Below are 229,371 nucleotides of genomic sequence, written 5' to 3'. Positions count from 1 at the left end.
CGGTCCAGCCCTCCTCGGCCAGGGGCACGAAGAGCGGGCAGGCCACCGCCACCACCTCCACGCCCGGCCGGGCGGCGCGCAGCGCGGCCTGGTAGGCGCCGCTGGCCACCGTGCCGGGGGTGCCGATGACGCCCACCCGCCCGCCGCGGCTGGCGGCGGCGGCGGCCCGCGCGCCCGGCTCGACCACGCCCAGCACCGGCACCGGCAGGGCCGCCCGCAAGGCCGGCATGGCCACCGCCGAGGCGGTGTTGCAGGCCACCACCAGGAGGTCGATGCCCTGCCCCATGAGGAAGCGGGCGTTGCGCAGCGAGTACTGCGTCACGGTCTCCGCCGACTTGGTGCCGTAGGGCACCCGGGCGGTGTCGCCCAGGTAGAGGGTGTCGGCGCCGGGCAGCGCCGCCAGCACGGCGCGCTGCACGGTGAGCCCGCCCACCCCGGAGTCGAAGATGCCGATGCGCGGCGCCCGCGGCGGGGCGCCCGGCCCGCTCACGGCAGGCACGCCAGGCCGGCCACCGGCACCAGCTCCACCGCCAGGTCGGTGATCCCGGCCCGGTGCACCGTGGCCGAGGTGGGCTCGCAGTACTGGTAGGCGGGGTTCGGGTCGGTGGCCAGCGGGTAGCGCACCTCCTGGATCCAGTCGAGCCGGTAGACGCCGTAGGGCACCCGCAGCGTCAGGTCCCCCACCTTGCACGGGTAGAGCACCTTGTCGGCGTTGCCGCTGCCCGAGGTGATGCCGTAGATGGCCTGGTCGGTGGCCTGGTCCACCAGCCAGAACCACATGTAGCCGAGGATGCCGGGCAGGTCGGCGGCGTCGCAGGTGCCGGTCGAGGTGTCGTAGGCGATGCGCAGGTCGCCCTGCCCGGGCCGGGCCACCGAGCGGGTCTCGCCGCAGGCGCCCACCTCCTGGCGGTACCAGTCCCGGTTCACCAGCCTGCCGGCCGCGTCCCGCCCCTCCACGGTGAGGTCGTAGGGGCCGGCCTGCAGGTTGGTGAAGGTGGCGGAGCCCTGCGCGCAGGAGATGCCGGTGCCGAAGGGGGCGCCGGTGCCGTCGAAGACGTTCAGCGTGGACACCCCGACGGCGGCGCAGGAGGCGTCCTGCCCCCCGCTGGGCGTGTCGAAGCGCCAGGCCACGGTGAGCGACGGGGCGGTGCACGGCTCCCCCGCGCAGCCGGCGGCGAGGAGGAGCACGGCGAGGAAGGGCGCGGCGGTCGACCTGGGCATCGGCACACGGGCTCCGGGGGAGGTGGGACCGGCGCATCCTACTTGGTCGGGCGCCGGCGCCACCACCCGGGCGCCTACGGGCAGGTCGGGATGGGGGCGGTGAAGAGGTCGGCCGTGAAGCCGGCCGCCCCCACCTGCGGGCCGAAGTGCTCCAGCGGGAGGTCGCAGGAGTCGAAGAGCAGCGCGCCGCTGCCGACCCGCCGCCCCACCACCCGCACCGTGTAGTCGTCCAGGTCCACCTGCTCGGCGAAGGCGAAGGCCGGCAGGGGGTCGCTGCAGCCCGCCACCGCCCCGTCGATCTTGGAGCCGAAGGCGTCGAAGAGCTCCACGGTGAGGTTGGGCGAGAGGGCCTCGGCGCAGTCGAGGTAGTCGATGGCCGGCACGCCGCCCAGCAGGTAGGCGTAGACCTCGAGCGGGGCCGACAGGCCGAAGACGTCCACGTAGACGTCCGTGCCGGGGCCCGACCTCGCGTTCACCTCCACCGACGAGCGGTAGACCGCCTGGCTGCCCCGGAAGCCGGTCAGGGTGATGGTGCTGCGGCCCACCGGCAGGAACTCCACCACCGCGCCCTGCACGTAGCCGCCCGAGCCGTTGGGGCCGGTGCAGTCGATGTCGAAGGTGCCGGCCGCCGAGGCCACCCGCACCGTGTCCACCGCCGACTCCGGGCAGACGCCGGTGGCGTTCTGCGCCTGGTACGTCTCGTCGTAGATCAGGTAGCCGAGCGGCTGGGCCGGCGCGGCCCGGCGGAAGGCCCAGTAGACGTTGGCGGTGCCGTCGGAGGCGGAGACGAAGCAGCCACTCAGGGCGAGCGCGGCGGCCAGGGCGGCGGTCAGGTGGAGCGGGCTCATCGGTTCCTCCGGTGGGGCGCTGGCCGCGGCCGGCATGGCCTCGACTCGTGCCCGTCGTTGCCGGGTAGAGCAACCCTTGTGCCACGCCCGGCGAGCGCGGAAAAGGCCAGGTTCCGGACTCCCGGCCGGGGCGCCCCAGCCACGGCCGTGGCGCCGCGGCACAGGGGGCGGCCCGCCCGGGTGGGAGGATCGGCCGCGCCACGCGTTCATGTTAGAAACCCTCACCCTTTTCAAGCCCTTCACCGTGCCCACATGACCTTCTCCGCACCCACCCTCCCCGGCCTCCTCGCGGCCTCGGGCGGCATCGACTACCTCGAGATCATCGCCAACGCCGGGCTGGTGGGGCAGGGCGTGCTCCTCCTGCTGGCGGGCGCCTCGGCGGTCTCCTGGGCCATCATCGTCAAGAAGCACCTGCAGCTGCGCCGGGCCGAGACCGAGAGCACCAGGTTCCTCTCCACCTTCTGGCAGTCCAAGCGGCTCGACGCCATCTACCAGGCGGCCGAGCAGCTGGGCGCCTCGCCGCTGGGGGCGGTCTTCCGCGCCGGCTACGTCGAGCTCTCCAAGGTGACGCAGCAGAAGGGCGGCGAGGGCGAGCATGAGCGAGGAGCTGGGCGGCATCGAGAACGTGGAGCGGGCCCTCAAGCGGGCCTCGGCCGCCGAGGTGACGGCGCTGGAGCGGCGCGTCTCCTTCCTGGGCACCACCGCCTCGGCCGCCCCCTTCGTCGGGCTGTTCGGCACGGTCTGGGGCATCATGCGGGCCTTCCAGGACATCTACCGGATGGGCAACGCCAACCTGGCCACGGTGGCGCGCCCCATCTCCGAGGCGCTCATCGCCACCGCGGTGGGGCTCTTCGCCGCCATCCCGGCGGTGGTGGCCTACAACTCCTTCGTGTCGCGCATCCGGGTGCTGGACGGCGAGATGCAGAACTTCTCCTCCGACTTCCTCAACATCGTGCGCCGGCACTTCTTCAGCGCGGGGCGCTGAGCCCGTGGCCCTCTCCAGCGGCAGCGGCGGCGGCCGCACCACCCTCACCGAGATCAACGTCACCCCCATGGTCGACGTGATGCTGGTCCTGCTCATCATCTTCATGGTGGCGGCGCCGCTCATCCAGCAGGGCGTGCAGGTGAACCTGCCGGAGGTCCGCGCCAAGGCCATCGACGCGCCCGAGGAGAAGCTGGTCCTCTCCATCAAGGCCGACCGGACGCTCTGGCTGGGCGGCGGCGAGGAGGCGGCGCGGGTGCCGGCGGAGCGGCTGGAGGAGGTGCTGCGGGCCAACGCCCGCGCCCAGAAGGAGAAGGAGCTGTTCCTCATGGCCGACAAGTCGCTGCCCTACGGGGTGGTGGTGGACGTCATGGCGACGGTCCAGCGGGCCGGCATCACCAGCATGGGGATGATCACCAACCCGCAGCCGGAGCGGGTGCGTCCCAAGGGAGCGGAGGCCGGCGCCCGGTGAGCGGGGCCGGCCAGAGCGCCCTCGGCGGCGCCGACCGGCTCTGGCCGGCGGTGGTGGCCTCGGTGGCCGCCCACGCCGTCCTGCTGGCGCTGGCCGCGGTGGCGCGGCCGCCCGCGCCGCTCGAGGCGGGCCAGCGCCCCATCACGGCCAAGCTGGTCCGGCTCGGCGAGCCCCGGCCCAAGGAGCTGCTGCCGCGCAAGGAGGCGCCGCCGCCGCCGGCCGCCACCACCAGCCAGCCGGCGCCGGCCCCTCCCCCGGCGCCCGCGCCGCCCTCCCCCAAGGCCGTGGCGGTGGCCGCCCCGAAGGCCGCCGCGCCGCCCCGGCCCGCGCCGGCCCCGGCGGCCCAGGCTGGCCGGACCGAGCAGCCGGGCCAGCCCGCCGGCTCGCGCCTCCGCAGCGTCATGTCCGACCTGTCCCGCGAGCTGCAGGCCGGGCGCGCCGACGGCAGCCCCGACGGCGACGCCTCCGACGCCGGCGAGGGCGACCAGTACCTCGGCCAGGTGGTGCGGCAGCTCCGGCAGAGCTACCGCCTCCCCTCCACCATCTCCGACCGCGAGCGGGTCTCGCTGCAGGGCACGGTGGTGCTCTTCGTCGAGCCGGACGGCCGCGTCAGCCGCTACGAGCTGGTGCGCCGCTCCGGCAACCCGGCCTTCGACGAGGCGCTGGAGCGCGCCGTGCGCGCCGCCCGCCTCCCCCCACCTCCCGCCGCGGCCCGCGAGCTGTACCGCCGGACCGGGCTGGAGGTCCTCTTCAAGATCTGACCCACGAGGTCCACGCCATGCGCCACGCCCCGCTCCTCCTCCCGCTGCTGCTCCTCGCCCTGGCCGCGCCGCGCCCCGCCGCCGCGGCCCGCCCCTCCGTGGTGGTGGACGCGCCGGACTTCCAGCCGCTGCCGCTGGCCCTGCCGGCCTTCCAGCCCGACGGCGACCTGCGCGCCTCCGAGGAGGTGCTGGCCGTGCTGCGCGCCGATCTCCGGCTGAGCGGCCTCTTCGAGCTGCTCGACCCGCGCGGCTTCCTGGCCGACCCGACCGAGGGGCTGGCCGCCCCCTCCATCAAGTTCGGCCGCTGGGCCAGCGTGGGGGCGGAGGGGCTGGTCAAGGCCAGGGTGCGGCGCGAGGGCGCCCGGCTGGCCGCCGACCTGCGGCTGCACGACGTGCGGGCCGGCCGCGAGGTGCTCCAGCGCGGCCTCTTTGCCCCCGACGCGCGCGCCCTGGCCCACCACCTGGCCGACGAGCTGGTGCGCCACTACACCGGCGAGCCGGGCGTCTTCCGCACCCGCCTGGTGGCGGTGCGGCGCGCCGGCCAGGCGCGCGAGCTGGTGCTGCTCGACGCCGACGGCAAGAACCCCCGGGTGCTGCTCTCCGAGACGGCGCTGCTGCTCATGCCCTCCTGGCACCCGGACGGCGACCGCATCCTGGTGACCAGCTACCGGGGCGGGCGGCCCGAGCTGTGGGTCTACCGGCTCTCCGACCGGAGCTTCCGCCGGCTGCCCACCGGCCACGTGGCCATGGGCGGCGCCTTCTCGCCGGACGGCGCCAGGCTGGCCTTCACCGCCGCCGACGGCGCCGACACCGACGTCTGGGTGGCCGCCGCCGACGGCAGCGGGGCCCGCCGCCTCACCACCACCCCGGCCCTGGACCTCTCGCCCAGCTGGTCGCCCGACGGGCGGCGGCTGGCCTTCGTCTCCGACCGCTCCGGCACGCCCCAGCTCTTCGTCATGAACGCCGACGGCTCCAGCCAGCGGCGGCTCACCTTCCAGGGCAACTACAACCAGACCCCGCAGTGGAGCCCGCGCGGCGACCTGATCGCCTTCACCGCCCGCGACGAGCGCAAGGTCTTCGACGTCTTCGTCGTCTCGCCGGAGACCGGCAAGGTGGAGCGCGTCACCCAGGACCAGGGGCGCACCAACGAGGAGCCGACCTGGGCCCCCAACGGCCGGCTGCTGGCCTTCACCAGCGACCGCGGGGGGCTGCCGCAGCTGGTGCTCTCCGACCCGCGGGGCGAGCGGCAGGCGGCCGCCACCAGCGGCGCCGAGCTGGCCACCCCGGCCTGGGGCCCCTTCCCCCGGGAGTGACCATGGCCCAGCGCATCGCCGCCATCGACGTCGGCACCAACACCGTCCTGCTGCTGGTGGCCGAGCGGCGCGGGGACGGGGCGGTCCCGCTGGTGGAGCGGGCCGAGATCACGCGGCTGGGGCGCGGGGTGGACGCCAGCGGGCGCCTCGACCCGGCCGCCATCCAGGCCACCGTGGCGGTGCTGGCGGCCTACGCCGCCGAGGCGCGCGCGCTGGGCGCCGCGCCCATCGTCTGCGTGGCCACCAGCGCGGCGCGGGACGCCGCCAACGGCGCCGAGTTCTTCGAGGCCACCCGCGCCGCGGCCGGGCTGGTGCCGGAGATCATCAGCGGCGACGAGGAGGCCCGGCTGGTGTGGCGCAGCGCCTGGCGCGACTTCGGCCCGCCGCCCGGCGGCGGGGCCCCGGCGGGGCCGCTCGCGGTGCTCGACGTGGGCGGCGGCTCCACCGAGCTCTCCTTCGGCGAGGGGCCGGCGCCGCGCGGCCGGCGCAGCCTGCAGGTGGGGGCGGTGCGGCTGACCGAGCGCCACGTGCGCCAGGACCCCATCCCCCCGGCCACCCTGGACGCGCTCCGGGCGGCCGCGGCCGCCGCGCTGGCCCCGCTGGCGGCGCTGGAGGGGGCGGCCGGGCTGGCCGCCGGCCGCCTGGTGGGGGTGGCCGGCACGGTCACCACGCTGGCGGCGGTGGTCCAGGCGCTGCCGGCCTACGACGCCGAGCGGGTGCACGGCGCGCCGCTCACCCTGGCCGAGATCGACGCGCTGGTGCCGCGCCTGGCGGCGCTGCCGCTGGCGGCGCGGGCCGCCCTGCCCGGCATGGAGCCGAAGCGGGCCGACGTCATCGTGGCCGGCGCCGTGGTGGTGGCCGAGGCCATGCGGCTGCTGGGCTTCGACCGGCTCACCGTCTCCGACCGCGGGGTGCGCTGGGGGCTGGTCTACGACCGCCTCGGCGCCTGAGGCGGGCCGGCGCTTCGCCGCCCTGGCCTTCGGACCGGCGGCCCGCGTCTACGAGTCCCTCACCGGCAGCCACCCCTGGCGCGCCAGCTGCCGGCGGCTGGCCGAGCTGGTGCCCGGGCCCCTGGTGCTGGACCTGGGCGTCGGGCCGGGCGAGTCGTCGCTGGAGGCCCTGCGCGCCGCGCCCGGCCGGCGCGCCGTGGGCCTGGACCGCTCGGCCGTGATGGCTCGGCGCGCCGCGACCCGCGCGGCGGCGGCCGGCCTGCACCTGCCGCTCCTGCGGGCAGACGCCCTGTGGCTGCCCGTCCGCACGGGCGCGCTCGACGGCGTCACCGGCCACAGCCTCCTGTACCTGGTGTCGGACCCGTCCGCGGCGCTCGGCGAGGCGGCCCGCGCCCTCAGGCCCGGCGGACGCCTGGCCTTCCTGGAGCCGGCGGCGGGCCGGGTGGACCTCCGGGCGGCCCTGGCGGGCGGCCCGCGCTTCGCGGCCTCGATGGCGCTGTGGCGGGTCATGAGCGGGCTGCACCGGCGCTTCGACCCGGCCACGCTGGCCGGGCTGCTCGGCGGCGCCGGCCTGCTGGAGGTGCGGGTCGAGTCGGTCCTGGGGGGCTTCGCGCTGCTGGCCTCGGGCACCCGTTGACTGGGAGGCGGCGGGGGCGTAGGAGCGAGGCCGCGTGCGACACCCCTGGGCCATCCTCTGCGACTTCGACGGCACCGCCCAGACGCTCGACCTGGGCGACCAGGTGGCGCTGCACTTCGCCGGCCCGGCCAGCTACCAGGCGGCCGAGGACGGCTACCAGGCGGGCCAGTACGGCTTCGGCCCGCTGCTGCAGAAGGTCTTCGCCCCCATCCGCGCCAGCCGCGAGGAGATCGCCGAGTTCGCCCGGGGCCGGGCCGCCTGGCGACCGGGCTTCGAGGAGTTCCTGGGGGCCTGCGCCCGCGCCGGGCGCCCCTTCCTGATCGTCTCGGCCGGGCTCGACGCCTACGTCGAGCCGGTGGTGGCCGGGCTGCCGGCCGCGCTGCGCGACCACCTGGAGGTGCGCGCCAACCGCGCCGACTGCTCGCCCGACGGCCTGGCGGTGGCCTTCCACGGCCCGGACTGCGGCTTCTGCGGCGCCTGCAAGGGGCACGTGGTGCGCGAGCTGCAGCGGTCCGGCCACAAGGTGGTGGTGCTGGGGGACGGCACCGGCGATCGCTGCGCCGCCGAGGCGGCCGACTTCGTGTTCGCCCGGGCCGGCTCCAGCCTGGTGCCCTTCTGCGAGGGGCGGGGGCTGGCCCACCGGGTCTTCGCCACCTTCCACGAGGTGATCGAGCACTTCCCGGCCTGACCCGCCCTTGGCGGGCCGGGCGGCGCCGCCGCTCAGAACAGCCCGATGGTGAAGTGCGGCGCCACGATGCGCTCGTTGAGGCTCCGGTCGGGCGCCAGGTTGACGCCCAGGTCCAGGGCCGCCGGCCCCACCGGCGTGACGAAGCGCAGCCCCAGCCCGGCGCTGGGGCGCAGGTCGAGCAGCCGGTAGCGCGACGGATCGAGCCACAGGTTGCCCAGGTCCAGGAAGAGGCCGGCCTCCAGGCTGCCCGCCAGCACCACCCGCAGCTCCGCCTTGAGGAGCAGGAAGGCCTCGCCGCCGTCGGAGGCGGCCGTCCGTCCGGCCGCCAGGTCCTGGCCGCGCTGGGTGCAGCCGGCGGTGGAGAGCGAGCTGGCGCAGTGGCGCGCCTCCTCCCCGAGCCCGGCGCGCTGGTCCTCCGGCACCATCTCCTCCTCGGCGAAGCCGCGGATGGTGGAGGCGCCCCCCAGGAAGAAGCGCTTGGGGATGATGGTGCGCGAGCGCGCGTCGAGGGGCACCACCCGCCCGCCGCGCACCGACAGGGCCAGCACCGTGGCCGAGCCCACCGGCAGGTAGCTGGAGGCGCTGGCCGCCAGCTTGACCAGGTTGGTGTAGGTCTCGCTGCCCGGCAGGAAGAGGAACGGCCGGCCCGCCGAGCCGATGGAGTGGGCCAGCTCCGCCGAGCCGGTCACGTACCAGCCGCGGTGCGGGTGGGCGGCGTTGTCGCGGTAGTCGAGGGTGGCGCTGGGCCGGATCGAGTGCAGCGTGGTGGTGCCGTCGTCGAAGCGCAGCCGCTCCTGGTCGGCCTGCGTCAGCACGCCCCCGGTGGCGGTCTTGTCGATCTGGTCCACCTCCAGCTCGTACTGCAGCGACAGCGAGACCCGGCTGGTGACCGCCAGGTCGGCGCCCAGGATGGACGAGACGCGCGCCAGGTCGTAGCTGCGGCGCCGCAGCCGCTCGGCGATCAGGTCGGCGCGGCCGGTGACCGGCAGCGGCAGCGGATCGAGGCGCGGGATGCGCAGCCCCACGTCGGCGCGCCCCTCGTAGGTGTTCTTGGGGCTGACCCCGGCCAGGTCCGGCCGGAAGGTGGAGAGCGGGTAGTTCACCTTGGCCCGGCCGGTCAGCTCGAGCGCCCGCCCCAGCAGGTTGGGGCGGCCGTACTCCAGGAAGAGGCGCGGGCCGTCGGCGATGGAGAAGCCGGCGCCGGGCGCCAGGTACTGCCAGGGGCGCTCGCCCAGCTCCACCAGCAGGTCCTTGACCGGCTCGGGCGTCTCGGCGTCCTGCAGCCGCAGCCCCACCGAGCGGAAGACCCCCAGGCGGAGCAGCGCCGCCTGGCTGCGGGCCATGGCCGCCGGGTCGTGGACCGCACCCTCCTCCACCTCCAGCGACCGCCGCACCACGTCGTCGCGGGTGCGCACGTTGCCGGAGACCAGGATGCGGCCCAGGTGCACCCGCGGCCCCTCGTCCACCACGAAGCGCAGCTGGGCGCGGTGGGCCACCGGATCGAGCGCCTCGTGCGCCTCCACCCGGGCGTAGGCGTGGCCGCGCGCCAGGTAGCGCTCCAGCAGCGCCACCCGGGTGGCCTCGACCCGCTCGTAGACCAGGGGATCGCCCGGGCTGAGCCGGGCGTCCTTGACCAGCTCCGCCAGCGGCACCTCGGCGTTGCCCTCGAAGCCGATGGACTCCACGGTGGTGCGCTGGCCCTGGCGCAGCCGCAGGGTGGCCCGCGCCTCGCCCCGCCGGGCGTCGAGCTCGGCGGTCCAGCCGACCAGGACCGCCTCCAGCCACCCGTCGGCGCGCAGCTCCTCCACCACCCGCTCGGCGGCGCGCTCCAGCGCCACCTCGTCGAGGAAGGCGCCGACCGGCAGCGGCGGCGGGGGCTGGCGCGGCGGCCGCACCCCCGGCACCGAGGCGGCCAGCAGGCGGGCCCGCTCGGCGGCGTCCCCGGCCGGCGCCGGCGCCGCCTCCTCCAGCAGCGCCTGGCGCAGCCGGGCGCCCAGCTCGGCCCCGTCGGGGTGCTCGGCCCCCTCCCACTGCAGCGCCACCAGCCGGTAGCGCCGCCCCTCGTCGAGGTGGAAGGCCACCTGCAGGTCGTCGCCGGCGCGCTGCTCCACCACCTCGACGCGGGCGGTGGCGTAGCCGCGGGAGCGGTAGAACCCGCGCACCCGGTCGGCGGCGGCGTCGAGGGCCGGGGCGTCGAAGGCGCGCGCCGCGTCCAGGCCGAGCTGGCCGGAGAGCTCGGCCGAGGTGAAGACCAGGTTGCCGCGGAAGACCACCAGCACCCGCGGGCCGGGCTCCACCGGCAGCTCCACCACCGCGCCGGCCTCGACCTGCCGCACCACCGGCGCGCCCACCCGGGCCCGCCAGCGGCCGGCCTGGTGCAGCGCCTCGCGCAGGGTGGCCTGGTCCGCCGCCAGCCGCTCCTCCTCCAGCACCGCCCCCGGCCGGAGCGACAGGCGCGCCAGCAGCCCGGCCTCCTCCGCCCCCGCGCCCGGGAGCGAGAGGCGCGCCACCCGGGTGGCCGGCCCGGCCCGCGCCAGGAGGGTCACCGCGGCCTGCCGGTCACCCACCACCTGCACCTCCACCTCGGCGGCGCGGTGGCCCCGCTTGCGCAGGGCCGCGCGGATCCGCTCGCAGGCCCGCTCCAGGTCCACCTCGTCGATGGGCTCGCCCGGCGCCAGCGCCGCGGCGCTGCGCAGCGCCGCCTCGCCGAGGGGCGAGGGGCCGTCCTGCCGCACCGTGAGCTCGCCGAGGAGCCGGTGCGGCAGGCAGGTGATGGTCAGGTCCACCCAGGCGCCGTCCTCGCCCGGCGGCGCCGGCGCCTCGACCTCGCTGATGACCACGTCCCGGCACAGGCCGGCCTGGTGGAGCCGGAGCGCGGTGCGGCGCAGGTCGCGCGAGGTGACCCAGCCGCCGCGCACCACCGCCACCAGCGGCTCGGCGCCGGCCGGGGCCTCGCCCGGGGGCAGCACCAGCGTGATCTCCGCGGCGCGGCGCGGCTGGTGCGGCGGCAGGGGCGGGAGGGTATCGGTCGGGGAATCGGTCGGGGTATCGGTCGCGGTCGCGGTCGCGGTCGCGGTCGGGGTCGAGGTCGGGGTCGAGGTCGCGGTCGGGGTCGCGGTCGGGGTCGCGGTCGGGGTCGGGGTCGGGGTCGCGGTCGGGGTCGGGGTCGCGCCCGGCTCCTGCCCACGCGCCCCGCCGGCCGCGATCGCCAGCAGCACCACCAGCGCCGCCCGCCTGGGCGCCCTCACTCGGACCACTCCCAGCGCAGCTTCAGGTCCACCCCGTGGTCGCCGCCGTCCACGTTGGCGTTGTCGGTGTCGTACTGGTACTGCAGCGCGGTGTGGGCCCCCAGGCGCAGCTCGGCCTGGGCCCGCTGCCCGCGGGCGCCGGCCAGCGGGGCCTGGAAGCGCAGCCGCAGCCGGTCCTTCCAGGCCCAGGACTCGAACTCGGCGCGCGGCTCGACCTGCTGCGAGCGCTCCGCGTAGACGCTGGTGATGCGCACCGAGATGTCGCGGAGCGGCCCGCCCCGTGGCAGGAAGCGGCGCACCTGCTCGTCGAGCCCGGAGGCGGCGAAGATGGCCTGGGCGGCCGCGGCGGTGGCCAGCCCCTGGGTGCCGCTGCCGGTCGGCGTGTCGCGCCGGGTGAAGCCCACGCTGAGCAGCGTGATGATGTCCGGCTGCGACAGGGGCGGGCTGCTGGTGAGGGTGGCCTGCGGATCGGTCATGCTGCCGAAGAGGTGCAGGAACACCTGGTAGTCGGCCACCCGCGCCTCGCCGTGCACGTTGAGCGCCATCTCCACCTTGTGGCGGTCGGTGAAGTCCACCACCGCGTGGGAGAGGCCGAACTCGTTGCCGCGGAAGACGGCGCGGCTCCCCTCGGTCATGACCAGGGAGCCCACCAGGCCGGGGGCCGCCAGGCTGCCGGTCAGGCCGAGCTCGCCGCGCATGCCGCCGCGCACCAGGTCGTTCTCCACGCGGGCGTCGCCGTCCACCAGCAGCGCCACGTCGAAGCGCAGCCACTCGCCGGCCTTGTCGTAGGCGCGCGGCGGCGGCGGGCGGCGGCGGCGCAGCTCGTACATGTTCTTCTCCAGCCCCACGTCCTCGGTGTAGCGGGCCCTGAGCACGTGCAGCCGGCCGGTCACCAGCGTCTCGTCGGGCGTGCCGCTGGCCTCCAGCCGGCCCGAGAGCAGCGCCGGCAGCGAGGCCGGCACCGCCACCGGCACCTCCTCGAGCAGCCCCTCCACCCGCAGGCGCGCCGGCACCAGCCGGTCCAGCTCCACCTCGCCGGCCAGCGCCAGCCGGCCCCCGTTGACCGTGCAAGTCAGGTCGTCGAACAGCACCTTGTTCTGGGAGAAGGTCAGCGCCCCGGCCAGCTCCTCGAAGCTGGCCTGGCCGCCGCGCAGCGCGAAGCCGGCCTCCTCCAGCCGCCCGTCGCCCAGCAGCAGCGGGGCCGCCGAGGTGCCCCCCACCCGCGCCTCCAGGCGGAGCCGCCCATGGGGCCGCCGCAGCGCGGGCAGCGCCCCGCCCAGCAGCCGCAGGTCGAGCGAGCCGGAGGCGGTGAGCTCCAGGGCGCCGGAGGCCGCCACCGCCCCCGCCACCGAGAGCTCGGTGTTGGCGCCGCGGATGGCGAACTTCTCCACCTCCAGGCGTCCGGCGTCGAAGGCCAGCGCCACCGGGGCGGCGTTCTCGAGCCGCAGCTCGGCGTGGCTGACGGTGACCCGCGAGAGGTCCACCCGGCCGCGCGCCGCGCCCGGGTCGATGAGGTCGCCCTCGGCGGTGGCCAGCCCCACCACCGCCGCGCGCAGGCCGGCCGGCGGGCCGCCCGGCCAGAGCCGCGCCGCGTCCTCCAGGTCGAGCTCGGCCCGCGCCCGGAACGGCCCGCGCCCCTCCAGCCGGGCCTCGCCGGAGAAGCGCGCCCCGTCGGCGCCGCCGGTCACCAGCAGGCGGGTGCCGTCCACGGTGCCGCCCAGCTGCACCGTCCCGAGCGCCCCACCGGCCACCGTGAGGGCGTCGCCGTTCAGGGCGAAGCGGACGTCCGGCGACTCGAGGCTGCGCGCCAGCGTGGCGGTGCCGGAGACCGAGCCGCCCCACGGCCCGCCCGGCAGGTCCAGGGCGGCGGCCGGCACCCCGGCCAGCGCCACCTCCAGGTCCCAGGGGAAGGGCGCCGCCAGCCCCCACCGCCCGGTGGCCCGGGCCGTGCCCGGCCCGAAGGCCAGCTCCACCTGGCTGAAGGTGGCCAGGGCGCCGCCGGCCAGGTGACCGGCCACCTTGCCGCCCTCGAAGCGGCGCCCCAGCAGCGTGCCCGGCCCGAGCCGCCCCTCGAAGTCGGCGTCGGGCGCGGCGGCCCGCCCGCTGGCCCGGGCCGAGAGCTCGACCACCTGCCCGTCCAGGGCGTCGCGCAGCACCTTGGTCCTGGGCAGCCAGTCCATCACCGCGTCGAAGAGGTCGCGCAGCCGGCCGGCCGCGCTGAAGCGCGAGGCGGTCAGCCGCACCGGCTTGGCCCCCAGGTCCACCGTGGCGAAGCCCTGGTAGCGCGTCTGCCCGCGCTGCCCCTCGATGCCCGAGAGCCGCAGGCTGAAGTCGGGGCCGTAGGCCAGGTCGGCGGTGGCGCTGCCGAGGTCCACGTCGAGGAAGCGCAGCCGCTCGGTCCGCACCCGGGCCTCGGCGCGCGGGTTGGCGTAGGGCGCCGCGCCCACCCGCGCCGTCACCTGGGCCCGGCCGGCCCACGGCAGGCCGGCCACGTGGCCCAGGGCGTCCAGGTCCACGTCGGCGCTGGCCCGCACCTCGAAGCCGCGCGCCACCGCGAAGTGCACGTCGGCGTCCAGCTGGGCCGAGCCCTGGCCCACCTCGAGGCGCGCCTGCTCGAAGAAGATCCCCTCGCGCCGGATGCGGAAGGGGGCCACCAGCCTCCCCCGCTCGAACTCCAGGAAGGTGAAGGCCTCCGGCCCGGCGTCGCGCCACGGGCGGTTGAGGGCGCGGAAGCGCGTGGCCTTCAGGTCGAGGCGCGCCTCGATGGCGGTGGGCCAGACCGGCCCGGACAGGTGGCCGCCGCCGTCCAGCCGCACCGACACCCAGGCGCCCGGCACCGCCACCCGCTCCAGCAGCTCGCCGAGCTCCACGTCCTCCACCGTGACCTCGAGGTCGAGCGGGACGTCGCGGCGCAGCAGGACGTCGCCGCGAGCGGTGAGGCGCCCCCCGGCGAAGGGCAGCTCGAGCTGGTCCACCGCGATCCGGTCGCCCAGCCAGCGCCAGGCGCCGTGCCCGGCCCCGGGCGCCACGTCGTGGCCGTGCCGCAGCCGCTGGAAGGCCACCGTGCCGCCCACCGCGGGCGCGCCGGCCGGCCCCTTCACCGTGGCCTCCACCTGCAGCTCGCCCTGCCAGGGGGCGGCGTCGGCCCCGGCCAGCGCCACCAGCGCCGGCAGCGAGCCCTGGGCCGTGGCGGTGAGGTCCAGCACCGGGTGGCACAGGTCCCGCACCTCGCCGCGCAGCCCGAGGCGCGCCCCGCCCACCAGCGCCTCGGTCCGCGCCAGCACCACCCCGGAGAGGTCGAGCGCCACCACCCCCTCCACCGCCGGCCGCACCACCCGCCAGCTGCGCTGGCCCAGCCGCACCGAGACCTCCCCGGCCGCCGCCGCCACCCGCAGCCGGCGCGGGTTCGGCCCGAGCCGCCAGCCGCCCTCCGCCTTGCGCGCGTCCACCGCCAGCGCCGCCACCTCCACCCGCACCCCGCCCGGCAGGTCCAGCGCGGCGGCGCCGTCGGCCACGGTGAGGCGCGCCACGTCCAGCCGGTCCAGCAGGGGCGGCGGGCAGGCGCCACCGCCCTGGCCGGGCGGGACCACCAGGGTGAGGCGCGGCCGCACCAGCGAGAGCTCGGCCAGGGTCAGGCGCCGGCCCAGCCCCTGCACCGGGGACAGCCGGGCCGAGGCCGCCGCGGCGGTGAAGAGGGGGGCCTCGGGCGGGCCCAGGGCCAGCCCCTCCACCGCCAGCGAGAGCGAGAACGGGTCGAGGTGGCAGGCCGCCACCGCCACCGGCAGCCCGGTGGCCGCCGCCACCCGCGCCGCGGCCAGGGCGCAGACGCGGTCGCCGGCCCACCGCGTGCGCAGGCCCAGCAGGGTGCCGGCCAGGAGCGCCAGCACCACCAGGAGCGACAGGAGGGCGAGGCGGCGCTTCTTCACGTGGGCGGGGGGCCCCACCGCGCCCGACCGTCGCGGAGGCGGCGGGCGGGCGGCGGCGGGAGGGCGTCAGCGGGTGAGCGACTCGAGGTAGCGGTCGATGTCCGAGAGATCGATGCGGGGGCGGGCCGCCGCCGGGGCGTCCTCGGCGGGCGGCGGCGGGGCCACCTCCAGGCCCAGGTCGCGGGCCACGCGGTCCACCGCCCGGTCGTCGATGTCGCGGGCCCGCGCCACGAACCCCTCGAAGAGGGCGTTGTCGCACAGGGTGTTGATGAGCCGCGGCGTCCCGCGGCTGTGGGCGTGGACCCGGGCGATGGCGGCCGGCAGGAAGGGGACGCGGGTGGCGCCGGCCAGCCGGAGGCGGTGGCGCACGTAGGCGTCGGTGTCCTCCTCCTTGAGCGGCTCCAGCCGGTACTTGAGGGCCACCCGCTGCGCCAGCGGCAGGTCCAGCTTGAGGTTCTCCTCGATCTCCGGCAGGCCGAAGAAGACGAAGGAGAGCAGCTTGCGCTCCGGCACCTCGAGGTTCAGCAGGCCGCGGAACTCCTCCATGATCTCCCGCGAGGCCAGCATCTGCGCCTCGTCGATGAGCACCACCGCCTTCTTGCCCTGCTCGTAGATCTTCACCAGCCGCTGGTAGAGCTGCGACAGCAGCGCCAGCTTCTCCTCGGCCGGCGCCTCCACGCCCAGCTGCAGGGCGATGCGGCGCAGCAGCCAGCTGGCGGTGATGCCGGAGTGGATGATGACCAGCAGCGCCGCCTCGTACTCCTCCTCCGGCAGGCTGTCGAGCATGCGCCGCGCCAGGGTGGTCTTGCCGGCGCCGATGTCGCCCACCAGCACCGCCAGCCCCTTCATGTTGGAGACCGCGTGGGTCAGGCGCATCAGCGCCTGCGCGTGCTGCGCCGAGCCGTAGTAGAAGCGCGACACCGGCGCGTTGGAGAAGGGCTCCTGGTTGAGCTCGTAGAAGTCGAGGTAGGTCACGCGCTTCCCGTCCTAGAGGTATCCGATGTTCTTCTTCGGGCCCGGCGTGGCCGGCGCCGCGGGCCGGCCCGGCCCCGGCGCCGCGCCCCTGGGCGGGGTGGACGTCGGGGGCGGGGCCTCGTCGGAGGGCGGCCGGCCCGGGCCGCCGCCCAGCGCCGCCGCCCGCGCGCCGGCCTGCCGGTAGCCGGCGTCGAGGCGCGCCACCTTCTGCAGGTACCAGAGCGCCACCTCCGGCTCGCCCAGCGCCTGGTGCGCCTCCCCGAGCTCGAAGTGGACCGCCTTGGACGACTCCTTGCCGAGGTAGTCGGAGCGCAGGGCGCGCCGCAGCGCCTCGACGGCGTCGCGCGGGCGCTGCTGCGACATGCGGCACATGGCCACCATGGAGAGGCAGTCCACCTCCTTGCGGCGGTTGGTGCCCTTGAGCGCGGTCTCGAACTCGTGCACCGCGTCCTCGAGCAGCCCCATCTCCTTGTAGGCGATGCCCAGGTCGTAGTGGGTCTCGGAGTCCTCGACCTTGACGGTCTCGGCGATCCCCTTCTTGAAGAGGTTGAAGACGTCCTCCACCGAGTACTGCGCGTCGTCGTCGGGGACGCCCGCCGGCTGGCCGTCCAGCTCCTCCATCAGCTCCTTGCCGATGTCGAAGGAGGCGGCGCCGTCGCTGGAGTGGTCCACCAGGTCCGGGCTGGCGCGGTAGGAGCCGAGGTCGTGGCCGGCCTGGGCCGGCGCGGCGCTGGTGGGGGGCGGCGGCGCGGCCGGGGCGGGGCGCGCCGGGGCGGCCTGGGCGGCCTGGCGCCGGTCCAGGGCGGCCAGCCGCTCCAGCACCCCGCGGTGCCGGGCGTAGAAGGCCGCCAGGTTGGCGAGCGAGTCGCGCGCCTCGTCGAGCAGCCCCTGCTGCACGAAGAAGTCCACCTCCTCGAGCTCGTCGGTGAGGTCCTCCTCCTCCTCCTCCTCGGCCGCCTGCGCCGCGGGCGCGGGCAGCTCGGGCAGGTCGGCCGGCGCGGTGATGACCGGCGCCGGCGGGGGCCCCAGGTCGGGCGCGTCGAGGTCCAGGTCGAAGCCCGCGGCCACCTCGGCGGCCACCTCGGCGGGCGCCGCCGCGGGCGCCGCCCCGGGCGCGGCGTCCACCGCCACCGCCGCGTCGGCCAGGGCGTCCTCCAGGTCGGCGTCGAGCAGCGCCGCCGGCTCCAGCTGGAACGGCACCGGCTCCTCGACGATCTCCTCGGGCGCGTCGGCCGCCGCGGCGGCGGCCTCGGCCAGCTCGTCGTCGCCGAACCCCGACGACGGCGCCAGCTCCAGCTCGGCCTCCTGGGTGACGTCCAGCGCCGGGGGCGCGCCCACGGGCTCGTCCTCCAGGCCCGCCACGCCGTCGCTGGCCACCGCCAGGGCCAGCGCCTCGTCGTCGAAGGCGGCCGATCCGTCGTCCGCCAGCAGCACCTCGCCCGCCTCCCCGGGCTCCCCGGGCTCCTCGGGCAGCAGCGGCACCGGGTCGAGCGCCGGGAAGGGCTCCAGGTCGGCCTCCTCCACCAGCGGCAGCGCCTCGTCCTCGGCCGAGGCGGGCGCGTCCAGCTCGAAGACCGGCTCCTCGGCCGGCAGCTCGGCCTGCTCCTCCGGCACCTCCACCAGCTCCTCGACGTCCTCGTGCTGGAGGCTGATCTCCTCGGTGCTGCCCAGCGCCTCGCCCAGCTCGCCCAGGGTGGCGTGGCCCGGCGCCAGCTGGCGCAGCCGCGCCAGGCCGTCCTTGGCCCGGTCCGGGGCCTGCTTCAGGATGGCGGCGCGCACCGCCGCCTCGGCGGCGCGGGAGGCCTCCTCGTGGCGGCCGGCCGAGGCGTGGATCTCGCGCACCCGCTCGTGGGCCTCGAAGCACTGGGCGTCGATGGCCAGCACCTTGCGCAGGTGGTCCAGCGCCTTCTCCAGCAGCCCGTACTTCAGGTAGACGTCGGTCTCGGTGAGGAGCTTGGGGATCTGGTCCGGCGAGGCGGCCGGCGGCGGCGGCGCGGCCTGGGGCGGCGGCGTGGGGGGCCTGGCCTGGCCGACCCCCGGGGGCGGGCCGGCCGGCGGGGCGCGCGGCGGGGCGGGCGGAGGCGGGGCCTGGGGCAGCGACTGCAGCGCGTCCGGGTCGTCCGGGGCCAGCTCCTGCACCTTGCGCCAGGTGGCCCGGGCGTCCTGGGTGCGCCCGCGCTCCTCGTGGACCCGGGCCAGCTCCTTGTAGACCTGCAGCTGCTTGGTGGTCTGGCCCAGCTCGCGGAAGGCCTGCGCCAGCAGCGTCAGGGTCTCGACGTCCTTGCGGTCCTTGCCGAAGCAGACCTGCAGCTTGGAGAGGGCCCGCTTGGTGTCGCCCCGGGCCAGGTGGAGGTTGGCCAGCTCGCGGGCCAGCGCCAGGTCGTCGGGGGCCAGGGTGGCGACGCGCTCCGCCACCTTGAGGTACTCGTCGGCGCGGTTGTGCTTCTTCAGGTAGTCGGCGGCGCGGCGGAAGTGCTCCAGCGCCGCGGGGGCCTGCCCGCCGCGCTGGTAGAGCTCGCCCAGCTTGATGGAGCTGGCCACGTTCTCCGGGTCCAGCTCCACCATGCGCCGCAGCACCTCGAGCAGCCGGGCGTGGTCGCCGGCCTTCTCGTAGGCCTGCGCCATGAGCTGGTGCTGGGCCATGGCGTCGCTCAGCAGCCCGAGCTGCTGGTAGAGGGCGGCCAGCCGCTCGTTGACCCGCACGTCGTCCGGGTCGAACTTGACCACCTGCTTGTAGACCGCCACCGACTTGAGGAAGAAGCCCTGGTCGGCGTAGGTCTCGGCCACCTTCTTGAACGCGTCGGCGGCCAGCCGGTCGTCGCCCTTCTTCTGGTAGAGCTCGCCGACCTTGAGCAGGACGCGCACGTCCCTGGGATCCTCCTGGAGGATCCGCTCGTAGCTCTTGATCGCCTTCTCGTAGGCCCCCTTCTGTACGAGCTTGGTGGCCTCGGCGATGATCTTGTTCTTGTCGACGGCCATCGGACCGAGGGCTTCTCCCGGGGCGTGGGACGGGCCCTTCGGACAGCGCGGGCGAACCTCCGGACGCGCCGGCACGGACCCTTGGGGGTGCGGTCAGCGTAGTGCAGGCCTTGCGGAGGGTCAAGGCCGGAACCCCCCGACAGGCGGGGGGTTTTCCGGGTTTCTCAGCCCGCCTTGGGCGCCCCGGACGGCTCCGGAGCCGGGGGGGCGGCCGGGGCCGGGGGCGCCGGCGGGTTGAGGATCTGGTCGACGATGCGGGTGTCGTACTTGCCCTGCACGAAGGCCGGGAAGGCCAGCACGCGCTTGTGGAAGTTGATGTTGGTCTTGATGCCCTCGATGACGTACTCGTTGAGGGCCCGCATCATCCGCTTCAGCGCGATCTCGCGGGTGGCGCCGGTGACGATGAGCTTGGCGACCAGCGAGTCGTAGTAGGGCTGCACCTTGTACTGCTCGTAGGCCATGGTGTCGACGCGCACGCCGTAGCCGCCCGGCTGGTGGTAGCCGGTGATGCGGCCGGGCGACGGGGCGAAGGTGACCGGGTCCTCGGCGTTGACGCGGCACTCGATGGAGTGGGCCAGCGGGATGATCGACTCCTGGGTCCGCTCCAGCTTCTCGCCGGCCGCCAGGCGGATCTGCTCCCGCACCAGGTCGAGCGCGTACACCTGCTCGGTGACCGGGTGCTCCACCTGGATGCGGGTGTTCATCTCCATGAAGTAGTAGCGGCCCTTCTCGTCCATCAGGAACTCGATGGTCCCGACGTTGTTGTAGCGGATCGAGCGCATGGCCTTGAGGGCCACCTCGATCATCTCCTTGCGCAGGGCCGGCGAGACGGCCGGGCTGGGCGCCTCCTCGATCATCTTCTGGTGGCGGCGCTGCACCGAGCACTCGCGCTCGCCCAGGCAGATCATGTTGCCGTGCTCGTCGGCCACGATCTGCAGCTCGATGTGGCGCGGCTCCTCGACGTAGCGCTCCAGGTACATGGAGCCGTCGCCGAAGGCGGCCAGCGCCTCGGTGGAGGCGGTCTCGAAGGCCTTCTGCACGGCCGCGCCGTCGCGCACGATCTTCATGCCGCGCCCGCCGCCGCCGGCCGCCGCCTTGAGGATGACCGGGTAGCCGATCTCGTTGGCCAGCTGCTCGGCCTCGGCGGCGTTGGCCAGGAAGCCGCGCGCCCCGGGCAGGAGCGGCAGGCCGGCCTTCTCGGCGGCCTCGCGGGCCGCCACCTTGTTGCCCATGAGGCGCAGCATCTCGGGGCGGGGGCCGATGAACTTCAGCCCCATGTTGACGACCATCTCGGCGAAGTCGGCCCGCTCGGAGAGGAAGCCGTAGCCCGGGTGGATGGCGTCGGCGCCGGTGACGTCGGCCGCCGCCAGCAGCGACCGCACGTTGAGGTAGCTCTCCTTGGAGGGCGGCGGGCCGATGCAGATGGCCTCGTCGGCGAAGCGGACGTGCAGCGACTCCGCGTCGGCGGTCGAGTGGACCGCCACGGTGGAGATGCCCAGCTCCTTGCAGGCGCGGATGACCCGGAGCGCGATCTCGCCCCGGTTGGCGATCAGGACCTTCTTGAACATGTGGGCGCCCTCGCTGGCCGGGGGCTAGCCCGGCACGATGCGGAAGAGCTTCTCGCCGAACTCCACCGGGGTGGCGTTCTGCGCCAGGATCTCGGCGACCGTGCCGTCCACCTCGCACTCGATCTCGTTCATCAGCTTCATGGCCTCCACGATGCAGAGCACCTGGCCCTTCTTCACCTTCTGGCCCACGTCGGTGAAGACCGGCGAGTCGGGCGAGGGGGCGCGGTAGAAGGTGCCCACGAACGGCGAGCTGACGTAGACGCCGGGGGCGTCGGCCTTGGCCTCGGCCTTGGCGGCGGCCGGGGCCGGGGCGGCCAGCGCGGCCAGCACCGGGGCGGCCACCGGGGCGGCGTGGAACACCGGCGCCGGGGCCGCGATGGGCGTCACGGTGCCGCGGCGGATGACCACCTTCTCGGCGCCGCGCGTCCAGGCGATGTGGGTCACGTCGGTCTTCTCGACCAGCGAGACCAGCTTCTTGACGTCCTCGATGGAGAAGCCTTCGAGAGCGGACGGCTTGGCGGAGGGCTTGGGGGGCTTCACGGCCATGCGGGGGCTCCTGTCGCTGACGTGGATGGGGAGGTGGACTAGCCGTTGACGCGGGTGAGGTACTCGCCGGTGCGGGTGTCGATGCGCAAGAGGTCGCCCTCGTTGATGAAGAGCGGCACGTTGACGCTGTAGCCGGACTCGAGCTGGGCCGGCTTGGTGGCGCCGGACACCGTGTCGCCGCGGACGCCGGGATCGCACTTGGCGACCCGCAGGTCCATGGCGTTCGGGAGGGTCACGCCGATGGCCTTCCCGTTGAAGAACATGATGTGCGTGGTGGTGTTGTCCTTGATGAAGTTCTTGGCGTCCCCCATCTGCTCGGCCGTCAGGAACGTCTGCTCGTAGTTCTTGTTGTCCATGAAGTTGTAGTGCTCGCCCTCGCGGTAGAGGAACTCCATCTCCCGCTCCTCGACGTCGGGCTTGCCCACCACGTCGCCGGACTTGAAGGTCCGGTCGATGGTGCGGCCGCTGATGAGGTTGCGGATGCGGGTCCGCACGAAGGCCGAGCCCTTGCCGGGCTTGACGTGCTGGAACTCCACGATCTCCCAGGGGTCGCCGTCGATCTCGATCTTGAGGCCGCGGCGGAACGCCGAGGTGTCCATGCTTTCGCCCATCGCCTGTCCTGCGCTTTCGTGTGTCGGTGAGGGTGGACCGCGCCGGCGGGGTCGGCCCGGGGCCGCCGCGGGGCGCGGAGGTGGCCGCTACAGCTCCTGCCTCAGCCTGGGCACCATCACCCGGAGCATGTAGCGGGCCTTGCCGAAGTTCCCGTCGGGCCGGAGGGCCACCACCAGGAAGTACTCGGGGGTGACGGCCCGGGCCACGGTCAGCACCTTGTCCGTCTGGATGCAGAGCTCCGCCACGTCGCCGGCCTGGTGGGTGGCCGCCGCCTCCCGGGCCAGCCGGAAGAGCGAGGAGTACTCGATGAGCAGGGAGGCGAGGTCCAGCCCGCCGCTCTCCACCAGGTGGGTGTCGACCTCGATGCCGTCCGCGCCCATGAGGGAGCAGGCGATGGCGCCGTCGACGCTGCGGACAACTTCCTGGAGGTGTTCTCGAAAGCCCATGTCGTGCCGCTCCGCGTCGTAAGTCCTCGAAAAGACGAGGACCGCGGTGCGAGGCGGGCCGTTTCTAGCCCGCTCGCGCGCGGTCCGTCAAGGCTGGCTGGCCGGCGTCAGGGCGCCGCGGGGGCCGGGCCGCAGGCCACCACCGAGCTCTGGCGGGCCTGCGGGCAGCTGCCGAGGTAGGTCGGGTTGGCCGGGTCGCCGCAGGCGATGCCGGGGAGGAGGGCCGGGTCGGGGAAGAGGCCGTCGTTCAGGGAGGCCTCCACCTTGAAGTCGCCGGTCTCGAAGTCCTGGCCGTCGCCGTAGCTGCCGTAGGCCTTGATCTCGATGGTGACGTCCAGGATGTCGGCGCCGGCGATGGCGCCGGACAGGGTGGTGGCGGCCGCGCGCGGGATGAGCGGCACCAGCAGCACGGCGGTCCCGCCGCCCGGGTTGATGGGGTGGCTGCTGATGGGGACGTCCAGCACCGGCAGGGAGGCCGTGGCGGTGGAGATGGTGATCTTGAAGCCCTTGACCACGGCCCAGGCGGTCTCGGTGCCGCCGGACCGGTCGGCGTTGGAGGGGCGGGCGTTGTTGACCTGGAGCGGCCAGATGAGCGGGCCGTCCACCGCCTCGCTGGCCACGTCGGCCTCGAGGCGCCCCAGCACCAGGGAGGCGCAGGCGGCCGGGTAGGCGCACAGGCCGCCGGCGGTGGGCGTGGGCGGGAAGCACAGGCCGTAGAGCCGGACGGAGGCGTCGTTGGCGACGCAGCCCGACCCGGCGGCGGCGAGGGCGGCGAGGAGAGCGAGGGCGCGGAGGTTCATGGGCGTCTTCCCTGGAGCCTACCCGCCGTTGGCGACGGTGGTCGCCTGGCGGTTGAGGATGCGGGGGGTGATGAAGATGAGCAGCTCGGTGTGGTCGTCGCTGTCCGCGGTGGTGCGGAAGAAGTACCCCAGGATGGGGATCTTGCCGAAGAAGGGGACCTCGCTGCGGCGGTTGGAGGTCTGGCGGGTGTAGATGCCGCCGATGACGGTGGTCTCGCCGTCCTTCACCAGCACCTCGGTCTCGGCCTCGCGCTTGGAGATGGAGGGCTGGCCGTTGGCGCCGGTCAGCTGCGGGTTGGGCGCGTTGTTGGTGGCCTTGATCTTGAGGAGGATGGAGCCGTCGGCCGAGACGTGCGGCGTCACCTTCAGCTCCAGCTTGGCCTCGATGAAGGTGGTGTTCACGCCCGAGGCGGAGGTCTGCGAGAAGGGGATGGAGATGCCCTGCCCGATGATGGCCTCGCGGTTGTCGATGGTGGCGATCTTGGGGGCGCTGATGGTCTTCACCACGCCGTTGTTCTCGAGCGCCGAGAGCCGCAGGTTGAGGTTGAAGGCGCCGCCGGCCGAGCCGAACACCAGGCCGATGCCGCCGCCGGCCCCCTGGCCGATGGCGGCCGGCAGGTTGACGGCGTACTGGGGCGCGGTGGCGGTGCCGACGGTCGGGCCGCCGCCGGCGCCGCCGGCGGCCGAGGCGATGTTGGGGAAGGCCAGGCCGGTGGGGTTGCCGAAGGCCTGGCTCAGGGAGGCGTTGCCGCCCCACTGCACGCCGATCTGCTTGTTGAAGTTGGTGGAGGCCTCGACGATGCGGCTCTCGATGAGCACCTGCGGGATCTCGGTGTCGAGGTTGCGCACCAGCCCCTCGGCGCGCACCAGCGCCTCCTGGATGTCCTTGACGATCAGCACGTTGGTGCGCTCGTCGGTGGAGACCGAGCCGCGCTCCGTCAGGACGTCCTTGATGCGGCCGGCCACGTCGCCGGCGCGGGCGAAGTTGACGGGCAGGATGCGCACCTTGAGCGGGATGAGCGGCTTGCGGGCCTCGGCGGCCTTGGCGATGGCCTCCTGCTCCTTGGCGATGTCCTCCAGCTTGGCGATGCGCAGGATGTCGCCCAGGTCCTCGCGCCCCAGCCCCTTGGTCTTGAGCACCAGGTCGAGGGCCTGGTCCCACGGCACGTTGCGCAAGGAGACGGTCACCTTGCCGCTCACGTCGTCGGCCACCACCAGGTTCTTCTTGGAGACGTCGGCGATGAGCCGCAGCAGGTTGCGGATCTCGATGTCGTGGAACTCCAGGGTGATGCGGCGGCCGGTGTAGGTCTTCTTCTGCGGCGCGCCGGCCACGGCGTAGGCGGGCGCCTCGCCGGTGAAGCCGGCCGCGGCCACCTCGGCGCGCGGCGCGCGGGGCGCGTCGGCCTGGGCGGCGTCGGTCTCGGTCAGCACCACCGTGGGCTCGGCGCCGGCCGGGGCCGCCTCGACGAAGGACCAGGAGAGACCGGCCCCGCCCTCGGCCAGGGCGTCGGAGGCCTGGCCGCGCAGGGTGGCCACCACCTTCACCTGGCCGGTGGCCGGCTGGTTGAAGGAGGAGACCATCAGCACCGGGCCGCCGAAGGCGCTGGTGTCCAGCGAGCGCTCCAGCCGCCGAGGCAGCTCGGCCCCCTCGAGCGAGAGGACCACGGTGCGGGCGTCGGGGCGGGTGATGGTGGTGCGGGCCTTGCCGGTGAGCTCGATGCGCGAGGCGCCGCCGGCGTGGCTGAAGGTGAGGTCGGTGATCTGGGCCAGGGCCGGGCGGGCGGGTGCGGTCGCGGTCGCGGTCGCGGTCGGGGTCGCGGTCGGGGTCGGGGTCGGGGTCGGTGTCCGCGCCGCCGCCAGGACGGGGGTCGCCACCGGCTTCACGGCGGCGGTCGCCGTCGCGGTGGCCTTCACCGGCGCGGCGGCGCGGGTGGTCACGGCGATGCCGCCGGCCACGCGCTTCACCTGGTAGTCGGGCAGCGCGCCGGCCACGTCGAGCACCACCCGGACCTTGCCGGTGTCCCGGCCGAAGCGGGCCTGGGCGAAGGCGCCGTCCAGCTTGACGGCGCCGCGCGGGGCCTTGGCCACGCCCATCAGGTCGAGCGCCAGCCGGGGCGGGTTGGTGAGCTCCAGGATCTCGATGGTGCCGACGTCGCCGTCGGTGGAGACCAGCAGCCCCCGCCTCTGCGACTTCACGCCGGTGACCGCCAGGGCCGCCTTCTTGACCGGCGCCTCGTCGGTGCGCCGGGCCACCACGTTGTCGGTGGGGACGGCAGCGGTCGGGGTCGGGGTCGGGGTCGGGGTCGCGGTCGGGGTCGGGGTCGCGGTCGGGGTCGGCCGCGTCGGCCTCGGCGGCCAGCGCCGGGGTCAGGGCGGTCTCGGCCAGCCGCATCACGCCGGGCACCGGGGCGCTGGCCTCGGCGGGCGCGTCGGCGGCGAGCACGCGGACCACCACGGCGTCGCCGCGCGGCGCCACCTCGTAGCGGCGGGCGCCGTCGAGGGCCACGATGACCCGGCCCACCGCGCTGCGCTCGTCCTTGTACTGGGCCGTCGAGACCCCCAGGACGCCGCCCTTGCCCACCTCGATGGGCGCGCCCACCCGGGAGACGTCGGCGCCGGCCAGGTCCACCACCAGCCGCGGCGGGTCCTGGAGCTTGAAGACGGTGTAGGAGGGCGGGCGGGTGCCGCGGATGGCGAGCTCGACCGCCCCCTCCCGCTCCGTCACGTCGATTCCCTGGATGGCGTTCTGGTCGGCGGCGCGCGCCGGCGGGGCCATCGCGAGGGCGCCGGCGAGCGTGAGGCCGGCGAGGCGCTGGAGGTGGTTGGTCATGGCTGCTCCTCGAGGTTGAGCGGCTCCCGCTTGGGGAGACCGAGGACGGTCTGGGTGCGATCGCGGGTGCCGTCGGCGCGGATGGCCCACTCGGCCACCACGATCTCGCCGGTGCGGACGGCGGACACCGTGCCGCCGTTCTTGCCGATGCAGGCGCCGCGGCGCACCGAGTAGCCGACGCCGGAGGGGGCCTGGACCATGGCGATGGGGTCCTCCAGGCCGGTGATGACGGCCACCAGCTTGAGCTGCTCCAGCTCGTAGCGGCCGAGCGGGGTGGCGCAGCGGGTGGCCAGCGCGCTGCCGGCGCCGCGGGCCTCGGCCAGGAAGCTGCGGAACGGGTCGCGCTTGCCCACCGAGGAGTAGGACCACTCGGCCTCGGCGGCCTGGCCGGCGGCGGCGGTGGCGGCCGCCGGGGCGGCCTGGGCGGCCGGGGCGGCCGGGGCGCGGGCGGCCGGGGCGGCCGGCCTGGGCTTGTCGCCGCAGGCGGCCAGCGCGGCCAGCGCGGCCAGGAGCAGCGCCAGCGGGAGGCGGGGGGCGGTCACTTGGCCCCTCCCTTCTTGACCGGCTTGCCCGCCGGGGCGGCCTTGGGCTCCACGAACATGAAGGTGGTCAGCAGGAACTTGGCGCTCACCACCACCTTGCCCTTCACGTCCTTGGGCGCGTCCAGCGAGATCTCGCTCACGTTGACGATGCGGCGCAGCCGCCCCAGCGCGTCGAAGAAGGTGGCGATCTCGTGGAAGCTGCCGGTCACGGTCATGGGGATGGGGATGCGGGCGAAGAAGCCCTCGGACTTCTCGGCCTGCGGCTCGATGGTGTTGATCTCCAGGCCGGCCTTCTGGGCCCGGTCCTGGAAGAGCTGCAGCAGCTCGTCGATGTTCTTCTGCTCGGGCAGCTCGGCCAGCGCCTCCTCCAGCCGCTGCTCCAGCAGCTCCTTCTCCTTGCGGAAGCGGTTGAGGTCGTTGGCGATGGCGGTCTTCTCGATGAAGTCGCGATCCAGCTGCTCCTGCTCCTTCTGGACCTTCTTGACCTTGGCCTCCATGGCGGAGATCGAGTCGCCCCACGGGATGGCCACCACGAAGTAGTTGAGGGCCGTCAGGGCCACCAGCACGCCGGCCACCACGCCGACCTTGGCCCCGAGGGGCGCCTTGGCGATCCGCTCGATGAGCTTCTCCATGGCGCTACCCCTTGCCCTTCGGCGCCGCGGCCCCGGCCGCGGCCTCCGGGGCGACCCCGGGCGCGTACTGCACCGTCGCGTTGATCTCGAAGTTGACCAGCTTGTCGCCGCCGCCCCCGGCGGCGGCCGCCGCGGTGGGGGTCACCGCGGTGGTCTTCTTGAGCTCCACCTGGCTGAAGTACCTGGAGGTCTTGAGGGCCGTCATGAAGGCCGAGACGTCGTCGATGGAGAGGGCCGAGCCGGAGAAGGTCACCGCCCCGCCCTTCTCGATCATCTTGGCGAGCCAGAGCTGGCGCGGGGTGATGGTGGCCACCTCGTCGAGCACCCGCACCGGGCCGCTGCGGCCGGCCTTGAGCCGGTCCAGCACGTCCAGCTTCTGCTGCAGGGCCTTCTGCTGCTCCTTGATGTTGCGGACCTCGCCGATGATGCGCTCCAGCTGGGCGATGTCCTCCTTGGTGCGGGCCAGCTTCTGCTGGCGCACCTTGAGGTCGCTGGAGCGGCTGGCCTGCCAGATGAAGTTACCGGCCAGGCCGGCCACCAGCAGGACGGCGAAGATGGCGAGCTGCTGCTTGCCCGCTTCCTTCTTCTTCGAGACCCGGACTGGGAGGAGGTTGATCCGGACCATGGTCACTTGTCCCCGGGGCGGCGCAGGGCGAGGCCGACCCCCACCGCCACGCTGGGCGCGGCGGCCAGGATGGCCGCCGGGTCGAAGCGGCGGTTGTCGACCTCGATGTTCTTGAAGGGGTTGAGGATCTCCACCGGGACCCCGGCGCGCGCCTCCAGCACCTTGAAGAGCGCCGGGATGCGGGCCGTGCCGCCGGACAGGTAGACCCGGGCGATGCGGCTGTCGGCGGCGGTGGCGGCGTAGAAGTCGAGCGAGCGCTGGATCTCGCCGGCCAGCTGCTCGGCCACGCCCTGGATGACCCGCTCCACCTCCTGGGGCACCACCGCGTCGGTCTCGCCCTGCCCGCCCACCTTGAGCGCCTCGGCCTCGTCGTAGGAGATGTTGAGCTGCTTCTGGATCTCCTCGGTGAAGGCGTTGCCGCCCATGGTGATGTCGCGGGTGAAGGTGGTGGTCCCCCGGGAGAGGATGTTGATGTTGGCCACCGCCGCGCCCACGTTGATGAGCACCACCGTCTCGGTGGGCGACAGCTCGTAGTTGGCCTCGTAGGCGTTCTGCACCGCGAAGGCGTCCACGTCGACCACCGTGGCGGTCAGGCCGGCCTCGGCGCACACCGAGGTGTAGTCGTTGATCATGTCCTTCTTGGCGGCCACCAGGAGCACGTCCATCTGGCCGGCGGCGTCGCCCTCGGGCGTCAGGATCTGGGTGTCGATGTTGACGTCCTTCACGTCGAAGGGGATGTACTGCTCCGCCTCCCACTGGATGGACTCGTCCAGCTCCTCCTGCGTCATGCGCGGCAGCTGGATCTTCTTGATGATGACCGAGTGGCCCCGCACCCCGATGGCCACCTCGCGGGTCTTGACCTTCTGCTGGGCCACCAGCTCCTGGATGGCCGCCACGATGGCGGCCGAGTTCATCAGGGCGCCGTCCACGATGGCCTCGGGCGGCAGCGGCGCGGTGCCGAAGGCCTGCAGGGCGTAGCCGCCCTTGCGCTCCTTCAGCTGGATCAGCTTGACGCCGGACGACCCGATGTCCAGGCCGACGGCGAGCTTGCTCTTCGCCATTAGGGCCGCCCTCCCCTCTTGCCGCCGCCGAATACCTTGGCCCGGTCGACCGGGGTGAGCCCCAGCGCCAGGATGATCTTCCGCTTGGTGTCCACGCGGCACTCCTGGCCGGACTCGATGCGGGCCACGGTGAGCGGGGACACCCCCGCCTTGCGCGCCAGCTCGGCCTTGGTGAGCAGCTGGTCCTCGCGGAGCCGCTGCACGTTGTTGGGCGCGAGGCGCGAGGCCTCGACGCTGGTGGCGCTCTTCACGGGACGGGGAGCCATGCGGGGGTCACGCTACGCGATCGCTCGCGCCGGGATCAAGAAAGCGGACGGCCTCGATATCAGGCCATGTAGGTGAGTGATGCCTCTTTGATAGCTCACTACGTGTCATGAACCGTCTGTGGATGATCAGCCAGCCTCGCCGGGACCTACTCCACCCCGTAGTCCTTGATCTTGTAGAGGAGCGCCCGATAGGAGAGCTCGAGCAGCTCGGCGGCCCGCCGGCGGTTGCCGCCGGTGCGGGCCAGCGCCTCCCGGATCAGCCGGTCCTCCAGCGCCCGTGTCCCACGCTTCACCGACAGGTCGCCGGCCGGCGGCGCCGCGCCCCCGGCGGCGGGGGCCCGCACCGCGTCGGGCAGGTCCTCCTCGCGGATCTCCGGCCCCTCGGCCAGCACCACCGCCCGCTCCACCGCGTGCAGGAGCTCGCGCACGTTGCCGGGCCAGCGGTGGGCCTCCAGCGCCGCCAGCGCCTCGGCGGTGAAGCGCAGGCCCATCAGGTCGGGGCGCAGCGGGGCGAAGCGGCCCAGGAAGTGGCCGGCCAGCGCCGCCGCGTCGCCCGGCCGCTCCCGGAGCGGGGGCAGCCGCACCCCCACCACCGCCAGCCGCCAGTAGAGGTCCTCGCGGAACTGCCCGGCCCGGACGCTCTCCGGCAGGTCGCGCGCCGTGGCCGCCACCACCCGCACGTCCACCTTCACCGAGCGGGTGTCGCCCACCGGCCGCACCTCCTCCTCCTGCAGGAAGCGCAAGAGCTTCACCTGCAGCGGCAGGGGCAGCTCGCCGATCTCGTCGAGGAACAGGGTGCCGCCGTCGGCCTCCAGGGCCAGCCCCTTCTTGGCGCGCACCGCGTCGGTGAAGGCGCCGCGGACGTGGCCGAAGAGCTCCGACTCGAGCAGCTCGCCGGGGATGGCGCCGCAGTTGACCGCCACGAAGGGGGCGGCGGCCCGCGGCGAGAGGTCGTGCAGGGCGCGCGCCACCAGCTCCTTGCCGGTGCCCGACTCGCCGGTGACCAGCACGGTGGTCTTCTGCGGCGCCACCTTGCGCACCTGGCGCAGCGCCGCCTGCAGCGCCTCCGAGGCGCCCACCACCGCGTCGGCGCCCACCTGGCCGGAGAGCTCGGCCCGCAGCCGGCGGTTCTCCTGCGCCAGCCGCTGCCGCTCCTCGGCCTTGCGCAGGCAGAGCAGGACGTCGTCGGGGCGGAAGGGCTTGGGCAGGAAGTCGTAGGCGCCGGCCTTCATGGCCTCCAGGGCCGCCTGGTGCGAGCCGTAGGCGCTCATGACGATGACGGTGGCGCCGGGCTGCCGCTCCTGGATGGCCCGGGTCAGGGCGATGCCGTCCATGTGCGGCATGCGCACGTCGGTGAGCACCAGGTCGTACTCGCGGGCCGAGAGCTCCTTGAGCGCGTCCTCGGCGCTGGCGACGGCGCGCGCCTGGTAGCCGCGATCGGTGAGGATCACGGTGAGCAGGTGGCGCATCGACGCTTCATCGTCGACGACGAGGACGGCCCGGAACACGGCGGCACCTTACCGCGGGGTCGGGCCCACCGCGACGAACCGGCCGGCGCGCACCGCCGCCTCCGGCACCTGCTGCGCCGCCGGCGGCGCCCCGGGCACCAGGAGCCGCCCCTCCGCGGTGGTCACGCTGGCGGTGGCCAGCCCGGTCGGCAGCGGCACGGTCAGCGCCCAGCGCCCGTCCGGCCCGGCGTCCGCCCAGGCCCGCCAGGTGTGGGCCCGGCCGCGCGCCGTGAGCGGGATCTCCAGCACCACCCGGGCTCCCGGGGGCGCCTGGCCGGCCAGCCGGGCGCCGGCCACCCGCTCGTAGCCCCACAGCACCGGGATGGTCCGCTCGATGCCCACCACCGTCCGGGTGGCGGCGAAGCGCGCCAGCAGGTGCTCGGCGTGGCGCACCGAGAGCGCCGGCACCCCCGACCCGGCGATGAGCAGCGGCGCCGAGGGGGCGCTGGCCAGCCAGGCCAGGTTGTAGCCCCGCTTCTCGAACGGGATGGCGGCGGCGGCGCTGGTCACCCGGCCGAAGAGGTTGGCGGCCCCGGCGAAGACCACGCCCACCCGGCGGCGCGAGAGCAGCTCGAGGAGCTCGGGCTCGGCCACCCGGAAGGCGCGCTCGGCGTCCTCGAAGGCGCGCGGGTCCGGGTAGGAGCCGAAGCCGTTGGCCACCACCGGCCGGCCGGCGATCACCAGCGCCTGGTTGCCGAGGTCCCACGGGGCCAGCACGCCGGGCGCGGCCGGATCGACCGGCCAGCCCCGGAGGTCGAGCGCCGCCTCGACCGCGCCGTCGGGGAGCGGATCGGCCGGCTGGCGCGGCACCGCCGTCATGCGCGGGTCGATGAGCAGCAGCGCGGCGGCCGCCAGCGGCAGCCCCGCGGCCAGGCGCGGGTGGGCGCCGAGGCGCGCCCCGCCCCAGGCCAGCGCCAGCCCGAGGGCCACGCCGAGCCACGGGGCCGCCACCCGGCCGAAGCGGGCCTGCAGGAGCGCCAGGCCGAAGGCGGCCGCGAGGAGCCAGCCCACCCCGGCGGCGCGCCGCCACCCGGCGGGCGCCAGCGCCGCCACCGCCAGCGGCGCCGTGAGCGGCAGGAGCAGGCCAGGCGAGGCCAGGTAGCGGTAGACGGTGGCCGCGGTGGCGCCCGAGAGACCGCGCCACATGGGCTGGAACTCGTCCACCCGGGCCAGCCAGGGGTCGCGGCGCAGGAGCCAGCCGCCCAGGCCCGCCAGCCCCTCGCCCGTGAGGGCCGGGGCCAGGAGCGTGAGGCCGCCGGCCAGCACGCCGAGACCGCCCGCCACGCCGAGCCGCCGCCAGGGCGGGCCTGCCGGGACGAGCCGGGCCGAGAGGAGGCACGCCCCGAGCGCCAGCGCGGCCAGCAGCAGCAGCGCCGGCTGCAGCCAGGAGGGGAAGCCGAAGGACCAGGCCCGGCCGTGCTCCGCCACCAGCGGCGCGGTGCCGGCGGCCGCCAGCAGGGCGCCCAGGGCCAGCCCGGGCGCGCCCGAGCCGAGGAGCCGCGGCCGCGGGGTGGCCAGCACGGCGCCGGCCAGGAGGGGCAGCACCAGCGCCACGTAGAGCGGCGAGCCGCTGAAGCCCAGCACCGCGCCGCCGGCCAGCAGCGCCCCGGCGGCCTCGAAGCCGAGCCGCGCCCGGCGCGCCCGCCCCTCCCCGGGGTCGGCCAAGAGCGCCCACCAGCCCAGCCCGAGCAGCGCCAGCCCCTCGACCACGTGGTGGTCGACGATGCCGAGCACGCTCGAGGCCACCGCCGCCGGCGCCAGCGCCGCCACCAGCCCGGCGGCCAGCGCCGCCGCCACCCGGGTCGGCCCCTCCCCGGCCAGCCGCCAGGTCAGCTCGAAGGTGAGCGCCACCAGGAGCAGCGCCAGCCCGAGGTGGAGGAGGCTCACCGCCAGCGCCCCGCCGCCCGGGTGGACGGCCTCGCCGGCCATGAGCGCCACCGCCCCCAGGGCGTCGAAGCCCGCCGCCCAGGGGATGGCGCCGCCGTCCGGCCAGGCCAGCAGCGGGTCCACCGCCGGCGGCCGCGGCCAGCGCTCGGCCGTGAGGGCCATGCGCCTGAGGTGGTAGAGGGAGTCGCTCTCGGCCGGCAGGAAGGTGCCGGGGGTGAAGCCGTTCCCGGAGGCGGCCAGCCGGGCGCCGAGCGCCACGGCCAGCACCAGGGCGGCGGCCAGCCACTTCCCGAGGCGCGGCGCGGCGGGGCTCACGGCCCTGCCACCCCCAGCCGGAGGGTGAGGCGGGCGCCGCCGCCGGGCGCCTCGCCCGCCTCGATGGCCCCGCCGAAGGAGGCCATGATGCCGTGGCAGACCGCCAGCCCGAGGCCGGTGCCCTGCCCCGGCTCCTTGGTGGTGAAGAAGGGGTCGAAGACCTGGGCCCGCCGCTCGGCCGGGATGCCGGGCCCGCTGTCGTCGAGCGCCACCACCACCACCCGCCCCTCGAGGCGGGCCGACACCCGCACCCGCCCGCGCCCGCCGGTGGCGTCGCCGGCGTTGAGCAGGAGGTTGAGGAAGACCTGCGAGAGGCGCCGCTCGTCGGCCAGCACCGGCGGCAGGTCGGGCGCGAGGTCGCTGGCCAGGTCCACGTCGCGGAAGCGCTCCTGCACCCGCGCCAGGCGCACCGCCGCCGCCAGCGCGTCCGCCAGCGACACCGGCCCCAGGTCGAGCGCGGCCGGCCGGGCGAAGTCGAGCAGGTCGCGCACGATGGCGTCGATGCGCCCCGCCTCGGCCACGATGCGCGCCAGGTAGTCGTCCACCAGCGCCTGGTCGGCGCTGCCGTCGGCCTGCTTCATGCGCGCCAGCTCGGCGTAGCCGGCGATGGCGCCCAGCGGGTTGCCCACCTCGTGCGCCACCCCGGCCGCCAGCCTCCCCACCGTGGCCAGCTTCTCGGAGCGCAGCAGCCCCTCGCGCGCCTCGGCCAGCTGCCGGTTGGCGGCCTCCAGCTCGGCCACCTTGGCGGCCAGCCGGGCCCGCTCCTCGGAGAGGGCCGCCGCGGTCCGCTCGAAGGCCAGGGCGAAGCGGCCGAGGCCGCCCGAGGGGGGCTCGCCGTCGGGCCCCAGCGGCGACAGCCCGTCGCCGGCCGAGAGCCGTGTGGCGGCCTCCACCAGCCGGTCCAGCGGGCGCCCCACCGCGCGGAAGAGGAGCGCCGCGCCGCCCAGGGCGCTCAGGGTGGCGGCGCCGATGGCCAGCGCCACCAGCTGCCCCGGCCCCAGCGCGCGCGCGGCCAGGAGCGGCAGCCCGGCCACCAGCAGCGCCGCCAGCCCGGTGGCGGCGGCCGCCGCGGCGATGACCAAGAGGTGGAGCCTGAGCCGGAGCCGCACGCGCGCCTCAGGGCGGGAGGAAGACGGCCAGCCCCGGCACCCAGGCCGCGATGGGGCCGGCCAGGAGCAGCCACTGCAGCGCCGCCAGCGCCAGGAAGGGGCCGTAGGGGATGTGGTGCGGGTCGGGCGTCCAGTCGTCGTCGGCCTGCGGGGTCGGCTGGCGCGCGCCGAGCCGGCGGCGCCCCAGCAGGATCAGCCCCACCCCCACCGCGGCGCCCTGCAGCGAGGAGAGCAGGATGACCGGCAGGAGGCCGCGCCACCCCAGCCAGGCGCACAGCCCGCCCAGCAGCACCACGTCGCCGAAGCCCAGGGCCTCCTTCTTGAAGACCTTCTCGCCGACCAGGTGGATGGCGAGGAAGAGGCCGCCCCCGGCGCCGAGGCCGATGGCCGCGTCGCCGAGCGAGCCGGCCGGGGTGAGGCCGAGCGCGCTGGCCAGGAGGCCGAGCAGGGCCAGCGGGATGGTGAGGACGAAGGGCAGGAGCCAGGTGTCGAGGTCGATGAAGGCCAGCGCCACCAGCAGGGCCTCGAAGGTGAGCTCGGCCAGGGCCGCCGGCGAGAGACCGTGGCGCGCCACCGCCAGGCCGGCCAGCGCCGCCACCAGCGCCTCCACCAGCGGGTAGCGGGCGCTGATGGGGGCCTTGCAGCCGCGGCAGCGGGCGCGCAGCAGCACCCAGGAGAGGACCGGCACGTTGTCGTACCAGGCGATGAAGGCGCCGCAGCGCGGACAGGCCGAGCGCGGGTGGACCACCGAGCGCCCCTCCGGCACCCGGGCGATGACCACGTTGAGGAAGCTGCCCACCACGGCGCCGAGCAGGGCCCCCCAGCCGATGGCCAGGTCGCGGATGAGGGGGGTCTCGAGGGGGAGTTCCACGGGGGTCTCGCGCCGCGGCGGGCGGGCCGGCGGATGATCGGGCCCGCCGCCCCGGGTGTCAAAGTTCGCTCGCCGCCAGGCGCCGCCGCAGCCGGCGCGCCGCACCCTGGAGCCTCCCCGGCGACGGCCTCCCCCCAGATCCGGGGGTGGGCTGACAAAATTCGTCACCCGGCAGACCCTGCCTCCCCATCCTCGTCAGGTCGGACAACCCCCACCACGCGTCGATCCAGGCGGTTGCGGGATCGGCGGGCTGGCCCGCGCCGTGCATTTGGGCCGTCTCGAACGATGCCTGGCCGCCGGCCGGGCACAGACGCCGGCCGCCGCTTGCGGCGCTCCCGGCCCGACCGGAGGAATCACATGAAGAAGATCGCCAAGGGCTTCACCCTCATCGAGCTCATGATCGTGGTGGCCATCATCGGCATCCTCGCCGCCATCGCCATCCCGAACTTCGTGAAGTACCAGCTCCGGTCCAAGTTCTCGGAGGCCTCCTCCAACGTCGAGGGGCTCCGCAAGGCGCAGGAGGCGCTGCGCCAGGGTGAGCGCGGCGTGACCTTCGCCGGCGTGCTCGACGCGACCTACGTGGGCGGCTCGTACCACAACCTGGCCGGCACGCTGTTCCCCACCGTGGGCGCCATCGGCTCCGCCAAGATGCCCTGGCCGGCCGCCGACCTGCAGCTCACCACCGCCATCGACTGGCAGATCGAGGGCGCCACCTACTTCAACTACCAGATGAGCACCGCCGGCTGCGCCACCAGCACCGCCGCGGCCACCAACTCCGGCATCTGCTACTCCATCGGCGCGGCCGCCGACATCGACGGCGACGCCGCGGTCGGTGAGGTCATGCTGGTGAAGCAGTCGCTGGCCGCCGTCCCGGTCACCGCCACCATGCCCGGCAACGTCACGGCCTTCCCCGGCACCGGCCTCGGCAGCTGCGGCGCCGCCGGCACCGAGGTCTACGGCATGCCCTGCACCGGCACCGGCCCGGACGTCTTCTAGTCCCCGCTCGCCGTCACGCTTCACCTCGAAGGGCGCCGCCTGGCTGCGGCGCCCTTCGCCTTTTCACCCTCCGGCGCTATCCTCTCCCCCGCCCATGCTCCACCGCCGCACCCCCCTCCTCGCCCTGGCGCTCCTGGCCCTCCTCGCCACCGCGGCCGCCCGCACCTCGCTGGCGCCGGAGGCCTCGGCCCGCGGGATCATCCGCAACCCGGCCTGGCTGCCGAGCGGCCAGGCCCTGCGGGCCGCCGCCTTCGGGCAGCGCCTCCTGCTGGCCGACTACTACTGGCTCCAGGCGGTGCAGTACGTGGGCGAGACCATGCTGGCCAAGGCGCAGCGCTGGGAGGCGCTCGCCCCGCTGCTCGAGATCGTGACCGACCTCGACCCGCGCTACGGGTACGCCTACCAGATGGGCGGCTCCAACCTGGCCGGGCTGGCCCAGCGCTACGACGAGGCCGACCGCATCCTCCAGAAGGGCATGAAGGCCCTGCCGGAGCGCTGGAGCCTACCCTTCGTCTACGCCACCAACAAGTTCCTCTACCAGCAGGAGTACGCCGAGGCGGCCGAGTACGCCCGGCGCGCCGCCGCCATCGGCAAGCGGCCCCACCTGGCCCTGCTGGCGGCCAACCTGTCGGCGCTGGCCGACACCGACGACGAGTACCGCGCCGCCCTCGCCTTCCTCGACCAGATGCTGGAGCAGAGCGACACCCCGGAGCTGCGCCAGGAGCTCTTGCAGCGGCGGGTGAAGATCGAGACCTACCAGGCGCTGTCGGCGCTGGAGAAGGCGGTGGCCGCCTTCCGCGCCGAGCGCGGCCGCCTGCCCGCCCGGCTCGGCGAGCTGGTGCCCGGCCACCTCGGCGCCCTGCCCGACGATCCCGCGGGCGGGCGGCTGCTCTACGACCCGGCCACCGGCGCGGTGCGGAGCTCCGTGCTGGGGCCGCGCGCCCCGCTGCGCGTCACCCGCTAGGAGACCCCCCGGATGCCCGCCGCCACCCTGGCCATCGCCGCCACCACCGTCAAGGAGGCGCTGCGCGAGCGCCTGCTCTACAACCTGCTGGTCTTCGCGGTGCTGCTGGTGGTGGGGTCGCTCACCATCTCGCAGCTCACCCTGGGCGAGCAGTACCGCATCATCGCCAACATGGGCACCTCGGCCACCCAGGTCTTCGGCACGCTCATCGCCGTCTTCCTGGGGGTGGGGCTGGTGAGCCGCGAGATCGACCGGCGCACCTGCTACCCGGCGCTGGCCCGGCCGGTCTCGCGGGCCGGCTTCGTGGTGGGCAAGTACCTCGGGCTGCTGACGGTGCTGACCCTCAACGTGGCGCTCATGGCGGTGGCCACCGGCGCGGTGCTGCTCTTCTACCGCGGGGCGCCCTCCTTCCTGGACGGCGCCTTCGCCGCCACCTTCGCCCTCACCGCGGTGCAGCTGGCCATCTGCGGCGCCTTCGCGGTGCTCTTCTCCACCTTCACCACCGCCACCCTGGCCAGCATCTACACCCTCACGGTGGTGGGGGCCGGCTGGCTCTTCGGCGAGGTGCGGGTCTTCTGGCTGACGGCCCGACAGACCGAGCTGAAGGGGCTGGTGCAGGTGCTCGACTACCTCCTGCCCAACATGTCGCTCCTGGACCTCAAGGAGACCGTCACCTACGGCGACCCGGTGACGCTCGGCTCGGTGCTGGCGCGGGCCGCCTACGGCCTGGGCTACTCCGCCACCCTGATCCTGCTGGCCGCCGCCGTCTTCACCCGCCGGGACATCCGCTGACCGCCATGGCCGACCTCGCCATCTCCTGCAGCCGCCTCTCGAAGACCTACCGCCTGGGCCTGCGCGCCCGCAAGGTGGAGGCCCTGGCCGACCTCGACCTCGCCGTGGCGCCCGGCAGCGTCTACGGCTTCGTCGGCCCCAACGGCGCCGGCAAGTCCACCACCATCAAGGTGCTGGTGGGGCTGGTGAGGGCCAGCGCCGGCTCGGCCACCCTCTTCGGCACGCCGGTCGACGACCCGCGGGCCCGGCTCACGGTGGGCTACCTGCCGGAGAACCCCAGCTTCCACGACTTCATGCGGCCGCTGGAGGTGATGCGCTACCTGGGCCGGCTCTCCGGCCTGTCCGGCGCCGACCTGGATCGCCGGGCCCTGGCGCTGCTGGAGCGGGTCGGGCTGGGCCACGCCCTCGACCTGTCGGTGCGCAAGTTCTCCAAGGGCATGGTGCAGCGGCTCGGGCTGGCGCAGGCGCTGGTGCACGACCCCCCGCTGCTGGTGCTCGACGAGCCCATGAGCGGCCTCGACCCCATCGGCCGCAAGGAGGTCCGCGACCTGGTGGTCGAGCTGGGCCGCCAGGGCAAGACCATCTTCTTCTCCACCCACATCCTCTCCGACGTGGAGTCCATCTGCGATCGGGTGGGCATGCTGCTCAAGGGCCGGCTGGTGCGCGAGGGCACGCTCGGCTCGCTGCTCGACGGCACGGTGCGGGCGGTGGAGCTGCGCTGCGCCGGGCTCGACGCCGCGGCGGTGGCCGAGGTGCGGGCCCTGGCCCTGGACGGCGGGCCCTCGCCGGACGGCCAGGCCTTCACCTTCGCCACCCTGGAGGCCGCCAACGCCGGCGCCGCCCGGGTGCAGGCGCGCGGCGGGCAGGTGCTGCTGCTCTCGCCCCACCGGGAGACGCTGGAGGAGACCTTCGTCCGGCTGGCGCAGGCGGTCGGCGAGCGGGGGGGCTGAACCCCGGCGGCGGGACGCCCGCCCACCCTGGCCCACACCCCCTCCAGCGCACCGAGGTGCCAGGGTGTGAACTCTTTGCATGTGGGCGAGCGCCTGCGGCCGCCACCCGCCTGGACTCCCTGGGGATTTCCCGGGCCCGGCCGCGTCCGGGGCTTGCATGCTCCAGGGGTCGGGAGGTCCACGTGCGACGAGACCGGCGGGCCAGGGGCTTCACGCTCATCGAGATGATGGTGGTGGTGGCCCTGATCGGCATCCTGGCTGCGCTGGCCTACGCCGGCTTCGCCGGCCAGAAGCGCCGCCAGCGGCTCACCGGGACCACCGTGGAGTTCCAGGCCCTCCTGTTCGGCGCCCGCCAGACGGCGCTCGCCAATGGGACCCAGGTGGTGCTGATGGTCTTCCCGGACCACGTGAACACCCTCGGCGGGACCGGCCGCTTCGTCCTCTACGAGGACGCCGACCTCGACTTCTTCAGCGCCGCCGCAGGGGTCAACTTCGGCGGCTTCGATCCGGCCGCCCCCGCCGGCGCCGGCCCCCGCGGCGTGGTGCTCGAGACCTACGACCTGCCCGACGGGCTGGTGGTCGGCCCGCCCAGCGGGCTCGGGGTGGCGGCGGTCATGCCGGCCCCCTTCGCCGGCATCGCCGTCAACGTGGACTGCTCCTTCTGCACCGGCGCCGGGCGCCGCGGCGCCATCGCCTTCCAGCCGCTCGGCACCGCCAGCTTCCACGACGACAACGGCCCGCCGCTCGACCTGCCCTTCGGCGGCAGCTTCTCCTTCTACGCCGCCGACGCCGACGAGGTGCGCACCCTGGCGGTGGCCGCCTCCACCGGCGTCGTCCAGACCCTCACCCGGAAGCTCCTGGCCCCCTGACCCGGCCCCCGAGGTCCCGATGCGAACCACACGACGGCAGCGCGGCGCCACCCTCATCGAGTCCATGGCGGCCCTCGGCATCCTCATGATCGGCGCCACCGGCATGGTGGCGCTGACCCACCAGAGCACCTTCTTCATGGCCGACTCGCGCCGGGCCAGCCGGGCCGCCAGCTTCGGGCAGGACCTGGTGAGCCAGATCGAGCTGTGGGACTACACCGACCCCCGCCTCGCCAACGTCCAGACCGCCAACGACGGCGACGTGGGCGACTCGGCCTACGCCTTCCAGGGGTCGCAGGACCCGATCGCGGACGGGCTGGCCGATCACGGCGAGGCCGACCTCGGCGCCGACTTCGCCGGGCTGCCAGATGACCTGCTGAGGGTCAACTACGACATGCAGCGCTACTGGAACGTCACCAGCCTGGACGACTACAACGCCAACGGGGTGCCCGACGGGGTGCGCGTGGCGGTCATCATCCGCTGGCGGGTCGGCGGCGCCAACAACGCCGTCAGCTCCTGGCGGCGGGCCGTCTTCATGACCATGAAGATCAACACGGCGGACCTGCGGTGAGGGCCGGCGGCGCGGGCGCGCGACGCGGCTACACCCTCATCGAGCTGGTGGTGGCCCTGACCATCAGCGGCCTGACCGTGGCCGCGGCCATCTCGCTGCTGGTGCAGCAGCAGCGCAGCTACGCGGCCACCTCCAGCGACCGGGGCCAGCAGGAGGCCGGGCGGCTGGCCCTGCAGGACCTGCTGACCCGCCTGGAGCAGGCCGGCTACGGCGTGGACCCCAACCTGACCTTCGACTTCGGGGTGGTGGACCGGGCCCCGCGCACCGGCCTCATGCCGCCGGCCGCCTTCGTGATGCAGTCGAGCTACCTGTGCGACGACCCGGTCAACTGCCGCGACCGCGCCGACGGCTCCGACGAGCTGGTCTTCATCGCCCGCAGCCCCTGGTTCCGCCGCATCACCGACGGCGTCACCACCAGCGTCGTCACCATCGTCGGCGAGCTGAAGAAGCCGCTCTACCGCGGGCAGATCCTGCAGGTCTCCTGCCTGGGCGGCAGCCAGACCCGGGCCTACGTGACGGTGGCCCGCCACGTGCCCGCGGCCGCCACGCCGGACCCGCTGGCCACGGTGGACCTCCAGCTCGAGCCCGGCCAGCAGGCGGGTGGCCTGGACGTCTTCCCCTTCGAGAACGCCCAGCTGGTGGACGGCTGCTTCTCGGCCACCCTGGCGGGCACCGAGCCGGTGGTCACGCTGGTGGACCGCTCGCGCTTCTACGTGGGCTGGTACCTGGCCGGCGCCGAGGTGGCGGCCCAGACCGACGGCGCCCGCCCCTACCTGATGCTGGACCAGGGGCTGCGGGACGAGACCGGGGTGCCCATCCGGCTGCCGGTGGCGCCCGAGGTGGAGGACCTGCAGTTCACCTACCTCTACTCGCCGGCGGTGGCCGGCGGCCCGCCGCGCATCGTGGGCGGCACGGCGGGCGTCCCGGCCTCGGCCGACGCCTTCCCCATGACGGTGGGGGCGGTGGTCCCGCCGGCCATGCTGGACGTGGCCGACGACCCGACCCGCCTGACCGGCCACCCGGCCAACATCCAGGCCGTGCGGGTGGCGGTGACGGTGCGCCAGCCCTCCGCCGACGTGGGCATCCCGGACGCCGAGGGGGCCGTGCTCGGCGCCGCCGGCAACCGCCCGGCGCTGCCGGCCTCCCCCTACCGCCGCCGCTGGCTCTGGGAGACCACCGTGGTCCTCCGCAACCAGGCCAGCGCCTACTACGTCTACCCGGTCCTGTGACCCCAGCGCCGGGCTCGCCCGGCGGAGGCTCCACCCGATGCGCACCAGCGAACGCGGCAGCGCCCTCCTCATCGCCACCATCGTGGTCATGATCATCGCCGTCATCGGCGTCGGCATGGTCCGCTTCACCCAGCGGCAGGTGGCCGGCGCCACCGCCGGCCTGCGCGCCGACCTGGTGTCGGCCTGCGCCGACGCGGCCCGCAAGCTCCTGCAGAGCCGCTTCCACGCCCTGGGGCAGAACCCCACCGAGGTGGACGTGCTCGACGTGACCATGGACGGCCCCACCGGCCGGATGCGGGCGGTGGGCGGCCACATCGACAGCGACCCCAGCATGCCGGTGCTGACCGTCAAGCAGGTGGAGCACGTGCCCAACCTCATCGTGGACAAGGTGCGCGGCGACGACCTCTCGAACCGCGTCACCGACACCGGGGGCTTCGGCGGCGCGCCGTACCGCGTCACCGTCCACTGCCAGGAGGGGGATCTCTCGGACCCCACCAGCGGCCGCCAGATCGAGATCGAGTTCGCCGTCAAGTTCGGCCTCTAGGAGCCAGCCATGCGCGCCCGCCCCCTCTCGCTGCTCGCCGCCGCCCTGCTGCTGGCCTTCGTGCTCCCGCTCGTCAACGACGCGGCCGAGCCGGTGCCGGCCGCCTCCAGGGCCCCCTGCTGCAACACCTTCGACCAGGCGCCGCCGCCGGTGCCCACCGGCGACGAGGCCTTCTTCAACATCCCGGGCGGCGTGCCCAACCTGATGCTGCTGCTCGACAACTCGGGCTCGATGGGCGGCCTGCCGCGCGACCTGGTCGCCTACTCCAACGCCGCCTCCATCCCCACCTACACCTACCCGGGCGCGCCCACCGCCACCGGCGCGCCCGCCACCCACCGCTGGAGCACCGGCGGGACCTTCCGCGGCACCTGCGGCCTGGCCCAGCCGCTCTGGCTCAACGCCCGCACCCCCAAGACCACCACCGGCCTGCCGGACACCACCCGCGCCCCCTACGACAACGGCTACAACAACGACGGCGGCACCTACGAGACCGTCGACGACCCGCCCTGGGGGCTGAAGCGCTGCGAGGCCAAGCAGGCGCGCCCGGCCACCGACCGGACCCGCGACTACTGCCTCTTCCGCCCGGACAGCTTCTACAAGGTGGTCAACAACCCGGACAACGGCGGCCCGTGGGACGACACCTGGGCCACCGTCTACAACGCCAACCCCTGCGCGGCCGTCACCAGCGCCGGCGGCGCGCTGGTCCTCAACTACGACGGCACCATCACCCAGGCCGACAACCTGGCCGAGTGCCAGAGCTGCCTGGCCACCGAGGGCTTCTACGTCATGAACCCGCGCCAGCGCACCGGCGTCGCCAGCTACGCCAACACCGCCAACCAGGTGGTCTTCGCCGGCTGGTTCCTCAACGCCTACCCGCCCAAGTACGTGGCGGCCCGCAAGGTGGTGAAGGACATCGTGCGCTTCGACGCCACCTCGCGCCCCAACACCGACATGATCCGCTTCGGGCTCTCCACCTTCGCGGCCGCCAACGACACCGGCTACTCGGCCAGCCTGCGAGCCAACGACGGCGGCGCGCTGGTGGTGCCGCTCGGGCCCGACTGCGACAGCTCCTTCCCGGTGAGCCGCCCGGCCTTCGCCACCGCCCGCCAGGCCATCATCACCGCCATCAACGCCCAGGCCACCGGCGGCGCCGCCTGGGACTCCACCCGCTACGTCCAGTTCGGCACCACCACCCCGCTGTCCGAGTCGCTCTTCAACGTGGGGCAGTACTTCACCAACACCGGCACCGCGGCCCTCTACACCTCGCTCTTCGGCGCCGGCTGGGTGCGCGCCAGCTTCGCCGAGAACCAGCCCGGCACGGTGGGCACGGGCATCGCCACCTGGGCGGTGGCCGGAAAGAACCAGCGCTCCTTCTGCTGGGCCTGCCAGCAGTCGTCCATCGTGGTGGTCACCGACGGCGAGCCCAACCAGGACTCCAACCTGCCCTCCAGCACCGCGGCCAAGACCGCCCACTCCACCTTCAACGGCGACTTCCGCTACTGGTCGAACCCCACGGTGGACTGCGTGGCCTGCGGCTGCGACATGAACCGGAACACCAGCTGCCCGGTGGCCTCGCCGATGATCCCCAACGCCACCGCCACCGCCATCCCCAACGCCCTGCACAAGGTGGCCTACTTCCTCAAGCAGACCGACCTCCGGCCGGACCTCGTCAACGGCGCGCGGCCGCAGAACGTCTCGACCTACACCATCAGCTTCGGCATCGACACCACCATCGACGCCAAGGCCTACGCGGTGCTGCGCAAGACGGCCGAGCTGGGCACCGGCGACCCCAACAACTACATCGCCACCGCCGACCCGCAGGAGCTGGCCGCCGCCCTCGACCGGGTGGTCACCGACGTGGTGGCGCGCACCACCTCCTTCTCCTCGGCCAACGCCAACGCCCTGCAGACCTCCAAGACCACCAGCGCCGACGCCTACCTGGGGCGCTTCCGCCCGCTCAACGGGTCCATCTGGGAGGGCCACCTGTTCGCCGCCCAGATCTTCGACGAGTTCGGCGAGGGGTGCAGCGAGGCCTTCCCCACCGCCGGCCAGAAGCTCTTCGCCTGCGGCGCCTACGCCGACCGCAACCCCAACCTCGACGGCGACGAGTTCGCCAGCGGCATGGCCCGCTGCAGCTCGAGCTACGTGGTGGACAAGGACTGCGACCCGGTGGTGGAGGACTCCACCGGCAACTTCAAGAAGGCCCACTTCGACCCCACCACCCACCAGCTGCTCTCCGACCCGGACGACGCGGTGCTGCACTGGGACGCCGGCAAGGCCCTCTCGGATCCCTCGAACCCCGGCTACCGCTCGGCCGTGGAGGACCCGTCGGACCCCAGGCGGCGCGTCATCTACACCGTCATCGACCGGAACGCCGACGGCAAGTTCACCGCCGCCGACGGCCTGGTGGAGTTCACCGCCGACAACGCCGCCGCCATCGGCCCGCTCATGAACCTGCCGCTGCGGCCGCCGGTGGCGCCGGTGGCCGGCACCATCACCTGGAACTGCGCCACCTGGCTCAACCAGATCGGCATCTGCGGCTCTCGGACCGGGCTGGCCGCCTGCCCGGCCGGCGACGACGCGCTGCGCACCATGTGCGCCGCCCAGCTCATCCACTTCTACCGGGGCTGGGACGTGATGGACCAGGACGCCGACCACTGCGCCGGCCCGGGCAACTTCTACAACACCGGCGCCTGGGACGCCCCGGCCACCTGCGCCGCCAGCTCCGCCTGCGGCGGCACCGCCACCTGCGACGCGGTGACCAAGAAGTGCAAGACCACCGGCTGCCCGCTGGGCGAGCAGCGCGACCGCGTCAACGACTCGCGCGCCGCCGCCGCCCAGGAGTTCTGGAAGCTGGGCGACATCTTCCACTCCTCGCCGGTGCTGGTGCGGCCGCCGGTCTCCAAGTCCTACTGCCGCTCGGGCGCCTTCAACCAGTGCGTCCTGACCCTCTACTCCGGCACGGGCGCCTCCAAGGCCACCGCCACCCGGCTGGAGGCCTACGGCGTGAGCGACGCCTACGACGTGTGGCGCGACGAGCAGCTCGACCGCGACCAGTTCGTGGTGGTGGGCGCCAACGACGGCATGTTCCACGCCTTCGACGCCGGCACGGCCATCACCGCCGGCGCCCCGGTCCCCGAGGTCGGCTACCCCTTCACCTCCGGCACCGGCGCCGAGAAGTGGGCCTTCGTCCCGCCCGACCTCCTGCCCAAGCTGCGCTACGGCCTGGACGCCCACACCTACTTCGTGGACGGCAGCCCCATGGTGCGCGACGTCTGGGTCGACGGCACCGGCGGCCACGCCAAGGACGGCGTCAAGCAGAAGGGCGAGTTCCACACCGTGGCCATCCTCACCGAGCGCGGCGGCGGGCAGCGCTTCACCGCGCTCGACATCACCGATCCCAACGCGCCGGCCTTCCTCTGGACCTACCCGCAGCTCTGCTCGGAGGACTCCAAGCTGGTGGGCCAGAGCTGGTCCGACTTCCTGCCGCGCCCGCCCCCGGTGGGCCCGGTGCGGCTCAAGCTGCCCACCGGCAGCGGGCAGGACCCCATCGGCCGCGGCTTCGAGGAGCGCTGGGTGGCCATGCTGAACGGCGGCTACGATCCGGGCCTGGTGCGCGGCCGCGCCGTCTTCATGGTGGACGCCTGGACCGGCCTGCCGCTCTGGCGCTGGACCGACGCCGACTTCAAGACCCTGCGCGGTGACGCCAAGGCCAGCATGTTCCCGGTGGCCGCCTCCATCGCCATGATGGACATCGGCAAGGCGGACAGCTCCAGCGCCCGCGCCCCCGACCAGGACGGCTACTTCGACACCGCCACCTGGGGTGACCTGGGCGGCAACCTCTTCACCGCCCGCTTCCACGAGCCGGGCGAGGTGGACACCGGCACCGGCCTGGTCACCAACTGGTCGGCGGCCCGCTCCTTCGAGCAGGCCCGCAAGGCCGACGACACCCAGGGGGTGGCCGGGCGCGGCGAGTTCTTCTTCATGACCACCAACGTGCTGGACGGGCCGGCCCGGCTGATCACCATGACCGGCAGCGGCAACCGCGAGAAGCTCATGCAGCAGTCCAGCGCCTGCGGGCCCGACAACGTCATGGGCTGCTGCGCCTCCGGCTGCACGGTGGCCTCCTCCGCCACCGCCACCAGCTTCGGGGCCGGCTCCTGCAGCCAGGGCGGCACCTTCCAGTGCTCCGGCGGCCTGCTCACCTACACGCCGGCCGCCACCACCGGGTGCGGCGCCGGCTTCGCCTGCGGCGCCACCACCCAGACCGTCACGCTCAACTTCACCTGCGGGGCGGCCGGCGCCACCAGCGCCCCCAGCGTGCCCGTCACCGCCAGCCTCAGCTGCGGCGCCAACGGGGTCTGCACCAGCGAGAAGGTGGTCACCTCCAACAACGCCATCTCCACCTCCATCCTGGGCGTGGATCCGCAGCAGTACCGCATGGTGTCGGTCTGGTCCTACGGGGCGGTGCCCTCGCGGCTCTTCTCGACGCCGGCCGAGGCCAAGGCCTTCGACCAGAACCGGCTCACCGACGTGACCTTCTCCGGCTGCGCCGACATGCCCGGCACCTCCTGCAAGCTGGTGGAGACCGCGCCGGCCCAGGTGCGGACCTCCGGGCTGGGGCTGGCCACCACCTGCCGCGGCGGCGCCAGCAAGTGCACCGCCGGCAGCGAGGACCCGGGCTGGATGTACACCTACGGGACCTTCTGCCCGCTGGAGAGCTGCACCCCCGCCACCTGGAAGGACGAGCGCACCGGCGCCGGCGCCAACGCGCTGATGAGGTGCGCCGACTGGTCCACCTTCCGGCCCACCGGCTCGGCCTCCGGCACCGACCCCTGCACCGCCAGCACCGGCACGCCCTCCGAGCTCTCCTACCTGCTGGACGTGGTGACCGGGAACCCGCGCGAGGGCTGCGGCGTGGAGGACACCACCCCCACCCTGGGCTACCTGGCCGGCCGGCAGAAGAGCGCGTATGCGCCGCCGCAGAACGCCTCCATGCGCATCGTGGTCAACGAGCGCGGCCAGGTGAGCTACTCGACCCTCAAGATCGAGACCGGCGCGCCGGCCGAGAAGACCAGCCTGGGCACCCGCAACAGCCTCTCGGATCCGCTCTACTGGCTGGAGGTGCCGCGGCAGCTGCACACCTGCCGGCACGTCGATCCGACCACCTGCCCGTGAGCCGGGCCGGCGCCGCGGCGGCACCGCGCGGCGCCGGCGCCTCCGCCGGGGGGCGCGTCGGGAGGGACCCGCCGCGGCCTCAGGGCTGCGGCGCGGGCCCCTCGCCGCCGATGCCGAACTTGGCCAGCCGGTAGCGCAGCGACCGGAAGGTGAGGCTGAGCAGGCGGGCCGCCTCGGTCTTGACGCCGCCGGTGCGGGCCAGCGCCTGCTCCAGGATGGACCGCTCCACCTCGTCGAGGTGGGCCTGCAGGTCGAGGCCGGCCTCCGGCAGCGGGGCCGGCTGGTCGGGCGCGCCCGCCACGGCGCCGGCCGGGCCGCGCATGGTGGGCGGCAGCACCGCGGGGCCGATGACCGGCCCCTCGGCCAGGGTCACCATCCGCTCCACCACGTTGGCCAGCTCGCGCACGTTGCCGGGGTAGTCCCAGCCGAGCAGGATGCGCTCGGCCTCGGGCGAGAGGCGCGGCTCGGGGCAGCCCTGCTCCTCGGCCACCCGGGTGAGGAAGTGGGCCAGGAAGAGCGGCAGGTCCTGGCGCCGCTCGCGCAGCGGCGGCAGGCGGAGCTGGATGACGTTGAGCCGGTAGAAGAGGTCCTCGCGGAAGCGCCCGGCCTTCACCTCGGCGGCCAGGTCGCGGTTGGTGGCGGCCACGATGCGGGCGGCCACCGCCAGGTCGCGGGTGCCGCCCACCCGGCGGATCTTGCGCTCCTGCAGGGCCCGCAGGAGCTTGACCTGCACCGGCGGCGGCAGCTCGCCCACCTCGTCGAGGAACAGGGTGCCGGCCCCGGCCACCTCGAAGAGGCCGCTGCGCGCCTCGCTGGCCCCGGTGAAGCTCCCCTTCTCGTGGCCGAAGAGCTCCGACTCGATGAGCCCCTCCGGGATGGCCCCGCAGTTGATGGCCACGAAGGGCGCGTCGGCCCGCCCGCCGCGGTCGTGGATGGCGCGCGCCACCACCTCCTTGCCGGTGCCGCTCTCCCCGGTCACCAGGATGGTGGTGCGGGCCGGCGCCACCTTGTCGACCAGGCGGCGCACCTCCTCGATGGCCGGCGAGGTGCCGATCAGCTGGCGGTCGCCGGGCGCGCCCAGGTGGTGGCGCAGCACCCGGTTCTCCGCCACCAGGGCGCGGTGCTCCAGCGCCTTCTCCACCACCAGCGACAGCTCGTCCACCTTGAAGGGCTTCTGGACGTAGTCGTAGGCCCCCAGCTTCATGGCCTGGATGGCGTTCTCGGTGGTGGCGAAGGCCGTCACCATGACCACCTCGGTGGCGGGCAGCTCGGCCTTGACGGCCCTGAGCACCTCCAGGCCGGAGCCGCGCCCCAGCCGGAGGTCGGTGATGACCAGGTCCAGGTCGCCCTGCGACAGGCGCGCCAGCGCGCCGGCCTCGTCGGCGGCGGTGGAGACCAGGTGCCCGCGCTTCTTCAGCAGGATCTCGAGGAACTCCCGCATCGACTGCTCGTCGTCGACCACGAGGATGGAGGCCATGGGTGCGGCATCCTACCCCGGGGCCGGCCCGGCCGCGCCGGGCAGGCGCACCGTGAAGCGCGCGCCGCGCCCCGGCTCGCCCTCCACCGCCACGGCCCCGCCGTGGGCGTCCACGATGCGGTGGATGGTGGCCAGCCCGAGGCCGGTGCCCTCCGGCTTGGTGGTGAAGAAGGGGGTGAAGAGGCGGGGCCGGTCCTCCGGGTCGATGCCCGGGCCGTCGTCGGCCACCGAGAGCAGCGCCCCGCCGCCCGGGGCGGGCCCGCAGGCCACCTCGATGCGGCCGCGCCCGCCGCCGGCCGACCCCGCCCCCAGCGCCTGGGCGGCGTTGACCAGCAGGTTCCACAGCACCTGGCGGAGCTGGTCGGCGTCGCCGCGGGTGGTGGCCGGCTCGAGGCGCCGCGCCAGCTCCAGCCCGGCCGCGGCCGGGTCGAAGGTGAAGGCCTCCAGGGTCTCGGCCGCCAGGGCCGCCAGGTCCACCGGCTCGCGCCGCGGCGGGGTGGGGCGGGCGAAGGCCAGGAACTCGGTGACCAGCTGGGCCAGCCGGCCGCCCTCGCGCAGCACGATGTCGAGCAGGCGGCGGTCGTCCTCGCCCAGGCTGGAGGCGCGCAGCAGCTCGACCGAGCCCATCATGGAGGCCAGCGGGTTGCGCAGCTCGTGGGCCAGGCCGGCCGCCAGCTGCCCCAGGTCGGCCAGCCGCTCGGAGCGCCCCAGCCTGACCTCCATGGCCCGGAGCTCGGTCAGGTCCTGGAAGATGACGGCCGTGCCGAGCGCCCGGCCGCTCCGCCCCAGGAGCGGGAAGGTGGAGTAGCCCAGCCGCAGCGCCGCGCCGCCGGCGGCGACCAGGTCGGTCTCGCCGCGGGCGGTGTCGGTGCGGAAGGCCGCGAACCAGCGCGCCGCCGGCTGGCCCACCACCTCGCGCCGGCCGAGCCCCATGATCTGCTCACCGGCCCGGTTGAGGAAGGTGACCCGCCCGGCCACGTCCAGGGTCACCAACCCGCTGGTCACCGACTGCACGATGGACTCGTGCAGGGCGGTGATGGCGGCCAGGTCGCTCTCGCGCTCGGCCAGCCGCTCGCCGGTGTGGCGCAGCTGCTCGGCCAGGTAGCCGGCCAGGGCGGCGGTGGCCGCGAAGGCGCCGGCGTGCACGAAGAGCAGCGGCCAGGGGGGCGCCCCGGCGGCGCGGGCCAGCAAGAGCTCCAGCCCCAGGTAGGTGAGCAGGGCCAGCAGCAGGGCGATCAGCGCGCCGCGCCGGTAGAGCAGGATGGCGCCGTTGACGATGGCCAGCGAGAACATGAAGACGAAGACGCTCTCGGCCCAGCCGGTGAAGCCCACCACCGCCGCCGCGGTGGCCACGTCGAAGGCGATCTGGGCGTAGGCCAGCGGGCGCAGCGCCCGGCCCAGGCGCAGCCACCAGGCCGAGGCCAGGGCCGCCAGGTAGGTGCCGATGACCAGGCCGTAGAGCGGCCCGGTGAACGAGGCCTTCTCCTCGGCGACGTTCCAGGAGACCGCCACCGTGCCGACCAGCAGCACGGTGACCGAGACCAGGCGGAAGAAGGTGAGCCAGACCAGCTTCTTGTGGAGCGCCGGGTCCGCCGGGGCGCCGGCCGTCTCCGCCATGCCTACTTGATGTTCCCGGCCATGGTGAAGATGGGCAGGTACATGGCGATCATGAAGTAGCCGACGGTGCCGCCCAGGAAGACCATCATGAGCGGCTCGATGGCGCTGGTGAGCGACTGCACCGCCACGTCCACCTCGTCGTCGTAGAAGTCGGCGATCTTGCCGAGCATCTGGTCCATGGCGCCGGTGGCCTCGCCCACGCCGATCATCTGCACCACCATGGGCGGGAAGACCTTGGTCTCGGCCAGCGGGCCGGCGATGTTCTTGCCCTCCGAGATCTTGGCCCGCACGTAGAGGATGGCGTGCTCGATGGTCTTGTTGCCGGCCGACTTGGCCACGATCTCCAGCGCGTCCAGGATGGGCACGCCCGAGGAGAGCATGGTGCCGAGGGTGCGGGTGAAGCGGGCCACCGCCACCTTGCGGATGAGCGGCCCGAACATGGGCGTCTTGAGCACGAAGCCGTGCCACAGCTCCTGCCCGCGCCCCCGGGAGATCCAGGCCTTGAAGCCGATGAAGAGCGCGGTCGGGATCCCGATGATGAGGTACCAGTTGTTGCGGAAGCCGTGCGAGATGTCGATGAGGATCTGGGTCGGCGCCGGCAGCGAGCCGCCCATGTCCTTGAACATCTTCTCGAAGGTCGGCACCACGTAGGCGATGAGCACCAGCACCACGCCCACCGCCACGCTGAGCACGATGACCGGGTAGACCATGGCGCCCTTGACGCGCCGCTTCAGCTTCTCGTTCTTCTCGATGTAGGCGCCGAGCCGCTGCAGGATGGTGTCGAGGATGCCGCCGATCTCGCCGGCCCGGACCAGCTGGGTGAAGAGCTCGTCGAAGACCTTGGGGTGCTCGGCCAGGGCGTCGGCGAAGGTGGAGCCGGCCTCGACCCGGGACTTGATGGCCAGGAGGACGGAGCGGAAGGCCGGGTTGTCGTTCTGGGTGCCGATGATGTCGAGGGCCTGCACCAGCGGCAGGCCGGCGTCGATCATCACCGAGAACTGCCGGGTGAAGATGAGGATGTCCTTGGTGCCGACCCCGCCCATGCCGGGGATCTTGAGGTGGAGCTCCTTGGGCTTCTTCTTGACCTTGACCGGCTCGATGCCCATCTGGCGCAGCCGCTGCTCCACCGCCGCGGCGTCCTGGGCCTCGATCTCGCCGGACTTGACCTCGCCCTGCTTGGTCTTGCCCGACCACTTCCAGACCGGGGTCTTCTTCACCACCACCTGGGCGGGCTTGGTCTTCTGGGTTGCGGCTGCGGCCTGGGCCATGTGCGCCTCGTGAGGGTCCGAAGGTCGATGCTAGCGTGCGGTGGGGCGGTGGTCGAATCCGCGGCGCTCAGCGCGCCGGCGGCCCGGCCGGCCGCACCGCCCCCACGCCGGTGGAGATGAGGTTCTTGAGCTCGTCCTGGTCGGAGGAGCGGCCCAGCGCCTCCTCCAGGGTGATGGTGCGCCGGGCCAGCGCCTGCACCAGGCTCTGGTTGAAGGTCTGCATGCCGAACTTGTTCTGGCCCACCTGCATCTGCGAGTAGACCTGGTGCACCTTGTCCTCGCGGATGAGGTTGCGGATGGCGGGGTTGGGCACCATCACCTCCACCACCAGGACGCGCCCGGGGGCGCCGGCGCGCGGCAGCAGGTTCTGGGTCAGCACCCCCTCCAGCACGAAGGAGAGCTGGGCGCGCACCTGCGGCTGCTGGTAGGGCGGGAAGACGTCCAGGATGCGGTTGATGGTCTGCACCGCGCTGTTGGTGTGCAGGGTGGCGAAGGCCAGGTGGCCGGTCTCGGAGATCACCAGGGCCGCCTCGACCGTCTCCAGGTCGCGCATCTCGCCGATCAGCACCACGTCCGGGTCCTGGCGCAGGATGTACTTGAGCGCCTTCTTGAAGGACTGGGTGTCGGCCCCCACCTCGCGCTGGTTGACCAGGCAGTTCTTGTGCGGGTGCAGGTACTCGATGGGGTCCTCGACCGTGAGGATGTGCTCGTGCCGGTCGGTGTTGATCTTGTCGATGATGGAGGCCAGCGTGGTGGACTTGCCCGAGCCGGTGGGGCCGGTCACCAGCACCAGGCCGCGCGGCTTCTTGGTCAGCTCGGTGACGATGGCCGGCAGGCCCAGCTCCTGGAAGGTCAGGATCTTGAAGGGGATGGTGCGGAAGGCCCCGGCCACCGCGCCGCGCTGCATGAAGACGTTGGCGCGGAAGCGCGACAGCCCCTTCACGCCGAAGGAGAGGTCCAGCTCGTTCTCCTCCTCGAACTTGTGCTTCTGGGCGTCGGTCAGGATGGAGTAGCAGAGCTGCTTGGTGTCCACCGGCGAGAGCGGCTGGGTCTTGAGCGGCACCAGCTTGCCGTCGATGCGCAGCTGCGGCGGCGAGCCGGTGGTGATGTGCAGGTCGCTCGCCCCCTTCTCGACCATCGCCTTGAGGAGCTGGTGCAGGTTGGCCACGTCGTCACTCCGTGGGCCGCCGCCGCGCCGGGGCGCGGGGCCGGGCCCTCAGTCAGGGATCAGAACTTGTCGGGGGCGGTGTTGCCGACCGCCTCGGCCAGCGTGGTGACGCCCAGCTTCACCTTGGACAGGGCGCTCATGCGCAGGGTCCGGAAGCCCAGGCGGATGGCCTCCTGCTTCAGCTCGGCGGTGGAGCAGCCCTGGATGATGAGCTCCTTCAGGCCGTCCCAGATGGGCATCACCTCGTAGACGGCCACGCGGCCCTTGAAGCCGCGGTCGTTGCAGTTCTTGCAGCCGACCTTCTCGAAGACCTGGAAGGTGCCGAGCTCCTCGGGGGCGAAGCCGGCGTCGAGCAGCGCCTGCTCCTCCACCGCCACCGCCCGCTTGCACTCCGGGCAGAGGCGGCGGCAGAGCCGCTGGGCCACGATGGCGTTCAGCGAGGCGGTCACCAGGAAGGGCTCGATGCCCATGTTGAGGAGGCGCGAGACCGTGCCCGGGGCGTCGTTGGTGTGCAGCGTGGAGAGCACCAGGTGGCCGGTGAGCGCCGCCTTGACGCCGATCTCGGCGGTCTCGAAGTCGCGGATCTCGCCGACCATGATGATGTCCGGGTCCTGGCGCAGGAAGCTGCGCAGGGCGGCCGCGAAGTTCAGGCCGATGTCCTCGTGCATCTGGACCTGGTTGATGCCGAAGAAGTTGAACTCGACCGGGTCCTCGGCGGTGGAGATGTTCCAGGACACCTCGTTGAGCTTGGAGAGCGCCGAGTAGAGCGTGGTGGTCTTGCCGGAGCCGGTCGGGCCGGTCACCAGCACCATGCCGTAGGGCCGGTCGATGGCCTCCATGAACTCCTTGAGCTGGGCCTCCTCGAAGCCCAGCTTGGTCATGTCGAGCTGGAGGTTCGACTTGTCGAGGAGGCGCATCACCACCTTCTCGCCGAACAGCGTCGGGCAGACCGAGACGCGGAAGTCCATCTCCTTGCCCTTGCCCAGCTTGAGCTTGATGCGGCCGTCCTGCGGCAGCCGGCGCTCCGAGATGTCCAGCTCGGCCATGATCTTGAGGCGCGAGATGATGGCGTTCTTCAGCTTCATCGGCGGCTTCATCACCTCGTAGAGGTTGCCGTCGATGCGGAAGCGGACCCGGAAGTCCTTCTCGTAGGGCTCCACGTGGATGTCGCTGGCGCCCTTCTTGATGGCGTCGAGCAGGATCAGGTTCACCAGCTTGACGACCGGCGCCTCGGCGGCGCTGTTCTGCAGGTCGACGGCGTTGATGTCCTCCTCGCCGCCGTCGACGATGGCCACCTCCGAGTCGTCGAAGCCGGTCATGATCTCGTCGAGATCCGGCCCCTTCTCGGCGTAGTAGCGCTCGATGGCCTCCTTGATGGCCTGCTCCGAGGCCACCACCACCTCGACGTTGTAGGAGGTGAGGAACTTGATGTCGTCGATGGCGAAGATGTTGGACGGGTCGCTCATGGCGATGATGAGCGACGAGCCGGCGCGGTTGACCGGCACCACCTGGTGCTTCTCGGCGGTGGCCCTGGGGATGAGCTTCAGGACGTCGGGGTCGATGTCGAAGTCCTTGAGGCTGATGGCCGGGACCCCGTACTGCTTGCTCAGGAAGCCGGTCAGGTCGGACTCGGCGATCGAGCCCTGCTTCACCAGCAGGGAGCCGATGCGTCCACCCGTCTTGCGCTGCTCCTCCTGGGCCTTCTGCAGCTGCTGCAGGGAGATGAGGTTCTCCCGGACCAGCAGTTCGCCGAGCCGTCCCGACATGTCTCAAGATCCCCGCTGTGGTGCCTGGAAGAGGTGGGCAGCGCCACCGACAGTAGCAGGGGGTTCGCGGGGGGGTCAAGGAACCGACCGCGCCAGAACCCCCGGATTTCCAGGGAAAATCGCCTCAGGGGGCCGCGGCGCGCAGCAGCGCGCGGGCCCGCCCGGCGTCGTCGGCGATCTGGGCCGTGAGGGCCTCCAGCGAGGGGAAGCGCCGCTCGTCCCGCAGGCGGGCCAGGAAGGCCACCCGGATGGCGGCCCCGTAGAGGTCGTGCCCGGGGAAGTCGAGCAGGTGCACCTCGGCGGTCACCCGTCCGGCGGCCTCCACGGTCGGCTTCACCCCCACGTTGCAGACGCCGCCCTGGAGCGGGCCGTCGGCCAGGGGCGCGCCGGGCCCACCCGGCCCGGCCGGCGGGCCCAGCCGGACCCGCACCGCGTAGACCCCGTTCTGCGGGAGCAGGCCGTCGCCGAGCAGGTTGGCGGTGGCGAACCCCAGGCCCCGCCCGCGGCCGGCGCCCGGCACCACCCGGCCGTCCACGTCGTGGGGGCGGGTCAGCAGCAGCGCCGCCGCCTCCACCTTCCCCTCCAGCAGGAACTCGCGGATCTTGGTGGAGGAGACGGTCAGCCCGCCCTCGGCCACCGGCTCGACCACGCCGAGGGTGAGGCCGTGCGCCAGGAGCAGCGGGCGCAGCGCCGCCACGCGGGCTCGCTCGTGACCAGCGGTGAAGTCCCAGCCGACCACCACGTCGGCCACCCGGAGCGCGCCGGCCAGGTCGCGGGAGACGAAGCCCTCGGCGCTGGTGGCGGCGTAGCCCAGGTCGAAGGGCTGCACCACCACGGCGTCGAGGCCGGCCTGGGCCAGCAGCTCGAGCTTGCGCGGCAGCGGGGTGAGGAGGGGCGGGGCCAGCTGCGGCCGGAGGGCCCGCACCGGGTGGGGCTCGAAGGTGAGCACCCCGGCCCGGGCGCCGCGGGCGCGGGCCAGCTCGAGGGCGCGGGCCACCAGCGCCTGGTGGCCCAGGTGGACCCCGTCGAAGTTGCCGATGGCCACCGCGCCGCCGGCGAGCAGCCCGGAGGCCGCGGCCTCGGCCAGTGAGGTGAAGACCTGCATGCGGGACAACGGATAGGCCCGAGGCGGCGGCGGCGTCAATCGGGCGCGGCGGGCGAGAGCCGAACGGAGGCGCGACCCCGACCCTGACCGCGACCCCGACCCGGGCCCAGGTGCCCCCTCACCCCGGCCCTCTCCCCCAGCCAGCTGGGGGAGAGGGTGAGCAGAGCGCCCTGACCCCGACCCTGACCTCGACCCCACCCGCCGTCCGCCGCCGGTTTCTTGCGCCGGGCGCGCCCCGCCCCTAGAAGCGCACCCCATGACGCTCCACACCGCCCTGGCCGCCTCGGCGGTCCTCGCCGCCGGCTGGCTCTTCTTCACCGCGGGCGCCCGCGCCCTGCCCCTGGTGGCCCTGCTGGCCGCCGGCGCCGAGGTGGCGCTGGCGGAGCGCTGGTTCCGGGTGGCGCTGCCCGGGCCCACCCTGGCCCTGGCCCTGGGCGCGGGCATCGCGGTGCCCGGGGTGGCGCTCTGGTGGCGCGCCGGCGGCAAGGGGCCGCTCACGGCGGCCTCCATCCTGGCCTTCGTGGGGCTGCTGCAGGTGGCGCTGGCGCTGCTGCTCCGGCTGTGAGGCGCGGGCCGGGCCCCGCCCTCACATGAGCTGGCGGAGCACGTACGGCAGGATGCCGCCGTGGCGCAGGTACTCCACCTCCACCGGGGTGTCGACGCGCAGCGTGACCGGCACGTCCTCCACCGCCCCGCCCCGGCGGGTCACCCGGAGCGCCAGCCGCTGGCGCGGGACCAGCGGGCCCTCGGCGCCCGGCAGGTCGTAGGTCTCGGTGCCGTCGAGCCCCAGGGTGAGCGCGCTCACCCCGTCGGCCAGCTGCAGGGGGAGCACCCCCATGCCCACCAGGTTGGCGCGGTGGATGCGCTCGAAGGAGCGGGCCACCACCATCCGCACGCCCAGCAGGCGGGTGCCCTTGGCCGCCCAGTCGCGCGACGAGCCGGTGCCGTACTCCTGCCCGGCGATCACCAGGAGCGGCGTCCCCTCGGCCCGGTAGCGCTCGGCGGCGTCGAAGATGGCCAGCCGCTCGCCGGAGGGCTGGTGCGCGGTGACGCCACCCTCCACCCCGGGCACCATCAGGTTCTTGAGCCGCACGTTGGCGAAGGTGCCGCGCACCATCACCTCGTGGTGGCCGCGCCGGGCGCCGTAGGAGTTGTAGTCGGCGTAGGCCACGCCGCGGCCGGTGAGCCAGCGGCCGGCCGGCGAGGTGGCGGCGATGGTGCCGGCCGGGCTGATGTGGTCGGTGGTGACCGAGTCGCCCAGGATGGCCAGCGCCCGGGCGCCCTGGATCCCGCTGGTGGCCCCGGGCGTCAGGTCGAACCCCTCGAACCAGGGGGCCTCGGCGATGTAGGTCGAGCCGGCGTCCCAGTCCGGCACCGCGCCGGTGGGGGCCTCGAGCGCCTTCCAGGCCGGGTTGGCGCCGGCCAGGTCGGCGTAGGTGGCCTGGTAGACCTCGGGCCGGGTGGCCTGCAGCAGCAGCGCGTCGACCTCCGCCGCCGAGGGCCAGACGTCGGCCAGGAAGACCGGCGCGCCGCGGGCGTCGCGCCCGAGCGGCTCGCTGGCGAGATCGATGTCGACCCGCCCGGCCAGCGCGAACGCCACCACCAGGGGCGGGCTCATCAGGAAGTTGGCCTTCACCGCCGGGTGGACCCGCGCCTCGAAGTTGCGGTTGCCGGAGAGGACGCTGGCCACCACCAGGTCCTGGCCGCCGATCAGCGCCTCCAGGCGCGGGTCGAGCGGCCCGGAGTTGCCGATGCAGGTGGTGCAGCCGTAGCCCACCACCTGGAAGCCCAGGGCGTCGAGGTCGGCCTGCAGCCCGGTGTTCGCCAGGTAGTCGGAGACCACCCGCGAGCCGGGGGCCAGCGAGGTCTTCACCCAGGGCGCCGGGTGGAGGCCGCGGGCGCGGGCCTTGCGGGCCAGCAGGCCGGCCGCCAGCATGACCGAGGGGTTGGAGGTGTTGGTGCAGGAGGTGATGGCGGCGATGACCACGTCGCCGTGGCGCAGCGAGAGCGACGCGGTGGGCACCGCGCGCAGGCCCGGCACGGCGGGGGCCGCCGGGGCGGCGGCGCTGGCCGGGGTGGGGGCCGGCGCCGAGGCGGGGTGGCGCACCGAGAGGCCGGCCTCCTCCTTCCCGAAGCCCTCCGGCGCCGGCTGCTCGAAGAGCGCGAGGAAGCGGCGCTTCAGGCTGGAGAGCGCCACCCGGTCCTGCGGCCGCTTCGGCCCGGCCACCGACGGCTCCACCGTGGAGAGGTCGAGCCGCAGCACCTGCGTGTAGTCCACCTCGCCCTCGCGCGGGATGCCGAAGAGCCCCTGCGCCTGGTAGTAGGCGCGCACCGCCGCCACCTGCGCGGCGCTCCGGCCGGTGGCCGCCAGGTACTCGAGCGTCTTCTCGTCGGTGGGGAAGAAGCCCATGGTGGCGCCGTACTCCGGCGCCATGTTGGCGAGGGTGGCCCGGGTGGCGGCCGTCAGCGAGGCGGCCCCCTCGCCGAAGAACTCGACGAACTTGCCCACCACCTTGGCCGCCCGCAGCAGCTCGGTGACGGTCAGCACCAGGTCGGTGGCGGTGACGCCCTCGGCGACCGCGCCGGAGAGGTGCAGGCCCACCACGTCGGGGGTGAGGAAGGCGGAGGGCTGCCCCAGCATGGCCGCCTCGGCCTCGATGCCGCCCACGCCCCAGCCCACGATCCCCAGGCCGTTGATCATGGTGGTGTGCGAGTCGGTGCCCACCAGCGTGTCCGGGTACCACAGGCCGCCCTGCTCGAAGACGCCGCGCGCCAGGTGCTCCAGGTTCACCTGGTGGCAGATGCCGAAGCCGGGCGGGACGATGCGGAAGGTGCTGAAGGCCTGCGTGCCCCACTTGAGGAAGCGGTAGCGCTGCAGGTTGCGCGCGAACTCCAGGTCCATGTTGGCGGTGAGGGCCAGGCTGGTGCCCCAGGCGTCCACCTGCACCGAGTGGTCCACCACCAGGTCCACCGGCACGATGGGCTCGATGCGCCCGGGCGCCCGGCCCAGGCGGGCCGCGGCGGCGCGCATGGCCGCCAGGTCCACCAGCAGCGGCACGCCGGTGAAGTCCTGCAGCAGCACCCTGGCCACCACGAAGGGGACCTCGCGGGTGCGCTCCGCGTTCGGCCGCCAGCCGGCCAGGGCCCGCACGTCCTCCTCGGTGACCCGCTGGCCATCGGCGTTGCGGGCCAGGGACTCCAGCACCACCCGCAGCGAGACCGGCAGCCGCGAGACCGGCCCGAAGCCGCGCCGCTCCAGCTCGGGCAGCGAGACCAGCCGCCCGGTGCGGCCGCTTCCGACGTCGAACGGGAGGGTGAGGCCGAGGTGGTCGCGCACGGAGGGCTCCTGGCGGGGCGAGGGGAGGCCCAAGTGTAGGCGCGGCCGGGCGGCCGGGCCACCGCGGCGAGGGTGCTGCGGCGCCGCGTCGCTGCTACAACCCGGGTGAGGTCCCATGCCCGTCCCCTCCGCGCTCTACCGCCCCTCGCTGGCGCTGCTCACCGACTTCTACGAGCTCACCATGGCCTGCGCCGCCTGGCGGAGCGGCGCGGCCGCCAGGCAGGCCTCCTTCACGCTGGCCTTCCGGCGCCACCCGTTCCAGGGCGGCTTCACCGTGGCGGCCGGGCTGGAGCAGGCCATCGACCTGGTCGAGCACCTGCGCTTCGCGCCCGACGACCTGGCCTTCCTGGCCCTGCAGCTGGGCGCCGACGGCGAGCCGCTCTTCGACGCCGGCTTCCTGGAGATGCTGGGCCGGCTGGAGCTCGACCTGGACGTGGACGCGGTGCCGGAGGGCACGGTGGTCTTCCCGCAGGAGCCGGTGGTGCGGGTGGAGGGGCCGGTCATCCCGGCCCTCCTGCTGGAGTCGGCGCTGCTGGCGGTGGTCAACTTCCAGTCGCTGGTGGCCACCAAGGCCGCCCGGCTGGCGCTGGCGGCCCGCGGCGCGCCGGTGCTGGAGTTCGGGCTGCGCCGCGCCCAGGGCATCGACGGCGCGCTCTCGGCCAGCCGGGCCGCCTACCTGGGCGGCTGCGCCGCCACCTCCAACACGCTGGCCGGCAAGCTCTACGGCATCCCGGTGCGCGGCACCCACGCCCACGCCTGGGTCATGCTGCACGACGACGAGCAGGCCGCCTTCCAGGCCTACGCCGAGGCGCTGCCCGGCAACTGCGTCTTCCTGGTGGACACCTACGCCACGCTCGACGGGGTGCGCCACGCCATCGAGGTGGGGCGCTGGCTCCGGGCGCGCGGCAAGCCGCTGGTGGGGGTGCGGCTCGACTCGGGCGATCTCGCCTGGCTCTCCATCGAGGCCAGGCGCCTGCTCGACGAGGCCGGCTTCCCCGAGGCGGTGGTGATGGCCTCCAACGAGCTCGACGAGACCATCATGCAGAGCCTGGTGGACCAGGGGGCGCGCATCGCGGTCTGGGGGGTGGGCACCCGCCTGGTGACCGGGGCCGAGGACGGCTCGCTGGGGGGCGTCTACAAGCTGGGCGCGGTGCGCGACCACCCCGGCGCGCCCTGGCGGCCCCGGCTCAAGGTCTCCGAGGCGGCCGGCAAGACCACCGTGCCGGGTCGGCTGCAGGTGCGCCGCTTCGCCGGGCCCTCCGGCTTCCTGGCCGACGCCATCTACGACCTCGACCTGGGGCTGCCGGCCGCGCCGGTGATCGTGGACCCGCTGGACGTGACGCGCCGGCGCCAGCTGCCGGAGGGCGGCCAGTCCGAGGACCTGCTGGTGCCCGTCTTCCGCGGCGGGCGCCGGGTCTACACGCCGCCGCCGCTGGAGGCCTGCCGCACCCGGGCCCGCCTGCAGGTGGCCTCGCTGCACGCCGGGGTGCGGCGCTTCGTCAACCCGCACCAGTTCCCGGTGGGGCTGGAGCGGCGGCTCTCCGACCTGCGGGTGGAGCTGACCCTGGCGGCGCGGCGGTCGCCCCGCTAGCGGCCCGGCCTACCGGGCGGCGGGCCCGGTCAGAAGCTGAACCGGTCCACCACCCCGCGCGACCACTCCAGGATGGTGGGCCAGCCCACCACCGCGTCGAGGGCCCGCTCGGCCTCGCCGAGGTCCACCCGCTGCTCCACCACGCTGGCCGAGCAGGCCACCAGGCGGGCGCCCAGCGCCCGCGCCTGCTGCAGCAGCGCGCCGGGCTCGTCGGGGTCGGCGTCGAAGGCGGCCACCAGCGCCGGCACGGCCGGACCGGTGAGGAAGACGTCCACCCGGTCCTCCAGGGAGACGGCCGCCAGGGCGCAGGACCCGGCGCTGCGGAGCGCGTCCGGGTCGGCGTGGGCGAGGAAGATGACGGTGCGGCCCGGCATGGCCGGGTTGTAGCCCACGCGGCGCCGGCGCGTCACGGCCGGCGCGCCCCTCCCCGCGCCATTTCGCGTGTGCTATGCCACCCCCGCCCATGACCGACGAGAAGAAGCCCGCAGGCCCCGTGGTGATCCGCAAGGGGCACGTCAAGCCGCCGCCGCCCGGCACCCCCCTCGAGGTGCCGGTGGTGGAGTCCCTCGACGCCGCCCCCGCCCGGACCGAGAAGCCGGACGGACGGCCGCTCTGGCAGCGCCTGGCCGATCAGAAGAAGGCCGAGCTGGGCGGGGCCGCGCCGGCGCCCGCCTCCCCGGAGGCCGCGCTCCCCTCGGGGGCGCCCGCCGCCCCGCCGGCCGCGCCCGCCCGCGAGGGCGCCGGCGGCGTGCAGCCCCGCTTCCAGGGCGCCCGCGGACCGGGCGGCGGCCGCGGCGGCCCGCCCGGGCGCGGCCCAGGCGGCCCAGGCGGCGAGCGGCGCGGCCCGCGCGGCGAGCGCGACAAGCCGCGCTTCCCGAAGTTCGACCACGACGCCGGCCAGCCCGGCCAGTCCAGCGCGCCCGGCCTGCCCGCCGGCGAGCCGCCGCCCGCCCCCGAGGCGGCCGTGGCGGACGAGGGCTCCTTCGCCGACCTGCTGGCCGGCGCCGCCGGCGCCAGCCAGAAGCGCCGCCGCTTCCAGGCGGGCGAGAAGGTGGCCGGCAAGATCATCCAGATCGGCCAGGAGACCACCTTCCTCGACCTGGGCAGCGGCCTGGCCGACGGCATGATCGAGACCATCGAGCTGCAGGACGCCGAGGGCACCGTCACCTCCCGGGTGGGCGACATCCTCGACGCCGTGGTGGTGAAGGGCGGCGACCGCGGGGTGCAGGTCAGCATCGGCCGCGCCAGCGCCACCTCGCGCGACCACGCCCGGGAGGCCGTCATCGAGGCGGCCCACACCGGCCTGCCGGTCGAGGGGCTGGTCAAGGCCGTCAACAAGGGCGGCCTCGAGGTGGAGGTCCAGGGCGTGCGGGCCTTCTGCCCCATGTCGCACATCGACGTCCGCTTCGTGGGCGACGCCACCACCCTGATCGGCCAGAAGCTGCAGTTCCGGGTCACCAAGGCCGACGACCGCGACGTGGTGCTGTCGCGCCGCGTGCTGCTGGAGGCCGAGCGGGCCGAGAAGGCGGCGCTCACCCGGCAGCGGCTCCAGGCCGGGGCGGTCTTCGAGGGCACCGTCACCAGCGTGCAGGACTACGGCGCGTTCGTGGACCTGGGCGGCGTGGAGGGGCTGGTGCACGTCTCCGAGCTGGCCTGGGACCGGGTGTCGAAGCCCCAGGACCTGCTGAAGAGCGGCGACGCCGTCACCGTGACGGTGCTGCGCATCGACGAGGACCCGAAGAAGGGCGAGCGCATCGCCCTCTCCGTGAAGGCGCTGACGCCCCGCCCCGAGCCCAAGCCGGTGGCGCCCGGCGCCGAGCGGCCGGCCCGCCCCGCCCCGCCGCCGCCCCCCAAGGCCGGCGACGTGGTGGAGGCCGCGGTGGACAAGATCGAGTCCTTCGGCCTCTTCGTGAAGTTCGCCGGCGGGCGCGGCCTGGTGCCCGCCTCCGAGACCGGCACGCCGCACGGCACCGACCTGCGCCGCGCCTTCAAGGCGGGCGATGCCTTCCCGGCCCTGGTCCTGCAGATCGACGAGCAGGGGCGCTTCCGGCTCTCCAAGACCGGCGCGGTGGACGCCGCCGAGCGGGCCGACGCCCGCGCCTACATGGAGACGCAGAAGCCCAAGGGCGGCGGCAAGGGCTTCGGCACCCTGGGCGACCTGCTCAAGGCCAAGCTCGGAAAGTCCTAGGACCACGGGTACAGTCGGCCCGCGCCGGGCGGGCTGGTCGCGCCGCGGCCCGCCCGCCTCGGCGACGGCGTGGCGCGCCTCGCTCCACGGGCCCGATCGCAATTCCTGCGCCGCGGGGCGGCCTGGAGGCGTGCCCCGCGCCCCGCCTGCGACGGTTTGAGGACTGGATCGCGCGGTTGGGGGTGCGCTAGCGTGTCTCCCCCGCAGACCCGCTGGACCTAGGGGCCTTTTCCCTCAATTCCGAAGAACGAGGATCCCGCTGATGGCCACCACCGCACCGACCACCCACGCCGCCCTGCTCCGCTGGGTCGACGAGACCGCCAAGCTCACCAAGCCGGACAAGATCGTCTGGTGCGACGGGAGCGACGCGGAGAAGAAGCGCTTCACCGAGGAGGCGGTCGCCGCCAAGATCCTCATCCCGCTCGACCAGAAGAAGTGGCCCGGCTGCCACTACCACCACTCCAACGTCAACGACGTGGCCCGCGTCGAGCACCTCACGGTCATCTGCACCCCGACCAAGGAGGAGGCCGGCCCCACCAACAACTGGATGGCGCCCGCCGAGGCCTACGCCAAGCTCTCCGCCATCTACGACGGCTGCATGAAGGGCCGCACCATGTACGTGGTGCCCTACATCATGGGCCCGGCCACCTCGCCCTTCTCCAAGGTGGGCATCGAGATCACCGACTCGGTCTACGTGGCCCTCAACATGGGCATCATGACGCGCATGGGGAAGGTCGCCCTGGATCGCCTCGGCGCGGACGGCGAGTTCAACAAGGGGCTGCACGCGGTGGCCGACTGCAACGTGGACCGCCGCTGGATCTGCCACTTCCCCCAGGACAACGCCATCTGGTCGGTCGGCTCGGGCTACGGCGGCAACGCGCTGCTCGGGAAGAAGTGCCTGGCCCTGCGCATCGGCAGCTACCTGGCCAAGAAGGAGGGCTGGCTGGCCGAGCACATGCTCATCCTCGAGGCCGAGGCGCCGACCGGCGAGGTCAGCTACGTGGCGGCGGCCTTCCCGTCGGCCTGCGGCAAGACCAACTTCGCCATGATGATCCCGCCCAAGACCTTCGACGGCTGGAAGATCCGCACCGTGGGCGACGACATCGCCTGGATGCGCGTCGGCGAGAACGGGCAGCTCTGGGCCGTCAACCCCGAGAACGGCTACTTCGGCGTGGCCCCCGGCACCAACCGCAAGACCAACCCGAACGCCATGGACAGCGTCCGCAAGGACTCGCTCTTCACCAACGTGGCCCGCACCAAGGACGGCGACATCTGGTGGGAGGGCTGGGACACCGAGGCCCCGGACGAGCTCATCGACTGGAAGGGCGAGGCCTGGAAGAAGGGCTCCAAGGACAAGGCGGCCCACCCGAACAGCCGCTTCACCGCGCCGGCCGCCAACAACCCGGCCCTCTCCTCCAAGGTGGACGATCCGGCCGGCGTGCCCATCTCGGCCATCATCTTCGGCGGCCGCCGCTCCACCACCGTGCCGCTGGTGCTGGAGGCCTTCAACTGGACCCACGGCGTCTTCATGGGCGCCACCATGGGCTCGGAGACCACCGCCGCCGCGGTGGGGCTCAAGGAGGGCGTGCGCCGTGACCCCATGGCCATGCTGCCCTTCATCGGCTACGACGCCGGCACCTACCTGGGCCACTGGCTGGAGATGCAGGGGAAGATCCCCAACCCGCCCAAGGTCTTCATGGTGAACTGGTTCCGCAAGGACGCCGCCGGCAAGTTCATGTGGCCGGGCTACGGCGACAACATGCGGGTCCTCAAGTGGATCCTGGACCGGAGCCACGGCCGCGTCACCGCCAAGGAGACGCTGGTGGGCAACGTGCCCCGCCCCGAGGACATCAACCTCTCCGGCCTCGACCTGACGCCGGAGGACGCCCGCAAGGTGATGGACGTCGATCTCGCCGACTGGGAGACCGAGCTGGAGAGCCAGCAGGAGTGGTTCGACAAGCTCGGCAAGACCCTGCCGAAGCCCATCTCGCTGCAGCGCGACCTGCTCCTCGAGCGGGTCAAGGCCGCCCGGAAGGCCACCTAGCGCCCCCCGCACCAGGCGGTCCGCACCACCAGATGGGCCCGGCCGGTCGGCCGGGCCCGTCGTCGTTCCAGGGGCCCGCGGCCGGGGACGGGACGCGGCGCCCGGACCGCGCTACAACCGGACCATGTGCACCCTCGCCGTGGCGCTCGGCGCCGATCGCCGCTGGCCCGTGGTGGTGGCCGCCAACCGCGACGAGCGGCTGGGCCGGGCCGCCGAGGGCTGGGCCCTGCGGGAGGGGCCCGGCGGCCTGCGCTACGCGGCCCCGCGCGACGCCCTGGCCGGCGGCACCTGGATGGGCGTCTCGGCGCGCGGGGTGGTGGCGGCGCTCACCAACTTCCACGCCCCCTTCGCCTGGTACCCGGACCCGGCGCGCCGCTCGCGCGGCGAGCTGGTGCCGCTGGCGCTGGCCGCCGGCGGCCTGGCCGAGGCCCGCGCCGCCCTGGCGGCGCTCGACCCCTCGGCCTGGAACCCCTTCCACCTGCTGGTGGCCGACGCCGGCGGCGGCCTGCTGCTCTGGTACGACGGCGAGGCCAGCCAGCTCGAGCCGCTCAGCCAGGGGCTGCACCTGGTCACCGAGACCTCTCCGCACGGCGTGGGGGCCCGCGGCGAGCTGCTGCGCGCCCGCTGGCCGGTGGACCCCTCGCCGGACCGGCTGCGCCGCCTGCTCACGCTGCACGCCCCGGAGCACCCCGCCCCCACCTGCGTGCACCGCGACCCCTTCTACGGCACCCGCTCCGCGGCGGTGCTCCGCCTGGCGCCCGACCTGGCCCACTCCGAGCTGCTGGCCGCCGACGGCCGCCCCTGCCAGGCGCCGCTGGAGGACCGCTCGGCCCTGCTGGTGGCGCTGGCCGCCGCCAGCCGTTCACCTTGACGGGGGCGCGGCGGCGGGGCAGATCCCGCCCACCATGGGACTCCTCGACCGCATCGCCTTCAAGCAGACCGCCTCCGAGCCGCCCGAGACCATCGACGTCAACGCCCGGCAGGAGATCGTCATCCGCTGGCCCGGCCAGCCCGAGGTGGCCATCCCGTCCAAGGCGCTGCGCGACCTGTGCCCGTGCGCTGGCTGCATCGAGGAGTTCACCGGCCGCAAGCTGCTCGACCCGGCCACCATCCCCGACGACATCCACCCGACCCGCATCGACCCGGTGGGCAACTACGCCATCCAGTTCCACTGGTCGGACGGCCACTCCAGCGGCCTCTACACCTGGCAGACCCTGCGCACCGCGAGCGGTCCGCGCTGACCCCTCCCCAGACGGGTACGTGTCGATTCGTCGCACCTTCAACCTCGCGCCACGCCTGGGTACATCGCAAGCCGCCGCTTGGAACCTCCGGCGGCTCATGCTACTCGCGCACATCCTGCGTATCTGTAGGTCCCGGTCTCCCGCCCCCCGCGGAGCGCCGGCCTCGTTCTCCCCGGAGGCGTGCATGGACATGTCGACTCGAGGTCGTTCCCTGTCGTGGTCGCTCACTGCGGTGCTGCTGGCCACGGCCTGCAGCAGCCAGCCCGCCAGCGAGCCGGGCGCCGCTCGCACCGCGCTCCTGTCCACCGCCTCCGGCAGCGCGCAGCGCGCCCCCGTCGGCCGCGACGCCGCCCCCATCCACGCCCTGGTGCAGCTCACCGAGCGGGCCACCGCGCTGCAGTTCCGCAGCCGGCTCTCCGGCCTCTCCACCACCGACACGACCACCGACGCCACCACCGAGGCCACCCTGGCGGCCGTGGCCCAGCTGCGGGTGGTGGAGACCGAGCAGGCGGCCTTCGCCGACCGCGTCCAGGCCGCGCAGGTCCCTGGCACCACCGAGGTCTACCGGCTGCAGCGCATCTACAACGGCATCGTCTACGTGACCGACGCGGCCGGCCTGGCCCGGCTGCGCGGCATCCCGGGCGCGCGCGCCGTGCACGTCCTCGGCACCCACCAGGTGGAGAACTCCCTGGGCGTGCCCTTCATCGGCGTGCCCCAGCTCTGGTCGCTCGGGGTGCCGCTGCACGGCGAGAACGTCCGGGTGGGCGTCATCGACACCGGCGTGGACTACACCCACGCCAACTTCGGCGGGCCGGGCACCACGGCCGCCTACGCCGCCAACGACCCCGACCAGGTCGAGGCGGGCACCTTCCCCACCGCCAAGGTGGTGGGCGGCTGGGACTTCGCCGGCTTCTCCTACGACGCCCGCGGCGCCGCCACCGCCTTCCCCATGCCCGACGCCGACCCGCTCGACGGCGCCGGCCACGGCTCCCACGTCACCGGCACCATCGCCGGCCTGGGCGTGAACGCCGACGGCACCCCCTACGCGGGCCCATACGACCTGAGCCTCGATCCGGCCACGCTGCGCATCGGCCCGGGCGCCGCCCCGGCCGCCTCCATCTACGCCCTCAAGGTCTTCGGCGACCTGGGCGGCTCCACCTCGCTGTCCGCGCTGGCGATGGAGTGGGCCACCGACCCGAACGGCGACGGCAACTTCGCCGACCACCTGGACGTGGTGAACCTGTCGCTCGGCTCGGCCTACGGCAGCTCGTCCGACACCGAGTCCGCCTTCTACACCAACGCCGTCAACGCGGGCGTGGTGGTGGTGGCCTCGGCCGGCAACTCCAACGACGTCTACTTCATCACCGGCGCGCCGGGCGCCACCCCCTCGGTGCTGAGCGTGGCCGCCACCAGCGTGGGCGAGTTCCCCGGCCTCAGGGTCAACGCGCCCGCCGACCTGGCCGGCGTCAAGCCGGTCGGCACGGCGGCCTTCGGCCCGCCCATCATCACCCCCATCACCGGTGACGTGGCGCTGGGCGCCCTGGCCTCCAACCCGGCCGACCTGCTCGGCTGCGGCGCCATGTCCCCCGACGTGGCCGGCAAGATCGCCATCGTCCGCCGCGGCACCTGCACCTTCCTGGTCAAGACCCAGAACGCCGCCGCCGCCGGCGCCATCGCCGCCCTCATCGTCAACAACGCGCCGGGTGATCCGGCCGGCATGGCCGGCGTCGACCCGGCCCTCCTCATCACCGGCCGCATGCTGAGCCTGGCCGACGGCAACGCCGTCATCGCCAAGCTGCAGGCGGTCCCGGCCGAGGTGGTCAACGTCACCCTCGACGACTCCATCAACTTCCAGGACCTGACCAAGGCCGACACCATCGCCAGCTTCAGCTCGCGCGGCCCGAGCCGGCTGCTCGGCCAGGTGATGCTCAAGCCGGACCTCGCGGCCCCGGGCGTCAACGTGGTCTCCACCTCCGCGGGCTCGGGCTTCCTCGGCGAGAGCCTGAGCGGCACCTCCATGGCGGCCCCCCTCACCGCCGGCGCCATGGCGCTGCTCCGCCAGCTGCACCCCACCTGGACGCCGGCCGAGCTCAAGGCCCTGGCCATGAACACCGCCGGCCACGACGTCTTCGACCTGCCCACCACCTCGGCCACCCGCCGCCGGATCGGCCCCGGCCGCCAGGGCGCCGGGCGCATCGACGTGCTGGCCGCCAGCGGCTCCTCGGTGGTGGCCTACGACCTGGCCGCCCCGGAGCGCGTCAGCGTCTCCTTCGCCACCGCCGACGTGGCCACGGTCAGCAACGAGACCCGCACCGTCCAGCTCAAGAACAAGGGCGCCGCCGACGTGACCTACGACGTGACGGTGGACGCCGTGGTGACGCCGCCGGGCACGCTGGTCAGCGCCGGGGTCCCCACCGTGACGGTGGCGGCCGGCGCCACGGCCGGCGTCCCGCTGCTGCTGGCCGCCGATCCGGCTGCCATGGTGCGGGCGCGCGACCTGACCGTCCCCGCCACCTCGGCGGCCGGCGGCAACCAGCCGCGCTCCTGGCTCTCCGAGGCCTCCGGCTACCTGGTGCTCACGCCCCAGGGGGGCGGCGCGGTGCTGCGCGTCCCGTACTACGCGGCGCCCACCCCGGCCTCCGCCATGGCCACCACCGCCCCGCTGGGCACCACCGGCGCGGTGGGCCTCTCCGACCTGACGCTGGCCGGCACCGGGGTGGACACCCTGGCGCTGGCCGTGGCGCCGCAGCAGGGCGTGCTCTCGCTGGTGACGCCCTTCGAGCTGTCCTACGCCAGCCCCAAGGCGGCCCCGGTGGGCGGCCAGCTGCCCATCGGCTACGCCCAGGCCGAGACCGACCTCGCCAACCTGCGCTACGTCGGCGTGACCAGCAACGTCACCGACCTCGGCGGTGACCCGGCCTCGGCCGAGCTCTACTTCGGCATCACCACCTGGGGCCGCTGGGGCACGCCCAGCGACGTGGAGTTCGACATCTACCTGCGCCAGGCCGGCGCGCCCGACTGGGAGTTCGTGCTCTTCAACAGCGACCTGGGCCGCTCCTCCACGGTGCCCGGCACCGACGTGCAGGTCTCCCGGCTGCTCAACCTGGCCACCGGCACGGTCGTGACCCAGGACTTCGTCAACGGCATCACCGCCGCGCAGGCGCACGTGCCCATGTTCCTGACCGACGCCATGGTCCTGCCGGTCTACGCCGCCGACCTGTTCCCCGGCGCCACCACCGACCTCGAGTTCCAGGTGGTCTCCTTCTCGTCCGCGCTCGGGGCCCCGGTGGACGTCACCCCGGTGCTCCGCTACGACCTGCTGGCGCCGGCCTTCGCCACCGAGATCGACCCGCTGCTCACCACCCTGGGCCCCGGCTACACGCCGTTCCGCGTCGACGCGCCGGGCGCCACCATCTCGGTGGCCTACGACCTGGGCCGCGCCCGGGCCACCCAGGTGGGCTCGCTGATGCTGCTGCACCACCACAACGCGGCCGGGCTGCGCGCCGAGGTGGTCCAGGTGGCCGGGCTCTCCTGCACCGTGAACGCCGACTGCGCCACCAGCCCGGCCACGCCGGTCTGCGACGCGGCCAGCGGGGCCTGCGTGGGCTGCACCAGCAACGCCGACTGCTCCGGCCTGGGCGCCTCCTGCGACACCTTCGAGACCCGGACCTGCCTGAGCGCCGACTGCCGCCGCCCCGGCGCGCCGGCCTGCGCCGCCCACTACAGCTGCAGCGCCGATCTCGGCACCTGCAACCCCAACCAGGCCATGGTCCTGCCGCTGGTCGTGCCGCCCAACACCTTCTGCCCGGCCGGCGGCCTCCAGGTGAACACCGGCTTCGACGACGACCACAGCGGGGCCCTCGACGCCTTCGAGGTGCAGACCACCAACTACGTCTGCAACGGCCTCTCCGCCACCGTGGCCACCGAGGCGGCCGGGGCCAACTGCGCCAACGGCGGCGTCCGGGTCAGCGTCGGCAGCGGCGCCCCGACCTACGTCTGCAACGGCGCCACCGGCGCCACCGGGGCCACCGGCGCGGCCGGTGAGAGCGCCACCGTGACGCCCGAGCCGGCCGGGACCAACTGCGCCAGCGGCGGCCTCCGGGTCAGCGTCGGCAGCGGCGCCCCGACCTACGTCTGCAACGGCGCCACCGGCGCCGCCGGCGAGGGCGCCACCGTGACGCCCGAGCCGGCCGGGACCAACTGCGCCAACGGCGGCCTCCGGGTCAGCGTCGGCGCGGGCACCCCGGCCTACGTGTGCACCGGCGCCACCGGGTCCACCGGGGCCACCGGCGCGGCCGGCGAGAGCGCCACCGTGACGCCCGAGCCCGCCGGCGCGAACTGCGCCACCGGCGGCCTCCGGGTCCAGGTGGGCACCGCCGCCCCGACCTACGTCTGCAACGGGGCGAACGGCACCGACGGGACGGATGGCCCCACCGGGCCGACCGGGCCCTCCGGCCCCACCGGCGGCACCGGCCCGACCGGGCCCACCGGTCCCACCGGGCCGAAGGGCTCGAGCGGCTGCAGCAGCGTGGGCGGCGGCTCGTCGGCCTTCTCGCTGCTCGGCCTCGGCCTGCTGCTGTGGCGGCGCCGCCGCACCGCGACGGCCGCGCGCTAGCCCTCGAGTGACGGCCAGGGCGGCCCACGCCGCCCTGGCCTGACCCGGAGGACCACGAGACACCGAGGGCCCCGCTGGCGACCGCCGGCGGGGCCCTGCCACGTCCAGGCCAGGCGCTCGGAGGCGGTGAGGGGATCCCCGGAGCCGCTCAGCCGCCGGGCGGGTCCGGCGCGGCCTGCGGCACCGACACCGACGTGTGCCGGTTCACCTCCGGCACCTGTCCCCCGCGGTGGCCGCCGAAGGTCACGGCGCGCGGATCGCCGCGCCCGCCGCGCAGCGCGTGCACCAGCAGCTTCACCGTGTTGGCGTCGGCGGTGCCCGCCCGGGCCTCGTCCACCAGCAGGTCGGCGGCGGCGCGCACGTCGTAGGGCTCGGAGCGGAAGGGGCGCGGCTGGGTCAGCGCGGCGAAGGCGCTGGCCACCGCCACCACCTCCACCGAGCGCGACGGGGCCCCGGCCAGGTGCGGGTAGCCCTGACCGCAGCGCCAGTGGTGGCCGTGCGCCGCGCCCACCGCCGGGTGGACCCCCAGCACCCGCGCCAGGTGGTAGGCGCCGGTGAGGGGGTGGGCCGCCACCTCGGCCGCCTCCTGCCGGGAGAGCCGGTCGCGGTTGCGCACCAGGCGCATGGGCACGTGGCGCATGCCGAGGTCGTGCAGCAGCGCGGCGGCCGCCAGGTCCGGCACGCCCTTCAGGTCGCCCACCGCCGCCAGCAGCATGCGCACCGCCACCGCCGCGGTGGCCAGCCCGTGGCGGTAGAGCCCCGGGTTGGCGCGCTGCACGCCGGTCAGCTCCTCGAAGAGGATCTCCGGCAGGCGCACCTCGAGCAGCGCCCGCTCCACCACCCCGCGCACCGCGGCGTCGCCGAAGAGGTGCTTGTAGGCCGGGTCCTCCAGCGGGCCGCTCACCTCGCCCCGGTGGGCCGTCTCGGCCAGCCCCCGCCGCGCCGCGGCCGGGGTCCGCCGGGCCGCCTCGCCGATGGCCTGCGGGGAGAGCACGAAGCCGGCGGAGGCCAGGGTGGCGCCGCGGCAGTCGATGAGGTCGTGCTGGAGGGTGATCCGGTCGTACATGGCCCGTCCGGGGAGGAGCCTACACGGACGGCGGGACGGTGCCCACCGATCCCCGCGAGGGAGCGGCCGGAGCTGGCGCGGGGAGGGGCGCGCCTCAGCGGCCCTGGCGCTTGCGGCCCCGGCCCAGCTCCCGGTCCATCTCGCGCTTCGACTCGCGCTCGGCGATGGCGCCGCGCCGATCCTGGTGGGTGCGCCCCTTGGCGAGCGCCAGCTCCACCTTGGCCCAGCCGTCGCGGAAGTGGAGCTGCGTGGGGACGATGGTGTACCCGGCCCGCTCCACCTTGCTGATGAGCTTGTCGAGCTGGGCGCGCCCCACCAGCAGCTTGCGGTCGCGCAGCGGCAGGTGGCCGAAGAGCCCCGCCTTGTCGTACTCGCCGATGCGGCAGTTCATGAGGAAGAGCTCGCCCTTGACCGGGCGGGCATAGGCGTCGGCCAGGTTGGCGTTGCCGGCGCGCAGCGACTTCACCTCGCTGCCCTGCAGCACCAGCCCGGCCTCGAAGCGCTCCTCGAGGTCGAAGTCGAAGCCGGCCTTCTTGTTGCGCGCCACCACCGTGAGGCCCTCCTCGGCCCCGCCGCCCCTCTTGGCCCCACCCGCCTTCTTGCTCACGGCCCGCCCCCGCGCCCAGGCCGCCTCACGGCAGCACCAGGTTGTCGATGAGCCGGGTCTTGCCCACGAAGGCCGCCAGCAGCAGCACCGCCCCGGGCGTGGCCTCGGCCAGCGGCGCCAGCGTCTCCGGGTGCACCAGCGCCACGTAGTCCACCCGCGCCCCGGCCTCCGAGAGGCGCCGCCGGGCCCGCTCCGTCAGCGCCGCCGCCGCCCGCCGCCCGGCCAGCACCTCCTGGCGCGCCTCGAGGAGCGCCCGCGACAGCGCCAGCGCCCGGCCGCGCTCCTCCGCCGACAGGTAGGCGTTGCGCGAGGACATGGCCAGCCCGTCCGGCTCCCGCACGATGGGCATCCCCACCACCTCCAGCCCCAGGTCCAGGTCCAGCGCCATGGCCCGGATGACCGCCAGCTGCTGCCAGTCCTTCTCGCCGAAGAGCGCCAGGTGCGGCCGGGTCAGGTTGAGGAGCTTCAGGACCACCGTGGCCACGCCGCGGAAGTGGCCCGGGCGCGAGGCGCCGCACAGCCCCTGGCTGGCCTGCTCCACCGTCACCCAGGTCTGGTGGCCGGGCCGGAAGACCTGCCCCGGGTCGGGCGGGGCCAGCACCCAGTCCACCCCGGCCGCGGCGCAGGTGGCGAGATCGCCGCCGAGGTCGCGCGGGTAGCGCGACAGGTCCTCGCCGGGCCCGAACTGGGTGGGGTTGACGAAGATGGTGGCCAGCGCCAGGCCGCGGCGGCCGCCCGCGTCGGCGCGGCGGCGCGCCTCGGCCAGCAGCGAGGCGTGGCCGGCGTGCAGGGAGCCCATGGTGGGCACCAGCGCCAGGCGCACGCCCTGGTCGCGGGCCGCGAGGCAGCGCGCCTGCCAGGCGGCCGGGTCGGTGACGAGCTCGGGGGTGGTCACGGGGTCCCGGCGTCCGCCTCGCTAGACCGGCGCGCCCATGACGCCCGGGAGGTCCTCGCGCCCCTCCTCCTCGTCGGCCACCGGCACCAGCCGGACCGAGGAGGAGTGGAAGACGTGCTCGTCGGCCGGGAAGGCGCGGGCCTTCACCTCGGCCACGTAGCGCCCCACCGCGCCGCGCACCTCGCCGCCCAGCTCGGCGTAGCGCTTGACGAACCTGGGGGTGAAGGCCTCGTCGAGGCCCAGCAGGTCGTTGAGGACCAGCACCTGGCCGTCGCAGCTCGGGCCGGCGCCGATGCCGATGGTGGGCACGCCGACCTGCCCGGTGATGACCCGCGCCAGCTCGGTGGGGATGCACTCCAGCACGATGGCGTAGCAGCCGGCCGACTCCAGGGCGCGGGCGTCGCGCAGCAGCGCCTGGGCGCGCTCGGCGTCCTTGCCCTGCACCACGTAGCCGCCCAGCTTGTGCACCGACTGGGGGGTCAGCCCGATGTGGCCCATGACCGGCACGCCGGCCCGCACCATGCGCCGGATCACCTCGGCGTAGTCGGCGCCGCCCTCCAGCTTGACCGCCTCGACGCCGCCCTCCGACACCAGCCGCATGGCCGCCTTGACCGCCTCGTCCTGGCTGGCCTGGTAGCTGCCGAAGGGCAGGTCGCCCACCAGGTGGGCCCGGGCGCCGGCGCGGGTGAGGCCGCGCCGCACCATGGCCGAGTGGTAGATCATGTGCTCGAGGGTGACCGGCAGGGTGGACTCGTGCCCCTGCACCACCATGCCGAGCGAGTCGCCCACCAGCACCACGTCGACGCCGGCCTCGCCGACCAGGCGGGCGGCGGTGGCGTCGTAGGCCGTGACCACGGCGATCTTCTCGCCGCGCTCCTTCAGCCGCCGGAGCTCGTGGATGGTGATGCGGCGCGGTGCGCCGGTCTGCGTGGACATGCCGACCTCCGGTGTAGGCCCCTCGCGGGGTCCCGCCCATTGGAAGGGAGAAGGACGATCTAAGCCGAAGGGGAGGCGCCTGTCACCTGTCCTGCGCGCCCGCCCTCCCCGGGGCTAGCGCCCGGTGGCCATGGGGACGTAGTGCTGGACGCCCTTGCGGTGGCGCCGGATGACCGCCGCCAGCGCCTCCAGGTCGGCCTCGCTGCCGACCAGGTCGATGTCGCTGGTGTTCACCACCAGCAGCGGCGTCTCCTCGTAGTGGAAGAAGTAGCCGGCGTAGGCGGTGGCCAGCGCCTCGACGTAGGCCGGGTCGATGTCCCGCTCGTAGGGCCGACCGCGCCGGGTGATGCGCTTGAGCAGCACCTCGTTGCGCGCCTGCAGGTAGACGACCAGGTCGGGCTTCACCACCCGCGGGCCCAGCACCTCGTAGAGCCGGTCGTAGAGGGCCAGCTCGTTCTGGTCGAGGGTCAGCGAGGCGAAGATGCGGTCCTTGGCGAAGAGGTAGTCGGAGACCGTGCTCTGGGTGAAGAGGTCCTGCTGGAAGAGCTGCTGCTGCTGCTGGAACCGCGAGAGCAGGAAGAAGAGCTGGGTCTGGAAGGCGTGGGTGCGGGCGTCCTCGTAGAAGGCCGGCAGGAAGGGGTTCTCCTCCACCGGCTCGAGCACCAGCCGCCCACCGAGCCGCTCGGCCAGGAGCTGCGCCAGCGTGGTCTTCCCCACGCCGATGGGCCCTTCGATGGCGATGTAGCGGGGGCGCTCCGGAGGCCGTTCCATGGATCCTTGTCTGGTGGCGAGGGGCGGAGATTGCCAAAAGGCGGGGCCGGTGTAAACGCGGCCGGCCCGGGCCTGCAGCCTGGTCCGTCGGGCCCGGGCGTGGGGTGGGGGCGATCGACGGAGCCATGACAGATGGATCGTGGCCACCATGATCTATGGATCAGGGCCATCGAGAGGGCGACCAGCGGCCGCCGCACGTTTCATAAATGATTTCAGGCCATTGCGGTCCTGATTGACACTGCATGACACGACACGTATCGTCACGCTTCAATTTTCCACGCAGCCGCTGGCTTGGGGGTCACCGAGGATGCCGTCTCGCAAGGTGGGGGTGAAGGCCGTGTCGCCCAGGGCCCGCGCGGTCGCGCCGGCCACCCGCACGGTCGTGGACGAGGTCGACCCCGCCTTCCACCGGGCCATCCTCAAGATCGCGCTCGAGCTCAAGAAGCCGAGCGCCCGCCGCTACGACGAGATCGTGGACGCCACCATCTCGGGCCTGCGGCTGGACGCGGCCGCCTTCCGCCGGTACCTCGGCGAGAACGGCGCCCGCAACATGAGCCTCCTGCTGGCGACGGCCCGGTCCCCAGGGACCTGAGCCGCCAAGGGTTGTCACGGGCGCCCGGCCACGGGGTCGTTTGAAGGGGTCGGGGCGGGCATCATCGGGTTGGAGGACGGGCGTCCGTGGCCCTGTTGCAGGATGACGAGCCGGATCAGCGCGGCGGCCCCTGCCTGGGGCCGCCGTCGTCGTCTCTGCCGGGCGCGCCGCCGGGCGGCAGCCGCCCCGGCCCGGCCGGCGGCGGACCGCGACGCTCCGTCGGCGCGCGGAGCCTTGACTCCGGGTACGACTTTTTGCTCTCATGGTGAACCCCCAGGAGGAGGGCCCCATGAACCAGGCGGATCAGGACGTGGTGGGCGCGGACGAGGTCGAGCCGGTGGCGCAGGCCAGGCAGGCGGCCGAGGCGGCGCAGCACGAGGTGCGCTACGCGCGCCGCGAGTTCATGAAGCGCTTCGGCCTGGGCGGCGCCGCGCTGGCGGCGGCCGGCCCCGCGCTGGCCGGCGAGGCGGCGCCCCGGCCCCCTCCCCCGGCGGGCAGCCCCTACGCCTCGGCCTGGCAGTTCGCGCCCGGGCTCCTCTACATGAACCTCGGCACCACCGGCGCCTCGCCGCGGCAGGTGGTGGAGGACCACGCCGCCGACTACCAGGCCCTGGCCGAGAACCCCACCGCCTACTTCTTCGGGCAGCAGGCCTGGCGCAACGCCATCGCGCCCGGGTTCGGCTGCGATCCCTACGAGCTGGTGATGAGCTTCAACACCACCGACGGGCTCTTCCGCATCGCGCTCGGCCTGGAGTGGGAGCGCGGCGACGAGCTCATCACCACCAACATGGAGGAGAGCGCCGGCATCGCGGTGGCCTCGCTGCTGGCGGACCGCTACGGCGTGGTGGTGCGGAAGGTGGCCATCCCCACCGGCGACGCCTACTCCGACGCCGAGGTGATGCGCAGGGTCCAGGCGGCGCTGTCGCCGCGGACCAAGGCCATCCTCTTCTCCTCGCCCATCTACCTGACGGGCACCCGGCTGCAGGAGCGCGACCTGTGCCTGTGGGCGGCGCGCCACGGGCTCATCTCCATCGTGGACGGGGCCCACCTGCCCGGCATGATCGCGCTCGACCTGCACGACATGGGCTGCGACTTCTTCTCCGGCGCCGGCCACAAGTGGCAGTGCGGGCCGGGCCAGACCGGCTTCATGTACCTGCGCAACGGCCGGGACCCGCGCCCCTACGTGCGCCAGGCGCCCGTCAGCGACTTCGGCTTCCTGGTGCCGGGCCTGCCGACGGTGGACGTGCCGGTGCCGGGCTACGCCAACACCGGGCCGCTGCCGACCTACTGGCCCACCAACACCCTCCTGTACGGCGCCGAGAACGGCAGCTCCATCCTGCTCAACGGCCGACGCTCGCCCGACCACAACGTGGCGGCGCTGCTGCAGCTGGTGGGCAACGGCAGCCGCCCCTCGCAGAAGGCGCTCTTCGAGTGCTGCCAGCTGTGGGACGGCTGGGGGCGGCCGGCCATCGAGGCCTACCTGGTGTCGCTGGCCCGCTACCTGCGGGCCCGCCTGGTGGACGTCTGGGGGCCGCGCGCGCTCTCCTTCCCCGCCACGCCGCGCCACGCCAACGTGGGCCGCATCGGCCTGACCTCGTTCAACCCCTTCTCGCCCGGCTTCGACTACAACGCCGACCTGACCGTGGCGCAGTCGACCGCCCAGGCGGCCCAGGCCGCCGCCGCGCTGGCCGACCTGCGGGCCGCCTTCGGCATCGTGCTGCGCACCACCACCGTGCCGCACACGCTGCGCAGCGACCGGCGCGCCAGCGCGGTGGCGGCCGGCCCGGGCAAGACCGCCTCCACCCCGCTGCGGATCTCGACCCACCTCTTCCACTCCACCGCCGACGTGGACCGGCTGGTCGACGCCCTGCTCAGCCTGGTGCCGCACCCGTAGCGCCGCCCCTTTCACCCCGACCCTCGAGAGCTGCCGCCATGATCCACCCCGGACTCGCACTGGCGGCCGCGCTGCTCACCGCGGCCGCGCCCGACCTCCCGCCGCCCCAGGCCGCCCCGCCGGCCGGGGCCGCGGAACCCGCGGCGATCGCCGCGCCCCCGACCCGGGAGCCCGGCGGCGCCGCCGTGCCCCTGGCTGCACCGACCGCCCCTGGCGTCTACCTCGGGGCCGGGTTCGGGGCCGAGGCCTACACCAGCGCGGGGTCGTCGCCGGGCCAGCTCCTGCGGCTGCGGCTCGGCGTGGCCCGCTCGCGCCGGCTCCTCATCGGGCTCGAGGGTGGCCTCATCGGCACCGGCCCCCATCGGCTGGTCTTCCAGGACGTCGGCGCCACCTTCTTCCCCCGGGAGACCGGCTTCTTCGTGCGGGGCGCGCTCGGCGTCACCTTGCGGGCGCAGGGGACCGCCGACCCGGAGCAGGGTCCGAACCTGCTGGCCGGCCTGGGCTACGCCTTCGGCGGGCGGTCAGGGCCCGGCCTGTCGCTCAACCTGGAGGCGCAGCACCACGCCAGGAGCCTCGTGTCGAACTCCACCGGTGGTCTGACGACCGTCACGGCCTGGCTCGGGCTCGACTGGTACTGAGCGGGGCTGAGCTGGCCGAGGCGGACCGCCCGGCCAGGGCGTGGGCCGGCCGGCGCGCGCGTGGGGCCGCCCCGCACCCTGCGGGGGCGGCCTCTTGCACGGGTGGCGCCGCCGCCACAGGTTCCTGCGGCGCACCCCGCCTCCCGCGGGACCCGCCGCGATCACCCGGAGGAGCACCCCATGGCAGGCTACGTCGACGGCTTCGTCATCCCCATCCAGAAGCGGAAGGTGAAGGCCTACCTCAAGCAGGCCAGGCTCGGCGCCAAGCTCTGGAAGGAGCACGGCGCCCTCGGCTACTGCGAGTGCCTGGCCGAGGACCTGGCCATCCCCTTCGGCCTGGGCTTCAAGAAGCTGGCCGGGCTCAAGGCCGGCGAGACGGTGGTCTTCGCCTGGATCCTCTACAAGTCGCGCGCCCACCGCGACCGGGTCAACGCCAAGGTCATGAAGGACCCGCGCATGCACGGCTCCGACATGATGGGGGCCATGCCCTTCGACCCGAAGCGCTTCGCCATGGCGGGCTTCGAGGTGCTGGTGGGGTGGTGAGGCCCGCGGCCGGCGACGCCTGACCCGCCGGCCCGCGGCCCGCCTACTCGCGGGCCGGTCCCAGCGCCCGCTCCAGCGCCGCCCACTCCTCGATGGTCAGGGTCTCGCCGCGCCGGCCCGGGTCGATGCCGGTGACCGCCAGCGCCGCCGCCAGGGCCTCGGGCGGCGCCACCGCGCCGGCCTCCAGGGCGTTCTTGAGCGTCTTGCGCCGCTGGGCGAAGCCGGCCTTCACCAGCTTGCGGAAGCGGGCGGCGTCCAGCACCGCCGCGCCGGGCGCCGGCGGCCGGAAGGCCACGTGGATGACCGCCGAGTGGACCTTGGGCGGCGGGAAGAAGGCGCCCGGCGGCACGATCCGCTCCACCGACACCTCGGCCTCGCGCTGCAGGAAGACCGAGAGCACGCCCCAGTCCTTCTGCCCGGGCGAGGCCGCCAGCCGCTCCGCCACCTCGCGCTGCAGCAGGAACACCGCGGCGCTCACGTGGCCCACCTGGTCGAGCAGGCCGAAGAGGATGGGCGAGGTCAGGTGGTAGGGCAGGTTGCCCACCACCACCAGGGGCCGGCCGGCCGCCAGCGCGGCGTAGTCGAGGCGGGCGGCGTCGGCCTCCAGGAGCGTGATGCGGTCGCCCAGCTCCCCGCGCAGCACCAGGGCCATGTCGCGGTCGCGCTCCACCGCGGTGACCTCGGCGCCGCGGGCCAGCAGGCGGGCCGTCAGGTGGCCCAGCCCGGCGCCCAGCTCCAGCACCCGCACCCCCGGCCGCGGGGCCGCCAGCCGCGCGATGTCGTCGAGGATGTGCTCGTCGCCCAGGAAGTTCTGCCCCCAGCTCTTCTTGGCCCGGAGGTCGTACTTGTCGAGCAGCGCCCGCGGGCTGGGGTAGCCGGCGCTCACTGCAGCCGCCAGGCCGGGTCGGCGTTGAGGTCGGGCCCGGCGCGCAGGCCGCGCTCCAGCGCGTGGGTGCCGGCCACCGCGATCATGGCGGCGTTGTCGGTGCAGAGCCGGGCCGCCGGGACCACCACCCGCAGGTCCTGGTAGCCGGCGGCGGCCTCCAGGGCGGCGGCGCGCAGCCGGCTGTTGGCGGCCACGCCGCCCGCCAGCACCAGGGTGGGGAGCTGGAAGCGGCGCGCCGCCCGCACCGCCTTCTGCACCAGCGCCCCCACGATGGCCTCCTGGTAGCTGGCGCACAGGTCGGCCAGCCCCTGCCCGGCCGGCACGCCGTGCTTCTTCACGTGGTGCAGCAGCGCGGTCTTGAGCCCCGAGAAGCTGAAGTCGAGGTCGGCGCCCTTGACCACCGCCCGGGGGAACTTCACGGCGCGTGGATCGCCGGTCCTGGCCAGCCGATCGATGGCCACGCCGCCCGGGTAGGGCAGCCCGAGCAGCTTGGCCCCCTTGTCGAAGGCCTCGCCGGCCGCGTCGTCGCGGGTGCGGCCCAGCAGGAGGTAGTCGCCGAAGCCGCGCGCCTGGTAGAGCGAGGTGTGGCCGCCCGAGACCACCAGGCCGAGGAAGGGGAAGGTGGGCGGGTCGTCGCCCAGGAAGGCCGCCAGCAGGTGGCCCTCCAGGTGGTTCACCCCCACCAGCGGCTTGTCCCAGGCGGCCGCCAGCGCCTTGGCCACCTGCACGCCCACCAGCAGCGCGCCCACCAGGCCCGGGCCGCTGGTGACCGCGATGGCGTCCACCACCCCGGGGCCGCCGGCCAGGGTCACCGCCTCCTCCACCACCGGCATCACCTGCACCACGTGGTTGCGGCTGGCCAGCTCCGGCACCACGCCGCCCCAGCGCCGGTGGATCTCGATCTGCGTCGAGACCACGTCGGAGAGCGCGCGGCGCCCGTCCTCCACCACGGCGGCGGCGGTCTCGTCGCAGCTGGTCTCGAGCCCGAGGACCCTCACCGGAGCGGCTGCTCCAGGATCTGGCGGACCTCGGCCGCCTCGCGGCCGGTGGGGCTGAGCTCGAGGAAGCGCTGGTAGGCGGCGCGCGCCGCGTCGCTGCGCCCCTGGCCCTGGTGGATCACGCCCCGCAGCAGCCAGGCGGGCGCGCTGCGCGCGTCGAGCCTGAGGGCCGCGTCGAGCGACCGGAGCGCCTCGGCCGCGTTGGCCGGGCTGGCGTCGTAGAGCGCCCGGGCCAGGCCGACGTGGGCCGGCGCGCTGGGGAGGGCCGCCAGGGCCCGCCGGTACTCCGCCGCGGCGCGCTCGAAGCGCGAGGCGAGGTAGAGCCGGTCGGCGGAGGCCAGCAGGCGGGCGGCCTGGGTAGCCGCCGGGTCGGAGGCAGGAGGCTCGGTGCCCCTCACCCCGGCCCTCTCCCCGGGGGGGAGAGGGAGGTCTGAACCCGAGGGCTCGGTCGCGATCGCGGTCGGGGCCGCGATCGGGGCCGCGATCGGGGTCGGGGTCGGGGTCGCGGTCGCGGTCGGGGTCGGGGTCGGGGTCGGGGTCGCGGTCGGGGTCGCGGTCGGGGTCGGGGTCGGGGTCGGGGTCGCGGTCGGGTCGGGGCCGCGGGGCCGCGGTCGGGGTCGCGGTCGGGGTCGGGGTCGGGGTCGCCTCGGCGGCGGCACCCACGGCAGCGACCGGGCTCACCGCTTCCGGCGTGCCCGGCGGCCTCGCCCAGAGAGACCACCCTCCGGCGGCCAGCCCGGCGGCGGCCACCAGGCCCGCGGCGGCCCAGGCGATCCAGCCCCGCCTGGCCGGCCGAGGCGGTACGGGCAGCTCCACCCGTCGCTCCGGCGCCAGCTCCGGATCCTCGTCCTCGGGCGCTGCGGGGTCCGGCACGGCCTCCGGGGCGGCCGGCTCGACCGCCAGCTCGACCGCCGCGACCTCGCCCACCATCGGCACCGCCTCCACCGCCGCGGCCTCCGGGGCCGGCGGCGCCCCGGGCACCTCGAACGGATCGCCGCCGTCGTCCGGCCCGCCCGATCCGGCCAGCGCCCCCTCGGGCGCGTCCGGCTCGCGCACCAGGTCGGCGGCGCCGAAGGTCCTCGGCCCGCCGAAGGAGGGCGGCGGCGGGACCGAGCCCGGCAGCGGCAGGGGCATGGAGAACCGGGTCGGTGGCCGGAAGGACGGGACGTCGAGGCTGGCCGGCGGCAGGGGCGAGGGCGGCGGGGCGTCGGCCGACGAGGAGCCAGGCGGCGGCGCCTCCGGCGACCTCACCAGCGGCTCGCGCCGGTGGTCCCCGAAGCGCAGCACGCTGGGCGGCGCGTCGTCCCCCGCGGTCGGCGGCCCGGCCGCGCCCACCGGACCGGCGGCGGGCGCCTCCCGCGGCGCCTCCGCGGGGGAGGTGGGGCCGGCGAACCAGTCCACCGCGCCGGACTCGGCGTGGGCCGCCGCCGGCGGCTGCGCCGGGCCGGCCTCCGGCTCGGCGGCGGCCGGGGGCACCGCCGGCGCCGCCACCGCCACCGCGCTGAAGGCCTCGAAGGCGCCCGGCAGAGGCGTCAGCGCCGGCAGCGATCCCGGGACCGGCGTCAGCGCCGGCAGCGACCCGGGCGGCGGGGTCAGCGCCGGCGCGGCCGCCACCTCCCGGATGAGCCCCTCGAAGAAGAGCTTGGCGATGACCCCGGCGGCGGCCAGGTCGTCGTAGTCCGCCTCCGCGATGATCCGCTCCAGCGTCCGCTGCCCGTCGAAGAGCCGCAGGAGCGCGTTGACGTCGTCGGGGATCTCGGCGAGCCGCTCGGCCAGCAGCGGGTAGTCGAGCTCGAAGACCCGGTCCAGCGCCGGCAGCTGCTCGGCGATGCGGCCCCACTCGTCGATGCGGCGCATGCCCTCCATGAGCAGGCCCTGCGTCGAGAGGGGGATGCGCTCCTCCCGCTCGATGGGCCTGAACTCGATGGCGAACTCGCCCTCCTGCCAGTTGAGGAGCCGGTAGAAGGCGTTCTCGCCGGCCACCCGGCCCAGCTCGCAGTCGAGGATGCGCCCGTCGCGGAACCAGCAGACGGCGGCGGCGCCGGCCGGGTTGGTGATGTGCAGGGCGCCCGACTTCTTGCCCATCTCCAGGGTCTGCACCAGGTCCACCACCCCCATGTCGGAGAGGTGGCCGCTGAAGCTGGCCTTCAGGTCCCGCTTCTCGATCCGCTCCCGCTCCCGCTTCTGCAGCAGGATCTTCACCCGGGTGACGATCTCCTTGATGTAGATGGGCTTCGTCAGGTAGTCCTCGACGCCCAGCTCGAGCCCCTTCACCTTGAACTCCACCGACTTCTGGCCGGTCAGGAAGATGAAGGGCGTGGCGCGGAACCGCTCGTCCTGCTTGAGCCGGCGGCACAGCTCGAAGCCGTCCAGCTCCGGCATCTTGGTGTCGGAGAGGATCAGGTCCGGCGGCGAGACCTCGCAGCGCTCCAGCGCGTCGCGCCCGTTGACGGCGGTGGTCACCGTGAAGCCGGCCTTCTTCAGGCTGACCTCCATGACCCGCAGCGACTTGGGATCGCCGTCGACGAGGAGCAGGTGCTGCTTGGCCACGTGCCGTGCCTTTCCGCGCCCTACTGGCGCCGCATGGCGCGCCGCCCCTCGACCTGCTTGAGCTCCCGCAGGGCGTCGGCGTGGCGCGGGTTGGCGGCCACCGCGGCGCGGAAGCAGCGCTCGGCCTCGCCCTCGTTCCCCTCGTCGCGCGCCACGATGCCGGCCACGTAGAGGGCCCGGTCGCAGGCGCCGTCCCGCAGCGCCTCCACCAGCAGGGCCTTGGCCTTGGCCAGGTCCTTGCCGGAGGGGTCCACCAGGTAGGTCCAGGCCAGCGCCGCCTGGTACTCGGCGCGGGTGTCGGCCCGCAGCGCCGACTCCAGGAAGCCGCGGGCCCGGGCGAAGTCGCGGGTGCGGATGCAGGCCTCGCCCTTCTGGTAGTCGACCCGGGCCGCCTCGGCGCGCTGCGGGTTGGAGGAGCCGCCGCGCACCGCCGCCTGGTACTCGGCGCGCTTGCGGTCGTCGGAGAGCACCTCGTAGGCCGAGTTGACCGAGGCGAAGAAGTCGCTGACCTCGCCCTTCAGGTCGGCCAGCGACGGCGAGGCGAAGCGGTCCGGGTGGAACTGGCGGGCGATCTGCAGGAAGGCCCGCTTCACCTCGTCCTTGGGCGCGCCGTCGGCCAGGCCGAGCCGCGTGAAGAGGTTCCGCTCGCGGGCCCGCGGGGCCACCTCGAGCAGGGCCTGCCGGAGCGCCGCCTCGGCGGAGCCGGGGGCGGCGCGGGCCGGCGCCGGGGGCTGGCCCGCCGCGGTCGGCGGCACGGCGGGGTGGCTGCCCGGGGCCGGCGTGGCGGTGGGCCGGGCCACGAAGGGGCCGACCCCCATGTTCTGCATGGCCTTGGCGAGCAGGCGCTGGCGGCGGGCCCGCGCCTCGGCCGGGTCGGAGCGGCGCAGCGGCACGGCCGGCGAGGCGGCCGGCGCGTGGGCCTGGGCCTCGGCGGCCACCGCGGCGGCCACGCCCTCGGCGTCCAGCGCCATGCCGAAGACGGTGTCGCCGCTGGGCGAGGCCCGCTCGGCCGCCGGCACCGCCAGCCCCAGCAGCAGGAGGGACGCCAGCACGGCCCGCGCCCGCTCCGGGGCCACCCCCTCCTGCGGGGTGAAGAAGACCTCCAGCGACACCGGCCGCTCCAGCCGCTCCACCAGCCCACGCTCGGGCGCCGACCAGCGGAAGCTGCCGGCCGCCTCGGGGTAGCCCGAGGCCAGCCGCGCCCCGCCCTGCGCCACCGGCTGCAGCGCCGACATCACCAGGGCGCCGGCCTGCGGCCGCTCCAGCGCGTCCACGATGGTCCGCAGCGGCGAGAGCTTGCAGCCCCGGGTCCACTCCGGCACCGGCGGGGAGCGGTCGAAGGCGTACCCGCCGGCGTCCAGGGCGGCGATGAGGGCGAAGTAGCCGGCCTGCTGGTCGGCCAGCGCCTGGTCCACCTCGGCCCGCGAGACGGCGCCCAGCTCCACCAGCAGCTCGCCCTGCGGGCGGCCGGTGGAGGCCATCTCCGCCAGGCTGCGCGACAGCGCGTCCACGTCGATCTTGCCGGCCTGCAGCAGCATGTGGCCGAGGGGCCGGAAGCCGGTGAAGACCTGGGCCCCCACCGGCTGGCCGGCCCGGAGCCACAGGCGCGAGGTGCCGCCGCCGTGCTCGACCGCCAGCACCCCGTCGGCGCGGAGGTTGAGCGCCTCCAGCAGGATGGCGGCCAGGGGCGTTCGCGACAGGTCGCCCGGCTCGTCGAGGAAGCTCATCGGGGGGCCATCTTACCCCGGGGCCCGCGGGATCACGATTCCCCGGCCGCCTCCCCCACCAGGGCCCCGGCCGACCCCAGCGCCGTGTAGACCGCCACCCCCACCGCCACCGCCAGGTTGAGGCTGCGCATCCCCGCACGCATCGGGATGGCCACCTGGCGCCCCGGCCAGGCCTCCAGCAGGCCGGGCGGCAGGCCGCGCTCCTCCTGCCCGAAGACCAGGAAGTCGCCTGGGGCGAAACGGACCTGCGCCAGGCCCCGGGTGGCCCGGCCGGTGAAGAGGTGGAGCTTTTCGATTTGACCGCCGAGCGCGCGCGCCTCAAATTCCTGCCAGTCGCGGTGGACCTGCGGCGCCAGCTCGGCCCAGTAGTCCAGGCCGGCCCGGCGCAGGTAGCGGTCCTCGAGGGAGAAGCCGAGCGGTCCCACGAGGTGCAGGCGGGTGCCGGTCACGGCGCAGGTCCGGCCGACGTTGCCGGTGTTGGGCGGGATCTGCGGGTTGACCAGCACCACCTGGAAGGGCGGCTCGACGGGGCGCAGGATGGGCATGGGCGGGATCGGCATCGTGAACAACCCGCGCGCGGCGCGCAACCGCCGCCACCCGGAGACCCGGGAGCGCCTGGCGCGCCTGCTCGGGGACGAGGGGCAGCTGCACGACGCCTCCACCCCCGAGGAGCTGGACCGGGCGGTGGCCGCCCTGCGCGCCGCCGGGGTGGACACCCTGGGGATCTGCGGCGGCGACGGCACCAACCGCCGGGTCCTGACGGCGGCGGCGGCGGCCTGGGGGGGCGGCTCCCTGCCGCGCCTGCTGGTGCTGCGCGGCGGCACCATGAACGTGCTGTCCGCCAACCACGGCCCGCCGGCCGAGCCCGAGGCCATGCTCTCGGCCGAGCTGGCCCGGCGGCGCGCCGGCCAGCCCGCCGAGGTGGACGAGCGCGACCTGCTCCGGATCGAGGCCGACGGGCAGCCGCCCGGCTACGGCTTCCTCTTCGGCACCGGCGCCGCGGTGGCCTTCCTGGAGCGCTTCGACGCCTCCCGCTGGCGCAGCCCGGCCGGGGCCGGCTGGCTGCTGGCGCGCGCCGCCCTCTCGGCCCTGGGCAACGGCCCGCTGGCCCGGGCGCTGACCAGCCGCGAGCCGCTGCGGGTGGAGGCCGACGGCGACGAGTGGCCGGACCAGAGCTACCTCACGGTGCTGGCCGGCACGGTGCCGTCGCTGGGGCTGGGCATGCGCGCCCTGGCACGCTGCGAGGAGCAGCCGGGCTTCTTCCACGCCGTGGGGGTGCACGGCTCGCTGCCGCAGGTGGCCCGGCTCCTGCCGCGGGTCCACCGGGGCGCGCCGTGGCGCCGCCGCGCCGCGCTCGACGCCGTCTGCCGGACGCTGCAGCTGGACGGCGAGGGGGTGCGCTACATGGTGGACGGCGACCTGCTCGGGCCGGCCCGGGCGCTGCGGCTCTCCACCGGCCCGGCGGTGCAGCTGCTCCGGCCGGCCTGGCGCACCGGCGGGGCCCGCCGCGTTTGACCCCAGGTGGGGGGACTACTAGGCTGGCCGCCCCCGGGGGAGAGCTCACCCGCATGCGCCTCAATGTCGCCGGCTCGACCGACGTCGGCCTCAAGCGAACCCACAACGAGGACGCCTTCCTCCTGCTCCCGGAGGAGCAGCTCTACTGCGTGGCCGACGGCATGGGTGGCCACGCCTCGGGCGAGGTGGCGGCGCGCATCGCCGTCGAGGAGATGGCCGAGTTCTTCCGGCTCACCGGGCGCGACGAGGAGGCCACCTGGCCCTTCCCCGAGGACCCGGCCCGGCGCCACGACGAGAACCGCGTGGCCACCGCCGTCAAGCTGGCCAACCTGCGCATCTTCGAGCGGGCCCGCACCGACGAGCGGCTGCGCGGCATGGGCACCACCCTGGTGTGCGCCCACTTCGAGCGCGGGGCCGGGGCGGTCATCGTGGGCCACGTGGGCGACTCGCGCGCCTACCTGTGGCGCGGCGGCACCCTGCTGCAGCTCACCGAGGACCACTCGCTCCTCAACGACTACCTCAAGGCCAAGCGGCTCACCCCAGAGGAGGTCGAGAGCTTCCCGCACAAGAACGTCATCGTGCGCGCCCTCGGGATGAAGGACACGGTGGACGTGGACCTGGCCCGGGTGAGCCTGCAGGAGGGCGACGTGGTGCTGCTCTGCTGCGACGGGCTGTCCGGCATGGTGACCGACCCGGAGGCGGCCGAGCTCATCCGGCAGCACCGCGGCGACCTGAAGGCCGCGGCCCAGGCGCTGGTGGACGCCGCCAACCAGGCTGGCGGCGTGGACAACATCACCTGCGTGCTGGCGCAGGTGCAGGCCTGACGGGAGGGTCGATGAGCGAGCCGCTCTGGTACTACGAGGAGGCCGGCAAGCAGGCCGGACCGGTGAGCCAGGCCGGCCTGGCCGAGGCCATCCGGCTGGGGCGGCTGGCCGCCGGCATGCGCGTCTGGCGGGCCGGCCTGGCTGGCTGGCTGCCCTGGGAGCAGGTGCCGGAGCTGGCCGCGCTGGCCGCCCCGCCGCCGCTGGCCGGGCCGCCGCCGCTGGCCTCGGCCCCGCCCGCCCCGCCCGCCGCGCCCGCCTGGGGCCAGCCGACGGCCGCGCCCCCGTCCCCCTGGGCCTCCCCCGGCGCGGCGCCTGGCCAGGGCCCCGGGGCCCGCCCCTTCGAGGAGGTCTCGGTGGCGGCGGTGCTGCTGCTGTCCTTCGTCACCATCGGGATCTACGGGATGGTGAAGTTCTACCAGACGGGCGTGGGCTACGAGCGGGCCGCGCAGCGCACCAGCAAGTTCACCGGCAACTTCTGGATCTACGTCGGGCTCCTCCTCGGCGCGCTCTTCCTCAACCTGGTCACCGGGTTCGTCGGCTACCTGCTGATCCCGGTGGTCATCGTCTACCAGTACCTGACGCTCAACGAGGCGCTCACGCTCCGGGCGGCGGCGATGGAGCGGCTCGGCGTCGCGGTCCAGGTCAACTCCGACTCGAACCACCGGACCTTCCTCCTGCTCGGCGCCATCCTCTCCTACGTCGTCGTCGGGGTCGTCTTCACCATCCTGCAGACCGTCAGGTGGTTCGAGGACTGGAACGCCATCGGCCGCGCCGCGGGCGGCCGGCTCCAGTAGCCGCCGGGCCGGCGGCTCAGGCGGCCGCCACCCGGAGGTCGCCGGCGGCCACGGCGTCCTCCAGCACCTCGCCGGGGGCGAGCGCCGTGCCGGGCCACAGGACGGCCCGCTCCACCCGCGCGCCGGCCGGCACCCGGCAGCCCGCGCCCAGCACCACCTGCCGGCCGACGTGGGCGCCGGGCTCCACCACCGCGTCGCCGGCCCACCGCGCCACCGCCCCGGGCGCGGCCAGGCCGAACCGCCCGAGCGGCACCCGGCCGGCCGCCACGTCCAGGTTGGCCTGCAGGTACCGGTCCGGCTGGCCCAGGTCGTTCCAGTAGCCGCTCGCGATCACGCCGCGGACCAGGCCCTCCGCCATGAGCGGCGGGTAGGCGTGGCGGTTCACGTCCAGCTCGAAGGGGGCCGCCGGCAGGCGCGCCAGCAGCTCCTGCGAGACCACGTGCACGCCGGGGAAGTGCCAGGGGGTGAGCCCCTGGCCTCCCGGGCCGAAGCGTCCGGCGATGCGCCGCACCCGCCCGCCCTCGTCGAGCTCCACCGCGGCGTAGCTCGCGCCCGCGGGCATGGCCATCAGCACCATGGTGGCCAGCGCCCCGGAGGCGGCGTGGGCGGCCAGCGCGCCGCCCAGGTCCAGGTCGAAGAGCACGTCGCCGTTCACCACCACCACCGCGTCGGCAGCGGCCAGCAGCGGCCGCGCCTCCCGCAGCGCCCCGCCGGTGCCGGCGATGACCGGCTCGTGCGACACCGCGAGCTCCAGCCCCAGCTCCGCGGCGGCGGCGCGCGCCGCGGCCGCCATCACCTCCGGCAGGTGGTGGACGTTCACCACCGCCCGGCGGACCCCGGCCCCGGCCAGCAGCCCCAGGGCGTAGCGGATCAGCGGCACGCCGCACACCGGGACGGCGGGCTTGGGGAGGAGGGAGGTGAGCGGGCGGAGCCGGGTTCCGAGCCCGGCGCACAGGACCATCCCGGCGACCGTCATGGTACACGCACCCTACCAGATGGCCCTCGCCTGGCGGCTGCGCCTCCTCTACTTCCTCTACTACGGGGCCGTCGGCTCGCTGCTCCCCTACCTGGCGCCCTACCTGCGCGGGCTGGGCTTCAGCGGCACCGAGATCGGCGCGGTCCAGCTGGTGGGCCCGCTGGTGGGGCCGGTGGCCGGGCTCGCCTGGGCCGCCGCCGCCGATCGCAGCGGCCAGCCCGGGCGCACCCTCGGCCGCGCCACCGCGCTGGCCTTCCTGGCTGCCGCCCTGCTGCCCTTCGCCCGCACCCCGCTGCAGGTCGGGGCGGTGCTGCTGCTCACGGCGCTGGGCGACCGGGCGGTGGTGCCGCTCCTCGACTCCCTCACCCTGGAGCAGGTGCGCCTGCAGCCCGGCCTGACCTACGCGCGCGTCCGCCTGGGCGGCTCGCTGGGCTTCGCGGCGCTGGCGCTGCTCCTGGGCGGCGTCCTGGCGGCGCGCGGGGACCGCACCGCCGACCCGCTGGTGCCCGTGACGGTGGCGGTGCTGGTGGGCGGCTACGCCCTGGCCGCCCGCGGGCTGCCCGCCGCCGGGCCACGCGCCTGGCCGCGCCCGGGCTGGCCGGAGGTGCGCGCGCTGCTCTCCGACCGCCGGCTCATGGGCCTGCTGGCCGCCTGCGCCCTGCACTGGCTGGCCTGCGCCCCGTTCCACCTCTTCTTCGGCCTGCTGGTGCGCGAGCGGGGCCTGCCGTCGGTGGTCACCGGCCTGGGCATGGGCGCCGGCGTGGCCGCCGAGGTGGCGGCCCTGCTCTGGTTCCCGCGGCTGGAGGGCCGCTTCCGCCTGCGGACGCTGCTGGCGGTGGCCTTCGCCGGCTCGGCGCTGCGCTGGTTCGCGCTGGCCCGCGCCGAGGGGGCGCCCGCGGTGGTGGCCCTGCAGCTGCTGCACGGCCTCACCTTCGGCCTCTTCTGGGGGAGCGCCGTGGCCGCGCTGGTGCGGCTGATCCCGGCGCCGCTGCGATCCACGGGGCAGGCGGTCTTCAGCGCGGTGGTGTTCGGCGGGGGCAACGCGTTCGGGTACCAGCTCTCGGGCATCGCCTATGACCACTTTGGCCGTGTGGGCCCGATCTTCGACCTCGCGGGGCTCATCGAAATGGTCCCCCTCTTGGGTGTACTTCTTCCGCGGGTACTTGGGCGGATGCGAGGTCGGACCCCGAGGGTGTAAGTTAAAATTTCTTTAACAGCTGGGCGCTTTTTCATTTTGCGGACCCATGAAGCCGTTTTTCCGGATCAGGGCGCCCGCCGATGCACCGTTTGCACGCACCGACTGCATGGCGCACGCGGGACTTGCGCAACTCACTTGTAAGGGTTCCTGCGTCCATGGTAGGGAATTTTACCTGATCACCCCGCCGCCCCCCTCGTACTCTCCCCCCGGAGGAAACACGCATGGCTGAAGCGAACGTGGCACCGGCCCCTGGCAAGGGCACTGGAATTACCAAAGAAGAGCGGATGGTTATCTTCGCTTCTTCCCTTGGTACCGTCTTCGAGTGGTACGACTTCTATCTGTACGGCTCGCTGGCTGCCATCATCTCGGCCCAGTTCTTCAAGGCCGTGAACGAGACCACCTCGTTCATCTTCGCCCTCCTCGCTTTCGCCGCCGGCTTCTTCGTCCGCCCGTTCGGCGCCATCGTGTTCGGCCGCATCGGCGACCTGATCGGCCGCAAGTACACCTTCCTCGTCACCATCCTCCTGATGGGCGGCGCCACGGTCATCGTGGGCCTGCTGCCCAACTACGACAGCATCGGCATCGCCGCCCCCATCATCCTCATCACCATGCGCATCCTGCAGGGGCTCGCGCTCGGCGGTGAGTACGGCGGCGCCGCCACCTACGTGGCCGAGCACGCCCCCAACGGCAAGCGCGGCTTCTTCACGGCCTTCATCCAGACCACCGCCACGCTGGGCCTCTTCCTCTCGCTCATCGTGATCCTCACCTGCCGCATCGTCATCGGCAAGGAGGGCTTCGAGGCCTGGGGCTGGCGCATCCCGTTCCTGCTCTCCGCCATCCTGGTGGGCATCTCCGTCTGGATCCGGCTCCAGCTGAACGAGTCGCCGATCTTCAAGAAGATGAAGGAGGAGGGCAAGGTCACCCGCGCGCCGCTGACGGAGTCGTTCCTCCGCTGGGGCAACCTCAAGATCGTGCTCCTGGTCCTCTTCGGCGGCGTGGCCGGCCAGGGCGTGGTCTGGTACACGGGCATGTTCTACGAGCTCTTCTTCCTGCTCCAGATCCTCAAGCTGGAGAGCCAGGCCGCCAACCTCATCGTGGCCTTCTCGCTGATCATCGGCACGCCGTTCTTCATCATCTTCGGCGCCCTGTCCGACAAGGTCGGCCGCAAGTGGATCATCATGGCGGGCTGCCTCATCGCCGCCCTGACCTACTTCCCCATCTTCAAGGCCCTGACCCACTACGCCAACCCGGGCCTCGAGGAGGCGCAGATCGCCAACCCGGTGACCGTGGTGGCCGACCCGGCCGACTGCGCCTTCCAGTTCGACCCCATCGGCAAGAAGACCTTCAAGTCCTCCTGCGACCAGGTGAAGTCGATCCTCGCCAAGAAGGCCATCCCGTACCTGAACGAGGCCGCTCCGGCCGGCACCATCGCCTCGGTGCGCGTCGGCGCCACGGTGGTCCAGAGCTTCAACGGCAACGAGCCGGGCATCGACTACAAGGCCAAGAACGGCGAGCTCGCCAAGGCGCTCACCGAGGCCACCAAGATGTACCCGGCCAAGGCCGACATGAGCCGCGTCAACACGCCCATGGTGATCCTGCTGCTGGTCATCCTGGTCATCTACGTGACCATGGTGTACGCGCCCATCGGCGCCTGGCTGGTCGAGCTCTTCCCGGCTCGCATCCGCTACACCTCGATGTCGCTGCCGTACCACATCGGCAACGGCTGGTTCGGCGGCTTCCTGCCGACCATCGCCTTCGCCCTGGTGGCCGCCACCGGCGACATCTACTACGGCCTCTGGTACCCCATCGTCATCGCGCTCATGACCTTCGTGGTCGGCTCCCTCTTCATGAAGGACACCGACACCCAGGCCTCGATCGCGCACATCGACTGAGGTCGGCCTCCCCGCAGTGACGCGGCCCCCGACGCCCAGGCGTCGGGGGCCGTTCCTTCTCGTGCTACATTTCCGCACCTTCCACCCGCGGCGGCTCCGCAGTCAGGCACCGGCCGCATCCATGAGGAGCTTCGAGATGACGAAGTCCGTTGCCGTGCGCAGCCTCGCCGCGACCGCCACCTGGGCCGCCTCTCTCACCCTGGCCCTGGCCAGCGAGGGCCCGGAGGGCATGGGGGAGATGGACGGCATCATGCCCCTGCTCTACCTGGTGGGCGGCGTGTCCGCCATGGGCGTGGTGATCTGGCTGATGCTGAAGGTGATGAACCGCAAGTAGTCCGCTGGCCGTGGCGCGGGGGGCCCTCCTCCCGCGCCCGCGCCGTGGTCGGGCCGCGCCTGGCCTGGGCACACCGCACCGCCGCGCCCGCAGGCCCTCACCCGGCCGCGCGCGGCCGCACCACCGTCACCGAGCAGCCCGCCTCCGCCGCCACCCGCGTCGAGACGAAGGTCCCCTTGAGCGGCACGTCGGAGGGCGGGGCGCCGATGACCAGGTGCTCCACCTGGTTCACCTTGGCGTACTCCAGCAGGGCCGCGGCCGGGTCGCTCGACTCGATGACGTGGTAGGAGAGCCGCTCCGGCGGCAGGCCCAGCGGCTCGGCCCAGTGGCGCAGCAGCACCAGGTGCCGGATGCGCAGGCTGGTGCCGGAGTCCTCCTCGCGGCCGCCGCCGAACTCGGAGGCGGGGTGGATCACCGAGACGCAGGTGAGCCGCCGATCGCCGTCCACCGCCATGAGCCGCTGCACCACCTCGCGCAGGGCCTGGAAGCGCTGCTCGTTCTTGTGCTGCGTGGCCACCGCCGCCAGCACGATGGAGGCCGAGACCAGGTGCTGGCTGGGCCGGTCCAGCGGCGAGGGCTCGTAGCCGGCCGCCATGATCCAGCGCTTCAGCAGCGTGCCCAGGCCGGGGCGGCGCAGCCGCCGCCCGCGCTCCCCCACGGTCACCTGCTCCGGGTGGGTGAGGTCGCTGGCCACCTGCGCCGCCGAGGCGTAGCGCTGGGCCGCCTGCGCCTCCAGGCAGCGCAGCGTCACCTCCTGCAGCCACTCCGGCAGGTCCGGGCGCAGCTTGCGCGGCGAGGCGGGCATGTGCCAGAGGCGGCGCCGCAGGCCGGCCTGGGTGGTGGGCGCGCCGTGCGGGTACTCGCCGGTGGACAGCTGGTAGAGGATGACGCCCAGGGCGAAGAGGTCGCTGCGCGGGTCCCAGCGCACGCCCAGCACCTGCTCCGGGGAGATGTAGGGGCCCGAGCCCATGGGGTGGCGGAACTCCTCCGCCAGCAGGTCGGGGAAGTGGGCGTGGCGCGCCAGCCCGAGGTCCACCAGCACCGCGGTCCCGTCCGGCCGGATGATGACGTTGGCCGGCTTGAGGTCGAGGTGCACCACCTCCTGGGCGTGCAGGGCGTGCACCGCGGTGGCGATGGCCGCCCCCAGCGCCGCCACCTCCTCGGCCGGCAGCGGCGCGCGCTCCGCCCAGTCCTTGAGCGACTGCCCCTCGATGCGCTCCATCACCAGGTAGGGCTGGCGCGCCAGGTCGCCCGAGGCCACGAAGCGCGGCAGGTGCGGGCCGACCACCGCGGCGTGGACCGTCTGCTCCACCTCGTAGGTGACCACCGTCTCGGAGGGCTCGCCGGGGCCGAGCCGCGGCACCTTGATGAGCAGCGGGAAGTCGAGGTCGGGCCGGTCGGGGGGCGGCGCGCAGGCGTAGATGACCCCCTGCCCGCCGGCGTGCAGCTTCTCGCCCACGGTGAAGCCGTCGATGACGTCGCCGGGCTGCAGTCCGCTCACGCGCTCACTCCCCCCGCTCCAGCCGCCGCGCCAGGCCTTCCGGCAGCCCGGCCGCCCGGATGCGGGCGGCCGCCTTGGACCACTGGTAGGGCACCCGGTGGAAGGTCAGGGTCCGCCGGGTGGTGTCGAGCAGGGCGTAGGCGGCGGCGGTGTTGCCGTCGCGCGGCTGGCCGGCCGAGCCCACGATGGCCAGCCAGCGCCGGTGGGCCGGCACCGGGATGGCCACGCCGGCCACCGGCCGGAAGGCCACCGGCCGGCCGCCGCCCGCCATGTAGTAGAGCATCGGCTCGTGCACGTGGCCGGAGAAGACGTAGGTGGCGCTGGTGGCGTCCAGGCTCTGGCCGGCCCGCAGCGGATCCGAGACGTAGGTCCAGTCGGCCGGCCGGTCGGCGCTGGCGTGCACGTAGAGCACGTCGTCCTGGCGCGCCGTCAGCGGCAGCCCGGCCAGGAAGGCCCGCTGGCCCTCGTCGAGCTGGCCGCGGGTCCACTCCACCGCCGCCTCGGCGCTCTTGTTCATGGTGTCCGAGCCGCTGTCGAGGATGGCGGCGTCGTGGTTGCCGCGCACCACCGGGGCGCCCTCGGCCGCCAGGCCCCGCACCAGCTCCAGCACCGCCGCCGGGTCCCCGCCGTAGCCCACCAGGTCGCCCACGAAGGCGTACCCGTCCGCCCCGTGCTCGCGGGCGTGCTCCAGGCAGGCGGTCAGCCCCTCCAGGTTGGCGTGGATGTCGGCGATGAGGGCGCGCTTCATGGCGGGGTGGGCGGCTAGAGGTCCCGGAGGGTCTTGGCGTGCAGCGCCTCGCGCAGCACCAGGAAGAGCTCGGCGGTGGCGATGGCGTCGGTGAGCGCGTCGTGGGCCTGGTAGTCGGGCAGGCCGTGGCGGCGGCGGGTCTCGGAGAGGTTGGTGCTGGGGACGTCGGGCTGGGCGTCGGCCGGCCGGATGAAGCGGGTCTTGCGGTCCAGCTTGTGGATCAGCTCCACCGTGTCCACCACCGGCGGCTTGGGCCAGGTGCGCCCCAGCCGGGCGTAGGCCCGCTTGAGGAACACCACGTCGATGGCCTGGTGGTGCACCAGCAGCGCCCCCTCGCGCAGGCGGCGGTCCACCTCCAGCAGCACGTCGCCCAGCGCGGGGGCGGCGTCCACCTCACCCTGCACCAGCTGGTGGGCCCGCACCGACTCGGGCTTGATGACCCGCCCCGCCTCCGGGCGGATCAGCGACTGGTAGGCCTCGCCCAGCCTGAGGATGCCGGCGCGCACCGGGAGCATGCCCACGGCGAGGATGGGGTCCCGCTTGGCGTCCAGGCCGCCGGTCTCGATGTCGAGGGACCAGTAGACGACCGAGTCCCAGGCGGGCGAGTGGAAGAGCACGGCGCCATCCTACCCCGCGGGCGCGGGGCCGGCTCAGAAGCTGGCCTGGTAGTGGTAGGCGGCCATCTCCTGCCAGGCCTTGACGGCGCGGAAGGAGTCCTTGAGGCGGCTCCGCTCGATGCCGGAGAGGTCGGTGAGGGCCACCTTGTTCACCGCCGGCTTCCCCTCCGCCAGCAGGCGCAGCTGCATGCGGAGCCGCAGCCCGAGCAGGAACTTGTAGGCCTCCGAGATGGTGCCGAAGACCTCCTGGCTCATCAGCCCGGCCTTGACGGCCGCCTCCAGCCGGCCGCGGGTGTTGCGCTCGCGCGAGCCGATCTCCAGGCCGTAGCAGCGCGCCAGGCAGACGATGGGGGAGAGCCCCTGCATCTTGAGGTCCAGCTCGGCCGACTCGCGCAGCCGCATCATGAGCGAGCCGGGCGTCCTCAGGTCCAGCGCGGCGCGGGCCAGGAAGCGCAGGAAGACCGGGTGCTGGGCCGTGTGGCTGAGCGCCTCCTCCAGCGGCTCCAGGTCCAGCTCACCGGCCACCCGCCGGATGTCGAAGAAGGTGGAGGCCTCCAGCAGCTCCTGCGGCTTGCGCGCCTCGAACCAGCCGGCGAAGCGCTGCACCCACTCGGAGAGGGTGCCGTTCCAGGCGGAGGCCATGTAGCCGCCGCTGCAGCGGGGGAAGCCGGCCGCCTCCAGGTCGGCGTTGACGCGCTCGGCCAGCGACTGGAACCAGGCCCGGTGCGGCTCGCCCTCGTCGTCGAAGACCAGCGCGTTGTCCTGGTCGGTCAGCAGGGTCTGCTCCATGCGCCCCTCCGAGCCCATGACCAGCCAGGCGTAGGGGGCCGGCGGCGGGCCCAGATCGGCCTCGGCGAAGGCCAGCACCCGGCGCACCAGGGCGTCGTTGAGGCGCGCCACGTAGCCGGCGATGACGTCGGCCTCCAGGCCGCCGGCCAGCAGCGCCGAGGCCATCTCGGTGACCTTGATGCCGTAGCCGGGCAGCGCGGAGCGGTCGGAGAGCCGCTCGACCCGCCGCAGCACCGCCACCGGCCCGGGCGCGTGGCACTTGAGGAGGTCGGTGGAGGTGAGCACCCCCACGATGGCCTCGCCGCGCCGCACCGGCAGGTGGTGGCCGCCCGAGTCGAGCAGGCTGGTCCAGGCGGCCGAGATGGGCGTGGCGCCGTCCACCGTGCGGATGGGACGCGACAGCACGGCGGTGAGCGGCGTGTCCGGCCCCAGGCCGGCGGCCAGCACCCGGTTGCGGAAGTCCCGGTCGGTGACGATGCCGGGCGGGTCGGTGCGCACCAGCACCGAGCTGATGCGCTGGTCGCGCATGACCTGGGCGGCCTGGCCCACCGTGGCGTCGGCCTCCACCCAGACGGCCGGCCGCCGCACCAGCTGCTGCACCTCGAGGTGCAGGTCGGCCTTGAAGGTGGTGACCGGCGAGTGCTCCAGGCTGCTGCGCAGCCGCTGCGACAGCCCCACCGCGAAGTGGCCGGCGAACTGCGCGTTGGAGAGCAGGCGCTGGAACTCCTCCGCCGGCAGCCGGTAGGCCAGCAGGTCGTCCTCCACCACCACGTCGATGGTGGCCTTGCCGGTGAGCAGCGAGGTGTAGCCGAAGGTCTCGCCCTCCTCCAGCACCTGCAGCAGCTGCCCCTCGCGCTCCAGGCGCACCGAGCCCTTGCGGATGACGTAGAGGTGGCCGAGCGGCGCGGCGCCGACCCGCACCAGGGTGCTGCCGGCCGGGTAGTAGCCCACCTCCAGCGCCCGGGCCGCCTCGTCGAAGAGCGCCGGCGGCAGGGCGTGGAAGGGGGGCGTGGCGCGCAGGTACGCGACGGGGTCGAGCGAGGCCATGGGTCCGGGCAGGATACGCCACCACCCGCCGCCGGGCGAGGCGGCGGGGCCCCCGGCGACGCCCGCTGCGCGGAGGGCGCACGGGCTGCGCGCAGCGCTTGCGTGGACTGGCCCGCGCGGCCTCGCTGGACTATCCAATTGATCTGGATCGAAGACTGGCTCAATCCACAATTTGCGCACGCTGTCCGCGTCCCAATGGTTCTGCTATTCCTTCGCCGCCCAACGATCTCGGACCGCACGCGACCGCGCCGCCTGGCCGGCGCGCAGGCGGACCCCGCGCCCCGCCGGAGGAACACATGTCGACCGCTTCCAAGCTGCAGCAGCCCGATGCGGGCGCCAAGAAGAGCGCCCGCGAGCTCATCGACTCGCCCGACTTCAAGGCGCTGGTGAAGAAGCGCTGGACCGTCAGCTTCAGCCTGCTGGCCGTCCTCTTCGTCGGCTACTACGGCTACATCCTGGTGGTGGCCACCAACAAGGAGTGGGTGGCCAGCACCGTCTCGTCCGAGCCGGGCGCCGTGGTCACCGTGGGCATCCCGCTCGGCATCGGCGCCATCGTGCTGGCCTGGGTCCTGACCGCCATCTACGTCTGGTGGGCCAACGCCGTCTACGACCCCGAGGTCCAGCGGCTCAAGGACCAGCTGAAGCACTGAGCCGCCCCACCTCCCCAAAGCCCCCACGGAGCCCACACCCATGCCTCCCACCACCGGCGCGGCCGCCACCAGCGACGCCATGACCTCCTCCCTCGGGACCACCTCGGTCTCGGCCGTCCTCTTCTTCTTCGTCATCATCGCCATCACCCTGGTCATCACCTACTGGGCGGCGCGCAAGACCAAGACCTCCTCCGAGTACTACGCGGCCGGCCGCAGCGTCTCGGCGCTGCAGAACGGCTTCGCCCTGGCCGGCGACTACATGTCGGCCGCCTCCTTCCTGGGCATCTCGGGCATGGTGGCGCTGTCGGGCTACGACGGGATGATCTACGCCACCGGCTGGCTGATGGGCTGGCCGGCGCTGATGTTCCTGGTGGCCGAGCCGCTGCGCAACCTCGGCAAGTTCACCTTCGCCGACGTGGTGGCCTTCCGGCTGCGCCAGAAGCCGGTGCGCATCGCCGCGGCCATCGGCGGCATCCTCACCGTGCTCTTCTACACCATCGCCCAGATGGTCGGCTCCGGGCACCTCATCCGGCTCATGTTCGGCATGCCCTACGAGCTGGCCGAGATCCTGGTGGGCATCGTCATGCTGGCCTACGTGCTCTTCGGCGGCATGCTGGCCACCACCTGGGTGCAGATCATCAAGGCGGTGCTGCTGCTGTGCGGCGTCACCCTGCTCACCTTCCTGACGCTGCGGCAGTTCGGCTTCAACCCGGTCACCCTCTACACCCGGGTGGTGGAGATGTACCCGGCGGCCGGCGGCGACCCGCTCAAGAGCGCCCTGGCCCCCGGCGCGCTGACCAAGAGCCCCATCGAGGCCATCTCGCTGGGCCTGGCGCTCATGTTCGGCCTGCTCGGCCTGCCGCACATCCTGATGCGCTTCTACACGGTGCCCGACGCCAAGGCGGCCCGGAAGTCGGTGCTCTACGCCACCGGCCTGATCGGCTACTTCTACGTCATCATCCCCATCGTGGGCTTCGGGGCGGCGGTGCTGCTCAAGGCCAACGTGGTCAAGGACGGCGTGGTGACGTCGCTGGCCGGGCGCGACCTGGTCACCTACTTCGACAAGGGCGGCAACATGGCGGCGCCGCTGCTGGGCGAGCTGCTGGGCGGCCAGGCCTTCCTGGGCTTCATCGCCGCGGTGGCCTTCGCCACCATCCTGGCGGTGGTGGCCGGCCTGACCCTGGCCGGCGCCTCCGCCTACAGCCACGACATCTACGTCTCGGTCATCAAGAACGGTCGGGCCACCGAGGAGGAGCAGGTCAAGGTGGCCAAGATCGCCACCATCGTCTTCGGGGTCATGGCGGTGGCGCTGGGCATCCTCTTCAAGGACGAGAACGTGGCCTTCATGGTGGGCCTGGCCTTCGCCATCGCCGCCTCGGCCAACTTCCCGGCGCTGCTGCTCTCGGTGCTGTGGAAGCCCTTCACCACCATGGGCGCCGTCTGGTCGATCGTGGTGGGCGCGCTCTCCTCCTCCACCCTGATCGTCCTGTCGCCCACCGTCTGGGGCAGCGTCTTCAAGCACTTCGACGCCCTCGGCAACCCGGTGGGGCTCTTCCCGTACAAGAACCCGGCCATCTTCTCGATGACCGCCGCCTTCGCCGCCGGCATCCTGGTGTCGCTGCTGACGCCGGAGAAGGACGCCCAGGAGAAGTTCGAGGACGAGAAGCTCCGCACCTACCTCGGCGTCGGCGCCGAGTAGCTTTCCTCACGCCCCTCCAGGGCGGCAGCACCAGGGGCGGGCCTCGCGAGGGCCCGCCCCGTCTCGTCCCGGGGCGCCGGAGCGGCGTGGCCCGCCGGCCCGGCGCGCCCTACGGCGCCAGCTCCGGCACGTGGCGCGCCAGCAGGGCCTGCAGCGGCGCCAGGTCCGGCCGCCGCGCCAGGGCCTCGCGGACGTACCGGAGCGACGAGGGGATGGAGACCAGGAACCCCGGGTTGTGGCGCACGCGGTCGATGAAGACGAAGCGCCCGGCGTCCTTGAGCTTCCGCTGCACCGTCAGCAGGTCGAAGGTCGAGCGGAACGGGGCGTACTCCAGCCTGGGCCCGCCCGCCGCCGCCAGCCGGTCGAGGTAGCGGCGCAGCATGGCCTCGATGAAGGGCTGGTCGAGCTCCACGTAGCTGTCGCGCAGCAGCGCCACCAGGTCGTACTGGCGCGGCCCCAGCAGCGCGTCCTGGAAGTCGATGACCACCTGCTCCCCGCCCGGCAGCACCATCAGGTTGCGCGACTGGTAGTCGCGGTGGGTGAAGCCGCGCGGCTCGGCGGCCAGGGCGGCGGCGATGCGGTCGAACCAGGCCTCCAGCTCGGCCCGCTCGGCCGGCGCCAGGGTGGCGCCCTTCCAGGCCTCCAGCAGCCACTCGCGGAAGTGGTGCAGCTCCCAGCGGTAGAGGTCCTCGTCGAAGGCGCGGTCGAAGGCCAGGCAGCCCCGCGGCGCCGCCTCGGCGGCGGCCCGCAGCCGGGCCAGCTGGTCGACGGCCCGCCCGTAGAGGGCGGCCCGGTCGTCGCCGGCCAGCAGGCGCGTCTCCAGCATGTCGTCGCCCAGGTCCTCCAGCACCATCAGCCCCGCGGCCTCCTCGAAGGCCAGGATGGCCGGCACCCGCACCCCCAGGCGCGAGAGGTAGCCCTGCACGTCCACGAAGGGGTCCACCGCCGGCCGCCCGCCCTTGGTGACCTCCTCCGGGCCGGCGCCCGGCGGCATCACCATCACCACCCAGGAGGCCGGCGGCGCGCCCACCCGCCAGTAGCTGCGCATGGAGGCGTGGCCCGCCAGCCGCTTCACCGGCAGTGCGCGGGCGTCCACCCCGGTGGCGCGGCCGACGGCGGCGCGGACGCGGGGATCGGTGGCGGCGTGGTCCTGGCTCATGGCGGGTCCTCGGGCGGCGCCGGGCGGCGCGTTGACGCTCCCTCCGGGGGGGGCCTATAAGTCCCGGTTCCCAGCCTCGGAGCCACCATGAGCTACCACGAGAACGTCCTCTCCGCGATCGGCCGCACCCCGCTGGTGAAGCTGCAGAAGGTGGTCGGCCCCGACGACGCCACCGTCCTCGTCAAGCTGGAGTTCCTCAACCCCGGCGGCTCCATCAAGGACCGCATGGCGCTGCACATCATCGAGAAGGCCGAGCGCGCCGGGCTGCTCCGGAAGGGCGGCACCATCGTGGAGAACACCTCGGGCAACACCGGGGTGGGGGTGGCGCTGGCCGCGGCGGTCAAGGGCTACCGCTGCATCTTCACCATGCCGGACAAGATGTCGAAGGAGAAGCAGGACACCCTGAAGGCCCTCGGCGCCCAGGTGGTGGTGACCCCCACCAACGTGCCGGCCGAGTCGCCCGAGAGCTACTACTCGGTGGCCCGGCGCATCGCCGCCGAGACCCCCAACAGCTTCTACGTGAACCAGTACCACAACCCCGACAACGTCGAGGCGCACCAGACCATCACCGCGCCGGAGATCTGGGAGCAGACCGGCGGCCGCTTCGACGCCTTCGTGGCCGGCGTCGGCACCGGCGGCACCATGAGCGGCTGCGGCCGCTTCTTCAAGCAGAAGGACCCGCGCATCCAGAACGTGGGCGTCGACCCGGTGGGCTCCGTCTACCACTCGATGTTCAAGACCGGGAAGCTCTCCACCCCGCACGTCTACAAGGTGGAGGGCATCGGCGAGGACATGATGTGCGGCGCCATGGACCTCTCGGTGCTCGACGACGTGCGCCAGGTGACCGACGCCCAGAGCTTCGCCATGGCGCGGCGGCTGGCCCGCGAGGAGGGCCTCTTCGCCGGCGGCTCCTCCGGCGCGGCGGTGCACGTGGCGGCGCAGCTGGCCCGCGAGCTGGGGCGCGGCAAGACCATCGTGGTGCCGCTGCCCGACGGCGGGCGCTCCTACATCTCCAAGTTCTTCTCCGACGAGTGGATGCGCGACAACGGCTTCCCGCTGGCCGACAGCGGCCCCAGCGTGGCCACCGCCACCGTGAAGGACGTGCTGGGCGAGCGGCGCGGCGCGGTCATCACCACCCGCCGCACCGACAAGGTCGAGGTGGTGGTCAAGAAGCTCAAGGAGCACGACGTCTCGCAGATGCCGGTGGTGGACGAGGCCGGGCGCGTCATCGGCATGATCCACGAGTACGACCTGCTCAACTTCCTGGTGGAGGGCAAGCACCGCCTCTCCGAGGTGGTGGAGCCGCTGGTGCAGCCGCTGCAGGGCGCGGTGGGGCTGGACACGCCCATCGGGCGGCTCCGCGAGATCTTCAACGACGACAACGTGGCGGTGGTGCGCGAGGGCGATCGGGTCACCGGCATCCTCACCAAGATCGACCTGATCGACTTCCTCGCCTCGCGCATGCGCTAGGGGGCCCCATGGCCACCGACCCGACCCACCGCTTCGACACCAAGGCCATCCACGCCGGCCAGGCGCCCGACCCCACCACCGGCGCGGTCATGACGCCGGTGTACCTGACCTCCACCTACGTGCAGGACGGGCCGGGCAACCACAAGGGCTTCGAGTACTCGCGCACCCAGAACCCCACCCGCTTCGCCCTGGAGGACTGCCTGGCGGCGCTGGAGGGGGCCCGCCACGGCCTGTGCTTCGCCTCCGGCCTGGCGGCCACCGACTGCCTGCTCCACCTGCTGGAGCCGGGCGACCACGTGCTGGCCTCCGACGACGTCTACGGCGGCACCTTCCGGCAGTTCGACAAGGTCTTCCGGCGCCACGGCCTGGAGTTCAGCTACGTGGACATGACCGACCCGGCCAACGTGGCGCGCGGCCTGCGGCCCGCCACCAGGCTGGTCTGGATCGAGAGCCCCACCAACCCCATGCTCAAGCTGGTGGACCTGGCCGCGGTGGCGGCGCTGGCCCGGGCCCACGGGGCCCGCACCGTGGTGGACAACACCTTCGCCACCCCGTTCAACCAGCGGCCGCTGGAGCTGGGCATCGATCTGGTGACCCACTCCACCACCAAGTACCTGAACGGCCACTCCGACGTGGTGGGCGGCGCCATCCTGGTGAGCGACGAGCCCCTCTTCGAGCGGCTCCGCTTCCTGCAGAACGCGGTGGGCGCGGTGGCCTCGCCCTTCGACTCCTTCCTGGTGCTGCGCGGCCTGAAGACCCTGCACCTGCGCATGGCACGCCACGCCGAGAACGCCGCCGCGCTGGCCACCTTCCTGGAGCGCCACCCGCAGGTGGAGCAGGTCATCTACCCGGGCCTGCCGTCCCACCCGCAGCACGCCCTGGCCCGGCGCCAGATGCGGACGCCCGGCGGCATGCTGGCCTTCACCATCCGCGGCGGCCTGCCGGCGGCCACGGCGTTCCTCAAGGCGGTGCGGGTCTTCGCCTGCGCCGAGTCGCTGGGCGGCGTCGAGAGCCTCATCGAGCACCCGGCCATCATGACCCACGCCAGCGTGCCGGCCGAGGTGCGGGCCGCGCTCGGCATCGGCGACGGCTTCATCCGGGTCTCGGTGGGCGTGGAGCACCTCGACGACCTGCTGGCCGATCTGGAGCTGGGCTTCCGGGCGGCGCGCGGCGCCTGAGCGGCGGCGGCTGGCGGCGCCCGGACCTGGCACGGCCCCGGCCTCCCGCGGGCTGGCGGGCGACCAGGGCCGCGGCGGGACCTGCTCAGCTCAGGCGTGCCCGGCCGGCTTCAGCCCGAAGGCCTTCAGGATGGTGGCGGCCGGGCAGAAGCCGGTGACGGCGCTCTGGGCCAGGTTGAACCCCACGAAGGCGGTGACCCAGAGGAAGCCCCCCGAGACGAAGACCGGGCTCTCGGACACCCCGAGGGCCAGGGAGAGGAGGATGGCAGAGCCCGCGAGGAGGCGGACGGCGTTCTCGACGTTCATGGGTACGGCTCCTGAGGGCGGCCGGGCGAGGCGGATCCGGCCCGGCGGCGATCCAGAGGATGCCCCCGATGCGGGCCGCGGTAAAGTCATGGGATGCTCACCTACACCGCCCTCCTCGCCTCCCTCGTGACCCTGGCCCTCCCCGCGCCCCCGAAGGCACTGCAGCCGGCCGTGGCGCGCGCCGAGGCGGCCCTGGTGGCCCGCCACGGCGAGGCCGAGCGGGACCGCGCCTCGCGCGGGGTCCGGCAGGTGGCCTCCCTGTGGCGCCCCGCCGACGGCGACGCCGCCGCCTTCGAGGCCTTCACCCTGGCCCAGTTCGCCCAGGCCGGCGTGCCGCTCGACACCCTCTTCGGCCGGCTGGAGGCCTCGCTGGAGACCCTCGACGGCCACGCCGTGGAGGTGGGGCGCGGCCTCTCCTGGTGGACCCAGATCGACACCGGCCCCATGGCCCCGGTGGACCCCCTGCTGGCCACCTACGACGCCAGCGCCCACGTGCAGGACGACCTCTTCGCCACCACGGTGGCCTTCGTGGCGCTGCTCAACTTCCCGCTCACCACCCTCGACGAGCGGCTGGCGGCCGGCCCGACCTGGACGCGGCGGCAGTGGGCCGAGGCACGCCTGGCCGGCCGCTTCGCCCGGCGCGTGCCGGCCGAGGTGAGCCAGGGGATCACGCGGGCCGCCGCCGCCTCCGACCTCTACGTGGCCGGCTACAACGTGTACGCCCACCACCTGCTCGACGCCGCCGGGGGGCGCCCCTTCGAGAAGGGCAAGCGGCTCCTCTCCCACTGGAACCTGCGCGACGAGCTGAAGGCCCAGTACGCCCAGGCGGGCGGCCTGGCCCGGCAGCGGCTGCTCACCACCGTGATGGAGCGGATCGTCACCCAGACCATCCCGGCCGACGTGGTGGACGACCCCACGGTGGACTGGGACCCGGTGACCAACCTGGTGCGCCCGGCCCCGGCGGCCGAGATCGAGGGCGGGGCCGCGGCCCGCGCCACGGTGGACGGGGCCCGCGAGCCGGACACCCGCTACGCCCGGCTCCTCCAGTCCTTCCGCGCGGTCAAGGCCGCCGACCCCTACTCCCCCTCCGCCCCCACCCACATGGCCAGGAAGTTCGAGCTGGAGCGCGAGCTGCCCGAAGCGCGGGTGGTGGCGCTGCTGGAGCAGGTGCTGGGCGCGCCGGAGGTGCGCCAGGTGGCGGCGCTGGTGCGGCAGCGGCTGGGCCGGCCGCTCGAGGCGCACGACCTCTGGTACGACGGCTTCCGCCCCCGCACCCGCTTCACCGAGGCCGACCTCGACGCCCGCACCCGGGCCCGCTTCCCCACCGCCGCGGCCTTCGAGCAGGACCTGCCCACCATCCTGGGGGCGCTCGGCTTCGCCCCCGACCAGGCCAGCTGGCTGGCGGCGCGCATCGCGGTCGATCCGGCCCGCGGCTCGGGCCACGCCGCCGGCGCGGCCCGGCGCGGCGACAAGGCCCGCCTGCGCACCCGGGTGGGCGAGGGGGGCATGGACTACAAGGGCTTCAACATCGCCGTCCACGAGCTGGGGCACAACGTGGAGCAGACCTACTCGCTCTACGGGGTGGACTCGACGCTGCTGCAGGGCGTGCCCAACACCGCCTTCACCGAGGCCATCGCCTTCGTCTTCCAGGCGCGCGACCTGGAGGTGCTGGGGCTGGGCGCGCCGGACGCCGAGGCCCGGCGGCTGCTGGCGCTCAACGACCTGTGGATGACCTGGGAGATCTCCGGGGTGGCGCTGGTGGACATCGGCGTGTGGCGCTGGATGTACGCCCACCCCCGCGCCACCCCGGCCCAGCTGCGCGAGGCCACCCTGCGCCTGGCCCGCGAGACCTGGAACCGCTGGTACGCGCCGGTGCTGGGGATGCGGGACTCGACCCTGCTGGCCATCTACAGCCACATGATCCACAGCTTCCTCTACCTGCCCGACTACCCGCTGGGGCACCTCATCTCGGCGCAGATCGAGGAGCACCTCTCGGCCCAGCCGCCGGGGCGGCTCGGGGCCGAGGTGGAGCGCATGACGAAGTACGGCGCAGTGGCGCCCGACCTGTGGATGCGCCACGCCACCGGCGCCGAGGTCTCGGCCACCCCGCTCCTGCGCGCCGCCGCGCGGGCGCTGGAGGCGGGCGGCCAGCCGGCGCCCTGACGTACCGGCCGCGCCGGGCGACCCGGCGCGACCCGGCGCCTGCGTTCTGCGCTAAGAAGGGCCACATCCCGCACACCCTGGAGCCACATGCCTCCCGCCCACCCCACCACGCTCGCCCTGGCCTCCGCCGCCCTGCTGGCGCTCGGCTGCGCCGCTTCGCCCGCCGCCGGCGAGGCCGCCGCCGGCGCCGCGGCCACCTTCGACCCGGCCCAGGCACCGCCCGCGCTGGCCCCCGCCGTGGCCCGCGCCGAGGCCGCCGTGAAGGCCCTGCAGCAGCGGCTGGCGCGCCGGCTCATGGAGGAGATGGCCAGCGCGCCGGGCGCGGTGAAGGTCTGCCGCCAGGAGGCGCCGGCCATCGCCGCCGAGGTGGCCGCCGCCGAGGGGCTTGCGGTGGGGCGCACCAGCCTGCGCCTGCGCAACCCGGCCAACGCCCCGCGCGCCTGGGCCCGGCCCACCCTGGCCGGCGCCGCCGGCAAGAAGGCGGCCGAGCTGAAGGCGGTGGCGGTGGACCTGGGCGACCGGGTGGGCTACCTGCGCCCCATCGGCGTGGCCACGCCGTGCCTCAAGTGCCACGGCCCGGCCGAGGGCATCACGCCGGGGGTGGTGGCGGCGCTCGCCGAGGGCTACCCCACCGACCAGGCCACCGGCTTCGCCGAGGGCGACCTGCGCGGCTGGTTCTGGGCCGAGGTGAAGAAGGACGCCCCCCGGGCCCAATGAACGAGCCCATCGTCGAGGTCACCCGCCGCGGCTCCGAGCGGCTCGAGAAGGGCCACCTCTGGATCTACCGGAGCGACGTGGCCAAGGCGCCGGGCGCGCAGGCCGGCGACGTGGTGGCGGTGGTGGACGGCCGGCGGCGCTTCCTGGCCAAGGCCTTCTGGTCGGCCACCTCGCAGATCGCGCTGCGCATCGTCACCCGCGAGGAGGAGGCGGTGGACGAGCCCTTCCTGGCTGGGCGGCTGGCCTCGGCGCGCGAGCTGCGCGACCGCGCCTTCCCGGGCGAGGGGGCCTGGCGGATGGTGCACGGCGAGGCCGACCTCCTGCCGGGGCTGGTGGTGGACCGCTACGGCGAGGTGGCGGTGATCCAGACGCTGGTGCCGGCCACCGAGCGGCGCAAGGACGTCATCGCCGACCTGCTCACCGCCTCCCACGGCTTCACCACCGTGGTGGAGCGCAACGACGTGCGGGTGCGCGAGCTGGAGGGGCTGGCCCAGGTGAAGGGGGTGCTGCGCGGCCCGGAGCCCGGGCCGGTGGAGTACCGCGAGGGCGAGGTGCGGCTCACGGTGGACGTGCTGCAGGGGCAGAAGACCGGCGCGTTCCTCGACCAGCGCGAGAACCACGTGCGGGCCGGGCAGTACGCCCAGGGGCGCTGCCTCGACTGCTTCAGCTACGCCGGCGGCTTCGCCCTGCAGCTGTGCCGCCACGCCGCCGAGGTGACCGCGGTGGAGATGCAGCCCACCGCGTCGGGGCTGCTGCGCGCCAACGCCGAGCGGAACGGCGCCGCGAACCTCACGCTGGTGGAGGCCAACGCCTTCGACTACCTGCGCGACCGCTCCGAGGAGGGACCGGCCTGGGACCTGGTGGTGCTCGACCCGCCGGCCTTCGCCAAGAACAAGGAGGCGCTGCCGGCGGCGCGGCGCGGCTACAAGGAGATCAACCTGCGGGCGCTGCAGATCCTGAAGCCCGGCGGCATCCTCATCACGGCCTCCTGCAGCTACCACCTCTCCGAGGTGATGCTGGAGGAGCTGCTGCTCGACGCGGCCCGCGACGCCGGCCGCGAGGTGCAGCTCTTGGAGCGGCGCGGCGCCGGGCGGGATCACCCGGTGCTGCTGGGGGTGCCGGAGACGCGGTACCTGAAATGCCTGGTGGCGCGGATTCCCTGAGGGGCGCCGGCTCTGCCGGCGCCGGGCACCCCGAGCGGAGCGGCGGCGAAGCCGTCGCGGAGTCGAGGGGGCCCCGTCGGTCGAACCGTCGGGCCCCGTCTGACCCCTCGGACGGCGCCGCCCGGAACGGCGCGGCCGTGGTCCGGCTCGCTTCGGCCTGGTCCTCGCGCCGCCCGCGGTGACCCGTGGCCTCGGCGCGCGCCGAGGTGACGCAGGTGGCGCGCCCTCGAAACGCGCCTGCGGGATCGCGCTGCGCGCGGCCCATCGCGCTGCGCGCGGCCCGCAGGCTTGGACGGACTCGGGCGCGCGCGGGGTGTCCGGGGCGCGCCTCGGCGGGCCCGTGATCCGGTCGCGGCGCTGCGGAGGGCCTGCGCGCTCCGGCCCACGGCCGTTCGGTGGGGGCGGCGCCTTCATGGGTGGTGGACCCCGACCCCGACATCCACCAGGAACGCGAGCAGCGAGGCCGCGCGCCCCGAGCGAAGCGCCGCAGGCGCGGAGTCGAGGGGGACCCCGACCCCGACCGCGGCCGCGACCGCGACCCCGAGGTTGTGTACTCCCTCTCCCCTCCGGGGAGAGGGCCGGGGTGAGGGGCACCCTGACGACCTCGACCAAGGGTACGTGCGACTACGCGGCCGACCACCACGAAACCCCTGTCCCACTTGGGTTTCACGCACCTCGAATGTCAGACCCCCATGCGACTCTGAGTGCATGGTCGCTCACTCCCTCCGCCTCGTCCTCCCCTCCGACGCCCACGCGCCGGAGGCGCTCGCCGCGCCCACCTTCCTAGTCGCCTGCGAGGCCTCCGCCGCCTGGCTCGCGGCCCGCCCGCCGCAGCCGCTGCCGCCCGCCACCCTCACCGACGCCCGCGCCCTGCGCGACGCCCTGGCCGGCCTCCTCTCCCGCGAGCGCGCCGCCGCGGCCGACTTCCTCCTGGCCCTGGCCGACTTCGACCAGCGGCGCGGCTGGGAGGTGCTCGGCCATTCCAGCCTGTTCACCTTCCTCACCCGGGAGCTTCACCTCTCCAAGGGCGCCGCCTTCCTCCGCTTCACGGCGGCCCGCCTCCTGCCCCGCTTCCCGGCCGTCGAGGCGCCGCTCCGGGACGGCCGGCTCTGCCTCTCCACCATGGGCGAGCTGGCCCGGCTACTGACCCTGGAGAACCAGGCCGAGCTGCTGCCCAGGTTCTTCGGCCTCTCCGCCCGGGAGGCCAAGGAGGTGGCGGCGGCCATCTCGCCGCTGCAGGACCCACCGCGCCGGGAGGTGGTGAAGATCATCCCGACGCAGCAGCCCGTCGCGAGCAGCGGATCGTCCGGTTCACCCGCTGGGGGTGGTCTGGTTCGGACGTCCGAACTCCTGCTGGCCGCCGCTGCGCCGCAGCCCATCCCACTACTGAGCGCAGAGCAGGCCGCAGCACCCGCTCGGGGCGAATTGGTTCGGACGTCCGAACTCGCACTGTCCGTGACGCTGCCGCATCCCCTGCCTTCCGGCAGCATGGACTGGTCCGGTGACCCCGCTCGGGTCGATCTGGTTCGGACGTCCGAACCACCGCGGGCCTCGGTGAGGCCGCAGCCGGATGAGGTCGAGCCCCTCACCGCCGACCTGCGCCGCCTCCACCTCACCGTCTCGCGCCGCCTCCTCGAGAAGGTCGCCGCTGCAAAGGACGGCCTCGCCCACGCGCTCCCCGGCGCCACCACCGCGCAGGTGCTGGAGGCCGCGCTCGACCTCTTGCTGGAGAAGCAGGCCAGGAGGAGGGCCCTACCCGCCGGCGCTCGCGCCGGCGCGCAGGTGGCGAGCAGCGTCGTGCAGCCGTCCAGCGCAGGCAATCCTACCGTCCCAGCGGGTTCAGCCTCCGCGCCGAGCGACGATGACGCCATGGGCTCCGGCGCCGCCAGGTCCGCCGCTCACCCCAGGTCCTCCGTCCACCACGAGGCGGAGGGTCACGCCAATTCCGCCGACACCGCCTCCCCGAAGGCCCCTCCAAACTCGCCAGCCGCCGCCGCCCCCGCACCCCACCCCCGCTTCATCCCCGCCGCCGTCCGGCGCGAGGTCTGGCAACGCGACGGCCAGCGCTGCCAGTTCCCGCTCGACCTCGGCGGCACCTGCGGCGCCACCCACCGGCTCGAGCTCGACCACCTCGTGCCGCTCGCCCTGGGCGGCCAGGCCACCGCGGCCAACCTCCGGGTGGTCTGCGCCCGCCACAACCGTTACGCCGCCCGGCTCGCGCTCGGGCCCGCCGCCGCGGCCGAGCGGGGGCGGCAGCGGGCCAGGACCGAGGGTCCAACTTGCGTGGGAGCCGAGCGCGCGCTGATCAGCTCGACGGGGAGGTCCAGGAGTGATTCCACTGACGATCCGTCTCCCCGGGGTGGCCTTTCCGCTGCGGCCGGCGATCCAGACTGGACCCACGCTGAGTGACACGCCGGCGTCGAGGGCCAGTCCCAGCCGACGGAACCCACCACACCCCTCCCTCCCCCTCCCCACCCGTGTTCCCCGCACCCCCGCCGCGGAGTAGGATCCTCCCCCACCCCCGCCGGCCGGCCACCTGGCCAGGAGCCCCCTCCCGCCGATGTCGCTCCGCCTCACCGACCTCGGCCCGGACGAGCGCGCTGCGCTGGGCGCCAGCCCGCTGCTGGCCCAGCTGGCGGAGGCCGACCTCACGGTCCTGCTGGCCCACGCCGGGCGGGTGGCGCTGCCGGCGGGCGCCCGGGTGCACGGGGAGGCCGACGCGGGGCGCCACCTCTCGGTGATCCTCACCGGCCACGCCAGCTGGCGGCGCGAGCAGCTGTCGGTGCGCCGCCTCTCCCCGGGCGACCACTTCGGCGAGCTGACCCTGCTCGGCGAGCGCCACCTGGGCGAGGTGGTCACCAGCGAGACCCCGCTCACGGTGCTGCGCCTCGGCACCACCGGCCTCTCGGCGCTGGAGGCCGAGGCGCCGCAGGCGGCCCTCAAGCTGGCCCACGCCCTGGCCGACGAGCTGGGGCGCGAGGTGGCCCGCCTCACCGGCGACATGGGGCTCCTCCTGCGCGGCCGCTCGCTGCCGCGCGCCAGCGCCGTCGCGGTCACGGTGGGGGGCGTGCCCCGCCAGGTGCCCACCGGCACCCGGCTCAAGGACCTCCTGCCGGCCGAGGTGGACGGCGCCCTGGTGGTGGCCGGCCTGCTGGGCGAGCGGCCGGTCTCGCTCTCCACGCCGGTCTTCACCGACACGGTGGTGACCCCGCTCACGGTGGCGCACTGGGAGGGGCGGCAGATCTACTCGCAGTCGGTCGGCCTCCTCTTGCTGGAAGCCGCCCTGATGGAGGCGCCGCTGCTGCGGGTCCGGCTGGGCCCCTCGCGCGGCCTCACCCAGGTGGTGCAGGTGGAGGGCGGCCAGGACGGCACCGCCGCCGACCTGGCCGGCCGGCTGGCCGAGGCCATGCGCCGCCACGCCGCCACCGACGCCCCCTTCCGCCTGGAGTACTGGGCCACCGACGAGGCGCTGGCCTGGTTCCAGCAGCGCGGCTGGACCGACGCGGCCCGGCTGCTCCGGCTGCGCCGCCAGGCCACGGTGCGGCTGGTCTCCTGCGGCGAGTGCTACGCGCTCTCCATGGGGCCGCTCCTCCCCTCCACCGGGCTCATCCAGGGCTTCACGCTCACGCCCCACCCGGAGGGGCTGGCGCTGGGCCTGGGCGAGCGCGACCCGCGCACCCGCGGCCGCCCGGCCGCGGCGACCCCGCCGGCCACCCGCGACGGCGACATGGCGGGCGAGCACCAGCGCTGGCTCACCGCCATGGGCGTGGACAGCGTGGGGGCCCTCTCGGAGCTGTGCATCGACGGGCGGGTCTCGCAGCTCATCCGGGTGGCCGAGGGCTTCCACGAGAAGCGCATCTCGCGCATCGCCGACCAGATCGCCGCCGCCCGCGACCGGGTCCGCATCATCTCCATCGCCGGCCCGTCCTCCTCCGGCAAGTCCACCTTCATCAAGCGGCTCACCGTCCAGCTGCAGATCGACGGCGTCAACCCGGTGGCCCTGGGGCTCGACGACTACTACGTGGATCGCGAGCGGACCCCGCGCGACGAGCGGGGCGAGTGGGACTTCGAGGCGCTCACCGCGCTCGACCTGCCGCTCCTGCAGGACCACGTGCGCCGCCTGCTGGCCGGCGAGACGGTCAAGACGCCGCGCTACGACTTCCTCACCGGCCTGAGCCGCCCGGGCGCCGGCCACGAGCTGACGCTGCGCCCCGGCGACGCCCTCATGCTGGAGGGGATCCACGGCCTCAACCCCGGGCTGCTGGGGCCCATCCCGCGCCAAGGCGAGCTCTTCCGCGTCTTCATCCACCCGGCCACCAGCCTGCCCTTCGACCGGCTGACCCGCGTCTCCACCACCGATCTCCGCCTGCTGCGCCGCATCGTGCGCGACCGCCACCAGCGCGGCTACAAGGCGGCCGAGAACATCGCCCGCTGGCCCTCGGTGCAGGCCGGCGAGCGGGCCCACATCTTCCCCTTCCAGCACCAGGCCGACGCGGTCTTCGACTCGGCCCTGGTGTACGAGCCGGCGGTGCTCAAGATCTTCGCCGAGCGCTACCTGCTGGAGGTGCCGCCCGACCACCCGGCCTTCCCCACCGCCCACCGGCTGCGCTACCTGGTGGACCGCTTCGTCTCCATCCACCCCGAGCACGTCCCCCCCACCTCCCTGCTGCGCGAGTTCATCGGCGGCAGCGGCTTCGAGTACTGACCGTGGCCTTCTGGCGCTTCCTCCGCCGCGGCGCGAGCCCATCCACCGAGAAGCGCCTGCGGGCGCTGGTGAGCCAGGCGCCCAGCATCTTCTTCGTGCTCGACAAGCACGGCCGGGTGGTGATGGCCGAGGGGCGGCTGCTCCGGGCGCTGGGCCGCCGCGCCCCCACCGACGTGGGCAGCTCGGTCTTCGACCTCTTCAAGGACGTGGGCTGGGCGCTCGAGGGGGTCAAGCGGGCGCTGGCCGGCCGCACCGTGACGGTGCGCGGCGAGGTGGACGGCCGCCACTACGAGGCCCGCTTCGCCCCGGTGCGCGACGCCGACGGCGCGCTGGAGGAGGTGGTGGGGCTGGCCTCCGACTCCACCGACCTGCACGAGGCCGAGGAGCGGCTGCGCCGGCAGGCCTCGCGCCTGGCCGCCCTGGCCGAGGCCTCGCGGGTCTTCGCCGGCGGCCTGGACTACACCACCACCCTGGACACGGTGGCGCGCCGGCTGGCCGAGCTGATCGGCGACGGGGCCCTCATCCGCATGGTCTCCGACGACGGCGCCTGGCTGGTGCCGGTGGCCATCTACCACCCGGATCCGGCCCGGGCGGCGCTGCGCCGCCAGGTGCTGGAGGCCTCGCCGCAGCGCATCGACGAGGGGATGACGGCGCGGGTGCTGCGCACCGGCCAGACCCTGCGGGTGGCCGACCTGACCCCCGAGGTGATCCACGCCTCCATGAAGCAGGCCTACTGGCCCTACCTGGAGGGCGCCAGCTCGCTGCTCATCGCGCCGCTCATCCACCGGCGCGAGATCCTGGGCCACATCACCCTCTTGCGCGACCAGGGGCGCCCGCCCTACACCGCCGAGGACGAGACCCTGCTGGAGGACCTGGCCCACCGCGCCGCCCAGGCCATCGAGAACGCCCGGCTCTACGGCCAGGCCCAGGCGGCGGTGGTGGCGCGCGACGAGTTCCTCTCCATCGCCTCGCACGAGCTGCGCACCCCGCTCACCGCGCTCCGGCTGGCGCTGGAGAACCTGCGCCGGGTCTCGGCGCGCGAGGCGGCCGGCGCGGCCCCCTCTCCCAACCTGGAGCGGGTGCTCTCGGCCTCGGAGCGGGCCGGGCAGCGGCTGGAGAAGCTGGTGGAGGCGCTGCTGGACGTGTCGCGCATCCACATGGGCCGGCTGGAGCTGGACGTGGAGCCGCTCGACCTGGGCGCGGTGGTGGCCGAGTCGGTCAGCGCCCTCGACGACGAGCTGCAGCAGGCCGGCTCGGTGGTGACCGTGACCGGCGAGCCCACCAGCGGCCACTGGGACCGGCTGCGGCTGGGGCAGGTGGTGGTGAACCTGCTGGCCAACGCGGTGAAGTACGGCGCCGGCAAGCCCATCGAGGTGGCCTACGGCGCCGACGAGGGGCGGGCCTGGCTCTCGGTGCGCGACCACGGCATCGGCATCGACGCCAGCGACCAGCGCCACATCTTCGAGCGCTTCGAGCGGGCCGTCTCCAGCCAGAACTACGGCGGGCTGGGGCTGGGGCTCTACATCGTGAAGCGCATCGTGGAGTCGCACGGCGGGACGGTGCGGGTGCAGTCGGAGCCGGGCCAGGGGGCCGCCTTCCGGGTGGACCTGCCCATCCGGCCGGCCGTGCCGGTGAACCGCACCGAGTCCTGAGCCTCGGCCGCCCCTCACCCCGGCCCTCTCCCCGGAGGGGAGAGGGGGAGAGTCGGTGGACGCGGACCCTCACCCCGGCCCTCTCCCCGGAGGGCAGAGGGGGCTGACAGGGCGTGTCGCCTTGCGAGGACGAGGTCTGCCGTTGGCCGGGCGGAAGTGCCAGCAAGGCCAGGAACCACGGTCTGCTCACCCTCTCCCCCAGCTTGCTGGGGGAGAGGGCCGGGGTGAGGGGGCCGGCCAGCCCTCTCCCCGCACCCCGGGGGTCGACCGCGGCGCCGCCACCCGCTAGAACCTGCGGCTCACCCGAGGAGCCCCTCCCGTGCTCACCCTCGCCGCCGCCCTGCTGCTCGCCGCCGCCCCCACGCCCCCCGCCGACGTGCCCGCCCGCCTCATGGGCGCGGCGCTCACCGAAGGGCGGGTCCTCTCCCGGCTGGCCGACCTCACCGACACGGTGGGCCCGCGGCTGACCGGGTCGCCGGGCGCCGAGGCGGCGGTGGCCTGGGCCGTCCGCACCTTCCAGGCCGAGGGGCTGCGCCCCTGGACCGAGCCGGTGGTGGTGCCGGTGTGGCGGCGCGGCGAGGAGCGGGGCGAGGTGGTGGCCACGCCGCCCGCGGTGAACCAGCCGCTGCGCCTGACGGCGCTCGGCAACAGCCCGGGCACCCCGCCCGGCGGCCTGACCGGCCAGCTGGTGCAGGTGGGCTCGCTGGAGGAGCTGGCGGCCCTGGGTGAGCAGGTGCGCGGCAAGGTGGTCCTGTTCCAGCACGGCATGGGGCCGGCGCCGCTCGGGCAAGGGCTGGGCTACGGCGACGTGGCGCGGCTGCGCAGCCGGGGCCCGGCCGCGGCCGCCCGGCTGGGCGCGGTGGCGGCGCTGGTCCGCTCGCTGGCCTCCGCCTCGCTGGCCACCCCGCACACCGGCCAGACCTCCTTCGGCGATGGGCCGGCCATCCCGGCCGCGGCGGTGACGGTGGAGGACGCCCTCCTCCTGGCCAGGCTGGCCGCGCGCGGACCGGTGACGGTGCGGCTGGTGCTCGGCTGCGGTCCGGGCACGCCCGCCACCGCCTGGTCGGCCAACGTGCTGGCCGAGGTGCGCGGCCGGGAGCGGCCGGAGGAGGTGGTGATCGTCTCCGGCCACCTCGACAGCTGGGACCTGGGGCCCAGCGCGGTGGACGACGGCGCCGGCGTGTCGATGGCCATGGAGGTGGTGCGGCTGCTGTCGCGGCTGCCGGTGGCGCCGCGCCGCACGGTGCGCGCGGTGCTCTTCATGAACGAGGAGAACGGCACCAACGGCGGCGTGGCCTACGCCCGGGCCCACGCCGCCGAGCTCCACCGGCACGTGGCGGCGGTGGAGACCGACGCCGGGGCCGGGCGGCCGCTGGGCGCCTCGGTCGGCGCCGGCGAGGGCGGGCTGGCGCTGGTGGAGCGCTGGCTCTCACCGCTCCGCCCGCTCGGCGCGGGCGCGGTCCGCGCCGGGGACGGCGGCGTGGACATCGGCCCCTTGCGCCACGCGCAGGTGCCGGTGCTGGAGCTCTGGCAGGACGGGGCGCACTACTTCGACTGGCACCACTCGGCGGCGGACACCTTCGACAAGGTGGTGCCGCACGACCTCCTGCTCGCCACCGGCGCCTACGCGGTGCTGGCCTGGCAGCTGGCCGAGCAGCCGGAGGTGCTGCCGCGCCCGCCAGTCCCCACCGACCCGCCCTGGTGGTCCGCCGAGCCGCTGCCGCCACCCGACGGGCGGCCGGCCAAGGGCCGGTCGCCAGCCGCTGGCGAGTAGCCGGGCACCAGGTCACGCTCCAGCTGGCAGGTTGGGGGGGAGCGCCAGCCGGCGTCGAATGGTCGGTCAGCCGGCCCGCTCCAGCGCGCGGCCACGGGCCGGTCACCAGCCGCGGGCGAGCAGCCAGCCATCCAACCGGACCGCCTGGCGAAACTCCGGCCCCCCGGGCGGGTCCTTATCGGGCCCTCCGGCCGTGCCGAAGTCCCCCTGGGGTGAGGCGTGCCCCGGGGAGCCACTCGATGAGCACCATCCACGGCATCGCAGCCAGCGGCCTCGCGGCGGCCTCCGCCCGCCTCGGCGTGAGCGCCCACAACGTGGCCAACGCCCTCACCCCGGGCTTCCAGCCGGGCCGCGTCGAGGTGAGCGAGGTGGCCGGCGGTGGCGTGGCCACCCGGGTGGGCCAGGCCACCGATCCGCTGGCCGAGGCCCGCGCCGATCGCGCGCTGCTGGCCGGCGGCGCCCCGGGCGAGTCGGGCACCGACCTGATCGCCGAGGTGGTGGAGCAGTCGCGCGCTGCGCTGCTGCAGCAGGCCAACCTGGCCACCCTGCGGACCGCCGACGAGACCCTCGAGGCGCTGCTGGCGCTGAAGCGCTGAGCCGACGTGCCGCGCCGAGCGGCGCGGTGGCGGTCCCGCCCAGCTGTGCCCGTTCGCGCCGAGCGGCGCGGTGGCGCTCCAGCCCCACCTCCACCCGTTCGCGCCGAGCGGAGCGCCGCAGGCGCGGAGTCGAGGTGCGCCCATCGGGCCCCGTCCGCCGCACCCCTACAGCTTCTGCGCCTCGGCCTTGAGCGCCTCGCGCGCCCGCTTCTCCGCCTCGGCGCGCGCCTTCTTCTCGGCCGCCTCCCGCGCCTTCCGCTCTGCGGCCAGCGCCGCCTCCTCGACGCTCGGCCCCCCACCGGCCGCGGCCCCCGGGCGCGCCTCGGTGACCGGTGGCGCGAACCAGCCCACGCTCGAGCTCCAGCCGTCCAGGAACGGCAGCGCCACCTGCAGCCCGTCGCGGGCCCAGACCGTCCGCGCGCCGATGACCGAGGGCGCCCCGTACCGCTCGGTCAGGAGCGCGGTGAGCGTGGCGGCCCAGGCCGCCGGGTCGCCGGGATCCTCGGCCGGCAGGAGCGCCACCGCGGTGAGCCGGCCGCGCAGGAAGCGGAAGCCGAGGATCGAGGCGTGGCCCGCCACCACCAGGCCGGGCGCGGCCACCCGGGCCCCGCCCTCGCCGGCCGGATCGTAGCCCTCGCCCAGCTCGAACGGCTCGGTGGTGGAGAGCGGCCCGCCCTCGGCGGCCAGCGCATCCTTCACGTCGCCCGGCCCCATGCCCCAGCGGAGCTGCTGGTAGCCGACCTTGGTCCAGCCGGCCGGCGGGGTGCGCCCGAGGCCGTCGGCCGGGGGCGGCGGCTTCACCGGCTTGACCGGGGCCGCCTTCGCGCCGGCTGGAAGAGGCGCCGCGGGCAGCGCCTTCGCGCCGGGCGCGGCCGGCGGCGCGGCGGCAGGTGCGACCGCGGCCCTGGCGGCCGGCGGGCCTGCGGCGCCGTGGGCGGGTGGCGCAGGCGGCGTGGCGGCCAGCAGGAGCAGCGCAGCGATGAGGGGGTGTGGCACGGGACCTCGGGGGCGTCGGTGGATCAGCCGGAGGGGAACCCGGCCGCCGGGAAGAGCAGCACCTCCTCGATGGAGGCCGCGCCGGTGAGCAGCATGAGGAGCCGGTCGAACCCCACCGCCACGCCGCCCGCCTCGGGCATGCGCGGCAGGGCGGCCAGGAAGTCCTCGTCGAGCGGCAGCGCCGGGCGCCCGAGCCGCACCCGCAGCGCCTGCTCCTCCAGGAGCCGGGCCCGCTGCTCGACCGCGTCGGTGAGCTCGGTGAAGCCGTTGGCCAGCTCGAGCCCTCCGGCGTAGAGCTCGAACCGCTCGGCCCACCGCGGGTCGTCGGCGCGGAGGCGCGCGAGCGCCGCCATCGAGGCCGGCCAGTCGGTGAGGAAGGTGGGCCGCTCCAGGCCGAGCCTGGGCTCCACGGCGTCGAGCATGAGCCGGAAGAAGGTGTCGTCGAAGGGCTCGTCCGCCGGCCCCACCGGGTGGCCGGCGGCGCGCGCGGCGGCGCGCAGCCGGACGGCGTCGCCCGCGCAGGCCCCGAGGTCCACCCCGGCGTGGCGGCGGAAGGCCTCCGCCACGGTGAGCCGCTCGAAGGGCGCGGCCAGCGCCACGGTGCGCCCGCCGCGCCGCACCTCCGGGGCGCCGCCCGGCGCCAGCGCCCGCGCCGCCGCCTCCACCAGCCGCTCCAGGTCCGCCATGATGCCCGCGTACCCGGTGCCGGCCCGGTAGAACTCCAGCATGGTGAACTCGGGGTTGTGGGTGGCCGAGACCTCGCCGTTCCGGAAGACCCGCGAGAGCTGGAAGATGCGCTCGAACCCCTCCGCCAGCAGCCGCTTCATGGCGTACTCCGGGCTGGTGATGAGCCAGCGCGGGCTGGGCGGGCCGCCGCCCTCGGGCAGGAACGGCGTGAGGAAGGGCGAGAGGTGCGGCTCCATGCCGGGCGCCGGCACCAGGGTCGGCGTCTCCACCTCCTCGTAGCCCGCGGCGCCCAGGGCGCGGCGCACCTCGGCGGACAGGCGGGCCCGGGCTCGGGCCATCTCGCGGCGGGCGCTGGTCACGGGCCCGGAGTGTAGCCGGTCGGCGGGCGGAGGTCCGGGGCCCATTGGCCCTCGGGGCCGCCGCTCGATTTCAGCCGGCCGCGGGGCGGGGTGTAGCATGCGCCCCCCGTGAGACGCTCACTCCTCCTCGCCCTGCTCGCCCTGCTCGCCGCGGGCTGCGCCCACCAGCCGCGGCCAGCCAGCCCGATCCCCGACCCCGCCGGTCCACCGGGCGCGACCACCCCTGGCCAGCCTGGCGCCGACCCCGCTGCGCGGCCCCTCGCTCCCGGCGCGGCGCCGGCGACCTCGGCCACCGACCCGCTGGCAGACGTCCGCGCCGGGGTGGACGCCCTGCTCACCGCGCAGGGCGAGGCCGCCTGGCGCGCCTGGACCGGCGGCGACCCGGCCGACCCGGCCGACGCCTGGGCCGGCCGCGAGTGGCTGGCCTCGCCGGCCACGCTGGCCCGCCTGGCGGACGCCCTCGCCGCGGCGCCGGCCACCGAGCGCGCCGGCCTGGACCGGCTCCGCGCCTTCGTGCTCGGCGAGCACCTGGCCCGCGCCGCGGCCGGCCCGGCGAGGGCCCTGGCCGCCGCCCGCGCCGCCGCCACCTTCCGCTGGGACAGGCGCAGCGTGCCCTTGCGGCAGCTCCCGGCGCTCCTGGCCGCCGAGCCAGAGGGGCCGCGGCGCCAGGCCCTGGCCGCCGCGCACGCCGCCGAGGCCAGCAAGCTGGCGCCGCTGGTGGCCAGCCGCGACGCTGCGCTGGCCGCGGCCGGCGGCACGGCCGGCTTCACCTCCACGCTGGAGCTGGCCGCCGCGCTGCGCGGCGCACCCGCGGCCGAGCTCGCCGCCCTGGCCGAGGCCACCCTGGCCGGCACCGAGGCCACCTGGCGCGCCCTGCTGGCCGACCTCTCGCGCCGCGAGCTGGGCGGGCCGGCCGAGCGGCTGCGGGCCCGTGACCTGCCGCGCCTGCTGCGCACCACCGCCCCGCCGGCCGCCTTCCCGGCGGCGCGGCTGCTGCCGGATGCCGAGCAGCTGCTCATCGGCCTGGGGCTGGACCTCGCGGCCGGCGGCCGGCTCACGGTGGACGCCGCGCCAAGGCCCGGCAAGATCGCGCGGCCGCTGGCCGTGGTGGTGGAGGCGCCCGGCGCGGTGCGCCTCTCGCTCGCCCCGCTGGCCGGCCTCGACGCCGCGCGGGCGCTCCTGCACGAGCTGGGGGTGGCGCAGGCCGCCGCCCGCACCACCGCCGCCGCGGTGGAGGACCGCCGGCTCGGCCCGGCCGCGCTGCCGGCCGCCTGGGGCGCGCTGCTGGCCTCGGTGACGGCCTCGCCGGACTGGCTGTCGGCCCATGGCCTGGAGCCCGAGGCCGTGGCGCGCCAGGCCAGGGTGGCGGCGGCCCGGCGCCTCCTCTCGGCGCGCGAGGCGGCCGCCCGGGTGCTGGCCGAGGTGGAGCGGGCCAGCGATCCGGCCGGCGCCCCCGCCGTGGCCCGGGCGCTGGCCTCCCGCGCGCTCGGCCTGCCGCTCGGTCCAGGCGAGCCGGTCCCCTGGGCCTTCGACCAGGAGCCGCTGCTGCGCGCCGCCGAGACGCTCCAGGCCGAGCTGCTGGCCGCGCAGGTGGAGGCCTTCCTGGCTGCGCCCCACGGCGGCGGGCCCTGGTGGCGCAGCCGGCAGTCGGGAGCCTGGCTGGCGCAGGCCTGGGCGGTCGGCGCGCGGCGCTCGCCCCAGGAGGTGGCGCGCGGGCTGGGCGCGGCCGGGCTCGATCCGGCGGCGCTCGACGCCCTGGCCAGGGCAGCGGCCGGGCCTCCAGCGGCCCCCGCCGCCCCCTGAACCAAGGGCTCGGGGCCCAGTGGCCGGAAGCGGGCACGCCCGCTCGCCGGCCGGGTTCCTCCGCCGCTCGTCAACCGCATCGTCACCAGCGGTTGACGAGCGCCGGACGGGCTGCGATCTTCACGCCCGCCCCGATGCCCACCCTCCTCCGCGACGACGGCGCGACGCTCCACGTCGAGGTGGCGGGGGCCGGCCCCCCGCTGCTCATGCTGCACGGCTGGTCGCGCTCGTCGCTCGACCTGGCCGGGCTGGCGGCCCGCCTGGCCCCGCGCCACCGGGTGCTCTCCCTCGACCTGCGCGGCCACGGCCGCTCCACGTCCGGCCCCTTCACGCTGGCGGCGCTGGCAGGCGACGTGGCGGCCCTGGCCGGGGCCGAGGCGCTCCACGGCGCCCTGCTGCTCGGCTGGTCGCTGGGCGGCCAGGTGGCGCTGGCGGCGGCCGCGCTGCCCGCCCTGCGCGCCCGCCTGGCCGGGCTGGTGCTGGTGGGCGCCACCCCGCGCTTCACCGAGGGTGACGGGTGGCCCCACGGCCTGCCGGCCCGCGCCGTGGAGGGGCTGGCGCTCAGGGTGCGGCGCCAGCCCGCCAAGGCGCTGACCCGCTTCCTCGAGGACTGCCTGGCCCCCGGCGAGGCGGAGGCCCTGGGCGAGGGTCGGCTGGCCGCGCTGCGGGGCGGCCCCGCCCCGGACGCCGCGGCGGCGCTGGCCGGCCTCGACCTCCTGGCCTCGACCGACCTGCGGGGCGCGCTGCCGGCCGTGACCCTGCCCACCCTGGTGCTGCACGGCGAGGCCGACGCCATCTGCCCGGTGGGCGCCGGCCGCGCGCTGGCCGCCGCCCTGCCCGCGGCGCGCCTGCGCACCGTCCCGGGCGCCGGCCACGCCCCCTTCCTGGCCCAGGAGGCCCTGGTGGCGGAGGCCGTCCTGGCCTTCGCCGGGGGGCCCCTGTGAACCCGGTGGACAAGGCCCGCGTCCGGGCCGCCTTCTCTCGCGGCGCCGCCGCCTACGACGGCCGGGCCGAGGTGCAGGCCGCGGTGCGCGCCCAGGCCCTGGCGCTGGCGGCCCGGGCGGCGCCTTCGGCCCGGCGGGTGCTCGACGTCGGCTGCGGCACCGGCCGGCTGCTGGCCGACCTGGCCGCGGCCCGGCCCGGCGCGTTGCTCACCGGCGTGGATCTCGCCCCCGGCATGTGCGCCGCCGCCCGCGCCGCCGCCCCGGGCGCCGCCCTGGCCTCCGCCGACGCCGAGGCGCTGCCGCTGCGCGACGCCGCCTTCGACCTGGTGCTCTCCACCTCCACCTTCCAGTGGCTGCCCCGGCTCGAGCCGGCGCTGCGCGAGTGCGCCCGGGTGCTCCGGCCGGGCGGGCGGCTGGTGCTGGCCCTCTTCGCCGAGCGGACCCTGGGCGAGCTGACCGCCTCCTGGCGGGCCGCCGCGGCCGGACGGGCCCCCGACCGCACCCACCGGTTCTTCACCAGAGGTGAGGTGGGCGCCGCCCTGGCCGCCGCCGGGCTGGTGGTGGCGGCGCTCGAGGAGGAGGAGCGGGTGGAGCGCCACGCCGACGCCCGCGCCGTGCTCCGCGCGCTCAAGGCCATCGGGGCGCAGAACGCCGCGCCGCAGGCCGGCGGGCTGGCCGGGCGGCGCGTCACCCTGGAGCTGCTGCGCCACTACGACTCGCGGTATGGCGGGCCGGACGGTGTCCCCGTGACGTGGCACGTGGTCTACGCGGTCGCTTCACGGTAGCATCGGCCACCGTGGCCGAGGCCCCCCTCACCCCCGAGTTCAAGCCCCACGTCTTCGGGAAGTTCTTCCTGCTGCAGCGGCTCGCCGTGGGCGGCATGGCCGAGATCTTCCGGGCCCGCACCGTGGGCGCGGCCGGCTTCGAGAAGGAGCTGGTGGTGAAGCGGATCCTGCCCAACCGGGCGCAGGACCAGGGCTTCATCTCCATGCTGGTGAACGAGGCCAAGCTCACCGTCCAGCTGACCCACAACAACGTGGCGCAGATCTACGAGTGCGGGCTGGTGGAGGGCAACGCCTTCATCGCCATGGAGCTGGTGAACGGCGTCTCGCTCAAGGAGGTGATGCACGCCTTCCCGCGGGCCGGCGTCACCATCTCTCCGGAGCAGGCCATCTTCATGGTGCTGCAGCTGCTCCAGGGGCTGGACTACGCCCACAAGAAGACCGACGGGCAGGGCCACGCGCTGCAGATCGTCCACTGCGACGTCTCGCCCGACAACTGCCTGGTCTCCTACGAGGGCGAGGTGAAGCTGCTCGACTTCGGCATCGCCCGGGCCGCCACCGGCCTCTCCAACTACAAGGAGGGCATGCTGATGGGGAAGCTCGGGTACGTGGCGCCCGAGCAGGCCTCGCTGGAGACCCGCTGGGACCACCGGGTCGACCTCTTCGCCGCCGGCATCATCCTCTACGAGCTCCTGACGCGGCAGAAGCCCTTCCCCAAGGCCACCGACGTCGACTCGCTGATCACCTCCCGCAAGGCCAAGGTGGTGCCCCCCTCCACCCTGGACCCGCGGCTGCCGCGCGAGCTCGATCAGATCGTGGCGCGGGCCCTGGCCTACGACCCGGCCAAGCGGTACGGCGAGGCCCGCCACTTCGCCGAGGCGCTGGTGGACGTGCTCTTCCCCACGCCCCACTCGGCGGTGCAGGACCTGCTCAACCAGCAGATGCACCAGGTGTTCGGCGACAAGATCACCCGGCTGCGCCAGGCGCGCGCCCACGACGCGCTCATCATGAAGGTGCTCACCAACCTGGCCGACCGCCCGGCCGACCTCGGCACCACGGCGCAGCACGGCCTGCCCTCGCTGCGCGGGGGCGACCCCATGGAGCTGGAGCCGCTGGCCGAGGTGCCGCCGCCGGAGTCCCGCCCGGCGCCCCAGGCCCGGGCGCCGCAGCGCCCGGTGGTGGTGCGCCGCTCCTCCTTCGGCGCGCTCTCGCTGGCCGCGCTGCTGGGCGCCGCCGCCGGGGCGGCCGGCGCCTGGTTCGGCGCGCCCTGGCTGCGCCCCGGCGCCCTCATCGTCACCAGCCTGCCGCCCGGCGCGGACGTGGCGCTCGACGGCCTGCCCACCGGGCAGCGCACCCCGGCGGTGCTGGAGGGGCTGCCGCTGGCCCGGCCGCACGAGGTGACCCTCTCCGGGCCGGCGCTGCGCGAGACCACCGTGGCGGTGCGCCCCTCGCCCGGGCAGGTGGCGGTGCGGGTCCACGCCACCCTGGCGTCCACGCTGGGCACGCTCACGGTGGAGAGCGTCCCGCCCGGCGCGGCGGTGCGCCTCGACGACGTGGCCCGCGGCACCACCCCGCTCTCCATCCCCGGCGTCCGGCTCGACCTGCGCCACCGCATCGACCTGGAGCTGGCCGGCCACGAGATCGACCAGGTGGTGGTGCTGCCGGAGAAGGACGGGGCGCTGGTGCGCCGCACCCTGACCGCCGCCCCCCCGGACGCCGGCCGGGTGCGCGAGGGGGCGCGCGCCCGATGAAGCTGGTCATCGAGGACGACGCTGGGACCCGCATGCTGGTCCCGTTCACCTCGGAGGAGCTCACCCTGGGGCGGGCCGCCACCGGCGTGGGCTGGCGGCTGCCCGACCGCAACGTCTCCAGGCGCCACGCCCGCTTCTCCCGGAGCAGCGGGGGCGCCATCTTCGTGGAGGACCTGGGCAGCCTGACCGGCACCTGGCTCAACGGCGAGCGGGTGGCCGGCAAGCGCAAGCTCCGGCCCGGCGACCTGGTGGAGATCGGCCACTACGACCTGATGGTGCTGCCCGACGGCGCGGAGGCCGCCGGTCCGGGCACGCCGCCGCCGCTGCCGGCCGTGGACCTGCTCGACCCCGCGGTGGTGCAGCCCGCGCCCAGCGCCCCGCCTGCGGCCACCGCCCCCGGGGCCGCGCCGCCCCGACCTGCCGCCCGGCGCCGCCTGGCGCTGGCGGCCGCGCTGGTGGCCGCCCTCCTGGCGGGTCTGCTGCTGGCGCGCCTCGCCCGCTGAGCGCCGGCCTGGGCTAAGAACTGCCCATGGCCACCCCCAGCCCGTCCGGCTTCCCCCTCCCGCTGGAGGCCTACCAGGGCGAGGCCGGGCTCGGCCTGCTCGAGGTGCTGGCCCGCCGCGCCGCCGCCGACCCCTTGAACCTGGTGGCCACCGGCCTCTTCCTGGCCGCCATCCTGCACACCTTCGCCGCCCCGGCCCTGATGGCCGCCTCACACCGGCGGAGGCTCCAGGTGGAGGCGGCGCGCGGCGAGGGCGCGCACAGCGCCAGCGTGGAACTGCTCCACCTGCTCGGCGAGATCGAGGTGGTCTTCGGGCTCTGGGTGGTGCCGCTGCTGGCGGTGCTGGCCTTCGCGGAGGGGCCGCGCGGGCCGGAGCGCTTCCTCTCCCAGGTCCACTTCACCGAGCCGGTCTTCGTGGTGGTCATCATGGCGGTGGCCTCCACCCGGCCGGTGCTGGCCTTCGCCGAGCAGGTCATGGGGGCCATCGCCCGGGCCGTGGGCGGGACGCCACTGGCCTGGTGGCTCACCATCCTCACGGTCGGCCCGCTGCTCGGCTCGCTCATCACCGAGCCGGCCGCCATGGTCATCTGCGCCCTGCTCCTGTCCCGGCGCATCTTCGACCTCGAGCCTGGCCCGCGCTTCCGCTACGCCACGCTCGGGCTGCTCTTCGTCAACGTCTCCGTGGGGGGGACGCTCACCCACTTCGCCGCGCCCCCGGTCATCATGGTGGCCGCCCGCTTCGGCTGGGACACGCCGTTCATGCTGGGTCACTTCGGGTGGAAGGCCGCGGTGGGCATCCTGACGGCCAACCTGCTGACCGCGCTGGCGCTGCGCCGGGAGCTGGCCGCGCTCGGGGGGCGGCCCCCCCCTGCCGCCACGGAGGAGGAGGAGGCCGCCGCGCCGCCCGTCTGGATCGTGGCGACGCACCTCGCCATGCTCGGGCTGCTGGTCTTCACGTCCCACACGCCGTCGGTGCTGGTCGGGGCCTTCCTCTTCTTCCTCGGCTTCCAGCGGGCCACGGCGCCACACCAGGCGCCGCTCGACCTCCGCTCGCCGCTCCTGGTCGGCTTCTTCCTGGCGGGCCTGGTGATCCACGGCAGCGGGCAGGCCTGGTGGATCCAGCCGGTGCTCTCGCGGCTCGACGCGGTGCCGCTCTTCTTCGGGGCCCTGGGGCTCACCGCGTTCAACGACAACGCCGCCATCACCTACCTGGCCTCGCTGGTGCCCGGCTTCTCCGACGAGCTCAAGTACGCGGTGATGGCCGGGGCGGTGGCCGGCGGCGGCCTCACCGTCATCGCCAACGCGCCCAACCCGGCCGGCCAGGCCATGCTGGCGCGCCACTTCCCCAGCGGCGTCCGCCCGCTGCCGCTGCTGGTGGGCGCGCTGCCTGCGACGGTCATCGTGAGCGCCTGCCTGCTGCTGCTGTAAGAGCGGGTCCAGTCCGGGAGTAATCCCCTGGGAAGCCTCATCTCCGATGCCGCCGTGAAGGAAGGGGGCCGCCGAGTGCCCAGCCAAAGGGGGGGGGGCCGGCAGGCCCGGGTGGTGGGGCTCGCAGCAGGAACGGCCAGGGCGGGGCTCGCTGAACTCGCGCAACGCACACCGCTGCCCTCGTCGTGGGCCGGACAGGCCTCGCGGAGCGCAGCAGGGCTGGTTCGAAGCTCGGAGCGGTCGTCTAGGCGGAAGCGCAGGCGACGCCGTGTGCGACCCGCATCAGGTAGGTCCCGGCAGGGAACACGGGCTCCACCTTGCCTTCGCGCCAGACCCTGAGCGCCTCCCAGTAGTCGCTGAGGAAGCTCTCCAGCTGCTGGAGGAGCTCGATGCGCCTCCACTTGTCCCGCGCGGCCACCCTGGGAGAGAGCCGGCGGCGTGGCTCGCCGGGCCTCGGGCGGGCGAAGGGGCTCTGCGTCCGCACCCGGGTCACGCCGAGGAAGGCCGGGATCTGGGCGCGGGCCGCCTCCTCCTGCCGCGAGAGCTCCGCCCGAAGCCGGTCGCGGAACTCCTCGGTCGAGCTGAAGCCGGTCGGCACCTCGAGCGCGAGGTCGACGTGTTCGGGGAGGAGCCCCTCCCGGTCGAAGAAGTGGTCCGGACGCTTCACCCGGATGGTGGTGCCGATGGTGTCCGGCGCCGACCAGAGCCCCGGCCAGAGGTGGGCAGCGCGGACCAGGCCGGCGGCGACGGGGTTTGCGAGGGTGTATGCGGCCTTGGCGATGACGTCCTCGGGTGACCCGAGGACCACGGCGCTGTAGGTGCAGGGCGCCCAGAAGTACTCCCAGCGCCCGAGATGGGCGTTGAGGGCGCGGGCCACGAAGGAGCAGAGGAACTGCTGGAAGGCGGGCAGGCGGGCGTGGGGATCGGTGACGACGAGGTGGAGGTGGTTGGAGAGGACGCAGTAGGCGTGGACCTGGACCTGGTAGCGCTCGGCCGCCAGGGCAAGCACGTAGGCCACCACCTGGTTGACCACCGCGCTGGGGCGGAGGAAGAAGTGGCGGAGCAGGCAGCGGCGCGTGACGAGGTAGGTGCGACCCGGGAGGATCTGCCGTGGCGCGGTCATGGGCAGAGCCCTGGCAGCACCCGTGCCAGGAGCGGCCCCCGGAATCACAGGGCAACTGCCAACTCCTCCGCCCGCGCCACGGACCCTGGTCCGTAGGACGGAACTCCCGGACTGGCTCACCGCCCTTGGAACGCTGGCGGGCGCCGCTCGGCGAAGGCCTTCCGCCCCTCCAGGATGTCCTGGCTCTCGAAGGCGCGGCGGCGCAGGTCTGCGATCTCGTCGCGTTCGGCGGCCGACAGGCCCCGCTCGTGGGCGGCCTCCAGCAGCCGCAGGATCCGCTTCATGCCCTGCACGGCCAGCGGGGCGTTGCCGGCGATCTCCTCTGCCAGCGCCAGCGCTGCGTCCTCGGCCCCCTCGGCCGGCACCAGCCGGTTCACCAGCCCCCAGGCCTGCGCGGTGACGGCGTCCACCGGCTTGCCCAGGAAGAAGAGCTCGCGGGTGCGGGCCCCGCCCACCAGCTGCAGGAAGCGGCGCAGGCCGCCCTCCGGGTAGACCACGCCCAGCTTGGCCGGCGGCAGCCCGAGCGCGATGCCCTGGCGGGCCACCCGCAGGTCGCAGGTGGCGGCCAGCTCGCAGCCGCCTCCGTAGGCCGGGCCGTTCAGGAAGGCCACGGTGGGGCAGGCCACCGCGGCCAGGGCGTCGGCGGCGCGCTCCACCGCCTCGTCGGGTCGCTCGCCGCGCCCGTTCACCTGGCCCAGCTCGGCCAGATCGAAGCCGGAGGAGAAGGCCTCCAGGCCGGCCCCGCGCAGGACCAGGCAGCGCACCCCCGCCAGCGCCGCCGGCTGGCAGGCCGCCAACAACTCGTCGAGCGCCCGGAAGTCGAGGGCGTTGCGCTTCTGCGGGTTGTCGATGGTGAGCACGCGGACCGCCCCGCGCTCCTCGCTGCGGAGGCGCTGCGGCGTCATCCCAGCACGACCAGCACGTCGCCCTCGGCGACCGCCTGCCCGGGCTGGCAGCGCACCTCCACCACCAGGCCACCCACCAGCGCCTCCACCGGCATCTCCATCTTCATCGACTCGAGGATCACCACCACCTCGCCGGGCGCCACCGCGTCGCCGCGCGCCTTCTCCAGCCGGACCACCGTGCCGGTGATGTGCGCCGCCACCTTCTCCGCCATGAGGCACCTCCGTCGGGGAGGGAGCAGGCTAGCCGCTCCCGTCCACCCCCGCCAGCACCTCCCAGCCTCCCGCCAGGTCCACCGCCAGCACCTGGCGGCGCGCCGCGTCGGCCACCAGCAGGCGGCCGCCCTGCCAGGCCAGGCCGGACGGCTCGCCGAGCTCGAGCCCCGGCGCGGCCAGCTGCGCCGCCTCGCCGCCGGGCCCCACCAGCCACACCGCGGCGCCGGGCCCGTCGGCCACCGCCACGCCGCCGCCCGGCAGCGCCGCCAGCGCGGCCGGCCGCTGCAGCGCCACCGGCCCATCCCCGTCCACCAGGGTGGTGACCACCCCGCGGCCGAGGTCCACCGCCCGCACCGCGCCGCCGCCGCCGGCCACCAGCAGCGTCGGCCCCTCCGCCCCCTCGCCGGCGAGCGCCAGCGCGTCCGGCTGGGCGAAGGCGGCGTCGTGCAGATCGTCGTCCAGGTGCCCCTCGCGCCCGTCGCCTGCCGCCACCCAGAGCCGGTCGCGATCCACCTCCAGCGTCCAGACCTGGTGGGCGCCGGCCATGGCCAGGTGGAGCCGCCGCCGCGCGGCGTCGAAGGCCAGCCCCTGGGGCGAGCGCAGGGCCACCTCGGCGCCCGGTGCGAAGGCGCCAGGGGCCAGCGTGGCGCGCCCCAGCGCCCCGGTGCCGGCGGCCACGCTGCGCTCCCCCGTGGACAGCTCGAGCCGCCAGACGCGCTGCGCGCCCGGATCGGCCACGTAGAGCGCGCCGGCCGCCTCGTCGAGGGCCAGCCCGTGGGGCCGCACGAAGCCGCCGTGGCGCGCCAGCAGCGCCGCCGGGCCTCCCGGCGGCAGCGCATACTCCAGCACCTCGCCGCGCCCGGTCTCGGCCAGGAAGAGCCGCCCACCCGCGGCCAGCAGCGGGCCCGGCGAGGCCAGCGGCCCCTCCGGCCAGCGCTCCGGGCGGAGCGGCACCGGCGAGACCGCCAGCTCCTGCCCCTCGGCGCGGGCTCGCGCCAGCTCGTCCTGCAGCCAGGCCGCCAGGGGCGCCTCGTCGAGCTCGCCCTCCGCCAGGCCGCAGCGCCGGCCCGCCGGATCCACCAGCGCCAGCGACGGCCAGGCCCTGAGGCCGAGGGTCCGCCACACCGACCGGTCGTCGTCCACCAGCACCGGGTGCGTCACGCCGTGGCGCAGCACGGCCCGCCGGGCCGCCTCCACCCCGCGCTCGCCGGGCAGGCGCGGCGTGTGGATCCCCACCACCAGCACGGGCTCGCCCGGGAGCCGCCGCGCCGCCCCGGCCAGCACCGGCAGGGCCTGGTGGGCGTGGACGCAGCCGGCGGAGAAGAAGTGGAGCACCAGCAGCCGGCCAGCCAGCGCCTCGGCCGAGGGCGGGCGGGCCACGTTGAGCCAGGGGAGTCCCGCGGGCAGCAGGGCGGCGGGCATGTCCCTCTCCTAGCGGCGGGGCCGGGCCTGCGCCCGGGCGTGCCCCGGGCAGCGCCGCGCCACGACGCGACGGCCTCGGCGGGTGGGCCGCCCCGGACGCGAAGGCCCGCGCCGGGGTGGGCGCGGGCCTGGCGGATGCCGAAGCACCTGGTGTCTTCGGCTCACCGGCTGGGGGCCGGCTTCTTGGCATCCCCCACGCTGGGCAGCGCCGGCGCATCCGTCAAGGCCTTGGGGTTGGGCTCGTTCGGGGGCACCACCGCCGCCCGGGGCGGCGAGGTCACCTTGCCGGCTCGCGCCTTGAGGAGGAAGCGGACGGTGTCGGCCAGGTCCGGGTACTTGACCGGCTTGTGCAGGAAGAGCGTGACGCCCAGGTCCTGCAGCTCGGCGCGCTCCTTCTCCCCGCCCGAGGTGATGACCACCACCGGCAGGTGCACCAGCCGCGGCTCGGCGCGCAGCCGCTCGATGAGGTCGATTCCCGAGAGCACCGGCATGAACACGTCGGTGATGAGCAGGTCCACCGGCGGCGTGCGCACCAGCCGGTCCCAGGCGGACGCCCCGTCGTTGCAGACCTCCACGCCCAGCCCGGCGATCTTGTCGGTGTCGGAGAGCCGGCGCAGGGCGGCGGCGTACATCTGGGCCACCAGCGAGTTGTCCTCCACCAGCAGGATCCGGTAGCTGGTCTCCTGGGTGCGGGCCGCCGTGGCGATGCGCCGGGTCACCTCGGCCAGCTTGGCGCGGTGGTCGGGCAGGTCGTCCGGGATGCGCACCGCCACCCCGCCCGGGGCGCCGCCCTCGCCGCCGCGGTGGCGCACCACCTCGACGATCAGCTCCACCGGTTCGAGCAGCTGCGGGAAGGAGACCACCAGCGCGGTCCGCTCGCCCGGGGTGAACTGCCGCTCGGTGCGGATGAAGAGCCCGGTGGCCGACAGGTTCTCGGTGGTGTCGAGGACCGCCTCGGCGTCCAGGTACTGGACGTTGAGCAGGAGGGGGAACCTCGGGTGGGTGCGACGCTCCTTGGACATTCTGCTCCTCGCGACCCCCCGCACGCCGAACCCCGGCCCGGCTCGGAGCGGCCGGGTGGGGCCCAGCCAGCGGCCCGGATGGATTATGCCCCGCTCCGCCGCAGAGGAAAGTTTCAAGCAGCGCGCCAGGTCACGGCGAGTGAGATCGGCCACCTGCCCGGCCCGGGCGCGGACCCAGGGTGGCTGGCCCGGGCCCCAGGTGCCGGCCCGGGAGGCATGACACCGCCCCCCTGGTGGGTGGATGGAGGCGGCGGAGTCCCGCCGGGGGCGCCCGTGGCGCGGGGGCGCGTTGCCACCCCATCGGCCGGGTCCTAAGCTCCGCCGCGACCGGAGGATCACCATGGAATCCATCGAGGGGCGCGTCGCGCTGGTCACCGGTGGTGGGCGAGGCATCGGCCGGGCCATCGCGCTGGCGCTGGCCAGGGCCGGGGCGCACGTGGCGGTGGCGGCGCGCACCCTGCCGGAGCTGGAGTCGGTGGCCGGCGAGGTGGCCGCCCTGGGCCGGCGCACCTACTTCTTCCCGCTCGACCTGGCCGATCGCGCCATGATCGCCGAGGCGCCGCGGCTGGTGGCCGCCGCGCTCGGGCCGGTGGAGATCCTGGTCAACAACGCCGGGATGCACGTGGTCGGCCCGCTGCAGGGGCTCGACGACGCCGGCTGGGACGCCGTGCTGGCCGTCAACCTGACCGGCCCGGCCCTGCTGACCCGCGCCTGCCTGCCGGGCATGTACGACCGGACCTGGGGCCGCGTCGTCAACGTGGCCTCGGTGGCCGGCAAGACCGGCCTGAAGTTCGGCGCGGCCTACGCCGCCTCCAAGCACGGGCTGGTGGGGCTGACGCGCTCGCTGGCGCTCGAGGGCGCCCGCCAGGGCGTCACCGTCAACGCCATCTGCCCGAGCTGGACCGAGACCAAGATGATGGACGACGCGGTGGAGCAGGTGGCGCTCCACACCCAGCGCACCGACGCCGAGGCGCGCAAGGCGCTGCTGCGGGGGAACCCCATCGGCCGCGCCGCGCTGCCGGAGGAGGTGGCCGACGCGGCCGTCTACCTGGCCAGCAGCCCGGTGGTGACCGGCCAGTCGCTGCACGTGGACGGCGGCGAGGTCATGGCGTAGCCGGCCGGGAGGGCTCCGGCCCCGCCCCCGCCACGAGCCCCGCCTGCCCGGAGAGCGGGCAGCGCCGGACCGCCGGGTGGCGCCGCGCGCCTTGACGCGGCGCCGCCGCTCCTGCCCTAATCTCCTCCCCCACTTTTCCGGGCCACCCCCCGCCGCGCCCGGCGCGGCCACCTCGAGGAGTCGAATGCAGACCAAGTTCCTGCTCGGCGAGAACCAGATCCCCACCCACTGGTACAACGTCATCGCCGACCTGCCCGCGCCACCCGCGCCGGTGCTGCACCCCGGCACCATGAAGCCGGTCACGCCGGCCGACATGCTGCCGCTCTTCCCGCCCGGGCTGCTGGAGCAGGAGATGTCGGCGGAGCGCTGGATCAAGATCCCCGACGAGGTCCGGGAGATCTACCGGCTGTGGCGTCCCAGCCCGCTCATCCGGGCCCACCGGCTGGAGCGGCTGCTCGGCACGCCGGCCAAGATCTACTTCAAGTACGAGGGGGTCTCGCCGGCCGGCTCCCACAAGCCCAACACCGCCATCCCGCAGGCCTACTACAACAAGCTGGCCGGCACGAAGCGCATCGCCTCCGAGACCGGCGCCGGCCAGTGGGGCTCCTCCATCGCGCTGGCCTGCCAGATGTTCGGCCTGGAGTGCACCGTCTACATGGTGAAGGTCTCCTACGGCCAGAAGCCCTACCGCAAGTCGATGATGCAGCTGTGGGGCGCCGAGGTGCTGGCCTCGCCCAGCCCGCGCACCAACGCCGGCCGCGCCATCCTGGCCGCCGACCCCACCAACCAGGGCTCGCTCGGCATCGCCATCTCGGAGGCGGTGGAGGACGCCGCCACCCACGACGACACCCGCTACGCCCTCGGCTCGGTGCTCAACCACGTCTGCCTGCACCAGACCGTCATCGGGCTGGAGGCCAAGGAGCAGCTGAAGCTGGCCGGCGACTACCCGGACGTGGTCATCGGCTGCCACGGCGGCGGCTCCAACTTCGCCGGCATCGCCTTCCCGTTCCTGGCCGACAAGGCCGCCGGCAAGCAGGTGCGCCTGCTGGCCGTGGAGCCGAGCTCCTGCCCCACCCTCACCAAGGGGGTCTACGAGTTCGACTTCGGCGACACCGCCAAGATGGCGCCGGTGGCCAAGATGTACACGCTGGGTCACGACTTCATGCCGCCCGGCATCCACGCCGGCGGCCTGCGCTACCACGGCGCCTCGCCGCTGGTCTCGCAGGTGGTGCACCACGGCCTGGTGGAGGCCCGCGCGGTGAACCAGCTGGCCTGCTTCGAGGCGGCGGTGATGTTCGCCCGCACCGAGGCCATCATCCCGGCCCCGGAGTCGAGCCACGCCATCCGCGGCGCCATCGACGAGGCGCTGGCGGCCAAGGCGGAGGGGAAGCCGCGCACCATCCTCTTCAACCTCTCCGGCCACGGCCACGTGGACATGGCCTCCTACGACGCCTACTTCGCCGGCCAGCTGGAGGACTACGAGTACCCGGTGGAGAAGGTGAAGGAGTCGCTGCGCCACCTGCCCACGGTGCCGGCGCTCTAGGCCGCGGCGCCACCGCCCCCACCGCGGGCGCCGCGGCGCCTCCGCCTCAGGGCGACGGCCGCGGCGCCTTCGGCGGGGGCAGCCCGCCTTTCGCCAGGACCACCAGCGTCACCACCGACGCGGCGAGCATGGCCGTGATGAGGGCCGCGGCGACCAGCTTCTCCGGACGGCCGCCGAGGACCGCCAGCCAGCCCGCCGCGGCGCGCCAGGTGAACACCAGGGTGAGGAACCCGGTCGTCGCCATGGCCGCCTGGCGGGCCCAGCCGCGGCCGCTCCGCAGGAGCAGGCCCCACGCCATCGACAGCGCCCCGAACGTGCCGCCGGAGGCGAGCGCGGTGGCCGCCTTCTCGGGGTTCGAGAGGTAGCCGAGGACGCCCACGGCGACCAGGAACGCGCCGTAGCCGAGCAGCCAGGTACCGAGTCGGGTGGGCATCGGGGTCATCCTCCACGTCGAGTGCCGGCGGCTGGCCGTCGCGGCGCGGCTGGCTGCCCATCCACGTCCATGCCCGCTCCGGCCGCGTCGCAGGGCCCGGAGGCGCGCGGCCGCGCGCTCACCACCGCGCTCACCACCGCGCCGCCGCCAGGGGCCGCACCGGCGACACGTAGCCGGCGGGCTTCACCACCGCCACGGACCGGGCCAGGCGCGTCACGATGGCCTCGGCCGTGCTGCCGATCAGGATGCCCGCCAGGCCGTTGCGCCCCGCGCTGCCCAGCACCACCAGGTCGGCATCGAGCTCATCGGCCAGGGCCGGGATCGCCGCCGCGGGGTTGCCGGCGGGGAGGTGCGTGCCGGCCAGGGAGGACTCGAGGTGCGCCTCCGCGATCAGCGCCTCCAGCTGCTCCCGCGCCTGCTCCCGCTGCTGGTCCAGGAAGGCCTGGGTGCGCTTCGCCCCGAACTTCGACCTGATCAGCGACTCGGACGGCACGCTCCAGGCGTGGGCGGCGTGGAGCTCGATCGGCCCCGTGCCGGCCATCCGGACGGACAGCTCGAGGACCCGGCGTGCCAGGTCGCGCTCGACGCTGCCGGGCGCGCCAGGATCCACGGCCGCGAGCGCCCGGCGCGGGAACGGAGCCCGGCCCGGGTGGACCGACCAGACCGGCGCGGGGCACTTGCGGAAGAGGTGCTGGGTCACCGAGTCCGGGCCGAACGGGTCTTCACCGCGGGCGGGGACCACCAGGACGTCGGGAGGATGGGCGATGGCGTGGAGCACGACGCTGTGCCAGGGCACCTCCCCCTCGAGCATGGTCGAGCGGGTGCGCCCCGGGGGGAGCGCGGCGCGGGCCATCTCCTCGAGGTTGCGCAGGCGCGCCTCCCGGTCGTCGCGGACCATGCGCAGGATCTCCCGGCCGAAGGTGGTCTGGAAGACCCGATCCTCCGACCGGCCGATGGCGCCGACCACCGTGAGCGCGCCGCCGCCGCGGCGCGCGGCCTCGATCGCGGCCGCCAGGGCCTGCTCGGCGGGCGCGCGCGCCTCGACGTAGACCCACACGTTGTCCAGGCCCTTCATGATGCCCCCTCCTCGCGGACGTGGCCCCGGCCCCGCCTGGCCGGCAGCACCCTGGAGATAGGGCCGCGGAGGCTCCGTGTAAATGAGGAAGGTTCGACGAGATGGTGTGGTTTTTTGGATGTCCCGGGGGACCCTGATCTGGCCGCCGCCCGGACCGACGCCTCACCGGGACGCGGCCGGGGAGCGGAAGTGTCGCCAGAGCGAGACCGCGATCCCCAGCACCGCGAGCGGGATGACGAACTCCAGCATGACCGCCGTGAAGCCGCGCAGGGCGTCGTGCTCCTGCGCCTTGAGCACCAGGTAGGCGGCGTAGGCCAGGTAGAAGCCCAGGAACGCGGCCGCCTCCAGCCTGGCGATGGAGAGGCCGGTCAGGAAGATGGGCAGGCAGGCCACCGCCACCGCCACCATGACCGGCAGGTCGAAGGCCAGCAGCGCGGGCGCGACCCGCAGGCCCCCGGGCGTAGCCAGCGCCGAGACCCCCAGGACGGCCAGCAGGTTGTAGATGTTGGAGCCGACCACGTTGCCGATGGCGATGTCGCGCTCCCCGCGGAGGGTGGCGACCACCGAGGTGGCCACCTCGGGCAGCGAGGTCCCGGCCGCCACGATGGTCAGGCCGATGACCAGGTCCGAGACGCCCAGCAGCCGCGCCAGGGCGACCGAGCCGTCCACGAAGAGGCGAGCCCCCACCACCAGCAGGACCAGGCCGGCGCCGACCCAGAGCAGGCCCGAGAGGAGCTCCCGGCCCCGGCCCTGGCCGCCCGCCGGTCCGGCCTCCGGCGGCGCGGGCGTGGCGGCGCGCCGGTCGGCCTCCTCGCGGCGGCTGCGCCAGATGGACCAGGTCGTGTAGGCGGCGATCCCCACGGCAAGCAGGAGGCCGTCCCACCGCCCGACGGCACCGTCGAGCGCCAGCGCCCAGACCGCCAGCGAGGCGCCGATCATGATGGGCACCTCGAGCCGGACGAGCTGCCGGGCCACCGCCAGCGGCGCCACCAGCCCGGCCACCCCCAGGATGAAGAGCACGTTGAAGACGTTGGAGCCGACCACGTTCCCGAGCGCCAGGTCCGGGTTGCCGCCCAGGCCGGCCTTCACCGAGATGACCAGCTCCGGCGTGGAGGTGCCGTAGGCCACCACCGTGAGCCCCACCACGAGCGGCGAGATGCCGGCCAGGACGGCCAGCCGGGAGGCGCCGGCGACCAGCCGGTCCGCACCCAGTGTGAGGACCATCAGGCCGCCGAGGAGTGAGGCGGCGAGCATCCAGTGGCTCATGGGATGATTCTCCTGCCACACTTCCGGAGGACGCGCACGGACCGGTCGGGGCCCTGGCCGCGCCGGCCCGGGTCGGGGACCAGCCAGCAAGCGCTTGCGCCGGACCGGCCGAGCCACCATGCTTCCCCCTCCGCCACCCATGGCCTCGCTCCGCTCCCACTCTGCCCGCGCGGCCGCCTGGACGCCGCCCCTGGCCCTGGCCTGGTGGGTCATGGTCGAGGGCCGGCCGGGTTCCTGGGGCGTGGGCCTCCCCACCGTCCTGGCCGCCGCGGTGATCGCGGCCCTCGTCTTCCCCCCGCCGCGCCGCTGGCCGAGGCCCCTGGCGCTCCTGCGCTTCGCCGGCTTCTTCGCCGTGCAGTCGCTGCGGGGCGGCTGGGACGTGGCGCGCCGGGCGCTCTCACCATCCATGCCGATGGCCCCGGGCTTCGCGGAGGTGCGCACCTCCCTGCCGGAGGGCGCGGCCCGGGTGCTGCTCGCCGACGTCATCAGCCTGCTGCCGGGCACGCTCTCGGTGGACCTGCGGGGCGACCTCATCGAGCTCCACGGCCTCGACGTCGGCCCGGGCCTCGCGGCCGAGGTGCGCGACCTGGAGCGGCGGGTGGCGGCGCTCTACGGGCTGCCCTGGCCGGGAGGCGCGGCGTGAGCGCCGTGCTGGCCGGCCTGGCGCTCTTCCTCGCCGCCACCGTGGTGGCCGGCCTCTGGCGGGTCTTCCTCGGCCCCACCGAGGCCGACCGGATGCTGGCCCCCCAGCTCTTCGGCACCACCGGCGTGGCCATCCTGCTGGTCTGCGCCGAGTGGCTGGCCGCCCCCTCCCTGCGCGACGTGGCGCTCGTCCTGGCGCTGCTGGCGGTCCTCACCACCGCCGCCTTCGCGCTCCGGTTCCTGGACCGGCGGGAGGGTCGCCGGTGAGCCCCCTCGACCTGCTGGCCCTGCCGCTCTTCGCCGCCAGCGCCTTCTTCTTCCTCTCGGGCACGGTGGGGCTGCTGCGCTTCCCCGACCTGTTCACCCGGCTGCACGCGCTCACCAAGGCGGACAACCTCGGCCTCGGCCTGCTGGTGCTGGGGCTGGCGATCCGCTCCGGCTCGGCGGTGGTGGCGGCCAAGCTGGTCCTGGTCTGGCTGCTGGCCTTGCTCGCCAGCTCGACCGGCTGCCACCTGGTGGCGCGGGCGGCCCGGCGCCGCGCCGCCGCCGCGGAGGAGCGCCCGTGACCGCCCTGGCCTGGGCGCTCGACGCCCTGCTGGCGATCTCGCTGCCGGCCATCGCCCTGGCCGCGGTGCTGCGGCGCGATCTCTTCCACGGCGTGGTGCTGCTCTTCTCCTTCGGCGTGCTGCTGGCGGTGGCCTGGGCCCGGCTCGGCGCCCCGGACATCGCCATGGTGGAGGCGGCGCTGGGCGCCGGCGTCACCGGCGTGCTCTTCCTCTCGGCGCTGGCGCGGATGGGCGCGGGCGACGCCGAGGCGCCACGGCGGCCGCTGGCCTGGGCCGGGCTGGCGGCGCTCTGCGCGCTGGCGGCCGCGCCGGTGGGGCTGGCGGTGGCGGCGCTGCCCCGCGAGGCGGGCGGGCTCCTGGCGGCGCTGCAGGCCCGGGCGCCCGAGGCGGCCGCCCCGCACCTGGTCACCGCCGTGCTGCTCGACTTCCGCGGCTACGACACGCTCCTCGAGATCGCGGTGCTGGTGCTGGCGGTGCTGGGCGCCTGGGCCGCCCGTGGCCGGGTGGTCCTGCCCTGGGAGGGCGCCCCCGCCCCGGGGCCGCTGCTCACCGCCGCCGCCCGGATCCTGCTGCCGCTCATGGTCCTGCTGGCCGGCGCGCTCCTCTGGGTCGGGGCCATCGCGCCGGGCGGCGCCTTCCAGGCCGGCACCGTGCTGGGGGCCGCCCTGGTGCTGGCCTCGCTGGCCGGCCTGATCCGGCCGGGCCGGCTGCCCGACTGGGCGACGCGCGGGCTCCTGGCGCTCGGCTTCGCGGTCTTCCTGGCGGTGGCCGGCGGCACCGCCGCCGCCTCGGGGGAGCTCCTGCGCTACCCGAAGGCCCACGCCGCCGGGCTCCTGCTGGCCATCGAGGCCGCCCTGACCCTGTCCATCGCGCTGGTGATGGCGCTCCTCTTCGAGGGCCGCCCGCCCGCCGGCGGGCCGCCCGGGGAGGCCCGGTGAGCCAGGCGCACCTCTTCGCCCTCTCGGGCGTGCTGATCTTCGCGGTCGGCCTGCTCGGGGTGGTGGCCCACCGCAACCTGGTCCGCCGCATCCTGGGCCTCAACTTCGCCGGCAGCGGGGTCTTCCTGGTCCTGGTGGCCCTGGCGCGGCGCAGCGACCCGCCCGACCCGGTGCCGCACGCCCTGGTGCTGACCGGCCTGGTGGTGGGCGTCTCCGCCACCGCCCTGGCGCTGGCCCTGGCGACGCGGCTGCACCAGGAGACCGGGGCGGCCCGCGTCCCCGAGGAGCGCGAGTGAGCGGCACGCCCTGGATCGCCTGGTGCATCCTGGTGCCGCTGGCCGGCGCGACGCTGGCGCTGGCGCTGGGCCCGCGGCTCGGCCGCTGGGTCGGCCTGGCCACCGCCGCCGGCGCCGGGGCCGCCACGCTGGGGCTGGCGGCCCAGGTCCTGCGCGGCGGCCCGGTGCGCCACCTCGTCGGGGGCTGGGGCGCCCCGCTCGGCATCGACCTGCTGGCCGACGGCCTCTCGGTGCTGATGGCCCTCATGACGGCGGTGGTCGGCCTGGGCGTCACGGTCCACGCCTTCGCCTACTTCGAGGACCACGGCCCGCCCGGCCAGGCCGCCAGCGGCCGGATCCGCCGCCTCCTCTTCTGGCCGCTCTGGCTCTTCCTGTGGGCCGCGCTGCTGGCGCTCTTCCTCACCCGCGACGTCTTCAACGTGTACGTCACCCTGGAGCTGGTGGGCCTGTCCTCGGTGGCGCTGGTGGCGCTGGCCGGCGAGACGGCGGCGCTCGGGGCGGCGGCGCGCTACCTGGTGCTGGCCCTGCTCGGCTCGCTGGCCTACCTGCTCGGGGTGGGGCTGCTCTACGCGGCCCACGGCACCCTCGACGCCGACGGCCTGCGCGCCGCGCTCGCCCCCGGCCTGGTGGCCTCGGCGGCCGCCGCCCTGGTGACCGGCGGGCTCGCGGTCAAGGCGGCCCTCTTCCCGCTCCACGGCTGGCTCCCGCCGGCCCACGCCGGCGCCCCCTCGCCGGTCTCCGCGGTGCTCTCGGCGCTGGTGGTGAAGGCCAGCTTCTACCTGCTGGTGCGCTGGCACGCCGAGGTGCTGCCGCCCGGGCTGACCGCCGGCGCCGCGCAGGCGCTCGGCGTCCTGGGGGCGCTCGCCATCCTGTGGGGCTCGGTGCAGGCGCTGCGCCAGCCGCGGCTCAAGCAGGTGGTCGCCTACTCCACGGTGGCGCAGCTCGGCTACCTCTTCCTCTTCTTCCCGCTCTCGCGCGAGCTGGGGGCCGGGCCCGCGCTGGCGGGGGCCGCGCTCTTCGCGGTGGCCCACGCGCTCGCCAAGGCGGCCCTCTTCCTGGCGGCCGGCTGCATCCAGCATGCGCTGCCGGGCGACCGGCTGGAGCACCTGCGCGGCCTGGGCGCCCGCATGCCGCTCACCACCGCCACGCTGGTGCTGGCCTCGACCAGCCTGCTGGCCATCCCCCCCACCGGGGGCTTCGCCGGGAAGTGGTTCCTCCTCTCCGCCGCGGTGGCCACCGGGCGGTGGTGGTGGGCGGTGGTGATGCTGGTGGGAGGCCTCCTGGCCGCCGCCTACGTCTTCCGCATCCTCCAGCTGGCCATCTCGCCGGCCGAGGACGAGACCCCGGCGCGCGCCCCGCTGGCCATGGAGCTCTCGGCCTTCGCGCTGGCGGCGGCGGCCGTGCTGGTGGGCCTGGTGCCCTGGGCGCCGCTCCGCCTGCTGGCCGCGGCGGCGCCGCTGGCGGGGGGCGCGCCGTGACCCTCGACGCCGCCCTGCCGGTCCTCATCCTGCTCACCTCGGCGGTGCCGGGCCTGGCCATCTTCTTCCTGGGCGAGGAGCGCCACCTGGCGCGCGCCACCCTCAACCTGGCGGGCGCGATGGCCAAGGTGGCGCTGCTCGGCCTGGTGCTGTGGGGCGTCTTCCACGGCCACGCCTACGAGACCCGCCTGCCCTTCCTGCCGGGCATCGACTTCGTGCTGCGGGTGGACGCGCCGGCGCTGCTCTTCGGCGCGCTCTCCGGGGTGCTCTGGCTGCTGACCACCGTCTACGCCATCGCCTACCTGGAGCACTCGCCGCACCGCAGCCGCTTCTTCGGCTTCTTCAGCCTGTGCGTGACGGCCTCCATGGGCGTGGCGCTGGCAGGCAACCTGGTCACCTTCCTGGTGTTCTACGAGTTCCTCACCCTGACCACCTGGCCGCTGGTGGTCCACCGCGGGACGCCGCAGGCCCTGGCGGGCGGCCGCGTCTACCTGGCCTACACGCTGGGCGGCAGCGCGCTCCTGCTGGCCGGCATCGCCTGGCTCCACGCCGTGGCCGGCCCGGTCGAGTTCACCGAGCGGGGCGCGCTGGCGGCGGTGGCCGGGCGGGCCCCCGAGCTGCGCGCCATCTTCGCGCTCCTGGCGGCCGGCCTCGGCGTCAAGGCCGCGCTGGTGCCGCTGCACGGCTGGCTGCCGCGCGCCATGGTGGCCCCGGCCCCGGTCTCGGCCCTGCTCCACGCGGTGGCGGTGGTGAAGGCCGGCGCCTTCGGCCTGGTGCGGCTGGTCTACGACGTCTTCGGCATCGAGTTCGGCGAGCAGCTCGGCGTGCTGGCGCCGCTCGCGGTGGTGGCGGCGGTCACCATCGTGTGGGGCTCGCTGCGGGCCGTCTTCCAGGACGACCTGAAGAAGCGGCTGGCCTACTCGACCGTCAGCCAGGTCTCCTACATCGTGCTCGGCACCGCCGTGGTCGGAGAGCTCTCCACCGTGGGCGGGCTGGTGCACCTGGTGCACCAGGGGCTCATGAAGATCACCCTCTTCTTCTGCGCCGGCAACCTGGCCGAGACGCTGGGCGTCCACAAGGTCTCGGAGATGGGTGGCGCCGGCCGGCGCATGCCGCTGACCATGGCGGCGTTCACCGTGGGTGCGCTCGGGATGATGGGGCTGCCGCCGCTGGCCGGCTTCGTCTCGAAGTGGTACCTGGGCGTGGGGGCGCTGCAGGCCGGGCAGGGGTGGGTCATCTGGGTGCTGGCGGCCTCCACCCTCCTCAACGCCGCCTACTTCCTGCCCATCCTGCGGGCCGCCTGGTTCGAGCCGGCGCCGGCGGCCTGGCCGCACGAGGAGACCTTCAGGCACGAGACCGCGCTCGGCCTGCTGGTGCCGCCGCTGGTCACCGCCCTGCTGGTGATCGCGGCCGGCCTGTTCGCCGGCAGCGACTTCTCGCCCCTGGCCTGGGCCAAGCTGATCGTGGCGCGAGAGTATGCCCACTAGCCTGGCGCTGGCGCTGCCGACCCTGGTGCCGCTCCTCCTGGCCCTGGCCCTGCTGGCGCGCCCGCTGGCCGGACCGGCCCTGCGCGCCGCGCCCCTGGCCGCGCTGCCGGCGCTGGCGGTGGCGCTGGCGTGGCCGGACGGCGCGGCCGACCTGCCCTGGCTCCTCCTCGGCACCCGGCTCCGCCTGGACCCAGCGGCGCGGACGTTCCTCCTGGCGGCCGGCGCGGTCTGGCTGGCGGCCGGCCTGTACGCCTCGGCCTACCTGGCCCACGACCCGAGGCGGCGCGCCTTCTTCACCTCGTGGTGCCTGGCCCTGGCGGGAAACTCCGGGCTGGTGGTGGCCGGCGACGCGGCCAGCTTCTACCTGTGCTTCGCGCTCATGAGCTTCGCCTCCTACGGCCTGGTGGTCCACACGGGCACGGCCGCGGCCGTGCGCGCCGGGCGGGTCTACCTGGCGCTGGTGGTGGTGGGCGAGGTCTTCGTCTTCGCCGCGCTGGCGCTGGGCGCGCAGGCGGCGGGGAGCCTCCGGCTCGAGGACCTGGTGCGGGCCGGGGGCGCCTCGCCGCAGCGCGACCTCATCGTCCTCTGCGCCCTGCTCGGCTTCGGCGTGAAGGCCGGCGCCCTCGGCCTCCACGTCTGGCTCCCGCTGGCCCACCCCGAGGCGCCCACCCCGGCCTCGGCGGTGCTCTCGGGCGTCATGGTGAAGGCGGCCGTGGTGGGCTGGCTGGCGGTGCTGCCGGCGGCGGCCCTGCCCGGCGCCGGCCACGCGGTGCTGGCGCTGGGCGTGGCGGGGGCGCTCTCCGGCGTGGCGGTGGGGCTCACCCAGCGCGATCCCAAGGCCATCCTGGCCTACTCCACCGTCAGCCAGATGGGGCTGCTCATCGCCGGTGTCGGGGCGGCGCTCTCCGACCCGGCCTCCCGCGCCGCCGCTGCCACGGTGCTGCCGCTCTTCGCCCTCCACCACGGCCTCGCCAAGGGCGCGCTCTTCCTCGGCACCGGCGTGGCCCGCGGAGCGGGGGCGCACCGGCGCCTGGCCCTCGCCTCGCTGACGCTGCCGGCGCTGGCCCTGGCCGCCGCGCCGTTCACGAGCGGCGCGCTGGCCAAGGGCGCCCTCAAGGCCCTCGTCGAGGGGAGCGGCGCGGGCGGGCCAGCCGCCCTGGTGCTCCTCTCGCTCTCCTCCGCCGGCACGGTCCTCCTCCTCGGACACCTCCTGCGGACGCTGCACCTCGAGCCCGCCCTGCCAGGCGCCCACCTGGCCGGCCCCGGCGAGCTGCTCCCCTACCTCGGCCTGGTGGCGGCCGCGGGGGCCGTCCCGTTCCTGGTGGGGTCGCCCGGCGCGCTCGCCGACCGCGTCCTCGAGGGCGCCTGGCCGTTGGCCCTCGGGGCGGCGGCCGGCGTCGCGTTCGCCGGGTTCCCGCCCTGGCCGGTGCCGCCCGGGGACGTCCTCGCCCTCTACGAGCGCCTGGCCAGCCGGATCTGGCGGCCCGTCGCGGCGGCGCCGGGGGGCGCGCCCCGGGATCCCGGCCCGTGGCTCCGGCTGGCCTCCGCGTGGGCCGCCGGCGCCGAGGCGCGGCTCCTGGCCGGGGTCGGCTCGGGCGCGGCCCTGGCGGCGCTGCTCGGGGCCCTGCACCTCCTGCTGGGCCGGTGAGCCCGTGCCCGGCCTCCTGCTCCTCCCGGCGCTGCTCGCCGGCGCCGCCGCGGCGGCCTGGACCGGCGACCCGGCTGGCTCGGCGGGCCGGCGGCTGGCCCTCGGCGCCGCGCTGGCGGCCATGGTCCTGGCGGGGCTCGCGCCTGCCGGCACCTGGGACAGCCCCTGGCTGCTCCTCGGCGCCCGCACCGGCCTGGACGCGGCCGGCCGGGGCGCCCTGGTGACCGCCGCCGCGCTGCTGCTCCTGGCCCGCCGCGGCGGCCCCGCGGCCCACCCGGGCGCGGCCCCGGCCTGGCTGGCGCTGCTCGCCGGCGGCCTCTGCGCGGCGGCGGTGGCCTTCGACGCCGGCGTGCTGGCCGCCGGCCACGTGGCGTCGCTCCTCGCGGCCTACGGCCTGTCCCTCCGGGCGCCGGGCGGCCGGCGGGCCGCCGCTCGCCTCATGGCGGCGGCGGTGGCCGGCGAGGTGCTGCTGGTGGACGCGCTCGCCGAATACGGCCACGCCGCCGAGAGCGCCCACCTGGACGCGATGCGCGACGCCGCGAGCGGGGAGCTGGGCCCCGTGGCGCCGCTCCTCCTGGTGGCGGCGTTCGGCCTTCCGCTCCTCCTCGCGGGCCTGGAGCGCCTGGTGGCGCCTGCCTGGGTGATCGCCGCGGAGGGAGCCTTGGCCACGTCGCGGCTGGCCACCGGCCCGGGCACCTCCCGCGGCGCGGTCGCCGCGCTGACCTTCCTCGGGTTGGCCGCCCTGGCCGCGGGCGGCGGGCTGCTCGGGCGGGCGGCGCTGGCCCGCTGGCCCCGGCCGCCCACGCCGGCCGGACCGGGCGGGCACGGGGGCGCGGCCACGCCCGCGGCGGCCGGGCACGCCGCCGACCGAGCAGCGCCCTCGTCCGCGCCACCGCGCGCGGCCGGCTTCGCATGGGTCGACGTCCTCGAGACCCGGCTTGGACGCGGCGCCGGGAGCGGCCTGCTCCTCCTGGCGCTCGTCGTGGCGCTGTCGCTGGGCCTCGCCTTGCGCCGCTGAGGGGCAGGCGCTCCCTGGCGCGAGGGCCGCCCCCGGTCCACCCGGGGCAGGCGCCCTGCCGCCTCCGTGACCCCGCCGGGTGCCACCCCCGGCCGGGCGTGCCTGGACCGTGACGAACCGTGTATTCGTCTGGGCTCACCGTCCCCGCCCCCGGAGGTTCCGATGCCCCTGGCCCGCCGCCTCGCCCCCGCCCTCGCCGCGCTCGCGCTCCTGGCCCTGGCCCCGTCCGCCCGCGCCCAGGAGGTGGTGCGGCTCGGCAACCTCAAGTTCGCCCACTACGGCGCCGTCTCCAACATGAAGGAGCACTGCAAGAAGTTCGGCCTCGACGTCCAGGAGACCGTCTTCCCGAAGGGCATCGACATCTTCCCGGCCATCGTCAAGGGCGAGGTGGACATCGCCGCCAGCGCCGCCGACGCCGCCATCGCCAACCGGGCCGGCGGCGGGCAGGTCTACGTGGTGGCCGGCTTCGCCCGGGGCGGGGCCCGGCTGGTGTCCCGCACCGATCTCGCCCTCAAGACGGTGGCGGAGCTCAAGGGCCGGAAGGTCGGCGTGGCCCGCGGCGGCGCCCAGGAGCTGCTGCTGCTGGCCGAGCTGGCCAAGACCGGGCTCACCTGGTCGGACAAGGAGGGCAAGGACGTCCAGATCGTCTACCTGCCCTTCGCCGACCTGAACCAGGCGCTGCTGCAGAAGGCCATCGACGCCATGTGCCAGTCGGAGCCGCAGTCGTCGCAGGCCATCAACAAGGGGTTCGGGGTGGAGATGCTGAAGCCCTACGACACGCCGCTGGGCGAGCCGGTGCGGGTGCTGGTGATGACCGAGCGGATGTACCGGGAGAAGCCGGCGGTGGCCCAGAAGGTGCTGGAGTGCTTCGTCGACTCGACCCGCCGCTTCATCCAGGACCCGGCCGCCGCCGAGGCGTTCGTGGTGGGCCAGATGTTCAAGGGCCAGATCACCGCCCAGGACTTCCGCGACGCCATCGCCAACTCGCCCTACAGCTACGACGTCACCGAGGAGCACATCCAGATCACCACCGACCTCATGGTGAAGTACGGCGTGGGCAAGATGACCGCGCCGCCGAGGGCGGCCGACTGGGTGAAGCTGGACCTGCTGACGCAGGCCAAGGCCACGCTGGGCGTGAAGTAGGGCATGGGGCGGGCGGCGGGGCTCCTCCGATCGCTGGTGGTGCCGGTGGCCCTGCTGCTGGCCTGGGAGGGGATCGCCCGCGCCGGCTGGGTCACGCCGCTCATCCTGCCCTCGCCCAGCCGGGTGGCGGTGCGCTGGTGGGCCTACCTGCTGCCCTACGAGCCCTTCGACCCGGCCGCCGGCTCGTGGCTGGGCTGGGCCCTCTCCGGCGAGCTGCCGCAGGACGCCCTCACCTCGCTGATGCGCATCGCCGGCGGCTTCGCCATCGGCGCCGGGCTGGCGCTGCCGCTCGGGCTGGTCATGGGGGCGCGGCCGCTGGCCTACCAGCTCCTCAACCCGGTGCTGCAGCTGCTCCGCCCCATCCCGCCCATCGCCTACATCCCGCTGGCCATCCTCTGGTTCGGGCTGGGCAACCCGCCCGCCTTCTTCCTCATCTCGCTGGGCGCCTTCTTCCCGGTGCTGATGAACACCATCGCCGGGGTGCGCAGCGTGGACGCCATCTACCTGCGCGCCGCCCGCAACCTGGGCGCCGGCGAGTGGACCCTCTTCCGCCGCGTCATGGTGCCGGCCGCCATGCCCTACATCCTCACCGGCGTGCGGGTCGGCATCGGGGTGGCCTTCATCGTGGTCATCGTGGCCGAGATGATCGCGGTGAACTCGGGGCTGGGCTACCGCATCCTGGAGGCGCGCGAGTACTTCTGGTCCGACAAGGTGATCGCCGGGATGGTGACCATCGGGCTGTGCGGGCTGGGCATCGACCTCGCCATGAGCCGCCTCAACGGCTGGCTGCTGCGCTGGCACCGCGGGGTGGAGGGGTGAGCGGGGCCGTGGCGCCGGCCATCCGCTGCCGCGGCGTGCGCAAGGTCTTCGGCGAGGGCGGGCGGGAGGTGGTGGCGCTCGACGGCATCGACCTCGAGGTGGCGCCGGGCGAGCTGGTCTGCCTGCTCGGCCCCTCCGGCTGCGGCAAGTCCACCCTGCTCAACGCCATCGCCGGCTTCTCGCCGCCCACCTCGGGCGAGCTGACCGCGCTGGGCCGCCCGGTGACCGGGCCGGGGCCGGACCGCGCCATGGTCTTCCAGGAGTACGCCCTCTTCCCCTGGATGACGGTGGAGGCCAACGTGGCCTTCGGCCTGGAGCTGGCCGGGGCGGCGGCGCCCCGCATCCGCGAGGTGGTGGGGGGGCTGCTGGCCAAGCTCGGCCTCACCGAGTTCCGCGACCGCTTCCCCAAGGACCTCTCCGGTGGCATGCGGCAGCGGGTGGCCATCGCGCGGGTGCTGGCCATCGACCCACCCATGCTGCTCATGGACGAGCCCTTCGGCGCGCTCGACGCGCTGACGCGGCGGTCGCTGCAGGACGAGCTCTTGCGCATCTGGGCCGAGTACCGCAAGACCATCGTCTTCGTGACCCACGGCATCGAGGAGTCGCTCTACCTGGCCGACCGGGTGGTGGTGATGACCTACCGGCCCGGCACCGTGAAGCGGCTGGTGCAGGTGGGGCTGGCGCGGCCGCGCGACCCGTCCAGCCCGGAGTTCAACGCGCTCAAGCGCGAGCTGACCGCGCTGGTGATGGAGGAGCAGGCGCGCCACCAGGCCGACGAGCGCCACGCCACGGCGGACTGAGCGGCGCCGCGATCTCGCCCGGGGCCAGCCCCGGCCAGGCCCGCCGGGGATCAGGCCGGGGCGCCGCGCCCTAATACGGCCAGAAGAAGTCGCGCACGATGACCCAGCGCCCCTCGATCCGCTTCAGGCCGAAGCTGGCCGAGTCGGCGCCGCGGCTGCAGCGCACCTGGGCGTCCTCGGCGGTCTGCCTGACCAGCGTCACCTCGCCGGCCAGGCAGGCGGCCATGGTGAAGGCGGGGATGGGGGCCGGTGGCTTCGGGGCCGCCGCGGTCCTGGCCTGCTCCTTCCCCGGCACGGCGGGCGTCGGCCGGTCCTTGGCCTTCACCTTCACCCGGGCCCCGAAGACCCAGGCCTGCACCGGGCTCCCCTCCTCGGAGAGGAACCGCTCCACCCAGCCGGCGCTGATCATCGACTCGCCCCGGTCCACCCCGTCGCCGGAGACGCGCGACAGCAGCGCCTCCACGTCGCGCGCCTTGACGGCGCGGGTGATGTCCTTCAGGGCCTCGTCGTCGGTCTCGACGCGGGCCGGGGGTGGCGCGCCCTCGGCGGCGGGCGCGCGGGTGGGAGCGGCGGAGAGGAGCAGGGCGGCCAGCGCGGCGGCGGCCAGCCGGCCCGGGGCGGAGGGCGTGGAGGTGGAAGGCATGCCGCGGAGTGTACGACAGGTCCGGGCCGGTCCGGGGCCAGGGTGCGCCGTCGCCCGCCGCGCCGCGCTACCGTCCCAGCTGCGCCAGCACCGTGTCGAAGATGGCCAGCTCCAGCCGCTCGCGCGACGCCTCGTCGAGGCGGCCGAAGGTGAAGGAGACGCGCACGTTGCCGGGCTGCGGCTTCAGCCCGGCCACCGTCACCGGGCCGACCACCGGCTCCACGCCCGGCAGGCGCAGGGTGGCGGTGAGCGCCTCGTCGGCCATGGGGGCGCGGGCCACCAGGGCCGAGAAGCCGCCCCCGGAGAGGTCGAAGGTGGTGAGCCGGTCCTTGCGGACCGGGCTCTCCAGGTCCACCTGGAGGGCCCGCGCCACCCGCAGCGCCTGGCGCGGCGTCTGCCCGGCCTGCACCGTGAGCCGCTGCGCCGCCATCAGGGCGCGCGCCAGCTCGTCGCGGCCGTCGAGATAGACCTCGCGCTCGCCGGCCTCCAGCGCGCCGCGGCGGGCCTTCTCGTGCAGCACCTTGAAGCCATTCAGCCACTGGGCGAGATCCACCGTCTGCCTCCTTGCGCCCCCGCGGGCTGCGAGCATACGCACGAACGGCCCCGCACGGGATGGAGCGCGCGCCGCCAGCCTGCGCCATGATCACGGCACATGGCCTACACGCTCTTCATCGGGAACAAGAACTACTCGTCCTGGTCGCTCAGGCCCTGGCTGGCCCTCACGGAGGCCCACCTCCCCTTCACCGAGCGGCTGGTCTCGCTGCAGGTCGACGCCGGCAAGGCGCAGCGCTTCGCGGCGCTGCCGGCCGGCCGGGTGCCCTGCCTGGACCACGACGGGCTGCTGGTGTGGGACTCGCTGGCCATCTGCGAGTACCTGGCCGAGCGCCACCCCGGCCTGTGGCCCGCCGAGGCCGCCGCCCGCGCCGTGGCCCGCTCCGCCTGCGCCGAGATGCACTCCGGGTTCGGCGCCCTGCGCAGCCAGCTGTCGATGGACGTGCGGTCCCGCCGGCCGCAGCGCCGCCGCAGCCCGGCGGTGCTGGCCGAGCTGGCGCGGCTCGAGCAGCTCTGGGCCGGCTGCCGGAGCCGCTTCGGCGCCGGGGGGCCGCTGCTCTTCGGCCGCTTCTCCATCGCCGACGCCTTCTTCGCCCCGGTGGCCTTCCGCCTGCGCACCTACGGCGTGGCGCCGGGCGGCGCGGCCGGCGAGTACCTGGCGGCGCTGCTGGCGCTGCCCGGGATGAAGGCCTGGGAGGCGGCGGCGCAGGGCGACGAGCGGATCCTGGACCACGACCTCGACGTCCTGTACCCGGACGATCCGCCCGCGCCCTGACCGGGCCGCTGGCCCGCCAGCCCCGGCCCAGCGTCACCTCGCCGGCGTCAGCTCGCGCTGCAGGGCGCGGCCCCGCGGCTGCGGCGCGGTCCCGGCCGCGCCCTTCCACCTGACCGGCCTCCCTCAGCCCTCCCCGAGCCGCCCCCTTCGGAGCGGGCCGCCTTGCGTGTGGGCGTTGTCCCACACGCTACCGGTGGTCCGATCCTGAACGGATCCACAGGCCTACCTCAGGGCGTGCTGGGGGACGCGTTGACATCCCCCGTCGGATCCACCTAGATCCGCCCTGCTTGTGGCGAAAAGTGGCAGAAGGTGGATCGCCAGAGCAGGATCGCAGGAACCGTGTACTTCGGGTCATTCAACCACACCATCGATGCCAAGGGGCGCACCGCCCTGCCGGCCAAGCTGCGCGAGGCGCTGGCCGCCGAGGGCGAGCCCCGGCTCACGCTGGTGCGGAACCAGAACTCCCGCTCGATCATGTGCCTCACCCCGACCCTCTGGGCGCAGGTGCTGGCCCGGGTGTCCGGGGTCTCGCCGTTCGACGGCGTGGCCACCTCGAACGTGCTCAAGCTGGTGGCCACCGCCCATGTGCTCGAGTTCGACGGCAGCGGGCGGGTGCTGGTGCCGCCCGATCTGCGCAGCTACGCCGGGCTGACCAAGGACGTGGTCTGGGCCGGCATGGTCAATCACATCCTGCTCTTCGACAAGGCCACCTTCGAGGCCGAGGTGGAGCGGGAGCTCCCGGCCGAGCAGCGCTGGGATCCGCTGGCCGGCCGGAGTTGACGCGAGGTGAAGGGGTCGGGGTCGGGGTCGAGGTCGGGGTCGGGGTCGAGGTCGGGGTCGAGGTCGAGGTCGAGGTCGAGGTCGAGGTCGAGGTCGGGGTCGGGGTCGGGGTCGGGGTCGAGGTCGGGGTCGGGGAGGACGGGCGCATGTACGAGACGAGGCACGAGGACACGGTGACGGTCATCCGCGGCATCGGCGAGCTGTCGCGCGAGGAGCTGGGCTCCATCGCGCGGGTGGCGGCGCAGATGCGGGACCTGGGGCGCACCGTGGTGATCGACCTGAAGCGCGTCACCCACCTCCACTACGCCGGGGCGGCGCTGCTCAAGGCCATCCCCGGGCTGCGCGCCGCGGGGGCCACCCGCTACGTGCGCGACCTGGTCTGCGCCGGCGGCGCCGGCGGCCACGTCGAGATGTTCGCCGACGTGGACGAAGCCATCCGGGCCGCGTGAGCGAGGGGTTCGTCCATGCGCCGGTCCTGGCACGCGAGGTCGTGGAGCTGCTCCGCCCGGGACCGGGTCGGCTCTTCCTGGATGGAACGCTCGGGGGCGGCGGCCACACGGCCCTCTTCCTCGAGGCGGGAGCACACGTGATCGGCATGGACAAGGACCCGCGCGCCCTGGCGGCCGCCACCGCCCGCCTGGCCCGCTACGGCGAGGCCTTCCGCGCCGTGCGCGGCGACTTCCGCGACGCCAAGAACGTGCTGGCGGCGCTGCACCTCGACGGCGTGGACGGCGCCCTGGTGGACCTGGGCGTCAGCTCGCCGCAGCTCGACGACCCGAGCCGCGGCTTCTCCTTCCGCCAGGGCGGGCCGCTCGACATGCGCATGGGGCCGGAGGGCCAGACGCTGGCCGACCTGCTGGAGCGGCTCGACGAGCGCGAGCTGGCCCGGGTCATCGACGAGTACGGCGAGGAGCGCTACGCCCGACCCGTGGCGCGCGCCATCAAGGCGGCGCTGGCCACCGGCGAGCCGCTCGACACCGCCCGGCTGGCCGAGGTGGTCTCGCAGGCCATCCCGCGCAAGGCCTGGCCGCCGCGCATCCACCCCGCCACCCGCACCTTCCAGGCGCTGCGCATCGCCGTCAACGACGAGCTGGGCGCGCTGACGGCCTGGCTGGAGGCGCTGCCGGCGCTGGTCCGCCCGGGCGGCCGCGCCGGGGCCATCAGCTTCCACAGCCTGGAGGACCGGGCCGTGAAGGAGAAGTTCCGCTCGCTCTGCCAGGCCTGCGTCTGCCCGCCCGGCATGCCGGTGTGCGGCTGCGGCGCCGCCGCCTCCTTCCGCGCCGTGACCCGCAAGGCCGTGGTGGCCGCCGACGACGAGGTGGCGGAGAACCCGCGCGCCCGCAGCGCCCGCCTGCGCGTGGTGGAGAAGCTCCGGTGAGGCGCGCCTCCTCCAGCGGCCGCCGCCGCGGCCCCGCCGTGCTGGCCCCGGTGCTGCGCACCGCGCTGCCGGTGCTGCTGTGCGCCGGCCTGGCGGTGTTCTTCATCTGGACCAGGACGCGCGCCCTGGCGGCCTCCTACCAGCTGGCCGAGGAGAAGAAGCGGCACGATCACCTCACCTCCCTGCACGGCCGGCTGCTCCTCGAGGTCGAGACCCTGCGGTCTCCCCGGGCGCTGGAGGGTTGGGCGAGGACCAGGCTGGGCATGGCTCCGCCGGCGCCGGGTGCGGTGTTGGCGGCAGGCCCGCGGGACAGCGCGGGCAGGGCGGGCGTGGACGGGGTTGGTCACCGGCCCACGCCGGCGGAGCCTTTCCTTGGGCGGGCGGCGGCGGGAGCCCGCGAGGCGTCTTCGGACGCGCCGCGGGACGTGGTGGTCTCCGGAGAGCAGGTCGCTCTCCGGGGGCCGTCGCGGGCAGCCGCCGCGAGGTGAGCGTGCGCCCAGGGCCGGATCCCAAGTCGACGCGCTGGATCGCCATCCGCATCGGGCTGGTGGGCCTGCTCTTCCTGGGCGGCTTCGGCGCGGTGGCCTGGCGGGCCGTCTCGCTCCAGGTGGTGCAGCGCGACAAGCTCTCGGCCGAGGCCCGCGACCAGTACGTGCGCCAGGTGGTGATGACGCCCCGGCGCGGCGTCATCGTCGATCGGGCCGGGCAGCTGCTGGCCCAGAGCGGCGACGCCGAGTCGGTCTTCGTGGATCCCTCCGAGCTGGAGGCCCGGGCGGCCTCCCCGGCCCGCGCCCTGGCCCAGCTGGCCCGGGCCCTGCGGCTCGATCCCAGGGCGCTGGCCCGCAAGGTGGATCGCGGCGGGGCCCGCTTCGTCTGGGTGAAGCGGCGCATCTCGCCGGCCGAGGCCTCGGCGGTGCGCCGGCTGGACCTGCCCGGCGTGCAGCTCCTCGGCGAGACCCGCCGCTACTACCCCAAGTCCACGCTGGCGTCCCAGGTCATCGGGCTCACCGGCGACGACGGCACCGGCCTGGAGGGCATCGAGCTGCAGCTCGACGAGGTGCTGCGCGGCGAGCCCGCCAAGGTGCCGTCGCTGCGCGACGGGCGCGGGCGGGTGGCGCTGCAGGACGTGGTGGGGTCCAACCGGGCGCGCGAGGGGGCCCGGGTGGAGCTGACCCTCGACCAGGGGCTGCAGCTCACCGCCGAGCAGGCGCTGGGGGCGGCGGTCAAGGGCTCGCGGGCCCTGTCCGGCGTGGCCATCGCCCTGGACCCGGCCACCGGCGAGGTGCTGGCCATGGCCAGCTGGCCCCCGGTCGACCCCAACGCCCTCAAGAAGGGCGACGAGCCCCGCAACCGGGCGGTCTCCGACGCCTTCGAGCCCGGCTCCACCGTCAAGGCCTTCACCATCGCCGGCGCGCTCGACCGCGGGGTGCTCAGGCCGGGCGACGCCATCGACTGCGGCGCCGGCTACACGGTGGGCGGCCACGTCATCCACGACCACAAGTCCATCGGCTGGGCCGGGCCGGCCAAGGTGCTGGCCGCCTCCTCCAACGTGGGCGCCGCCCGCATCGGCGCCCGGCTGGGCAAGCGCGGCCTCTCGGAGGTGCTGGCCGCCTTCGGCTTCGGCCAGCGCACCGGCGTGGCGCTGCCGGGGGAGCGCAAGGGGCTGCTCCCCTACCCCAGGTCCGACATCGCGCTGGCCACCCAGAGCTTCGGCCAGGGGCTGACCGCCTCCGCCCTGCAGGTGGTGAGCGCCATGGGGGCCATCGCCAACGGCGGGCGGCTCATGGAGCCCCGCCTGGTGCTGCGCACCATCGACCCGGCCGACGGCGCGGTCATCGAGGAGCCGCGGCCGCAGGTGGTGCGCCAGGTGGTCTCGCCGGCGACCGCCGCCACCGTGGCCCGCTGGCTGGCCGGCGTGGTGGAGGACCCCGACGGCACCGGCAAGCGCGCCCGGCCGGACGGCTGGCGCGTGGCCGGCAAGACCGGCACGGCGCAGAAGGCCGACCCCGTCACCGGCGGCTACTCGGCCGACCGCCACTACAGCTCCTTCGTGGGCTTCGCCCCCGCCCAGGATCCGCGGGTGGTGATCGGCGTCTTCATCGACGAGCCCAAGGGGGAGATCTACGGCGGCGAGGTGGCCGCCCCGCCCTTCCGCGACATCGCCTCCTACGCCCTGAAGATGCTGGGCGTGCCACCCGAGCCGTCCGACGTGGCCGCCGGCGCCGCCGCGGCCACCCGGGCCGCCTCGGGCGGGGCCGCCGCCACCCCCGCTGCGGCGCCGGGGCCGACGCCGCCCGCCGCGCTGGCCTCGACCCGCGCCCGCCCGGCCTCCGCCGAGGACGACGAGGCCGAGCCCGCCGAGCCCCCCGCCGTGGAGGTGGCCGCCCGCCGCCTCGCCGGCTCCACCGGCGGCGTGGCCGTGCCGGCGCTGGCCGGCCTGCCGGTGCGCGCCGCCCTCCGCACCCTGGAGGCGCTCGATCTGGGCGCCGAGGTGACCGGCTCCGGCCGCGTCACCCGCCAGTCGCCCCCGCCCGGCCGGGTGGTGGCGCGGGGGGCGCGGATCCGGCTCACCCTGGCGCCCGCGGGCTAGGCGTGGGCGCGGGTGGGCAGGGCCCGTGTCGCGCTGGCCACTCCCAGTGCAACCTCTTGGGGGCACGGCGGAAACTGGCCGGATCGCCCCGTGCATGAGATCCTCCCTCGGATGCGGCTCTCGACGGTGACGGCGGGGACGGGCGCGCGGGGCGACCTCGGGGACGACCCCGAGATCGCCGCCGTCACGGGCGACTCCCGCCAGGCCGGACCCGGCACCCTCTTCTTCGCGCTGCCCGGCGCCGCGCAGGATGGCCACGACTTCGCCGCCGAGGCGGCCCGCCGCGGCGCGGTGGCGGTGGTGGCCGAGCGGCCGGTGCCCTGCGCGCCGGCCCGCCTGCTCCTGGTGCCGTCGTCGCGCCGGGCCATGGCGCTGGCCGCCGCGGCGCTCCAGGGCCACCCGGGGCGCGACCTGACCCTGGCCGCCATCACCGGCACCAACGGCAAGACCACGGTGAGCTACCTGCTGGAGGCCTGCGTGGCCGCCGCCGGGATCCCGGCGGGCGTCATCGGCACCATCACCCACCGCTGGCCCGGCGCGGCGCGGCCGGCCGCGCACACCACGCCGGAGTCCACCACCATCCAGGCCCTGCTGGCCGAGATGCGCGACGCCGGGGCCCGCCTGGTGGTGATGGAGGTCTCCTCCCACGCCCTGGCGCAGGAGCGGGTGGCCGGCCTGCGCTTCCAGGCGGCCGGCTTCACCAACCTGACGCGCGACCACCTCGACTACCACGGCGACATGGAGGGGTACTTCGCCGCCAAGCGGCGCCTCTTCGTGGAGCACCTGGCGGCCGACGGCACCGCGGTGGTGAACGCCCGCGATCCCTGGGGCGCGCGGCTGGCCGACCAGCTCGGCCCGGGGCGCCAGGTGTGGCGCTACGGCACCCGCGGCGGGGACGCCCTGCACGCCGAGCGGCTGGAGCAGTCGCTGGCCGGCACCACCGCCCTGGTGCACACGCCGCGCGGGACCCTCGAGCTGCGCTCGCCGCTGGTGGGGGCGCACAACGTGGAGAACCTGCTGTGCGCCGCCGGCCTGGGCCTGGCCCTCGGGCTGCCCGCCGAGGCGGTGGCCCGCGGCCTGGCCGCCTCGGCCGGCGCCCCGGGCCGGCTGGAACGCATCGACGGCCCGGGCTTCCCGGTCTTCGTGGACTACGCCCACACCGACGACGCCCTGGCCCGCGTGCTGGAGGCGCTGCGCGGCCTGGGCCCGCGCCGGCTGGTGGCGGCCTTCGGCTGCGGCGGCGACCGCGACCGCGGCAAGCGGCCGCTCATGGGCGAGGCGGCCGGCCGCGGCGCCGAGCTCACCGTGGTCACCAGCGACAACCCGCGCTCCGAGGATCCGCTGGCCATCGTGGACGCCATCGTGCCGGGCCTGGAGCGGGCCGGCCGCCGCCGCCTCACCGTGGCGGAGGCCCGCGCCGGCGCCGACGGCTACCTGGTGGAGCCGGACCGCCGCGCCGCCATCGCGCTGGCGGTGGCCTGCGCCCGCCCGGGCGACGCGGTGCTGCTGGCCGGCAAGGGGCACGAGGACTATCAGCTGGTGGGCGGCGAGAAGCGCCACTTCGACGACGTGGAGGAGGCCCGCAAGGCCCTCCGGGCGGATGGCGAGGCGGCCCGCCGGGCCCTGGGCCAGCCATGATCGGACCGCGCTTCACCGCCGCCGAGCTGGCCGCGGCCACCGGCGGCCGCTGGCTCGACTCGCCGCCGCCCGGGGTTGAGGGGCTCTCCACCGACACCCGGGCCGTGGTGGCCGGCTCGCTCTTCGTGGCGCTGCGCGGCGAGCGGTTCGACGCCCACGCCTTCCTCGGCGAGGCGAGCCGCGCCGGGGCCGCCGCGGCGCTGGTGCACGACGACGCCGCCCCGGCGCCCGGCCTGCCCCGCCTGCTGGTGGGCGACACCCTGGCGGCGCTGGGCGCGGTGGCCCGCCACCACCGGCGCCGCTTCGACCTGCCGGTGGTGGCCGTGACCGGCTCCAACGGCAAGACCACCACCCGCGAGATGACCGCCGCCATCCTGGCCACCCGCGGCCCGGTCCTCAAGACCGAGGGGAACCTCAACAACGAGGTGGGCGTCCCGCTCACCCTGCTCAGGCTCACCGGGGAGCACCGCGCCGCGGTCATCGAGCTGGGCATGAACCACCCCGGCGAGATCGGGCGCCTGACCGCCCTGGCCCTGCCGCAGGTGGGGGTGGTGACCAACGCCGCCGCCGCTCACCTCGCGGGGCTCGGCACGGTGGACGGGGTGGCCGACGCCAAGGCCGAGCTCTGGCAGGGCCTGCCGCCGGGCGGGGTGGCGGTGGCCAACGCCGACGACCCCCGCCTGCTCCGCCGCGCCCAGGCCTCCGGGCGCCGCCTGCTCACCTTCGCCACCGGCCGGCAGCGGCGCGGCGACGTGGTGGTGCTGGAGGTGCTCTCCCAGGACGCCACCGGCCTGCGCTTCCTGCTGGGGGTGGGCAACCGCGAGCTCGAGGTGGCGCTGCCGCTGGTGGGGGCCCACAACGCCGCCAACGCCGCCGCCGCCGCCTGCGCCGCCATCGCCATGGGCTGCGACGACCGGGAGATCGTGCGCGGCCTGGCCGGGGTGGCGCCGGTGGGGCGGCGCCTGCGGCTGGAGCGCCTGCCCTCGGGCGTGCTGCTGGTGGACGACTGCTACAACGCCAACCCGTCCTCGATGACCGCCGCCCTGCACACCCTGCGCGACCTGGCCCGCGCCGAGGGCGGGCGCGCCGTGGCGGCCCTGGGCGACATGCTGGAGCTCGGCCCGGGCGAGCTGGAGCTGCACCGCGCCGTGGGCGCCGAGGCCGCCGCCGCCGGCGTGGACCGGCTGCTGGCCTTCGGGCCGCGCTCGGCCGCGCTGCTGGCCGGGGCCCGGGCCGCCGGCCTGCCGCCGGCGCACACCTTCCACACCGAGGACGTCGCGGCGCTGTGCGCCGAGACCCGCGCCACCCTGCGCGCCGGCGACGTCCTCCTCGTCAAGGCCAGCCGCGGCCTGAAGCTGGAGCGGCTGGTCGAGGCCCTGCGCTAGGCGATGCTCTACCACCTCCTCTACCCCCTGGCCGGCAAGGTCTCGGTCCTCAACGTCCTGCGCTACCCGTCCTTCCGGATCGTGGCGGCCGGGCTCACCGCCATGATCATCGGGCTCCTGCTGGGCCCGTACTTCATCGAGCGGATGCGGGTGCTGCAGTACGGCGCCTCCAACGTCCGCGAGGACACGCCCGACGGCCACAAGAAGAAGGCCGGCACGCCGTCCATGGGCGGCGCCCTGATCCTCTTCTCGCTGACCTGCTCCACCCTGCTCTTCGCCGACCTGCGCAGCCGCTGGGTCTGGGCGGCGCTGCTGGTGACCCTGGGCTACGGCGCCATCGGCTTCGCCGACGACTGGCTCAAGCTCTCCAAGCGCAACTCCAAGGGGCTGGCCGGCCGGAGGAAGCTGGTCTTCCAGGTGCTGGTGGTGCTGCTGGTCTACTGGCTGTTCCTGACCGACTGGAACTTCCACGCCGACGCCCGCTTCCCCTGGCTCTTCGTGGGCAGCCGCCTCGACACCCACCTGACCCTGCCCTTCATCCCCACCCGCCTCTTCAACCCGGACCTGGGCTGGCTCTACCTGCCCTTCATGATCTTCGTGGTGGTGGCCACCTCCAACGCCGTCAACCTGACCGACGGCCTGGACGGCCTGGCCATCTTCCCCACCATGATCTCGGCCATGACCTTCCTGGCCCTCTCCTACGTGGCCGGGTCGACCATCGCCGGGTTCAGCCTGGCCGAGTACCTGCGCATCGTCTCCATCCCCGGGGCCGAGGAGCTGGGGGTGCTCTGCTCGGCCATCTTCGGGGCCGGGGTGGCCTTCCTCTGGTTCAACACCTACCCGGCCCAGGTCTTCATGGGCGACGTGGGGTCCCTGGCGCTGGGCGGCGGGCTGGGCATGCTGGCGGTGCTCACCAAGAACGAGGTGGCCAGCGCCATCCTGCACGGCGTCTTCCTGGCCGAGACCGTCAGCGTCATCATCCAGGTGACCAGCTTCAGGTACACGGGCAAGCGGGTCTTCCGCATGGCGCCCATCCACCACCACTTCGAGCTGAAGGGGTGGGCCGAACCCAAGATCATCGTCCGCTTCTGGATCATCTCGGTCATGCTGGCGCTCATCGCGCTCATGTCCATCAAGCTGAGGTAGCCGTGACGAGACCGCCGGAGCTGAAGGGGAAGCGAGTGACGGTGCTGGGGCTGGCGCGCAGCGGCGTGGCCGCGGCCCGCCTGCTGCTGCGCGAGGGGGCCCTGGTGACGGTGACCGACGCGCGGCCGGCCGCCACGCTGGCGCCGGCGCTGGCCGAGCTGGGCGGCGCCGCGGTGCGCGCCGTCCTGGGCGGCCACGACGAGCGCGACTTCACCTCGGCCGACCTGGTGGTGGTCTCGCCGGGCGTGCCGCTCTGGCTGCCCCACCTGCGCACCGCCCGCCAGGCCGGCGTGCCGGTGTGGGGCGAGGTCGAGCTGGCCTACCGCTTCCTGCAGGGCGTGCCGCTGGTGGCCATCACCGGCACCAACGGCAAGTCCACCACCACCGCCCTGGCCGCGGCGCTCTTCGCCGAGGATCGGGCCACCTTCGCCGGCGGCAACCTGGGCACCCCGCTGTGCCAGCACGTCCTCTCCGGCCAGCGCGCCGACGTGGTGGTGGCCGAGCTCTCCTCCTTCCAGCTGGAGGCCATCGAGCGGCTGCGCCCCAAGGTGGCCGCCATCCTCAACGTCACCCCCGACCACCTGGACCGCTACCAGGGGCTGGAGGCCTACGCCGCCGCCAAGGCCCGCCTCTTCGAGACCCAGCAGGCCGGCGACTTCGCGGTGACCAACCTGCGCGACGAGCGCGCCGTGGCCATGGCCGGCGCCTCGCGCGGCGCGGTCTACACCTTCGGCTTCGGCCCGCCGGCCCGGGCCGCCGCCCGGGCCCCCGCCGAGGGGGACGGCACCGGCCCCGGCGAGATCTGGTTCTACCGCTACGCCGCCGGCTCCCCGGAGCGCTACCGCCTCGCCAACCGGGCGCTGCGCGGCCGCCACAACCGCGAGAACGCCATGGCGGCGCTGCTGTGCGCCCGCCTGCTGGGCGTACCCGGGTCGGCGGTGCAGCGCGGCCTGGACGCCTTCGGCGGCCTGCCCAACCGCCTCGAGCTGGTGCGCGAGCGCGGCGGGGTGGAGTGGATCAACGACTCCAAGGCCACCAACGTGGACTCCACCGCGGTGGGGCTGGCGGCCTTCCCGGCCGGCGCGCCGCGGGTGGTGCTGGTGATGGGCGGGCGGGGCAAGAAGGCGCCCTACGCCCCCTTGCGCCCGCTCTTCGCCGGGCGGGTCAAGGCGCTGCTCACGCTGGGGGAGGACGCCCCGGCGGTGGAGCGCGAGCTGGGCGACGCCGCCCCCACCGAGGCCTGCGGCACCCTGGCCCAGGCGGTGGCCCGGGCGGCCGCCCTGGCGACGCCGGGCGACGTGGTGCTGCTCTCGCCGGCCTGCGCCAGCTACGACCAGTTCAGCGACTTCGAGGCGCGCGGCGCGGCCTTCCGCCAGCTGGTGGAGGCGCTGCCGTGAGCGACGGCCCGGTGCAGCCTCGCCTGCAGCCCCTGCCCTTCGACTGGCTGCTGCTCACCGTGGTGCTGGCGCTGGCCGCCGGCGGCGCGGTGATGGTGTACTCGGCCAGCGCCATCCAGGCCTCGCGCCAGCACGGCGACGAGTTCTTCTTCCTGAAGCGCCAGGCGGTGGCCTTCGGCCTGGGCTTCGCCGGCCTGGTGCTGGCCCTCCAGGTGGGCTACCGGCGCATGGCCGCCTGGGCCTACCCGCTGCTGGTCTTCTCGCTGCTCATGCTGGTGCTGGTGCTGGTGCCGGGCATCGGCAAGGTGGCCGGCGGGGCGCGCCGCTGGATCAACCTGGGGCTCATCAACTTCCAGCCCGCCGAGCTGGCCAAGGTGGTGCTGGTGCTCTACCTGGCCCACTCGCTCTCCCGCAAGCGCGAGAAGGTGCGGCTCTTCTCCATCGGCTTCCTGCCCCACCTGCTGGTGACCGGCCTGATGGTGGTGCTGTGCCTGCTGGAGCGGGACATGGGCACCGGCGTCATCATGCTGCTGGTGCTGTTCACCATGCTCTTCGCCGCCGGGGCCCGCCTCTCCTACCTGGTGGGCGCGGTCCTGCTGGCCCTGCCCATCGGCTGGAAGCTCATCACCGGCACCCCCTACCGGATGGAGCGCTGGCTGGCCTACCTGGACCCCTGGGGCCACCGCGAGGGCGCCGGCTTCCAGCTGGTCGAGTCGCTGCTGGGCATCGGCAACGGCGGCTGGACCGGCCAGGGGCTGGGCCAGGGGAAGGGCAAGCTCTTCTACCTGCCGGCGGCCCACACCGACTTCATCGCCGCGGTCATCGCCGAGGAGGCCGGCCTGCTCGGCATCGCGGTGCTGCTGCTGCTCTACGGGGTGCTGGTGTGGCGCGGCCTGCGCGCCTCGCTGCGCGCCGCCGAGCCCTTCGGCGCCTACCTGGCGCTGGGGCTGACCACCCTCTTCGGCGCCCAGGCGCTGGTCAACCTGGCGGTGGTCTTCGGCCTGCTGCCCACCAAGGGGCTGACCCTGCCGCTGGTCTCCTACGGCGGCAGCTCGCTCATGACGCTGCTGCTGGCGGCCGGGGTGCTGCTCTCGGTCTCCGGTGATCGCGGCGGCTTCCTCACCACCGGCGTTCAGGCGGTGCGGGTCGGGCCGGCGCGCGGCGCCGCGGAGGCCGCCTCATGAGGCTGATGGTGGCGGGCGGCGGCACCGGCGGCCACGTCTTCCCCGGCATCGCGCTGGCGGACGAGGTGGTGACGCGCCACCCCCAGAACGACGTGGTCTTCGTGGGCACGGCCCGCGGCCTGGAGGCCCAGGTGGTGCCGGCGGCCGGCTACCCCATCGAGCTGGTGGAGGTGAAGGGGCTGAAGGGCAAGGGCCCGCTGGGCGCCCTGGCCAACCTGCTGCTGCTGCCGCGCGCCCTGCTGCGCTGCCTGGCCATCCTGCGGCGCTGGCGCCCCGACATGGTGGTGGGGGTGGGCGGCTACGCCTCCGGCCCGCTGGTGCTGGCCGCCTGGCTGGCGCGCATCCCCACCGCGGTGCAGGAGCAGAACGCCGTGGCCGGCCTGACCAACCGGCTGCTGGGCTGGTTCGTCAAGGCGGCCTTCACCGCCTTCCCCGAGGCGGCCGCCAGCTTCCCGCGGCGCCGCGTCCACCAGCTGGGCAACCCCATCCGGCGCCAGCTGCTGGAGAACTTCATGCGCCCCACCGCCGGCCACGACCGCTCCCGGCTGCTGGTCTTCGGCGGCTCGCAGGGGGCCCACGCCCTCAACATGCGGGTGGTGGAGGCCCTGCCGCACCTGGCCGACCTGCGCGACCGGCTCTTCATCATCCACCAGACCGGGGCCCGCGACCGCGAGCAGGTGGAGCGGGGCTACCGCGCGGTGGGCTTCGAGCCCGACGTGCGCGACTTCATCACCGACATGAGCCGGGCCTACGCCGAGGCCGACCTGGTGGTGTGCCGCGCCGGGGCCACCACCCTGGCCGAGCTGACGGTCTGCAAGAAGCCCTCGCTGCTGGTCCCCTTCCCGGCCGCCGCCGACAACCACCAGGTCAAGAACGCCCGCAGCCTGGTGGACGCCGGCGCCGCCGTCATGATCGAGGAGCGCGACCTGACCGGCGAGCTGCTGGCCGCCGAGGTCCGCGCCATCCTGCAGAACCCGGAGCGGCGCGAGCGCATGTCGCGCGCCGCCGGTCGCCTGGGCGCGCCGGCGGCCGCCCGGGAGATCGCCGACGTCTGCGCCGAGCTGGTGCGCCAGCGCTGGGGCTCTCCCTTCGGCCAGGACCGCGGCCCAGGCTTCAAGCCCCTCCGCCCACCCGGCCTGTAGCCCGCCTCCCCTCCGAGGATCGCATGAGCCTGTTCCGTTCCCGCCCCGCCAGGATCCACTTCGTCGGCATCGGGGGCATCGGCATGAGCGGCATCGCCGAGGTGCTGCTCAACCTGGGCCACGCCGTCTCCGGCTCGGACCTGAGGGCCTCCGACACCACCCGGCGGCTGGAGGGGCTGGGCGGGCGCATCGCCATGGGCCACGCCGCCGCCAACGTGGGCGGCGCCGACGTGGTGGTCACCTCCTCGGCGGTGCGGCGCGACAACCCCGAGGTGGTGGAGGCGCGCGCCCGCAAGGTGCCGGTCATCCCGCGCGCCGAGATGCTGGCCGAGCTGATGCGGCTCAAGTACGGCGTGGCCATCGCCGGCTCGCACGGCAAGACCACCACCACCTCCATGGCGGCCTGGGTGATGGCCCAGGCCGGCCTGGACCCCACCGCGGTGGTGGGCGGCAAGGTCAACGCCTTCGGCTCCAACGCCAAGCTGGGCAAGAGCGACTACATGGTGGTGGAGGCCGACGAGTCGGACGGCTCGTTCCTGCACATCGCGCCCACCCTGGCGGTGGTCACCAACGTGGACCCGGAGCACCTGGACCACTGGAAGACCGAGGCGGCCCTGCGCCGAGGGTTCGTGGACTTCGTCAACCGGGTGCCCTTCTACGGGCTGGCCATCCTGTGCATCGACCACCCCGGCGTGCAGGCCCTCCTGCCCGACGTGGGCAAGCGCTACGTCACCTACGGCGAGAGCCACCAGGCCGACTACCGCGCCGAGGCCATCGAGGTCTCCGGCCACGCCGTGCGCTTCGACGCCTTCCGGCGCGGCCAGCCCATGGGCCGCTTCGAGGTGGCCATGGTGGGGCGCCACAACGCGCTCAACGCCCTGGCGGTCATCGCCCTGGGCGACGAGATGGGCATCCCGGCCGACGTGACCCGCACCGCCCTGGCCGCCTTCCAGGGGGTGCAGCGCCGCTTCACCGTGAAGGGCGAGGCCGGCGGCGTCACCGTGGTGGACGACTACGGGCACCACCCGGCCGAGGTGAGGGCCACCCTGCTGGGCGCCCGCGAGGCCTTCCGCCGCCGCGTGGTCTGCCTCTTCCAGCCCCACCGCTACAGCCGCACCCGCGACCTGCACGCCGAGTTCGCCACCGCCTTCAACGACGCCGACGTGCTGCTGGTCACCGACGTGTACGCCGCCGGCGAGGAGCCGCTGCCGGGCGTGAGCGCGGCCGGGCTGGTGGAGGCCGTCCGCGCCTGCGGCCACCGCGACGCCACCTTCGTGCCCCGGGCCGGGCTGGCCGCGGCGGCCCGGGCGCGGCTCCAGCCGGGCGACCTGGTGCTGACCCTGGGCGCCGGCGACGTCACCCACGTGGGCCCGGAGCTGCTCGGGCTCCTGGGGGGCTGAGGCGTGGCCGACTGGCGCCGCGAGCTCCAGCGCCGCCTGCGCGGCGAGGCCCTGCCGGACGAGCGGCTGGCCCCGCGCACCTCCATCCGGGTGGGCGGGCCGGCCGACCTGCTGGTCCGCCCGGCCGATCCCGACGACCTGGCCGAGCTGCTCCGCGGCGTGGCGGAGCTGGGCGTGCCGCTCACCATCCTGGGCGGCGGCGCCAACACCCTGGTGGCCGACGCCGGGGTGCGGGGGGTGGTGGTGCGCCTGCCCCCCGACCTGGGCGAGGAGCGCACCGACGGGCCGCTGCTCACGCTGCCGGCGGGCGCCCCCATCGCCCGGCTCATGGCGCGCGGCCACGCCCTGGGGCTCACCGGCGCCGAGTTCCTGGCCGGGGTGCCCGGCACGCTGGGCGGCGCCCTGGCCATGAACGCCGGGACCCCGGCCGGCGAGCTGGTGAGGGTGCTGGTGCGGGCCGAGCTGGCCACCGCCGACGGGACCGGCTTCGTGCCGGCGGCCGCCCTGGGCCTGGGGTACCGCCGGAGCCACCTGCCGCCCGGCGCGGTGGTGACCCGGCTGGAGTGCCGCCTCACGCCCGGCGACGTGCCGGCCAGCCGCGCGCTCATGGAGGCCGACGTGGCCCGCCGCCGCGCCACCCAGCCGCTCGACCGGCCCAGCTTCGGCTCCACCTTCTGGAACCCGCCCGGCCGCTTCGCCGGGCAGCTCATCGAGGCGGTGGGGCTGAAGGGGTACCGTGTCGGGGGCGCCATGTGGTCGGACGTCCACGCCAACTTCCTGGTCAACCTGGGCGGCGCCACGGCGCACGACGTGCTGGCCCTCATGAAGCTGGCGCGGGCCAGGGTGAAGGCGGCCTTCGGCCTCCCCCTGGAGGCGGAGGTCAAGCTGGTGGGGGAGTTCCTGGCCGAGGACGTGCAAGAAGCTTGAAGGCTGAAGGCTGAAGGCTGAAGACCGAGGGTCGAGGACCGACGGCTGCGCGCGCCGGGCGACCGGCGCGGCAAGCGAGGGCGACATGGGCACCTGGAGCGGCAAGAAGGTGGCGGTGGTGTACGGCGGGCCATCCGCCGAGCGGGAGGTCTCGCTCAAGACCGGGGCGGCCTGTGCCGAGGCGCTGCGCGGCCTGGGCTACGACGTGGTCCTGCTCGACCTGGACCGCGACCTGCCGGCGCGCCTGCGCCAGGCCGGGGCCGAGGTGGCCTTCGTGGCCCTGCACGGCCGCTTCGGCGAGGACGGCTGCGTGCAGGGGCTGCTGGAGTCCATGGGCATCCCCTACACCGGCTCGGGCGTGCTGGCCTCGGCGGTGGGCATGGACAAGGTGCTCTCCAAGCTGGTCTTCCGCAGCCTGGGCCTGCAGGTGACCGACTACCGCGTCTTCCCGGCGGGCCGGGTCGCCGAGGTGCACGGGTCGGACCTTCCCTTCGCCTTCCCGGTGGTGGTCAAGCCGTCCTGCGAGGGCTCCAGCGTGGGCGTGACCCTGGTGAAGGAGGCGGCGGGGCTGCCGGCCGCCTGCCGCGAGGCGGCCCGCTGGAAGGGCGACGTCATCGTGGAGCGGTACGTCAAGGGCAAGGAGGTGCAGGTGGCGGTGCTGGACGGCCGCGCCCTGGGCGTCATCGAGGTGGTGCCGGCCAACGAGTTCTACGACTACGCGGCCAAGTACACCGCCGGGACCACCCAGTACTTCTACCCGGCCCGCCTCGGCGAGGGCGAGACCCGCCGGCTCATGGACGACGCCGAGGTGGCCCACCGCGGCCTGGGCTGCGCCGGCGTGACCCGCACCGACTTCATCCTGGCGCCGGACGGCGCCGCCTACGTGCTGGAGGTCAACACCCTGCCCGGCATGACCGCCACCTCGCTGGTGCCCAAGATCGCGGCCGGCAACGGCCTGTCCTTCCCGGCGCTGTGCGAGCGGCTGCTGGACGGGGCGGCGCTCAAGGCCTGAGGGACCGGGAGGAGCTCCCTCCCGTCGCCGCGTCGGCCGGGGCGCGGCGCAGGCGGGCGGGGCGCCGGGCTACTTGCCGGCGCAGGCCGCCAGGCCGGCCTGGGCGGCCGCGTCGGCGGCGTCGAGCGTGAGCGCCTGCCGGTAGTGCCGGGTGGCCTGGGCGCAGTCGCCGCGCGCCGCGAACACGTCGCCCAGGAGGACGTGGGCGGCCGGGATGGGGGCGCGCTCCAGGGCCTTGTTGGCGCTCTGCTGGGCCTTGTCGTAGGCCTTGCGCTTCAGCAGCATGCGCCCCAGGTTGACGTCGCGGCGCGCCACGTCGCGCGGGTCGTCGCCGGGCATGGTGCCCTTGGCCGGCTCCAGGACGGCCTGGAAGGCGGCCTCGTCGATCTCCCCCAGCATGAGCCGGATGCGCCCCTTGATGATCTCGCAGTAGTCGATCTGCCGGTACATCTCCACGGCGGCCAGCTTGAAGCGCTGGTCGGTGAAGGCCACCATGGGGTGGAGGCGGATCCCCAGCGCCCCGTAGAGCGCGTCGTCCTGGTCCACCAGCACCGGCATGGCCACCCCGGTGCGGGCCACCAGGGCCTGCACCGCGGCCGGCTCCTCGCTGGAGGAGACGACGCCCACCCAGCGCACCGCCCGGCCGGCGAAGAGCTTCTCGCAGGCCGCCAGCTGCACCAGGGCGTCTGACGAGCGCTCCTGCCCGGTGCGCAGGAAGACCAGCACGTTGGCCCGCGCCTTGGACGAGAGGAGCCGCTCCTTGCCGCCGGCGATGGTGCGCAGCTCCAGGTTCTCCACCGGGGTGCCCACCGCGGCGTGGGCGTGGGCGCCCAGGGGGGCGAGCAGCAGGGTGGCCAGGGCCAGGGCGGCGCGGGTCATGGGGGCTCCTACTTGCCGCCGCAGGCCTGGGCGCCCGCCAGCGCGTGCTTCTCGGTGGGATCGAGCTGCAGCGCCTGCTGGTAGCTCTTCAGGGCCGCGGCGCAGTCGCCGCGGGCGGCGTGGACGTCGCCGATGAGGGCGAAGGCGCCGGCCGAGGGGGCCAGCTCCAGCGCCTTGTTGGCGCTCTGCAGCGCCTTGTCGAGCTGCTTGATCTTGAGCTGGCGGCGCCCCAGGTTGACGTCGCGGTTCGAGACGTCGCGCGGGTCGTCGCCCGGCATGGTGGCCACGTCGGGGTTGAGCACCTTGTCCAGGGCCGCCTGGCCGAGCTCGCCCAGCATGAAGCGCAGGCGCGCCCGCACCACCTCGCAGTAGTCGATCTGCCGGTACTGCTCGAAGCTGGCGATGGCGTTCTTGGCGTCGAGCAGGAAGACCACCGGGTGGTTGCGCACGCCCAGCCTGGCGTACAGGGCGTCGGCCACGTCGAGCAGCACCGGCATCTTGACCCCGGCCAGCCCCGCCATGGCGGCCGCCTCGGCCGGCGGGGTCTCCCCGGAGACCACCGCCACGAAGCGCACCGGCTTGCCGGCCAGGTCCTGCTCGCAGCGCGACATGGCCTTCAGCGCGTCGGCCGAGCGGTCCTGCCCGGTGCGCACGAAGATCAGCGCGGTGGCCTTCATGCGGGGGGCCAGCAGCTTCTCCTTGCCGCCGGCGGCGGTGGCCAGCTCGACGTTCTCCACCACCGTGCCGACCTCGGCGTGGGCGTGGGCGCCGCCGAGCGGCAGGAGGACCAGGGCGGCGCCGAGGATGGCTTCGAGGAGGCGGGGCATGGTGGCGTGGGACCTCATGGGGAGGGGGTGGCGGCCTGGCGCTGGCAAGCCGCCCGCCCGGAGAGAGCGACGGCCTCGGCGGGGTCGATCTTCAAAGCCGCCTCGAAGGCGGGGCGGGCCTGGGCGCAGCGCCCCTGGGCGGCCAGCACCTCCCCCCGCAGGGCATGGGCCGGTGCGGAGGGGGCGGCCGCCAGGCTGCGGGCCAGGTACTCGAGCGCCTGGGCGCCGTTGTGGCGGCGCCACAGCGCCCGCGCCAGGTTGAGGTGGCGCCGCGCCTCGGCCTCCGGGGAGCCGGTGGTGGCCCGGGGCGGGTCGAGCACCCGGGCCATGTCGGCCGGGCTGGCCTCGCCCAGCAGCACCTGGAGGCGGGTCAGCACGATCTGGCGGAAGTTGATCTGGCGGAAGTGCTCGTAGGACGAGAGGCGCAGCCCGCGGTCGGCGATGCCCACCACCGGGTGCAGCCGCACCCCGAGGCGGCCGTAGAGCGCGTCGTCCCGGTCGACCAGCACCGGCCAGTCCAGCCCGGCGGCCCGCACCGCGGCGCGCACCTCGTCGGCCGGCCAGCTCCCCGAGACCACCGCCACGAAGCGCAGCGGGCGACCGGCCAGCTCGCGGCGCACCAGCTCCAGCTCCCGCAGCGCGTCCAGCGAGTGCTCCTGCTGCGGCCGGAAGAAGACGAAGACGCTGGCGGTCACCGCGCCGGAGAGCAGCGCGGCCCGGCCGCCGTCCAGCGTGGGCAGGGTCGGGTTCTCCAGCAGCTCGCCCTCCCGCACGTTGGAGAAGGCCGCCGCGGCCCCTGGCCAGGCCGCGCCCACGAGCGCCACGCCGACCAGGCAGGCGGCGGGGAGGCGGCGGCGCAGGTCCACGCGGCTCCTACTTCGGCGAGGCGCTGGTGAGCGTCTTGTTGTTGTAGGTCTTGGTCTCGTGGCAGGTCTTGGCGCAGGACCCGCCGTTCGGCAGCTTGGTGTAGTTGATCTTCAGCATCCAGCCCTTGGGGCCGTAGGGCACGCCCTCGCGGATGTGGTGGTCCTGCTTGGAGGCGTGCACCTCGTGGCAGGCGCGGCAGGTGCGGCCGCGCTCCTGGTGCACGTGCACGTAGTGCAGGTTGCGCGAGCCGTCGCGGAAGCCGGTCAGGGTGGTGGTCTCGGGCACCGACACCACCTTGTCGTTGTGGCAGCCGTAGCAGAGCGCGTAGGCCTTGGCCTCGTAGGGCGCGTAGAAGGTCGAGGGGTAGTTCGACACCAGCAGGCGGAAGTTGTCGCCGCCGTGGGTGCGGTGGCAGGCCGAGCAGTCCTTGGCCTTGACCGGCTCGTGCCACACCTTGTTCTCGCCCAGGAAGGCCTTGTAGTTGGTCATGGCCTTGCCGTCGTCGGACATCATGCCGTCCTTCGAGTGGCAGTTGACGCACAGGTCGAAGGGCAGCTGGATGAGCAGCTTCTCGATGTTGGCGGCGTGCGGGTTGTGGCAGTTGGAGCACTTGTCGCCCTTGACGATGGCGTCGTGCTTCACCTTGGCGGTCTCGATCTGCGCCTTGATGCCCTTGTGGCAGGCGGTGCAGGTCTCCACCATCTCGCCGCCCAGCAGCTTGCGCTCGGTGGAGTTGTGCGGGTTGTGGCAGTTGGTGCAGGTCTCCACCGCCGGCACGTGCTTGAACTTCCGGGCCATGATGGCCTGGAACTCCTCGTGGCAGCTGAAGCACAGCTCGTTGACGGTGCTGGTGATGGGGCCCGGGTTGGCCCGGTCGTTCCGCTCGTGGCAGATGGAGCAGTCGCCGGCCTCGAAGGGGCCGTGGGACCACTTGACGTTGGGGCCGGGCGGCAGCGGGGCCACCTGGGCGCCGCGCCGGGTGGTCCGCTTCTGGACCTCCGTCTTCAGCGGCGCCGCCAGGGCCGGGAAGGCGGCGGCCGCGAGCAACGGGAGGGCGAGGCGCCTGACGGTGGAGGTGAGCCGCTGGATCATGTCGGTCTGCTCCCAGGAGAGGCGGCCTGCCGCCCGCGTCCCCTAGCCTGGTGTCCGGAATCCGGCATCCTACCCCTGATCGAGGGGCACCCGGCCTTGATCGGGGACAACCCACGTCCCGATCCCAACCGACAGTCCTGGTGACGCCTGGTCCGGGGTGCCGCCGAAGCTCAGAGAAGCAACTTCTTCTTCCTGGCGTTGTGCGGGTTGTGGCAGGCGGTGCACTCGCCCTTGATCGGGTGGCTCTTGCCCTTGCCGACGCGCACCGGCGCCTTGCCGCCGAACTCGTCGTGGCAGGCCAGGCAGGTCTCCTTGGCCACCCTGGCCGGGCCCGGATCGTCGCGGTCGGCCCGGGCGTGGCAGGTGTCGCAGGCGCCCTGCTCGTAGGGCCCGTGCACCACCAGCGCCTCGGCCGGCGGCAGCGGCGCCAGCCGGGCGTCCCCCGCCTGCGCGGGGGAGGCCGCTGCCAGGAGCAGTGCGGCGGTGAGGGCGGCGGCGGGCAGGCGCATGGGGGAGGTGCTCCGATCGGGCTGGCGGGCGCGGCGACTCGAGGGACGATATCGCTAGCCTTCGCCCAGCCCGCGCGCGGCGTCAAGAAAGGGCGCCGCGGTCCCCTGCCGCGGGGCCGGCGTCCGCCGGGTGTCGGCGCGCCGTCCAGCCCCCCGCCCTGGCCCGGCCGAAAACTTGCCCTGGGCCCGTTCCCGGGCCAAGAGGAGCGTCGGGCGATAGCGCCCGAAAGCGGCCGGGCAGCGGGCGGCCGTCGGGGATCGGGGTGGCGGGTGGCGTGGGGTCGGAACCGGCGGACGGCGGACGCGGTGGATCCAGCGGAGGTGCGGCGGCGGCTCGGCCGGGCCGCCACCCTGGTCCTGCCGTCGGCGCTGGCGCTCGGGCTGCTGGGCGGCGCCGGCTTCGCCACCTTCCGGTACGGCGTGCAGGGCGACCTGCTGCGCCTCCGCGAGCTGCGCTTCACCGGCCTGTCCCAGGTGCGCCCGGCCGAGCTCCTGGAGCTCTCGCCGGTGCAGCCGGGCGACCACCTGCTCCTCTCCGACCTGGACGGCCTGGCGCTGGCGCTGCAGCGCAACCCCTGGGTGGCCTCGGTGGAGATCACCCGCCGCCTGGCGCCCCCGGCGCTGGAGGTGGCGGTGACCGAGCGGCGCGCCGCCGCGCTGGTGGACCTGTCGGGCCTGTACCTGGTGGACCGGCGCGGCCGGGCCTTCAAGCGCGCCGCCCCCGGCGACGGCCTCGACCTGCCGGTGGTGACCGGCCTCCTCAGGCAGGACCACGTGGAGCGGCGCGAGGAGACGGAGCGGCGCGTCGAGGCGGCCCTGGAGCTGCTGGACCGCTGGCGCGAGGCCGGGCTGGACCGGCGCGCCCCGGTCTCGGAGGTCCACCTGGACCCCGACCTGGGGGTGCGGGTGACCACCGGCGACGATGGGATGGAGATCCGGCTCGGGCAGGGAGACCTGCCCGCCAAGCTGGAGCGGCTCGGGCGCGTGCTCTCCGCGCTCGAGGCGGACGGGCGGAGGGCGGAGGTGCTCCACCTCGACAACCGGCGGCACCCGGACTGGGTGGCCGTGCGGCCGGCGGGGGGGGGCGAGGTCGTGGACGTTCGGGGTCCGAGAGGGCCCTGACAGGATCGGTGGGGCGTGGGCGCGTCGCGCCGCTCGCCCGGAAAAGGTGGTTCACATGGCGAAGAACGGGGAGATCCTCGTCGGGCTCGACATCGGCACGACCAAGATCTGCGCCATCGTCGGCGAGGTCTCCGACGAGGGCATCGACATCATCGGCATCGGCACGCACCCGTCCAAGGGGCTGCGCAAGGGGGTGGTGGTCAACATCGACGCCACCGTCGCCTCCATCAAGCGGGCCATCGAGGAGGCCGAGCACATGGCGGGGTGCGAGATCACCACCGTCTACACCGGCATCGCCGGCGGCCACATCAAGGCCTTCCCCAGCCACGGGGTGGTGGCGGTGAAGGACCGCGAGGTGCGCCAGCAGGACGTGGAGCGGGTCATCGAGCAGGCCAAGGCGGTGGCCATCCCGCTGGACCGCGAGGTCATCCACGTGCTGCCGCAGGAGTTCGTGGTGGACGACCAGGACGGGGTCAAGGACCCGGTCGGCATGAGCGGGGTGCGGCTCGAGGCCAAGGCCCTGATCGTCACCGGCGCGGTCTCCTCGGCCCAGAACATCGTCAAGTGCGCCCAGCGCACCGGCCTCAACGTCTCGGACATCGTGCTGCAGCCGCTGGCCTCCTCGCTGGCCACCCTCTCGGAGGACGAGAAGGAGCTGGGGGTGTGCCTGGTGGACATCGGCGGCGGCACCACCGACATCGCCATCTTCCACAACGGCTCCATCCACCACACCTCGGTCATCTCGCTGGGCGGCAACCACCTGACCAACGACGTGGCGGTGGGGCTGCGCACGCCCACCCACGAGGCCGAGCGCATCAAGAAGCAGTACGGCTGCGCCATGGCCCAGCTGGTCGACAAGAGCGAGACCATCGAGGTGCCCAGCGTGGGCGGGGGCGCCCCGCGGGTGCTGTCGCGCCACATCCTGGCCGAGATCATCGAGCCCCGCGTGGAGGAGATCTTCATGCTGGTGCAGCACGAGATCCAGAAGTGCGGCATGGAGGAGCTGCTGGCCTCCGGGGTGGTCATCACCGGCGGCTCGGTGCTGCTGCCCGGCATGGCGCAGATGGCCGAGGAGGTGCTGGGGGTGCCGGTGCGCCAGGGCATGCCGCGCCATGTCGGCGGCCTGGTGGACGTGGTGCGCAGCCCCATGTACGCCACCGCGGTGGGGCTGGTGATCTACGGCATGCACCAGCAGCGCGGCAGCCCGCACTTCCGGATCCGCGAGGAGAACGTCTACCGCAAGGTCAAGAACCGCATGAAGGAGTGGCTGGGCGAGATCTTCTAGCCCCGGGAGACCGACATGATCGAGTTCGACGACAGGGCCGACGGCGCGCGCATCAAGGTCATCGGGGTGGGCGGCGGCGGCGGCAACGCCATCAACACCATGGTGGCCGGACGCCTCGAGGGCGTGGAGTTCATCGCGGCCAACACCGACGTGCAGGCGCTGGCCGCCAACAAGGCCGGCGTGAAGCTGCAGCTGGGCCGCTCGGCCTCCAAGGGGCTGGGCGCCGGGGCCAACCCGGAGGTGGGGCGCCAGGCGGCGCTGGAGAACCGCGAGCAGATCGAGGCGGCGCTGGCCGGGGCCGACATGGTCTTCGTCACCGCCGGCATGGGCGGCGGCACCGGCACCGGCGGCGCGCCGGTGGTGGCCGACATCGCCAAGTCCACCGGGGCGCTCACGGTGGGCGTGGTCACCAAGCCCTTCCTCTTCGAGGGCAACCGGCGGCGCAAGCACGCCGAGGCCGGCCTGGCGGAGCTCAAGGCGGCGGTGGACACCCTCATCGTCATCCCCAACCAGCGCCTGCTCTCGGTGGCCGGCGAGAACATGTCGCTGGCCGACGCCTTCAAGCGGGCCGACGAGGTGCTGCTCAACGCGGTGCAGGGCATCTCCGACCTGATCACGGTGCACGGCATCGTCAACGTGGACTTCGCCGACGTGCGCACCATCATGGCGGAGCAGGGGCTGGCGCTGATGGGCTCGGGCCGGGCCGCCGGCCCGCGCCGCGCCGTGGAGGCCATGCAGGCCGCCATCTCCTCCCCGCTGCTGGAGGACGTCACCCTCGACGGGGCCACCGGCCTGCTGGTGAACATCACCGGCGGCCCGGGGCTGACCCTGCACGAGGTGGACGAGGCGGTCTCGATGGCCCACGCCGCGGCCGACCCGGAGGCCAACATCATCTTCGGCTCGGTCATCGACGAGCGGCTGGGCGACGAGGTGAAGATCACCGTGATCGCCACCGGCTTCGCCCCGCGCGACGCCGAGCGCCGCGCCGCGGCCTCTCGCCCGCTGCAGGTGCAGGTCCCGGTGCAGGTGACCCCGCGCGCCGCCCCGCCCCCCGCCCCGGCCCCGGCCGAGGCCATCCGGGTGGTGCGCCCGGCAGCCCCCCCGGCGCCGGCCGCGGCCCCGGCCACGGTGGGCGCCCGCGCCGCCGCGCCCCGCGCCCCGGCTGGCGCCTTCCGCGCCGACCAGGAGGACCAGTACGACATCCCGGCCTTCCTGCGCCGGGGCGGCGCGCCGCGCCGGGACGACTGACCCGGCGGCGCCCACCGTGACGCACCCGCGGCCGCGCCCTGGAGCTCCAGGGGCGGCCGCGGCGGCTGGTGCGGGCGTCGGGGCCCGGGCTAGAAGGCCATGCCCAGGCCCAGCTTCATCCCCTCGCTGCCCAGCTCCACCCGGAGCGAGGTGGCCGGCCGGAAGCGCCAGATGAGCCCGAGCGAGGGCTCCAGGAAGAGGCCGGCGTAGGCCGGGTGGCTGCCGGCCGCGTCGTTCCAGCCGTCGAACCAGCCGAACTCGTAGCCCAGGTCGAGCTTGGGGTAGAGCGCCAGCTCCCGCGAGAGCCAGAAGTTCCACATCACGCCGGCGCGCGGCCGCAGCGCCCACCAGCTGTAGCCGTAGTCGTAGGGGGCGGTGCGGTAGCGGTAGTGGTAGTTCACCAGGTCGCCGCCGAACTCCAGGTCCAGCGAGTCGCGCACCTGGCCCTGGCCGCCCTGCAGCAGCCCCTGCGGCAGGAGCGGCAGGCGGTAGCGGCCGCCGAAGCCGAAGCCGCTCTCGTGGCCGTGGTCGTAGTCGTAGCCGGCGCCGAAGACCAGCCAGCCGGTCAGCTCGCCGCGGCCGCGCCCCGGGCCGTCGCCGTCGGCGCGGGCGGAGGCGGCGGCGCAGAGGAGCAGGGCGGCCAGCAGCGTGGTGAGGAGGCGGGTTCTCATGGTGGTCCCTCGGGTGCGGTGGAGGCCGGAGGGTACACCGGACTCCGCCTCCGCGAGCGGGCCTCCCCGAGAGGCCGGGACCTCGGGGCCGTGCCCCTGGGTGCGGCGCGGTGGGACCGCGGCGCTGCGTCCGCGCCACCCGCGCGCCGCGTCCGGGCCGGCCCGGCGCCGCGGCCGCGCCGGACCGGCGCTCAGGGCGCCGGCGCCTCGCGCCCCACCGCCGGCAGCGCCACCCGGAAGCGCGCCCCCTGGCCCGGCGTGCTCTCCACCTCGATGGAGCCGCCGGCCCCCTCGAGGATGGAGCGGCAGATGGAGAGGCCCAGGCCGGTCCCCTCCCCGGCCCGCTTGGTCGTGTAGAAGGGCTCGAAGATGCGCGGCAGGACGGTGGCCGGGATGCCGGGGCCGCTGTCCCGCACCTCCACCTCGACGCGCCCGTCCGGCAGCACCCGGGTGCTGAGCGCCACCTCGTGGCCCCGGGGGTCGCCCTCCGGGATGGCCTGCGCGGCGTTGACCAGCAGGTTGAGCAGCACCTGGCCCAGCCTGGCCTCGGAGAGGCGCACCAGCGGCACCGGCGCCAGCGACTTCCTCAGCAGGGCCCGCTTCTTCAGCTCGCCGGCCGACATGTTGACGCAGGACTCCAGCACCCGGTGCACGTCGGCCACCGCGTCGGGGGCGTCGTCGTCCCGCGAGAAGGTCTTGAGGTCGCGCACGATGACCTGCATGCGCTGCGCGCCCACCAGGGCCTCGCGCAGCGCGTCGCCCATGGGCGCCAGGGCGCGGGCCTCCTCCGGGTGGCGGGCCGCCAGCCCGGCCAGGCCCGCCTCCAGGTACTCCAGGTTGGCGCCCACGTAGGCCAGCGGGTTCTTCAGCTCGTGGGCCACGCCGGCCGCCACCGTGCCCACCGACGCCAGCCGGTCGGCGCCGGCCAGGCGGGCCTGCATGGTGAGGAGGTCGGTGACGTCGCGCACCACCCCGAGGTGCAGCCCGGGCAGGACGTCCGCCACCAGCGCGAACTCCACGGTGCGCGGCCCGGCGGCGCTGGCGAGCTCGGTGCGGCCGGTGACCTGCCGCTCCGCCAGGAAGCGGCGCCAGGTGCCGGTGAGCTCGCCCACCCGGCCCGGCGTCACCAGGGACTTGAGGACCGTGCCGAGCAGCGCCCGGCCGCCCCGGCCCGGCGCCGGCCCGCTCCCCACCAGCCGCACCGCCGCCGGGTTGGCGTCCACGATGACCGCCGCGCCGTCCAGGATCACCATGGGGTCGAGCGCGTTGTCGAAGACCGCCCGCAGGTAGGTCTCCTTCTCCCGCAGGGCGTCGTCGGCGGAGGCGCGGGCGGCCCGGTGCGCCTCGTCGTCGCGCAGCACGCAGACCGCGCCGCCGGCCGCCGCCTCGCCCTGGGCCGGGGTGGCGGCGCACTCCACCCAGCGGTGCCCGCCCTCGGCGCAGGCCAGGCGGAACTGCAGGGTGTCGGCCTGGCCGCCGCGCGCCGCGGCCAGGTGGGCCGCCACCGCCGCGCGGTCGGCCTCCTGGGCCAGCCCGGCCAGGGGCCGGCCCGCCAGCGCCTCGGGGCGCCAGCCCAGCAGCCGCTCCACCGAGGGGGAGATCCAGCGCACCTCGTCGGCGGGACCCAGCACCACCAGCACCTCCCGGGCCGACGAGGTGAGGAGCGTGAGCAGCGCGTCGCCGGACAGGGCAGCCATGCGGAGGCGCAGCCTAGCCCTGGCGCAGGCGCGGCGCCAGGTAGCGCAGCGACGCGTCGTAGCGGTAGTTGATCCCCATGTGGCCGTCGTCGAACTCCTCGTGCACGTGCTCCACGCCGCCCTGCCGCAGCGCCGCCGCCACCTGCCGGGCGCCCCAGTGCAGGTTGAACTCGTCGCGCCGCCCGCAGTCGAGGAAGAGCGAGCCGAGCCCGCGGTAGGCCGCCAGCGCCCGCGGCACGTAGCGCACCGGGTCCACCACCAGCCAGCGCTCCCACACCTCGGGGCGCAGGCGCCCCTCCGGCAGGGCGAAGGGCAGCGCCGCGCCCAGTGGCTCGGCGGGGTCGGGCGAGTAGTGAGCGGCCATGGCCAGCACGTTCAGGACCGGGTGGTCGGCCCCGGCCAGCTTGCTCTGGCGGGCCCGCGCGATGGCGCCACGCAGCCAGGCGGCGGCGTCGGTGGCGCCGGCCAGGCCGGCCGCGGCCCGGGGCAGGTCGGGGCCGTAGCACCACTCGAAGCCGGCGTCGCCGGCGTGGCAGGCCAGGTGGCCGAAGACCTCGGGCCGGTCGCGGCCCAGCCGGAGCGCCCCGTAGCCCCCCGAGCTCTTGCCCACCACGGCGCGCGCCTCGCGGTGGGCCAGCGTGCCGAGCCGCGCCTCCACGAAGCGGGTGGCGTCGTCGGCCAGGTAGTCCTGGTAGCGCCCCACCGAGGGGGAGTTGGTCCACTGCGTGCCGCCCAGGCCGGTGAAGCCGTCCAGGAAGACCGCCACGAAGTGGGGCAGGCCGGCGGCCCACAGCGCCTCGATGCGCTCCGGCACGGTGGGGCTCCAGGCCGAGACGTTGAGCCAGCCGCGCGCGCTGCCGGTGAAGCCGTGCAGGAAGTAGACGGCCGGCAGGCCGGCGCCGTCGTCGCGCCCGGGCGGCAGCAGGGCGTAGAGCGGGCGGCGGGCCGGGTCGCCGAGCGGGTTGCCGGCCAGCGAGGGGGCGTCGAGCTCGAGCTCGAGGAGGCGGGCCTTCATGGGGCGGCATGATGGCACGGGGGCGGGTCCGGTGGCGCGGCGGGCGCGCCGACGACGGACACCCTCAGCGGCCGCGCGCGAAGACCAGGCCGGTGCGGCTGGTGAGCCGGGTGGTCTTGGCCAGGAGGTCGCGCGCCTCGTCGTAGAGCGGCTCGGCGTCGCCGGCGGCCGCCGGGCCGGCCAGCTCGCCCACCCGCACCAGGAGATCGGTGACGCGCAGCAGGTGCTGGTGGGCCAGCAGGAGGTCGCGCCCGAGGCGGGCCCCCTGCCGCGTGTAGACCAGGCCGGTCTGGAAGAGGCGCGACAGCGCCTTGCGGTTGAGGTCGTCCACCGCGCGGCAGCGCCCCTGGAACTCGCGGAGCTTGCGGGCCTCGCGCGCCGCCGTCAGGTCCACCACGTGCGCGTCGCGCACGGCACTGCGGGGGGCGGGGCGGGTCTGCGGCATCGACGTCGGCGAGCCTAGCCACGCTCGGCGAGGGCGGTCAACCGCGCGGCGACGGCGATGGGCGGAGCCGCCTCCGTCGCAGCGGAGGCGGCGCGCCGGCCCGACGCCCGCGCCACGGACGGCGCGTCGAGCGGCCCCCCTCACCCCGGCCCTCTCCCCGGAGGGGAGAGGGAGAGAGGTGGTGACGGGCGGCCCCCTCGCCCCGGCCCTCTCCCCGGAGGGGAGAGGGGGCCGCGGTGGCGACGGGCGGTCCGCCGCCGCGGCCTCCTGGAGCGCCGCTAGGCGAGCGCGGCCAGGGCCAGCGCCTTGACCTTCTCGAGCGCCGCGCCGAGCCCGGACGGATCCGGGCCGCCGGCCTGCGCCAGGTCCGGCTTGCCGCCGCCCTTGCCGCCCACCAGCGCCGCGGCCTCGCGCACCAGGTCGCCGGCCTTGAGCCGCCCGGTCAGGTCCTTGCTCACCGAGACCAGCAGCACCGCCTTGCCGTCGGCCACCGCGCCCAGCGCCACCACGCCGCTGCCCAGCCGGTCGCGCAGCTTGTCGGCCAGCTCGCGCAGCGCCCTGGCGTCGCCCGGCACCTGCACCGCCAGCACCGCGGCGGCGCCCACCCGGGTGGCCTGCGTGGCCAGGTCGCCGGACTGCGCCGCGGCCAGCTTGCCGCCGGCCTCCTCCAGCGCCCGCTCCAGCTCCTTCAGGCGCCGCTGGGCCGCCTCGATCTTGCTGGCCACGTCGAAGGCGCCGGCCTTGAGCAGGCCGGCGGCGCGCCGCAGCTCCTCCTCGGTGCGCTGCGCCAGCTCCACCGCCCTGGGCCCGGTGTGGGCCACGATGCGGCGCACCCCGGCGGCGATCGACTCCTCGCTGGCGATCTTGAAGAAGGCGATGTCGCCGGTGCGGCGCACGTGGGTGCCGCCGCACAGCTCCTTCGACGGGCCCAGGGTCAGCACCCGCACCGTCTCGCCGTACTTCTCGCCGAAGATCATCATGGCGCCCGACCTGCGCGCGTCCTCCAGCGCCAGCTCCTGCGTCACGGTGGCCGCGTTCTGGCGCACCAGCGCGTTGACCCTGCCCTCCACGGCGTGCTGCTCGGCCAGGCTGAGCGGCTGGAAGTGCGAGAAGTCGAAGCGCAGGTGGTCGGGCGCCACCACCGAGCCGGCCTGCTTGACGTGGTCGCCCAGGGTCTCGCGCAGCGCCAGCTGCAGCAGGTGGGTGGCGGAGTGGTTGGCGCGCACCAGGTCGCGGCGGGCCGAGTCCACGGTCAGCTCGACGCGGTCGCCCACGTGCAGCTCGCCCTCGTCGAGCCGGCCCAGGTGCGTCACCAGGCCCGGCACCGGCCGCCGCGCGTCGCGCACCGTGAGGCGGCCGCGCGGGCCGGCCAGCGCGCCGGTGTCGCCCACCTGGCCGCCCGACTCGCCGTAGAAGGGGGTCACCGCGGTGATCACCTCCACCTGGTCCCCGGCCCTGGCCGCGGTGGCGCGCGCCCCGTTGACCACCAGGGCCATCACCTCGCTGTGGGCCGCCTCGGTGTCGTAGCCCAGGAAGCGGGTCTCGCCCAGCTCGGCGGCGATGGCCTTGTGCAGGTCGCCCACCGCGGTCTCGCCGGAGCCCTTCCACTCGGAGCGGGCCCGCTGCGCCGCCATGCTGGCCTCGAAGCCCGCCTCGTCCACCGAGAGGCCGCGCTCGGCCAGGATGACGCGGGTCAGGTCCATGGGGAAGCCGTAGGTGTCGTAGAGCTGGAAGGCCACCGCGCCGTCCACCACGCGCCCGCCGGCCCGGCCGAGGCGCGCCATCTCCTCCTCCAGGATCAGCAGCCCCTTGTCGAGGGTGCGGCGGAAGCTCTCCTCCTCCTGCTGGGCCACCTTGCGGATGAAGGGCTCGTTGCCGGCGGTCTCCGGGTAGGCCTGGCCCATCTCGGCCAGCACCGCGCCGCAGACGTCGGCCAGGAACGGGCGCTCCAGCCCGAGCCGCTTCCCGTGCCGGATGGCGCGCCGCATGATGCGGCGCAGCACGTAGCCGCGCCCCTCGTTGGAGGGCAGCACGCCGTCGCCCACCAGGAAGGTGGTGGCGCGGGCGTGGTCGGCGATGACCCGCATGGAGACGTCGTCGTCGGCCTCGGTGGCGCCGTAGGTCTTGCCGGCCAGGGCCTGGACGGCGCCGATGATGCTCTGGAAGAGGTCGGTGTCGTAGTTGGAGCGCCGGCCCTGCACCACCGAGGCCATGCGCTCGAGGCCGGCGCCGGTGTCGATGGAGGGCTTGGGCAGCGGCGTCAGCGTGCCGTCGGCGCTCCGCTCGAACTGCATGAAGACCAGGTTCCAGATCTCCAGCCAGCGATCGCAGTCGCAGGCCACGCCCAGGCAGGGCCGGCCGGCCTTCTCCTCGGCGCAGGCGATGTCGTGGCCCTGGAAGTAGTGCAGCTCGGAGCAGGGCCCGCACGGGCCGGTGTCGCCCATGGCCCAGAAGTTGTCCTTGGCCCCCAGCTTGTAGATCCGGTCGGCCGGGACGCCCTGGGCCCTCCACAGGTCGTAGGCCTCCTGGTCCCAGGGCAGGCTGCCCTCGCCCTGGAAGACGGTGGCGGCCAGCCGGGTGGTGTCGAGGCCGAGCCACTGCGGGCTGGTGCAGAACTCCCAGCCCCAGGCCACCGCGTCCTTCTTGAAGTAGTCGCCGAAGGAGAAGTTCCCCAGCATCTCGAAGAAGGTGTGGTGCCGGGCGGTGAACCCCACGTTCTCGAGGTCGTTGTGCTTGCCGCCGGCGCGCACGCACTTCTGCGAGGTGGTGGCGCGGGTGTAGTCGCGCTTCTCGCGGCCGGTGAAGACGTCCTTGAACTGGACCATCCCGGCGTTGGTGAAGAGCAGCGTGGGGTCGTTCTGGGGCACGAGCGCCGAGGAGGCCACGCGGCGGTGGCCGCGCTCCTCGAAGAAGCGGAGGAAGGCGTCGCGGATCTGGGCGGCGGAGAGGGTCTTCATGTGGGGTCGGGGCCGGCGCCAGGGGGGCGCCGGGAACCCGTTGAGATAACAGAGGCCGGCGCGGATTGCCACGCCGGCCGGCCGGCCGCCCAGGGCGCACCGGCCACCCCGGCCGCCCACCCGGGAGGGGGCCGCCGGGCCGCCGGGCAGCGGCAGGCGGCCTCGACACCAGGGAGGTGACGGGGCGGGCCTCCCGTGCTTTCCTCTCGCCATGACGACGACCCGAAAGCTGCTCCTGGCTGCCGCTGGCCTGCTGCTGGCCATCCAGGTGGTGCCGGTGGAGCGGACCAACCCGCCGGTGGAGGCCCCGGTGACGGCCCCGGCCGAGGTGGCCAGCATCCTCAAGCGCGCCTGCTTCGACTGCCACTCGCACGAGACCGTCTGGCCGCCGCAGGCCTACCTGGCCCCGGTCTCCTGGCTGGTGTCGCACGACGTCTCCGAGGGGCGCGAGGAGCTCAACTTCTCCCGCTGGACCCAGATGGACCTGCGGCGGATCGCCAAGAAGCTGCCCAAGGAGATCGAGGAGAAGGAGATGCCCCCCTGGTTCTACGTGGTGGCCCACCCCGGGGCGCGCCTGAGCGACGCCGACCGCGCGGTGCTGGCGGCCTGGGGCCGCGGCCTGGCCGGGGGGCAGCCATGATCTCGCTGGTCCTGACGCTGGTCGGCACGGACCGCCCCGGCCTGGTGGAGGCGGTGGCCGCCCCCATCGCCGCCCACGGCGGCAACTGGCTGGAGAGCCGCATGGCCCACCTGGCCGGCAAGTTCGCCGGCATCCTCCGGCTGGAGGTGGCCGACGACCAGGCCGCCTCGCTCACCGCGGCGCTGGCCGCGCTCCAGACCGAGGGGCTCACGGTGGTGGTGGAGCGCTCCGACGGGCTGCCGCCGCCGCACGCCCAGCGCTACATGGTGGTGGAGCTCGAGGGGCTCGACCGGCCCGGCCTGGTCCGCGAGATCGCCCAGGTGCTGGCCGAGCGCGGCGTCAACATCGAGGAGCTCACCACCGACCAGACCACCGCGCCCATGTCCGGCGAGTCGATCTTCCGCTCGCGGGCCTGGGTGCACGTGCCGCCCTCGGTGGACGCCCACGAGCTGCGCCAGCGCCTGGAGCGCCTGGCCGGCGACCTGATGGTGCAGGTGACGCTGGGCGAGCCGGACTAGGCGGGCGGCGGCCCGGGCCGCCGCAGCCGGAGCCGCCAGACCCGCTGCCCGGTCTCCAGGTAGCGCTTCTCGCGGGTGGACGGGATCTCGTCGGCCGGCGCCTCGCAGAACTCCCCTGGCCCGGCCTCGTTCCGGAAGCCCACCTCCTCGAGCCGCACCACCGCGTCCCTGGCGTAGCGCTCCACGTCGGTGCGGAAGTCGAGCAGGCCGCCCGGCCGCAGCAGGCCGAGCAGCAGGGTGGACATCCGGTCGTCCACCAGCCGGCGCCGCACGTGGCGCCGCTTCCACCAGGGGTCGGGGAAGTGGACGTGCACCGCGGCCAGGGACCCGGCCGGGAAGAGGCGCGGCGCCAGGATGCGGGCGTCGCCCTGCAGGATCAGCAGGTGCTGGTGGCCGCGGGCCGCCGCCTTGTCGGCCAGGGCGCGGGCGAAGAGCTTGCGCTGCTCGACCCCCACCAGGGCGCGGTCCGGCCGCAGCCGGGCGAAGGCCAGCGCGTAGCCGCCGTGCCCGCAGCCGATCTCCAGCTCGAGGTGGGCGGCGGCCGCGCCGAAGCGGGCCCGCCAGTCGGGGAAGCGGTCGAGGGCCAGGGGGGCCTCGTCGGGGCCGGAGGAGATCATCGGCGCCCATCTACCATGATAGAAACGGCCCGTGCGCCGCCCGCTCGCCGCCGCCTCGATCCTGCTGCTCCTCCTGCTGGGGCCCGGCTGCAGCCGCTGCGGCGCCCCGGCCTCCAGCCCGCCCCCGGAGCGGTGGGTGCCGGCCAGCGCCACCGGCGCGCTCCTGGTGCCCCGGCTCGACGAGGCCTCGCGACAGGCCGCGGCGCTGTACGCCACCCTGTCCGACCTGCCGGGCGGGGAGGAGCTGCGCGGGCTGCGCGCCGGCCTCTCGGTGCAGCTGGGCTTCGACCCGCTCGACCCGGCCGCGCTGGCGGGCGCGGGGCTCGACCCGGCGCGCGGCCTGGCGGTGGCCGAGCTGGCGCCGCGGGACGGCCAGGCCGCCGGCGCCCCGCTCCTGGTGCTGCCGGTGGGCGACGCGGCCGCCTTCGACGCCCTGGTGGCGCGCCTGGCCAGGGACCGGCTGGGCGCCGGGACGCGCGGCCTCGAGAACGCCAACGGGACGCCCCTCGAGGTGTGGCGGCGCGCCCCCGGCGAGGCGGCCCTGCTCTCGGTGGCCCGCGTCGAGCGCACCGCCCTGGTGGCGGCCGGCCCCGGCGGCCCGGACGCCCTGCGCGCCGCGCTGGCGCTCGACCCGGCCCTCTCGCTGGAGCAGGGCCCCACCTGGCGGCGGGCGCGGGCGGCGCTCGGCGAGGGCCCCTCGATCCTCTTCTACCTGCCCCCCGGTGGCGCCGCGCCGGCGGGCCTGCCCGGCGGCGAGGGGCTGGTGGCCGGCCTCTCGGCGGCCGCCCGCAGCCTGCGCCTCTCGGCGGCCGCCCTGCTCGGCGCGCAGGAGTCGCTGCTGGCCCCGCTGGCCGGCGGCCCCGTCCAGGCGGCGCCGCTGCCCCTGGACCCGGACACGGTGCTGGCGCTGCGGCTCTGGGCCGACCCGGCGGCGCTGCTGGCGCTGGGCGAGCGGACCCTCGGGCTGGCTCCGCCAGCGGAGGTGCGGGGGGTGATCGAGGCGCTGCGGCCGCCGCTGGACGTGGGGCTCTCGCTCTCGCCGCGGGCCGAGCTGGCGGCCGCGCTGGCCAGCCGCGGGCAGCTCGACCCGGCGCGAGTGCTGCGGGCCGAGGTGGTGGCGCGGATCAAGGCCGGGGCCCGCCTGGCGCCGCTCCTCGACGGGCTGGCCCGGGGCGCCCACGGCGTGGTGGGCGACGGCCGGTGGGCCGCGCGGGTGGGCCAGGCCGAGGTGGCCTGGGCGCTCCGCGGGGAGACGCTGGCCGTGACCGCCGGCGCGGGCGGCGGGCTCGACGCCCTGCTGGCCAGGGTGGCCGGCGGGCCGGGCTTCGCGGCCCCCAGCCCGGCCGGCGCCGCCGCGCTGGCCGGCGGGCTTGGCGGCGCGGTGCTGCACGGCGCCAACCTGGTCAAGGCCATCCGGGCGCTGCCGCCCGAGGCCTACGGCAGCGGCCCCGACGCGGTGGTGACCCGCTCGCTGGCGGAGAAGGTCACCTCGCCCGGCGCCAGCGCCGGCGCGCTCTCGCTGCGGGTCGACCTGCCCGCCGGCGCGCTGCGCCTCACGCTGGACGTCGAGCTGGGCGAGCCGGCCAGGACCCCGTGATCTCCCTGGCCGGCGTCACCCGCTCCTTCCACGACGGCGCCCGCGAGGTGCCGGTGCTGCGCGGGGTGGACCTCACGGTGGCCGCCGGCGAGCTGGTGGCGGTGGTGGGGGCCTCCGGCTCGGGCAAGTCCACCCTGCTCTACGTGGCCGGCGGGCTCGACGCCGGCTTCGGCGGCGAGGTGTGCGTGGCCGGGGTGAGGCTGCGCGGCCTGTCGCGCGCCGCCCTGGCCGGCTTCCGCAACCGCTCGGTGGGGTTCGTCTTCCAGTCGTTCAACCTGGTGGCCGGCCTGTCGGCGCTGGAGAACGTGCTCCTGCCCGGCCTGCTGGCGCGCGGGGCGGCCGAGCCCCGGGCCGCCCTGCGCGCCCGGGCCGAGCTGGCGCTCACGCGGGTCGGCCTGGGCGGCCGGGGACACGCCCGGCCGGCGCAGCTCTCCGGCGGCGAGCGGCAGCGGGTGGCCATCGCACGGGCGCTGCTGATCCGGCCGGCGGTGCTGCTGGCCGACGAGCCCACCGGCAACCTGGACGCCGAGAGCGGCGCGGCCGTCATCGGCCTCTTCTCGGCGCTGGCGCGCGAGGGGGCGGCGGTGCTGGTGGTGACGCACGAGGAGCGGGTCTCGCAGGCCGCCGGCCGGGTCCTGACGCTGCGCGACGGGAGGCTGGCGTGAGGCTGCGGGTCCTGTGGGCGGTGGCGCTGGCCACCTTGCGCGGCGCCCCCGGCGCGGCCCTGGTGGACGCGGCGGCGGCGGCGGTGGGGGCGGCCGCGCTGGTGATCTTCGTGGCCCTCGGCCTGGGGGTGGGCGACGCGGCCCGGCGCATGTTCCCGGCCGACGACCGGCTGGTGGAGGTGGTGCCCGGCCCGGTGTCGCTGGGCGGGCTGCTGGGCGGCGGCAAGCTGGACGAGGCGGCGCTGGACCGCCTGGCCAGGCTGCCGGGCGTGCAGGCGGTCTGGCCGCGCCAGAACCTGCAGGTGCCGGTGGCCGCGCCCGAGCCGCCGCGCGGCCTGGAGTCGGCCTGGGCGCCGGGCATGACGCTGCAGCTGCCGGTGGTGGGCGTGGACCCGGGGCTGGTGGCGGCCGACACCCGGCACGGCGTGGCCTTCGCCGATCCGGCCGGCGACGGCCCCATCCCGGTGGTGCTGTCGCGCCGGCTGCTGGAGATCTACGACAAGACCATCGCGCCGACCTGGGGCGTGCCCGGCCTGCCGCCCGGCTTCGACCCGGTGGGGCTCGAGCTGCCGGTGCGCATCGGCCTCTCCATCGTGCCGTCGCGCAGCGAGGCGCGGGTCCTCGAGGCGCGGGTGAAGCTGGCCGGGCTGTCCGACCGGGTGCCGCTCTACGCCATGGCGGTGCCGCTGGACACCGTGCAGCGCCTGCACCTGCTCTACCGCCGCTCGGATCCGGGGTACGGCCAGGTGACGCTGCTGGCGGCCCGCCCCGACGACGCCCCGGCCATCGCGCTGGCGGCGCGCCGCATGGGGTTCGGGGTGGACAGCGCCGAGCGCTCGGTGGCCGAGCGGGTCGGCACGGTGGTGGCGGTCACCACCGGGGCGCTGGCCGCGCTGGCGCTCCTCATGAGCGGCCTGGCGGCGCTGGCCATCGCCCGCTCGCGGGCGGCCAGCGTGGCGGCGCGCGCCCGCGACATCGCGCTGCTGCAGGCGCTGGGGGCCACCCCGGGCGACGTGCGCGGCGTGGTGCTGCTGGAGGCGGCGCTGCTGGGCGGCGCGGGCGGGGTGGCCGGGGCGGCGCTCGGCCGGCTGCTCGGCCTGCTCGGCGACCTGGCCTGGCGGCGGCTCCTGCCCGACTTCCCCTACCGGCCGGAGACCTTCTTCCAGTTCCCGCCCTGGCTGCTGGCCGCGGCCGTGGCGGTGGCCGCGCTGGCCGCCGTCCTGGGCGCGCTGGCGCCGGCCGCGGCGGCGGCCCGGGTGGACCCGGCGCGCACCCTCTCCTGAGGGAGGCGCTCCCGCCGCGCCGGCCGCCCCGCGCGGCTAGCCTCGGTCGCCCGCCACCTTGAGCACCGCGCCCACCTTCAGGGTGTGGCGGCGCGGGTCGGAGATGCCGTTCAGGCGGCACAGCTCGCCGAGCTCCACGCCGTGCTCGCGGGCGATGGACCAGAGGGTGTCGCCGGAGCGCACCCGGCGGGTGGAGCGCTCGCCCGCCGACGCCGCGCCCCCGGCCCGGGCGGCCTGCCGTGGCGCCTCGGCGCGCGCCGCCGCCGGCGCCGGCCGCGGCGCGGCCGAGGCCACCTTGGGCCCGCCCTCGGCCAGCGGGATGAGCAGCTCGGCGCCGGGGCGCAGCCGCCTCGGCTGCAGCCCGGGGTTCAGCTCCAGGATCCCCTGCACCGGCACCCCGTAGCGGCCGGCGATGGCGCCCAGGGTCTCGCCGCGCCGGACCACGTGGCCGTCGAAGGTGTTCTCGAGCGTGGGGGCCACCGCGGGCCAGGCGGCGGCGAAGCGCGCGGCGGCCTCGCCCGGCAGCTTCAGCTTGAAGGGGCGCGGCGGCGTGCAGGCGCGCCGCAGCTCCGGGTTCAGCTCCACCAGGGTGCGCTCCGGCACCGCGGCGGTGCGGGCCAGGGTGGCCAGCGGCGCGGCCACCGGGATCTCCACCACCACGTAGTCGGGCCAGCGCTCGGCCTCGATCTCCTCCGGCAGGAAGCCGAAGTCCTCGGGGTGCTTGGCCACGATGGCGGCGGCCATCAGCTTGGGCACGTAGCCCTTGGTCTCGGCCCGCAGGATCTTCCTGCCCTTGGTCTCGGCCATCGACCAGAAGTCCTGGTACCCCTTGCGGCGGGCCTTGAAGATGGTGCCGGCGCCGGCGTTGTAGCCGGCCCATGCCAGCCGCCAGTCGCCGGTCTGCCCCTTCAGCTCCTTCAGGTAGCGGGCCGCGGCGCGGGCGCTCTTCTCCGGGTCGCGCCGCTCGTCCACCCAGAAGTCCTGGCGCAGGCCGAAGCTCTTGCCGGTGGCGGGCATGAACTGCCACGGGCCCACCGCCTTGGCGCGGCTCTGGGCGAAGTTGGCGAAGCCGCTCTCGATCATGGCCAGGTAGACCGTGTCCTCGGGCAGCCCCTCCTCGCGCAGGATCTGGCGGTAGCGCTCCAGGTAGCGGTGCGAGCGGCCCAGCCACTTGACGAAGTGCGGCCGCACGGTGCGCGACTGGAAGAAGCGGATGTAGCCCACCACCGCGTCGTTGACGTCGATGGGGATGTCGTACTCGGCGCGCAGCTGGGCCTCGTCGTGGTCCAGCTCGGGGATGAGCGGGATGCGCCCGCGGGCCTCGCTGGGCGGCGGCAGCACCGGGCGGGCCAGCGCGCCCTCCAGCCGATCGCGCAGCGGCGAGCCCAGCCCCAGCCCCTCGGCCGCCTCGGCGGCGCGCTGCTCCAGCGACGGGGCCTCCTCCAGGTGGGCGGCGCGCTCGGCGGCGCGCATGGCCTCCAGCTCGGCCGACTGGTCGTCGATCTCCACCGCCTGAGGGCCGGTCTCCGGGACGTCCGCCTCCTCGTCCCCGTCGCCGGCCTCGCCGGCCGGGACCTCCGGGCGCGGCGGGGCGGCGCCGCCGGCGCCGGCGGCCAGGGGGGATTCGGCCCGCGCAGCGGCGGCCAGCAGGAGGGCGGCGAGGAGGATGAGTCGCATCGACCCTCGAAGGTACCGGAACCGCGCACCGGATGGAAATCATGGGCGTGCCCGCCCCGGTCCGCCGTGCTAGGTACTCGCGGCCGAGCCCTCCCGTGCTGCGCATCGGAACCCACACCTTTCGAGGCCGCTACTTCCTCGCGCCCCTGGCGGGCGTGTCGGATCGGCCGTTCCGCGCGCTGTGCCGCGAGCTGGGGGCGTCCTTTGCCTACACCGAGATGGTCAGCGCACACGGGCTGCTGCACGGCGGCGCCCAGACCCTGAGCTACCTCGACCGCGACCCGGCCGAGGTGCCCTTCGCGGTGCAGATCTTCGCCGCCGAGCCGGAGGTGCTGGCGCGCGGCGCGGTGGGCGCGGTGGAGGCCGGGGCCGGCATCGTGGACCTCAACATGGCCTGCCCGGTGAAGAAGGTGTGCGGCTCCGGGGCCGGCGCGGCGCTGGCCCGGGATCCCGCCGCGGTGGCCGCGGCCGTGCGGGCGGTGGTGGCGGCGGTGCCCGGCGTGGCGGTCACCATCAAGATCCGCGCCGGCTGGGAGGCCGGGGCCATCAACTGCGTGGAGGTGGCCCGGGCCGCCGAGGAGGCCGGCGCCGCCGCGGTGGCGCTGCACGGCCGCACCCGCGCCCAGGGCTACGCTGGCCAGGCCCGCTGGGACCTCATCGCCGCGGTCAAGGCGGCGGTGGGCATCACCGTGCTGGGCTCGGGCGACGTCTGGACCGCCGCCGACGCGCTGCGCATGCGCGCCGAGACCGGCTGCGACGCCGTGCTGGTGGCCCGCGGCGCCTGCGGCAACCCGTGGATCTTCCGCGAGCTGGCCGCCGCCGAGCAGGGCCTGCCGCCGCCGGCCCCGCCGGACCGCCAGGAGTGGCGCGACCTGGTGCTGCGCCACGTGGCCATGCAGGTGGAGCACCGCGCCCGGCAGCGGCCGCAGCTGCCGCTGGCCGAGGTGGAGCGGGTGGCGGTGCGCGAGCTGCGCAAGCACCTGCTCTGGTACACCCGCGGCCGGCGCGGCGGGGTGGCCTTCCGGCGCGACGCCGGGCGCGTCCTCACCGCGGCCGACGTGGCGGCCCTCATCGACCTGCACTTCCCGCCCGACGCGCCCTTCGAGACCGACCCCTCCTTCCACCCCGCCGCGGAGGCGGGGGAGGAATCATGACCGAGCTCCAGTCCCTGGCCCTCTACACCTTCGCCATCCTGGGCGGCGCCGTGGCCGGCGGCGTCCTGCCGCTGGTGGGGCCCATGCGGCGCAGCGACCTGCTGCTCTCCTTCTCCGGCGGCGTCATGCTGGGCGCCTCCTTCTTCCACATGCTGCCGGAGGCGGTGGAGCTGGGCGGGGTGGCCACCGTGCCGGCGGTGCTGCTCGGCTTCCTGACCCTCTACCTGCTGGAGCGCTTCGTCCTCATCCACATCTGCGCCGAGCCGGGCATGAACCAGGCGCTGGTGAACCGCTCGGTGGACCGCCCGCACGACCACGGCCACCCCGGCCACGTGCACGGCGACGAGGCCGGCTGCGAGGTGCACACCCTGGGGCTGGCCGCCTGGGTGGGCATGTCGATCCACACCATGGTGGACGGCTTCGCCCTGGGCGCCGCCAACCACGAGGAGGGGCTGGGCATCCTGGTGTTCATCGCCATCCTGGCCCACAAGATCCCCTCCTCCTTCTCGCTCTCGGCCATCCTGCGCTCGGAGGGGTACGGCCGGCTCAAGGCGCTCTGGATGAACGCCTTCTTCGCCCTGATGGTGCCGGTGGGGGCGGGCGTCTACCTGGGGCTGCGCAACGTGGTGCCCATGGAGCGCTTCACCGCCTACGCCCTGGCCTTCAGCGGCGGCACCTTCCTGCACCTGTCGCTCTCCGACATCCTGCCGGACCTGCACCGCCGCGGCGGCTCCAAGTGGCGGCTCACCGGCGCCCTGCTGGCCGGCCTGGGCCTCATGTGGGCCCTGCGGCTCATCCGCCACGAGCACTGAGGGTATGCTGCGGCTCCACCGCCTCCGGGAGCCCCCATGACCCGCCTCCTCGTCGCCGCCCTCTGCCTGGCCCTGGCCGGGCCGGCCCTCGCCGCCGAGAACGCCCAGCAGGCCCGCATGCGGGCCTGCAACGAGCAGGCGACCGGCCAGACGGGCCCGGAGCGGAAGCGGTTCATGTCGCGCTGCCTGAAGGGCGAGGCCGCCGCGCCCGGCGCCACCCCGCAGCAGCAGCGCATGAAGGACTGCAACGCCCAGGCGGCCGGCAAGAAGGGCGCCGAGCGGAAGGCCTTCATGAGCGAGTGCCTGAGGAAGTAGCCTCGTCCCCCATGCGCCTCGACGACGAGCTGCTCGATGGCCCGCCCGCCCCCGGCGCGCGGGTGATGGCCCTGGCCCGCGCCGCCGAGGTGGAGGCCGCGGCCGCCCGCCTGCTGGTGCCCGGCCAGGGCGAGGCGCTGCACGACCTGCGGGTGGCGCTGCGGCGCCTGCGCGCCACCCTGGACGCGCTCGAGCCGCTGCTGGGCGGCGCCGCCACCGAGAAGCAGCGGCGCAGGCTGCGCCGGGCCGCCGGCCGCACCGGCCAGGCCCGCGACGCGGAGGTGCTGGGCGCCTGGCTGGCCGGCGCCCGCGAGCGGCTGCAGGCCCCCTACCGCGGGGCCCTCGACTGGGTGGCCGACCGCGTGGAGCGGGCGCAGCAGCGCGGCGCCGCCGCGGTGGCGGCGCGCGCGCTGCCCAAGCTCTCGAAGGCCCTGCCCCGCCTGTCCCGCCGCCTGGCCCGCGCCGCCCCCCAGGCCGCCGCGCCCCCGCCCGGCGCGCCCGCCACGCTGGCCGCCGCGCTGGCCCCGCCGCTCCGGGCCCGGGTGGCGGCGCTGCGCGAGGCCCTGCGGGGCGTGGCCGGCGCCGACGACGAGGCGGCGCTGCACCGGGCCCGGCTGGAGGCCAAGCGGCTGCGCTACCTGCTGGAGCCGCTGCGCGGCGCCACCGGCGCCGACGCCACCTCCGCGGTGGAGGCGCTGCGGGGGCTGCAGGAGGTGCTGGGCGAGTGGCACGACGGCCTGGTGGCGCACCGCGCGCTGGAGGCGGCGCTGGTGGAGGCGGCCGCCGAGCGGACCCGCTGGCGCGGCCGCGGGGCCGGCGACGCCGATCTCAGGCCCGGCCTGGTGGCGCTCGGGCGGCTGGCGGCCAGGCGGGTGGAGGACGCCTGGGCGCTGCTGGAGGCGCACCACCTCGGGCCCCAGGCCACGCCGCTGCTCGACCTGGCCTACGTCGTGGTGGGCGCGCTCGAGGCGCGCCGAGGCTGGCAGGACCAGCCGGTGGTCGAGCGGCGGCTGCTGCTGACCGGGCTGCCCGCCGAGGCAGCCGGCGCGGCGGTGGAGGAGCTCGAGCAGGGCTGGGTGCCGGAGGGCGGCGGGCGCGGGCGGGTGGTGGTGGTGCGCGACGCCGGCGGCGAGCGGGCCTACCGGGCCGGGGGTGGCGGCCTGGCGCCGCTGTCGCGCGGCGACCTCGAGGCGCTCTGGCCGCTCACCGAGGGGCGCCGGGTGGTGAAGCGCTGCCACCGGCCCATCGCCCTGCCCGGCTGGAGGCTCGACGAGTACCTCGACCGGCGGCTGGTCCTGGCGGTGGCCGAGGCGCCGGGCGGGCAGGCGCCGGCCGTGGGCGTGCCGGTGGCCGGGGACGAGGCGGGCGAGGCCGGCGGCGCGGGCGGGCCGTTCCTGCCGGCCTGGCTCGAGCCGCTGGTGGTGCGCGACGTGACCGACGAGCGCGGCTACGCCGACGAGGTGCTGGCGCGGCGGGCGCCGCGGGGCGGGCGGCAGGGCGCCTGAGGAGGCACCTCGGCCGGGCCGGCCACGGGAGGTGACCGCCTGGCGGCCTCTCAGGCCACCGTGACCTTGCGGACGCCGCGGGCCTCGAGCAGCCTGCCGATCCGCTCCCGGTTGTCGCCCTGCAGCACCAGGGCGTCGCCCTCGATGACGCCGCCGCAGCCCAGCGAGCGCTTCAGGTCGGAGAGCCAGGCCTCCAGGTCGCGCGGACGCAGGCCCAGCTTCTCCACCACCGTGACCACCTTGCCGCCGCGCCCGCTCCGCTCCATGCGGACCACCGCGCGAGCCGGTCCGGGCCTGGGCGGGGGCGCCGGCGGGGGCTCGCGGGTGGGGGCGGCGGCGTTCGCGGCGACGCCGGGGGCGGACCCGGCGGGAGCGGCGGGCGGGCGGGCCGGGTCGGGCGCGGCCGCCGGCAGCCGTCCGGCCAGCGCGGCGAAGGCCGCGTTGAAGGGACCGGGCGGGGGCGCCGGAGGCGCGTCCTTCTCTCGCTTGGCCATGGCGGGCGGGAGCTTCGCACGCGGGAGGGGGCCGCGGGGAGGCGCGGAGGAGGGGCCACCGCGAGCCGGCGGCGCCAGGTGATGGCGATCGCGGTCCCCTGCCGCACCCCGCCGGGTCCCGCCGGCCCGCCCTCGCGGAACCTGCCTATCGTCGGCCCCGGGAGAAGGGGCCATGCCGTCGCCGGCCAAGGAGCGCCCGTGGGCGCTGACCACCGAGGCGCTGCTCGGGGCGCTCGGGGCGTCGCCGGGCGGCCTCTCCGGCGGCGAGGCCGCGGCGCGCGGCGCGCGCGAGGGGCCGAACGAGCTGCCGGAGCCGCGCGGCCCCTCCGTGTGGCGCGAGCTGGCCGCGCAGGTCACCCACTTCATGGCGCTCCTGCTCTGGGCGGCCGGCGGGCTGGCCTTCGCCTCCGGCACGCCCGAGCTCGGCTGGGCCATCTGGGCGGTGGTGGTGGTCAACGGCGCCTTCTCCTTCTGGCAGGAGCGGCGCGCCGGACGGGCCCTGGCGGCGCTGCGCCGGCAGCTGCCGCACCAGGCCCGCGCCTGGCGCGACGGCGCGCTCACGCTGGTGCCGGCGCGCGGGCTGGTGCGGGGCGACGTCATCGAGCTCGGCCTGGGCGACCTGGTCCCGGCCGACGCCCGGCTGCTGGCCGGCGACCGGCTGCGGGTGGACCTCTCGCTCCTCACCGGCGAGTCCACCCCGGTGTCGCGCGCCCCCGCGCCCGCCGAGCCGCTCTGCGCCGTGGCGGCCCAGGCCGGCTCGGTGGTGCTGGCCGGCGCCACCGTGGTGGGCGGCCGCGGGCGCGCGCTGGTGTACGCCACCGCCGGGGCCACCGCCCTCGGCGAGGTGGCCCGGCTCACCGCGGAGGTGGTGCGCGAGCCCTCCACCCTGTCGGTGCAGGTGGCGCGGCTGGTGCGCACCGTCACCGGCGTGGCGGTGGGCATGGGGCTCCTGGTCTTCGCCCTGGCCTACTGGCTGGTGGGGTTCACGCTGCCGGAGGCGCTGCTCTTCGCCATCGGCATCGTGGTGGCCAACGTGCCGGAGGGGCTCTTGCCCACCGTGACCCTGTCCCTGGCGCTCGGCGTGCAGCGCATGGCGCGGCGGCGGGTGCTGGTGCGCCGGCTGCCGGCCATCGAGACCCTCTCGGCCGTCACGGTGGTGTGCACCGACAAGACCGGCACGCTGACGGAGAACCACCTGGCGGTGCGGGCGGCCTGGACCCCGGCCGGCCCGGCGGCGCTGCTGGCCGGGGAGGCGGCCGGCCCCCTGCGGCTGCTGCTGGCCGCCGGGGCGCTGTGCACCGAGGCGGCCACGGTGGCCGGGCCGGGCGAGGCGCGCGCGGTGGCGCGGGATCCCCTGGAGGCCGCCCTGCTCGACGCGGCCCGGGCGCACGGCCTGGACCCGGTGGCCCTGGCCCGCGCGGCGCCGCGCCAGCGCGAGCTCCCCTTCGACCCGGCCCGCCGCATGATGACGGTGGTGGTGGCCTGGGCGCTGCCGGGGGCCGGCGTGCCGCTGGGCGCGCCGCTGGCGCTGGTGAAGGGGGCGCCCTCGGAGGTGCTGGCCCGCTGCACCGCCGCGCTCGGCGGCGGCGGCGCGACGCCGCTCGACGAGCCGGGCCGCGCCGCGGCGCAGGGGCAGGCCGAGCGGCTGGCGGCGCTGGGCCACCGGGTGCTGGCCGTGGCGGTGCGGGCCGCGCCGGCCGGGCTGGCGGACGGCGCGCTGGAGGCCGGGCTCACCCTGGTGGGCCTGCTCGGCCTGGACGACCCGCCGCGCCGCGGCGCCGCCGAGGCCCTGGCCCGCTGCCGCGAGGCCGGGCTCACCGTCACGGTGGTGACCGGCGACGGGCCCGGCACGGCGCTGGCGGTGGCGCGCGAGGTGGGGCTGCCGGCCGACACCCGGGCCGTCACCGGCGCCGAGCTGGCGGCGCTGGACGACGAGGCGCTGCGGCGCCTGCTGGGGAGCAAGGCCCCGCTGCTCTTCGCCCGGGTGGTGCCCGAGCAGAAGCTCCGGCTGGTGCGCGCCTACCAGGCGCTCGGGGAGGTGGTGGCCGTCACCGGCGACGGCATCAACGACGCGCCCGCCCTGCGCGCCGCGCACGTGGGCATCGCCATGGGCGCCTCCGGCACCGACGTGGCGCGCGGCGCCGCCGACCTGGTGCTGCTCGACGACGACTTCGGCTCCATCGTGGTGGCCATCGAGGAGGGGCGCAGCCTGTTCCGCAACGTCAGGAAGTTCCTGACCTACATCCTCACCTCCAACGTGCCGGAGCTGGTGCCCTTCCTGGCCATGGCGGCGCTGCGCATCCCGCCGGCGCTGACCATCCTGCAGATCCTGGCCGTGGACGTGGGCACCGACATGGTGCCGGCGCTGGCGCTGGGCGGCGAGCCGCCCGAGCCCGGGCTGATGCAGCGCCCGCCGCGCCGCAAGGACGCCCCGCTGCTCGACCGCCGGCTGCTCCTGCGGGCCTACCTCCGCCTGGGCGGCGTGCAGGCCCTGGCCTGCATGGCGGCCTACGCCGGGGTCTGGCTGGCCCACGGCGTCGGCCTCGACGGCCTCCGCCAGGTGGCCCCGGCCCTGCTGGCCCACGCCGCCTCCCCCGAGGTGGCCGCGCTGCAGCGGCAGGCCACCAGCGCCGCGCTGGCCGCCATCGTGTTCTGCCAGATGGGCAACCTCTTCGCCTGCCGCTCCGAGCGGCTCTCCTTCCTGTCGGTGCGCGGCAAGAACCCGCTGCTGGCGCTCGGCCTGGCCGTGGAGGCCGCCGTGCTGGTGGTCGTGCTGCACCTGCCCCCGCTGCAGGAGGCCTTCGCCACCGCCCCGCTGCCCTGGCAGGCCTGGCCGCTCCTGGTGCTCGGGCCCGCGCTGCTGCTCGGCGTGGACGAGCTGGTGAAGTGGGTGGAGCGGGCGCGGCTGCGGGCGCGGGCGGTGGGGTGACGGGTGGGGCACGGGCCCTGTGGGCCTGGGCGCCCGGCCAGCCCCCCTCTGCTAGGATGCCCGCTCCACCCACCGTCCCACGGAGCGGAACACGTGCAGATCGTCTGCCTCGACCTCGAAGGCGTGCTGGTCCCCGAGATCTGGATCGCCTTCTCCGAGCGCACCGGCATCCCCGAGCTGCGCCGCACCACCCGCGACGAGCCCGACTACGACAAGCTGATGTCCTTCCGGCTGGCGCTGCTGCGCCGGCACGGGCTCGGCCTGCCCGACATCCAGCAGGTCATCGCCGGGCTCTCGCCCGAGCCCGGGGCCAGGGACTTCCTCGACGCGCTCCGGCTGCGCTACCAGGTGGTCATCCTCTCCGACACCTTCTACGAGTTCGGCATGCCGCTGATGGCCCAGCTCGGCATGCCCACCCTCTTCTGCCACCGGCTCGAGACCGACCCCCAGGGGTTCGTCAGCGGCTACCACCTGCGCCTGCCCGACCAGAAGCGGGCCGCCGTGAAGGCCTTCCAGGCCCTGGCCTTCCGGGTCATCGCCGCCGGCGACTCCTACAACGACACCGCCATGCTGGGCGCCGCCGACGCCGGCCTCCTCTTCCGCCCGCCCGACAACGTGGTCCGCGAGTTCCCGCAGTTCCCGGTGACCCGCGAGTACGCCGCGCTGCGGGCCCAGATCGACGAGGCCGCCGCGCGCCTCCCGGCCTGACCGGGCCGCGACCTGCGGCCGGGCTCCCGCGCCGCGGCCCGCCCACCTACCGCTGGCGCGCCACCCGGCCCAGCATCGCCAGGATCTGGTCGTGGTGGTGCCGGACGATGTCGTCGGGGGTGCCCCAGGCCCCGGCCCGCTTCGCCAGCACGTCGATGGCGCAGTGGAGCGAGTTCACCGAGGGGTGGTCGAAGTCGCCCCCGGTCTCCTTGAACGCCAGCCGCACCGCGCCGAGGACGTTGGCCCGGATGGAGGCGTCGTCCACGCTGGTCGCGCCCATGCGCTGCTTCACCCGCGCCAGCGTCTCGTGCTGCGCGAAGTAGAAGCACTCCACCACCAGGTCCCGGGCGCGCTGCGGCGTGAGCTCCACCAGCTCGCTCGGCGGGACCTCCCAGCAGGACGTCGTCATGGCTCAGCTCCTCGTGTGTGGTTCCAGCCGGCGGGCGCCGCGGTGCGGCGCGGCCCCGCCCTCCTCCAGCCTGAACGCCCCCACCATGGCCGACAGCTCCTCGGCCTGGCCCGACAGCTGGCTGGCCGCGGAGGAGGACTCCTCGGCCGAGGCGGCGTTCTGCTGGGTCACCTTGTCCACCTCCGCCATGGCCCGGGCCACCTGCGCCAGGCCGCCGGTCTGCTCCCTGGCCGCCGCCGCGATCTCCGAGACGATGTCCGACACCTGCCCGATGCCGCCCACGATCTCGCCGAGGCTGGCCGCCAGCTGCCGGGAGGTCACCTCGCCCTCCCCGGCCTGCTTCACCGAGTCGCGGATCAGCGCCTCGGTCTTCTGGGCCGCCACCTTGGCCCGGAGCGCCAGGGAGCGCACCTCCTCGGCCACCACCGAGAAGCCGCGCCCGGCCTCGCCCGCGCGCGCCGCCTCGACGGCCGCGTTGAGCGCCAGCAGGTTGGTCTGGAAGGCGATGTCGTTGATGTCCCGGATGATCTGCGAGGTGCCCTCGGCCGAGGCCCGGATCTTCGACATGGCCTCCTGCATCCGCCCCACCGCGGCCGAGCCCTCGGTGGCCGCGGCGCGGGCCGCCCGGGCCAGCCCGTTGGCCGACTGGGCGTCGTCGGCCGCCTTGCGGGTGATGCCGGTCACGCGCTCCAGGCTGCCGCTGGTCTCCTGCAGGGAGGCCGCCTGGTGGGACGCGCCGGAGGCCACCGCCTGTGACGAGGAGGCGATCTGGGTGGCGGCGTCCGAGACCTGCCCGGCGGCGCCCGCCACCTGCGAGAGCGCGTCGTGCAGCGCCTGCGCGGTGGCGTTGGTGGACTCCTGGATGCGGGCGTGGCCGCCCAGGTAGCTGCCGGTGACGCGGGCCCTGAGGTCGCGGCCGGCCAGCTGCTGCAGCACCCGGTCGGCCTCCTCCACCGGAGCCAGCAGGGACTCCAGCGTCCGGTTGACGCCGCCCACCACCCGCTGGAACCCGCCCAGGTGGCGCCGCTCGTCGGCCCGCGCGGCCAGGTCCCCGGCCACCGCCGCCTCGGAGAGCCGGCCCACGTCCTCGATGAGGCGCGACACGGCGGCGCCGCTGCCCACGATGGCCTGGGCCACCTGCTGGTAGGTGGCCTGCACCTCGGTGGTCTCGGCGTCGCCGGGCGGCAGCGCCAGCGCTGCGGCCATCTCGCCGCGCGCCAGCCCCTGCAGGGCGCCGGTCACCACCGCCGTGGCCCGGGCCTGGTAGTCCGCCACCTTGGCGGAGCGGGCCAGCGCCCGCCGCGCCGCCGTCTGGTCGACGATCACCTCCAGCGCCCCCACCACCGCGCCCTTCCCGTCGCGCAGCGGCGAGCCGGTGTAGGCGATCTCGAAGGTGCCTGCCTCCGGGCGGGCCACCGTCTCGCTGGCAGCCTCGCGGCCGTCGCGCATGGCGCGGGCGCAGGCGCAGCCGGCCTGGCCGCAGTCGCCGGTGCGGAAGTGGTCGGCGCAGCGCGCCCCGAGCACCTCGGCGAGCGGCCGGCGCACCAGCCCCAGCCCGGCCCGGTTGAGGTAGCGGATGCGCAGCTCCCGGTCGACGATCATGGCCGGGGTGGGCATGGCGTCGAGGTGGCCCACCAGCGTGGCGGTGGCCAGGTTGAAGCCGTCCACCATGCGCCGGTAGGCCCCCTCCAGCCCCTCGGTGGCGGCGCGGACCTCGAGCCGCCCCTCCTGCAGGGCGCCGGCCACGCGCTCGGTCTCCCGGGCCAGCCGCTGCACCAGCGAGGCGCCGCAGTTGAGCATCTCGATGAGCCTGCGGAAGTCGCCCTTGAGGTCGCCCGTGTCGGCCTGGGTCATCTCGCCCAGGGCGCACCGCGAGCCCTGCGCCAGGGCCGACCGGATGGGCGCGGCGAAGGAGTCGATCACCTCGTCGAGCGCGGTCACCACCAGGTGGAAGTCCGGGAGCACCCGCTCCGGCGAGGCCTGCACCGAGAGCCGCCCCTCGGCCGCCTCGGCGGTGACCCGGTCCAGCTCCGCGCCGAGGTCCCGCACGCCCTGCAGGAACGAGCGGCGCAGCTTGAGCCCCGCCACCCCCACGGCGGCGGCCACCGCCAGGATGCAGAGCCCCACCACCCAGAGGGTGAGCGCGGCGCCGCGGGCGAGCTCGGCCGGCGTGGCGCCCGCCTGCGCCGCCGAGGCCACCGAGCGGACGGCCAGCATGGCGATGGCCCCGCCCATGAAGATGGCGACCACCGCGAACCCGAAGGAGAAGGCGATCTGGGTGCTCAGCTTCCACTTCGAGATCATGGCGCTCTCCGGCAACGGCCCCGGCCAGGCCGCCTCGACGCTGCGTGGAGCAGGCGGCGTGCCAGCCCGGTCCCTTCGGGGGAACGACCTCGGCAGCTCGGGGAGCGGGATTTCACCTCGAGCGGGGACGCGGACTTGGCCCGGCCTCGTCGCGGCTGGCTGCACACACGGGATCACAGGTCTCACCGGACGCGGGTCGGGCAGCACCCGGCCCAGGTACCCGGTCCCGGCCACCCGTCCCCCACCTCCGGGGCCGCCGGCCCCTCGAGACGAGAGAGGCCCCGGCCACCACCTGGGGACCGGGGCCTCGTCGCGCCGGCGGGGCGCCTACCAGATGTCGCAGCGGTCGGCGCGCACCATGGCGTCACCGGCCTTGCACTGGAAGGCGCGGGCGAACTCCGGCAGGTTGGAGAGCGGCCCGTTGACGCGCCACCTGGCGCTGGAGTGGGGATCGGTGGCGGCCCGCAGCCGGGCGTTCTCCGGCCGGATCTGGGTGCACCAGACCTGCGCCGCCGCCAGGAAGAACTGCTGGTCGGCGGAGAAGCCGCCCACCGGCGCCTCGGGGAGCCGGTCGACGCGCGACGCCTGGTAGGCGGCGAAGGCCAGCGTGAGGCCGCCCAGGTCGGCGATGTTCTCGCCCAGGGTGAGCTTGCCGTTCAGCTTCACCTCGTCGATGACCGGGTAGGCGTCGTACTGCTTCACCACGCACTCGGCGCGCCGCTCGAACTCCTCACCCACCGCCTTCGACCACCAGTCGGTCAGGTTGCCCCGGGCGTCGTACTGGCGCCCCTCGTCGTCGAAGCCGTGGGTCAGCTCGTGGCCCACCACGAAGCCCACCGCGCCGTAGTTGACGGCGTCGTTGGCCCCCTGCGTGTAGAAGGGCGGCTGCAGGATGCCGGCCGGGAAGACCATCTCGTTGAGCTGCGGGTTGTAGTAGGCGTTCACGGTGGGCGTGGACATGCCCCACTCGCTGCGGTCCACCGGCTTGCCGATCTTGGCGAGCTGGCGCTTGAGCTCGAAGGCGCCGGCCGCGCTGGCCGAGGCGTAGTAGGCGTCGCGCCGGATGACCAGGCCGTCGTAGGACTGCCAGGTGTTGGGGTAGGCGATCTTGTTGTCCACCGTGCCCAGCTTCTCGCCGGCCTTCACCTTGGTGGGCTGGTCCATCCACGCCAGCGAGGCGATGCGGCCGGCCATGGCGCGCTGCACTCCGGTCACCAGCGAGAGGGCCTTCTGCTTGGCGTCGCCCCCGAAGTGGCGGCGCACGAAGGCGTGGCCCAGCGCGTGGCCCATGGAGCCGTCCACCAGGTCCACGCAGGACTTCCAGCGCTCCGGCTGCGCCTTCTCGCCGGTGAAGTTCCGGGCCTTGAACCAGAAGGCCTCGTCGGAGAGCGCCCTGGGCAGGGCCCTGACGCCGGCCGCGTCGGCCAGCAGGCGCCAGCGCAGGTAGGCGCGCCAGGTGGAGGCCGGGGTCTTCCGCACCTGCTGCCCCACCGCCTCCACCAGCTTCGGCGTGGTCACGTCGAAGGACGTCTGGCCGGCCAGCCCCACCGCCTTCAGGTAGCCGGTCCAGTCGAACTGCGGGGCCGCCTTCTTCAGGCCGGCCAGGTCCAGCCGGTTGTAGGTGCGGGAGGGATCGCGCAGCTCGACGCGGGTCCACTGGCTCTCCGCCAGGGTGGTCTCCAGCGCCAGGATGGCCCTGGCCTCGGCGGCGGCGGCCCTGGCCGGGCGGCCGGCGGCGGCCAGCTGCTTCGAGAGGTGCGCCAGGAAGTCCTGGCGGATGGCGGCGCTCTTCTCGTCCTGCTTCGTGTAGTAGTCGCGGTCGGGCAGGGACAGGACGCCGTACTGGTGGACCCAGCCCACCACCTGGGTGGAGTCCTTGGCGTCCTGCGTGGAGTTGATGCCGAAGACGGCGCTGATCGATCCGGCGTGCAGCCGGCCCAGGGTGGCGGCCAGCGTGCGGGCGTCCTTCACGCCCTCCACCTGCCGCCAGGCGGCCCGGAGCTCGGCCAGCCCGCCCCGCTCGATGGCCGCCTCGTCCATGCAGCCGGCGTAGAGGTCGGCCACCTGCTGGCCGTAGCGGTCGTCCTGGCTCACCTGGCCGGCCGCGGCGGCGTCGAGCAGGGTGCGCAGCTTGGCCTTGTTCTCCTCGCGCATCACGTTGAAGGAGCGGACCCAGCGCGACTGGTCGGCCGGGATCTGGGTCTTCTCGATCCAGCCGCCGCAGGCGTACTCGTAGAAGTCGGCGCAGGCGTCCACCGAGGGCTTCACGATGGAGGCGTCGATGCCGGGCGCGGCGGGCGCCGGGGCGAAGGCGGGCGCCACGGCCACCGGCGCAGGCGGCGGCGGGGGTGGAGGCGGGGGCTTGGGGGTGGCGCAGCCGGCGGCGAGGGCTCCGGCGAGTGCGAGCGCTGAGAGTCGGTTCACGTGAGTGACCTCCCGGATGGGGGCTGGGGGTTGGGAAGAGCGGTGTGGACCTAGCGTCAGGAGGCGCGGCGCGCCCGGGCGTGACGGCGGCTCCTGCTTCGGGAGGGGCCCTGGCCTCCGGCCCGGCCAGGGCCTGGCCTGGCCTGGGCCCCCGCCCTCGCCCTCGGCAGGGTGGGCGCCGGCCATCCCCGGTTCATGGCAGGGGCGGACCGCACGGCGGGCGCGTATGCTCCGCGCCTGCTTCGACCCCAAGGGGGACGGCATGCTGGGCCCGATCGTGAACCCGCGCCGCACCGCTCGCCTGCCGCTCACCGTGCGGGTCGAGGTGGAGCACTTCGGGGACCGCTGGACCGCCGAGACCCTGGACGTCGGCCCCTGCGGCCTGCAGCTGGTGGCGCCCGAGGAGGTGGTGGCCGAGTCCACCCTCACGCTCCGGCTGGCGGTGCCGGGCACCGGCCGCAGCGAGGAGGTGGCCGGCCGGGTGGCCTGGTGCAGCCCCTCGGCGCCCTGGCGGCTCGGCATCGCCTTCGAGCGCGCCTCGCTGCCGGCCGCCGCCCGCTGGTTCGAGCAGGCCATGCGCGCCTTGCCCGGGCTGCCCTCGCTGGCGCGGGTGCCGGAGCGGCTCGAGCCCGCCACCCTGCTCTTCCTGGCCCCGCCGCCCCGCTTCCTCCTCGACTTCAGCGCCGACGAGCTGGACGTCATCCGCGCCCTGCGCAACGGCGGCACGGTGGGCGACCTCAGGGTGCGCCTGGAGCCGACCTGGGCCGCCGCCCAGCGGGCGCTCTTCTCGCTCATGGCGCGCCGGGTGGTCTGCCTGCGGCGCGAGGAGGCCGGCCCTGTGGCGGCCTGGGATCCCGTGCTGCGCGCCCACGCCCCGGTGGGCCCGGCGCCGGTGCGGCCGATCACCCGCTCGGCCGACGCCCATGAGGCCTACCTGGAGGGGACCCGCCGGCTGGCCGCGGGCCAGGCGTCCGACGCGCTGCCCCACCTCAGGCGCGCCCTCACCCTGGCCCCCGGCGACGCCGAGGTGGCGGGCGCCATGGGCCGGGCGCTGGCCGCCTCCTCGGGCTGAGCGCCCGCGGGGCGGCGCCGGAGCGGTCGGCGGGCGCCGTCCTCGCTCCCGCCCAGCCCAGCCCGCGGCGATGGGACGCCCAGTCACGGTGCGGTAGGCTGCGCGCTCACCTCTCCCCCTGGGTTCCCCGTGCCTGCGCCGGACGACCTCCGCGGCACCCCGACGACCGACCCGCCCGCGGCCACCGGCCTGGCCCCCGGCGCGCTCTCGGCCCTGCTGGTGCGGCTGGCCCAGGTGCCGGCCCCCGACCCGGGCGCCGGCTGGGGGCTCCTGCCAGAGCCGGGCACCGCCATCGGCCGCTTCGAGCTGGTGCGCGAGATCGGGCGCGGCGGCTTCGGCGTGGTCTACGAGGCGCGCGACCGCGAGCTGCCCCGCTCGGTGGCCTTCAAGCTGGTGCGGCCGGGCCTGCTCGAGGTGGGCGAGGCGCAGCTCCAGCACGAGGCCGACGCCATCGCCCAGCTCTCGCACCCCAACCTGGTGACGCTCTACGACGTGGGGCGGTGCGAGTTCGGCCCCTACCTCATCCTGGAGCTGCTGCGCGGCGAGACGCTCGACCAGCGGCTGCGGCGCGGCCCGCTGCCGGCGCGCCAGGCGGTGGCCCTGGCGACCGACATCGCCCGCGGCATGGGCCACGCCCACGCCCAGGGGGTGATCCACCGCGACCTCAAGCCCTCCAACGTCTTCCTCTGCCAGGACGGGCAGGTGAAGCTGCTCGACTTCGGCATGTCGCACGCCTTCGGCCGCCAGCGGCTCTCCGGCGGCACGCCCGGGTACATGGCCCCCGAGCAGTGGCGCGGCCAGGCCGAGGACGAGCGCACCGACGTCTACGCCCTGGGGGTGCTGCTCTTCCAGGCGCTCAGCGGGCGGCTCCCCTTCCCCGGCGACGCCGACGGCGCGGCGGTGCTGTCCGACCGGCCGGCGCCGGCGCTGGCCACGCCGGAGGCCCCGCGGCTGGCCGGGCTGGTGGCCCGCCTGCTGGAGAAGGAGCCCGGCCGGCGGCCCCGCGGCGCCCCCGAGGTGCTGGCGGCGCTCGAGGAGGTGCTGGCGCCGCCGGCCGCGGTCCGGGGGCGCCTGGGCCTGCGCTCGCGCCCGGTGCTGCTCCTGCTGCTGGGCGCGGCCGCGCTGGCGGCGACGCTGGCGCTGGTGGCGGTGCGCTGGCCGCCGGGGCCGCCCACGCCCCGGCCGGCCCGGGCCATCGCGGTGCTGCCCTTCCACGACCTGGGCGGCAGCGCCGACACCGAGTACTTCAGCGACGGGCTCACCGAGGAGATCCGCCACCGGCTCACCCGGGTGCGCGAGCTCCGGGTGGCGGCCGGCTCCACCACCTTCCCGCTCAAGGGCACCACCGCCAGCGCCGCCGAGGTGGCCCGGCGGCTGGGCGTGGACGTGGTGCTGGAGGGGAGCGTGCGGCGCGAGAAGGACCAGCTGCGCGTCTCGGCCGAGCTGGTGGACGCCCGCACCGGCTTCCGGCTCTGGTCGCAGATCTACGACCGGCGCCTGGCCGAGGTCTTCGCCATCCAGGAGGACATCGCGCGCCAGGTGGTGGGATCGCTCGAGCTGGTGCTCTCCAGCACCTCCCGGGCCGAGCTCGACCAGCCCGAGCCGGCCAGCCTGGAGGCCTACGACCTCTACCTGCGGGGCCGCGCCGCGCTCAGGCGGCCGGCCACCCGGCAGACGCTGGAGGAGGCCACCCGGCTCTTCGAGCGGGCCATCGCCGCCGACGGGCGCTTCGCCGTCTCCTACGCCGGGCTGTGCGACGCCTGGCTGGCGCGCTTCACCTTCGCCCGGGCCGCCGCCGACTTCGAGCGGGCCGAGCAGGCCTGCCAGGTGGCGCTGGACCGCGAGCCGCAGGCGGCCGCCGTCCACCAGGCGCTGGCCAGCCTGCACCTGGCCGCCGGCGACGCCGACCGGGCCGGGCGCGAGTTCACCCAGGCGGCCAGCCTGGCCACCAACCCGGTGGAGGCGCTGCTGGGGCTGGCCAGGGCCGTGGAGGCCAGCGGGCGCACCGCCGAGGTGGAGGCCATCTTCGAGCGGGCCCGCCAGGCCGATCCCTCCGACTGGCAGGTGGCGCGCCAGGTCGGCAACTTCCTCTTCCGCATGGGCCGCCACGCCGAGGCGGCCACGGTCTACGCCGAGGTGGTGACGCGCACGCCCGACAGCGCCAGCGCCCACGGCAACCTGGGCGCGGCGCGCTACCTGGCGGGCGACTTCCAGGGGGCGGTGGCGGCGCTCGAGACCTCGGTGGCGCTCGGCCCCACCCAGGGGGCCCTCTCCAACCTGGGCTCCGCCGCCTTCTACCTGGGCCGCTTCGAGGAGGCGGCCGCCAGGTTCCGCAAGGCCGCCGAGCTGGCGCCGGGGGACCACGTCTACCAGGGCAACCTGGGCGACGCCCTCACCTTCGCGGGGGGGCGCGCCGCGGAGGCGGCCGGCGCCTACCGGCAGGCGACCGCCCTGGCCGAGCAGCAGCTGGCCATCAACCGGGAGGACGACGACACCCGCTCCGACCTGGCGCGCTACCAGGCGCGGCTGGGTCGCGCCGAGCGGGCCCGGCAGCTGCGCGACGAGGCGCTGCGGCGCGCCGCCGGCAACCTGTACGTGCAGTACAACGCGGCGCTGGTGAGCCTGCAGCTGGGCGCGCTGGACGAGGCGCTGGCGGCGCTGGAGCGGGCGGTGGCGCTCGGCTACCAGCGGCGGCTGCTGTCGAGGGACGCCGCCCTGGCGCCGCTGCGCGGGCTGCCCCGCTTCGAGGCCCTGGCGGCCGCGCTCCCGGCGGGGGCGCCGCCCCATCCGGCGCCGTGAGCGGCCGATGCGCCGTCCCTGTCACAGAGTCCCCCCGGCGACGCTCTACGGAGCGTACCGTCCCCGCCGCCCACCCACCCACCTCGCCCGCTCCGGTCACGCCGCCAGGAGGCCCCCCATGTCGCCGCCCGCCCGCCCCACCGCCCGGCTGCCCCGGGCCGCCCCGCTGCTCCTGGCCCTGGCGGCCGCGGGCTGCGCCGGCGGGCCCACCCGGCCGCTGCCCGGCCCGCACGCCCTGTCGGTCAACTTCCGCGTCGACCCCACGCTGGACCGGGCCTGCCCCTTCGAGGTGGTGGTGGACGAGACCGGCAGCCGGTGCCTGGAGGGGTTCCTCTTCCCCTCGCGGCAGAAGGACTGCCTGAACGTGGGCCGGGGCGACGAGGTGACCTTCACCGCCAGGCTGGTCGGCCGGGAGCGCCCGCCGGGCCAGCTCGACTTCGCCCTCGACTTCGACCCCTTCCGCAGGGGCTCGCTGCCGTCGAGGGACGGGCGGCTGTCGCTGCGCATCGACCCCAGGTCCCCGCCCAAGACCTACACCTTCAACGTCTTCTCCGGCGACTGCCCGGTGGTGGACCCGCGCATCGTCATCCAGCCCTGAGAGGCCGTGAAGGAATCCCCTCCCGTCGCCGGATCGGCCGATGCGCGGCGCATCGCTGCGTTGCGCCTCCCTCACATATCGGCGAGATATGCTCGGTCGGCGCGCCTGGCGCTGCTTGCGCCTCGACCGCCCGGCTCGGTCCGGGGATTCCTTCACGGCCTCTGAGCCGGGGCGGGCAGGCGCCGGTCCTCCCGGCCTGCGGGGCCGGAGCGGGCGGGCCGCCGCGCCGCGTGCTATTCCCCCGCCCTCGATGCCCTTCACCTTCCAGGTCGGCGCCAAGGACCCCGCCACCCGCGCCCGCCGCGGCGCCTTCACCACCACCCACGGCCGCGTCGAGACGCCCGCCTTCATGCCGGTGGGCACCCGCGCCTCGGTGACCGGCCTGACGCCCGAGGACCTCACCGGGCTGGGCGCCGAGATCATCCTCGGCAACACCTACCACCTGCTGCTGCGCCCCGGCCCGGCGGCCATGCGGGCGCTGGGCGGGATGCACCGCTTCATGGGCTGGGACCGCTCCATCCTCACCGACTCGGGCGGCTTCCAGATCTTCTCGCTGCCGGCCGACCGGACCATCAGCGAGGAGGGGGCGCGCTTCAAGAGCTACGTCGACCTGAGCTACCACCACCTCTCGCCCGAGTCCTCCATCGCCATGCAGGCGGCCATCGGCTCGGACGTGATGATGGTGCTCGACATCTGCCTCCCCTCCACCGCCCCGGAGGCCGAGGTGCGCGCCGCGCTGGAGCGCACCCACCGCTGGGCGCTGCGCAGCCTGGCGGCCCGCGGCCAGGCCGACCAGGCGCTCTTCGCCATCGTGCAGGGCGGCCTCTCGCCGGCCTGGCGGCGCGAGTCGGCCCGCTTCCTCTCGCAGCACCCCTTCGACGGCTTCGCCATCGGCGGGCTGGCGGTGGGCGACACCCGGGCCGAGCGGTTCGACGTGGTGGGCGCGGCGGCCGAGCACCTGCCGGAGGAGAAGCCCCGCTACCTCATGGGCGTGGGCACCCCGCCGGACATCCTCGAGGCGGTGGGCCACGGCGTGGACATGTTCGACTGCGTCATCCCCACCACCCTGGCCTGGCAGGGCACCGCCTTCACCTCCACCGGGCGGGTGCGGCTGACGCGCTCGGAGCACCGGCTCTCGCAGGCGCCGCTCGACGCCGGCTGCGCCTGCCCCACCTGCCGCCGCCACCCGCGCGGCTACCTGCACCACCTGATGAAGTGCCAGGAGCCGCTCGGGCCCCGGCTGCTGGCCGTCCACAACCTGCACCACTACCTCGAGCTGATGCGGGCCATCCGCGCCGCCATCGAGGCCGGCCGCTACCAGGCCTTCGCGCGGGAGACCATGAAGGCCATCGACCGGCACGAGCACGACACGAGCGGGCGGTCGCCGGGGCGGCAGGTGTATCCGCAGGCGAAGGCCGGAGCAGGCGCCGGAGCCCCGGCGCTCCCTCCCGCTCCCCCACCCGGTGGGGGTGAGGGGGCGGGCGCCCCGGGGGCGCGCTTCACCATCGTGGCCACCTCCTCCGGCGCGCCCTCGGTGCGCGACGCCGAGGCGGGCGAGGTGATGCACCCGGTCATCGGCGCCACCGTGGAGGCGGAGCGGCTCTACGTGGGCCAGTCCCGGCTGGCGGAGCGGCTGGCCGCGGGCGGACCGGCGCTCACCCTCTTCGACGTGGGGCTGGGCGCGGCGGGCAACGCGCTGGCGGCCCTGCGCTGCGCCCGCGCCGTGCACGCCGCCTCGCCGGGGGCGCGGCCGCTGCGGCTGGTCTCCTTCGAGCGCGAGCTCGGCGCGCTGGCCCTGGCCTGCTCCGACGACGGGGCGGCCGTGCTCGGCTGGTCCGAGCAGGACCGCGCCGCGGCCCGCGCCCTCCTCGCCACCGGCCGCCACGAGGAGGCCGGCCTCACCTGGCGCCTGGCCCTCGGCGACGCGCTCACCTGCCTGGCCGAGGCGCCCGAGCAGGCCGACCTCGTCTTCTGGGACCCGTTCAGCCCACGGGCCAACCCGGCCCTCTGGACCACCGCCGCCTTCCAGGCGCTGCGGCGGCGGTGCGCGCCGGGCTGCGCCCTCTTCACCTACTCCACCGCCACCGCCACCAGGAGCGCCCTGCTGCTGGCCGGGTTCCACGTGGGCGTGGGCGATCCCTCCGGCCCGAAGGAGGAGACCACCGCCGCGGCGCTGCCGCCCGCAGCGCCGGCCCGCCCGCTCGACGCCCGCTGGCTGGTCCGGCTGGGCCGCTCCTCGGCGGCGTGGCCATCGGACGCGCCGTCCGACGCCGGCGACCGGGTTCGAACCCACCCACAGTTCGGGTGAGGCCAGGGCCCAGGCGGCCGCGGACCGCACGTACCGCTCGCCATCGGCTTACCAAGCGTCCGTATTTCCTGGGCCTTGGTCTGACCTGAACGGGGCGGGTCGGGTCGTGTCACGACTCGCTACCGGGTACGGACCGACCCGGCTCCGGCCCGGAGCGACGCCGCCAACTGCCTGGAATCCCGGCATACCCTGGCGGGGCGGGCTGGCCGCCGGCTTGCTCAGCAGGGCGGCGTGGCCCTGTCCTCGCTGCGCGCGCGCCTCCTCCTCCTGCTGGTCGTCGTCCCGGCGACCATGACGGCGCCGCTGGTGCTCCTCATCCAGCACCGGACGGCCGCCCAGTCGCGCGCCTGGCTGGAGAGCCGCTCGCTCGGCGTGGCCCGGCTGCTGGCCATCGCGGTGGGCCCGGCCACCGACTTCGACGACGAGGCGGCCGCCGGCCTGGCGCTGCGCCACCTCGAGGCGGTGAGCGGCGCCAGCTACGCCGCCCTGCACCGCCCCGATCGATCGCTCCTCTCGTCCTGGCGCGCCGGCCCGAGCCCGCCGGGCTGGCCGCCGGCGGGCGGGGGCGCCGTGGCCTTCGCGGAGGGGCTGGTGCACGTGGCCGTGCCGGTGGCCTCGCGTATCGGGCCGCCCGCCACGCTGGTGGTGGGGTTCACCCTCGAGGAGCTGGCCGAGCGGCAGGCCGAGGTGCGCTGGCTGGCGGTCACCGCCGGCGGCTTCCTGCTGGCGCTGGCCGCCGCCACCGCGCTGGCCGGCAGCCGCTTCCTGGTCCGGCCGCTCGGCCGCATCACCGACGTGGCCACCCGCATCACCGCCGGCGAGGAGGCGGCGCACCAGGACCTCGACCTGCGGCGCGCCGACGAGGTCGGCACCCTGGCCCGCGCCTTCGACGTCATGCTGGGCCGCCTGCGCGAGCAGCGCGCCGAGCTGGAGCGGCGCGAGGAGTCGGCCCGGGCCCTCAACGGCCACCTGGAGGACCGCGTCGAGGAGCGCACCGGGGCGCTGGCGGCCGCCAACCTGACGCTGCAGCAGCGGCTGGCCGAGCTCAAGGCGGCGCAGGAGCAGCTGGTGGTCTCGGAGCGGCGCGCCGGGGTGGGCCAGCTGGCCGCCGGGGTGGCCCATGAGGTCAACAACCCCCTCTCCTACGTCTCCGGCAACCTGGCCTTCCTGGCCGACCAGCTGGCCGAGGTGCAGCAGGCGCTGCACCAGGGCGGGGAGGACGGCCAGGCCCTGGCCCGCCAGGCGCTGGCCGAGGTCGGTCCGGCGCTGGCCGACGCCCGCCAGGGCGCCACCCGGGTCCACCAGATCGTGCGCGGCCTCAAGGCCTTCTCCCGCGGCGACGACGACGTGCGCGTGCCGGTGGACGTCGAGGCCGCACTGGGCGCCGCCGTCGAGATGGCCCTCCACGAGATCAAGCACCGCGCCCTGCTGGAGCGGGATGTCCGGCCGCTGCCGCGGGTGGAGGCCAGCGAGGTGCGCCTGACGCAGGTCTTCCTCAACCTGCTGGTCAACGCCGCCCAGGCCCTCCCGGCCGGCAACGCGGCGGCCAACCGGGTGCGGCTGGCCGCCTTCACCGACGCGGCCGGGCGGGCCGTGGTGGAGGTGAGCGACACCGGCCACGGCATCCCGCCGGAGGTGCGGGCCCGCCTCTTCGAGCCCTTCTTCACCACCAAGCCGGCCGGCATCGGCACCGGCCTGGGGCTGGCCATCTCGCAGGGCATCGTCACCAGCTACGGCGGCGCCATCGAGGTGGAGAGCGAGCCGGGCCGGGGCGCCACCTTCCGGGTGCTCCTGCCGCCCTCGTCGCGCGCCCGGCCGGCGGCGCCCGCGCCCGCCGCGCCCGCCACCGCCGCGCCGCGCTTGCGCCTCCTGGTGGTGGACGACGAGGCCGCCGTGGCCGCCGCGCTGGAGCGGCAGCTGGCCCGCTTCCACGAGGTGGTGGCGGTGCGCTCGGCCTCCGTGGCGCTGGAGCGGATCGGCGCGGGCGAGCGCTTCGACCGCGTGCTGTGCGACCTGGAGATGCCGCAGGTGGACGGCACCTCCTTCCAGGCGGGCCTGGCCGAGGTGGCCCCGGGGCTGGCGGCCTCGCTCCTCTTCATGACCGGGGCGCCTTCACCGAGACGGCGGTCCGGACCATGGCGCGGGAGCGCGCCCGCGTCCTGGAGAAGCCGGTGGACGTCGACCTGCTGCTGCGGAGGCTGCGTGAGACCTGAGCTGCGGTGCACCACCCTGGCGGCGGTCCTCCTGCTGGCGCCGGCCGTGGCCAGGGCCGAGGTGCCGGGCGCCGCCTCCGACCTGGGCGACATCCCGCTGGAGGCGCTGCTCGACCCGTCGGTGGAGGCCGCGGCCCTGCACGAGGAGCAGGCCGCCGAGGCCGCCGCCTCGGTGGTGGTGATCCCGGGCGAGGTGCTGCGCGCCCACGGCGCCCGCACCCTGGCCGAGGCGCTGCGCGGCGTCCCCGGGCTCTTCACCTACCGCGACGACCTGTTCCAGATGGTGGGCGTGCGCGGCGTCGGGCCGCTGCTCGACTGGACCACCCGCCTCCTGGTGCTGGTGGACGGCCACCCCCTCAACAACGGCCTGGCGCTGGGCCAGTCCTACCTGGACCGCGACCTGCCGGTGCCGCTGGTGGCGGTGGAGCGGATCGAGGTGGTGAAGGGGCCGGTGGGCGCCGTCTACGGGCCCACCGCCTTCCTGGGCGTCATCAACGTGGTGACGCGCCGCCAGGGGCGGGGCGGCGAGCTGCAGGCTGGCCTGGAGACCGCCCAGGGTCGCCTGGTGGGCGGCGAGGGCTCGGCCCTGCTGCTGGGGCAGGTCGGCGAGGCCAGCCTGGCCGGCGCCGTCTCGGCCTCGGGCGGCCGCGCCCTCACCTGGACCTTCCCCGAGCTAGCGGCCGGCGCGGCGCGCCCGGCGCCGCCGGGCGGGGTGGTGACCGGGGCCGACGGCGCCGGGGCCCTGGCGGGCCACCTGCGGGTGGCCTGGCGGGCGCTCACCGTGACCGCCGCCTGCGCCGACGCCTTCCACCGGCTCCCCACCGCGCCCTACGAGGGGCTGGTGGGGGACCGGGGGAGCTGGGTGCGCGTGCGCACCTGCTCCCTCGACGGCTCGGCGCAGTGGGCGCCGGCGCCGCGCCTGGCGCTGCTGGTGCGCGCCGCCTACGACGACTACGCCTTCCGCGACCGCTACGCCTACGCGCCGCCGCCCGAGGGATCCGGCGCCTACCAGGACGTCGGCAGCGATCGGTGGGGCACGGCGGAGGTGCGGGCCAGCTGGCGCCCCCGGGGCAGCACCCTGCTGGTGGCCGGCGGCTCCTTGCAGCACCACGCCACCCGGCAGCAGGCCTACGCCCCGGCCGACCCCACCGTCGGCTCGCCCGACCTGCGCCAGGCCTTCACCGCCGCGCACCTCTACCTCCTGGCCGAGCACGACCTGCCCGGCCACCTGCGGCTCCACGCCGGGGTCACCGCGGCCCACAACTCGATCTTCGGCGGCCGCTTCTCCCCCAAGCTGGCGGCGGTCTGGACGCCGCGACCGGCCGACGTGCTGAAGGTGGTGGCCTCCACCGGCTTCCGCCCGCCCTCCGTCTCGGAGGCCTTCTTCGAGGACGGCACCGACTACCTGCCCAACCCGGCGCTGCGCCCCGAGACGGTCCGGTCGCTGGAGCTGGCCTGGACCCACCGGCAGGGCCGGCACGTCTCGGTCACCGCCACCCTCTTCGGCTCCAGGTACGGCAACCTCATCCAGTTCGTCACCGTGGCGGCGCCGGGCCTGCCGGGCCCGCCGGACCCGGCGGTGCCCTCCGACTGGCGCCAGCAGGCCCGGAACGTGGAGCACCTGGACACCCTCGGCGCGGAGCTCTCCGGCGAGGTGAGCCTGGGCCGTCGCCTGCGCGCCAGCGCCGGCCTCTCCTGGCAGCGGGCCGGCGCGGCGACCGTCAACTTCCCCGCGCTCACCGCCGGCGGCACGCTGGAGGTGCGCACGCCGTGGGAGCCGCTGCAGCTGGTGGCCCGCGCCAGCCTGATCTCCAGCCGGGCCAAGGACCCGGGCAACCCGGGGGCGCGGCCGCGGGTGCCGGCCGCCGGCCTGCTCGACCTCGGCGCCAACCTGGAGGTGCCCGGCGCGGACGGGCTGACGCTGCAGCTCCGGGCCGCCAACCTCCTCTCCGGCGCGGCCCCCGACCCGCTGCCGGGCGACTTCGCCCCGGTGAGCGAGCTGCCGGCGACGCCGCGCACCTTCGTGCTCTCGCTACGCTGGCGCTGGGACTGAGCCGTGCGCCCGCGCCTGGTCGCCTGCCTGCTGGCAGCCACCGTGGCCCTCCCCGCCGCCGCGGAGGAGGCGCTGTCGCCGTCGGGCGAGGCCCTGCTCCTCCTGCGCGTCCTGGCCTACGACCGCCAGGTGACGGCGCGCGCCGTCGACGCGGTCACGGTGGCGCTGGCCTCCCTGCCCGACGACCGGGCCGGCCAGGCGCGCCGCGCCGCCGTGGCCGCGGCGCTGGACCGGGCGGCGCTGCAGTTCACCGTGGCCGGGCTGCCGGTGCGCTGGGTGGCCGTGTCGGCCTCCGGCGAGGGGCTGGCGGAGGAGCTCCGCCTGGTGCGCGCCAGCGCGGTGCTGGTGCTGGGCCAGGCGGCCGGCGACCCGGCGGCGCTGTGCCGGGCCGCCCGCGCCGCCCGGGTGCTCTCGCTGGCCGGGAGCCGCGAGGCGGTGGAGCGCTGCGTCTCGGTGGGGCTGGTGCTGCGCGGGGCCCGGGCCGGGGTGCTGGTCAACCTGGCCTCGGCCCAGGCCGAGGGCGCCGACCTCGAGCCGGCCCTGCTGACCATGGCCGAGGTGCTGGCGCCCGCCCCCCCGAGGTAGCCGGGCCCGGGGCGCCCGACACCTCATGGTGGCGGCGGAGGCCCGCCGGTCCCATACTGTGCGCCTTCGTGGGACGGCCCGTCTCGGGCCGGCCACGCCGAGGAGGGCGCACCCGATGTGGCGACGACTGGCGAACCTGCTGCAGGCCTTCGCGAACCTGTTCGTGACGGACCTCGAGAAGCGCAACCCCGAGGCCCTGCTGCAGCTGGAGGCCGAGAACCTGCGCAAGCAGGTGGGCTCCTTCAACCAGGGGCTGGCCACCCACGCCGGGCTGTGCGAGCGGATCATGGCGCAGGTGCGCAAGCAGGAGGCCGAGCAGCGCGACCTGAAGGCCAAGACCACCGCCCACCTCAGGGCCGGCAACCGCAACGCCGCCGGGCAGTACGCCGTGCGGCTGCAGACGGTGGAGCGCGACCTGGAGGAGAACCGGCGCCAGCTGGCCCAGGCCGAGGAGACCTACAAGAACCTGGTCAAGGCCCGCGACGTGGCGGTGGCCTCGGCCCGCGCCAAGATCGAGGGGCTGAAGGGCGCCATCACCGACATGCGCATGAAGCAGGCCATGGCGGAGATGCACGAGATGGCGGCCGGCATGGTGAGCGAGATCGGCGGCTCGGGCGACACCATCGGGCGGCTGCACGAGATGGTGGAGGACGAGCGCACCAAGGCGGCCGGCCGGGCCCGCGTGGCCAAGGACTCGCTCGACATGACCGACGTGAACGTCAAGGAGGCCGAGCTGACCGCCCTGGCCGACCAGGCGCTGGCCGACTTCGCCGCCAAGGAGGGCATCACGCTCGGCGGCGCGGCGCCGGCGGCGCCGGCCGAGCGGGCCATGGGCGCGGCCAAGGCCTCGGAGTCCGAGGGAAGCAAGGAGGGCTGAGCCACATGCCCCTCCCGCCGAGCGCGCCCGCCTGGGCCGCCGAGCTCGTGCTGGCCTACGAGAGCGGCGCCCACGGCCAGTTCGTCCTGCACGGCAACGTGGCCGACCGGCTGCCCGTGGAGGGGCGGCTGGTCACCCTGCACCGCTGGCTGGAGGAGGAGCTGCTCTCCGGCTTCGACGTGGTCTTCGTCTTCGACCTGGGCAACGGCCTCAGGGTGGCCCGCGGCGCCGAGGCGGTGGAGGCCTGGCGCGGCGGCGAGAAGGCCGGTCCGCTGCCGCGCGAGCCGCTCGAGGCGGTGGAGCTGGTGGGGCGCTGGGTGCGCTACCTGGCCAACCTGCGGGCGCTGGGGCGCCCGGAGAAGCGCTCGGTGGCCTGCATCCTGCGCGGCGCCGACCGCATCCTCCCGGCCGGCGACGACGGCGGCCACCAGCAGGGCAGCCTGGTCTCGCTGGTGCGCGACTGGGCCGGCGAGGCCCCCTTCGCCGACGTCCCCTTCGCCTCCTTCCTGCTGGCCGACACGCTCAACGACCTGCACCCGCTGATCTCCGGCAACCCGCGGGTGGCGAGGCTGCGGGTGCCGCTGCCCGACGCGCCGCCGCTGCTGCAGGCGCTGGTGCAGCTCCGCCGCGAGCACCCGGCGGCCTTCGACGCGGAGAGCGGGGAGGCCGGCGCCGCGGCGGCCGCCTTCGTGGGGGTCTCCATCTCGGCGCTGGAGAGCCTGGTCAAGACCCGGGCCCACCAGCAGCGCCCGCTGCGCCCGGCCGACCAGGCCCAGGTGAAGAAGCAGCTGGTGGAGCGCGACTCGGCCGGCCTGGTGGAGTTCATCGAGCCGCGCCGCACCTTCGCCGACTACCACGGGCAGGAGGCCCTCAAGGCCTGGCTGCGGCAGGACGTGGCGCTGTGGCGGGCCGGCGACCTGCGCGCCCTGCCCATGGGCTACCTGGTGTGCGGGCCGGTGGGCACCGGCAAGACCTTCCTGGTGGAGTGCCTGGCCGGCGAGGCCGGCGCGCCGGTGGTGAAGCTGAAGAACTTCCGCGACCGCTGGGTGGGCTCCTCCGAGGGGAACCTGGAGAAGATCTTCCGGCTGGTGCGGGCGCTGGGGCGCTGCATCGTCTTCGTGGACGAGGCCGACCAGGCGCTGGGACGGCGCGAGTCGGGCGGCGGCGACGGCGGCCTGGGCGGGCGGCTCTACTCGATGGTGGCGCAGGAGATGAGCGACTCCACCAACCGCGGCCGCGTCATGTGGGTGCTGGCCTCGTCGCGCCCGGACCTCATCGAGGTGGACCTGAAGCGGCCCGGCCGGGTGGACGTGAAGGTGCCCATCCTGCCCACCGCCACGGTGGAGGAGAGCGCGGCCCTGCTCTCGGCGCTGCTGGCGCGCATGGAGCTGGTGGTGCCGGCGCTCGAGCTCGTCCCGCTGGGGCCGCCGCTCCTGCTCACCCCGGGCGCCGCCGAGGCGCTCTCGGTCAAGGCCTACCGGCTGGTGCGCACCGCCGGCCTGGCGCCGCTGGAGGCGGTGCGCCGCTGCCTCGACGGCTACCAGGGCCCGGTGCCGCCCGACGTCATGGAGTTCCAGATGCGGCTGGCGGTGCGCGAGGCCACCGACCTGGCCTTCGTGGCCCCGGCCTTCCGCCACCTGGCCGGGCCGGAGCGGGCCGGCGGGGAGCGGGCCGGCCCATGAGCGCCCGCCACGTCTGGGCCGCCTTCTGGGCCCGCCCCTTCGGCATGCCGGTGCCCCCCAACCTGTTCGGGCTGGCCGCCTTCGCCGCCCTGGGCGCGCTCCTCGACCCCGCCTTCCTGCTCATCGGCGCCGGGCTGGAGGTGGCCTACCTGCTGGCGCTCTCCGCCAGCCCCCGCTTCCGGGCCGTGGTGGACGGCGCCCGCGGCGACGACCGCCAGGCCGGCCAGCGCGACCAGCGCCACCAGGCGGTCTGGGCGCGCCTGGCCCGGGTGGACCAGGAGGCGCAGGCCGCGCTGGAGGCCCGCTGCGACGAGATCCTGGAGACGCTGGCGCAGCGCGGCGCCACCTCGACCCACGCCGACGGGCTGGCCCGGCTGGCCTGGATGCACCTGCGGCTGCTGGCCGCCCGCGAGGCGCTGGAGCGGGTCATGGCCGGCGGCGCGGCCGAGGCCGGGGCGCTCGAGGCCCAGGCGGCGGCGCTGGCCACGCGGCTGGCCGCGCCCGGCCTGCCCGAGGAGCTGCAGCGCACCCTGGCGCAGCAGGCCGAGGTGATCGGCCAGCGGCGCGAGGCCCACGCCGAGGCGGCGCGCCGGCGCGAGCGCGTCCAGGCCGAGCTGGAGCGGATCCGCCAGCAGGTCTCGCTGGTGCGCGAGCAGGTGCTGCTGGCCACCGACGAGGCCGGCGTGGCCTCCTCGGTGGACTCGCTCTCCGCCTCCCTCGACGACGCCAGCCGCTGGCTCTCCGACCAGCAGGAGCTGCTGGGCGGCCTCGACGACCTGACCGCCCCGCCGCCCAGCTCCCTGCTGGGCCGCTCCAGGCGGCGCACCTCCACCAGCACGGGAGCATCGGCATGACCCCCACCCGCCTCCGCAGGCCCCGCGGCGCCGCCGCCGGGACCCTCCTCACCGTGCTGCTGGCGCTGGCCCTGGTGGGCCTGGGCGCCTGGCTGCTCTGGCGCCGCGCCCCGGCGCCGGGGGCGGGCGCCGGGACCTCGGCCGCCGCCCCGGCCGCCCCCGCTGGCGTCAAGCCGCCCGAGGGCAAGGTGCCGCAGCCCATCGAGCCGGTCACCGGCTCGCCCCCGCTGGCGGCCGCCGCCTCCTACCTGGTGCGCGACGGCGTGGTGGAGGTCGACCTCTCCGAGTACGCCGGCTACGGCGGCCTGATCGTGGCCAACGGCGGCCTGGCGCCCAACCCGGACTCCTTCTTCGCCCGCACCTACGGCTTCCAGGTGAAGCTCACGGTGGGCGAGGGGGAGACCTGGAGCCAGCTCAACAACGGCCGCTTCGCCGCCACCGCCACCACCGCCGACGCGCTGGCCGTGCAGGGGCGGGCCTTCCAGGCGGTGGTGCCGGTGCAGATCGGCTGGTCGCGCGGCGCCGACATGCTGGTGGTGGACTCGGGCGTGGCCACGGTGAACCAGCTGGCCGGCAAGGTGGTGGCCGCCTCGCAGTTCAACGAGGCGGAGTTCTTCCTGCGCTTCCTGGCCCGCGAGGCCGGCCTGAAGGTGCGGGTGCTGCGCGACCTCGACGGGCGCCCCGAGCCGGGCGAGGTGGGGCTGGTCTTCTACGAGGACGCCAACGCCGGCTGCGACGCCTACCAGCACGAGCTGGCCGGCGGGCGGCGGCGCCTGGTGGGCTGCATGGGCTGGTCGCCCCGCACCGACGAGGTGGTGGAGGCGGCGCAGGGCAAGGCCAAGGTGCTGGTCAGCAACAAGAACCTGCTGGTGGTGGCCGACGTGCTGGCCCTCAACCGGGGCTTCGCCGAGCAGCACCCCAAGCTGGTGAAGGGGCTGGTGCACGGCCTGCTGGAGGGCAACCGCCGGCTGCGCGACGACCCCAAGGCCAACCTGGCGGTGGTGGCCCGGGCCTTCAAGTGGACCGAGGCCGACACCAGCGAGGAGCTCGGCCGGGTGCACCTGGCCAACCTGCCGGAGAACCGCGCCTTCTTCGCCGGCACCATCGACTCGGCCGGCTCCTTCGGCGGCATCTACCAGTCGGCGGTGCTGGCCTACGGCGACGTCATCAAGAACCCGGCCGACGGGGCCCGCTTCCTCGACCTCGGGCCGCTCGAGGCGCTGGCCAAGGAGGGGCTCTTCGCCGACCAGCGCATCGCCATCGCCCCCATCAAGACCGGCGGCGGCGCCTCGCTGGAGGGCGACCCGCTGCTCAAGAAGGACATCCGCTTCTTCTTCGAGCCCAACTCCTCCCGGCTCGACGAGCAGGAGCCGAAGAACGCCGAGTACCTCGACGCCGTGAAGCAGTTCCTGCAGGTGAGCCCGGGCTCGGTGGTGGTGCTGCGCGGCCACGTCGACGACGCCAAGGTGGCGGACTTCCGGCAGCAGGGGGGCGAGCAGCTGGTGCAGGCCATGGCGCTCAAGGCCATGGAGCTGTCGCGGCAGCGGGCGGTGGGGGTGCGCGACGCGCTGGTGAAGCGCCACCCCAGGCTGGACGCCAAGCGGCTGGAGACGGTGGGGCGCGGCTGGGAGGAGCCGGTGGGCAAGGACGGGACCCAGAACCGCCGCGTCGAGGTGCAGTGGTTCACCCTGGAGTGAGGCGGCGTCGGCCGCGAGGAGCGCGCGTGACCACCACCTGGAGGCCATGGTCCGCATGCGCGACGGCGTGCGGCTGCAGACCGAGGTCTACCTGCCCCGCGGCGTGAAGGAGAGGCTGCCTATCCTCCTCATCCGCACCCCCTACGGCTTCAAGCCGGACGCCAAGGGCTACACCCACTTCCTGTCCGGCCCCTGGCTGGCGCCCATGCTGCGCGACGGCTACCTGCTGGCGGTGCAGTCGGTCCGCGGCCGCTTCCGCTCGGAGGGGCGCTACGCCTACGGCGACGACGCCCCGCGCGACCGGGGCGATCGGCGCAGCACCGACGAGGCCACCGACGCCTGGGACACGGTGGACTGGCTGCTGGCCCACCTGCCCAGCAACGGCCGGGTCGGGATGCTGGGGGTCTCCACGCCCGGCCGGCTGACCGCCGTGGCCATGCTGGAGCCGCACCCGGCGGTGCGGGCCTACTCGCCGCAGGCCACCCCGGCCGACAACTGGATGGGGGACGACGACTTCCACCAGGGGGCCTTCCGCGCCGCCGCCATGATCGAGTTCGTGCACGTCATGGAGTCGGGCAAGGAGTTCGCCGACTTCGAGCGCGACCGGCGCGACGACTTCGAGTGGCACCTGGCGCTCGGCCCGCTGGCCAACGTGGACGCGCGCCACTTCCACGGCGCCAAGGCCACCTGGAGCGACTTCCTGGCCCACCCGACCTACGACGCCTACTGGCGGCGGCGCCGGTGCCCTACGCGCCCCGCCCCATCACCCATGAGGCCTGGCCCACCTGGCTGGTGGCCGACCAGCGCTTCGCCCACGGGCGCCCCGACGTCCTCTCCTTCGAGTCCGACCCGCTCACCGAGGACCTGGTGGTGGCCGGCCCGCTGGCGGCCCACCTCTTCGTCTCCACCAGCGGCGCCGACCTGGACGTGGTGGTGAAGCTCATCGACGTCCTGCCGGAGCAGGGGCAGGCCGACCCCACCCTGGCCGGCTACCAGCTCATGGTGGCCGGCGAGATCCTGCGCGCCCGCTACCGCCGCAGCTTCGAGCGGCCCGAGCCCTTCGTGCCGGGCCGGCCGGAGGCCGTCACGGTGGACCTCAACACCCGCAGCCACGTCTTCCAGAAGGGGCACCGGGTCATGGTGCAGGTGCAGGCCAGCTGGTTCCCGCTCTACGACCGGAACCCGCAGGCCTGGGTGCCCGACCTCTTCCGGGCCAGGCCCGAGGACTTCCAGGCGCAGGAGCACAAGGTGCATCGCTCGGCCCGCTGGCCGTCCCGCCTCACCTTCGCCGCGCCCGCGCCCGCGCCGGGGCGCTGAAGGGGACCTACCCCCGCAGCCTGAGCCGCGCGTAGGCCAGCTGCGACCGGGCGGCGTGGTAGGCCAGCCGCACCGGGTTGACCGCCCGCGCCGGGGTGAGCCGGCCGGCCAGCCAGCGCCGGGCCGCCTCGCCGCGCCGCAGGCGGCCGGAGCCGGTGCGCGGCAGCGCCCCCTGGGGCAGGAGCTCCACCACCGCCGGCGAGAGGCCGGTGGCGTCCAGCACCAGGCGCCGCACCTCGGACTCGAGCGCCGCGGGCGCCGCCTGGCCGCCCTCGAACCGCTCCACCAGCAGGAGCAGGCCGCCCTCCTGGCCGCGCGGGGCGGGCAGCGGCGCGGCCACCACCGCCTGGAGCCCCGAGAGCCCCAGGAGCGGCGCCTCGAACTCGTCGGGCGCGTGCAGCGCGCCGTGCACCGGCACCAGCTCGTCGCGCCGGCCGTGCACGTGCAGCGCGCCGCCCACCACGAACCCCACCTCGCCGGTGTCGAGCCAGCCGTGGTGGCCCAGGTGCTCGGAGCCCTCCAGCAGGTCCGGCGCGCGCAGCCAGAGCTGCCCGAGCCGCCCCTCCGGCAGCGGGCGGCCGGCGGCGTCGCGCACGTCCACCTCGACGCCGGGGAGCGGCCGCCCCACCGGCGTGACCAGCCGGGCGCCGGGCGCCACCAGGCCGTCGCGGGCCAGCCGGCCGGCGTCCACCCCCAGGGCGGCCAGCCCCTGCCCGCGCTCGCCCGCCGAGGCCAGGAGCGGCGGCTCGGCCAGCCCCCAGGCCGGCACCAGCGCCTGCGGGTCGAGGCCGAAGGGGGCGAAGCGGTCGGCGAAGCGCCGCAAGAGCCCGGTGGCCCCGGGCTCGGTGCGGGCCACCACCAGCCGCAGGGAGGAGAGGTCGCAGCGCTCCAGCTCCGTGTCGGCGGCCAGGGTGGCCCGGTCCAGGGCCGAGGCCGGCCCCACCATGACGGTGCCGCGGTGGCGCGCCACCGCCCGCAGCGCCAGCACCGGGCGGGCCGCCACCGCCTCGCGCGACACCAGCACCAGCGAGAGCGGCCGCGCCAGGGCGGTGAGCAGGCAGCCCACCAGCCCGGAGTCGTGCACCACCGAGAGCCAGGAGACCAGCACGTCGTCGTCGCCGAGCCGCAGCGCCTGGACCCGGGCCGCCACCTGGGCCGCCAGCGCGCCGTGGGTGAAGTCCACCGGCCTGGGCGCGGTGGTGGGACCCCAGGCGAACTGGACCAGGCCGGTGTGGCGCGGCTCCACCTCGCGCTGGATGCGGGCCGGCGCGACCTCCAGCGCCGCCGCGTCCAGCCAGCCGAGGCGCGGCCGCACCCGGCCGGCCACCCGCCCCAGCAGCTGCAGGGTGGCGCCGCCGCTCACCAGCAGCGCGGCGCCGGAGCCGGTGAGCATGCGCTCCAGCGCCACCCCGTACTCCTCGAGGTGCCCGAGCTGCGACGGCGAGGGGAGCGGCACCGGCACGGCCGCGGCCAGCCAGGCGCCCAGGAAGGCGTCCAGGTAGGCGGGCCCGGTGCGCAGCACCAGCGCCACCCGATCGCCCGGCCGGACCCCGGCCTGGGCGTAGGCCGCGGCGGCGCGGCGGGCCCGGACCAGCACCTCCGACCAGGGGAGGAACCGCTCCTGCTCGTCCTCGGTGACGAAGGTGACGCCCAGGCGCCCGCCTGCCGCGTGGACGAGCGCGTCCACCAGCGTGCCGGCCGGCTTGGTGAGAGGTGGTCCCCTCACCGGGAGTTTCCTTTCAGGAGCAACGGTGTTCCCCCCCGGGATGTGGCGAATCTGCACCCCGGGTTGACCGGGCGCAAGGTCCGACCGGGCGCCGGGCGTCGCCCGCCCCCGGAGGGTGTGCGCCGGCGGCGGGCGCCCGCGGGGGCCCCGGCGAGCGCCCGGCGAGTGCCCGGCGGGAAGCGCGGGCGGCCGTGGCCTGTTCACCAGGCCCGACCGCCGCTATCTTTCGGCCCTTTTCAGCGCTGCACCCGCCAGGAGGACGCATGAACCCCGACATCCGGGCCGTCTCGGACGAAGTCCAGCGCCAGTCCGCCTTCGTGGAGGCCCTGGTCGCCGAGACCGGCACGGTCATCGTCGGCCAGTCCTACCTCATCGAGCGGGCCCTCATCGGCCTGCTCACCGGCGGCCACGTGCTGGTGGAGGGCGTGCCCGGCCTGGCCAAGACGCTGGCGGTGAAGACCCTGGCCGACGCGGTGGACTGCGCCTTCAGCCGGGTGCAGTTCACCCCCGACCTCCTGCCCGCCGACGTGGTGGGCACGCAGGTCTACGATCCGCGCTCGCAGACCTTCTCGGTGAAGCAGGGGCCGGTCTTCGCCAACATCGTGCTGGCCGACGAGGTGAACCGCGCCCCCGCCAAGGTGCAGTCGGCCCTGCTGGAGGCCATGCAGGAGCGGCAGGTCACCATCGGCGACCAGACCTTCACGCTGCCCGACCCCTTCATCGTGCTGGCCACCATGAACCCCATCGAGCAGGAGGGGACCTACCCCCTGCCCGAGGCCCAGGTGGACCGCTTCATGCTGAAGGTGAAGGTGGGCTACCCGACGCGCGAGGAGGAGCGGCTGATCCTCGACCGCATGGCCACCCTCACCCCGCCGCGGGCCCGCAAGGTGTGCGGGCCGGCCGATCTGGCGGCCGCCAGGGCGGTGCTGCACCGGCTCTACATGGACGACCGGGTGAAGGACTACGTGGTCAACCTGGTCTTCGCCACCCGCGACCCCAAGGCGCACGGCCTGGCCGACCTGGTGCCGCTGGTGGAGTACGGCGCCAGCCCGCGCGCCACCATCTTCCTCACCCTGGCGGCGCGGGCCCACGCCTTCCTGCGCCGACGGGCCTTCGTCACCCCGGAGGACGTCAAGGCGGTGGCCTACGACGTGCTGCGCCACCGCATCACCCTGACCTACGAGGCCGAGGCCGAGGAGGTCACGCCGGAGAAGGTGGTGTCGCGGGTGCTGGACCGCATCGAGGTGCCGTGAGGCGGTGAGGGCGGTGGCGGGGTCTTTCGCGAAGGAGCGCGCAGCAGCCGGGACATGAACGCCAGGGAGCTCATCCAGCGCATCCGGCGCATCGAGATCACCACGCGCCGCGCCGTGGAGGACTCGCTGGGCGGCCAGTACCACTCGGTCTTCAAGGGCCGCGGCATGGACTTCAGCGAGGTGCGCGCCTACGCGCCCGGCGACGAGGTCCGCACCATCGACTGGAACGTCTCGGCCCGCACCGGCCACCTGCACGTCAAGCGCTTCGTGGAGGAGCGCGAGCTCACCGTCATGGTGCTGTGCGACCTGTCGGCCTCGGCCGACTTCGGCTCGTCGGCGCGCACCAAGGCCGAGGTGGCGGCCGAGATCGCGGCGCTGCTGGCCTTCTCGGCGGTGCAGAACGGCGACCGGGTGGGCCTGGCCCTCTTCACCGACCAGGTGGAGCGGTTCGTGCCGCCGCGCAAGGGGCGGCGCCACGCGCTCCGGCTGGTCTCCGAGATCCTGCGCTTCCAGCCGCGCAGCCGGCGCACCGACCTGGGCGGCGCGCTGGAGCACCTGCGCCGCGCCATGCGCCGCCGCACCGTGGCCTTCGTGCTCTCCGACTTCCTGGACGACGAGGCCCGCTTCGAGCGCCCGCTGCGGGTGGCGGCCCGCAAGCACGACGTGGTCCCCATCCGCATCGAGGACCGGCTGGAGCGCGACCTGCCGGCGGCCGGGCTGACGCTGCTCGAGGACCCCGAGACCGGCCAGGTGGTGCGGGTGGACCTCTCCGACCGGCGGCTCCGGGCCCGGCTGGCCGCCGCCGCCCTCGCCTCGGAGCGGCAGCTCACCCGCCTCTTCTCCCGCCTGGAGCTGGACCACGCCACGGTGCGCGCCGACGACGCCGACTACGTGAAGCCCCTGCTGGCTTTCTTCCAGGCGCGGGCCCGGAGGATCGGGTGAGGCGGGGCGGAGCGCGGGGGCGCGGGGTGGGAGGCGCGCTGGTGCTGCTGCTCGTCCTGGCCGGGTGGCCGTGGGTCGGCGGGGCGGCGACCCCGACCGCGACCTCGACCTCGGCCTCGGCCCCGACCGCGACCGCGACCCCGCCCCCCCTCCCCCAGGCGTCCCCCAAGGCGGTGGCCTCCCGCCTCTCCAAGGCCACGCCCCGGCTCGGCGAGCCCTTCACCTGGGAGCTGGAGATCCGCCACGGCCAGGCCGAGTCCTACGCCCTGCCCGAGGCCCCCGCCCTGGCCCCCTTCGAGCTGCGGTCGCAGGGCTGCACCCGCGCCGCGGCCGGCGAGGACTCGCTCACCACCTGCACGCTCACCCTGGCGCTCTACGAGCTCGGGGCCCACGACCTGCCGGCGCTGTCGCTGGCCGCCGCCACGCCGGCGGGCCCGCGGGTCCTCGACGTGCCCGGGCCGCGGGTGGAGGCGTCCGGTCTCATCGACCCGGCCGCGCCCACCGACGCGCTCGAGCTGCGCGCCCCGGCGCCGCCCGTCCCGCTGGTGCTGCCGAGCTGGCGCGTCGTCTGGTGGGCCCTGGGCGCGCTGGCCGCCGCCCTGGCCGGCTGGCTCCTGTGGCGCTGGTGGCGCCGCCGCGCGCGCGCCGCCGCCGAGCCCCCCGCGCCGCTGCCGCCCGAGGTGCGCTTCGCCCGCCGCCTCGACGCCCTGGAGGCCGAGCGGCTCCCCCAGCAGGGCCGGGCCCGCGAGTTCTTCTTCCGGCTCTCCGAGGCGGTGCGCGAGTACCTGGGCGCGCTCACCGGCCTGAACGCGCTCGACCTGACCACCGGGGAGCTGCTGGACGCGCTGGCGGCGCAGGCCGACCCGCGCCTCGATCTGGCCGCCCTGCGCGGCTTCTCGGAGGACACCGACCTCGTCAAGTTCGCCCGCTTCCCGGCGGGGGGGAACGAGTGCGACGCCGGGCTGCGCTACGCGCGCGGGCTGCTGGCGCAGACCGCGGGGGCGTTCGCCCCGGCGGGGAAGGCGGGGGGGGCATCGACCTCGCCTCCGACCTCGACCCCGGTCCAGGATCCCCCTCTCCCCTCCGGGGAGAGGGCCGGGGTGAGGGGCAACGCGCCCCCCGGTGACCGCCGGTGACCCCTGGCGTCCCCACCCTGGCGGAGCCCTGGGCGCTCCTCCTCCTGCTGGCCGTCCCGCTGGTGGTCCTGGCGCTGGCCTTCGAGCGGCGCCTGGCGCCCCGCCTGCGCCACCCGCGCGCCGCCCTCATCGCCGCCGGCGGGCGCGGCCTGGCGGCCCGGGTCTGGTGGCTGCCGCAGGCGCTGGTGCTGGCGGCGCTGGCCCTCTCGGCGGTGGCCCTGGCCCGCCCGCAGACCCGCGAGCGCGAGCCGGAGAAGCGCTCGGTGGAGGGCATCGACATCGTCATCGCCCTCGACCTCTCCACCTCCATGCGGGCCGCCGACTTCAAGCCGCAGGACCGCATCCACGTGGCCAAGGAGGTCCTCAAGGAGTTCATCGGCCGGCGCAGCAGCGACCGGATCGGCCTGGTGGTCTTCGCCGGCGACGCCTACACCCAGGCGCCGCTCACCCTCGACTACGGCATCCTGCGCACCCTGGTGGACCAGCTGCAGATCGGTCTCATCGAGGACGGCACCGCCATCGGCAACGCGCTGGCCACCTCGGTGAACCGCCTGCGCGAGTCGGACGCCAAGAGCAAGGTGATCATCCTCATCACCGACGGCGACTCCAACGCCGGCCAGATCTCCCCGCGCGAGGCCGCCGCCATCGCCCGCACCTTCGGCATCCGGGTCTTCCCCATCCTGGTGGGCAAGGGCGGCGTGGTGCCCTACCCGGTGGGCGTCGACCTGTTCGGCCAGACCATCTACCAGCCCATGCCCTTCGCGGTGAACCCGGCGCTGCTCAAGGAGATCGCCGAGGCCACCGGGGGCGCCTTCGCCGGCGCCGGCGACCAGGCCGAGCTGGAGCGCGGCCTGCAGCAGGTGCTGGACCGCATGGAGAAGACCCGCATCTTCGAGTCCACCGCCTCGTCCCGGGTGGCCGAGCTCTTCCCGCGCCTGCTCGGCCCGGCCTTCTGGCTGGCCCTGGCCGGGCTGCTGCTCGGCCTGACCCGCTTCCGGAGCTTCCCGTGACCGAGGCCGCGCCGCTCTCCTTCCAGGTGCTGGGGGCGCCGGCCCGCCTGGCCGAGCCGGGCGCGCTCTGGCTGCTGGCCGCGGTGGCCGCGCTGGCCCTGCTCGGCGCGGTCATGCTGGGCCGCCGCCGCGCCCTGCTGGCCCGCACCCTGGGGCCCCAGGCCCGCCGGGTGGCCCCACGCGCCGGCGCCGCCCGCCCGGCCACCCGGCTCGGGCTCTCGCTCACCGGCCTGGCCCTGCTGACGCTGGCGCTGGCCCGCCCGCAGTGCGGCAGCCGCACCGAGCTCGTCACCCGCACCGGCGTCGACGTGGTCATCGCCCTGGACGTGTCGCGCTCCATGCTGGCCCGCGACGTCAAGCCGGACCGGCTCTCCCGCGCCAAGCTGGAGGTGGGGGCGCTGCTGGAGCAGCTGGCCGGCGACCGGGTGGGGCTGGTGGTCTTCGCCGGCCAGGCCTTCGTCCAGTGCCCGCTCACCACCGACTACGCCGCGGCCCGGCTCTTCCTGCGGGCCGTCACGCCGCAGAGCGTGGCCCAGCAGGGCTCCGACCTGGGCAACGCCCTCACGGCGGCGCGGGAGGTGCTGGAGGGCTCGCAGGCGGCGGCCGGGCGCTCCAAGGTGGTGCTGCTGGTCACCGACGGCGAGGACCTGGAGGGCGGGGCGCGCCAGGCCGCCGCCCAGCTGGCCGAGGCCGGCGTCCGCATCCACGCCCTGGCCATCGGCACCACGGCCGGCGAGCCCATCCCGCTCACCGACGCGGGCGGCGCCCTCACCGGCTACAAGAAGGACCGCGCCGGCGACCCGGTGGTGACCCGCCTCGACCCCGCCACCCTGCGCGCGCTCACCGAGGCGGGCGGCGGCCAGGTCTTCGAGCCGGGCTCGCCCGATCGCGGCCCGGCCGCCTTCGTGGCGGCGCTCGACGCGCTGGAGAAGGGCGAGCTCACCAGCCGGCTCACCGTGGCCTACGACGACCAGTACGCCCGCTTCGCCCTGCCCGCCTTCCTCCTCCTGCTGGCCGCCCTGCTCCTGCCCGAGGGGCGCGCCCCCCGGCCCGACGACGACCCGGAGGCCGCGTGAGCGCCGCCGCCCTGCTGCTGGCGCTCCTGGGCGCCGCCTCGCCGTTCACCGCCGAGCAGCCCGCGGTGCGCCAGGGGAACGAGCAGCTCCTCTCCGGCGACGGGGCCGCGGCGCTGGAGCGCTACCAGGCGGCCGAGCGCGAGGCCGGGCCCCACCCGGAGATCGACTTCGACCGCGGCAACGCCCTGCACGCCCTGGGGCGGCACGCCGAGGCGCGCGAGGCCTGGAGGCGGGCGCTGGAGCGGGACGCCGCCGGCGTCCTCTCCTCGCGGGCGCTGCAGAACACGGGCAACGCGCTGGCCGCCGCCGGCGACCGGGACGGCGCGGTCAAGGCCTTCTCGCAGGCGCTGGCACGCGACCCCGCCAACGAGGACGCGCGCTATAACCTCGAGGTCCTGCTGCGCCGCAAGGCGCAGGGCCAGGGCGCGCCGAAGGACCAGGGCGACCAGGGCAAGCAGGGCGGCCAGCCGGAGCAGCAGCCGGGGAAGCCGGAGCAGGGCCAGCAGGACGGGAAGGACCAGGCGAAGGGCCAGGACCGGCAGGGGGCCGGCCAGGAGCCGAAGCCGGGCCAGGCGCAGGGCCAGCCGAAGCCGGACCAGGGGCGGCAGGGCGACGAGGACCAGCCGGGCCAGCAGCCGGGGCCCAGTGAGCGCAAGGACGGGAGCCAGCGTGGCGGCCAGCGGGACGGGGAGCAGGAAGGCGAGCGCAGCGAGGGAGCCGCGGGTCGGGCCGGCCAGCTCGACCGGCAGGACGCCGCGCGGCTCCTCGACGCCCTGCGCGACCGCGAGCGGAACATGCCGCTCGGCCCGGCCGGCCGGAAGGAGGCGCGGAAGCGCGATGTGGCCAAGGACTGGTAGCCGCGCCCTGGCGCTGGCCGCGCTGCTGGTGGTCGGCCTCCCCTCGGCCGCCCGGGCGGCGCTGGCCGTGCGGGCCGGCGTGGACCGCACCGAGCTGGCCGCCGACGAGGTGGTGACGCTGGAGGTGCGCGTCGAGGCCGACGAGACGCCCACCGTGACGCTGCCGGCGCGCGACTTCGAGTTCCAGGTGGTGGGGCGCAGCTCCGGCTCCTCCACCAACGTGGACCTGGGCGGCGGCGCCGGCGTCCGCATCCGCCGCACCTTCACCTTCCAGTTCTCGCTGGCGCCGCGCCGGGCCGGGGCGCTGGTCATCCCGCCGCTGCAGGTGGTGGCCGGGCCCGCCAGCGCCGAGACCGCGCCCATCCCGGTGACCGTGCTGGCGGCCGGCAGCCGCACCGCGCCGCCCCCGGGGCCCCGCGGGGGGCCGGCCAGCCCCTTCGGCGGCCTGCTCGGACCGCCCGGCGGCGGCGGCGGCGCCAGCCGCGCCTGGCGTGGCTGGGAGAAGGACCTGGTGCTCCAGGTGGAGCTCGACAAGCGCGAGGTCTTCCTGGGCGAGCAGGTGACCGCCTCGGTGGTGCTGCTCTCGCCGGTGGGCGTGGTGGACGTGGGCGGCTACCAGCCGCCGCTCTACGACGGCTTCTGGTCCGAGCAGGTGGAGACGCCGCAGTCGCTCTCGTTCCAGCTGCGCAAGGTAAACGGCCTGCCCATGCGCGCCTACCTGTACCAGCGGCTGGCGCTCTTCCCCACCCGCGCCGGCGCGCTGGAGCTCGGCAGCTTCGGCCTGACGCTGGTGGTGCGGGTCGGCGCCGACGACCCCTTCGACCCGTTCCCGGACGTGCGCAAGGTGACCCGGCAGAGCGCCCCGGTCACCATCACCGTGAAGCCGCTCCCGCCCGGCGCGCCGGCCGGCTTCGACAGCGTCAACGTGGGCACCATGACCCTCACGGCCGCGCTCTCCGAGAAGACCGTGGCGGCCGGGCAGCCGGTCTCGCTCAAGCTGACGGCGCAGGGCGAGGGGAACGTGAAGGCCTGGTCGATCCCGGCCCCGCCGCGCCTGCCGGGCCTCAGGGCCTTCGCCCCGACCTCGACCGACAAGGTGGCGCCGCGCCAGGCCCGCCTGGCCGGCGCGCGCAGCGTCGAGACGGTGCTGGTGCCGGACCGGCCGGGCACGCTCACCGTGCCGGCGGTCCGCTGGCCGGTCTTCGACCCCAGGACCGGCGTCTACCGGGTGCTGGAGACGGCCCCGCTGCAGCTGGAGGTGCTGGCGCCCGGCCCCGCGACGCCGGCGCTGGCGGCCTCGCCCGGCCAGAACGCGCTGGGCGGCGGGCTGAAGCCCATCCGCGCCGGCGGCGCGCTCTCGCGGCGCGGCGAGCCGCCCTGGCAGGGCTGGCCGTTCTGGCTGCTGCTGGGCGCGCCGGTGGCGGCGTTCGCGGCGCTGGCCGGCTGGGACCGGCTGCGCGAGGCCCACGCCTCCGACGGCGGGGCGCGCCGGCTGGCGCTGGCCGGCCGGGCGGCGCGGCGCCGGCTGGCCACCGCCTCCAGGCTGGCGGCCGCCGCCGAGGCCGGCCCCTTCTTCGCCGAGGTGGAGCGGGCCCTGACCGGCTACTGCGGCGACAAGCTGGGCCGCCCGGCGGTGGGGCTGACCCGCGAGGACCTGGCCCGCGCGCTCGCCGAGGCCGGGGCCCACCCGCCGGCGCTGCGCGCGCTGGCCCTGGCGCTGGACGCCTGCGACGCCGGCCGCTACGGCGGCGCCGCCGGGCGCGACCAGGTGCTGGCGCTGGCCGGGCGGGCCATGGAGCTGCTCGAGGAAGCGCACTGGCACGCCGCGGGGGGTGCCACGTGAGGGCGGCGCTGCGGGTGGTGCTGGTGAGCTTTACGCTGGTGGCGCTGGCGGCGGCGCCGGTGCGGGGCGCCGGCTCGGAGCCCGCTCTCCCCCCTGGGGGCAGGGCCGGGGTGACGGGCGCCGGTTCGGAGCCCCCTCTCCCCTCCGGGGAGAGGGACGCGGGTTCAGAACCCCCTCTCCCCTCCGGGGAGAGGGCCGGGGTGAGGGGCGCTGGGGATTCGGAGGCCTCCGCCCTGGCCCGCCAGGAGGCGGCCGGCGCCCTGTACCTCTCCGGCGACTTCGACGGCGCCGCGCGCGCCTACCGCGCCCTGCTCGACGAGGGCTGGGAGGGGCCGGCGCTCCACCTCAACCTGGGCAACGCGCTGGCCCGCGCCGGGGCGCGCGGGCAGGCCATGGCGAGCTGGCAGCGGGCGCTGCGGCTCGACCCGTCCGACGCCGACGCCCGCGCCAACCTGGAGCTGGCCAGCGCCCAGAACGTGGACCGGCTGGTGGGCGACTCGTCCCCGCCGCTCCTCGATCGGCTGGTGGCGCGCACCGGCGACGGGCTGGCGGTGGGGCTCTTCGGCGCGGCCTGGGTGGCGCTCTGGGCCCTGCTCTGGCTGCGCGGCCGGGCCACGCCCCGGTCCCGCCGCCCGCTCGGCGCGGCGGCGCTGCTGGCGGCGCTGCTGGCCGTGGCCGGCGGCGCCCTGGTGGCCGCCAAGGCCGCCGACCGGCGCACGCCGTCCGCGGTGGTGGTGGCGCCGGTGGCCCCGGTGCGCGAGGGGCCGGAGCGGGCGCTCAAGGCGGCCTTCGAGCTGCACGAGGGGACCTCGGTGCGGGTGCTGGAGGCCCGCGGCGAGCTGGCCCGGGTGCGGCTCGACAACGGGCTGACCGGCTGGGTGGCCTCGGCCGACCTGGAGGTGATCTGATGCTCCGCCTGGTGGAGGCGGCCACGCCCTCCGAGCTCGACCTGGCCCGCGCCCTGTTCCGCGAGTACCAGCAGGCCATCGGCGTGGACCTCTGCTTCCAGGGGTTCGAGGCCGAGCTGGCGGCGCTGCCGGGGGCCTACGCGCCGCCCTTCGGCCAGCTGCTGCTGGCCTTCGATGGCGTGGCGCCGGTGGGCTGCGGCGCGGTGCGGCCGCTCGGCCCCGGCCTGGCCGAGCTGAAGCGCATGTGGACCCGCCCCGAGGCGCGCGGCCGCGGCGTGGCCCGCGCCGTGGCCACGGCGCTGCTGGCCTTCGCCCGCCAGGCCGGCCACCGCACCATCCGCCTCGACACCCTGGAGTGGATGACCGCGGCGCGGTCGCTCTACGCCAGCCTGGGCTTCCGCGAGATCGGCCCCTACTACCCGAACCCGCTGCCGGGCGTGGTCTACATGGAGCGCACCGGGTGAGCGGGCCGCCGGTTTCGCCCGATCCCGGCGAGGCCGCCCCCGCCGCCGTCCCCGGAGCCGCGGCGGCCGCGCCGCTGGCGCCTGGCCTGCGCACCTTGCTCACGCTGGCCTGGCCCATCGTGGTCTCCCGCTCGTCGCAGGTGGTGGTGGGCGTCTCCGACGCGGTCATGGTGGCCCACCTGGGCGCCGCCGCGCTGGCGGCCACCACCACCGGCGCCATGAACGCCTTCTCGGTCTTCATCCTGCCGATGGGGGTGGTCTTCATCGTCTCCTCCTTCGCCTCGCAGCTCTTCGGGCGGGGCGACCGGGCCGGCGCGCGGCGCTACGGCTGGTACGGGCTGGCGGTGGCGCTGGCCACCCAGGCAGCCGGCCTGGCGGCCATCCCGGCCCTGCCCGTGGCGCTGGCCTGGCTCGACCTGCCGGCCGACGTGGTGCCGCTCCTGGCGACCTACCTGGCCATCCGGCTCTGGTCGAGCGGCGCCGCCATCGGCCTGGAGGCGCTGGCCAACTACTACGGCGGCCTGGGCGACACCCGCCGGCCCATGGTGGCCAACGTGGCGGCCATGGTGCTGAACGTGGGCGGCAACTGGCTGCTCATCGACGGCCACCTGGGGTTCGCGGCCAGGGGCGTGGCGGGCGCGGCGCTGGCCTCGGCGCTGGCCACCTGGCTGGCCTTCGCCGGGCTGCTGGCGGGCTTCCTGCTGGAGGGGCGGCGCCTCGGGGCCGGGCGCCGTCCGCTCTCGCTGACCGAGCTCCTCCGCATGCTCCGCTTCGGGCTCCCCTCCGGCCTCAACTGGTTCTTCGAGTTCCTCGCCTTCAACCTCTTCGTCACCGTGATCCTGGCCGGGCTGGGCACCACCACGCTGGCGGCCTTCATGGCGGTGCTGCAGGTCAACTCGGTGGCCTTCATGCCGGCCTTCGGCCTGGCCAGCGCCGGCGCCATCCTGGTGGGGCAGGCCATCGGCGCGGGGCGCCGGGACGACGTGCCGGGGGTGGTGTGGCTCACCTTCCAGGTGGCGGCCGGGTGGCAGGGCCTGGCCGGGCTGCTCTACCTGGCGGCGCCGGCGCTGATCCTGGCCCCCTTCGCCACCGATCCGGCCAGCGGCCCGGCGCTGCTCGAGGCCGGCGCCCGCATGCTGGTGCTCACCGCCACCTGGCAGCTCTTCGACGCCGCCGCTGCGGTGGTGGGCGAGGCGCTGCGGGCGGCCGGCGACACCGCCTTCATGCTCTGGGCGCGGGTGGCCATCGCCTGGGGGATCTTCCTCCCCGGCAGCTGGATCTCGGTGCGCTGGCTCGGCGGCGGCGACCTGGTGGCGGTCGGCTGGCTGGTCCTCTACCTGGGGCTGCTGGCCCTGGTCATCTGGCTGCGGTTCCGGGGCGGCGCCTGGCGGCGGCTCGAGCTGGTGGAGCCGGCCCCGCTGGCCTGAGGCGGCCCGGCGCCGTCCGCCGCCCGGCCGCTCAGGCGCAGCGCAGGTGCTCGGCCAGGCCCCGGTCGCCGCCGGCCCGCCAGGCCTCCAGCGCCTCGTCGGCCGGGGTGCGGCGGCTCTCGGCGCGGGCGCGCAGCGGGGCCAGGTACTTGCGCTCGTCCT

The 229,371-nt window shown here is 75.4% G+C and carries 190 protein-coding genes and 4 pseudogenes (2 of these 194 only partly in view); 116 read left to right on the top strand and 78 right to left on the bottom strand.

Going from position 1 to position 229,371, the window contains the following annotated elements; translation table 11 throughout:
• The 3 genes from IPO09_04165 to IPO09_04155 form a co-directional block, all read right to left on the bottom strand.
• Positions 1-490: the 5' portion of a glutamate racemase gene (locus tag IPO09_04165; GenBank protein MBK9516548.1), read on the bottom strand. 317 nt of this gene lie to the left of the window's left edge; the window shows 490 of its 807 coding nt (coding positions 1-490); the start codon lies at positions 488-490; its stop codon lies off the left edge, out of view.
• Positions 487-1,221 carry a hypothetical protein gene (locus tag IPO09_04160; GenBank protein ID MBK9516547.1) on the bottom strand — a complete coding sequence of 245 codons (735 nt, stop codon included), beginning with the start codon at positions 1,219-1,221 and terminating at the stop codon, positions 487-489. Before IPO09_04160 ends, IPO09_04165 begins: the two co-directional genes overlap by 4 nt.
• 74 nt (positions 1,222-1,295) lie before the next feature.
• The gene (locus tag IPO09_04155; GenBank protein MBK9516546.1) at positions 1,296-2,069 is read right to left on the bottom strand and encodes a hypothetical protein; all 774 of its coding nucleotides are present in this window, start codon (positions 2,067-2,069) and stop codon (positions 1,296-1,298) included.
• Positions 2,070-2,321: 252 nt separating this feature from the next.
• Here IPO09_04155 and tolQ point away from each other — a divergent pair.
• The 7 genes and pseudogenes from tolQ (at position 2,322) to IPO09_04120 (ending at position 7,872) form a co-directional block, all read left to right on the top strand.
• Positions 2,322-3,054: pseudogene (tolQ, locus tag IPO09_04150) on the top strand (protein TolQ).
• Between the two features lie 4 nt (positions 3,055-3,058).
• A complete protein-coding gene (tolR, locus tag IPO09_04145) occupies positions 3,059-3,523 on the top strand; it encodes a protein TolR (GenBank protein ID MBK9516545.1) in 465 nt (154 codons plus the stop codon).
• Positions 3,520-4,284 (top strand): TonB C-terminal domain-containing protein, encoded by a 765-nt coding sequence (locus tag IPO09_04140; GenBank protein ID MBK9516544.1) that lies wholly within the window; start codon positions 3,520-3,522, stop codon positions 4,282-4,284. The genes tolR and IPO09_04140 overlap by 4 nt, the downstream gene beginning before the upstream one ends.
• Positions 4,285-4,301: 17 nt before the next feature.
• The gene (locus IPO09_04135) at positions 4,302-5,597 is read left to right on the top strand and encodes a PD40 domain-containing protein (protein ID MBK9516543.1); all 1,296 of its coding nucleotides are present in this window, start codon (positions 4,302-4,304) and stop codon (positions 5,595-5,597) included.
• Positions 5,598-5,599: 2 nt separating this feature from the next.
• Entirely contained in the window at positions 5,600-6,547 is a 948-nt protein-coding gene (locus tag IPO09_04130) for a Ppx/GppA family phosphatase (protein ID MBK9516542.1), read from the top strand.
• A gap of 22 nt (positions 6,548-6,569) precedes the next feature.
• The gene (locus IPO09_04125) at positions 6,570-7,184 is read left to right on the top strand and encodes a methyltransferase domain-containing protein (GenBank protein MBK9516541.1); all 615 of its coding nucleotides are present in this window, start codon (positions 6,570-6,572) and stop codon (positions 7,182-7,184) included.
• A gap of 34 nt (positions 7,185-7,218) precedes the next feature.
• Complete coding sequence (locus IPO09_04120; GenBank protein MBK9516540.1) at positions 7,219-7,872, top strand: HAD-IB family phosphatase; 654 nt, start codon at positions 7,219-7,221, stop codon at positions 7,870-7,872.
• Between the two features lie 32 nt (positions 7,873-7,904).
• Here IPO09_04120 and IPO09_04115 read toward each other — a convergent pair whose 3' ends face one another.
• From IPO09_04115 to IPO09_04025, 19 genes and pseudogenes are all read right to left on the bottom strand, one after another.
• Positions 7,905-11,120 carry a BamA/TamA family outer membrane protein gene (locus IPO09_04115; protein ID MBK9516539.1) on the bottom strand — a complete coding sequence of 1,072 codons (3,216 nt, stop codon included), beginning with the start codon at positions 11,118-11,120 and terminating at the stop codon, positions 7,905-7,907.
• A complete protein-coding gene (locus tag IPO09_04110) occupies positions 11,117-15,046 on the bottom strand; it encodes a translocation/assembly module TamB domain-containing protein (protein MBK9516538.1) in 3,930 nt (1,309 codons plus the stop codon). Before IPO09_04110 ends, IPO09_04115 begins: the two co-directional genes overlap by 4 nt.
• Before the next feature lie 66 nt (positions 15,047-15,112).
• Positions 15,113-16,021: an AAA family ATPase gene (locus tag IPO09_04105; protein MBK9516537.1), complete on the bottom strand. Its 909-nt coding sequence runs from the start codon at positions 16,019-16,021 to the stop codon at positions 15,113-15,115.
• A 12-nt stretch (positions 16,022-16,033) separates the two neighbouring features.
• Positions 16,034-19,000 (bottom strand): tetratricopeptide repeat protein, encoded by a 2,967-nt coding sequence (locus IPO09_04100; GenBank protein ID MBK9516536.1) that lies wholly within the window; start codon positions 18,998-19,000, stop codon positions 16,034-16,036.
• Between the two features lie 164 nt (positions 19,001-19,164).
• Complete coding sequence (gene accC / locus IPO09_04095) at positions 19,165-20,568, bottom strand: acetyl-CoA carboxylase biotin carboxylase subunit (GenBank protein MBK9516535.1); 1,404 nt, start codon at positions 20,566-20,568, stop codon at positions 19,165-19,167.
• A 24-nt stretch (positions 20,569-20,592) separates the two neighbouring features.
• Positions 20,593-21,114, bottom strand: coding sequence for an acetyl-CoA carboxylase biotin carboxyl carrier protein (accB, locus tag IPO09_04090; GenBank protein ID MBK9516534.1), 522 nt, complete (start codon positions 21,112-21,114; stop codon positions 20,593-20,595).
• A gap of 38 nt (positions 21,115-21,152) precedes the next feature.
• Positions 21,153-21,725, bottom strand: a complete 573-nt coding sequence (gene efp / locus IPO09_04085) for an elongation factor P (GenBank protein MBK9516533.1) — start codon at positions 21,723-21,725, stop codon at positions 21,153-21,155.
• An 87-nt stretch (positions 21,726-21,812) separates the two neighbouring features.
• Positions 21,813-22,172, bottom strand: coding sequence for a hypothetical protein (locus IPO09_04080; GenBank protein ID MBK9516532.1), 360 nt, complete (start codon positions 22,170-22,172; stop codon positions 21,813-21,815).
• Between the two features lie 107 nt (positions 22,173-22,279).
• Positions 22,280-22,972: a hypothetical protein gene (locus IPO09_04075; protein MBK9516531.1), complete on the bottom strand. Its 693-nt coding sequence runs from the start codon at positions 22,970-22,972 to the stop codon at positions 22,280-22,282.
• Between the two features lie 18 nt (positions 22,973-22,990).
• Positions 22,991-25,802: pseudogene (gene pilQ, locus IPO09_04070) on the bottom strand (type IV pilus secretin PilQ).
• Complete coding sequence (locus tag IPO09_04065) at positions 25,799-26,344, bottom strand: pilus assembly protein PilP (protein ID MBK9516530.1); 546 nt, start codon at positions 26,342-26,344, stop codon at positions 25,799-25,801. The pseudogene pilQ and the gene IPO09_04065 overlap by 4 nt, the downstream one beginning before the upstream one ends.
• Entirely contained in the window at positions 26,341-26,976 is a 636-nt protein-coding gene (locus IPO09_04060) for a type 4a pilus biogenesis protein PilO (GenBank protein MBK9516529.1), read from the bottom strand. Before IPO09_04060 ends, IPO09_04065 begins: the two co-directional genes overlap by 4 nt.
• Positions 26,977-26,980: 4 nt before the next feature.
• Entirely contained in the window at positions 26,981-27,601 is a 621-nt protein-coding gene (locus IPO09_04055) for a PilN domain-containing protein (protein ID MBK9516528.1), read from the bottom strand.
• A gap of 2 nt (positions 27,602-27,603) precedes the next feature.
• Positions 27,604-28,662 carry a type IV pilus assembly protein PilM gene (gene pilM, locus IPO09_04050; protein ID MBK9516527.1) on the bottom strand — a complete coding sequence of 353 codons (1,059 nt, stop codon included), beginning with the start codon at positions 28,660-28,662 and terminating at the stop codon, positions 27,604-27,606.
• On the bottom strand, positions 28,662-28,928 hold the full coding sequence (locus tag IPO09_04045) for a helix-turn-helix transcriptional regulator (protein ID MBK9516526.1): 267 nt from the start codon (positions 28,926-28,928) through the stop codon (positions 28,662-28,664). Before IPO09_04045 ends, pilM begins: the two co-directional genes overlap by 1 nt.
• Positions 28,929-29,074: 146 nt before the next feature.
• Positions 29,075-30,436 (bottom strand): sigma-54-dependent Fis family transcriptional regulator, encoded by a 1,362-nt coding sequence (locus tag IPO09_04040; protein ID MBK9516525.1) that lies wholly within the window; start codon positions 30,434-30,436, stop codon positions 29,075-29,077.
• A gap of 9 nt (positions 30,437-30,445) precedes the next feature.
• Positions 30,446-32,638: a hypothetical protein gene (locus IPO09_04035; protein MBK9516524.1), complete on the bottom strand. Its 2,193-nt coding sequence runs from the start codon at positions 32,636-32,638 to the stop codon at positions 30,446-30,448.
• The gene (locus IPO09_04030) at positions 32,635-33,747 is read right to left on the bottom strand and encodes a two-component sensor histidine kinase (GenBank protein ID MBK9516523.1); all 1,113 of its coding nucleotides are present in this window, start codon (positions 33,745-33,747) and stop codon (positions 32,635-32,637) included. The genes IPO09_04035 and IPO09_04030 overlap by 4 nt, the downstream gene beginning before the upstream one ends.
• Before the next feature lie 7 nt (positions 33,748-33,754).
• Entirely contained in the window at positions 33,755-34,591 is an 837-nt protein-coding gene (locus tag IPO09_04025; protein MBK9516522.1) for a prepilin peptidase, read from the bottom strand.
• 384 nt (positions 34,592-34,975) lie between these two features.
• On the opposite strand from IPO09_04025, the gene IPO09_04020 reads away from it, so the two are divergent.
• The 9 genes from IPO09_04020 (at position 34,976) to IPO09_03980 (ending at position 46,708) form a co-directional block, all read left to right on the top strand.
• Positions 34,976-35,614, top strand: a complete 639-nt coding sequence (locus IPO09_04020) for a prepilin-type N-terminal cleavage/methylation domain-containing protein (protein ID MBK9516521.1) — start codon at positions 34,976-34,978, stop codon at positions 35,612-35,614.
• 94 nt (positions 35,615-35,708) lie between these two features.
• Positions 35,709-36,578: a hypothetical protein gene (locus tag IPO09_04015; GenBank protein MBK9516520.1), complete on the top strand. Its 870-nt coding sequence runs from the start codon at positions 35,709-35,711 to the stop codon at positions 36,576-36,578.
• 12 nt (positions 36,579-36,590) lie between these two features.
• The gene (locus tag IPO09_04010) at positions 36,591-37,370 is read left to right on the top strand and encodes an ABC transporter permease (protein MBK9516519.1); all 780 of its coding nucleotides are present in this window, start codon (positions 36,591-36,593) and stop codon (positions 37,368-37,370) included.
• Positions 37,371-37,375: 5 nt separating this feature from the next.
• Positions 37,376-38,320 (top strand): ABC transporter ATP-binding protein, encoded by a 945-nt coding sequence (locus IPO09_04005; protein MBK9516518.1) that lies wholly within the window; start codon positions 37,376-37,378, stop codon positions 38,318-38,320.
• Between the two features lie 182 nt (positions 38,321-38,502).
• On the top strand, positions 38,503-39,189 hold the full coding sequence (locus IPO09_04000; GenBank protein MBK9516517.1) for a prepilin-type N-terminal cleavage/methylation domain-containing protein: 687 nt from the start codon (positions 38,503-38,505) through the stop codon (positions 39,187-39,189).
• Between the two features lie 19 nt (positions 39,190-39,208).
• A complete protein-coding gene (locus IPO09_03995) occupies positions 39,209-39,757 on the top strand; it encodes a prepilin-type N-terminal cleavage/methylation domain-containing protein (protein MBK9516516.1) in 549 nt (182 codons plus the stop codon).
• Positions 39,754-40,986 (top strand): prepilin-type N-terminal cleavage/methylation domain-containing protein, encoded by a 1,233-nt coding sequence (locus IPO09_03990; GenBank protein MBK9516515.1) that lies wholly within the window; start codon positions 39,754-39,756, stop codon positions 40,984-40,986. Before IPO09_03995 ends, IPO09_03990 begins: the two co-directional genes overlap by 4 nt.
• A 37-nt stretch (positions 40,987-41,023) precedes the next feature.
• Positions 41,024-41,530, top strand: a complete 507-nt coding sequence (locus IPO09_03985; GenBank protein ID MBK9516514.1) for a hypothetical protein — start codon at positions 41,024-41,026, stop codon at positions 41,528-41,530.
• 9 nt (positions 41,531-41,539) lie between these two features.
• Positions 41,540-46,708: a hypothetical protein gene (locus IPO09_03980; protein ID MBK9516513.1), complete on the top strand. Its 5,169-nt coding sequence runs from the start codon at positions 41,540-41,542 to the stop codon at positions 46,706-46,708.
• A gap of 79 nt (positions 46,709-46,787) precedes the next feature.
• Here the strand turns inward: IPO09_03980 and IPO09_03975 are convergent, their stop codons facing one another.
• The 6 genes from IPO09_03975 to ribF form a co-directional block, all read right to left on the bottom strand.
• Entirely contained in the window at positions 46,788-48,185 is a 1,398-nt protein-coding gene (locus IPO09_03975; GenBank protein MBK9516512.1) for a sigma-54-dependent Fis family transcriptional regulator, read from the bottom strand.
• Positions 48,186-48,197: 12 nt separating this feature from the next.
• Positions 48,198-49,802 (bottom strand): PAS domain-containing protein, encoded by a 1,605-nt coding sequence (locus IPO09_03970; GenBank protein ID MBK9516511.1) that lies wholly within the window; start codon positions 49,800-49,802, stop codon positions 48,198-48,200.
• Between the two features lie 2 nt (positions 49,803-49,804).
• A complete protein-coding gene (locus IPO09_03965; protein ID MBK9516510.1) occupies positions 49,805-51,070 on the bottom strand; it encodes a type II secretion system F family protein in 1,266 nt (421 codons plus the stop codon).
• A 67-nt stretch (positions 51,071-51,137) separates the two neighbouring features.
• The gene (locus IPO09_03960; protein ID MBK9516509.1) at positions 51,138-52,238 is read right to left on the bottom strand and encodes a PilT/PilU family type 4a pilus ATPase; all 1,101 of its coding nucleotides are present in this window, start codon (positions 52,236-52,238) and stop codon (positions 51,138-51,140) included.
• 59 nt (positions 52,239-52,297) lie between these two features.
• Positions 52,298-54,004, bottom strand: coding sequence for a type IV-A pilus assembly ATPase PilB (gene pilB, locus IPO09_03955; protein ID MBK9516508.1), 1,707 nt, complete (start codon positions 54,002-54,004; stop codon positions 52,298-52,300).
• A 124-nt stretch (positions 54,005-54,128) separates the two neighbouring features.
• Positions 54,129-55,109 (bottom strand): riboflavin biosynthesis protein RibF, encoded by a 981-nt coding sequence (ribF, locus tag IPO09_03950; protein MBK9516507.1) that lies wholly within the window; start codon positions 55,107-55,109, stop codon positions 54,129-54,131.
• 256 nt (positions 55,110-55,365) lie between these two features.
• Between ribF and IPO09_03945 the strand changes: the two genes are divergently transcribed.
• Entirely contained in the window at positions 55,366-55,674 is a 309-nt protein-coding gene (locus IPO09_03945) for a hypothetical protein (protein ID MBK9516506.1), read from the top strand.
• Between the two features lie 21 nt (positions 55,675-55,695).
• Here IPO09_03945 and acnA read toward each other — a convergent pair whose 3' ends face one another.
• Positions 55,696-58,563: an aconitate hydratase AcnA gene (gene acnA / locus IPO09_03940; protein ID MBK9516505.1), complete on the bottom strand. Its 2,868-nt coding sequence runs from the start codon at positions 58,561-58,563 to the stop codon at positions 55,696-55,698.
• On the opposite strand from acnA, the gene IPO09_03935 reads away from it, so the two are divergent.
• Positions 58,562-60,037 carry a nicotinate phosphoribosyltransferase gene (locus IPO09_03935; GenBank protein MBK9516504.1) on the top strand — a complete coding sequence of 492 codons (1,476 nt, stop codon included), beginning with the start codon at positions 58,562-58,564 and terminating at the stop codon, positions 60,035-60,037. The two genes, acnA and IPO09_03935, sit on opposite strands and share 2 nt — an antisense overlap.
• Positions 60,038-60,066: 29 nt before the next feature.
• Here IPO09_03935 and IPO09_03930 read toward each other — a convergent pair whose 3' ends face one another.
• Positions 60,067-60,411 carry a DsrE family protein gene (locus IPO09_03930; protein ID MBK9516503.1) on the bottom strand — a complete coding sequence of 115 codons (345 nt, stop codon included), beginning with the start codon at positions 60,409-60,411 and terminating at the stop codon, positions 60,067-60,069.
• Between the two features lie 89 nt (positions 60,412-60,500).
• Here IPO09_03930 and IPO09_03925 point away from each other — a divergent pair, with 89 nt between their 5' ends.
• The 5 genes from IPO09_03925 to IPO09_03905 all read left to right on the top strand — a co-directional run bounded on the left by IPO09_03925 (position 60,501) and on the right by IPO09_03905 (position 70,125).
• The gene (locus IPO09_03925; GenBank protein ID MBK9516502.1) at positions 60,501-62,225 is read left to right on the top strand and encodes a S1 RNA-binding domain-containing protein; all 1,725 of its coding nucleotides are present in this window, start codon (positions 60,501-60,503) and stop codon (positions 62,223-62,225) included.
• Between the two features lie 262 nt (positions 62,226-62,487).
• Positions 62,488-64,269 carry a phosphoenolpyruvate carboxykinase (GTP) gene (locus IPO09_03920; GenBank protein MBK9516501.1) on the top strand — a complete coding sequence of 594 codons (1,782 nt, stop codon included), beginning with the start codon at positions 62,488-62,490 and terminating at the stop codon, positions 64,267-64,269.
• Positions 64,270-64,393: 124 nt separating this feature from the next.
• Positions 64,394-65,140 carry an NRDE family protein gene (locus tag IPO09_03915; protein ID MBK9516500.1) on the top strand — a complete coding sequence of 249 codons (747 nt, stop codon included), beginning with the start codon at positions 64,394-64,396 and terminating at the stop codon, positions 65,138-65,140.
• Between the two features lie 34 nt (positions 65,141-65,174).
• Positions 65,175-65,510, top strand: a complete 336-nt coding sequence (locus IPO09_03910; GenBank protein ID MBK9516499.1) for a DUF971 domain-containing protein — start codon at positions 65,175-65,177, stop codon at positions 65,508-65,510.
• Between the two features lie 190 nt (positions 65,511-65,700).
• Positions 65,701-70,125: a S8 family serine peptidase gene (locus tag IPO09_03905; GenBank protein ID MBK9516498.1), complete on the top strand. Its 4,425-nt coding sequence runs from the start codon at positions 65,701-65,703 to the stop codon at positions 70,123-70,125.
• A gap of 148 nt (positions 70,126-70,273) precedes the next feature.
• On the opposite strand, the gene IPO09_03900 is transcribed toward IPO09_03905, so the two are convergent.
• From IPO09_03900 to IPO09_03880, 5 genes are all read right to left on the bottom strand, one after another.
• Complete coding sequence (locus IPO09_03900; protein MBK9516497.1) at positions 70,274-71,191, bottom strand: phosphohydrolase; 918 nt, start codon at positions 71,189-71,191, stop codon at positions 70,274-70,276.
• A gap of 94 nt (positions 71,192-71,285) precedes the next feature.
• Positions 71,286-71,798, bottom strand: coding sequence for an SsrA-binding protein SmpB (gene smpB, locus IPO09_03895; GenBank protein MBK9516496.1), 513 nt, complete (start codon positions 71,796-71,798; stop codon positions 71,286-71,288).
• Between the two features lie 25 nt (positions 71,799-71,823).
• Positions 71,824-72,693: a pantoate--beta-alanine ligase gene (locus IPO09_03890; protein ID MBK9516495.1), complete on the bottom strand. Its 870-nt coding sequence runs from the start codon at positions 72,691-72,693 to the stop codon at positions 71,824-71,826.
• Between the two features lie 21 nt (positions 72,694-72,714).
• Complete coding sequence (gene panB / locus IPO09_03885) at positions 72,715-73,629, bottom strand: 3-methyl-2-oxobutanoate hydroxymethyltransferase (protein MBK9516494.1); 915 nt, start codon at positions 73,627-73,629, stop codon at positions 72,715-72,717.
• 114 nt (positions 73,630-73,743) lie between these two features.
• Positions 73,744-74,400, bottom strand: coding sequence for a deoxynucleoside kinase (locus IPO09_03880; GenBank protein ID MBK9516493.1), 657 nt, complete (start codon positions 74,398-74,400; stop codon positions 73,744-73,746).
• A gap of 307 nt (positions 74,401-74,707) precedes the next feature.
• On the opposite strand from IPO09_03880, the gene IPO09_03875 reads away from it, so the two are divergent.
• From IPO09_03875 to IPO09_03860, 4 genes are all read left to right on the top strand, one after another.
• Positions 74,708-74,992 carry a hypothetical protein gene (locus IPO09_03875; protein ID MBK9516492.1) on the top strand — a complete coding sequence of 95 codons (285 nt, stop codon included), beginning with the start codon at positions 74,708-74,710 and terminating at the stop codon, positions 74,990-74,992.
• A 289-nt stretch (positions 74,993-75,281) separates the two neighbouring features.
• Positions 75,282-76,886 carry an aminotransferase class V-fold PLP-dependent enzyme gene (locus tag IPO09_03870; protein ID MBK9516491.1) on the top strand — a complete coding sequence of 535 codons (1,605 nt, stop codon included), beginning with the start codon at positions 75,282-75,284 and terminating at the stop codon, positions 76,884-76,886.
• 38 nt (positions 76,887-76,924) lie between these two features.
• Positions 76,925-77,524: a hypothetical protein gene (locus IPO09_03865; protein MBK9516490.1), complete on the top strand. Its 600-nt coding sequence runs from the start codon at positions 76,925-76,927 to the stop codon at positions 77,522-77,524.
• A 180-nt stretch (positions 77,525-77,704) separates the two neighbouring features.
• Positions 77,705-78,067: a DUF1428 domain-containing protein gene (locus tag IPO09_03860; GenBank protein ID MBK9516489.1), complete on the top strand. Its 363-nt coding sequence runs from the start codon at positions 77,705-77,707 to the stop codon at positions 78,065-78,067.
• 43 nt (positions 78,068-78,110) lie between these two features.
• Here IPO09_03860 and rsmA read toward each other — a convergent pair whose 3' ends face one another.
• From rsmA to IPO09_03830, 6 genes and pseudogenes are all read right to left on the bottom strand, one after another.
• Positions 78,111-78,953 carry a 16S rRNA (adenine(1518)-N(6)/adenine(1519)-N(6))-dimethyltransferase RsmA gene (gene rsmA / locus IPO09_03855; GenBank protein ID MBK9516488.1) on the bottom strand — a complete coding sequence of 281 codons (843 nt, stop codon included), beginning with the start codon at positions 78,951-78,953 and terminating at the stop codon, positions 78,111-78,113.
• Entirely contained in the window at positions 78,950-79,951 is a 1,002-nt protein-coding gene (gene tsaD / locus IPO09_03850; GenBank protein MBK9516487.1) for a tRNA (adenosine(37)-N6)-threonylcarbamoyltransferase complex transferase subunit TsaD, read from the bottom strand. The genes rsmA and tsaD overlap by 4 nt, the downstream gene beginning before the upstream one ends.
• Complete coding sequence (locus tag IPO09_03845) at positions 79,948-80,436, bottom strand: tetratricopeptide repeat protein (protein ID MBK9516486.1); 489 nt, start codon at positions 80,434-80,436, stop codon at positions 79,948-79,950. Before IPO09_03845 ends, tsaD begins: the two co-directional genes overlap by 4 nt.
• A gap of 160 nt (positions 80,437-80,596) precedes the next feature.
• Positions 80,597-82,501, bottom strand: a pseudogene (locus IPO09_03840) (response regulator).
• Positions 82,502-82,521: 20 nt separating this feature from the next.
• Positions 82,522-84,228: a DnaJ domain-containing protein gene (locus IPO09_03835; protein MBK9516485.1), complete on the bottom strand. Its 1,707-nt coding sequence runs from the start codon at positions 84,226-84,228 to the stop codon at positions 82,522-82,524.
• A 32-nt stretch (positions 84,229-84,260) separates the two neighbouring features.
• Positions 84,261-84,773 carry a tRNA (cytidine(34)-2'-O)-methyltransferase gene (locus IPO09_03830; GenBank protein ID MBK9516484.1) on the bottom strand — a complete coding sequence of 171 codons (513 nt, stop codon included), beginning with the start codon at positions 84,771-84,773 and terminating at the stop codon, positions 84,261-84,263.
• On the opposite strand from IPO09_03830, the gene IPO09_03825 reads away from it, so the two are divergent.
• The 3 genes from IPO09_03825 to IPO09_03815 are packed head-to-tail and all read left to right on the top strand — an operon-like array spanning position 84,772 to position 87,361.
• Positions 84,772-85,743, top strand: coding sequence for a diacylglycerol kinase (locus tag IPO09_03825; GenBank protein MBK9516483.1), 972 nt, complete (start codon positions 84,772-84,774; stop codon positions 85,741-85,743). The genes IPO09_03830 and IPO09_03825 overlap by 2 nt on opposite strands.
• A 53-nt stretch (positions 85,744-85,796) precedes the next feature.
• Complete coding sequence (locus IPO09_03820) at positions 85,797-86,567, top strand: Stp1/IreP family PP2C-type Ser/Thr phosphatase (GenBank protein MBK9516482.1); 771 nt, start codon at positions 85,797-85,799, stop codon at positions 86,565-86,567.
• A gap of 11 nt (positions 86,568-86,578) precedes the next feature.
• Positions 86,579-87,361: a DUF4339 domain-containing protein gene (locus IPO09_03815; protein MBK9516481.1), complete on the top strand. Its 783-nt coding sequence runs from the start codon at positions 86,579-86,581 to the stop codon at positions 87,359-87,361.
• 16 nt (positions 87,362-87,377) lie between these two features.
• On the opposite strand, the gene IPO09_03810 is transcribed toward IPO09_03815, so the two are convergent.
• Positions 87,378-88,322 carry an NTP transferase domain-containing protein gene (locus IPO09_03810; GenBank protein ID MBK9516480.1) on the bottom strand — a complete coding sequence of 315 codons (945 nt, stop codon included), beginning with the start codon at positions 88,320-88,322 and terminating at the stop codon, positions 87,378-87,380.
• Between the two features lie 34 nt (positions 88,323-88,356).
• Between IPO09_03810 and IPO09_03805 the strand changes: the two genes are divergently transcribed.
• The 3 genes from IPO09_03805 to IPO09_03795 all read left to right on the top strand — a co-directional run bounded on the left by IPO09_03805 (position 88,357) and on the right by IPO09_03795 (position 91,761).
• On the top strand, positions 88,357-89,535 hold the full coding sequence (locus tag IPO09_03805) for an MFS transporter (protein MBK9516479.1): 1,179 nt from the start codon (positions 88,357-88,359) through the stop codon (positions 89,533-89,535).
• A 221-nt stretch (positions 89,536-89,756) separates the two neighbouring features.
• Positions 89,757-91,427, top strand: coding sequence for an MHS family MFS transporter (locus IPO09_03800; protein MBK9516478.1), 1,671 nt, complete (start codon positions 89,757-89,759; stop codon positions 91,425-91,427).
• 136 nt (positions 91,428-91,563) lie between these two features.
• Entirely contained in the window at positions 91,564-91,761 is a 198-nt protein-coding gene (locus tag IPO09_03795; GenBank protein ID MBK9516477.1) for a hypothetical protein, read from the top strand.
• A gap of 97 nt (positions 91,762-91,858) precedes the next feature.
• On the opposite strand, the gene IPO09_03790 is transcribed toward IPO09_03795, so the two are convergent.
• The 4 genes from IPO09_03790 to IPO09_03775 are packed head-to-tail and all read right to left on the bottom strand — an operon-like array spanning position 91,859 to position 96,463.
• Positions 91,859-93,262, bottom strand: coding sequence for a protein kinase (locus IPO09_03790; protein MBK9516476.1), 1,404 nt, complete (start codon positions 93,260-93,262; stop codon positions 91,859-91,861).
• A gap of 4 nt (positions 93,263-93,266) precedes the next feature.
• Entirely contained in the window at positions 93,267-94,010 is a 744-nt protein-coding gene (locus tag IPO09_03785; GenBank protein ID MBK9516475.1) for a metallophosphoesterase family protein, read from the bottom strand.
• A 14-nt stretch (positions 94,011-94,024) separates the two neighbouring features.
• The gene (locus tag IPO09_03780) at positions 94,025-94,627 is read right to left on the bottom strand and encodes a 3'-5' exonuclease (GenBank protein ID MBK9516474.1); all 603 of its coding nucleotides are present in this window, start codon (positions 94,625-94,627) and stop codon (positions 94,025-94,027) included.
• Positions 94,628-94,660: 33 nt separating this feature from the next.
• Positions 94,661-96,463, bottom strand: a complete 1,803-nt coding sequence (locus IPO09_03775; protein MBK9516473.1) for a cyclic nucleotide-binding domain-containing protein — start codon at positions 96,461-96,463, stop codon at positions 94,661-94,663.
• Between the two features lie 296 nt (positions 96,464-96,759).
• Here IPO09_03775 and IPO09_03770 point away from each other — a divergent pair, with 296 nt between their 5' ends.
• Positions 96,760-97,113, top strand: a complete 354-nt coding sequence (locus IPO09_03770) for a DUF485 domain-containing protein (protein ID MBK9516472.1) — start codon at positions 96,760-96,762, stop codon at positions 97,111-97,113.
• A 79-nt stretch (positions 97,114-97,192) separates the two neighbouring features.
• A complete protein-coding gene (gene actP / locus IPO09_03765) occupies positions 97,193-98,812 on the top strand; it encodes a cation/acetate symporter ActP (protein MBK9516471.1) in 1,620 nt (539 codons plus the stop codon).
• Between the two features lie 109 nt (positions 98,813-98,921).
• On the opposite strand, the gene IPO09_03760 is transcribed toward actP, so the two are convergent.
• Positions 98,922-99,971: a phosphotransferase gene (locus tag IPO09_03760; GenBank protein MBK9516470.1), complete on the bottom strand. Its 1,050-nt coding sequence runs from the start codon at positions 99,969-99,971 to the stop codon at positions 98,922-98,924.
• Between the two features lie 87 nt (positions 99,972-100,058).
• Between IPO09_03760 and IPO09_03755 the strand changes: the two genes are divergently transcribed.
• Together IPO09_03755 and IPO09_03750 are read left to right on the top strand one after the other, a co-directional pair.
• A complete protein-coding gene (locus IPO09_03755; protein MBK9516469.1) occupies positions 100,059-101,441 on the top strand; it encodes a pyridoxal-phosphate dependent enzyme in 1,383 nt (460 codons plus the stop codon).
• A gap of 8 nt (positions 101,442-101,449) precedes the next feature.
• Complete coding sequence (locus IPO09_03750) at positions 101,450-102,619, top strand: cystathionine gamma-synthase (GenBank protein MBK9516468.1); 1,170 nt, start codon at positions 101,450-101,452, stop codon at positions 102,617-102,619.
• Positions 102,620-102,709: 90 nt separating this feature from the next.
• Here the strand turns inward: IPO09_03750 and IPO09_03745 are convergent, their stop codons facing one another.
• Positions 102,710-102,925 carry a DUF2892 domain-containing protein gene (locus IPO09_03745; GenBank protein ID MBK9516467.1) on the bottom strand — a complete coding sequence of 72 codons (216 nt, stop codon included), beginning with the start codon at positions 102,923-102,925 and terminating at the stop codon, positions 102,710-102,712.
• Positions 102,926-103,018: 93 nt separating this feature from the next.
• On the opposite strand from IPO09_03745, the gene IPO09_03740 reads away from it, so the two are divergent.
• From IPO09_03740 to IPO09_03705, 8 genes and pseudogenes are all read left to right on the top strand, one after another.
• Positions 103,019-105,088 (top strand): hypothetical protein, encoded by a 2,070-nt coding sequence (locus IPO09_03740; GenBank protein MBK9516466.1) that lies wholly within the window; start codon positions 103,019-103,021, stop codon positions 105,086-105,088.
• Positions 105,089-105,175: 87 nt separating this feature from the next.
• Positions 105,176-105,805, top strand: coding sequence for a DUF3365 domain-containing protein (locus tag IPO09_03735; GenBank protein MBK9516465.1), 630 nt, complete (start codon positions 105,176-105,178; stop codon positions 105,803-105,805).
• Positions 105,802-106,968, top strand: coding sequence for a class I SAM-dependent rRNA methyltransferase (locus IPO09_03730; protein ID MBK9516464.1), 1,167 nt, complete (start codon positions 105,802-105,804; stop codon positions 106,966-106,968). Before IPO09_03735 ends, IPO09_03730 begins: the two co-directional genes overlap by 4 nt.
• Positions 106,969-107,676: 708 nt before the next feature.
• On the top strand, positions 107,677-109,377 hold the full coding sequence (locus IPO09_03725; GenBank protein ID MBK9516463.1) for an HNH endonuclease: 1,701 nt from the start codon (positions 107,677-107,679) through the stop codon (positions 109,375-109,377).
• 151 nt (positions 109,378-109,528) lie between these two features.
• Complete coding sequence (locus IPO09_03720) at positions 109,529-111,673, top strand: cyclic nucleotide-binding protein (GenBank protein MBK9516462.1); 2,145 nt, start codon at positions 109,529-109,531, stop codon at positions 111,671-111,673.
• A gap of 77 nt (positions 111,674-111,750) precedes the next feature.
• A pseudogene (locus tag IPO09_03715) lies at positions 111,751-113,325 on the top strand (GAF domain-containing protein).
• Positions 113,326-113,716: 391 nt separating this feature from the next.
• Positions 113,717-115,099 (top strand): M28 family peptidase, encoded by a 1,383-nt coding sequence (locus IPO09_03710; GenBank protein MBK9516461.1) that lies wholly within the window; start codon positions 113,717-113,719, stop codon positions 115,097-115,099.
• A gap of 239 nt (positions 115,100-115,338) precedes the next feature.
• Positions 115,339-115,695, top strand: coding sequence for a flagellar basal body rod protein (locus IPO09_03705; GenBank protein ID MBK9516460.1), 357 nt, complete (start codon positions 115,339-115,341; stop codon positions 115,693-115,695).
• Between the two features lie 165 nt (positions 115,696-115,860).
• Here the strand turns inward: IPO09_03705 and IPO09_03700 are convergent, their stop codons facing one another.
• Both IPO09_03700 and genX read right to left on the bottom strand, forming a co-directional pair.
• The gene (locus IPO09_03700; GenBank protein MBK9516459.1) at positions 115,861-116,691 is read right to left on the bottom strand and encodes a hypothetical protein; all 831 of its coding nucleotides are present in this window, start codon (positions 116,689-116,691) and stop codon (positions 115,861-115,863) included.
• Between the two features lie 23 nt (positions 116,692-116,714).
• Positions 116,715-117,782 (bottom strand): EF-P lysine aminoacylase GenX, encoded by a 1,068-nt coding sequence (genX, locus tag IPO09_03695; GenBank protein ID MBK9516458.1) that lies wholly within the window; start codon positions 117,780-117,782, stop codon positions 116,715-116,717.
• 63 nt (positions 117,783-117,845) lie between these two features.
• On the opposite strand from genX, the gene IPO09_03690 reads away from it, so the two are divergent.
• The 6 genes from IPO09_03690 (at position 117,846) to IPO09_03665 (ending at position 124,947) form a co-directional block, all read left to right on the top strand.
• Positions 117,846-119,540, top strand: coding sequence for a hypothetical protein (locus tag IPO09_03690; GenBank protein MBK9516457.1), 1,695 nt, complete (start codon positions 117,846-117,848; stop codon positions 119,538-119,540).
• A gap of 134 nt (positions 119,541-119,674) precedes the next feature.
• The gene (locus IPO09_03685) at positions 119,675-120,484 is read left to right on the top strand and encodes an alpha/beta fold hydrolase (protein MBK9516456.1); all 810 of its coding nucleotides are present in this window, start codon (positions 119,675-119,677) and stop codon (positions 120,482-120,484) included.
• Positions 120,481-121,269, top strand: a complete 789-nt coding sequence (locus IPO09_03680) for a methyltransferase domain-containing protein (GenBank protein ID MBK9516455.1) — start codon at positions 120,481-120,483, stop codon at positions 121,267-121,269. Before IPO09_03685 ends, IPO09_03680 begins: the two co-directional genes overlap by 4 nt.
• 95 nt (positions 121,270-121,364) lie before the next feature.
• Positions 121,365-123,017 carry a serine/threonine protein kinase gene (locus IPO09_03675; GenBank protein ID MBK9516454.1) on the top strand — a complete coding sequence of 551 codons (1,653 nt, stop codon included), beginning with the start codon at positions 121,365-121,367 and terminating at the stop codon, positions 123,015-123,017.
• Positions 123,014-123,520, top strand: a complete 507-nt coding sequence (locus IPO09_03670) for an FHA domain-containing protein (GenBank protein ID MBK9516453.1) — start codon at positions 123,014-123,016, stop codon at positions 123,518-123,520. Before IPO09_03675 ends, IPO09_03670 begins: the two co-directional genes overlap by 4 nt.
• A 26-nt stretch (positions 123,521-123,546) precedes the next feature.
• Positions 123,547-124,947, top strand: coding sequence for a putative Na+/H+ antiporter (locus IPO09_03665; GenBank protein ID MBK9516452.1), 1,401 nt, complete (start codon positions 123,547-123,549; stop codon positions 124,945-124,947).
• A gap of 244 nt (positions 124,948-125,191) precedes the next feature.
• Here the strand turns inward: IPO09_03665 and IPO09_03660 are convergent, their stop codons facing one another.
• The 5 genes from IPO09_03660 to IPO09_03640 form a co-directional block, all read right to left on the bottom strand.
• Positions 125,192-126,070, bottom strand: coding sequence for a transposase (locus tag IPO09_03660; protein MBK9516451.1), 879 nt, complete (start codon positions 126,068-126,070; stop codon positions 125,192-125,194).
• Positions 126,071-126,186: 116 nt separating this feature from the next.
• Positions 126,187-126,975 carry an enoyl-CoA hydratase/isomerase family protein gene (locus tag IPO09_03655; GenBank protein MBK9516450.1) on the bottom strand — a complete coding sequence of 263 codons (789 nt, stop codon included), beginning with the start codon at positions 126,973-126,975 and terminating at the stop codon, positions 126,187-126,189.
• Entirely contained in the window at positions 126,972-127,187 is a 216-nt protein-coding gene (locus IPO09_03650) for an acetyl-CoA carboxylase biotin carboxyl carrier protein subunit (GenBank protein ID MBK9516449.1), read from the bottom strand. The genes IPO09_03655 and IPO09_03650 overlap by 4 nt, the downstream gene beginning before the upstream one ends.
• 28 nt (positions 127,188-127,215) lie before the next feature.
• Positions 127,216-128,610 carry a hypothetical protein gene (locus IPO09_03645; protein ID MBK9516448.1) on the bottom strand — a complete coding sequence of 465 codons (1,395 nt, stop codon included), beginning with the start codon at positions 128,608-128,610 and terminating at the stop codon, positions 127,216-127,218.
• A gap of 161 nt (positions 128,611-128,771) precedes the next feature.
• Positions 128,772-129,632: a response regulator gene (locus IPO09_03640; GenBank protein ID MBK9516447.1), complete on the bottom strand. Its 861-nt coding sequence runs from the start codon at positions 129,630-129,632 to the stop codon at positions 128,772-128,774.
• A gap of 340 nt (positions 129,633-129,972) precedes the next feature.
• Here IPO09_03640 and IPO09_03635 point away from each other — a divergent pair, with 340 nt between their 5' ends.
• Complete coding sequence (locus IPO09_03635; GenBank protein ID MBK9516446.1) at positions 129,973-130,746, top strand: SDR family oxidoreductase; 774 nt, start codon at positions 129,973-129,975, stop codon at positions 130,744-130,746.
• A 184-nt stretch (positions 130,747-130,930) separates the two neighbouring features.
• Complete coding sequence (locus IPO09_03630; protein ID MBK9516445.1) at positions 130,931-132,289, top strand: TrpB-like pyridoxal phosphate-dependent enzyme; 1,359 nt, start codon at positions 130,931-130,933, stop codon at positions 132,287-132,289.
• Positions 132,290-132,335: 46 nt separating this feature from the next.
• On the opposite strand, the gene IPO09_03625 is transcribed toward IPO09_03630, so the two are convergent.
• The 3 genes from IPO09_03625 to IPO09_03615 all read right to left on the bottom strand — a co-directional run bounded on the left by IPO09_03625 (position 132,336) and on the right by IPO09_03615 (position 135,063).
• Complete coding sequence (locus IPO09_03625) at positions 132,336-132,722, bottom strand: hypothetical protein (GenBank protein MBK9516444.1); 387 nt, start codon at positions 132,720-132,722, stop codon at positions 132,336-132,338.
• A gap of 130 nt (positions 132,723-132,852) precedes the next feature.
• Positions 132,853-133,797 carry a universal stress protein gene (locus tag IPO09_03620; GenBank protein MBK9516443.1) on the bottom strand — a complete coding sequence of 315 codons (945 nt, stop codon included), beginning with the start codon at positions 133,795-133,797 and terminating at the stop codon, positions 132,853-132,855.
• Between the two features lie 162 nt (positions 133,798-133,959).
• Positions 133,960-135,063 carry a calcium/sodium antiporter gene (locus IPO09_03615; GenBank protein MBK9516442.1) on the bottom strand — a complete coding sequence of 368 codons (1,104 nt, stop codon included), beginning with the start codon at positions 135,061-135,063 and terminating at the stop codon, positions 133,960-133,962.
• A gap of 139 nt (positions 135,064-135,202) precedes the next feature.
• Between IPO09_03615 and IPO09_03610 the strand changes: the two genes are divergently transcribed.
• From IPO09_03610 to IPO09_03555, 12 genes are all read left to right on the top strand, one after another.
• Positions 135,203-135,706: a Na+/H+ antiporter subunit E gene (locus IPO09_03610; protein MBK9516441.1), complete on the top strand. Its 504-nt coding sequence runs from the start codon at positions 135,203-135,205 to the stop codon at positions 135,704-135,706.
• A complete protein-coding gene (locus tag IPO09_03605; protein ID MBK9516440.1) occupies positions 135,703-135,972 on the top strand; it encodes a hypothetical protein in 270 nt (89 codons plus the stop codon). Before IPO09_03610 ends, IPO09_03605 begins: the two co-directional genes overlap by 4 nt.
• Complete coding sequence (locus tag IPO09_03600) at positions 135,969-136,271, top strand: monovalent cation/H(+) antiporter subunit G (GenBank protein MBK9516439.1); 303 nt, start codon at positions 135,969-135,971, stop codon at positions 136,269-136,271. Before IPO09_03605 ends, IPO09_03600 begins: the two co-directional genes overlap by 4 nt.
• A complete protein-coding gene (locus tag IPO09_03595) occupies positions 136,268-137,209 on the top strand; it encodes a DUF4040 domain-containing protein (GenBank protein ID MBK9516438.1) in 942 nt (313 codons plus the stop codon). The genes IPO09_03600 and IPO09_03595 overlap by 4 nt, the downstream gene beginning before the upstream one ends.
• Positions 137,206-137,505, top strand: coding sequence for an NADH-quinone oxidoreductase subunit K (locus IPO09_03590; protein MBK9516437.1), 300 nt, complete (start codon positions 137,206-137,208; stop codon positions 137,503-137,505). The genes IPO09_03595 and IPO09_03590 overlap by 4 nt, the downstream gene beginning before the upstream one ends.
• Positions 137,502-138,983, top strand: coding sequence for an oxidoreductase (locus tag IPO09_03585; protein MBK9516436.1), 1,482 nt, complete (start codon positions 137,502-137,504; stop codon positions 138,981-138,983). The genes IPO09_03590 and IPO09_03585 overlap by 4 nt, the downstream gene beginning before the upstream one ends.
• On the top strand, positions 138,980-140,470 hold the full coding sequence (locus IPO09_03580) for a monovalent cation/H+ antiporter subunit D family protein (GenBank protein MBK9516435.1): 1,491 nt from the start codon (positions 138,980-138,982) through the stop codon (positions 140,468-140,470). The genes IPO09_03585 and IPO09_03580 overlap by 4 nt, the downstream gene beginning before the upstream one ends.
• Complete coding sequence (locus IPO09_03575) at positions 140,460-142,118, top strand: NADH dehydrogenase (protein ID MBK9516434.1); 1,659 nt, start codon at positions 140,460-140,462, stop codon at positions 142,116-142,118. Before IPO09_03580 ends, IPO09_03575 begins: the two co-directional genes overlap by 11 nt.
• A gap of 4 nt (positions 142,119-142,122) precedes the next feature.
• Positions 142,123-143,136, top strand: a complete 1,014-nt coding sequence (locus tag IPO09_03570) for a hypothetical protein (protein MBK9516433.1) — start codon at positions 142,123-142,125, stop codon at positions 143,134-143,136.
• 162 nt (positions 143,137-143,298) lie between these two features.
• On the top strand, positions 143,299-144,279 hold the full coding sequence (locus IPO09_03565; GenBank protein MBK9516432.1) for an ABC transporter substrate-binding protein: 981 nt from the start codon (positions 143,299-143,301) through the stop codon (positions 144,277-144,279).
• 3 nt (positions 144,280-144,282) lie between these two features.
• On the top strand, positions 144,283-145,098 hold the full coding sequence (locus IPO09_03560) for an ABC transporter permease (GenBank protein MBK9516431.1): 816 nt from the start codon (positions 144,283-144,285) through the stop codon (positions 145,096-145,098).
• Complete coding sequence (locus tag IPO09_03555) at positions 145,095-145,898, top strand: ABC transporter ATP-binding protein (protein ID MBK9516430.1); 804 nt, start codon at positions 145,095-145,097, stop codon at positions 145,896-145,898. Before IPO09_03560 ends, IPO09_03555 begins: the two co-directional genes overlap by 4 nt.
• A 70-nt stretch (positions 145,899-145,968) precedes the next feature.
• Here the strand turns inward: IPO09_03555 and IPO09_03550 are convergent, their stop codons facing one another.
• A complete protein-coding gene (locus tag IPO09_03550) occupies positions 145,969-146,541 on the bottom strand; it encodes a hypothetical protein (protein MBK9516429.1) in 573 nt (190 codons plus the stop codon).
• A gap of 67 nt (positions 146,542-146,608) precedes the next feature.
• Complete coding sequence (locus IPO09_03545; GenBank protein MBK9516428.1) at positions 146,609-147,130, bottom strand: PilZ domain-containing protein; 522 nt, start codon at positions 147,128-147,130, stop codon at positions 146,609-146,611.
• Positions 147,131-147,193: 63 nt separating this feature from the next.
• Here IPO09_03545 and IPO09_03540 point away from each other — a divergent pair, with 63 nt between their 5' ends.
• The 15 genes from IPO09_03540 to IPO09_03470 all read left to right on the top strand — a co-directional run bounded on the left by IPO09_03540 (position 147,194) and on the right by IPO09_03470 (position 163,847).
• Positions 147,194-147,868, top strand: coding sequence for a glutathione S-transferase family protein (locus IPO09_03540; protein ID MBK9516427.1), 675 nt, complete (start codon positions 147,194-147,196; stop codon positions 147,866-147,868).
• Positions 147,869-148,207: 339 nt separating this feature from the next.
• Positions 148,208-148,648, top strand: coding sequence for a division/cell wall cluster transcriptional repressor MraZ (locus tag IPO09_03535; GenBank protein MBK9516426.1), 441 nt, complete (start codon positions 148,208-148,210; stop codon positions 148,646-148,648).
• A gap of 146 nt (positions 148,649-148,794) precedes the next feature.
• A complete protein-coding gene (locus tag IPO09_03530; protein ID MBK9516425.1) occupies positions 148,795-149,097 on the top strand; it encodes an anti-anti-sigma factor in 303 nt (100 codons plus the stop codon).
• The gene (gene rsmH / locus IPO09_03525) at positions 149,094-150,026 is read left to right on the top strand and encodes a 16S rRNA (cytosine(1402)-N(4))-methyltransferase RsmH (protein ID MBK9516424.1); all 933 of its coding nucleotides are present in this window, start codon (positions 149,094-149,096) and stop codon (positions 150,024-150,026) included. Before IPO09_03530 ends, rsmH begins: the two co-directional genes overlap by 4 nt.
• Positions 150,023-150,514, top strand: coding sequence for a cell division protein FtsL (locus IPO09_03520; GenBank protein ID MBK9516423.1), 492 nt, complete (start codon positions 150,023-150,025; stop codon positions 150,512-150,514). The genes rsmH and IPO09_03520 overlap by 4 nt, the downstream gene beginning before the upstream one ends.
• 2 nt (positions 150,515-150,516) lie before the next feature.
• Positions 150,517-152,616: a transpeptidase family protein gene (locus IPO09_03515; protein ID MBK9516422.1), complete on the top strand. Its 2,100-nt coding sequence runs from the start codon at positions 150,517-150,519 to the stop codon at positions 152,614-152,616.
• A gap of 111 nt (positions 152,617-152,727) precedes the next feature.
• Positions 152,728-154,254 carry a UDP-N-acetylmuramoyl-L-alanyl-D-glutamate--2,6-diaminopimelate ligase gene (locus IPO09_03510; GenBank protein ID MBK9516421.1) on the top strand — a complete coding sequence of 509 codons (1,527 nt, stop codon included), beginning with the start codon at positions 152,728-152,730 and terminating at the stop codon, positions 154,252-154,254.
• Complete coding sequence (locus IPO09_03505; GenBank protein ID MBK9516420.1) at positions 154,251-155,639, top strand: UDP-N-acetylmuramoyl-tripeptide--D-alanyl-D-alanine ligase; 1,389 nt, start codon at positions 154,251-154,253, stop codon at positions 155,637-155,639. Before IPO09_03510 ends, IPO09_03505 begins: the two co-directional genes overlap by 4 nt.
• Positions 155,640-155,642: 3 nt before the next feature.
• Positions 155,643-156,785 carry a phospho-N-acetylmuramoyl-pentapeptide-transferase gene (locus IPO09_03500; protein MBK9516419.1) on the top strand — a complete coding sequence of 381 codons (1,143 nt, stop codon included), beginning with the start codon at positions 155,643-155,645 and terminating at the stop codon, positions 156,783-156,785.
• A gap of 2 nt (positions 156,786-156,787) precedes the next feature.
• Positions 156,788-158,182: a UDP-N-acetylmuramoyl-L-alanine--D-glutamate ligase gene (murD, locus tag IPO09_03495; GenBank protein ID MBK9516418.1), complete on the top strand. Its 1,395-nt coding sequence runs from the start codon at positions 156,788-156,790 to the stop codon at positions 158,180-158,182.
• Complete coding sequence (gene ftsW, locus IPO09_03490) at positions 158,179-159,366, top strand: putative lipid II flippase FtsW (protein ID MBK9516417.1); 1,188 nt, start codon at positions 158,179-158,181, stop codon at positions 159,364-159,366. Before murD ends, ftsW begins: the two co-directional genes overlap by 4 nt.
• Positions 159,363-160,508, top strand: a complete 1,146-nt coding sequence (gene murG, locus IPO09_03485) for an undecaprenyldiphospho-muramoylpentapeptide beta-N-acetylglucosaminyltransferase (GenBank protein ID MBK9516416.1) — start codon at positions 159,363-159,365, stop codon at positions 160,506-160,508. The genes ftsW and murG overlap by 4 nt, the downstream gene beginning before the upstream one ends.
• 23 nt (positions 160,509-160,531) lie before the next feature.
• Positions 160,532-161,908, top strand: a complete 1,377-nt coding sequence (locus IPO09_03480) for a UDP-N-acetylmuramate--L-alanine ligase (GenBank protein ID MBK9516415.1) — start codon at positions 160,532-160,534, stop codon at positions 161,906-161,908.
• Positions 161,909-161,911: 3 nt separating this feature from the next.
• Positions 161,912-162,835, top strand: coding sequence for a UDP-N-acetylmuramate dehydrogenase (locus IPO09_03475; protein MBK9516414.1), 924 nt, complete (start codon positions 161,912-161,914; stop codon positions 162,833-162,835).
• A gap of 85 nt (positions 162,836-162,920) precedes the next feature.
• Positions 162,921-163,847 carry a D-alanine--D-alanine ligase gene (locus IPO09_03470; protein MBK9516413.1) on the top strand — a complete coding sequence of 309 codons (927 nt, stop codon included), beginning with the start codon at positions 162,921-162,923 and terminating at the stop codon, positions 163,845-163,847.
• A gap of 69 nt (positions 163,848-163,916) precedes the next feature.
• On the opposite strand, the gene IPO09_03465 is transcribed toward IPO09_03470, so the two are convergent.
• The 5 genes from IPO09_03465 to IPO09_03445 form a co-directional block, all read right to left on the bottom strand.
• Positions 163,917-164,726 carry a hypothetical protein gene (locus tag IPO09_03465; GenBank protein ID MBK9516412.1) on the bottom strand — a complete coding sequence of 270 codons (810 nt, stop codon included), beginning with the start codon at positions 164,724-164,726 and terminating at the stop codon, positions 163,917-163,919.
• Positions 164,727-164,734: 8 nt separating this feature from the next.
• A complete protein-coding gene (locus IPO09_03460; GenBank protein ID MBK9516411.1) occupies positions 164,735-165,553 on the bottom strand; it encodes a hypothetical protein in 819 nt (272 codons plus the stop codon).
• Positions 165,554-165,567: 14 nt separating this feature from the next.
• Positions 165,568-166,419: a tetratricopeptide repeat protein gene (locus tag IPO09_03455; GenBank protein ID MBK9516410.1), complete on the bottom strand. Its 852-nt coding sequence runs from the start codon at positions 166,417-166,419 to the stop codon at positions 165,568-165,570.
• A 7-nt stretch (positions 166,420-166,426) separates the two neighbouring features.
• Positions 166,427-167,512 carry a cytochrome C gene (locus tag IPO09_03450; protein MBK9516409.1) on the bottom strand — a complete coding sequence of 362 codons (1,086 nt, stop codon included), beginning with the start codon at positions 167,510-167,512 and terminating at the stop codon, positions 166,427-166,429.
• 170 nt (positions 167,513-167,682) lie between these two features.
• Positions 167,683-168,021 (bottom strand): cytochrome c3 family protein, encoded by a 339-nt coding sequence (locus tag IPO09_03445; GenBank protein ID MBK9516408.1) that lies wholly within the window; start codon positions 168,019-168,021, stop codon positions 167,683-167,685.
• A gap of 270 nt (positions 168,022-168,291) precedes the next feature.
• On the opposite strand from IPO09_03445, the gene IPO09_03440 reads away from it, so the two are divergent.
• From IPO09_03440 to ftsZ, 3 genes are read left to right on the top strand one after another with little or no spacing between them, the layout of a single operon-like run.
• Positions 168,292-169,143: an FtsQ-type POTRA domain-containing protein gene (locus tag IPO09_03440; GenBank protein MBK9516407.1), complete on the top strand. Its 852-nt coding sequence runs from the start codon at positions 168,292-168,294 to the stop codon at positions 169,141-169,143.
• A 55-nt stretch (positions 169,144-169,198) separates the two neighbouring features.
• Positions 169,199-170,428 (top strand): cell division protein FtsA, encoded by a 1,230-nt coding sequence (gene ftsA, locus IPO09_03435; protein MBK9516406.1) that lies wholly within the window; start codon positions 169,199-169,201, stop codon positions 170,426-170,428.
• Positions 170,429-170,443: 15 nt separating this feature from the next.
• The gene (gene ftsZ / locus IPO09_03430) at positions 170,444-171,676 is read left to right on the top strand and encodes a cell division protein FtsZ (protein MBK9516405.1); all 1,233 of its coding nucleotides are present in this window, start codon (positions 170,444-170,446) and stop codon (positions 171,674-171,676) included.
• Positions 171,677-171,765: 89 nt separating this feature from the next.
• Here ftsZ and IPO09_03425 read toward each other — a convergent pair whose 3' ends face one another.
• The 5 genes from IPO09_03425 to alaS form a co-directional block, all read right to left on the bottom strand.
• Positions 171,766-172,347, bottom strand: coding sequence for a hypothetical protein (locus IPO09_03425; GenBank protein MBK9516404.1), 582 nt, complete (start codon positions 172,345-172,347; stop codon positions 171,766-171,768).
• 191 nt (positions 172,348-172,538) lie between these two features.
• Positions 172,539-174,044: a PAS domain S-box protein gene (locus IPO09_03420; GenBank protein MBK9516403.1), complete on the bottom strand. Its 1,506-nt coding sequence runs from the start codon at positions 174,042-174,044 to the stop codon at positions 172,539-172,541.
• 13 nt (positions 174,045-174,057) lie between these two features.
• Positions 174,058-175,059: an alpha/beta hydrolase gene (locus tag IPO09_03415; GenBank protein ID MBK9516402.1), complete on the bottom strand. Its 1,002-nt coding sequence runs from the start codon at positions 175,057-175,059 to the stop codon at positions 174,058-174,060.
• A gap of 64 nt (positions 175,060-175,123) precedes the next feature.
• Positions 175,124-175,504: a hypothetical protein gene (locus IPO09_03410; protein ID MBK9516401.1), complete on the bottom strand. Its 381-nt coding sequence runs from the start codon at positions 175,502-175,504 to the stop codon at positions 175,124-175,126.
• 278 nt (positions 175,505-175,782) lie between these two features.
• A complete protein-coding gene (alaS, locus tag IPO09_03405) occupies positions 175,783-178,461 on the bottom strand; it encodes an alanine--tRNA ligase (protein ID MBK9516400.1) in 2,679 nt (892 codons plus the stop codon).
• Positions 178,462-178,672: 211 nt separating this feature from the next.
• Here alaS and IPO09_03400 point away from each other — a divergent pair, with 211 nt between their 5' ends.
• Positions 178,673-179,101, top strand: coding sequence for a heme-binding domain-containing protein (locus IPO09_03400; GenBank protein MBK9516399.1), 429 nt, complete (start codon positions 178,673-178,675; stop codon positions 179,099-179,101).
• Positions 179,098-179,619: an ACT domain-containing protein gene (locus tag IPO09_03395; protein ID MBK9516398.1), complete on the top strand. Its 522-nt coding sequence runs from the start codon at positions 179,098-179,100 to the stop codon at positions 179,617-179,619. Before IPO09_03400 ends, IPO09_03395 begins: the two co-directional genes overlap by 4 nt.
• On the opposite strand, the gene trmB is transcribed toward IPO09_03395, so the two are convergent.
• Complete coding sequence (gene trmB / locus IPO09_03390; GenBank protein ID MBK9516397.1) at positions 179,616-180,236, bottom strand: tRNA (guanosine(46)-N7)-methyltransferase TrmB; 621 nt, start codon at positions 180,234-180,236, stop codon at positions 179,616-179,618. The two genes, IPO09_03395 and trmB, sit on opposite strands and share 4 nt — an antisense overlap.
• Before the next feature lie 31 nt (positions 180,237-180,267).
• Between trmB and IPO09_03385 the strand changes: the two genes are divergently transcribed.
• The 3 genes from IPO09_03385 to IPO09_03375 are packed head-to-tail and all read left to right on the top strand — an operon-like array spanning position 180,268 to position 183,781.
• Complete coding sequence (locus IPO09_03385; protein MBK9516396.1) at positions 180,268-181,833, top strand: hypothetical protein; 1,566 nt, start codon at positions 180,268-180,270, stop codon at positions 181,831-181,833.
• Entirely contained in the window at positions 181,830-182,498 is a 669-nt protein-coding gene (locus tag IPO09_03380; GenBank protein MBK9516395.1) for an ABC transporter ATP-binding protein, read from the top strand. The genes IPO09_03385 and IPO09_03380 overlap by 4 nt, the downstream gene beginning before the upstream one ends.
• Positions 182,495-183,781, top strand: a complete 1,287-nt coding sequence (locus IPO09_03375; protein ID MBK9516394.1) for an FtsX-like permease family protein — start codon at positions 182,495-182,497, stop codon at positions 183,779-183,781. Before IPO09_03380 ends, IPO09_03375 begins: the two co-directional genes overlap by 4 nt.
• Before the next feature lie 36 nt (positions 183,782-183,817).
• Here the strand turns inward: IPO09_03375 and IPO09_03370 are convergent, their stop codons facing one another.
• Positions 183,818-185,458 (bottom strand): LysM peptidoglycan-binding domain-containing protein, encoded by a 1,641-nt coding sequence (locus IPO09_03370; protein MBK9516393.1) that lies wholly within the window; start codon positions 185,456-185,458, stop codon positions 183,818-183,820.
• 98 nt (positions 185,459-185,556) lie between these two features.
• Here IPO09_03370 and dusB point away from each other — a divergent pair, with 98 nt between their 5' ends.
• From dusB to IPO09_03350, 4 genes are read left to right on the top strand one after another with little or no spacing between them, the layout of a single operon-like run.
• Entirely contained in the window at positions 185,557-186,612 is a 1,056-nt protein-coding gene (dusB, locus tag IPO09_03365) for a tRNA dihydrouridine synthase DusB (GenBank protein ID MBK9516392.1), read from the top strand.
• The gene (locus IPO09_03360) at positions 186,609-187,424 is read left to right on the top strand and encodes a ZIP family metal transporter (protein ID MBK9516391.1); all 816 of its coding nucleotides are present in this window, start codon (positions 186,609-186,611) and stop codon (positions 187,422-187,424) included. Before dusB ends, IPO09_03360 begins: the two co-directional genes overlap by 4 nt.
• Before the next feature lie 36 nt (positions 187,425-187,460).
• Entirely contained in the window at positions 187,461-187,739 is a 279-nt protein-coding gene (locus tag IPO09_03355) for a phosphate starvation-inducible protein PsiF (GenBank protein MBK9516390.1), read from the top strand.
• A gap of 11 nt (positions 187,740-187,750) precedes the next feature.
• Positions 187,751-189,244 carry a CHAD domain-containing protein gene (locus tag IPO09_03350; GenBank protein MBK9516389.1) on the top strand — a complete coding sequence of 498 codons (1,494 nt, stop codon included), beginning with the start codon at positions 187,751-187,753 and terminating at the stop codon, positions 189,242-189,244.
• Positions 189,245-189,294: 50 nt separating this feature from the next.
• On the opposite strand, the gene IPO09_03345 is transcribed toward IPO09_03350, so the two are convergent.
• Positions 189,295-189,738 (bottom strand): translation initiation factor, encoded by a 444-nt coding sequence (locus IPO09_03345; protein ID MBK9516388.1) that lies wholly within the window; start codon positions 189,736-189,738, stop codon positions 189,295-189,297.
• Between the two features lie 172 nt (positions 189,739-189,910).
• Between IPO09_03345 and IPO09_03340 the strand changes: the two genes are divergently transcribed.
• Positions 189,911-192,667, top strand: a complete 2,757-nt coding sequence (locus IPO09_03340) for a cation-transporting P-type ATPase (GenBank protein ID MBK9516387.1) — start codon at positions 189,911-189,913, stop codon at positions 192,665-192,667.
• A 93-nt stretch (positions 192,668-192,760) separates the two neighbouring features.
• Entirely contained in the window at positions 192,761-193,375 is a 615-nt protein-coding gene (gene thrH / locus IPO09_03335; protein MBK9516386.1) for a bifunctional phosphoserine phosphatase/homoserine phosphotransferase ThrH, read from the top strand.
• Positions 193,376-193,421: 46 nt separating this feature from the next.
• On the opposite strand, the gene IPO09_03330 is transcribed toward thrH, so the two are convergent.
• The 3 genes from IPO09_03330 to IPO09_03320 form a co-directional block, all read right to left on the bottom strand.
• Positions 193,422-193,784, bottom strand: a complete 363-nt coding sequence (locus IPO09_03330) for a hypothetical protein (protein ID MBK9516385.1) — start codon at positions 193,782-193,784, stop codon at positions 193,422-193,424.
• A 3-nt stretch (positions 193,785-193,787) separates the two neighbouring features.
• Positions 193,788-196,088 carry a PAS domain-containing protein gene (locus tag IPO09_03325; protein ID MBK9516384.1) on the bottom strand — a complete coding sequence of 767 codons (2,301 nt, stop codon included), beginning with the start codon at positions 196,086-196,088 and terminating at the stop codon, positions 193,788-193,790.
• A 327-nt stretch (positions 196,089-196,415) separates the two neighbouring features.
• Entirely contained in the window at positions 196,416-198,698 is a 2,283-nt protein-coding gene (locus IPO09_03320; protein ID MBK9516383.1) for a M13 family metallopeptidase, read from the bottom strand.
• A 76-nt stretch (positions 198,699-198,774) separates the two neighbouring features.
• Between IPO09_03320 and IPO09_03315 the strand changes: the two genes are divergently transcribed.
• From IPO09_03315 to IPO09_03260, 12 genes are all read left to right on the top strand, one after another.
• Positions 198,775-199,584, top strand: coding sequence for a PilZ domain-containing protein (locus tag IPO09_03315; protein ID MBK9516382.1), 810 nt, complete (start codon positions 198,775-198,777; stop codon positions 199,582-199,584).
• A gap of 129 nt (positions 199,585-199,713) precedes the next feature.
• Positions 199,714-202,383, top strand: coding sequence for a protein kinase (locus IPO09_03310; GenBank protein ID MBK9516381.1), 2,670 nt, complete (start codon positions 199,714-199,716; stop codon positions 202,381-202,383).
• Positions 202,384-202,501: 118 nt separating this feature from the next.
• Complete coding sequence (locus IPO09_03305; GenBank protein MBK9516380.1) at positions 202,502-202,981, top strand: hypothetical protein; 480 nt, start codon at positions 202,502-202,504, stop codon at positions 202,979-202,981.
• 250 nt (positions 202,982-203,231) lie between these two features.
• Positions 203,232-205,289 (top strand): tRNA guanosine(34) transglycosylase Tgt, encoded by a 2,058-nt coding sequence (tgt, locus tag IPO09_03300; GenBank protein MBK9516379.1) that lies wholly within the window; start codon positions 203,232-203,234, stop codon positions 205,287-205,289.
• A gap of 231 nt (positions 205,290-205,520) precedes the next feature.
• Positions 205,521-209,555: a TonB-dependent receptor gene (locus IPO09_03295; GenBank protein MBK9516378.1), complete on the top strand. Its 4,035-nt coding sequence runs from the start codon at positions 205,521-205,523 to the stop codon at positions 209,553-209,555.
• 3 nt (positions 209,556-209,558) lie between these two features.
• Positions 209,559-210,140, top strand: coding sequence for a DUF4154 domain-containing protein (locus tag IPO09_03290; protein MBK9516377.1), 582 nt, complete (start codon positions 209,559-209,561; stop codon positions 210,138-210,140).
• A gap of 115 nt (positions 210,141-210,255) precedes the next feature.
• On the top strand, positions 210,256-211,017 hold the full coding sequence (locus tag IPO09_03285; protein ID MBK9516376.1) for a PspA/IM30 family protein: 762 nt from the start codon (positions 210,256-210,258) through the stop codon (positions 211,015-211,017).
• A 5-nt stretch (positions 211,018-211,022) separates the two neighbouring features.
• Positions 211,023-212,699 (top strand): AAA family ATPase, encoded by a 1,677-nt coding sequence (locus IPO09_03280; protein ID MBK9516375.1) that lies wholly within the window; start codon positions 211,023-211,025, stop codon positions 212,697-212,699.
• Positions 212,696-213,553, top strand: a complete 858-nt coding sequence (locus IPO09_03275) for a hypothetical protein (protein ID MBK9516374.1) — start codon at positions 212,696-212,698, stop codon at positions 213,551-213,553. The genes IPO09_03280 and IPO09_03275 overlap by 4 nt, the downstream gene beginning before the upstream one ends.
• Entirely contained in the window at positions 213,550-215,250 is a 1,701-nt protein-coding gene (locus tag IPO09_03270) for an OmpA family protein (GenBank protein MBK9516373.1), read from the top strand. The genes IPO09_03275 and IPO09_03270 overlap by 4 nt, the downstream gene beginning before the upstream one ends.
• Positions 215,251-215,305: 55 nt before the next feature.
• Positions 215,306-216,187 carry a CocE/NonD family hydrolase gene (locus IPO09_03265; protein MBK9516372.1) on the top strand — a complete coding sequence of 294 codons (882 nt, stop codon included), beginning with the start codon at positions 215,306-215,308 and terminating at the stop codon, positions 216,185-216,187.
• Positions 216,121-216,567 carry a hypothetical protein gene (locus IPO09_03260; GenBank protein MBK9516371.1) on the top strand — a complete coding sequence of 149 codons (447 nt, stop codon included), beginning with the start codon at positions 216,121-216,123 and terminating at the stop codon, positions 216,565-216,567. The genes IPO09_03265 and IPO09_03260 overlap by 67 nt, the downstream gene beginning before the upstream one ends.
• Positions 216,568-216,574: 7 nt before the next feature.
• On the opposite strand, the gene IPO09_03255 is transcribed toward IPO09_03260, so the two are convergent.
• Positions 216,575-218,335, bottom strand: a complete 1,761-nt coding sequence (locus IPO09_03255; protein ID MBK9516370.1) for an AMP-binding protein — start codon at positions 218,333-218,335, stop codon at positions 216,575-216,577.
• Between the two features lie 221 nt (positions 218,336-218,556).
• Between IPO09_03255 and IPO09_03250 the strand changes: the two genes are divergently transcribed.
• The 10 genes from IPO09_03250 to IPO09_03205 all read left to right on the top strand — a co-directional run bounded on the left by IPO09_03250 (position 218,557) and on the right by IPO09_03205 (position 229,209).
• Positions 218,557-219,546, top strand: coding sequence for a MoxR family ATPase (locus IPO09_03250; protein ID MBK9516369.1), 990 nt, complete (start codon positions 218,557-218,559; stop codon positions 219,544-219,546).
• 54 nt (positions 219,547-219,600) lie between these two features.
• Positions 219,601-220,488 carry a DUF58 domain-containing protein gene (locus IPO09_03245; GenBank protein MBK9516368.1) on the top strand — a complete coding sequence of 296 codons (888 nt, stop codon included), beginning with the start codon at positions 219,601-219,603 and terminating at the stop codon, positions 220,486-220,488.
• 41 nt (positions 220,489-220,529) lie between these two features.
• Positions 220,530-221,624, top strand: a complete 1,095-nt coding sequence (locus IPO09_03240) for a hypothetical protein (GenBank protein ID MBK9516367.1) — start codon at positions 220,530-220,532, stop codon at positions 221,622-221,624.
• Positions 221,621-222,634, top strand: a complete 1,014-nt coding sequence (locus tag IPO09_03235; GenBank protein ID MBK9516366.1) for a VWA domain-containing protein — start codon at positions 221,621-221,623, stop codon at positions 222,632-222,634. Before IPO09_03240 ends, IPO09_03235 begins: the two co-directional genes overlap by 4 nt.
• A complete protein-coding gene (locus IPO09_03230) occupies positions 222,631-223,710 on the top strand; it encodes a VWA domain-containing protein (protein MBK9516365.1) in 1,080 nt (359 codons plus the stop codon). The genes IPO09_03235 and IPO09_03230 overlap by 4 nt, the downstream gene beginning before the upstream one ends.
• A complete protein-coding gene (locus tag IPO09_03225; protein MBK9516364.1) occupies positions 223,707-224,567 on the top strand; it encodes a hypothetical protein in 861 nt (286 codons plus the stop codon). Before IPO09_03230 ends, IPO09_03225 begins: the two co-directional genes overlap by 4 nt.
• Complete coding sequence (locus IPO09_03220) at positions 224,548-226,410, top strand: protein BatD (protein ID MBK9516363.1); 1,863 nt, start codon at positions 224,548-224,550, stop codon at positions 226,408-226,410. Before IPO09_03225 ends, IPO09_03220 begins: the two co-directional genes overlap by 20 nt.
• A gap of 200 nt (positions 226,411-226,610) precedes the next feature.
• Positions 226,611-227,318, top strand: coding sequence for a hypothetical protein (locus IPO09_03215; protein ID MBK9516362.1), 708 nt, complete (start codon positions 226,611-226,613; stop codon positions 227,316-227,318).
• On the top strand, positions 227,318-227,782 hold the full coding sequence (locus tag IPO09_03210) for a GNAT family N-acetyltransferase (GenBank protein ID MBK9516361.1): 465 nt from the start codon (positions 227,318-227,320) through the stop codon (positions 227,780-227,782). The genes IPO09_03215 and IPO09_03210 overlap by 1 nt, the downstream gene beginning before the upstream one ends.
• Entirely contained in the window at positions 227,779-229,209 is a 1,431-nt protein-coding gene (locus IPO09_03205) for an MATE family efflux transporter (protein MBK9516360.1), read from the top strand. The genes IPO09_03210 and IPO09_03205 overlap by 4 nt, the downstream gene beginning before the upstream one ends.
• Before the next feature lie 31 nt (positions 229,210-229,240).
• On the opposite strand, the gene IPO09_03200 is transcribed toward IPO09_03205, so the two are convergent.
• Positions 229,241-229,371: the 3' portion of a glutamate--cysteine ligase gene (locus tag IPO09_03200; protein ID MBK9516359.1), read on the bottom strand. The gene runs 1,234 nt beyond the window's last position; only the last 131 of its 1,365 coding nucleotides appear in the window; its start codon lies off the right edge, out of view; the stop codon is at positions 229,241-229,243.

Origin of the sequence: Anaeromyxobacter sp., from assembly GCA_016718565.1 — a bacterium.
Classification (GTDB): domain Bacteria; phylum Myxococcota; class Myxococcia; order Myxococcales; family Anaeromyxobacteraceae; genus JADKCZ01.
The sequence above is the reverse complement of the archived record's forward strand: the minus strand, read 5'-3'. Positions and strand labels throughout refer to the sequence as shown.

Bases quoted from the DNA above. Each gene is read 5' to 3' on its own strand.
- IPO09_04160 (MBK9516547.1), bottom strand. From the start codon at position 1,221: ATGCCCAGGTCGACCGCCGCGCCCTTCCTCGCCGTGCTCCTCCTCGCC.
- IPO09_04155 (MBK9516546.1), bottom strand. From the start codon at position 2,069: ATGAGCCCGCTCCACCTGACCGCCGCCCTGGCCGCCGCGCTCGCCCTG.
- IPO09_04135 (MBK9516543.1), top strand. From the start codon at position 4,302: ATGCGCCACGCCCCGCTCCTCCTCCCGCTGCTGCTCCTCGCCCTGGCC.
- IPO09_04130 (MBK9516542.1), top strand. From the start codon at position 5,600: ATGGCCCAGCGCATCGCCGCCATCGACGTCGGCACCAACACCGTCCTG.
- IPO09_04100 (MBK9516536.1), bottom strand. From the start codon at position 19,000: ATGGCCGTCGACAAGAACAAGATCATCGCCGAGGCCACCAAGCTCGTA.
- accC (MBK9516535.1), bottom strand. From the start codon at position 20,568: ATGTTCAAGAAGGTCCTGATCGCCAACCGGGGCGAGATCGCGCTCCGG.
- accB (MBK9516534.1), bottom strand. From the start codon at position 21,114: ATGGCCGTGAAGCCCCCCAAGCCCTCCGCCAAGCCGTCCGCTCTCGAA.
- efp (MBK9516533.1), bottom strand. From the start codon at position 21,725: ATGGGCGAAAGCATGGACACCTCGGCGTTCCGCCGCGGCCTCAAGATC.
- IPO09_04080 (MBK9516532.1), bottom strand. From the start codon at position 22,172: ATGGGCTTTCGAGAACACCTCCAGGAAGTTGTCCGCAGCGTCGACGGC.
- IPO09_04075 (MBK9516531.1), bottom strand. From the start codon at position 22,972: ATGAACCTCCGCGCCCTCGCTCTCCTCGCCGCCCTCGCCGCCGCCGGG.
- IPO09_04060 (MBK9516529.1), bottom strand. From the start codon at position 26,976: ATGGAGAAGCTCATCGAGCGGATCGCCAAGGCGCCCCTCGGGGCCAAG.
- IPO09_04055 (MBK9516528.1), bottom strand. From the start codon at position 27,601: ATGGTCCGGATCAACCTCCTCCCAGTCCGGGTCTCGAAGAAGAAGGAA.
- pilM (MBK9516527.1), bottom strand. From the start codon at position 28,662: ATGGCGAAGAGCAAGCTCGCCGTCGGCCTGGACATCGGGTCGTCCGGC.
- IPO09_04045 (MBK9516526.1), bottom strand. From the start codon at position 28,928: ATGGCTCCCCGTCCCGTGAAGAGCGCCACCAGCGTCGAGGCCTCGCGC.
- IPO09_04020 (MBK9516521.1), top strand. From the start codon at position 34,976: ATGAAGAAGATCGCCAAGGGCTTCACCCTCATCGAGCTCATGATCGTG.
- IPO09_04015 (MBK9516520.1), top strand. From the start codon at position 35,709: ATGCTCCACCGCCGCACCCCCCTCCTCGCCCTGGCGCTCCTGGCCCTC.
- IPO09_04010 (MBK9516519.1), top strand. From the start codon at position 36,591: ATGCCCGCCGCCACCCTGGCCATCGCCGCCACCACCGTCAAGGAGGCG.
- IPO09_04005 (MBK9516518.1), top strand. From the start codon at position 37,376: ATGGCCGACCTCGCCATCTCCTGCAGCCGCCTCTCGAAGACCTACCGC.
- IPO09_03995 (MBK9516516.1), top strand. From the start codon at position 39,209: ATGCGAACCACACGACGGCAGCGCGGCGCCACCCTCATCGAGTCCATG.
- IPO09_03985 (MBK9516514.1), top strand. From the start codon at position 41,024: ATGCGCACCAGCGAACGCGGCAGCGCCCTCCTCATCGCCACCATCGTG.
- IPO09_03980 (MBK9516513.1), top strand. From the start codon at position 41,540: ATGCGCGCCCGCCCCCTCTCGCTGCTCGCCGCCGCCCTGCTGCTGGCC.
- IPO09_03975 (MBK9516512.1), bottom strand. From the start codon at position 48,185: ATGGCCTCCATCCTCGTGGTCGACGACGAGCAGTCGATGCGGGAGTTC.
- IPO09_03970 (MBK9516511.1), bottom strand. From the start codon at position 49,802: ATGGCGGAGACGGCCGGCGCCCCGGCGGACCCGGCGCTCCACAAGAAG.
- IPO09_03965 (MBK9516510.1), bottom strand. From the start codon at position 51,070: ATGGCCCAGGCCGCAGCCGCAACCCAGAAGACCAAGCCCGCCCAGGTG.
- pilB (MBK9516508.1), bottom strand. From the start codon at position 54,004: ATGTCGGGACGGCTCGGCGAACTGCTGGTCCGGGAGAACCTCATCTCC.
- ribF (MBK9516507.1), bottom strand. From the start codon at position 55,109: ATGCAGGTCTTCACCTCACTGGCCGAGGCCGCGGCCTCCGGGCTGCTC.
- IPO09_03945 (MBK9516506.1), top strand. From the start codon at position 55,366: ATGACGCTCCACACCGCCCTGGCCGCCTCGGCGGTCCTCGCCGCCGGC.
- IPO09_03935 (MBK9516504.1), top strand. From the start codon at position 58,562: ATGCCCGTCCCCTCCGCGCTCTACCGCCCCTCGCTGGCGCTGCTCACC.
- acnA (MBK9516505.1), bottom strand. From the start codon at position 58,563: ATGGGACCTCACCCGGGTTGTAGCAGCGACGCGGCGCCGCAGCACCCT.
- IPO09_03930 (MBK9516503.1), bottom strand. From the start codon at position 60,411: ATGCCGGGCCGCACCGTCATCTTCCTCGCCCACGCCGACCCGGACGCG.
- IPO09_03925 (MBK9516502.1), top strand. From the start codon at position 60,501: ATGACCGACGAGAAGAAGCCCGCAGGCCCCGTGGTGATCCGCAAGGGG.
- IPO09_03920 (MBK9516501.1), top strand. From the start codon at position 62,488: ATGGCCACCACCGCACCGACCACCCACGCCGCCCTGCTCCGCTGGGTC.
- IPO09_03915 (MBK9516500.1), top strand. From the start codon at position 64,394: ATGTGCACCCTCGCCGTGGCGCTCGGCGCCGATCGCCGCTGGCCCGTG.
- IPO09_03910 (MBK9516499.1), top strand. From the start codon at position 65,175: ATGGGACTCCTCGACCGCATCGCCTTCAAGCAGACCGCCTCCGAGCCG.
- IPO09_03905 (MBK9516498.1), top strand. From the start codon at position 65,701: ATGTCGACTCGAGGTCGTTCCCTGTCGTGGTCGCTCACTGCGGTGCTG.
- IPO09_03900 (MBK9516497.1), bottom strand. From the start codon at position 71,191: ATGTACGACCGGATCACCCTCCAGCACGACCTCATCGACTGCCGCGGC.
- panB (MBK9516494.1), bottom strand. From the start codon at position 73,629: ATGTCCACGCAGACCGGCGCACCGCGCCGCATCACCATCCACGAGCTC.
- IPO09_03880 (MBK9516493.1), bottom strand. From the start codon at position 74,400: ATGGAACGGCCTCCGGAGCGCCCCCGCTACATCGCCATCGAAGGGCCC.
- IPO09_03875 (MBK9516492.1), top strand. From the start codon at position 74,708: ATGCCGTCTCGCAAGGTGGGGGTGAAGGCCGTGTCGCCCAGGGCCCGC.
- IPO09_03870 (MBK9516491.1), top strand. From the start codon at position 75,282: ATGAACCAGGCGGATCAGGACGTGGTGGGCGCGGACGAGGTCGAGCCG.
- IPO09_03865 (MBK9516490.1), top strand. From the start codon at position 76,925: ATGATCCACCCCGGACTCGCACTGGCGGCCGCGCTGCTCACCGCGGCC.
- IPO09_03860 (MBK9516489.1), top strand. From the start codon at position 77,705: ATGGCAGGCTACGTCGACGGCTTCGTCATCCCCATCCAGAAGCGGAAG.
- IPO09_03835 (MBK9516485.1), bottom strand. From the start codon at position 84,228: ATGAGCTTCCTCGACGAGCCGGGCGACCTGTCGCGAACGCCCCTGGCC.
- IPO09_03825 (MBK9516483.1), top strand. From the start codon at position 84,772: ATGGGCGGGATCGGCATCGTGAACAACCCGCGCGCGGCGCGCAACCGC.
- IPO09_03830 (MBK9516484.1), bottom strand. From the start codon at position 84,773: ATGCCCATCCTGCGCCCCGTCGAGCCGCCCTTCCAGGTGGTGCTGGTC.
- IPO09_03820 (MBK9516482.1), top strand. From the start codon at position 85,797: ATGCGCCTCAATGTCGCCGGCTCGACCGACGTCGGCCTCAAGCGAACC.
- IPO09_03815 (MBK9516481.1), top strand. From the start codon at position 86,579: ATGAGCGAGCCGCTCTGGTACTACGAGGAGGCCGGCAAGCAGGCCGGA.
- IPO09_03810 (MBK9516480.1), bottom strand. From the start codon at position 88,322: ATGGTCCTGTGCGCCGGGCTCGGAACCCGGCTCCGCCCGCTCACCTCC.
- IPO09_03805 (MBK9516479.1), top strand. From the start codon at position 88,357: ATGGCCCTCGCCTGGCGGCTGCGCCTCCTCTACTTCCTCTACTACGGG.
- IPO09_03800 (MBK9516478.1), top strand. From the start codon at position 89,757: ATGGCTGAAGCGAACGTGGCACCGGCCCCTGGCAAGGGCACTGGAATT.
- IPO09_03795 (MBK9516477.1), top strand. From the start codon at position 91,564: ATGACGAAGTCCGTTGCCGTGCGCAGCCTCGCCGCGACCGCCACCTGG.
- IPO09_03785 (MBK9516475.1), bottom strand. From the start codon at position 94,010: ATGAAGCGCGCCCTCATCGCCGACATCCACGCCAACCTGGAGGGGCTG.
- IPO09_03775 (MBK9516473.1), bottom strand. From the start codon at position 96,463: ATGGCCTCGCTCGACCCCGTCGCGTACCTGCGCGCCACGCCCCCCTTC.
- IPO09_03770 (MBK9516472.1), top strand. From the start codon at position 96,760: ATGTCGACCGCTTCCAAGCTGCAGCAGCCCGATGCGGGCGCCAAGAAG.
- actP (MBK9516471.1), top strand. From the start codon at position 97,193: ATGACCTCCTCCCTCGGGACCACCTCGGTCTCGGCCGTCCTCTTCTTC.
- IPO09_03760 (MBK9516470.1), bottom strand. From the start codon at position 99,971: ATGAGCCAGGACCACGCCGCCACCGATCCCCGCGTCCGCGCCGCCGTC.
- IPO09_03755 (MBK9516469.1), top strand. From the start codon at position 100,059: ATGAGCTACCACGAGAACGTCCTCTCCGCGATCGGCCGCACCCCGCTG.
- IPO09_03750 (MBK9516468.1), top strand. From the start codon at position 101,450: ATGGCCACCGACCCGACCCACCGCTTCGACACCAAGGCCATCCACGCC.
- IPO09_03745 (MBK9516467.1), bottom strand. From the start codon at position 102,925: ATGAACGTCGAGAACGCCGTCCGCCTCCTCGCGGGCTCTGCCATCCTC.
- IPO09_03740 (MBK9516466.1), top strand. From the start codon at position 103,019: ATGCTCACCTACACCGCCCTCCTCGCCTCCCTCGTGACCCTGGCCCTC.
- IPO09_03735 (MBK9516465.1), top strand. From the start codon at position 105,176: ATGCCTCCCGCCCACCCCACCACGCTCGCCCTGGCCTCCGCCGCCCTG.
- IPO09_03730 (MBK9516464.1), top strand. From the start codon at position 105,802: ATGAACGAGCCCATCGTCGAGGTCACCCGCCGCGGCTCCGAGCGGCTC.
- IPO09_03725 (MBK9516463.1), top strand. From the start codon at position 107,677: ATGGTCGCTCACTCCCTCCGCCTCGTCCTCCCCTCCGACGCCCACGCG.
- IPO09_03720 (MBK9516462.1), top strand. From the start codon at position 109,529: ATGTCGCTCCGCCTCACCGACCTCGGCCCGGACGAGCGCGCTGCGCTG.
- IPO09_03710 (MBK9516461.1), top strand. From the start codon at position 113,717: ATGGGCGCGGCGCTCACCGAAGGGCGGGTCCTCTCCCGGCTGGCCGAC.
- IPO09_03705 (MBK9516460.1), top strand. From the start codon at position 115,339: ATGAGCACCATCCACGGCATCGCAGCCAGCGGCCTCGCGGCGGCCTCC.
- genX (MBK9516458.1), bottom strand. From the start codon at position 117,782: ATGGGCCCCGGACCTCCGCCCGCCGACCGGCTACACTCCGGGCCCGTG.
- IPO09_03685 (MBK9516456.1), top strand. From the start codon at position 119,675: ATGCCCACCCTCCTCCGCGACGACGGCGCGACGCTCCACGTCGAGGTG.
- IPO09_03675 (MBK9516454.1), top strand. From the start codon at position 121,365: ATGGCCGAGATCTTCCGGGCCCGCACCGTGGGCGCGGCCGGCTTCGAG.
- IPO09_03670 (MBK9516453.1), top strand. From the start codon at position 123,014: ATGAAGCTGGTCATCGAGGACGACGCTGGGACCCGCATGCTGGTCCCG.
- IPO09_03665 (MBK9516452.1), top strand. From the start codon at position 123,547: ATGGCCACCCCCAGCCCGTCCGGCTTCCCCCTCCCGCTGGAGGCCTAC.
- IPO09_03660 (MBK9516451.1), bottom strand. From the start codon at position 126,070: ATGACCGCGCCACGGCAGATCCTCCCGGGTCGCACCTACCTCGTCACG.
- IPO09_03655 (MBK9516450.1), bottom strand. From the start codon at position 126,975: ATGACGCCGCAGCGCCTCCGCAGCGAGGAGCGCGGGGCGGTCCGCGTG.
- IPO09_03650 (MBK9516449.1), bottom strand. From the start codon at position 127,187: ATGGCGGAGAAGGTGGCGGCGCACATCACCGGCACGGTGGTCCGGCTG.
- IPO09_03645 (MBK9516448.1), bottom strand. From the start codon at position 128,610: ATGCCCGCCGCCCTGCTGCCCGCGGGACTCCCCTGGCTCAACGTGGCC.
- IPO09_03640 (MBK9516447.1), bottom strand. From the start codon at position 129,632: ATGTCCAAGGAGCGTCGCACCCACCCGAGGTTCCCCCTCCTGCTCAAC.
- IPO09_03635 (MBK9516446.1), top strand. From the start codon at position 129,973: ATGGAATCCATCGAGGGGCGCGTCGCGCTGGTCACCGGTGGTGGGCGA.
- IPO09_03630 (MBK9516445.1), top strand. From the start codon at position 130,931: ATGCAGACCAAGTTCCTGCTCGGCGAGAACCAGATCCCCACCCACTGG.
- IPO09_03625 (MBK9516444.1), bottom strand. From the start codon at position 132,722: ATGCCCACCCGACTCGGTACCTGGCTGCTCGGCTACGGCGCGTTCCTG.
- IPO09_03620 (MBK9516443.1), bottom strand. From the start codon at position 133,797: ATGAAGGGCCTGGACAACGTGTGGGTCTACGTCGAGGCGCGCGCGCCC.
- IPO09_03615 (MBK9516442.1), bottom strand. From the start codon at position 135,063: ATGAGCCACTGGATGCTCGCCGCCTCACTCCTCGGCGGCCTGATGGTC.
- IPO09_03610 (MBK9516441.1), top strand. From the start codon at position 135,203: ATGGCCTCGCTCCGCTCCCACTCTGCCCGCGCGGCCGCCTGGACGCCG.
- IPO09_03575 (MBK9516434.1), top strand. From the start codon at position 140,460: ATGCCCACTAGCCTGGCGCTGGCGCTGCCGACCCTGGTGCCGCTCCTC.
- IPO09_03565 (MBK9516432.1), top strand. From the start codon at position 143,299: ATGCCCCTGGCCCGCCGCCTCGCCCCCGCCCTCGCCGCGCTCGCGCTC.
- IPO09_03560 (MBK9516431.1), top strand. From the start codon at position 144,283: ATGGGGCGGGCGGCGGGGCTCCTCCGATCGCTGGTGGTGCCGGTGGCC.
- IPO09_03550 (MBK9516429.1), bottom strand. From the start codon at position 146,541: ATGCCTTCCACCTCCACGCCCTCCGCCCCGGGCCGGCTGGCCGCCGCC.
- IPO09_03545 (MBK9516428.1), bottom strand. From the start codon at position 147,130: ATGCTCGCAGCCCGCGGGGGCGCAAGGAGGCAGACGGTGGATCTCGCC.
- IPO09_03540 (MBK9516427.1), top strand. From the start codon at position 147,194: ATGGCCTACACGCTCTTCATCGGGAACAAGAACTACTCGTCCTGGTCG.
- IPO09_03530 (MBK9516425.1), top strand. From the start codon at position 148,795: ATGTACGAGACGAGGCACGAGGACACGGTGACGGTCATCCGCGGCATC.
- IPO09_03510 (MBK9516421.1), top strand. From the start codon at position 152,728: ATGCGGCTCTCGACGGTGACGGCGGGGACGGGCGCGCGGGGCGACCTC.
- IPO09_03505 (MBK9516420.1), top strand. From the start codon at position 154,251: ATGATCGGACCGCGCTTCACCGCCGCCGAGCTGGCCGCGGCCACCGGC.
- IPO09_03500 (MBK9516419.1), top strand. From the start codon at position 155,643: ATGCTCTACCACCTCCTCTACCCCCTGGCCGGCAAGGTCTCGGTCCTC.
- murG (MBK9516416.1), top strand. From the start codon at position 159,363: ATGAGGCTGATGGTGGCGGGCGGCGGCACCGGCGGCCACGTCTTCCCC.
- IPO09_03480 (MBK9516415.1), top strand. From the start codon at position 160,532: ATGAGCCTGTTCCGTTCCCGCCCCGCCAGGATCCACTTCGTCGGCATC.
- IPO09_03470 (MBK9516413.1), top strand. From the start codon at position 162,921: ATGGGCACCTGGAGCGGCAAGAAGGTGGCGGTGGTGTACGGCGGGCCA.
- IPO09_03465 (MBK9516412.1), bottom strand. From the start codon at position 164,726: ATGACCCGCGCCGCCCTGGCCCTGGCCACCCTGCTGCTCGCCCCCCTG.
- IPO09_03460 (MBK9516411.1), bottom strand. From the start codon at position 165,553: ATGCCCCGCCTCCTCGAAGCCATCCTCGGCGCCGCCCTGGTCCTCCTG.
- IPO09_03450 (MBK9516409.1), bottom strand. From the start codon at position 167,512: ATGATCCAGCGGCTCACCTCCACCGTCAGGCGCCTCGCCCTCCCGTTG.
- IPO09_03445 (MBK9516408.1), bottom strand. From the start codon at position 168,021: ATGCGCCTGCCCGCCGCCGCCCTCACCGCCGCACTGCTCCTGGCAGCG.
- ftsA (MBK9516406.1), top strand. From the start codon at position 169,199: ATGGCGAAGAACGGGGAGATCCTCGTCGGGCTCGACATCGGCACGACC.
- ftsZ (MBK9516405.1), top strand. From the start codon at position 170,444: ATGATCGAGTTCGACGACAGGGCCGACGGCGCGCGCATCAAGGTCATC.
- IPO09_03425 (MBK9516404.1), bottom strand. From the start codon at position 172,347: ATGAGAACCCGCCTCCTCACCACGCTGCTGGCCGCCCTGCTCCTCTGC.
- IPO09_03420 (MBK9516403.1), bottom strand. From the start codon at position 174,044: ATGGCTGCCCTGTCCGGCGACGCGCTGCTCACGCTCCTCACCTCGTCG.
- IPO09_03415 (MBK9516402.1), bottom strand. From the start codon at position 175,059: ATGAAGGCCCGCCTCCTCGAGCTCGAGCTCGACGCCCCCTCGCTGGCC.
- IPO09_03410 (MBK9516401.1), bottom strand. From the start codon at position 175,504: ATGCCGCAGACCCGCCCCGCCCCCCGCAGTGCCGTGCGCGACGCGCAC.
- alaS (MBK9516400.1), bottom strand. From the start codon at position 178,461: ATGAAGACCCTCTCCGCCGCCCAGATCCGCGACGCCTTCCTCCGCTTC.
- IPO09_03400 (MBK9516399.1), top strand. From the start codon at position 178,673: ATGACGACGACCCGAAAGCTGCTCCTGGCTGCCGCTGGCCTGCTGCTG.
- IPO09_03395 (MBK9516398.1), top strand. From the start codon at position 179,098: ATGATCTCGCTGGTCCTGACGCTGGTCGGCACGGACCGCCCCGGCCTG.
- trmB (MBK9516397.1), bottom strand. From the start codon at position 180,236: ATGATCTCCTCCGGCCCCGACGAGGCCCCCCTGGCCCTCGACCGCTTC.
- IPO09_03370 (MBK9516393.1), bottom strand. From the start codon at position 185,458: ATGCGACTCATCCTCCTCGCCGCCCTCCTGCTGGCCGCCGCTGCGCGG.
- IPO09_03360 (MBK9516391.1), top strand. From the start codon at position 186,609: ATGACCGAGCTCCAGTCCCTGGCCCTCTACACCTTCGCCATCCTGGGC.
- IPO09_03355 (MBK9516390.1), top strand. From the start codon at position 187,461: ATGACCCGCCTCCTCGTCGCCGCCCTCTGCCTGGCCCTGGCCGGGCCG.
- IPO09_03350 (MBK9516389.1), top strand. From the start codon at position 187,751: ATGCGCCTCGACGACGAGCTGCTCGATGGCCCGCCCGCCCCCGGCGCG.
- IPO09_03345 (MBK9516388.1), bottom strand. From the start codon at position 189,738: ATGGCCAAGCGAGAGAAGGACGCGCCTCCGGCGCCCCCGCCCGGTCCC.
- IPO09_03340 (MBK9516387.1), top strand. From the start codon at position 189,911: ATGCCGTCGCCGGCCAAGGAGCGCCCGTGGGCGCTGACCACCGAGGCG.
- IPO09_03330 (MBK9516385.1), bottom strand. From the start codon at position 193,784: ATGACGACGTCCTGCTGGGAGGTCCCGCCGAGCGAGCTGGTGGAGCTC.
- IPO09_03325 (MBK9516384.1), bottom strand. From the start codon at position 196,088: ATGATCTCGAAGTGGAAGCTGAGCACCCAGATCGCCTTCTCCTTCGGG.
- IPO09_03320 (MBK9516383.1), bottom strand. From the start codon at position 198,698: ATGGCCGGCGCCCACCCTGCCGAGGGCGAGGGCGGGGGCCCAGGCCAG.
- IPO09_03315 (MBK9516382.1), top strand. From the start codon at position 198,775: ATGCTGGGCCCGATCGTGAACCCGCGCCGCACCGCTCGCCTGCCGCTC.
- IPO09_03305 (MBK9516380.1), top strand. From the start codon at position 202,502: ATGTCGCCGCCCGCCCGCCCCACCGCCCGGCTGCCCCGGGCCGCCCCG.
- tgt (MBK9516379.1), top strand. From the start codon at position 203,232: ATGCCCTTCACCTTCCAGGTCGGCGCCAAGGACCCCGCCACCCGCGCC.
- IPO09_03285 (MBK9516376.1), top strand. From the start codon at position 210,256: ATGTGGCGACGACTGGCGAACCTGCTGCAGGCCTTCGCGAACCTGTTC.
- IPO09_03280 (MBK9516375.1), top strand. From the start codon at position 211,023: ATGCCCCTCCCGCCGAGCGCGCCCGCCTGGGCCGCCGAGCTCGTGCTG.
- IPO09_03275 (MBK9516374.1), top strand. From the start codon at position 212,696: ATGAGCGCCCGCCACGTCTGGGCCGCCTTCTGGGCCCGCCCCTTCGGC.
- IPO09_03270 (MBK9516373.1), top strand. From the start codon at position 213,550: ATGACCCCCACCCGCCTCCGCAGGCCCCGCGGCGCCGCCGCCGGGACC.
- IPO09_03265 (MBK9516372.1), top strand. From the start codon at position 215,306: ATGCGCGACGGCGTGCGGCTGCAGACCGAGGTCTACCTGCCCCGCGGC.
- IPO09_03250 (MBK9516369.1), top strand. From the start codon at position 218,557: ATGAACCCCGACATCCGGGCCGTCTCGGACGAAGTCCAGCGCCAGTCC.
- IPO09_03245 (MBK9516368.1), top strand. From the start codon at position 219,601: ATGAACGCCAGGGAGCTCATCCAGCGCATCCGGCGCATCGAGATCACC.
- IPO09_03220 (MBK9516363.1), top strand. From the start codon at position 224,548: ATGTGGCCAAGGACTGGTAGCCGCGCCCTGGCGCTGGCCGCGCTGCTG.
- IPO09_03210 (MBK9516361.1), top strand. From the start codon at position 227,318: ATGCTCCGCCTGGTGGAGGCGGCCACGCCCTCCGAGCTCGACCTGGCC.